Raw genomic sequence first — 230686 nt, forward strand, 5'->3', positions numbered from 1 at the left:
GAACCAGGCAACCGCGATCGCTGACCGCCAGAACTGAGAGAGAGTGACGATGGTAACCGTGCTGGACACCGTGAGCCAGGCAGAAGGCGCAGCCCAGCGGCCGCGCCATCCCGAAAAGGCGAAGCGGCCGGACACAGAGGTGCTGCGCAAGCCCGAATGGATCAGGGTGCGCGCCGGCGGCTCGCCGGTCTATGAGGAGACCCGCCGGATCGTCAAGGAGAACGGGCTGGTCACAGTCTGCGAGGAAGCGGGCTGCCCCAATATCGGCGAGTGCTGGTCGAAGAAGCATGCGACCATGATGATCATGGGTGAAATCTGTACGCGCGCCTGCGCGTTCTGCAATGTGCGCACGGGGCTGCCGCTCCCGCTGGACCCGAACGAGCCGGAGCGCGTCGCGAGCGCGGTCGCGCGCCTCGGCCTCGAGCATGTCGTCATCACCTCCGTCGATCGCGACGACCTCGCCGACGGGGGCGCCCGCCATTTCGCCTCGGTCGTCGAGGCCGTGCGCGCGGCAACACCATCGACGACCATCGAGATCCTGACGCCGGATTTCCTGCGCAAGCCGGACTGGGCGCTCTCCGAGGTCGTCGCGGCGCGGCCGGACGTCTTCAACCACAACCTCGAAACGGTCCCCTCGCGCTACCTGACCATTCGCCCCGGGGCCCGCTATTTCCACTCCCTGAGACTGCTCCAACGCGTCAAGGAGCTGGCACCCGCGATGTTCACCAAGTCCGGCATCATGCTCGGGCTCGGCGAGACGCGGAACGAGGTGCTGCAGGTGATGGACGACATGCGTTCGGCCGGCGTCGATTTCCTCACCATCGGCCAGTACCTGCAACCGACGCGCCGTCATGCCGCCGTCGAGCGTTTCGTGCCGCCCGAGGAGTTCGCGGCCTACGCCAGCATCGCCGAGGCCAAGGGTTTCCTCGTCGTGGCCTCGAGCCCGCTCACGCGTTCATCGTACCATGCGGGGGAGGATTTCGCGCGCCTGCGCCTTGCTCGCGAGGAGATGCTCGCGCGCCAGGGGCGTTGAGGCGGGGCCGGCGGTGAAGACCTTCTCGACCCGCAGGATCGTCCGCCACAGCGCCGAGGAGATGTTCGATCTCGTCGCGGACGTGGAACGTTATCCGGAGTTCGTTCCGCTCTGCGCGGCGCTTCGCGTGCGCCGACGCAGCGGCGAGCCCGAGACCGGACGAACCCTGCTCGTCGCGGATATGACCGTCGCATTCAAGCTGCTGCGCGAGACGTTCACGAGCGAGGTCCAGCTCGACCCGGGCCGGCGCACCATCGTGGCCCGCTACCTGGACGGCCCCTTCCGCTCACTCGAAAACCGGTGGCAGTTCCGAGAGTTGCCGCCTGCTTCTGACGAAGCCAGCGCGCCCTCTCCCCTGTGCGAGGTGGATTTCTTCCTCGCCTATGAACTCAAGTCCCGGGCTTTCCAGGTGCTCGCGGGGGCGGTATTCGACCGCGCCTTCGCGCACTTCGCAGAGGCTTTCGAGCGGCGGGCCGATAAGATTTATCACCCGAGGGGATGAGCATTCGGAGTGGCACGCGGTTGACTTTGCCTCTCTTACCGACGGGCCGTTTCGCGCAGGAGCGCGAGTGCATCGAGCGCGGCCATGTGGCGGATCGCGTTCCGCCCGGCGGAAGGATCGTAGCGACGTTCGAGGTGCCAGGTGCCGCCGCCACGCCGGGATGCGGCGAGATGCACCAGCCCGACCGGTTTCGTGTCGGTCCCACCACCAGGACCGGCGATGCCCGTCACCGCGACGCTGACATCGGCGTGACTGTGGGCGATGGCACCGATCGCCATGGCGCGGGCCACCGGCTCGCTGACGGCGCCATGAGTGGCGATGAGGTCGGCGGGCAACCCGAGCATTTCGCTCTTTGCGGCGTTGGAATAGGTGACGAAGGCCCGGTCGACGACGTCCGAGGAACCGGCGATCGCCGTCAAAGCCGCGGCGATGAGCCCGCCGGTGCAGGATTCGGCGGTCACCGCTTGAAAAGAAAACGCGCGAAGCTCGTCCAGAGCCTCGCGCGCCGCATTCATCAATTCATCGTCCATGCCGCACCTCGCCCTGTGCGGCCATGCTGAACGCTCGGCAAGCGGCAATCAAGCCGCAACGAGGCGTTCCGCGTCGGCGAGCATCCGGTCGAAAGCATCGCGGCTCTTGGAGCCAAGGGCTTCCTCGACACGGCGCTGGATGTCGGTCCAGATCGGATAAGCCTGCAGAATGGCCTTCTCGCCTGCTGGTGTCAGATGCAACCCGCGCCCATGACGACCGGCGGGCGGATCCATGGTCACCAGTTGCAACGCCTCGAGGCGCTTCAAGTTGCGACTGAGGGTGGACTTCTCGATATCGAGGGAGAAACCGATCTCGGCAGCCGTGATGTTGTCCTGCTGCGCGATGGTGGTGAGCAGCGTGAACTGGCTCCCGGTCAAGCCGAGGGGTCGCAACGCCTCGTCGTAGATGCGTGTGATGATGCGGCTCATCCGTCGCACGCGCAGTGCGACGCACTTTGCAGATGACGCCTCACCAACTTCGGCAACAGTCAGATCTTTGTCGGTTCGACGTTCCATGACCCGCCCCGTTCATGAAGTCTTCTATCAGCATCGAACCCTGAGGTGATTCTCAGGCCGGGTAAACGGGGCCGGCGGTTCGGCCACAGCATTGCTGCGGGCGCGGCACAGCGGAACGCGGGATGGGCGCATCCGCATATGGCGGCCGCGCCGGGAAGCCCCGGCGACGGTCCACTCAACGCCTTGATACAGAGCCGAAAACCACCGTAGCGGTTGCGAGGGCGGCAATTCCCTCACGTCGCCCCGTGAAGCCCAGTCGTTCACTGGTCGTCGCCTTGACGCTGATGCGTCCCGGCGAAACTCCTGTGATCGCCGAGACACGTTCGATCATGGCGAGCCGGTGCGGACCGATCCGCGGGGCCTCGCAAACGAGTGTGATGTCGAGATGGGTCGGCACGCCGCGCCGCGCCCGCACCCGCGCGACGGCATCAGCGAGAAAGAGGTCCGAACTCTGGCCGCGCCATTTCGGGTCGCTCGGCGGAAAGTGCGTTCCGATGTCGCCATCGCCGAGCGCGCCGAGCAGGGCGTCGGTCAGGGCATGCAATGCGACGTCGGCGTCAGAATGCCCGATGAGGCCGCCATCGTGCGGGATCGTGATGCCGCAGAGCACGACGCCGGTTCCAGGGCCCAGCGCGTGGACGTCGTAGCCGTGACCGACACGGACGTCGGGCACGGCGGGGTCCGCGATTTCGTCGGGCTGGTCGAGTTGGCTCGAGGCACCGGCAACGCAGCGCAGCCGCGCATCAGCCTCGGCGATGTCCTGCGCGGTCGTCAGTTTCACATTGGCCGGCGATCCGGCGACCAGAACGATCCGTCCACCCCGCCACTCGAGGATGGCGGCGTCATCGGTGAAGTCGTTTCGCCCCGCCGCGGCGGCGGCACGATGCGCGGCGAGAATGGCGGCAAAGCCGAAGCCCTGGGGCGTCAGCGCCCGCCAGAGGCCATCGCGGGACACGGTTCCGGCAATGCTGCCGTCGCCGGCGTCACGTTTCAGCGTGTCGGTGACAGGGATGGCGGAAATCGCGCCATCCGACGTCTCGAGAGCGGCGAGCACGTCAGCGATGCAGCGGGGCGAGACGAAGGGGCGCGCCGCATCGTGGATGAGCACCTTGGCGGGTGCCGGCGAATGCACCGCCAATGCCTCGAGGCCGGCGTGCACCGAGGCCTGGCGGGTGGCGCCGCCTGCAACTGGGGCCAGAATACGCCCTTCGCGTTCCGCGAGGCCGCCAATCGCCGCCTCGTAACGGTCGTGGTCCTGCGGATGGATGACGACGAGGACGCTGTCGATCTCGCGGACCTGGAGTACGGCCTCCAGCGTACGTTGCAGCACGCTTCCACCGGCGATCGGCCGGTACTGCTTCGGTCCGTCCGCTTCGCCGGCCCTGCTGCCTCGTCCGGCCGCCACGATGAGCACCGCTGTCTGCCCCATGCTCCTCGATCCTCCAGAACTCGATCCCCCACCGACGGTGGGCCAGCCATCCGGTGCGGTGATATCGGGGAGTGGCTGGGGCGGCAATGACGGCCGCATCGCCAGCCAGGGCCGCTCCGACGACCGGTTGGGCTGTCGATGACCCCAGGAGGCCGTCAAGGTCGAGCCCATGCGAAGGATCGTCACCGGTGCTGCAAGGCGGACCATTGCACAGCGCCCCACACCTGACTAGAAACCAGGCAGAAGGATCGAATGCCTCAGGAAAGAGCAGTCGTGCCAACCCATCCGCCCCATCCGCCGGCGAAAGGCACTGGCCCCGGTCCTGTTCCCGGGGCGGGTGCCGGCTTTCGAGCGCAGGGCCCCGAGGCGATCCGCGCGGCCGGTATCGCATTGCGCAACCCGGTTCTCCTTGCACCCATGTCCGGCATCACGGACATTGCGTTCCGGCGCATCGCCTGGCGGCTCGGCGCTGGGCTCGTCGTCTCTGAAATGGTGGCGAGCGAGGCCCTGGCACAGGGGCACCCCGAAACGCTCGCCCGGAAGGAAGGAAGCGGCGTCGGTCCCTTCGTCATACAACTTGCAGGTCGTGAAGCGCGCTGGATGGCACGAGGCACCCAGATTGCCATCGATCGAGGCGCCGATGTCATCGACATCAACATGGGCTGTCCCGCCAAGAAGGTGACATCGGGACTGTCGGGTAGCGGCCTCATGCGCGACCTCGATCATGCCGAGCGACTGATCGAGGCGGTGGTCGAGGCGAGTTCGGTTCCGGTGACCCTCAAGATGCGGCTCGGCTGGGACGACGCTTCACGCAATGCACCCGAATTGGCGCGCCGCGCGCAGGCGGCCGGTGTGCGGATGCTGACCGTGCACGGGCGCACCCGTGCCCAGTTCTACACGGGCAACGCCGATTGGGCCGCGATCCGGTCGGTCAAGGAAGCGGTCCACATTCCCGTCGTCGCCAACGGTGACATTCGCGAGCCCCAGGATGCCGCCAGCGCGCTCGCCCTTTCCGGTGCGGACGCCGTCATGGTCGGGCGTGGCTGCTATGGAGCGCCCTGGCTCGCCGGGCGGCTTGCCGCCAGTCTCGCGGGGGCACCCTTCGCGAGCGCGCCGCCGGAAGAACTGGTCGACATCGTCGAGGAGCATTTCGAAGCGCTCCTCGAGCACTACGGCCCGGTCCTGGGAGTGCTCAACGCTCGCAAGCACCTGCGCTGGTATCTCGAGGGCGCCGGATTGCCCGCGGCCCTGATCGCGCAATGGTGCCCACTTCTCATGACGAGCGAGGAGGTTTCGGCGATCCGCCGGATGATCCGCAGCGCCCTATCAGGCGCCAGGGAGGCTGCCGCATGAAGGGCCGGGTGGGACGCATGGGCACGCGCGCCGAAGCCCCGTCGGACCTGCCTCCGACTGTCGCACCGCGAGGGGGCGCTGGCGACCTTGCCGAGGGAATGTCGACCGGCGACGTCCTGCTCAATGCCCTGCCGCACGCCATCCTGGTGCTGGGTCCGGGCGACCGTGTGCTCCAGTGTAACGCCGCCGCCGAGGACCTCTTCCAGACGAGCCTCACCCACCTTCGCAGGCTCGCCCTCAACGACCTCGTCTCCTTTTCGAGCGCCCTCGCCAGCCTCGTCGCCCAGGTCCGCCGGACCGGCAATTCGGTCAACGAATACGGCGTCGAACTCGCCTCGCCCCGAGCCCTCGACAATCGCCTGGTCGATATCTACGGAGCCCGCCTGCCGGACGCGCCGGACCGCGTGCTGATCATCCTGCAGCAGCGGAACATGGCGGCCATGATCGAGCGCCAGATGACACACCGGGCGGCCGCGCGTTCCGTCTCCAGCCTGGCGGCCATGCTGGCGCACGAAATCAAGAACCCGCTGTCCGGCATCCGGGGAGCCGCCCAGCTCATCGAGCCCTCGCTCGACGACGATGGCCGGGCTCTCACCCGCCTCATCTGCAGCGAAACGGACCGGATCTGCGGCCTCGTCGATCGCATGCAGGTGTTCGGCGACGATCGTCCCATTCCGCCGGGAACCATCAACATCCACAGCGTGCTCGGGCATGTGAAATCGCTCGCCGAGAAAGGCTTTGCGCGCGGCATCACGATCGAGGAGCAGTACGACCCATCGCTACCGGAGATCCGGGGGGACCGGGATCGCCTGATCCAGGCGGTCCTCAACCTCGTCAAGAACGCGGCCGAGGCGGTCTCGGGGTTTCGCGGCGACGGCCTCATCGTGCTGCGGACCGCCTACCGCCCGGGTCTGCGCCTCAGCTTGCCGGGCACGCGCGAGCGCATTTTCCTGCCGCTGATGATCGCCATCGAGGACAACGGTCCCGGCATCCCCGACGACGTCCGCGGCCATCTTTTCGATCCGTTCTTCACGACGAAACCATCGGGCAGCGGCCTCGGCCTCGCCCTCGTCGCCAAGATCGTCGCCGACCACGAGGGGATCATCGAATGCGACAGCGAGGCGGGGCGAACCGTCTTTCGCCTCCTTCTTCCGGTGGGCAGCGGAACATCTTGACGCGGGAGCGACGAGCACGGCCATGAGCAAGGGAACGATCCTGGTCGCCGACGACGACGCCGCCATCCGAACCGTGTTGCACCAGGCCCTCGCGCGCGCCGGCTACGATCCGCGCGTCACCAGCAACGCGGCCACCCTCTGGCGCTGGATCGCGCGCGGCGAAGGCGATCTCGTCGTCACCGATGTGGTGATGCCGGACGAGAACGCATTCGAACTGCTGCCTCAGATCAAGAAGGCGCGCCCCAGTCTTCCGGTCATCGTGATGAGCGCGCAGAGCACCGTGCTGACCGCCATCACGGCCGCCGAGCGGGGGGCATACGACTACCTTCCGAAGCCCTTCGATCTCAACGCGCTCATCGCACTGATCGATCGCGCGCTCGCCGAGCGTCGGCAGTCGGTGCCGCGCCGTGCGACCGGCCTCGCGCGAGAGGAGGAAAGCCTGCCGCTGATCGGCCGATCGGGCGCAATGCAGGAGATTTACCGGATCATCGCGCGCCTGACGCAGAACGATCTCACGGTGATGATCTCGGGCGAGTCGGGCACCGGCAAGGAACTTGTGGCCCGCGCCCTGCACGATTTTTCCAAACGTCGTCAGGGCCCATTCGTGCCCGTCAACATGGCCGCCATCCCGCGCGAACTCATCGAGAGCGAACTCTTCGGTCACGAGAAGGGGGCGTTCACGGGTGCACAGAGCCGCAGCATCGGACGCTTCGAGCAGGCCGAGGGCGGCACCCTCTTTCTCGACGAGATCGGCGATATGCCGATGGAGGCACAGACCCGTCTGCTGCGCGTCCTTCAAGAGGGAGAATATACGACCGTCGGCGGGCGCACGGCCCTTCGCACGGATGTTCGGATCGTGGCCGCGACCAACCGGGACCTGCGCAACCAGATCGCCCAGGGCCTCTTTCGCGAGGACCTCTATTATCGCCTCAACGTCGTGCCACTGCGCCTGCCGCCGCTGCGCGATCGCCTCGAGGACATACCGGACCTTGCGCGTCACTTCCTGCGCGAGGCAGCGCGCGAGGGGTTGCCGGCGCGCGAGATGGAGCCCGCCGCCTTCGAGGCCCTGAAGCAGCATCCCTGGCCCGGCAACGTGCGCGAACTCGAGAACCTGGTCCGGCGCCTGGTGGCCCTCTACAGCGACGAGGTGATCACAGCCGCGCTGGTGCGCCAGGAACTGCAACCGGACGCCACCGTCGCTCTCGCGAGCGCAGCAGGATCGCCAACGCTGACGGACGATCTCGAGCGTCACATCGCGGCGATCTTCATGAAGCACGGCAGCAAGCTGCCGCCGCCCGGCCTCTACCAGCGCCTGCTACGGCAACTCGAGGCGCCGCTGCTGACGGCAACCCTCGCGGCAACGCGTGGCAACCAGATCCGAGCCGCCGAGATCCTCGGGCTCAACAGGAACACGCTGCGCAAACGGATCCGAGATCTCAACATCTCGGTCCTCAAGAACCCATCCTGATCGAGCAGGGCCCGCTGGCGGCGACCCGGTGCCACTACCTGGGACCCACGCCATTCGCCGCCGATACCACGTCCTGGACGGTGCCGAGCCGACCCGTCGGAGTGGGCCCTCTTCGAGCAACACTGAATCATGTTCGCGCGGTTTTGCCCAGCCGATCTGGTTGGACCGCCGCACGCTTGACCCACGCGGCGGGCCGGAGTACTTCCGAAATGTCGCAATTCTGCCACAGGCGTGATGCGTCTGCGTCGACGGAGCAGATGAAGGGGTTCACCTGGTGATCACGCGCCACAGCAATTGGTGCCGCCAAGCGACGTGGCGGGGGATCATGGTGACCCGTGCGGCACCGCTCGACCCGCAAGGCAGCGATGCGTGGCCCGCCGATCATGGCGCGGGGACGGATGATCGACAGGCGGGAGGTCAGGGTCTGCGGCCTGCCCGCCAATCGGCTCGGGCCCACCGCGACGATGGAACTCACACTCTAGCCCGCCTCGTACCCCGAGGGTGGATGGCGGGCGATGATCGGTTGATATGCGGTTCGCGAGCGCCTGCCGAATGTGCCGGCTCCAGGGAGGCCGCATGACACGCAGCCAGACCCGAGCAACGGCCACGTCGAAGCCCGCAGAGGGGGGCGCTGGACCGGCCGTCGAAACTGTCGCAACACTCACGGCAATGGGCCAAGCTCGCGCGCTGGGGCATGGCGCAGCGCAATCGGTCAAGGAACCTGGCGCCCGAACGCGCGTCGCCAAGGGGCGTTGGGGTCGCCTCACCGGCTTCAAGGCCGGCCTCGCCATCATGCTCCTGTCGCTCGCCTCGGGGCTTGCCACCGGGCTGATCCTGACTGGCCTGACACCGATCGTGCCGACCAACGAGGTCGTCCTGATCACGCTGCTGGTCAATCTCGTCCTGATCGTCCTGCTCGGCGTCGTCGTCGTCATTCATGCTCTCGGGCTGCTGCGCGACCGGCGCGAGCAGAAGGCGGGTTCGGGGCTGCACGCGCGCATCGTCGGCCTCTTCAGCATCATCGCGGTGGTCCCTGCGATCGTACTGGCGATCTTTGCCTCGATCTCACTCGACCGCGGCCTCGACCACTGGTTCTCGACCCGAACCAAGCAGATCGTGAACAACTCGCTCGAGGTCGCCGAAGCCTATGTCCAGGAACACGGGCAGGTGCTGCGCGCCGACATCCTGGCCATGGTCAGCGACCTCGACTCCGCGACCAATCTCGACGAGGTCAAGGACCTGCGTCTCTCGCAGCAGGCCGGGCTCCGGGAGATTCCGTTCGCGTACCTCCTGTCGTCCGACGGTTCGGTGGTGGCGACCGCGGCCCAGACGGCCAGCCTCAAGTACGTGCCCCCGCCGCCGGCAGCCCTTCGCGAGGCGGGCGAGGGCCATCCGGTGATCATCTCCCCGGGACGCACGAACCGCGTTGCCGCCATCAAGAAGCTCGAGACGTTTCCCAATCTCTACGTCTACGTTTCCCGTCTGGTCGACCAGAAGGTGATCCATCACCTCAACAACACGCAAGCCGGCGTGCGCGAGTATAGCCAACTCGAAGAACGGCGCGCAGGCGTCCAGATCGCCTTCGGTCTCATGTATCTGATGATCGCCGTCACGCTGCTGCTTTCGGCGGTCTGGATCGGCCTCTGGTTCACCAATGCCCTGGTCGCGCCCATCCAACGGTTGATCGGGGCCGCCGAGGAGGTCTCGCACGGCGATCTCTCCGTCCAGGTGCCGCTCCGGCGCGGCGAGGGCGATCTCGGCCGACTGTCGAGCACCTTCAACCGCATGACCTCGCAATTGCGCATCCAGCGCGATGAACTGGTCAGCGCCAACGACGAGGTGAGCGAGCGGCGACGCTTCATCGAGGCGGTGCTCTCGGGCGTTTCGGCGGGGATCATCGGCCTCGACCCGCACGGCCGTGTCACATTGATGAACCGGGCGGCCAGCGACCGCCTCGAGATCGAACCCGCCAGGAGCGAGGGCTTACCGATTCGCGAGGTGGTGCCCGAGTTTGCGGCGCTCTTTCGCAAGGCTCGCCAACAGAAGCGCAACGACCGCGTGATCGACCAGATCACGCTACGGGCAGCCGAAAGCGAACAGATACTCGCCGTGCAGATCACCCGGGAAGGCTCGGATGGCGTCGATCATGGCTATGTGATCACCTTCGACGACATCACCGAACTGGTCGCGGCCCAGCGCACCTCGGCCTGGGCGGACGTCGCAAGACGGATCGCGCACGAGATCAAGAACCCGCTGACACCGATCAAGCTCTCGGCGGAGCGCTTGCGGCGCAAGTATCAGCGTGAGATCTCGAGCGACCCAGACGTCTTTGAACGCTGCGTCGACACGATCATCAGGAGGGTCGACGACATCGGACGCATGGCCGACGAATTCTCCTCGTTCGCCAAGATGCCGGACCCGCGCATGGAGCCGACCAACGTCACGGACGTCGCCCGCGAGGTGGTCTTCCTTTTCCAGAACGGCAATCCCGACATCGCTTTCGGCCTCGAGGCGCCCGATGAGGCGGTGATCGCCGAGTGCGACCGTCGGATGATGTCGCAGGTCCTGACCAATCTGGTCAAGAATGCCACCGAAGGCATCGCGGCCGTCGGCGCCGATGGCAAGTTGCCGGAAGGGTATTCCGGGGTCATCACCGTGCGTCTCACGCTCGAAGCAGAGAACCTGACGATCGAGGTGACGGACAACGGCTGCGGCCTGCCCAAACGCAACCGTCTGCGCCTCGTCGAGCCCTACATGACGACCCGCGCCAAGGGCACCGGAATCGGTCTCGCGGTGGTCAAGAAGGTGATGGAACAGCACCACGGACGTCTTGTGCTGGACGATGCGCCCGAGGACGTGCATGGCCGTCGTGGCGCGTGCATTCGCCTCATACTGCCGCTGCGCCAGCCCGAGACCGCCGAGCCGCACCAGCCGATGCCCGATGGGTCGGGCAAGACCGGTCCGCAAGATGGCAGGGTCGCGACGCTGAACGATGAAAGTGAGCCGGCGCTCGGCGAGGACGAAGTGGACGAGCGACCAGGCGCAAACGACGGGAATGGAAGAGGACGCAAGCGCGTCGCCAGCTAGGCGCGCCGAAAGCAGACACCGGAAATCCTGAAAAAGAGGGAGCAGGCGATGGCAACCGACATTCTCGTGGTCGACGACGAGGCCGACATCCGCGAGCAGGTCTCCGGAATCCTCGAGGATGAAGGGCACGGCACCCGGCTGGCGCGCGACAGCGACGAAGCCGTTCAAGCCATCGAGAACCGGCGCCCCTCGCTCGTCATTCTCGACATCTGGCTCCAGGGGAGCCGCCTCGATGGCCTCGAAGTGCTGTCATTGATCAAGAAGCTGCATCCCGATCTGCCGGTCATCATCATTTCCGGTCACGGCAATATCGAAACCGCCGTCACGGCCATCAAACGCGGCGCCTACGACTACATCGAAAAACCGATCAGCCTCGACAAACTGTTGCTCGTCACGCATCGGGCGCTCGAGACCTACCAACTCAAGCGCGAGGTGCAGGAGCTTCGCGAGCGCGCGCCGTTCAGCACCGAGATGATTGGCGGCTCATCGGCGATCAACCAACTCCGCAACGCCATCGAAAAGGTGGCACCGACCAACTCCCGGGTCATGATCACCGGACCTTCAGGCTCGGGCAAGGAACTTGCCGCCCGCACGTTGCACGCGCGCTCCCAGCGCGGCGACGGGCCGTTCGTCGTGCTCAACGCGGCCATCATGTCGCCGGACACCGTCGAGGAGGAACTGTTCGGCACCGAGGATCGCGTCGGCAATCCACGCAAGGTCGGCGCCCTCGAAGCCGCCCATGGCGGGACGCTCTACATCGACGAGGTCTCCGACATGCCGATCGAGACGCAGGGCAAGGTGCTCCGTGTCCTCGTCGAGCAGCGCTTCCTCAGGGTCGGTGGCTCCACCAAAGTGCACGTCGATGTTCGCATCGTCTCCTCGACCTCACGCAATCTCCAACGCGAGATGGAGGAGGGGCGCTTTCGCGAGGACCTCTTTCATCGCCTCAACGTGGTGCCGCTGCGGGTGCCCAGCCTCGCCGAACGGCGCGACGACATTCCGCCCCTCGTCAACCACTTCGTCAAACAGATCGTCACCGCCTCAGGACTGCCGCCGCGGCGCATCGGCGACGATGCCATCGCCGTCCTCCAGGCGCACGACTGGCCCGGCAACATCCGTCAGCTGCGCAACAACGTCGAGCGCCTCATGATCCTTTCGGGAGGCGGTCCCGAAACCGTCATCACCGCCGATCTGCTGCCGGACGAAATCGGTTCGTCGGTGCCGTTCTCGGGAAATGGCGGGGCCGAGCACCTGATGTCGCTGCCGTTGCGTGACGCGCGCGAAATCTTCGAGCGGGAATACCTCACGGCGCAGATCAACCGCTTCGGCGGCAACATCTCGCGCACCGCCGAATTCGTCGGCATGGAGCGCTCGGCGCTGCACCGCAAGTTGCGCGCGCTGGGGCTCACCTCGGCCGAGCGCACCGCCGATGCAAGGTGATGTTTACCATGAACGCCTAGACCTGTGAGGCGCTCGAAGCGCTGCGGGATGGGGGCGCGAGCCACATGAAGGTGATCATTTGCGGTGCCGGGCAGGTGGGCTTCGGTATCGCCGAGCGCTTGGCCGCCGAAAAGAACGACGTCACCGTGGTCGATACCGCGACCGATCTGATCCAGCGGGTGAACGACATGCTGGACGCGCGCGGCATCGTCGGGCACGGCTCGCACCCCGATGTGCTGGGCGAGGCCGGGGCCCGCGACGCGGACATGATCATCGCCGTGACCCTGCACGACGAGGTCAACATGGTGGCGTGCCAGGTGGCGCATTCGCTCTTCGGCACCCCGACCAAGATCGCGCGGGTTCGATCCCAGAGCTATCTCAACCAGACCTACGGCACCCTCTTCACCCGCGACAACATGCCGATCGACGTGATGATCTCGCCGGAGGTCGAGGTCGGCGAAACCGTTCTGCGGCGCCTCAATCAGCCGGGCACGACCGAGACCATCAGGCTCGGCGACGGAAAGGTGTCGCTCGTCGGCGTCATGTGCGACGAGCGCTGTCCCATTGTCGACACGCCGCTCTCCCAGCTCACCGAGCTCTTTCCGGACCTCGCGAGTGTGATCGTCGGCATCGTGCGCGGGGACACCGTGTTCGTTCCGCACAGCGACGATCAGCTGATGCTCGACGACGAGGTCTATTTCGTCGCCCGTGCCGATCAGGTGGACCGCACGCTCAAGATCTTCGGCATCGAGGAGCAGCGCGCGCGCCGCGTGGTGATCGCCGGTGGTGGCAACATCGGGCTCTATGTCGCCGAAGCGATCGAGCGCGGTTATCCTCAGGTGCGCGTCAAGATCATCGAGCAGAACCGCGCGCGCGCGGTCACGATTGCCGAGCGCCTGAGCCGGACCGTGGTCTTGCATGGGGATGCGTTGAGCGAGGACCTGCTCAAGGAAGCCGAGGTTGGCCAAGCGGATACTTTGCTCGCCCTGACCAACGACGACCAGGTGAACATCCTGGCGTGCGTTCTGGTCGGTCAACTGGGCACGGCGCGCACGCTCTGTCTCCTCAACGCGCCGCGCTACACCCACGTCATTCGATCGCTCGGCATCGACAGTCACGTCAACCCTCGCGCCACCACGGTCTCGCGCATCCTGCAACAGGTCCGTCGTGGTCGCATCCGGTCCGTGAACTCACTGCAAAATGGCCTCGCCGAAGTCATCGAGGCCGAAGCGCTGGACACCGCCCCGGTGGTCGGCAAGGCCCTGCGCGATCTCGATCTGCCCGAGGGAATTCGATTCGGCGCCATACTGCGCAAGGACGACGTCATCATTCCGACCGGCGATACCGAGATCCGGGCGCAGGATCGCGCGGTGATTTTCGCTCTGGCCGAGAACGTGCGCACCGTGGAACACTTGTTCCGCGTCAGCGTCGATTTCTTCTGAGGGCAGATGCAACTCTTGCCGATCGTACCCGTCGCCGGCCGGCTGCTCATCGGTTTCTCGGCGATGACGTTCCTGCCGATCGCATTCTCGGCGGCGGGCGGGGAAACACGCTCGGCCCTCGCCTTCGCGATCACGGGATTGATCTCGCTATTCATCGGTGGCGCGCTGGTGCTGTCGACACCGCTGACCCGCCAGCTCGACATCACGCTGCATGGGCTACCTTTGCTCGCAGTCGTCTGGTTCATCCTGCCGCTGTTCGGCGGCCTGCCGTTCGTGCTGGACCAGAGCCTGCCGAGCCTGGCGACAGCCTATTTCGAGGCGACGAGCGCCATGACGACGACCGGCGCGACCGCCTTCGTGACGCTCACCGGCGTTTCGCGCGGCATACTGATCTGGCGCGCAGAGATGCAGTGGATCGGCGGCCTCGCCACTCTCGTTGCCATCTCGATCCTTCTGGCGCCGATCCGCCGCATGCAGCTGCCGGACTTCGGGCCGGTCAACATCGAGCACCTCGGGCGGCAGGGCCAGTGGTTGCCGCGATCGTTCCTTCGCACGATCTTGCCGCTCTATGTCGGAATAACCGTTGTCTGCTGGGCCGGGCTCAGTATCGCCGGGGTGCCGACCTTCGACAGCCTCTGTCTCGCATTCGCGGCCATATCGACCGGTGGACTGATGCCACGCGACGGCGCGCTCGTTCATTATGGCTCGAGTGCCGCGGTGCTCATCCTGACGCTGACCATGATGGCCGGCGCGATCAGCCTCGTATGGCTCCGCGCCCTGCTCTCGATGAAGCTCACCCTCACATGGTCGAGCCGGGAGCCCTTCTGGGTCCTGGCCGGCATGCTGATCGTCGGGTTCTATGTGGCCACCAGCCTGCACAACCAGCCGCCGGCGAGCGACCTGATCAGAGACGCTTCCGTCACCGTGGAGGGCTTTGCAGCCGCCGTTTCCCTGATGAGCACGACCGGCTTTCTGGTGTCCAGCGAGGCCCACGGTGTGCTGCCGTTCATCGTCGTGCTTTTCCTGGCGTTTCTCGGGGCGGGCCGCTTCTCGACGGCGGGAGGGCTGAAGTTCTATCGCCTCGGAGCGATGACGCGGCAGTTGCGCGCCGAGCTCGACCACCTCATCTACCCCAGCAGCGCGGCAACCAAGGCCAGCGAGGATGCAGCCGAGCGCAACGATCTGATCGGTTCGATCTGGACTTATCTCGTGGTTGCCGGAGTCGTGGTCGCGTGTGTCGCGCTCGTCCTGGCGCTCGACGGGCTCGACCCGCCGGCCGCGTTGCTGGCTGCGGTCAGCGCGGTCTCCAACGTCGGCCCGGCATACAACCTGGCCCTCTCGGGAGAGCACGAGGTGCCCATGCTCTATGCGGAGATGAGCGAAAGGTCGCACGTCGTACTGGCGTTGGCGATGGTGCTCGGACGCTTCGAGATTCTCGCGCTTCTGACACTATTCAATCTGACGTATTGGCGCGGTTGAACTTCTCGGTGCCCCACGGGTCCTTGCCGGCTGTGACCGTTCGAAAGTTTCCCGCTTTGCGTGCTTGCCGTTTGCCACAATACTGGCATAATTTGCCGCGCGGTCAGTTGGGCCGCCAAGTGCGTTTACAACTCGAATGGCCGGCAGCAAACGGGTTAGCGCTGCAACGGCACGGGCCACTGACGAATGGGTCGGACGAGCGAGTGGCGGACGCGGAACGCCGAGCGTCTGGCGGGTTTGCCGCGCCGCCGGCCGTCGACAAATAACGATAAGATGGGAAAACCATGGCTAACGAACGTGCCCCCAGCCTGCAGGACAGCTTCCTCAACCACGTGCGCCGCAACAAAATCCCTCTGACGATCTTCCTCGTAAACGGTGTCAAGTTGCAGGGGATCGTCACTTGGTTCGACAACTTCTGCGTTCTTCTGCGGCGCGATGGTCATTCCCAACTCGTCTACAAGCACGCGATCTCGACGATCATGCCCGGCCAGCCGGTCCACCTCGCCGATGGTGAGGGGGCGACTGGCGAAGGCCCGAGTGGTTGACGTCCTTGTGGCCATCATCCAACGGCGATGACGACCGGCGCGAAGGGCGCCAGGATCGTTCCGAGACCGCCCACGGAGCGGGACCAGAACCGGATGTGCGCACCGGGGCGCGGGCCGCCGTGTTCGTGCCGATCTTGACCCGGCGCCGGGCTCCGCGGCCCGAGCGGGCCGGCGAGGACCCGGTTCCCACCTGGGGCCTGCGAACACCGCAGGCGCGCCTCGAGGAGGCGATCGGGCTGGCCGGCGCCATCGACCTCGAGATCGTCGCGCAGGCGCATTTCCCCGTCCCGACACCGCGCCCTGCCACCCTCATCGGGACTGGCAAGCTGGAGGAACTGGCGGGCATCGTCGCTGAGCGCGAGATCGAGCTGGTGGTGATCGACCACCCGCTAACCCCCGTCCAGCAGCGCAACCTCGAGAAGGCTCTGAAGGCAAAGGTGCTCGACCGCACCGGCCTGATCCTCGAGATTTTCGGGCGCCGAGCCCGCACCAAGGAGGGTCGCCTCCAGGTCGAACTGGCGCACCTCATGTTCCAGAAGAGCCGCCTCGTGCGCTCCTGGACCCACCTCGAACGTCAGCGGGGCGGTTTCGGCTTCCTCGGCGGCCCGGGCGAAACGCAGATCGAAGCGGACCGCCGCGCCATCCAGGAGCGCATCGAGGGGATCGAGCGTGATCTTGCAACCGTGGTGCGAACGCGTGAGTTGCACCGCAAGGGACGCGCCCGGGTGCCCTATCCGATCGTCGCGCTCGTCGGCTATACGAACGCCGGCAAGTCGACGCTCTTCAACACGCTGACCGGCAGCGGCGTCTATGCCCGCGACCAGCTCTTTGCCACCCTCGATCCGACGATGCGTGAACTGGCATTGCCGCATGGGCGCCGGATCATCCTGTCCGACACCGTCGGCTTCATATCGGAACTGCCGACCACCCTCGTTGCGGCCTTTCGCGCAACGCTCGAGGAAGTCATCGCTGCCGACCTCATCCTCCATGTCCGGGACATCTCGCACCCCGACAGCGAGGCCCAGGCCCGCGACGTCGAGCACGTTCTCGCCGACCTCGGCATCGATCCGCGCCATGCCAGCGCCCCGGTCCTCGAGGTCTGGAACAAGGCCGACCTCGTCGACGCCGATCGCGCCGCCGGGCTTGTTTCCGCCGCCGAGCGTCAGCCTCGCCGTCCGGCGATCGTCTCGGCTCTGACGGGTGACGGCATCGCCGGCCTGCTCGCCCGGATCGAGGAAGTCGTCGCGGCTGGCCAGCCGATCCTGACGGTCGTGGTGCCACCGGAGGCCGGCGCGTTGCGCGGCTGGCTGCACGCCAACACCGAAGTGCTCTCCCACGAGACCGGCGAAGACGGCGCCAGCGTCTACCGCGTTTCGGTGCCGGCCGAGCGCCACGATCTCCTGTTGCGCCGCATCGCGGCAACGCCCGGGGCACGCGTCGTCGACTGAGGGTGCACGTCCCAGGCCGAGTGAGTGAAGCCTTGTCCGGGAGCTGACGCGAGTTGCGTTCACCCCGGCGCTGTTGCAGAAGCCTCCTCGGGCTCTGCGACGGCGCCGCTTGCGAGACGGCTGATCGCTCCGAGCGACGGGCGGAGCGGGGCGCGAGACGCATGGACGAGGACGATCGCCATCGGGCTCTCGCGCGCAACGTGCGCCTCTATCCCTGGTTCAAATTCTTTCAGGCGCTGATCTTTTGGCAGGCGATCTGGTTCCTCTATTACGAGGGTCTGCTCTCGCCGGCGGCGGCCATCGCCCTCCTCGCCATCAAGGACCTCGGTGTCGTGGTCTTCGAAGTCCCGTCCGGCTATCTCGCCGATGCCGTCGGCCGCCGCCCGACGCTGCTCGCGGCAGCGGGCCTCACGGCCCTCGGTTGCGTCCTGATCGCAACCGGGAACGATCTGACGACCTTCATGATCGGGGAGGTGCTCGTCGGCATGGGGGCGGCATTCGCCTCGGGAGCCGACAGTGCCCTCCTCTACGACAGCCTCGATGAACTCGGCGAGACCGAGCGCGTCGCCGAGGTCGAATTGCGCGCCTGGCGCCTGTCCTACGCCGGCTACGCCCTCTCGGCCGTTGCCGGAGGACTGGCGATGCTGCTTGCCCCCTCGCTGCCCTATCTGCTCTCGGCGCTGGCCGCCTTCGGGGCTCTGATCGTCACATGGCGGCTCGCCGAGCCGCCGATCTCGGGCACCATCGCGATGCCCCTCGCCCAGCTCGGTCTCGTGCTGCAACGCATGACCACGCCGCTCCTTGCCTGGGTTCTCGTGCACACCCTCGCCGCCTACGTCATGGGGCACGTCGCCTTCGCGTTCGCCCAGCCCTACGTCGCCGCCGGATTGGCCGAACTCGGGTTGCGTGAGGGAGCGCCGATGCTTTCGGGCACCATCGCCGCCATCATGTTCGTCGTCTCGATCGCCGCCAGCATGGCCAGCATGTCGGTGCGGCGACGGCTCGGGCCAGCACGCACCATGCTCGCGGCCTTCGCCATGCAGACGCTATTGATCGCGGCACTGGCCGCCATCGTGCACCCGGCAGCCAGTGTCCTCCTGGTCCTTCGCCTCGTGCCCGATGCCTTCATCCGGCCGTACATGCTGGAGCTGGTCCAGCCAGAGCTCGAAGGCCGCTACCGCGCGACCTACCTTTCCGTCCAGAACCTCGCGGGCAAGCTGGTCTATGCCGGCCTGCTGTTGCTGACCGCCGGGAGCATCGGCGAGGCGGGGCGGCTCGAGGGCCCTGCGTTGACGGGCGTGCTGACGGCCTTTGCCGGGGGCGGCGCGATCGTGCTGGTGCTGTTGATCGCAACGCGCCGGCATGCGATGGGCCGTGCGGGATGAGCAGGGTTCGCTTGGGCCCGGCACCTCCGGCCGGGGCGTGGCACCGGAGGGTGGTCACACCGCGCCCGATCCACCTAATTTTCCATAATACATATTATGCGAATGACAGGTGATGGCGATTTACGCACTAGAACCAAAGCGTTGCGACAAAAAAGCTGACAAATCACGACTTGAGAAGTTTGACCACCTCGACCCAGCCCATCCACTCATCGGCCCCTGATGGCGTCGCGCGCGCAATACGGGCCCTTGCCCCTTCGACGGGCTGCGGCCAAAACCGGGCGGGCGCGGCTCGGGCAGCCACGAGCCCGCGCCATGGGAGACCGCCGCATGCAACCGACCGACGCCCCCGCGACCACGCCCGAGCCGGGCCACGACCGCTTCGACCTCTCATCCCCGGGCGCCAAGAACCTCGCGGACCTTGCCGGCGTCATGGCGCGCCTGCGCGATCCCGCCGGCGGCTGCCCCTGGGACCTCGAGCAGTCCTTCGCCACCATCGCCCCTTACACGCTCGAGGAGGCCTACGAAGTGGCCGACGCGATCGAGCGCGGCGACCTCGTCGACCTCCAAGAGGAACTCGGCGACCTCCTCCTCCAGGTCGTCTATCACGCGCAGATGGCGGCCGAGGCCGGCGCCTTCACCCTCGCCGACGTCGTCGATGGCATCACCCGCAAGATGATCCGCCGCCACCCGCACGTCTTCGGCGACCGCAAGGCGCGTGATGCCGGCGCCGTCAAGGGCATGTGGGAGCGCATCAAGGCCGAGGAGCGGGCGGAAAAGGCACGCGCGAGAGAGGAACTCGCGTCCTCGGGTGCCGGCACGGCCGATGGCGGCGCGCCGGCCCCGCCGGAGAACTCTCCTCCCGCCCCGCCCCGCCTCCTTGCGAGCGTGCCGCGCAACCTGCCGGCCCTCGCGCGCGCGAGCAAACTCCAGGCCCGCGCCGCCAAGGTCGGCTTCGACTGGCCCTCGCTCGAACCCGTGCTCGACAAGCTCGACGAGGAGATCGGCGAGTTGCGCTCGGCGATCGCCTCGGGCGAGACGGCGCATGCGGCCGAGGAACTGGGCGACGTTCTTTTCGTCCTCGCCAACGTCGCCCGCCATCTCGGGCGCGACGGGGAGACGGTGCTTACGGCCGCCAACGCGAAATTCGTCCGGCGCTGGGAGGGGATCGAGGACCTCGCCGCCGCCCGTGGCCTCGACATCCCTTCCCTCGACCTTGCCGCCCTCGATGCCCTCTGGAACGACGTCAAGGCCATTGAGCGGGGTGGCAGGGGCGGGTGAATGAGTGACGCGTCCCGGAGCAGGCGGGCCGGCACGGTTCCATCAACACGGCTCCCGGGCGCGGTGCAGCGTGGAGCAAAGCGGAACGGTGCACCGCATCCGGGGATCGTGAGGGTGGCGCCCACCGCGTCCGGGGATCGTCATGGCACGGCTCCCGGATGCACTGCGGCGTGGAGCGCAGCGCAATGCCGCTGTGCTGATCCGGGACCGCCCGCGTTCTGCTCCCTTCATGGCGACCCCGGATCAGCGGTGCACCACTTCGTGCTGCACCGCATCCGGGGATCGTGAGGGTGGCGCCCAACGCATCCGGGGATCGTCAGATCACCGCCCACCGCCGCCCGCATCGATTTCACGCGCCTTCGCCACCATCATCGCGACCCTTGCGACCTCGTGAACGAGCGCCGGTTGCTCGCGCTGCCAGATTTTCACTTGCGCATCCATCGCCTCCCCGTTCCCTTGGCGGGTCCAGATCTGAAACGCCACCGCACCCACGATCGCGGGGGGCACGGCGCCACTCGTCACCGCGCGGTCGGCGAAGGCGCGGACGGCCGCCTCGCCCTCGCTGGCGGCGATGAGGAAGAGCGTGCCGCGGAGGCAACGAACGAAGGCATCGATCATCTCGACCTCCATCGTCCCCTCGCCCTCGATCCGCCCCGGCGCCACCTCGGCGATCGCGCGCAGGAGCGCGCGCATGGCCACCACGTCGCGTCTCGCCTCGAAGGTAATGGCGAGGTTGAACGCCCCCTTCGCCCACTCGGTCCAGATCGCCTCGACGCCCGGCTCGCCCGCCCGCGCCTCGGCGACGGCGAAGAGGTCCCGGTGCAGGCGGCGTGCCTCGTCGAGGGTCTCGGGCTCCGCTTTGAGGCCGTAGAGGAGATTGTACGCCCCCTTCGCCCACTCGGTCCAGATCGCCTCGACGCCCGCCTCGCCCGCCCGCGCCTCGGCGACTTGCCACAGGTCCCTGTGCAGCGCCCGCGCCTCGTCGAGGGTCTCGGGCTGCGCCGCGAGCCCGTGGAGGAGGTTGTTCGCCCCCCCCCGCCCACTCGGTCCAGATCGCCTCGACGCTCGGCTCGCCCGCCCGCGCCTCGGCGACGGCGCGCACGCTCGCGAGGAACTGGCCGGCGTCGGCATTGGCGAGGAGCCGCCGTCCCTTGCCGAAGGTCTCGTAGGTCAACCCCACCCCGAGGCTCGCCCATTCCGCGAGGCCAAAGTCGTCCGTGGGCAGGGCCGGAGCTTCCCGCAAACCCGTGGTCGCCGCCTCGCCCGGCCAGTTGCGGTGGCAGCGCATGACGAAGTCGAACATCTGCCGTGGCGCCGCCGCCCAGGCGGCATCGCGCAGGCCGGCGCGGTCGGCGTCAGTGAGTTTGCCGTCCGCGAGCACCTCCAGCGCGTGGTATTCGCCGACGATGTCCGGCTCGAGCCGGCCCGGCCCCTCGCCCGACGGCCGGCCGGTCATGACGGTGAAGGCCGCCGGGTGGCCGTCGACGTCCCAAGGGGCAATGAGTTTGGCGAGACGGCCGCCGGGGCCGGCGAGCGCATCGACCTCGCCGACTGTCAAACCGCCCGCCATGGTCGCGACGGCGAGGAGCCGTTCGTCCTTCCTGGTCGCACCGGCCGGGCGCCAGTGGTTCTCGCGCCAGCGCCGGAGCGTCTCGGAGAGGAGCCTGGCCCGGTCGGTGATGGCGGCGACGGGCTTGCCGGCTTCGATCTCCGCCCAGTTGGCATCGAGCGCGTCGGCGAGGAGCGCGGCAAAGAGCGGGCGGCGCTCGGGGTCGGTCTCGGTGAGCCGGGCTTCGAGCTTGTCGAACCCGAATTCCGCCACCCGCTCCTTGCCAAGGTACGCCTCGAAAATCGGCCCGACGTCATCGATCGGCGCGAGCGCGAGCGGGCCGGCGAAGGCGCCCTTCACCCCGACCCCCGAATTGCCGGCCGGCATGACGCGGTCCAGCCAGTCGCCGCCCGCCGCCTGCTCGATGAGGATCACGCGCACCGGGGCGCCGAGCGCGCCGACACCTTCGTCCGCCCGCCGCGCCGCGAGTGCCTTGAGCATGCCCGCCACCGCCGCGCTCTCGCGGGCGGCATAGTCGACCACCATGACGGTCGGGAACAGCGGCTGCCAGCGCGCCCAGTCCGGCTGGGCCGTGCCGTCGCCTGCGGCGGGCAGGAAGCCGGCGTGAACGCCGGCCTTGCGCAATCCGAGGATCAATTCGAGCGCGAGCCGGCTCTTGCCGGTCCCGCCCGCCCCGTGCACGAGCACCCAGGCGAGCGGGGCCTCGCCCGAGCAGAATTCGGCGAGCGCGGCGATCTCCTTCTCGCGGCCGTAGAAGGGCACCTTGCGCGCGCCATAGACGAAGCGGTTGGCCTCCGTCAGGTCCCAGGTGTTGGCGCGGAGGATCGGCGCGGTGCGGTCGACATCGCCGGCGCCGGGGGGCGGCGGGGGATCGAGCAGGAATCGGCGCGCGATGAGGCTCGCCGGATCGTCGGCCGAGGCGGGCCGGACGATCTCGACGTGGTCGCCCTCGACGGTTTCCGGGTGGGCGGCGAACTCGCCCGCTATGGCCGAGGTGCGGCTCACCCAGCGGTCCCGGCTCGCGGCGACGTGGCGGATGTGGACGTGGCCCGCGAGGCCGAGGCGCTCGGCGTCGCGGTTGACCGCCATCAGGAAGTCGCTGTCCGTCGCGAGCGCCGCCAGTTGCGGATGCATGGCCGCGAGCGGGTTGCTGGCCATCGCGGTGCCGAGGATCGGGCTCGCGTAGGTGAGGAGGCGGGTGACCGCGACGCCCTGGTTGGCGGCGAGCAGGTTGCAGAGCGCGCGCATGGCGATCGGCCCGCCCTGGCTGTGCGCGATGAGAGCGATCTCGGTGTAGTCGGCGTAGGTGGTGGTGAGGGCGGTTGCCAGCGTCTCGGCGATCGCGCCAGGGGTGGCCAGGCTGGCGCCGGGCAGCTTGCCGGTGGCGTATTGGAACCGCGCGAAGTCGTAGGCGGCGGTGATGGCGTCGTCCGCCGCGAGGTGGCCGGCGAGCGCGTCCCAGATGGCGGGCGAGCTGTCGAAGCCGTGGATGAAGAGCGCGAGCTTGCGGCCCGCACCCATCGCCGGCCGAAGCGCGTCCTCCCCCACCCCCGTCACGTCCGCCATGCCGCCGGCTCCCCCGTTCGCAACGCCGGCCGGTGCCTCGGCCGGCGGCGCCCCCGAACGGCGATCATGTTGTATCGCCAGACGCCGTTCAAGTGCACAGGGGTCACAGGGCGACCGAGCGGTGGCACGGCGCCGTGTCACCCGTTCCCGACCCCGGATCAGCAGCGCGTCATTTCATGCCGCGCAGCATCCGGGGATCGTGAGGGAGGCACCCCCGCCAAGCCCTCAGGCGAGGATGCAGTAGATCTTCTTGACCGGCACGCTGCTGCGCCAGCCGTAGGAACAGCCGCGCGGAGCGAACAGCGTCTCGCCGGGGCCGGCCGTCCATTCCCCTCCCCGCCCGTCGAAGAGCGTCACTTCGCCTTCGAGGATGTGCATCAGCTCGTTGCGCGAGAACGAGGCTTCCGTGCGCTGCATCGGCGCGCTCTGCCAGAGCCCGATCGAGAGCCGGCCGCAGGGCGAATCGTAGAGCCCGACGGAGCGCTGCCACTCCGGAACGCGGATGAAAATCTTGGGGTCGATCGTCTCGTCGTCGGCGAGCGGGGTTTTCGTGTCGATGCGCAGCGGCATGGCGGGCGCGGCGACCGGGGCGGCGCCGACCGGCTTCCAGATGAAGAAGACCTTGGCGATCGGCCCCGTCTGCTGCCAAGCGGCGGCACGCCCGCGCGGGATGTGGAAGCACTCGCCCGCCCGATAGCTCTCGGCGATGCCGGGGCCCGTCTCGACCGTGACGCCGCCCTCGAGCAGGATCATGAACTCCTCGCTCGACCAGGGCTCGCGCCGCCCCGTCATCGGGCTCGCGTGCCAGACACCGACGGAAAGCCCCTCGGCCTCGTCCTCGTGGATCATGTAGCCCTTCTGGCGCCCCTCGCCGGCAATGAGCGTGGCCGGATCCCAGGGGCCCCAGTCCTCGAGGCGCCCGCCAGGGCCTTTCGGTGCGACCTTGGCGATCGAGCGAACGGCGGCGGGGCTGCTGGCGGGCGCGGTTGCGGGCATGCTCATGGGCGGCTCCTCTCGGGCAACGAAACGGTTGGCGAGACATTAGCCGCTCGTGGGCGGTTCGCCCAGCGCCGAGGCCGACGTCGGGCTCAGGACGGCTGCGGCGCGTTGAGCGGCTTCTTGTCCTCACCCGGCTCGAGAAGCGGCTCGGCATCACCCGGCCGCAGGCTGTCGAGATAGGAGATGACGTCCATGATCTCGGCCTTCGTCAGGTGCGTGTCGAGCATCGGGGGATGCGGCAGCACGATCGAGGCCATGATGCCTTCGACGGTCTGGCCCGGCTTGTTGGCGATCGCGGGAAAGGTCGGCACGCCCGAGGGAAGCGGTCGGGTGTCCTCGTCGCCGAGCGCGTGGCAGACGGCACAGGCGCGCTGGGCGACCTCATAACCCCGAACGGGGTCGGGCTTGAGCTGTCCGACCGCCTCGCCGGCAAGGGCCGACGCCTGCCCGAGCGCGACGAGGATCGCCAGCGCGGTTGCCAGTCGATCGAGTTGCAGGCGCATCATCGGACCCTCGTTCGCTTGCCACAGTTCAAGGTGAGGTTAGCAGACCGGCTGGCGGTGCGCGATGATCTGGGTCAATCCGCGCAATCGCGTCTCGCCCTCGCATTCGGCAAGCAGTCAGCACCGGACCGGCCGCACGTGCTGAACCGCGAAAGGCGCCGCAATGGAGACCATCGACCTCGCCACCTTCCAGGTCCGCCACGGGGCCGCGCTGCGCGCCGACCCCGTCCGCCACAATGTCGCACTCGCCTGTTTGGAGATGGTCCGAAGGGCGAGCAATCCGCAGGCGGCCCGGCTCTGGTCGTTCGCCCCGGATGGCGGGCGCTGCGCCCTGGCCCTGCCGACCCACAACATCGTTCTCTGCGACGTCGAGCAAGGCGATTGCGAGGCGCTGGCAGCCGGGACGCTGGGCAATGGCCACAAAGGCGTCGTCGGCCCGCACGAGACCGCCGCATGGTTCGTTGCCGCCGCCACCACGGCCGGCGATCGGTACGCCCCGCCGATGCGCCAGATGATCCATCGGCTCGAAGGCGCGCCCCGCTATCCGGAGTGTCCGGGCGAGGCCCGCATCGCCGGACCTGACGACCTCGACCGCGTCCACGAGTGGATCCATGCCTTCGGGCGCGAAGCCGTCCCCGGCGACACGCCCCCGTTGCGCGAGAACGTCCTGGTGCGGATCGGCGAGGGCCGTTTCATGCTCTGGATCGTCGACGGCGAACCGGTTTCGCTCTGCGGCATCGCGCGCCACGTCCCCGGAGCGACCGCGCTCGCCCCGGTCTATACGCCACCCGAGCTGCGCGGGCGGGGCTACGCCGGTGCGGTGACCGCCGCCTCGTCCGAACGCGCCCATGCCGACGGCGGCGGCGAAGTCTGCCTCTACACCGACCTCGCCAACCCCGCCTCCAATCGCTGCTACGCCAGGATCGGTTTCGTGCCGTACTGCCCGGCCCGCCACTACTGGCGACAAAGCAGCCGAAATGAATGACTTGCTGACCATCCAAGACCGCAGTCCGGAACCGATGAACGCCCGGCAAGCCGTGACATCCCCAATCATTCGCGCCACAATGGTCTGGATGATCCAGTCATGCGGGGTCGACGAGGCTCAATCAACCAGGAGGCGGACGATGATCGTTGCGCTGCGACACATGCTGGGTGCGGTAGCGGGTGCACTCGGGCTGCTTGCCGCGACCGCGCTCTCGGCCAATGCTGAAAAGTTCGCCATCGTCGTCGCGATCGAGGACTACCAGTTCACCGAGGACGTCGCCTACGCCAAGGCCGATGCCGACGCCATCGAGGACCTCCTGGTCAACGTGCACGGCGTGCCCCGCGCCAATGTCACGCGCCTCGACAATGCTTCGCTCGCCGGCTTGCGCTCGCTGTTCGGCGATGCCGGCGCACCCGGTCGCATCGGTGGCTTCGTGCGTCCCGGGGCGAGCGAACTCTATGTCTACTTCGCCGGTCACGGCTCGCGCGAGGTGACGGGAGCGGCGCTTTCATCGACCCCGTACCTCCTGGCGAGCGATACCGATCCGACGGCGCTGCGCACCACGGGCTATTCACTCGACGGCCTCGTTTCGCAGCTGCGCGACCTGCGCGCGCGGGTGATGCCGGAGGGGCAGGTGACCCTGATCCTCGAGAGCTGCTTTTCCGGACGCTCCAACGCCGGCGAACTGGTGACCGGGCGCAGCGCCCCCCTGCACGGCCAGCCCGTCGTCGTCTCGAGCCGGCTCGGCGAGAAGGTCGACGGCATATCCATTCTGGCGGCCGCCCAGGGCGACGAGTACGCCGTCTGGGATACCCAGCACGGCATGAGCGTCTTCACCGACGCCCTGGTCGCCGGTCTCTATGGGGAAGCCGACGATCCGCAGTTCGGTGGCGACGGCGATGGGACCATCGCGACCGCCGAACTCGAACGTTTCGTTCTCGCGCGCATCGCCCGGCGGCTCGATGTCGTGGCGCCGGGAACGCGCCAGACCCCCGACTTCCTCACCCCCAACGAGGTGCTTCTCGAGCGCTCGCCCGCCCGCGAGGGCCGCTCCTGGGTGGATGCGGTGAAGCGGCGCCACTCCGAGACCATCAAGGCCACGCTGCTGCTCGCCGAGCCCGAGGAAGAGGCGATGGCCGAGTACCTGCGCACGTGCCTCTACTGCCCACGCAAGGATGAATTGAGCGGCCAGTTGTCGAGCATGCGCGAGCGCGCACAGATCTGTTCGGTCGAGGAGACAACGAGCCAAACCCTGCTCGCAACCGGCAGTGCCGGCCAGATCGAAGCCTTCCTCGGCGCCTGCACATGCTGCGCGCGGCGCGCCGAGTTGCAACGCCGCCAACGGGAGCAGAGCCGGCTCGCCGCCCGTACGCCTGCGCCCTCGACACCCGTTGCCCCCCCGGTGCCGGCACAGAGCCCGAGCAACCCACAGCTCTCGAGCCTGGAGGACGGAGCGGACGATGACGACTCCGGTCGCGGTCGAGGGCGTGGTCGCGGGCGCGGCGGCGACGATGCCAGGACGCGCTCGGACCGCAGCGCCGATCTCGCGGACTTGACACGGCGACTGCAGGCCGAACTCGTACGCCACGGCTGCCTCACCGGCTCGGTCGACGGCCAGTGGGGCCCGGCCAGCTCGCGCGCCCTCCAGTCGTTCGCCAAGGCGACCAAACGTAGGCTCGACCTCGTGCGGCCGAGCGAGGCGGCCCTCGAGGCGGCAGAGGCCGAGAACAATCGCGTCTGCGCGTCGGCCACGGCCGTGCGCAGTGCTCCCGCCGAACCGAGGCCGGCGGTCAACCAACCATCGATCGGCTACCAGCCCGCCTACCAGGCGCCACGCACATCCGCCGGCGCCCCGGCCGCACCGCGCAGTAGCGGTGGCGTCAGTGGCGCATTCACCGCACCGGTGCTCAACTGCCGCACGCTCTGCGCCAACCGCGTGGGCAGCGCCTATGCCCAGTGCGTCGGCGAGAGCCGCCAGCGGGGCATCTGCCACTGAGTGGAGGAAATGTCGACGGCCCGTGCCGCGCGGTCACGGGGCTGCAACAGCCGGTCGCTAGCGTCGTCATGTGAGATCGCCGCCCGACGGAAGAAAACCGAGAGGCCGGCGCGCAACACCTGGAGGAGAGACGATGACCGGTTCGCCATTTTTTCGCCTCGAGGCGCGGCCGCGACCGACCCAAGCCGATCTTGCCGTTCCACTTGTCGAGCCGAGGGGCGCCCCCCGAACCGTCCCGATCAACCCCAGGAAAGGACACCCAGCATGCTGAAGCACCTCCTCACGGCGGCGGCGATCTCCGTCGCCTCGATCGCCTCGGCGGTCGCCACCGCCGAGGCCCAAACCGTCAAGGTGCTCATCCTCCAGAACGACGAGGACGAGCTTTCCCTCCAGTCCAACAACCGCATCCAGCGCGCGGTGCTGAATGTCTTCCAGCAGAATCTGCACGCCCCGGCCGTCCTCAGCGAGTTCGGCAAGTACGGTATCCAGGGCGCCGACGTCTACGACGAGAGCATTTTCCTCGACGTGTTCTCGCGCGACCCCAACAAACGTCGCAACAAGGCGCAGCTTATCCGCACCGCCGAGCTCGCTGCCAATCCGGTGATCGACGTCATCGTCCTCTATACGCTCTATGCGCGGGCGGTCGAGGACCCGTACATCAAGGTGCCGAAGCTCCTCATGTCGCTGAACTACGAGGTGCTGGACGTCAAATCGAAGCGCTATTTCGGCGGAGACAATCTCGATCTGACGCGCACGGGCTCGCCGCTGACCGGCTGCGCCACGCACCTCAACGGAACACCGCCGGACGCCTACTGCGTGCAGGAACTCGTCTCGACGCACGGCGAGCGCCTCGCGCGTGATGCGGGCAATGCCATCGCGCTGCGCCTTGCCGCGCTCATCGGACCGCACTACTCGGCCGCCCACACCGGCCAGAGCGGCTATTCCGACACCGCCGGCAAGTCCGATGAACTCGGCGGCGGAGCCGCGACCGGCGGCCACGCCTCGGCCAACGGCGCGATTTCGGCGGACGGGACCATCGGCGGCGACGTCGTCAACGCGGTGACGCCCGGCCACGAGGCCTGCCCGAACATCCCGACGACGTTCATCGTCACCTTCGAGGGCTTCACGCCTTCGCAGATGACCTTCCTCGAGGGCAACCTCGCACAGTGGAAGTGCGCGCTCGATCTCGATGCGGTCGGCCAGTCACTGGCGAACGCGAGCTACGAGTACAAGACGAAAGCCAACGCCGCCCAGGCGATGCGCTCCATCCGCTTCATCCTCGACTACATGGGGGTGCACGCCGAGATCAAGCCGCAGAGCGGAAACGAGGTTCTGGTGCGGGCCTTCGGCCTGCGCAGCAACTGACGACGAAGCGGGGCGGCGCTGCCACCAGCGAACGCCCCGCGGTCCTGCCGGTTCGGTTCGCCGAACCGGCCTTTTCTTCCACCACCCCCCAATCCATACTCCGCACGCCGGCCCGACGTCCATGCGGTGCCGTCTCGAGCATGCGTGCCGGTGGCTGAATGGGACAGGTGACGACAACGATAGCAACCCGACGGGAAAGGACACACTCAATGAGAAGGAAACGCGGTTGGCTCGCCATTGTGGCGCTCACAACCGTATTCGGTGCGTTGCTGACGGCAGGTCCCGGCGCGCCGATCGACCGGGCACATGCAGCGACAGTGGCCGATTGCCGGGCAATGATAACGACGGGCGCGACGCTGCTCGGCCGGATCAATCGGATCACGAACAAGCTCCGGACGACGACCGACCTGAATATCCGGACCCAACTGATCGCCGATCGCTGGCGCTACTACAGCGAGTATCAGCTTCTCCAGCAGGGATATGTCCGCGGCGGTTGCGTGCAACTGACCGGCAAGGTCGAAGACCGGTTTCCCTCTCCCAAACCGTTCAGCGAACGGCCTTGACCGCCGTCATCAACCGCCCGCCATCAAGCTGGCCGCAAACACCGACGACGAAAACGGACGGCCGCGCGTCATGCGCGGCCGTTGCTCATTCATCAAGCCTGGAGCGAGCTTACTCCGGGTTGGCCGCATAGAGCTGGGCCACCAGATCCTTCAGCTCACCGGAAAGCTGCACCACCGTGTCGGCGCCCTGATATTCGCGGAAAAGGTAGGTGAAGAGGATGCGCTTCTTGATGATCGTCGAAGCATAGACGGCGAGTTGTGTCTTCACCTCCCCGGTCTCGGCCTTGAGCTTCTGGACGAGCGCGGCATAGCAGGCGCTCGGCTCGACCTCGAGCGTTCCAAGGAAATTCGAGCTGTTGACCTCGATGCCCTCCACCGCCGACTCGATGCGCTCCTTGGCCTCCTTCAGGATGCCCTCGACGTCGATCTTGTTCTGCGAAATCTGCTCGCAGACGAGCTTGGCGAACTCGGCCCGGTCGACCGGAAGGTCCGTCCCTCGCATCTGCAAATTGGTCTGATATTGGACCATCGCATTCAGCGTCGGCAGACGACCGGAGTGCCAGCTCTCGCGTTCGTCGCACTTGGCCGCCATGCCCAAGAGCTCGTTGGTGCCGGCAAGCGCGGCATCGACCGCGCCGATCGCCCGCGCGTCGCTCGGATGGTCGCGTGACATCACGCAGTAATCACTCGGGAAAACGAGCACGACGGGGCGATCGCCGATCGCGCTGTCGATGCGCGGACCGCCCTCGGCGTTCGCGCTCGCCGCCCCGAGCCCCAAGCTCGCGATCGCGAGGAGGATGGCCCACCCCCGTCCCCGCCAAGCGCGGCTGGAGGTTACGCCGTGTCCTTGCCACGCACCAACGGAGCCGAGCGGCTCACCCGAAACGACCTGCATAGTGGCTCTCTCCACTTCGTTGACCATGAGGCAGCGAACGGTCTCGCCGGATTCACCGCCTCTTGGCGAGAGACTAGCACAGTCGAAGGTTGTTCACGAGGTCCGGCTGGTGCGGCCGGGCACCATCACCCTGCGTCAGACGAGTCGCGACTGGCGCAGCGCCGCCTCGATGAAGCTGGCAAAGAGCGGATGCGGCTCGAACGGGCGCGATTTCAGCTCCGGGTGGAACTGGACTCCGATGAACCAGGGGTGGTCCGGGTATTCGACCGTCTCCGGTAGCAGACCGTCGGGCGACATGCCGGTGAAGCAGAGACCGGCGCGCTCGAGGCGCTCCCGGTAACCGGTGTTGACCTCGTAGCGGTGGCGGTGGCGCTCGAGGATCCGCGTCGCGCCGTAGATGGCGGCGATCTTGGAATTGCCGGCGAGTTCGGCCTCGTACGCGCCGAGCCGCATGGTGCCGCCGAGGTCCCCGCCCGCGCGGCGCTGCTCGAGCTGATCGCCGCGCATCCATTCGCGCATTTCGCCGACCACCGGTTCGCCGGTCGCACCAAACTCGGTTGAACTCGCGCCGTCGATGCCTGCGAGATTTCGCGCCGCCTCGATGCAGGCCATCTGCATACCGAAGCAGATGCCGAAATACGGCACCTGGCGCTCGCGCGCGAACTTGGCGGCGAGGATCTTGCCCTCCGAGCCGCGTTCACCGAAGCCGCCCGGCACCAGGATGCCGTGCACGTGCTCGAGGTAGGGGGCCGGGTCCTCTTGCTCGAAAATCTCGCTCGCGATCCATTCGATCCTGACGCGCACCCGGTTGGCGATGCCGCCGTGTACGAGCGCTTCGATCAGGGATTTGTAGGCGTCCTTGAGGCTGGTGTATTTCCCGACGATGGCGATCGTCACCTCGCCCTCGGGGTTGGCGATCCGCGCGGAGATTTCATCCCAGCGCCGCAGATCAGGTGGTGGCGCGTCGGCAATCCCGAAAGCGGAGAGCACCTCCCCGTCCAACCCCTCGCGATGGTAGGCGATGGGCACGTCGTAGATGCTGCGCACGTCGAGCGCCTGGATGACAGCCGAGGGGCGCACATTGCAGAAAAGCGCGATCTTACGCCGTTCCTCCGGCGGCACCGGCCGATCACAGCGGCAGAGCAGGATATCCGGCTGGATGCCGATCGAGCGCAGTTCCTTGACCGAGTGCTGCGTCGGCTTTGTCTTGAGTTCGCCCGCCGCCGGAATGAACGGGATCAGCGTCAGGTGGATGAACACCGACTGCCCACGAGGCAACTCGTTGCCGAGCTGGCGGATCGCCTCGAAAAAGGGAAGCCCCTCGATGTCCCCGACCGTGCCGCCGATTTCGACCAGCACGAAATCGACCTCGTCGTTGCCGGCCCGGACGAACGACTTGATGGCATCGGTGACGTGCGGAATGACCTGGACCGTCGCGCCGAGGTAGTCGCCGCGCCGCTCGCGCGCCAGGATGTCCCTGTAGATGCGCCCCGTCGTGATGTTGTCCGCCCGCGAGCAAGGGCGGCCCGTGAAGCGCTCGTAATGCCCCAGATCGAGGTCCGTCTCGGCCCCGTCGTCGGTGACGAACACCTCGCCGTGCTGATAGGGGCTCATCGTGCCCGGATCGACGTTGAGATAGGGATCGAGCTTGCAGAGGCGCACGCGATAGCCGCGCGCCTGGAGCAAGGCCCCGAGTGCCGCCGAGGCGAGGCCCTTGCCAAGCGAGGAAACCACGCCGCCGGTTATGAATATGAACCGCGCCATGGGCCTCGACCCTACTCAGAATGAGGTCCGATTCGAAGCGCGAAATGCACCTCTCCACCGCCGTTGGAGGTCAGCCGAGAGTTGTATGCACGCCACCGGGTGATCGGAGGGTCGACTACTGAGACTGCGGAACCTGTGGTGTCGCCGGCTGCAGTGCATCGAGGATGCCACCGCCGCTCGGAGCACTCGCAGGAGCACCTTCACCGGTGGGCGTTGCGGGAGCCGACTGGGTGGCTGGCTGACCCAGCTGGTCGATGATGCTCGGCGGCTCGCCGCTGCGCTGCGCCAGCACCGTCAGGATGATGCTCGTGGCAAAGAACGCCGCACCGAGGATCGTGGTCGCCCGGGTCAGGAGGTTCGCACTGCCCCGCCCCGCCATCATGCCTCCGCCGCCGCCGATGCCAAGGGCACCGCCCTCCGAGCGCTGGATCAGCACCGTCGCGACCAGCGCGACGGCGATCATGAGGTGGATGACGAGAACGACGGTGGCCATGAAGAGTTCCGATCGCGACAATGGCACGGTGTCGGGCACCGGCATCTGCGGAAAATGGTGATGCGGGCGGCTTACACCAAGTGCGCCGCGCTTTCCAGTGTCACGCGCCGCCGTCGGCACGTGACACGCCGGTTTCGATCGTCAGGTCCGGCTGGGTTTGCGGGTCGGCACCGGCTGGCTGGTGCGGCTGGAGCGGGCCGGTTCGGGAACCGACGGGGGCTCGGCACGTGTAGGCGTCTCGGGCGCGCCGGCAACCGTTTCGGGGCGACGTCCCGGTACGGGCTGGTCACTCGGCTGGGGCGTCGCGGCCGTTGCCACGCGCGCGGGTCGGCGCTCGGGCAGCGGTGTGCGCCGCAGCAGCATCAACTCGTTCTCGCCCATCTGGGGGCAGCGGAACGCGAGGTCCGCCTCGACATCGAGATAGCGTGCGATTCGTTGCAACTGCGCGGGCGTCAGCTGGATGCGCGCCGCTTCGGGGCCAATCGCCATGTCGGCTTCCGTGCCCAGCTCCCGCAAGGCCACCATCTCGTTCATGCGCTCGAGGCACTCGGCGAGGGGAAGGTCGGCTGCGGCCACTCCAGCGCTCAGCCCAATGGACAATGCGGCCGCGGCGAGGACACCGGTTGAACGCGCGCGCGCGCCGCACCACCGCTCCTGCGGACCTCGTCTGCTCGTTCGTTCCACGAGACGCCTCCTCCGAACTCGCACACCATCCAACTGCCGCGTCAGCCGGCACACGCAGCTGACACGATACCGAGAAAATCGCTGGCCTTCAGACTGGCGCCCCCGACCAATGCCCCGTTCACGTTGGTGATCGAGAGCAATTCGGCGGCGTTGCCGGCTTTCACCGAACCACCATAAAGAAGACGAACGCCGTTGCCGGCCTCACTCCCATAGCGCGCCACCAGCTTATCACGCAGGAAGCCGTGTGCGCTCGCGACGTCGTCGAGCGAAGGTGTCAGCCCCGTGCCGATCGCCCAGACCGGCTCGTAGGCAACCACGAGTTGCTCCGACGCCAGGCTGGCCGGGATGGAGGCCGCGAGCTGGCGCTCCAAAACGTCGAGCGTGAGACCGTAGCGCCGCTGACCGAGGGTCTCGCCGATGCAGACGATCGCCGTCAGCCCAGCCGCTCCGACTGAGGCGGCCTTGCAAGCAACGAGGCCATCGGTTTCGCCGTGGTCACCGCGGCGCTCGGAATGACCGAGGATGATCGCTGTCGCGCCCGCATCGGCCAGCATCACGGCTGACAGGTCACCGGTGTGGGCGCCCGCATCCGCCGGGTGACAGTCTTGCGCTCCGATCGCGATGCCACGGTCCGCCATCGCGCCCGCGGCTTCGGCGATGAGCGTGGCGGGAGGGCAGACGAGCACGTCCAGGCGATCGGCTGCCGACAGCGCCTCGAGCCCCTGGGCCATGGCCGCCAACTCGCCGAGGGCGGCACGCAGCCCGTTCATTTTCCAGTTGCCTGCGATGAGTGTTCTCGGGGGGGCCATTGCCGCTCGTTCCTGCCAATCGGGAGAGACCATCGCGCTCCGCACCACGTCGCCTCCGCGCGATCGCGTGTTGTTGTCGCCAAGTCGCTCCGTTCCTATTATGACGCACGAAACACCCTTCGCTTGGCAGAGTTCGTCCGGGCGATCAACCGCGGCGGCTTCGTCGTCGCTTCAGCTCTTCATGGTGTCACATGCTCGAGACGCTCCGCAAAGGTGCGAAGACCTGGGTTGCGGCGATCTTCATCGGCCTGCTCGTGCTGAGCTTCGCGGTGTGGGGGATCGCCGACATCTTCGGTGGTTATGGAACGCGAACCGTCGCCACCATCGCGGACAAGGATATCACGGCGCAGGACTTCCAAACCGCCTATCGCAACGAGCTGCAATCCCTCTCGGCCCGCTTCGGGCGCCCGATCACGCCCGACATGGCGCAACTGTTCGGCGTCGAGCAGCGGGTTCTCGCGCGCATGGTCACGAGCGCCGTCGTCGACACCCACGCCGAGCGCCTCGGCCTCGGGATCGCGGACCAGACCGTTCTGCGGCTCATCCAGGCCGACCCGTCCTTTCAAAGCAGCGACGGCTCGTTCAACCAGCTGATCTTTCGCCAGCGCCTCGCCCAGGCCGGGATCAGCGAGGCGGCCTACGTCGAGGATCGCCGCGGTGCCTTGTTGCGCGCCCAAATCGCCGGCGCCTTCACCGAGGAGCTGACCCCGCCGACCGTCTTCGTCGACGCGAGCAACGACTATCAGAACGAGAAGCGCACCATCGCCCATGTCACGATCGGGCTCGAGAAGGCGGGTGATGTCCCGGCTCCCGACGATGCGGCCATCAAGGCCTATTACGACGAAAACCCACAGGAGTTCACGGCACCGGAGTACCGCAAGGTCGAACTGCTCAGCGTAACGCCGGAAGCACTGGCCGCGACGGTCGAGGTCTCCGACGAGGACGTCGAACAGGACTATGAAGCCCACCGCTCGCGCCACACGACGCCCGCCCGCCGGCGCATCCAACAGATTTCGTTCCCGGACGAGGCGACCGCCCGCACCGCGCTCGAGGCGATCCGCGGCGGCCAGGATTTCGTCGACGCCGCGAAACTCGCGGGCCAGACCGCGAGCGATATCGATCTCGGCATCCAGTCGATCGATCAACTCGCCGACCCGGTGGTCGCGCTCGCGGCTTTCGCGCTGGGCGAGGGCGAGGTGAGCGAGCCGATCAAGGGCACGTTCACGACCGTGCTCTTGCGCGCCAGCGAGATCACGGAGGAGGTCGTGCGCCCGCTCGAAGAGGTCCGCGACGAAATCCGCACCCAGATCGCACGTGACCGCGCGGTCTCGGCGGTCGCCGACCTCTACGACGCCGTCGAGGACGATCGCGCCGCCTCCATGTCGTTCGCCGAGATCGCCGCCAAGCACAGCCTCGCCCATCGCGTGATCGAGGCCATCGATGCCTCGGGTAAGGCGACCGACGGCACCGACGTCGGCGAGTTGCCGAGCACGAATGAACTGCTGGGGGCGATTTTTTCGACCGAGCCTGGAACCGAGGCCAATGCCCTGGAAACGACGGACCAGGGCTTCGTGTGGCTCGACGTCGTCGCATCGACGCCAGCGGCGCTGAAGCCGTTCGAATCGGTCGCCGAGGCCGCCCGCACGGCCGCCGAGCGCCAGAAGCGGCTCGATGCGCTTCGCGATCTCTCCGACAGGCTCCTCACCCAACTCAACGACGGCAAGCCGCTCGGTGACTTCGCCAAGGACCTCGGCCTCGACGTCGTCACCAGTGAACCGCTGACCCGGACCGGCTCCGCCCCGGGACTGCCGGCCGCCGTCGTCTCGCAGGCCTTCGCCATGGCCGAGGGCCGCCATGGCGTCGCCTGGACCGATGCCCGGGACGGGCGCGTGCTCTTTCGCCTGGAGGCGGTGACGCCGGCGCCCGCGCCCGCCGATACGGCTCGCACCGCCATCGTCGATGACCTGACGCGCCAGATCGCGGACGACCTCATCGGCCAGTATACGAACGCCCTGCGCGACCACTATAAGGTGGAGATCAATCAGGCGGCCCTCGATTACGCGGCCGGCCGCACGCAACCGCCGGCCGGCGGCGGCGGATTGTTCTGAGCCGCTGTGCTCGACTTGTCGGGCGGGGTCGGAACCTGACTGGGTTTCGCTCCGCCAGGGGATCCGGTTGACGTCGCGGCCGTGCGGGTCGCGGCAAGCTCGCGAGGCGGGGATGGCGCGCAGGAAGTCGACGGGGCCGGGATCGATGAAGTCCGGGCCGCTGGAGCACCAGGGATTGCAATTCCGCCCAGCCCCCGAGGCCTTCGCCGAGGTCGCGGCGGCCGGCCGCCCGCAAGTCGTCTGGACCACCCTCGTTGCCGATCTCGAGACGCCCGTCTCGGCGATGCTGAAACTCGGGGCCGGGCGCCGCAACGCGTTCCTGCTCGAGAGCGTCGAGGGGGGCGCCGTACGCGGTCGCTATTCGATCATCGGACTCGAGCCGGACCTCATCTGGCGCGCGAACGGGGAACGGGCGGAGATCAACCGGCGCCCCGCCGAAGACCCGGGCGATTTTCAGCCGCTCGAGGAGCCGACGCTCGACGCCCTGCGCAGCCTTCTGGAAAGTTCACGCATCGAACTGCCGGAGGCTTTGCCGCCGATGGCCGCAGGCGTCTTCGGCTTCATGAGCTACGACACCGTGCGCCAGGTCGAACGCCTGCCGGGAGCCGGCCGCGACGCGCTCGGCGTGCCGGACGCCATTCTCATCCGTCCGACGGTGATGGTGATCTTCGATGCCGTCAAGGACGAGATCACGATCGTCACCCCCGTCTATCCGACACCCGGCGGGGCGCCGAGCAGCCAGTCTGCCGGCCGCCGCAAGACCAAGGCGCCAGGCGACCAGCAAACGACCTATCTCGAAGCCTGCGAACGTCTCGCCCGCGTCGTTGCGCGTCTCGAATCCCCGCTCGACATGCGGCGCGACGTCACCGAGGTCGAGCCCGGCGAAGCGCTGCCCGCCGCGCGCTCCAACACGCCGCGCAAGGACTACCTCGCGATGGTGCGCAAGGCCAAGGAGTACATCGCGGCCGGCGACATCTTCCAGGTCGTCCTCAGCCAGCGGTTTTCCGTCCCCTTCACGCTCGCACCCTTCTCGCTCTACCGGGCCCTCAGGCGCACCAACCCCTCGCCCTTTCTTTTCTTCCTCGACTTCGGCGAGTTCTCCATCGTCGGCTCGAGCCCGGAAATTCTCGTTCGCGTGCGCGATGGCGAGGTCACCATTCGCCCGATCGCCGACACGCGGCCGCGTGGCGCGACACCCGCCGAGGACCGGGCCAATGCCGCCGATCTCCTCGCGGATGAAAAGGAGCGCGCCGAGCACCTGATGCTGGTCGACCTCGGGCGCAACGACGTCGGGCGGGTCTCGGAGATCGGCACGGTGACGCTGACGGACAGCTTCTTTCTCGAATACTACAGCCAGGTCATGCACATCGTCTCGAACGTCACGGGCCGGCTACGCGCCGACCGGGACGCGATCGACGCCTTGATGGCGGGCTTTCCGGCGGGCACCGTCTCGGGCGCGCCGAAGGTGCGCGCGATGCAGATCATCGACGAACTCGAGCGCGACAAGCGCGGGCCCTATGCCGGGTGCGTCGGATATTTTTCCGCGAACGGGCAGATGGACACCTGTATCGTGCTGCGCACGGCGCTCGTCAAGGATGGCGTCATGCACGTCCAGGCGGGCGCCGGCATCGTCGCCGATTCCATCCCCGAGAGCGAGCAGGCCGAGTGCGAGAACAAGGCCAAGGCGCTCTTCAAGGCGGCCGAGGAGGCCGTGCGCTTCGCGAGCCGCGGTCGGGGCAACCAGAGCTGACGGGCAGGGGCGATTTTCCACGATCCCGGCAAGTTGCATGCGCAGCTCACGGTTCCCGGGCGCGGTGCAGCGTGGAGCAAAGCGGAACGGTGCGCCGCAGACCCGGGACCGCCCTTGTCCTGCGCCCTTCATAGCGACCCCGGACCAGCAGTGCGTCATTGCATGCCGCACTGCATCCGGGGATCGTGAGGGGGGCGCACCGCATCCGGGGCTCGTCATCGCACGGTTCCCGGATGCACTGCGGCGTGGAGCGCAGCGCAATGCCGCTGTGCTGATCCGGGACCGCCCTCGTTCGGCCCTAACCTGCAATTGCGTCGAACAGGTCGCGCCAATCCGGATTGCTCTCTTCCACGAGTGCAACCTTCCAAGCGCGCCGCCATCGCTTGAGCGCATACTCGCGCCGGGCGGCACTCTCGGTACTCTCGTGGCGCTCGAAATAGACCAACCGATCGACCCCGAACTTGCGGGTAAACGATGCCACTACCCCTGCTCGATGCTGCCAGATGCGCTGGGCGAGCGCACTCGTCATGCCGACATAGAGGACACCGCGCGGCCGGTTGGCGAGAATATAAACCCAGAACTCGCTCGACGTGTTCATGGTCAATACTCCCTTGCCAGCGACCCCGGACCAGCGGTGCACCACTTCGTGCCGAACCGCATCCGGGGATCGTCATCGCACGGTTCCCGGATGCACTGCGGCGTGGAGCGCAGCGCAATGCCGCTGTGCTGATCCGGGACCGCCCTCGTTCTGCTCTCCTAATCGCGACCCGGGACCGGCCTCGTCCTGCTCCCTTCATGGCGACCCCGGATCAGCGGTGCACCACTCGCGTGCTGCACCGCATCCGGGGATCGTGAGGGGGGCGCACCGCATCCGGGGATCGTCATCGCACGGTTCCCGGATGCACTGCGGCGTGGAGCGCAGCGCAATGCCGCTGTGCTGATCCGGGACCGCCCTCATTCTGCTCTCCTCATGGCGACCCCGGACCGCCCACGTTCTGCTCCCTTCATGGCGACCCCGGATCAGCGGTGCACCACTCGCGTGCTGCACCGCATCCGGGGATCGTGGATGGCCTCACCCCGCCGGCGGGCCATCGTCGCGATCCGTGGCGGCGGGCGCGGCCATCTTGGCGAGGAGGAGCGCGTAGTTGCGCGAGAAGGTCCGCGTGTTCGGATGATCCTCGCCGAGGCGCGCGCGGGCAATCTCCAGCGCCCGCCGCATCGGCTCCTCGGCCTCGTCGAGGCGGCCCGTCGCCTTGAGCAACTGCGCGAGGTTGTTGAGATCCCTCGTCACGACGGGATGATCTGGCCCATAGGCCTTCTCGTCGATCGCCAGCGCCCGCCGCATCAGCGGCTCGGCCTCGTCGAGACGGCCCGTCGCCTGGAGCAACTGCGCAAGGTTATTTAGTGCCGTGGCCACGTTCGTATGCTCGCGTCCGAGCCGGGCTTCCACGATACCGACCGCCCGACGCATCAGCGGCTCGGCCCCCTCGAGACGTCCAGTCGCTTGGAGCAACGACGCGAGGTTATTGAGGCGGATCGCCACAGTGGGGTGGTCCGGCCCGAAGGCCTTCTCGTCGATCTTCTGCGCCCGCCACATCAGCGGCTCGGCCTCGGTGAAGCGACCCGTCGCCTGGAGCAAACTCGCAAGGTTATTGAGGGCGATCGCGATCGTTGGATGTTCAGAGCCGGATGTGGCCTCGAAAATTGCCAGTGCCCGGTGATAGAGAGGCTCGGCGGTGGCGTAGGCGGCGCGGCTGAAGAAATAGAGTGCTAGTTGACTGAGAAGTACACCGGCGCTTCTAGCTGAGGCTCCGAGCGACTCGGGATTTGCCCCCGAAAGACGCCAGAGGTGGCCGGTGACGGCCTCGGCATGGGGCGCGAGACGGGCGCAAGCGGGCCAATTGCGAATGTGGTCTGCGCGCCGCTCCCCGCCTGGAAATGCAGCCGTGACCAGCTCAAGTGCCGCACCAACCGCCTCGCGCGCCGAGTCCCCATTCGGCAGCCGCTCCAATCGCGCCCGAGCCATGGCCTGGACGACGAGGTTGACGGAAAGGCCGGACGTACCGTCGGCGAGCTTGTCGCGGCGGATGAGGGCGACGCGGGCGAGCGCGTCGAGAGCCGCCTCGAGATCGAGTTCCTTGGCCTTCTCCTCGGGAAAGAGGTCGAGCGGAATATCCTCCGGCGCCAGATAGGCCAAGAGGCCCATCACCGCACCCGCCATCGGCGCTGCTGCAGTCACGGCATCGAGCGCGAGACCGAAGGTGGCGGCAACGCTCCGCGGATAGTCCGTGCCCTCCGGCACGTCGGCGAGTTGCGCCTCCCATTCCCTCTCGTAGGCCGCAAACGACAGCCCCCGCGCCTTGCAGGTCGCGGCCGCATGGTCGAGGGCGAGGGGGAGATAGCCGAGCGCCTTTGCGAGGGCGGCGGCACCGTCATGATCGCTCCGCTTCGTCTCGGCAAGGAGGAAGTCCACGGCCGCCTCGGGCGCGAGCACGTCGATCTCGCGCGCCGCAAAGCGCCCCGGCCACGTGGTGTGGCGCGTGGAGGCGATGACGTGCGCGCCGGAGGCGGGCATCAGGTCCTGGAGCTTGGTGGCCGGCTGGCCCTCGGCGGGGGGCGGGTACTCGGGCCCCGGCACGTTGTCGTAGACGAGGAGGCCGGGGCGCGGATCGGATTTGTCGCCCGCCTCGATGAGTGCGAGGGTTAAGCGGGCGGCTTCGGGGAGACTTTGGGCAGCGATCTCCGCGACGCGCGGATCGAGCCGGCCGCCGAGGTCGGCGAGGCCCTGCATGACGCCATCCTCCGTTTCGGCAGCGAGCCACCAGGCAAAGCGATAGCGGTTCGCGGTGGCGGCGCGGTGGGCGTATTCGCGCGCGAGGGTCGATTTGCCGACGCCGCCGAGCCCGGCGATGGTGTGGCGCTTGGCGATGGTGGCGGTGCCCCCGCCGCCCCAAAGACTGGCCTCGATGGCTACGAGGTCGGCCGCGCGGCCGGCGAAGTTGGGGGTCGCAAAGATCTCGTCATGGAAGAACCCGCCCGCCGGGAGTGGGTGCTCGTTGGGGGCGGCGATGGCCTCGTAGTAATTTGCAACGTGTACGAATTGATCCGCGACGCTTGCCTCGGAAATCCAGTTTGCGGCGCCATGGGCCTCCTGGACCCCAACCTTTTCTGACCCCCGAGCGGAATTACCTCCGCGAAGGATGACAAATGCTCTGACCATTGCGTCAAAACATTCCGACAGGACGGAACCAGCCAGAGCAATCCATAAAATGGCGAGCGTTTCCCAGAAGAGACTCACGGCTCATCCCCCCAGGATAACGATGGAGGGTCGCGGCGGATGACGGTGTTATTCAGCGTCTCGACCGTAGCCATGCGTGGTTTCACACCAACCTCCAAACTAATGGCACGCCGGGCCGCGCGAAACGCAATGGCAATAATATAAAGCAAACCCGAGCCAACAAGCAACAGAATTATGAGCCCGACATCTCCTTGGGGGAATTTTGCAGCGAACTCGCGGAAAAGTTGACTTGATGATGCAGGAAGGGCATAAATAAATTCTATTATGCCTCTATACGTCTCCTCTAGAGACGCGTTGAAATCTCCCGCCAGCAGTTCAAGCGGAACCTCTAATATAATCGTATCGTTGCAATTGCGATAACTTCCGGCAGCATCTCTCCCCAAAAAGCGCGCAGTCAAAATCAACTGCTCCGCATCATTCAGGTGAGCCGTTGAATGCAGCACCACGTCATCTGTGATGCTGGAGCTGTGAACCGCATTGAACAGATTGTCCTCGAAGTCTGGCCTTTTCCACGCATTCCAGGGAAGCGTGGGCGATGCATCAACTCTCACATTATCTCCAGAAATGGTGGTGCCCGTCCCTCTTGAGGTGGCGCCGGTTACCGCCCTTCTGATTTCGTTGTGAATTTCGATGGCGAGCGACTGACTAATTGGCGCTAGCCCATCCAACCGCGTCTCCAGCCGGAGCACCACAACATTCAGCGGCTCGGATGGTTTCCCCATACATCTTAATCGGCCAAGGTTATTGCGTACATCTAGATATTGGTTTTGAAATTCCCGTTGAAACGCGCTTGTGTTGGTCAACCAGCCTCGGATTGTTTCCCGCGCTGAGACATCAGAGCCGTCCGCAGGATCAGCCGGACGGTCATCGCTCGCGACTGAGACATGCGGCCGATGGAGAGGCGCGCCGATAGACGGGCCGTCCCAGACGGCGCCGGACGCCAACAACCAAAATGCCAAGATCGTCAACAGCGTCCAATTGGCCCGCACGCTCCGGCCCAGTCCCATGCCTGGCCGGGCGGCCCCGACCGCTCCCCAGCGTTGCCCGTTGTCGCCGCCGTTCCCCGTCATGGCGCTCCGCCTGCCGTTCCCTCGCCGCAGAGCTTATCCGGCGTTCACGGCAGGCGAAACACTGTATTCGCTCCGGGCGCGACGGGATGGCGGCGGCGAGCCAAGCGGGGCGAAGCGCACGCCCTATTCGGCGGCAACCGCGCGCGGCAGGCGCTCCTCGACGCCACGCGGGTCGGCGGCATAGGCGTCGATCCGGCGCTCGATCTCGTGGCGGAAATGGCGGATGAGCCCCTGCACGGGCCAGGCCGCGGCATCGCCCAGCGCGCAGATGGTATGGCCCTCGATCTGCTTGGAAACGTCGAGCAGGAGGTCGATCTCGCGCCGGCTCGACTGACCCTTGGCCATGCGCTCGAGCACCCGCCACATCCAGCCCGTGCCCTCGCGGCAGGGCGTGCACTGGCCGCAGCTCTCGTGCTTGTAGAAATAGGAAATGCGGGCGATGGCGCGCACGATGTCGGTCGACTTGTCCATGACGATGACCGCCGCCGTGCCGAGGCCCGATTTGAGGTCGCGCAGACTGTCGAAATCCATCGGCGTGTCGATGATCTGCTCGGCCGGCACGCACGGAACCGACGAGCCGCCGGGAATGACGGCGAGCAGGTTGTCCCAGCCGCCGCGCACGCCGCCGCAATGGCGCTCGATGAGTTCGCGGAAGGGGATCGACATCGCCTCCTCCACGTTGCACGGCTGGTTGACGTGGCCGGAGATGCAGAAAAGCTTGGTGCCGAGGTTGTTGGGGCGCCCGAAGCTGGCGAACCAGGTGGCGCCGCGCCGCAGGATGTCCGGCACGACGGCGATGCTCTCGACGTTGTTGACCGTGGTCGGCGCACCATAGAGGCCGCAGTTGGCCGGGAAGGGCGGCTTGAGGCGCGGCTGACCCTTCTTGCCCTCGAGGCTTTCGAGCAGCGCCGTCTCCTCGCCGCAGATGTAGGCGCCGGCGCCGTGGTGCACGTAGCAGTCGAAATCCCAGCCGTGCACGTTGTTCTTGCCGATGAGGCGGGCCTCGTAGGCCTGATCGATGGCGGCCTGGAGGCGCTCGCGCTCGCGGATGTACTCGCCGCGCACGTAGATGTAGCAGGCGTTGGCCTGCATGGCGAAGGAGGCGATGAGGCAGCCCTCGACCAGAAGGTGCGGATCATGGCGCATGATCTCGCGGTCCTTGCAGGTGCCCGGCTCCGATTCGTCGGCGTTGACGACGAGGTAGTGCGGCCGCTCGCCGACCTGCTTGGGCATGAACGACCACTTGAGACCGGTCGGAAAGCCCGCCCCGCCTCGGCCCCTGAGGCCCGACTGCTTGACCTCCTCGATCACCCAATCGCGGCCCTTGTCGATCAGCACCTTGGTGCCATCCCAGGCGCCACGCTTCAGAGCCCCCTCGAGCTTCCAGTCGTGAAAGCCATAGAGGTTCTGGAAGATCCGGTCCTGGTCCTTGAGCATCTGGTCTCGGTCCCGCTGAGCCGTACGGCGCGCCGCGCGGTATCCCGCGCCTCAAATCGCGCGCACCATGCCGCGCTCGACCCGTCTTGCCAAGTGGGCGTTGGTCGCGGTCGGCTCTGGCCGTTCCAATCGGCTGGTAGCAACCGAACGACGAGACGTGGAGGACGTCAGCCATGATCACCGAGACCCTGAAGCCTGTGGCCCTCGTTCTGAGCCTTGCTCTCATGCTCAGCGCCGTCACGATCGCCCAGGCCCTCGCCGGGCCGAAGAACCTCGGCGGCGGCGCATCGACATTGTCCGGCACGGACCTCGGCAGCACCCGTTGAACTCTGAGCGCGCCCAAGCCCGCCCAGCGCTCAGACATCCCCTGGCGAGGATGCCTCGCCGCTCTCGGAAGCTGCCTCGGCGTACGGCCAGAGCACGTCGAGCGGAAAGGTGTGCACCTCGAACGGCGGGGCCATGACAGGGTCGGCCTCCTTGAACGTAGCGGCCAGCAGCCACTTGCCACCGGTCAGCGCAAAGACCTCCAGCGTGCGCGCATCCGGGTCCACGTACCAAGCATGACCGACGCCGTGCTCGGCATAGATGGCGAGCTTGTCGGTGCGGTCGATCCGCGCCGTCGAGGGTGAGAGCACCTCGCAGACCCAATCCGGCGCCGTCGCGATGAAGGCCGTCGTCGGCAGCCGTGGCAAGCGCTCGCGCCGCCAGCCGGCGATGTCGGGCACGACGACGTGCGCCTCGAGATGCAACTCCGGTTCGTCCATGAACAGCCAGCCGCCGGGCCCGCCCCGCCCCCGTCCGAACGGGTTGCCCAACTCGACCTGGAGCTCGTGGCTGACCACCGCATGGGCCGGTCGGGGCCTCGGCTGAGCATGCAGCACGCCATGGATGATCTCGCCGACCATGTTGGCGGGGAGAGCCGCGAGGTCGGCATAGGTCGCCGGCGGGCGTGATTTTTCGAGCGCGCTCATGGGCCTGAGCTTAACATGCGGTGGTCCGGCCGATCTAGCGCAAGCGCTCGAGGATCGAGACGTAGTTGGCGACCGCCGCCCCGCCCATGTTGAAGATGCCGCCGAGCTTGGCGCCTGGCACCTGCATGCCGCCGGCCTCACCCATGAGTTGCATCGACGTCAGCACGTGCATGGACACACCCGTCGCCCCGATCGGATGGCCCTTGGACTTGAGCCCCCCCGAAGGATTGACCGGCAGGCGCCCATCCTTGGCGGTCACGCCCTCGGCGATGACGCGGGCGCCCTCACCAGGGGCCGCGAGGCCCATGGCCTCGTATTCGATGAGTTCTGCGATGGTGAAACAATCGTGCGTCTCGACGAACGAGAGATCGTCGAGCGCAACGCCTGCATCCGCGAGGGCCTTGGCCCAGGCCATGGCGCAGCCTTCGAACCGCAGGATATCCCGCTTCGACATCGGCAGGAAATCCTGGACGTGCGCGTTGGCACGAAACGCCACGGCCTTGGGTCGTTGGAGCGCGGTTGAAAGGTCCGTCAGAACGAGTGCCGCGGCTCCGTCCGAGACGAGCGAACAATCGGTTCGCTTCAAGGGGCCGGCGACATAGGGGTTCTTGTCGCTCTCGGCGCGGCAGAATTCGTAGCCGAGCGCCTTGCGCATCTGCGCATAGGGGTTGGCCACGCCGTTCTCGTGGTTCTTGGCCGCGATCATGGCGAGTGCGTCGGACTGGTCGCCGTGGCGCTGGAAATAGGCCGCGGCGATCTTGCCGAAGATGCCGGCGAACCCGGCTGGCGTTGCTCCCTCTTCGGCGAGATAGGACGCCTTGAGGAGGTTGGCGCCGATCTCGGGTCCGGGCGTCGTCGTCATCTGCTCGACGCCGACGACGAGGACGAAACGGGCGCGTCGGGCCTCGATGCTCTTGAGACCCTGCGAGACGGCGGCAGACCCCGTCGCGCAGGCGTTCTCGACGCGGGTCGCCGGCTTGAACCGGAACGCGTCGGAGGCCTGGAAGACGAGGGAGGCGGTGAAGTCCTGCGCCGAAAAGCCCGCGTTGAAGTGGCCGAGCACGACCTCGTCGATCTCCTCGGCGCCGATCCCGGCATCGGCGAGCGCGCCGCTCGCGGCCTTGACGATGAGGCTCTCGACCGTCTCGCCCTCGAGCTTGCCGAACGGGGTGTGGTGCCAGCCGATGATCGCGGCGCTCATGAGGGCCTCCTTGCAAGTGCCTGTCGGATCCTCCCCGGCAGATACGCCCACCGAAGCAAGCTCGCAAGCTTCGGCCCGGCGAGCGGGGTTCCAAGCGATCGACGAGAGGTCTATCATCCGGGCGCGGAACAACGGGTGCCACGTCGGATCGGGGAGAACGAGCACATGGCGGAACGGAAACAAGTGGCGACGTGGCGCATCATCGTCGCCTTCATCCTCGACTTCTTCACCGCATTCTTCGTTCTAGGATTTCTCGTTGCATCGTTCACGGGCGGCCGCACCGCCGAGGGTTTCAGTCTCGAGGGTTGGCCGGCGCTGCTCTTGTTCGGGTTGATCGCCGCCTATTTCATCGTCGGGCGCATGTCCGGTGGCACGCTTTGGGCGCGCCTGCTCGGAGCGGTGCGCCACCGCGCCTGACACGGGACCGGGCCACGCCCCGACCTCAGGGAGTAGACCGTGATCTACCTCGAGGCACTGAGCTATCTCGTGACGATCCTCGGCTTTCCGGTCGCCATCCTCGTCTTCCTCAACGAGGAGCGTCGCCAGCGGCGCAACGAGGCGAGCGAACTGCACCGCAACCTCTCGGAGGAGTACGACAACTTTCTGCGCCTCACCCTCGACAATGCCGACCTCCTCCTGATGAGCCGGTCGCACCCGCCCGCAACGATGACGGCGGAACAGTCCGAGCGACGCCTCATCATCTTTCGCATGCTCGTGTCGCTGTTCGAGAAGGCCTATATCATCCTTTACGACGACGACATGGACCGCGACGCCCGCCGGCGCTGGCTGTCGTGGGAGGACGACATGCGCGAGTGGTGCCGGCGGGACGATTTCCGACTGCTTCTGCCCGAACTGCTCGAGGGCGAGGACGACGCCTTCAGCGCCTACATCACCGACATCGCCGCCAAGGAGCATGCGCGGCTGATGGCACGCTGAAAGGCGCCAGCGCCAGCACCTCAGAGCCGGCCGCGCAAATCACGACGCCTGATCTTGCCCGTCACCGTCATGGGCATTTCCGCGATGAAACGGATGTGGCGGGGATACTCGTGCCCGGCGAGGCGTTCGCGCACGAACTGTTGAATCTCGACAGCGAGCGCATCGGTCCCGACCACGCCCTCGGCCGGCACGATGAAGGCCGCCACCGCCTCGCCACGGATCGCATCGGGCACCCCGACGACGCCCGCCAGTTTGACCGCCGGATGGCGCATCAGGCAGTCCTCGACTTCGCTCGGCCCGATCCGGTAACCGGCGGAATTGATGATGTCGTCATCGCGCCCCTTGAACCAGAAATATCCCTCCGGATCGCGTGTCGCGACATCGCCGAGGAGGCACCAGTGCCCCCGGAACTTCGCCTGCGTCGCCTCCGGATTGCCCCAGTATTCGAGAAACATCACGGGATCGGGCCTCGCGACCGCGACGACGCCCTCGTGGCCGTCCGCAACCGGCTCTCCCTCCGGATCGACCACCGCCACGCGGTGCCCGGGGATCGGCCGGCCCATCGATCCGGCACGCACTGGAAAGAGGCCGGCGCAGTTACCGAGAACGAGATTGACCTCCGTCTGCCCGTAGAACTCGTTGATGGTGACACCGAACGTCTCGCGGCCCCAACCGACCATGTCCTCGCCGAGGCTTTCCCCTCCCGAGCCGATCGAGCGCAGCGCGAAGGCGTGTCGTTCGCGCGGGCGCTCCACCTGACGCATCAGCCGGAGCGCGGTCGGTGGTAGGAAACTGTTGGCGATGGCATGGCGCGAGAGGAATGCGAAGGCCGCTTCGGGATCGAATTTCTCGGCCCGCCCGCAGTGCACCGGCAGTCCCCAGTAGAGCGCCGGAAAGAGGATATTGAGCAGCCCGCCCGCCCACGCCCAGTCGGCCGGCGTCCAGAAGCGGTCGCCCTTTCGCGGGGCCATCTCGTGCGGCAAGGCTACGCCCGGCAGATGGCCCAGCAGCACGCGCTGGGCATGCAGCACGCCCTTGGGGTTGCCGGTCGTGCCGGACGTGTACATCAGGAGCGCCGGGGCATCGATGCCGGTCGGTACACTCGCGCGGGTCGGCGAGGCGCGCTCGATCAACGGCCAGAAGCCCAGAATTCCGGGCCGATTGCCGCCGGGCTCGAGACCGCCGCCATCGATCAGCACGACTTGGCCGAGCGTCTCGACGCCGCCGCAGGCATCTGCGATGCGCTCCCAGCCGGCGGCCGTCGTGACGATCGCCCGTGCTCTGCTGTCCGTGAGCCGGTGCTGGACGGCATCCGGTCCAAATAGCAGGGAAATCGGCAGCGCGATCGCCCCGAGCGTCTGGATGGCGACGTGGGCGATGAGTGTTTCCGGGGCCTGCGGCAACTGCACGGCAACGACGTCACCCGCCCCGACACCATGCCCGGCGAGCGCATTGGCAAGGCGCCGCGAGAGGACCGAAACGTCCTGGAACGTGTAGGTCTCGAGGGCGCCATCGGCCCGCTCGACGATGAGCGCCGGATCGTCGCGCCCGGCGCCCTCGGCATGGCGGTGACAGATCGCATCGGCAATGTTGAAGCGGGCCGGCAGATCCCATCGAAAGCCGGCGACGACATCCTCGTACGTGGCGCCCGACAGCCGCATCGAGAAACCCTCCCTTGGAATGCCACCACGGCCCTCCAGCCGGACCGCGACGGGTCATGCTCCGGCGTTGCCTAGGCTGCCGAGATGCCGCCGTTCACGCTGATCGCCTGCCCCGTGATCCGCGCGCCGCCAGGCCCCGCGAGGAACACGGCGAGCGCGGCGAGGTCGCCCGGCTCGACGACACCGAGATGCGCCATCCGTTCGGCCTTGGCAAAGAGCTTTCCGGCGAACGGGTCGGCCATCAGGCGGTCGTACAGCGGCGTATCGCGTACGATCGACGGTGTGATGCAGTTGACGCGGATGGCGCTTCGCTTGGCCTCGATGGCGAGTGCGCGCGAGAACATGACGATGCCGGCCATGATCGCGCCGATCACCGTTTCGCCGGGTGTTGCGATCTTTGCGGCATCCGAGGCGATGGTGACGATGGCACCGCCACCGGCCGCCTCGATGTGCGGGAGCGCCGCGCGCGCGGCGAGGAGGGGGCCGAGCAGGCCGCGCTCGATGGTACCCGGAATCGACTCGATCGGCGTCGTGTGAAAGAGGCGCGGAACGTCGTCGCCGCCGGTCGAGACCACGAGCGTATCGATGCCGCCGAGCCTGGCCGCGAGCTCGCCGACGGCGACCTCGGCCTCGCCGGGCCGTGTCATGTCGCCGGTCGAAAAGCAGATGAGCGCCGATGGATGCCGCTTACCGAGGTCCTCGGCCGCCGCCTCGGCCCTCTCGCGGCCGCGCCCGATGAGGGCGAGTCGCCGCACGCCGGCCTCGAGGAACGCGCCCGCGACCGCCAGCCCGATGCCGGCCGTGCCGCCGGCGATCACCACGCGCTGATCCTCGATGCGCTTTGCCGTCGCCATCCCGCAACGCTCCCGCCGATTGAAGGGCCGTCGTTGACCCCGACCCGAACCGGCTGCCATGTTGCGACCCGAGACCGTCAGATGGCAAGCCGAGGAGGACACATGGACCGCGATCGCTTCGAGAAGGGCCTCGCCCAGCGCAAGGCGACGCTCGGCGCCGAATACGTCGAGCGCGCCATGGCGGGCGCGACCGAGTTCAACCGGCCCTTCCAGGAGATGATGACGGAATGGTGCTGGGGCTTCGGCTGGGGCGACGAGACGCTGCCGCCCAAGACCCGCTCCATGCTCAACCTCGTCATGATCGCGGCGCTCAACCGGATGGAGGAGTGGGAGTTGCATCTCAAAGGCGCGATCAACAACGGCGTCTCGCGCGAGGAGATCCGCGCCTGCATCCACCAGGCCGCGATCTATTGCGGCGTCCCGGTCGGCGTCGAGTGTTTCCGCCGAGCGAACCGCATCCTGGCGGAGCTGGACGGCAAGTCGGGCTGAGCGCGCGTTGACGCCGCTCACCGCCGCGTGGTGAATGGCGCGGGGGAGCGACGGCGATGGCGGACGTCTTCATCAGCTATTCCAAGAAGAAGCCCGAGGTCACCAAGGACCTCGCGGGCGATCTTGCCGCGCGCGGACTGTCGGTCTGGTGGGATACGGCGCTCGTTCCGGTTGGCGACTTCGACACGCAAATCCTCGCGGAGCTCGCGGCCGCACGTGCCGTCATCGTCATCTGGACCGCACAGTCGGTCACCTCGGCCTGGGTGAAGTCGGAGGCGAACCGGGCGAACAAGGCCGGAAAACTCATCCAGGTCGCCGAGGATGGCCTCGATCTCGATCTCGTGCCGCCACCGTTCGATGTCGGTCACATCGCCTTCCTGTCGGACCGCGATGCGATCTATCGCGGTCTCGCGGCACTCGGCGTCGAAGTGGGTGAGACCGGCAGAGTCGCGCGAGGTCGCCTCATCGGCTTCGACGGCGCCGGCATTTCCACCCTCACCACATCCGCGACCACCGCCCCGCCGGACGAGGCGTTGGGACGCGAGCGCAGGGACTGGCTGCTCGTCTGGGAGGACCCGAAGCCGGACAAGCTCGTGCGCTTTCTGCGCCAGTACCCGAACGGTCAGTTCGCACCGGTGGCCCGCGAGCGACTTTCTGAAGGCCTGCTGCCGATCATCAGGGCCGGCATGAACGAACAAGTTCTGACCTTTGCCGCAACGCTCACCGGCACACCCGCCGGCGTCAAGGCGGCCGCAGTCATCGCGGAGGCAAAGGCCGAAGCAGCGCGCAAGGCCAAAGCCCTTCGCAAAACGGAGCAAAAACTGCAAGCCGAGCGCAAGGCGCAATTCGATCGAACCATTGCCGAGGCTGTCAGAAGCTCGGAATCGGGCGACGGACGATCATCATCGCTCGCCACACCACAGGTCACCGCCCCCACCAGAGCAAGTGAGCCCCCAGGCGTCGATGTCGGCGCGTGGCTCGACGAGAACATGCCGACGTTGCTGGTTCGTGCCGAGACGGCGTCGGCACCCGCCGCGCAGGCAAGCACGGGCCGCATCCGCAGACGGGCTTCCAAAGACACCACTCGCACTGCGGATGTGAGGCACCGACCAGTGGCACGCACTCCCGAGGCCACCCCACCGCAAGACGAAGCCCGTGCTCCCGAGGCTCCCCAGCGGGCAAGTGCCGCACCCGCGTTCGATGCCTACGCGGCCAACGTGCCGGACACCTATGCGCGCCACACGGACACCGAGCCTCGCGCCGACCGCCAACCAGGTGGCGACTACGCGCCGCAATTCGCATCGTATGCCGAGCCCGCCTACGGCGCGCCACCCGGCTACGATTCCGGCGGTTACCAATACGACGACGATTCCAGTTACGTCGGGCATCAGGCGCAACACTCCGGTTACGCTCCCCACGGCCACCCCCCGCACCAGCCTTTCCAATACGATCAGAGGGGTTACGACGCAGGCTACCACAACGCCGCTCAACCGCATCCGACGCGAATGCTGACGGACCGCTGGCAAGAAGCCGACGACGACGAGTACGAATATGATGAACCCGAGGAAAGAACGCCCCGATTACGCTCCATCACAGCGATCGGCGGCCTCGGTCTCGTCCTCCTCATCGGCGCGGCGATCGCTCTCGGGTTCATGTTCCTCTACTGACGAGTGTCGTCGCGGTTGCACGACAGTCGGCCCGTGCCGCGCAACACCGTTGCAATGCGGCGCATCGAGTGATCGAATGGAGGCACAACGAGTGCTGCCGTGATGCAGCCCGAACCTGGGAGGACGAGACATGGCATCCAACAAACACTGCTGCGGGCCGGGCTATGCCTCACCCAAAGAGGCGATGTCGGCGCCGAGAGAAAAACTCCTCTATACCGTCGCGCTCTACGTCGGCACTGGAATCGAAAAGCCCGACTATCTCGCAACCGTCGATGTCGACCCTGACAGCCGGACCTATTCCAAGGTCATCGCCCGCACGGAGATGCCGCAGGTCGGCGACGAACTCCACCACTCCGGCTGGAACGCCTGCTCGAGCTGCCATGGCGATGCCAGCAAGAAGCGCCAGTATCTGCTGTTGCCCGGCGTGCGCACCTCCAACATCAACATCGTCGACACATCAGACGCCCGCAATCCCAAGCTCCACAAGGTCGTCAAGGGTAGCGAGATCAAGAAGAAGACGAACCTTTCGGGCCCGCACACCGTGCACTGCCTCGGCGCCGACATCATCATCTCCATGCTCGGCGACGCCAAGGGCAACGGGCCAGGCGGCTTTCTGCACCTCGATCAGGACTTCAACATCCTCGGGCGCTGGGAGAACGGCATCGAGGGAATGAAATACAATTACGACTTCTGGTACCAGCCGCGCCACAACATGATGGTGAGTTCGGAGTGGGCGGCGCCGAAGACGTTCATGCCCGGCTTCGACCTCGATGACGTCTCCAAGGGCAAGTACGGCCAGCAGGTGCACTTCTGGGATTTCAAGGGCAAGCGCATCGCCCGCACCTTCGACCTCGGCGCCGAAGGGCTCATCCCGCTCGAGGTGCGCGGCCTGCACGATCCGCGCTCGACGCACGGCTACTTCGCGGCAACCCTCTCCTCGAACGTCTTCCATTGGCGCAAGGACACCAAGGGCGAAATCCACCTGAAGAAGGTGATCGACATCCCGGCGATCGACGTGAAGGATTTCCCGGTTCCGATGCCCTCGCTCATCACCGACATCCTCATTTCGATGGACGATCGCTACCTCTATTTCTCCAACTGGCTGCATGGCGATCTGCGCCAGTACGACATCACCGATCGCAAGCGCCCGCGCCTCACCGGCCAGGTCTGGATCGGCGGCCTCCTCGGCAAGGCCAAGAAGGTGAACGGCAAGCCCGTGCGCGGCGCGCCGCAGATGATCCAGCTCTCGCTCGACGGCAAGCGGCTCTACGTGACGACCTCGCTCTTTTCGACCTGGGACAACCAGTTCTACCCCGACATGAAATCCAAGGGCGGACAGATGTTCCTCGTCGACTGCGACACCGAGAACGGGGGCATGAAAATCAACGAGGACTTCCTCGTCGACTTCGGCAAGGAGCCGAACGGCCCCTCGCGCGCCCATGAGATGCGCTATCCGGGCGGCGACGTGACGAGCGACATCTGGCTCTGAGGCAGAGCAAAGAGCGAGCAAGACCACGGGGACAGACGCCATGGCGAGCACGATCATTCCGACCCTGCGCTACCACGATGCGCCGGCCGCGATCGCCTGGCTCTGCGACGTTCTCGGCGCCGAGCGCCATGCGATCTATGAGGATGGCATGGGCGGCATCGCACACGCCCAGCTGGCGCTCGGCGGCGGCATGATCATGCTCGGCTCGGCCCGAGACGATGCGTTCGGCAAGCTGCAATCGACGGCCCGCACGCTCGGCGGCAATTCGCAGAGCGCCTATGTGGTCGTGGCCGATGCCCGTGCCGTCCACGATCGGGCGCTCGCCAAGGGCGGCGAAATCGTGCGCCCCCTCGAGGAGGAGAACTACGGCGGCTGGGCCTTTTCGTTCCGCGATCCCGAGGGCAATCTCTGGAACGTCGGGGAATACGATCCTTGGGCTCGGCATGGCGGCTGAGCGCACCTCACCCCGCCATCGGATCACCATCGCCAACCGGGGTGGGCGCATCGTCCTGGTCGGCGAGGACGAGACCATCCTCGACGTCTGCGAGCGAGAAGGACTGGCACTGCCGGTTGCCTGCCGTTATGGCGGTTGCATCACCTGCGCCGGCAGGCTCCTTTCCGGCCGGGTCCGCCAGCCTGGCGGCACCGCCCTCAACCGGCGCCAGAGCAAGGCCGGCTACGTCCTCCTCTGCGTCGCCCACCCACGCACCGACTGCACCGTCGAGGTCGGCGTCGAAACGCACGACGACCTGCACCGCAACCCGTTCGCGGGCCGGGGCGCCTGATCGCCCAGGCCCGCACGCATGCGGCTCCCGTCAACCCTATGCGACCGCCTTCAGCGCCTGATCGAGATCGGCGATGATGTCGGCGACGTCCTCGATGCCGACCGAGATGCGGATGACGTCCGAACCGGCACCCGCTGCCGTACGCTGCTCGTCGCTGAGCTGGCGGTGGGTGGTCGAGGCCGGATGGATGATGAGCGAGCGCACATCCCCGAGGTTTGCGAGATGGGAGAACAATTTGACATTGGAAACGACGCCGACGCCCGCCTGGTAGCCACCCTTGACGCCGAACGTGAAGCAGGCGCCCGCCCCCTTGGGGCAGTATTTGCGGGCGAGCGCATGATAGCGATTGCCCTCGAGGCCAGCGTAGCTGACCCAGGCGACCCCCGGATGGCCTTCGAGGAAGCGGGCGACCGCCAGCGCGTTCGCGCAGTGCTTGTCCATCCTGAGCGGCAAGGTCTCGATGCCGGTGTTGATGAGGAACGCGTTCATGGGTGCGATCGCCGGCCCGAGATCGCGCAGGCCGAGCACACGGCAGGCGATGGCGAAGGCGAAGTTGCCGAAGGTCTCGGCAAGGCGCATTCCCTGATAGCTCTCGCACGGCTCCGAGAGTGTCGGATAACGTCCGCTCGCCATCCAGTCGAACGTGCCGCAGTCGACGATGATGCCGCCGACCGAGTTGCCGTGACCACCGAGGAACTTGGTCAGCGAGTGAACGACGATATCGGCGCCGTGCTCCTTCGGGCGGCAGAGATAGGGCGTTGCCAGCGTGTTGTCGACGATGAGCGGCACGCCGGCCTTCTTGGCCACCGCGGCGATCGCGGCGATGTCCATGACGAGACCGCCGGGGTTGGCGATGCTCTCGATGAAAATCGCCTTCGTGCGGGGCGTCACCTGCGCTTGGAACGAGGCCGGATCGTTCCCGTCGGCCCATTTCACCGTCCAGCCCATCTTCTTGAAGGACTGACCGAACTGGTTGACCGAACCGCCGTAGAGCTGACGGGCGGCGACGAACTCGTCACCCGGCTCGAGCAGGGTGTGCATAACGAGGAGTTGGGCGGCATGGCCGGAGGCGACGGCAAGTGCCGCCGTGCCACCTTCGAGGGCCGCGACGCGCGCCTCGAGCACCGCTTGCGTCGGATTCATGATGCGGGTGTAGATGTTGCCGAACGCCTGGAGGCCGAAAAGGGCGGCGGCGTGATCGGCATCGTCGAAGACGTAGGACGTGGTCTGATAGATCGGTGTGACGCGCGCACCGGTCGATGGGTCGGGCTCGGCGCCGGCGTGCACGGCGAGGGTGGCAAATCCGGGGGTCGGGGCGGAACTCTTGGTGTCGGTCATGGCGGGGGCAACCTCTCGTGGGCCTCGTTGCGCGGGTCTTTGCAGGCCGCCGGGTCGACGTCAATCGATGCCGCTCAGGCGCGGACCGAAGTTCCCTGGGCGCGTTGGCGTGCCGAATGGCGTTCCTCGCGGATTTTCAATTCTCTGCGAGAATTCCGGTCTGCGATTGCCGCATCGCACCCGAGCCCCCATAACTCGGAGATGCGACGTTGACGTTGAGTCGGCGTCGCGCCCTGCTCCTCGGGCACTGGGAGAACGAATGATGGATATCGATCGTCGCACACTACTCGCGCTCGGCGGCCTCGGGGCATTCGTCATGCTCGTGCCCGCGCTGACCCGGTCGCCGGTGGTGCACGCCTCGAGCGACATCGAGAAGCTGGTGCTGACCGAGGAGGAATGGCGCGAGCGCCTGTCGCAGGAGGCTTATGCGGTGCTGCGCACCGCTGGCACCGAATATCCCTGGACCTCGCCGCTCAACGACGAGAAGCGGGACGGCAACTACCACTGCGCCGGATGCGATCTCGTGCTCTTCACGTCGGAGACGAAGTTCGACAGCGGCACCGGCTGGCCGAGCTTCTATGCCCCCTACAAGGAGGAGCATCTCGGCACGAAGACCGATTATCTCATCGGCTATCCCCGCACGGAGTATCACTGCGCCAGGTGCGGCGGGCATCACGGGCACGTCTTCAGGGATGGTCCGGCGCCGACCGGCCTCAGATACTGCAACAACGGCGTCGCGCTCACCTTCAAGCCCGGGCCCGTCGCCAGCTGAAGCCGAGTGAAAGTGGGCCCAGGGGATTCGATCGGCCGATTCACCGAACACATCGCGAGGTCAGACCATGACGACATCGACGCTCATCCGCCTCTTTTCCGGCCTGACCCTCGCCCTTCTCGCGGCCGTCGTACTCTGGCCGCGCTCGGCGCCGATGGTGCTGCCTGCGGCGGCCGCCGAGGGAACGAAAACCCTGGTCGTCGCCGGTGGTTGCTTCTGGTGCGTCGAGAGCGATTTCGACAAGGTCCCCGGCGTCGTCGCGACGGTCTCGGGCTATGCCGGCGGCACGCTGGAGAACCCGAGTTATTACAATCACGCGGACCACATCGAAGCGGTCGAGATCACCTATGATCCCGCCAAGGTCTCGTTCGAGCGGCTGACGGAGATTTTCTGGCGCTCCATCGATCCAACCGACGGCGGCGGCCAGTTCTGCGACCGTGGTCACAGCTATACGACCGCGATCTTCACGTCGTCGCTCGAGGAGCGTGCCATCGTCGAGCGCCAGAAGGCCGAGATCGAGGCCTCCGGCCAGCTCGGCGCGCCCATCGTGACGGCCATCCGTGGACCCGTCCGTTTCTGGGTCGGCGAGGACTACCATCAGAACTTCCACAAGACGAACCCGGTGCGTTACTACGGCTACCGTTACGGCTGCGGGCGTGATGCGCGCGTCAAGCAGCTCTGGGGCAAGGACGCTTGGGGCGGCATCGACCATTCGGGGAGCTGACCGGAGGCGAGCGGGCAGAGGCGGGTCGGCCATACCGAGGTCCCCGCAAAGAGAGGGCTCCACGACCCCGCCCGGTGCCTTCGACGTCTATCGATCGTAGAGGCCGCGCACGCGCCGCTTCTCGGGATCGAAATGCGGCATCGTCGTCACGGTTGCCGCCAGCAGCTTCTGCTCGCCGTCGAGTTTTCCGACGTTGACCCGCGTGCCCGGCGCGGTGTGCGGGACATCGATGCGCGCGAGCGCGATCACCCGCCCGAGGACCGGCGAGCGCATGGCGGAGGTCACCGCGCCGACGTGCGCCTTTCCCATGCGCACCGGATCGCCCTTGCCCGGTACCACACCGCCTTCGATGTCGAGGCCGACGAGATGGCGCTGGGGGTGGGCCGCCCGCTCGCGCAGCGCCGGGCCGCCGATGAAATCGTCCGTCTTGGAAGCGAATGCGACAGCGAATCCGAGACCGGCCTCGAAGGGATCGGTGCGCTCGTCGAATTCATGGCCGGCGAACGCGAGCCCCGCCTCGATACGCAGCATGTCGAGGGCGCCGAGGCCGATCGGTTTCAGTCCCTTCGGCTCGCCCGCCGCGAAGATCGCATCGAAAACCGCTGTCGCGTCCTTCGGATGGCAGAATACCTCGTAGCCGAGTTCGCCAGTGTAACCTGTACGGCTCACCACGACCGCGGGACCCGAATAATCCCCGATCCGGCCGACCGTGAAGTGGAACCAACCGAGCTCATCGACGCGCGGACGCGTTGCTGGTGTCCAGACCAACGGCCCGAGGACCTCGCGCGAAAGCGGTCCCTGAACGGCTACGTTGGCGAGTTGCTCGCTCGACGGGCGGACCCAGACGTCGAGACCGCGCCCCGCCGCCACCTCGCACAGCCACTCCGCCCCCCGGTCGTTGCCCCCGATCCAGCGGAAATTATTCTCGGCGAGGCGAAAGAGCGTTCCGTCGTCGATCATTCCCCCGTGCTCGTGGCACATCGCGGCATAGACCACGCGGCCCGGGGAAAGTCTGCGCACATCGCGCGTCAGACAGAGTTGCATGAGCGCCTCGGCGTCGGGGCCCAGCACCTCGACCTTGCGCAGGGGCGACAGGTCCATGATCGCCGCCTTCTCGCGGCAGGCCCAATATTCCGCGATCGCCCCCTCACTGGTCATCTGGTGGGCGAGCCAGTAGCCGTTATACTCCCTGAAATCGCGGGTGAAGCGGGCAAAGCAGTCGTGGAATCCCGTCTTGCGCGTCGCCTGCACTTCGCCCTCCACGCTCCTGCGCCAGCCGACCGATGGCAGGAAGCTCTCATTGGCGCCATAGACACGCACCTGGATGTCGGTCGGGTTCCATCCGTTCGAGGGATCGATATCGCACGGGCAGGCCGACGAGACGCAGAGGAGATCGCTCGCGGCCCGCAGCAGCACGTAGTCACCCGGCCGTGACCAGGGATCATCGAGGCCGAGGGCGTGCGTGTCGTCCAGCATGGTGTTGAAGAAGAAATTGATCGCCGGCCATCCGCCCTTCGGTCGCACGCCGTGGCCCGCGAGCCGCGCCGAGATGTTGTCCGAGCAATTGACGTGCCCCGGATAGCCCATGTCCTCGTAGTAGCGGGCCGTGCAGGCGAGGCCGAAGGCATCGTGCCGCCCGCAGGTGTCCTGAACGATCTCGACGAGCGGCTCGTGATCGACGGTGAAATACTTCGAGTGCAGCCCCGGCGTGGGATACGCGCGGCCCATCAGCGATCTCGTCGTCGTCGGATCGATGTCGCGCTCGAGCCCCTTGTCGAGCGCGCGGAGCGAAAAGGCCTGGAAGTCCGTGCACTCGCGACCCTCGACGTCCAGAATCTGAATGAACTGACCCGCCTTGACTTGGTAGGTCGCCGCCTCGCCCGGCTGGATGTTGATGTCGAGGAGCGGGTCGGCGAGCGGCTCGGGAGCGCCGCGTCCCGCCTTTGCCGGCCCCGGGTTGGCGCGCCGGATGTAGACGACGAGTTCGCTCGGCGCGTCCTGGGCATCGGGTGTCATCGGCCCGCCGGGAGCCGCCACGATGAGGAGGCCATCACGCGCGGCGTGGAAGGTTTCCATGTCGCCCGCTCGCGAACCCGCGCCGAAGACGTGCGCGCCATCGGCCCGCGCGAGATCGAAACCGGCCGCCGCGAGCGCTCGGGCCACCCGTGCGCCCGAAGCATCATCGGCGCACAGCGCCGCCTCGAGACCGCGCGCCCGCCCGTGTCCTTTCGCCCCGATCATCCCGGCATCAGAGGTGCCGTCCGGCGCAAAGAACACGATCTCGCCCCGCTGCAGGCCTGCGACATCGAGGATGGTGATTTCATCGCCCTGCCCGATGGCGATGGCGCGGGAGCCGCCGCCCGGCACGGGATGGCGCTCGACGCCATGCGGCAGGATCGGAACGCCGGGCACCAGAACACCGCGCCGTTCGTAGGGCGTCTCGAAACGTGGCCGAACCTGCATGCTCATTTCCCGGGTGCCGGGCGTTGCGATGGCGGTCGAGGCAGCCCCGGCCGCCTGCGCCCCGCGTCGAACTCAGCTCGCGGCCTTCCACCACTTGCGTTCGTCGTAGAAGGGCTCGGTGCGCTCGTAGAGCTGTTCGTACTTGCAGAGCTGCGGCGTATCCCCGAGCGGCACACCGACCCCGTCGCGGAAGGTCCATTCACCACGCTCGGCGCCTGCGGCCCGCACGTAGCTCGAAATGGCGAAGGCACGGTCATGGTCGGAGTGGTTCGGCAACGAGCCGTGCGGCGTCAGCAGACCCCAGAGCGCAAGATCGCCCGGCTCGAGCACGAGATCCACGATGTCCGCGGGATCGAGCCCTGCGGCCCGCAATTCGTCATCCGCCGTCAGGCCCACCATGATCTGACCGTGCCCGGTGTCGGAGAGCCCGAGATAGCCGCGTTTGTGGGCGCGAGGGATGACCCTGAGGCAGCCGTTCTCCGTCGTCGAGGGATCGATCGCGAGGCCGGTCTGGATGGTGTCGCCGACGATGTCGGCATAGGCGTCCTTGCGATCGCGGAACCGCAGGTCCTGATGGAAGCGGAACCCTGTGAGACCAGCCCCAGGTGGCTTCCAGTGAATTTGCTGGGCGACCTGCTTGATGTCGCGCCCGATCAGCGGTTCGAGAATGGCGAGATAATTCGGGTGCCGCCGGAAGCTCTCGAAGTAGGGGCTCATCCAGGCCATCCAATAGGCTTGAACGACATAGCGCCGCCCGAAATCACTCTCCGGCAGGATCTCGAACGCCAGGTTGCCATGCCGCCAGGTGGCATGGTGCTTCAGACCTTCCTCGTACATCCGGCGTGTCTCGGCCTGGAGGCGTTCGACCTCGTCGCCGTCGATGAACTGGCGGACGATGGCGTAGCCTTCCTCGCGGAACTGCTCCACGGCCGCCTTCACCGTTTCGGTTGCCAGCGATGACATACGATGTTCTCCCCTGCACGCAGCGCATCCGTCCGGCGCGCGGCCGGAGGGACGAGGCAATCTAGCAGGTCGCCCGATGGCTGAGAACACCCGGACCACGGCTCGAGCAGCGGACCGCGCCGCCCCCCGGCCTCGCCCTCAGACCGCCTCCGGCACCTCGATCACCGGTTCCATGCGCGCCAGGATGTCCTCGGCGAGGTGGCACTTCACCTGATGCCCGGCCCCGAGGTTTCGCACTGGCGGCACCTCGCGTTCGCAGAGTCCACCGGGGACTTGCGACTTGTAGCGGCACCGCGTCTGGAACGGGCACCCGGGAGGCGGATTGAGTGCCGAGGGAATCTCGCCCTCGAGGACGATGTGCTTCTTCTTGACCTTGGTGTCGGCGATCGGAATGGCCGAGAGCAGCGCCTCGGTATAGGGATGGTACGGGGGCGAGAAAATCTGATCGGTCGTGCCCTGCTCGACGATGTGACCGAGATACATGACGACGACGCGGTCGGCGATATAGCGCACGACGGAGAGGTCGTGGCTGATGAAGAGCATCGTCGTCTTGGCCTTGCGCTGGATCTCCATGAGGAGTTCCGTCACCGCCGCCTGAACCGAAACGTCGAGCGCCGAAACCGGCTCGTCTGCCACCACGACCTGCGGCTCGCCGGCAAAGGCCCGGGCCACGCCGATGCGTTGCTTCTGGCCGCCCGAGAGCTGTCGCGGCATGCGCTTTTCGAAGGCGCGCGGCAGTTTCACGAGGTCGAGCAGCTCGAGCATCCGCTCGCGCCGTTCGCGCGGATTGCGACCGATCCCGAACTTCTCGAGTGTGCGGATGATCTGGGAGCCGACCGAATAGCTCGGATTGAGCGTGTCGAAGGGGTTCTGGAAGACCATCTGGACCGAGCTGACCGTCTCGGTTTGCCGATCCGAGACATCGGTCTTTCCGATCTCGGAGTCGCCGAGCATGACCTGACCGTCGGTCTGCGTCTCGAGCCCGAGGAGGATTTTCGCGAGCGTCGATTTGCCGCAACCCGACTCGCCCACGATCGCCACCGTCTCGGCCTCGCGCGCGGTGAGGCTGATCGTCTCGTTGGCTTTGACGGTGCGCGTGTCGCCGCCACCGAAGATCTTGTTGGCGGAGACGGAGTAATATTTCTTGAGGTTGCGGATATCGAGCACGACGTCGCCCGGCGCGACCGGCTCGCTGACGACCTTGCGGTCGGGCTCTGCGTCCCAGTCGATCTCGGCCATGCGAACGCAGCGCGACTCGTGGCCCGCCATGCCCGCCACCGGCATCATCGGGATTTCGGCCGCGTTGCAAACGCCCTCGAGGAAGCTGCGACAGCGGGGGCCGAAATTGCAGCCCTTCGGGCGCTCGTGCGGAAGCGGCAGCTGGCCCGGGATGGCGACCAGCGGACGGCGGTTCTTGTCGGCGCTCGGCAGCGGGATCGAATTGAAGAGACCCTGCGTATAGGGATGGCGCATACGATCGAAGACGTCGTGCACGGTGCCCGTTTCGACCGCTTCGCCGGAATACATCACCGTGATGCGGTCGCAGGTCTCGAGGATGAGCCCGAGGTTGTGCGAGATGAAAAGCATGCTCATGCCCATCTCGCGGCCGAGTTCCTTGACCAGCTGGATGATGCCCGCCTCGACGGTCACATCGAGCGCCGTCGTCGGCTCGTCGAGCAGCAGCAGGTCGGGCTTGGAAAGAAGCGCCATGGCAATGACGATGCGCTGCTGCTGGCCACCGGAGATCTGGTGCGGATAGGAGCCCATGATACGGTCGGGGTCCGGCAGGCGCACGGCGGCGAGCATGTCGCGCGAGCGCTTGTAGGCCTCCGCGCTCGACACCTTGTCGTGCAGGAGCGGCACCTCCATCAACTGGCGCCCGACCTTCATCGCCGGATTTAGGCTCGCCATCGGCTCCTGGTAGATCATGGCGATCTTGGAGCCCCTGAGGTCACGCAACTCCTCGTCGCTCATGTCGCCCATGTCGCGGCCGCGGAATTTTATGCGACCGCCGACGATGCGCCCGCGGTTGCCCATGTCGCGCATGATGCCGAGCGCGACGGTCGATTTGCCGCAGCCCGACTCCCCGACGAGGCCCATCGCCTCCCCGGGCATGACCTTGCAGGAGAAGTCCATGACGGCCGGGATTTCCCCCGCCCGCGTGAAGAACGAGATGGAGAGATTCTCGATCTCGAGGATCGGGTCTGCCATGGTGGTCTCCTCAGTCCTTGAGGCTCTCTTCGCGCAGCGCGTCGGCGAGCAGGTTGAGACCGAGCACGAGGCTCATCAGCGCAAAAGCTGGAGCGACGCCCTGCCAATAATAGAGGCGCAGCTGCGCGACCTGGGAGCCGTCCTTGATCGCGGTGCCCCAGTCCGGACTTTCCGGCCCCATGCCGAGACCGAAAAAGCCGAGCGTTCCGAGAAGGATGGTCGTGTAGCCGATGCGCAGACACGCATCGACGATGAGCGGGCCGCGGGCGTTGGGAAGCATTTCCCACAGCATGATGTACCAGGGCGTCTCGCCACGTGTCTGGGCGGCGGCTATGTAGTCGCGCGTCTTGATGTCCATGACGAGGCCACGCACGATGCGGAACACGCCCGGCGAGGAGGCAAAGACCACCGCAACGAAGATGTTCAGTTCGTTGGGTTCGATTGAAATGATGCCGAGCGGATCGGCATCGAACACGAGGCCGGCATAGACCCAGGCCCCGAGCGCCAGCGTCAGCCCGAGGTAGGGATAGAGCCGGTCCGGCCGGTCCTTGAAGCGGGTCCAGAACAGCACCAGGAAGAATATGATGGGCACGATGAAGAAAACGCCCGCCATGGCGTAGGGAATGGGCGTGTCCATGATCCCCGGAGTGACCAGCAGGTAGAACAGCAGGATGACCGGAAACGCCAGCACCAGGTTGGCCAGGAACGAGAGCACGTTGTCGGTATTGCCGCCGAAGTAGCCAGCCGGAAGGCCGAGCGCGATGCCGACGAGGAAGGCGATCAGCGTTGCCGCCGGCGCGATGGTGAGCACGATGCGCGAGCCATGCACGACACGACTGAACACATCGCGCGCCAGGTGGTCACCACCCAGCAGGAACGCGAGCTTGGATTCCGGCTCGATCGCTCCCGGCACGGCGTTTTTCATCACCGCGATCTGCACGCGCGGATCGAACGGCGCGATGATATCGGCAAAGACGGCGCTGAAGAGCCAGAAGAGGCAGATCATCACGCCGAGAATGCCGGCGCTCGAATCGAAGAGGAGCCCGAAGAGGCCGAGCCGGCGCTTGAAGAGGAAAACGATGACGAGCACCGTGCCGAGCGCGGCCCAGACGGGCCAGAAGCGTGCGATCGATTCCACGACGATCGCGACAAAACCGAGCTTTTCCATGTCTCGCTCCCCCTCAGCTGACGCGGATGCGCGGGTTGAGGAACGCATAACCGATGTCGGAGATCAGTTGCGTTACGAGGACGAGAGCGACCGCGACGAGCCCGCACGAGAGCAGGAGATCGATGTCGTTGTTGGCGGCCGCTTGCACGAGCATGTATCCAAAGCCCTTGTAATTGAACATGGTCTCGACGACCACGACGCCCGTCAGGAGCCATGGGAACTGGAGCATGATGACGGTGAACGGGGCGATCAGCGCGTTGCGAAGGGCATGCTTCAGGACGACCGACGAAAAGCTGAGACCCTTGAGGCGGGCGGTGCGGATGTACTGGGCCGTCATCACCTCGGCCATCGAGGCCCGCGTCATGCGCGCGATGTAGCCGATGCCATAGATCGCCATGGTCATCACCGGCAGGGTGAAGTTGTGGAACGTCACGCCCTTGGTGAGCGCCGTCGCCGCCGAGCCGTTGAGCCAACCGAGGTAGGAGGCGAACACGGCGGTAAAGATCACGCCGGAGACATATTCAGGCGTCGCGGTTGAACCGATCGAGAGAAAGGAGAGCGAGCGGTCGAGGCGCGAGCCCTCGCGCATGCCGGCGAGGACCCCGATGACGAGCGACACCGGCACCATCACCACCATCACCCAGAACATGAGGATGCCGGTTGCCTTGAGTGCCTCGGGCATACGGCTGTTGACGGTGGTGCGAAAGGCCGTCGAGCAGCCGAAGTCGCCTTGGAGAATGCCCGAATAGGTCGGCTCGCCGGGTTCGTTGCAATAGCGAAAACGGGGAACGGCCTGGCCGCTCGCCGGATCGATCGCCGGCTGCTTCTGGACGATGCCGATCCAGCGACCGTAGCGTACGAAGAAGTTGTCGCGGTAGCCGTTCCGCTCCAGCCAGGAATCCTTCTCGGCCTCGGACGCGCGCATTTCCGTCTGGAACGTCGCGAGCTTTTTCAGGTTCGGCTCGAGATTGACGAAGAAAAAGACCACCATGCTGAGCAAGAGCATGGTGAGGGCCATCACCCCTGCTCTGCGCAGTAGGAACATCAGCATTGTCTTCCTCCCGATCGCTCCAGTGATCCGTGGGGGCTTCTGTTGCCGTCCCCCTTCGCGGCCTCGGAGATTTTGTTCTGTTGCAATGCTGCCCCGACTGGCTCGCCGGCGCAACCCGCGAGGGCTCCACCGGTTACTCGGCAGCGATGATTCCTGCTCCTGATCTCGAAACGCAACGCTCACGGGCCCGAACGCGGGCGCCGGCACCGCACTTCAGGCGATGGTTGCTGATAGGATGCTCATTGGCCGGGCTGCGATGCCCGCATCAAGCCGAGGCGGCAATCGCCATTGGCCCGCGAGAAGGGGAAGGCGCGAGCGCCTTCCCCGGATGGAACGTGGCTCGCCTTACTTGTCGAGCCAGACCTCGTCGAGATGGATCTCGTAGGTCTGGTGCTTGTAGAGCCCCTTCACGTGGGCGTGCGAATGGCGATAGAGCGAACGCCAGAAGGCCTGGATGATGACGCCCGAGTCCTGAAGGATCGACTCGATGTCCTTCATCAGTTCCTTGCGCTTGCTGGCATCGGCCACGGCGAGCGCCGCCTTCAGCTTGGCATCGAAATCCGCGTTGTTGAGCGCGGTTTCGTTCCAGGCTTCACCCGAGCGATAGGCGAGTGCCAGCACCTGCACGCCGAGCGGGCGCATGTTCCACTCGGTCGTCGACCACGGGTATTTCGTCCAGTCGTTCCAGAACGAGGACCCAGGGATGACGGTGCGCTTGACGTTGAATCCGGCCTCGCGGCACTGCGCCGCGATCACGTCCGCCGGGCTTTTGACGTACTCGGCATCGTAGCTGATCAGCTCGAATTCGTGGCCCATCTGGCCAGCGTCCGTCATCAGAGCCTTGGCCTTGGCGATGTCGCGACCGATCTTCGGCAGCTCGTAGTATTCCGGGTGGATCGGGCAGACGTGATGGTTCTCGCCCACGGTGCCGGCATTGTTGTACCCGAGGGCCAGAACCGTTGCATTGTCGACCGCGAGCTGGAGTGCATTGCGCACGCGCTTGTCGTCGTAAGGCTTGTTGGTGATGTTCGTGCGGATGACCACCGTGGCCGAGGTCGTGACCTCGTTCTTGACGAGGCCCATGCCGTCGAGCAGGCCGACCGTTTCACCGACGGTCTGGTAGTTGCAGTCGATTTCCTCGGCTTCGAGCGCGCTCACCACCGCGTTGCCGGCATCCGGGCCGTAGTCGATGAACTCGACGCCATCGAGGTAGGGCTCACCCTTCCACCAGGTGAAGTTCTCGCGGCGCTTCAGGACGACGCGCGCGCCGACCTCGTAGGAGACGATCTCGAAGGGGCCGGTGCCCGGCATCTTCAGCGTGTCGGAGCCCATCTTCTCGAAGTCGCGGTGCACGATGAGCGCCGGATAGTCGGCCATGCCGGCGATGATCGTGATGTCCGAGGAGTTGAGCTTCAGCTTCACCGTGTGGTCGTCGACCTTGGTGATGGCGCCGTCGCCAGCCTTACCCGTGCCGGCATCGATCAGCGCCGAGACGCGCGCGGCCATCGAGTTGCCCTCGGCCGACTTGTCGCACCAGCGCGTGAGGTTGAAGATCACGTCGTCGGCGGTGAAATCATCGCCGTTCGACCACTTGACGCCCTTGCGCACGTTGAGCGTGTACTCGGTCGCGTCGTCGTTGACGTCCCAGCTCTCGATGAGGTGCCCCTCGAAGGTGAAGTCCTTCGTATAGCGCACGAAATAGTCGTTGCACTGGCGCGTGACGTTGGCCATCTCCGACCAGTCGTAGGAGCGCGGATCCTTGGGCTCCTTGATGATCATCTGCATTTTCAGCACGCCGCCCTTCTTGGGCGTCATGGCGTGCGCCTTGGGCAGATCGAGCCCGATCATGGCATAGGCCGAGGCGGCCGTAGCGCCGAACACGCTGGCGATGGCCAGGAATTCGCGGCGGCTGACGGCGTCGCCCGTCTTGCGAACATCGGCAGCCATGTCCGTCACGAACTTGGGCAATTCGCGCCCGTTCCACTTCCGGAAATTCATCCCGTTATCCTCCCGTAAGTTTGAGACCGAGCTTCGAGCCTTGAGATCGAAGCGATACCGCTGACCGCCCTTCATTCGGGCGGTCCAATCCGAGCTGATGGCCTGATAATGGTTCCGTCATGGCGCCAAGGTCGTCGAATGGGCCAAGCTCTCGTGCGGCACAGGGTGAGGGATAGCCGACCAATATGCAACCACGTGTCCGTGTGCGACATCGTCTGGCGCAAAGTGGCCTTCGGGCTTGCGACGTGTTCAATGCCTCTCGGAGGCTAGAGCGCGCCGTCGAGGTCGGCGATGATGTCGTCCGGATCCTCGAGGCCGACCGACAGGCGGAACACACCGTCACCGGCGAACTCCCGATAGCTCTCGAGCGCTCTGCCGGTGAGGCCGAGGCTGCTCTCCATGATCTGATCGGTGCCGATCCAGTAGATCAGACTTCGGTGATGGCCGAGCGAGACGGCGTAATGGACGATCTCCAGGCGATCGGCCATGCGCCGCCGCGCTTGCGGTCCCGGCACTTCGACCTGGAAGGAGATCATGCCGGAAAAATTCGCCATCTGGCGCCGCGCCAGGTCGTGCTGCGGATGGCTCTCGAGCCCCGGATAGTTGACGCGCGCGACGCGTGGATCGCCTTCGAGCCAACGCGCGACGGTGAGTGCGCCCGCCTCGTGGGCGGCCATGCGCAGGGGCAGCGTGGCCGCACCACGCATGATCATCAACGCATTGAACGGACTGAGGATACCGCCGTGGTGTATCACCGCCTCGAGATCGAGTGCGGCGATCGCCTCTCGGCCACCGACGACGGCACCGCCGAGCGCATCGCCGTGGCCGCAGATGTATTTGGTCAGGGAATGCACGACATAGTCGGCACCGAGGTCGAGCGGGCGGGTTGCGATCGGTGTCGCGAAGGTCGAGTCGACCGCGAGTTTCGCCCCGCCGTCGTGGGCGATCCCTGCCGCCGCCGCGATGTCGGTCAGGCGCAGGATCGGGTTGGCCGGCGTTTCGATCCAGACGAGGCGCGTCTCGGGCCGCATGGCGGCGGCGATGGCTTGCGGATCGCTGGTGTCGACGGGGCTCACAGCCACTCCGAAGCGCGGCAACGTGTGTCGCACCAATTCGGCTGTCCCGGCATAATTGGTGTCGCTGACGACGAGGTGATCGCCGGCCGAAAGCACCGTCAGCAGCACGGCACTCGAGGCCGCCATGCCGGAGGCGAAACAGCGGGCCGCCTCACCGCCCTCGAGCGCGGCGAGCTTGCGCTCGAGCTGTTGGACGGTCGGATTCCCCCAGCGCCCGTAGATGAAACCGTCGGCCTCGGTCGCCCCGTCCGCGTGCGCGGAAAAGCCGGCATCGGGATCGGCAAGGAACGTGGAAGAGAGCACGAGCGAGGGCGATGAGGCACCGGTCGTCGGGTCGGGCGCCTCGCCGGCATGGATGGCGAGGGTGCGCGGCCCGCGCCTGTTGTCGCCCATCCGACCACCGCTCCCGGCCATGGCAGCCTCCCTCGCTCCCGCCCCGTCTCAACGCTCCTGGTAGACGTCGCGCACGAGTTGGTCCAGCAAGCGCACGCCGAAGCCCGAGCCCCAGCTTTCGCTGACGTCGCTCGAAGCCGAGGCCATCGCGGTGCCGGCGACATCGAGATGGGCCCAGGGAACCTCGCGCACGAAGCGCTTGAGGAATTGCGCCGCGATGATCGTGCCACCATAGGGACCACCGATATTGCGCATGTCGGCGGTCTTGGAATCGAGTTCGCGGTCGTAGGCGGCATCGAGCGGCATGCGCCAGAGCCGCTCGCCCGTCGCTTGCCCGGCCGCCATGAGCCCCGCGGCAAGCTCGTCGTCATTGGAAAAGAGTCCGGCGTGCTCCTTGCCGAGGGCCACCATGATGGCTCCGGTGAGGGTCGCCAGATTGATCATCGCCTGCGGCTTGAAACTGTCCTCGGCATGCCAGAGCAGATCGGCGAGCACGAGTCGGCCCTCGGCGTCCGTGTTCAGCACCTCGATGGTCTTGCCGGCGAGGGAACGCACGATGTCGCCGGGGCGCTGGGCTTTGCTCGAGGGCATGTTCTCGACGAGGCCGACGATGCCCACCGCGTTGACCGGCGCCTTGCGTCCGGCGAGCGCGCGCATCACGCCGGCGACCGCGGCCGCCCCCGCCATGTCGCCCTTCATGTCCTCCATGCCCTTGGCCGGCTTCAGTGAGATGCCGCCGGTATCGAAGACCACGCCCTTGCCGACGAAGCAAATGGGTTTGGCCCGCTTCTTGGCACTGCCGTTCCAGCGCATGACGACGACGCGGGCCGGCCGGGCGCTCCCTTGGGCAACGCCGAGCAGTGCGCCCATGCCGAGTTTGCCAAGCGCCTTTTCGTCGAGCACGTCGACGTCGAGACCGTGCTCTGCGAGGCTGGCGAGCCGGTCGGCGAACTCGACCGGGCCGAGCGCGTTCGCGGGCGCGTTGACGAGATCGCGTGCAAGGCCGACACCCGCCGCCACGTGCGTCTCCTCGGCAAAGCACTTCTCCGCCTTGCCCGGCTCCTTGACCGCAAAGCGCAGCTTGCCCGGCCCCTTCTTGGCGCCATCCTCTCCGGCCTCGTCATCGCCGTCGCCGGACTTGGGCGCCTGCGACTTGAACTCGTCGAACCTGTAAGCGCGCAACTGCGCCCCGAGCGCCACCGCCGCCGCCGCGTCCGGCTCGACGGGCGCGCTCTTGGTCTCGAGAATGACGGTCGCCTCGGCGATGCGGCGGCGCTTGAGCTCACCGTAGATGCGTCCTCCGAGCAGGACCCAGTCGTTGCGCCCGAGCGCCGAAACGTCGCCGGCACCGACCAACAGGATGCGGTCGCAGTCCAGCCCATGCGGGGCGAGCAGATCCAAGGCCGACTTCGTGGCCCCCTTGAAACCGGCTGCCTTGGCGGCTCGCTTCAGTTGCCCGTCGCCTGCCTTGTCGAGGGCCTGGGCACGCGTGCCGAGACCGAACTTGGCTTCGGCGAGGGCCACCAGGGTTTCACCCTGAGCCTTCTCCAGTGAGGTGAACGAGATGTCGACTGTGATGGGCATCGAGCAGGCCTTTCGCTGCGTTCTTGCGTGTTCGCCGGCCCCGGGCCTGGGTCCGGTGCGGCGTCCGTGGGGACAGGGGGCGGCGCGGCCGCCGCAGCTTCGGGGCGGTCCCTGCTGCGAAGCGGTCGTGATGAAAGGAAACTGGATCAAATCACAAATGGCGCCGCGAGGCGATGGCCACGCGCGCGCGAAGGTCAACGCGCCAGTGCACCCGGACTGGCGTGCCCATTTTCGTCACGATCACGCGGCAATGATCAGGGGTGCGTAAGTTGGGGGCAGGCCGATCCATTGCAGGGGTGCCGCCGAGAGGCGGACTCGGGTTATGGAGGTGCGGCCGGCGGCGATCGTCGGATACGGGGCGCCGGGTCGGTGGGGCGAAGGCCGACCGTACGGTTGGCCGAATTCGCAGTCGTCACTCGGTGGGGGAGAGCGAGAGATGGATCTCTACAGCCGCTATCTCCTCAAGCAGGCGACCGGCGCCTTCCTCCTCATCCTCCTCTCGCTGACCGGCGTCGTCTGGATCGCCACCGCGTTGATGCAGCTGACCCTCCTGACCTCCAAAGGGCAGGATGCCTGGACCTTCATCAAGATCACCCTCCTCGCCATACCGAACCTCGTCGCCATCATCGCTCCGATCGCCTTGCTGATCGCGGTGATCCACACGCTCAACAAATCGAACGCCGACAGCGAACTCATCGTGATGACCGCCTCTGGCGCGCCGGTCTGGCGCTTCGCCCGTCCCTTCATGCTGATCGCAGGCCTGCTGACGGTAACGCTCCTGGCGCTCAATCTGGTCATCCTGCCGTGGAGCGTTCGCACCCTCGAGGCCTATGTCATCAAGGTGCGCACCGACCTTCTCTCCCAGGTCATACAGCCGGGCGAATTCACCAGTCCGGAGGACCGGCTCACGTTCCACATCCGCGAACGCACGATGGAGGGCGAGTTGCTCGGCCTCGTCATGCACGACGAGCGCGACCCGAACGTCTCGGCATCCTACATCTCCGAGCGCGCCATTGTCGTGAAGCGCGATCCCGACGCCTACCTCGTCATGTACGACGGCCATGTCGTTCGCCGCACGCTCGGCAGCGATGGCGCCCAGATCATCGTTTTCGATCAGTACGCCATCGACATCGCCCAGATGGAACCCGACGACGGAATCACCTCGCTGAAGCCGCGCGCACGCTATCTCGGCGAGCTGTTGAACCCGGCGCCGGACGACCTGCAATTCTTGTCCGCACCCGGTAAGTTCCGCTCGGAGCTGCACGAGCGCTTCGCCTCGGTTCTCTATCCCATCGCCTTCGTCATGATCGCGCTCGCCCACCTCGGCCTGGCGCAGACCAACCGGACCGGACGCATCCAACCGGTGATCACCGCGTTCACGCTGGCGGCCGGCGCCCGACTTGCCGGGCTCGCGGCGACCAACCTCGTGGCGCTGAAGGCCTCGTTCGTTCCACTCGTCTACCTGTGGCCGCTCGCCTGCATCGCCGCTGCCGCCGTTCACGTGCACCTGCGCATGACGCCGCGCGCGCCGAGCAGCTGGCGAAAGGCCTGGGACGACCGGATCTGGCGGTCCGGCGACTGGTTGGCGAGCCGGCTTCGACCGGTGCGTGGTCGGCACGTCGGCCAACGCGGGGGAGCCTGACACCATGGGGCTTCTCGGGCGCTACATCGCTGGCAAGTTCATTGTCGCCATCACCGGGGCCTTCGTCGTCTGTCTGGTGTTGATCTACCTCGTCGACTTCATCGAAATCCTGCGCCAGTCCGGCAAGTATGGCGGCGCGGGCCTCGGGCTGATGGCCTACATCACCTTGTTGCGCATGCCCGCCTACGGCGAGCTGACGCTCCCGTTCGCGACGCTGGTCGGCACCATCGGCGCCTTCCTCATGATGAACCGCTCATCGGAGCTGGTCGTGGTGCGGGCCGCGGGCATCTCGGTCTGGCAGTTCGCGCTCCCGGGCATCATCGTTGCCGGCGCCATCGGGGTTGCAACCGTCGGGCTCTACAATCCACTCGCCGCGGTGGCGCGGGCCCACGCCGAGGAACTGCGCGCCGAGGCCTTCGGGCGTGAGCAGTCACTCCTGCGCACGAAGGCCGGAGCCTGGCTCCGCCAGGACAGCATCGACGGCCAGACCGTCCTCAGCGCCAAGACCACGGCCCGCAACGGTCTGCTGCTCGGCGCCGTCACCGTGCTCCAGTACGATCGTGAGCATCACTTCGTCGAACGGGTCGATGCCGCGACCGCCGAACTGCGCGACGGCTTCTGGGAACTCGAGAAGGCCTGGGTGTCGAGCCCCGGCGAGGAAGCGGCCTTCTTTGCGACCTACCAGATCGCCACGTACCTCACGCCGGAGCAGGTCACGAACGCCATCGGATCGATCGTTTCGGTGTCCGTCTACGACTTGCCACGGCGGATCGAGTTGGCGCGCCGGGCCGGGCTGCCGACCATCAAGTACGAACTGCAGATGAGCCAGCTGCTGGCCCGCCCGGCGATGCTCGCGGCCATGGTTCTTTTGGGGGCGACTGTGTCCTTGCGGGCATTCCGGTTCGGCGGCATCCAAACTATGGTCGTCGTGGGGATCGTGACGGGGTTCGGGTTTTTCATACTTGCAGAGATGTCTCGGCAGGTCGGTTTGTCCGGCCTCGTGCCTCCCCAACTGGCGACTTGGGTGCCCATCGTGGTGGCGACATCACTCGCGGCCACCGCTTTGCTACACCAGGAGGACGGCTAGTGCCGTTGCATGATCGGGCAGCGCTTCGGCGGGATCGGACGGGTTCGCCCCGGACCGCGTCCGCCATGCGTTCCTCGACCGCCGGGCACTCGGTGCCCCAGCGGCTCCTGGCGTTCGCCCGCCTCCTCGTCTGGCTCGCCGCCGGCCTTCTTCTCGCGCCCGCGATTCCCCAAATTTCGACCGCGAATCCGGCACTTGCGCAGACGAGCCTGTTGCCATCTGGGCCCGAGCTCGATCCCAAGAACCCGATGCTGCTGCAGGCGGACGAGCTGATCTACGACAACCAGAGCGAGCGCGTGGTCGCCCGCGGCAATGTCGAAATCTACTTCAACAACTACACCCTGCTCGCCGACCAGGTGGCTTACAACCAGGGCGCCAACACGCTCGAAGCAGTCGGAAACGTCCGCATCAAGGAGCCCAACGGAGCGATCGTCAACGCCGACCGGATCACGCTGACGGACGACTTCCGCGATGGGTTCATCGGCTCGCTGCGAATCGTGACGAAGGAGGACGCCCGCATCGCCGCGGCCCTGGCGACACGCCAGGACGGTGAGACGACGATCTTCGAGCGCGGTGTGTTCACGCCGTGCAAGCCGTGCAAGGACGATCCGGAGCGGGCGCCACTTTGGCGCCTCAAGGCGGCGAAGATCATTCACAAGCAGGCCGAGGGGAACATCTACTACGAGGATGCGGCCCTCGAGTTCTTCGGGGTGCCGGTGGTCTGGCTGCCCTACTTCTATCACGCCGATCCGTCCGTGAAGCGGCGCTCGGGCTTCCTCATCCCGAAGGTCGGCAGCTCGAGCGAACTCGGCTTCTATACCGAGGTCCCCTACTTCTGGGAGCTTGCTCCCAATATGGATGTCACTCTCTCGCCCCGCTACATGACCAACCAGGGCACGCTCTGGAAGGGCGAATTCCGGCACCGGCTCTCGAACGGCGCCTACAGTGTCAATGTCGCCGGCATCTATCAGGACGACGGAACGTTGACCTCCTCGGGTGATCTCAAACTCGCGGAGAACGATTGGCGCGGCAGCCTGCACACAGAAGGGCGATTCAGCCTCGGTTCCTACTGGAACGCCGGCTGGGACCTGATGCTCGAGAGCGACGACACGTTCCGACGTTTCTTCAAGCTGGACAACGTGTTGCGGACCGACCGCATCTCCAAGGCCTACATCGAGGGGATGAACGACCGCAACTACTTCGGCGCCCACCTCTATCATTTCGGCGGCCTCCTCGCGGACGACAACTCGAACAGCGAATCACGCGTGCATCCGCTCGTCGATTACAATTACGTGTTCGCCGATCCCGTGCTCGGCGGCGAGCTGAGCTTCGATGGCAACATCACCAGCCTCTCGCGCGAGGGTGACACCGACTCCAGCCGCGTGCTCGCGCAGGTCAAATGGCGGCGCCAGCTGATCGATGAGATCGGGCAGGTCTTCACACCGTTCGCGCAGCTGCGGGGCGACATCTACAAAGTCTCGAGCTACGACGACGTCTCCACGATCGACCCCAACGAGAACGATCTCGTGGCGCGCGGCTTCGGCATCGCAGGCCTCGAATACAGCTATCCGTTCGTCGCCCATACCGAGCGTGCGTCGCACATCGTCGAACCGGTCGCCCAGATCATCGCCCGTCCGAACGACATCGACCAGCAGGGTGTGCCCAACGAGGATGCCCGAAGCTTCGTCTTCGACGACACGCTGCTCTTCGATACCGATAAATTCTCGGGTTATGACCGCATCGAAACCGGCGTTCGCGCCAACGTCGGCGTGCGCTACACCATGCAAATGGAGGGGCGCGGCTACGCCAGGGCCGTGTTCGGTCAGAGCTATCACCTTTCCGGTGACAATCCGTTCGACCCGCGCAGTGGCCTCGAGACAGACACGTCCGATTACATTGCGGGCCTCTATATCGAGCCGGCCGCCAACTTCCGCCTGCTCGCTCAGGCGAGGTTCGACGAGAGCGACTTCGATCTGCGGCGCCAGGACATCGGTGCCTACATGAACTACGGTCCGGCCGCGCTCACTCTGAATTATGCGCTGTCGCGCGGGACCCCGATCGAACAGATCAGCGCCGAGGAATTGGCGACCCTGACGGCTGGGCAGATTCGGGCCATCACCGAGGATCAGCAGGAGCTGATCGCCAACGGCACGCTCAGGGTGGCTGAATTCTGGAGTGTCCTCGGAGGGTTGCGCTACGACATCGAGGAAGAGCTGGCGCTCACCACGAGCGCCGGTCTCAAGTACTCGGACGAGTGCTTCACCCTGGCCGTCACCTACTCCGAGCGCAACTACCGCGACCGCGACATCGAGCCCGATCAGACGGTCAGCATCCGCTTCGAGCTGAAGCACCTCGGCGGGACCACCTTCAACACCAGCATCGCCCAGGACCTCATCGCGAGCGAAGGCGGCGACGACTGATCTCCCGATCGGTCTGACGGCCCGCCGAGCGCAATCGCGGCTGCACTGGGGTTCGACCGCTTTCAGGGCGGCGTTCTACGGCCGCTTCAACGCCGAGAAAACCAGCCGGTTGCCGAACGGGTCGGTCACCGGCATGTCCCGGCCCCACGGCTGCTCGCAGATGCCCGGACGCGCATTGCGATAACCCTTGGCGCTGAGCTCGCGATGCAGCGCATCGATGTCCGCCACCTCGATGCGCAACGCCGAACCGGGCGTCGCGTCGCCATGGTGTTCGGAGAGGTGCAGCACGCATGCTCCCCGCGAGATCTGCATGTAGAGGGGGAGCGCGGGCTCGAAGCGATGCTCCCAATCGAGCCTGAACCCGAGGTAGTCGCAATAGAACGCCTTGGCCGCGGCTTCATCGAACGATCGCAGAACGGGAACCGGTGGCGCGAGATCCATCTCCATCATCCCTCGATCGAAGCGCGGCGCGATCCTCCGGTAAGCGCCGTCCCGGAACGTCACCGCATATCTTCTCTGCCATGCCCTCGCGCGATCAAGCCGGCGTGCGCGCGGCGGCCTTGACCACGGCATCGATCGCCATCAGCTCGCGCAACAACCCCTCGAGCGCCGCGAGCGGGACCATGTTCGGCCCATCGGAGGGCGCGCGATCAGGGTCCTGGTGGGTCTCGATGAAGAGCCCCGCAACGCCAACGGCCACCGCCGCCCGCGCCAGGACCGGAACGAACCGCCGGTCGCCACCCGAGGACGTCCCCTGCCCGCCGGGCTGTTGCACGGAGTGGGTGGCATCGAAGATCACCGGGCAGCCGGTTTCAGCCATGATCGGCAGAGCCCGCATGTCCGCTACGAGCGTATTGTAGCCAAAGCTCACCCCTCGCTCCGTCAGCAGCACGTTGCCATTCCCGCTCCCCGTCACCTTGGCTACGGCGTTGCGCATGTCCCATGGGGCGAGAAACTGACCCTTCTTGATCTTCACGACCTTGCCGGTCTCGGCCGCCGCGATCAGCAGGTCGGTTTGACGGCAGAGGAAGGCCGGAATCTGCAGAACGTCCACCACCTCGGCGACCGGCGCGCACTGCGCGCGCTCGTGCACGTCCGTGACGACGGCGAGCCCGAGGCTCTCGCGGATCTCGGCAAAGACCGGCAGCGCCGCGGCGAGCCCCATACCCCGCTTTCCGGTGAGGCTGGTGCGGTTCGCCTTGTCGAACGACGACTTGTAGACGAGACCGATCCCGAGGCGGGCGGCAATCTCCTTGAGAGCCGTTGCCATCTCGAGGGCGTGCGCGCGGCTCTCCATCTGGCAGGGACCGGCGAAAACCGCGATCGGGGCATGATTGGCCACGACGACCGCCTCGCTCCCACTGCGCACCGGCCCGATCGTCACCACGGGGTTTGCACTCGTCTCGCTCGTGCTCATCGGTTCGCTCCCTCGACGGTTGCCCGCACGGCCCTGGTCGGGCGCCACACCGGACTCCCGCCTAGCACGACGCCACGCCGCTCGCGAGGCAATGCTCGGCGCGCGACGCACAAATCGGTCTGGCTTCTCCACTCGGCTGGCAAGTGCGGCAGAGCCGTACGCCCAATTCGACCGAAACTGAAACTCGAACCGAAGCCCAGACTCAAACCGAACCGGAGAGAACCCATGATCCGCAAGACCCTCCCCCTCGTTGCCGCTGCCGCTTTCGCCGCCATCGCCTCGTTCGGCTCGGCCGGCTCGGCCGAAGCGTCCTACCTCACCTGTCACAACGGCTTCTGGAAGTCCGGCGTGACCTCGCACGGCATCCGCTGCTCGAAGACCATCTCCGGCTTCCATTCCAAGTGGGAGGCCGTCCAGAAGGCCAAGTGGGTGGCGAGCACGGCGAGCTGCAGCGGCTATGCCCGCACCCCCTCGATCTACTACTCCTGCGACCGCTGGGGTAAGTGGACGGCCCGCATCTCCTTCCGCTGCGGCTGGTAATCGTACTCAGGGTGCCAGCCCCTCCATCCACCTCTAGGCACCCGGCTGGCGGGACGGTCGCAGAGACCGTCCCGCCTTTGCCGTTCTCGGCGCCTCGGTATCGTGTGCCAGCCGGCCTGTAAGCCGGGTTCTGTACGGCCGGCGGGCGATCCCACCGACGTGACGGTCATTCATCTGGGACGCCGGTTGCCCGGCGCCTCCTGCAACCAACCCGGGCGGCGGGCCACAGGGCCCCGGACACCGCCGAAGCGGGCCCGCGCCACCCCTATTCGGTCTTGCTCCCGGTGGGGTTTGCCATGCCGGTTCTGTTGCCAGCCCCGCGGTGCGCTCTTACCGCACCCTTTCACCCTTGCTCCGGCCGTCTTCCGACAAGCGGCGCCGGAGCGGTCTGCTCTCTGTGGCACTTTCCCTGGGGTCACCCCCGCCGGGCGTTACCCGGCACCGTTCCTGTGTGGAGCCCGGACTTTCCTCCGTCGCGCACCGGGTCCGAGAACCACGGCGTGCTCCGGCGACCGTCCGGCCAACTGGCCCTTTGCAGATCGCCCGCCAGCCGCCATCCGTCAAGCCGCGGGTATGCCCTATTGATGCCGCATGCCGCGTGAAATACTCGTTTCGAGTTCGCCAATCGGGGCTCTTTACCGAGGCGTCAGGTCGCATTGCGTCCGTCGCAGCAGGGCATGCTAGTCTCGTGGCATTGAACAGCCGGCAGAACTCCGGTTCCGGGGCGCGCTCCGGAAAGCCCGGGTTCGCACGAGGCGCACCGCGCGCTCTCGAAATCACGGAAGGCATGATCCGAAATGATGAGCATTCGCGCATGGTTCCTCGCGCTGGCCAGTCTCGTGGCAGTTCCCGGCCTCGCGCTGGCGGTTCCGGCCCAGCTCTCGGAGTTGCCCGAGAGCGGCCTCTCGCGTGAAGGCGCCGTCGAGCGCGTCGCCTATCGGCCGGAGCGGGTTCGCCGCATCCTCCAGGATGACGGCTACAGCGACGTCGAGTTCATCGACGATACGCTCCCCGTCTACATCGCAACGGCCTGCCGCGACGGCAACCGCTACCGACTCCGCCTCAACCGCTTCGGACGGGTTCAGCGGCGCGACGTCGTCGGGCGCTGCGGCCCTGCGCCGGCACCCGAGCCGACCATGACGATCGCCCAGGTCGAGCGCCGCCTCGAGCGGCTCGGCTACGACCGCGTCGAATTCCTCGATCGCACCCCGCCCCTTTTCGTCGCCGAAGCCTGCCAGCGTGGCGATCTCTACCGTGTGCGCATCGACGATCGCGGCGACATCGAGTTCCGCGAGCGCCTCGGGCGCTGCCGCCAGGGCTCGAGCATCGTTGGCAACGACCGCGGCCTGAGGCCAAGTCAGGTGCGCCAGCTCCTCGTCGATGCCGGCTTCAACCGCATCCAGTTCATCGACCGCCAGTTGCCGACCTACATCGTGGAGGCCTGCCGCAACGACCGTCGCATCCGCATGACGCTCGACGGTGAGGGCCGGATCGAGGGCCGGGACGTCGTCGGCTCCTGCACCCGCGCGGGCGAGACGACCGATGAGGGCTACAGTGTCGCGCAGATCACCGACATCCTCGAGCGCCGGCGCTATTACGACATCCGCTTCACGGACCGCCGCCTTCCGGAATACAAGGTCGAGGCGTGCCGCAACGCCCGCAAGTTCGACCTCGCCATCAACCGCTTCGGTGAGATCCGCAGCCGCACCCCGATCGGCAACTGTCGTCCGCTGAGCGACCAGGAACTGACCCGCCTGCCGACCCAGACCTTCAGCATCGAGAGCCTGCGCAATGTGCAGTCGATCGATGCCGACGAGTGCCAGGACTATCTCGAGTATTTGCTCCGCGACCGCACGATCAACTTCGCGACCAACAGCGCCGACATCCAGCGGGCGAGCTACGGGCTGCTCGACGAACTCGCCTTCGTGCTCGGCCGCTGCCCGGGCTCGCGCGTCGAGATCGCTGGACACACGGACTCGGTCGGTAGCAACTCCGACAACCAGGTGCTGAGCGAGCGACGCTCACAGTCCGTCGTCAGTTACCTCATTGAAAAAGGTGTGCGCCGCAACCGCCTCTCGGCTGTCGGCTATGGCGAAAGCTATCCGATCGCGAGCAACGACACGAACGCCGGCCGCGCCCGCAACCGCCGCATCGAGTTCATCGGGAGCTGGAGCGAGTAGAGCCGAGGCACCGGAGAAAGAAAAACCGAGACGCGGCCCCGCCCGGAGGCCGCGTTTTTCGTTGGGCCGCTCGCCAGGGTCGGTGCGGCGCTAGGAGACTGCCCTTTCAGTTTTGCCCCATGCCGAAAGCAGGGCTTTTCACGGTTGCATGCACAATCAGGTTGACGTCTGATCAATTCTGGCGCCACGCTGCACACGGTCATTCCGAGCGGGCGCCGTCCTGCGAACACCTCTCCGCCCTCCGGAGCTGCCACGTTGCGTGCTGCATTTGTGGATCGATCGCGCGTCGCGTCGGTCGCTGCCACGTCTGGAGGATTGTTCGGAATGTCGGAGCCGTACATCGGTCAGGTCCAGCTCTTCGGGTTCAACTTCGCGCCGCGCGGATGGGCGTTCTGCACAGGCCAGCTTCTTGCGATCGCGCAGAACACAGCGCTTTTCTCGCTACTCGGGACGACCTACGGCGGCGACGGGCGCACGACGTTCGGGTTGCCCGATCTTCGAGGCCGCGTGCCCATCGGCGCAGGCCAGGGCCCAGGGCTCGCGAATTACACCTGGGGCGATAGGGCTGGCCGCGAACAAGTGACGCTCACGATCAGCCAAATGCCGTCGCACACGCATGTGAGTAATGCCATCACCGGTCCTGCGGATTTCTCCTCTGCACCGCGGAACAATCGCGCATACGTCGTCGAGCCGACTGGCGTCACGGAATATGATGGCAAGCCCGCCGTCATCCAGAACTCCGGTGGCAGCCAGCCCTTCGACATCCGCAATCCCTATCTCGCAATGAACTACTCGATCGCGCTGCTAGGAATCTTCCCGTCGCGCAGCTGACGAATTCGTCGAGGGAGCAAATCGATGGGCGAGACATGTGCCGTGACGCGGCGCGACGTCCTGATCGGCCAAGGTGCATTGGCATTCACCGCCACTCTTTCGTCCGGTGCTGCGCTGGCGGGCGCTTGCGCCACCTGGGAGACGGCGACGGCGAGCGACTTTGCCGTATTCGTCGGCGAGACGTTCGAAGTCAGAACCGCTGCCGGACGCATCGTTGAAGCGCGCCTTGCCTCGGTCGAACCGGTCCGCTCTGGACCGGACCGCCCGCATTGGCTGGCGCGAAGCGAGGGCCTGGTCGCGACCTTCGAGACCTCGGACATCGAGGAATTCGTGCGGGAGGGGGCGCAAACCTGCTGCATCCGTCACACGAGCCTCGGGACAGCCGACCTCTACGTCGGCCCGTCCCCCCTGCGCTCCGGCGGCCACGTCCTCGAGCTGGTCCTCAACTGAGGCAAGGCCCCCGGATGCAGCCGCGCGGTCCGATGCATGCCAATGGCCCCGCCCGGCCGCGGGGACACGTCACTTTCCGCATCATCACGAATGCGGATGACGGATTTTTGTTCCGTCTCTACTCCAGCACGCGGGAGTGGGAATTCGCCCTGACGATCTGGAGCGAGGCGGACAAGCAGCGCTTCCTACGCAGCCAGTTCGACATCCAGACCCGGGCCTACGCCAGCACCTACCTCGGTGCCGTGCACCGCATCATCCAGCTCGACGGCATCGACGTCGGTCGGCTCATCGTCGATCGCCGCGACGACCTCATGCTGATCATCGACCTTTCGCTGCTGCCCGAGTATCGCGGGCGCGGCATCGGCACGGACCTCTTGCGCAGCCTCCTCAACGAAGCCCTCGGCGGCAAGGTTCCGGTGCGGCTGCATGTCGAACGCAACAGCCCGGCGCTCTCCCTTTATCTCCGCCACGACTTCGAGCAGGTCGGCGTGCACGGCAACCACCTCGCGCTCGAGTGGCGCCCGCAGCTCGGGCCACGCGAGATCTGATCCGATCGCGTCCCCGCCAGACTTCAGTTGAAGACTGACTCATAGAGCATACAGTCCCGGTCCCGCCGGAACGGGGAGAGGAATAGTTCCAGGCGGCCGGCGGTGGCCGCCTGGATCGCATGGACCTGCGGCGCGAGAACGGGCTCGAGCGGCCCGACGAAGGTGAGCGCGAAGGCCTTGCGCGGCGGATAGACCCTGCCGTCGATCTCGAGATGGTTGTCCCGCACGCCCGATCCCTCGAAGATCTTGACGTTGTCGAGGGTGAGGGAAACCGGACCCTGCTCCGTCTCGACTTCGAAAACCTCCCCGATGAACGGGCCGAACGTCTCGTGCGTTGCCGTGACGAGATCGATCATCGTGGATGCGCCGGATACCGGTTCGCTCATGAAGCAGCCCTTTCGGTATCGCGACGAAGCATCGTCCATCGGGGGCATCGTGCATGAGATCCACCCCCCGCTCCGTCAGGTGATCGCATCCATTGCTTCGCGCAATTGCGCAAGGCGCGCGAGAGTGGCGAGTGTCGACTGGTCGGCGCGGCCATCGACCCGCATCGGCCGCCAGTGGCGCTGGAAGGCGCGCACCACGTGCTCGGTCATGGCGCAGAATTCGCCACTCGCCGGCACGCCGTAGCCGAAGTCCCCGAAGGCCCGCTGCAGCGCCGTGACCGCGACGCCCGTATCACCCGGCCCGATGCCACGATCGGTTGCATCGACCGCCATCGGCGGCACCCAGAGCCCGACGCCGACCCGGTAGAGGCGTGCCCAGTCGAACCATTCGCCGGGATCGGCCTTGCGGTTTGGCGCGACGTCCGAATGGGCGAGAACCCGCTTCGCCGGGATGCCCCGACGAGCGCAGATGTCGAGGGCAAGCCGCGTCACCGCTTCCATCTGCGCTTCCGGGTACGGCGGGCGGCCAGCCTCGTGACCCGGGTTGTGGATTTCGATGCCGATGGAACAGTCGTTGAGGCTTTCGCGGCCGGCCCAGTGGGAGATCCCGGCGTGCCAGGCCTTGTGGCGCTCGGCGACCATTTGCGTAACCGTGCCGTCCTCGTCGACCAGGTAGTGGCAGGAGACCTTGGATTCCGGTGTGGTCAGCCAATAGAGCGCCCGGTCGTGATCGGCCATGCCGGTGTAATGGAGAATGAGCATGTCCGGGTGGCTGCCATCCGGCCTTGCCTCGTGGTTCGGCGAGGCGCGCCAATTGTCGACGAGGCCGGTATCGATCATCGAAAGGGACATATTGGGTCTCTCGTCAGGGAACTGGCGGGCCAGCGGCCGCTCGATGACCAATAGGGGGCAGGCAGACTGTCCGGCAAGCCCCATGCACGCGGCCGCTCGGGCGGCGCGCGCGGCCGGCCGGCGGTGCGGCCTCAGCCGCCGCGGCTGCGCATGATCGTCTCGTAGGCCTCGTTGATGGCCGCGAGCTTGGCCGTCGCAATCTGGATGAACTCTTGCGGAAGCCCCTCGGCCATGGCGAGATCGGGATGGTTCTCGCGCACGAGCCGACGGTAGTGGGACTTCAGCGCCTCGTCGTCGATTTCCGGCGAAACGCCCAACACCTCGTAGGGATCGCTCGTGCCATCGCTGACGAAGCGCGCACGGATGCGGCGGAACTCATCGCTGGCGAAACCGAAGATCGAGCCGACCCGTTCCAGGTACGCCTCCTCGTCCGGGTGCAGCACGCCATCGGCCGCCGCGATGTGGAAGAGCCCCTCGAGCACGTTCTCGAGCAACGTGCGACGATCGTGGAAGTGCTCGGCGATCTGCTTGGCGTAGGCCTCGTAGCCGGCGATGTCCTGCTTGGCGAGGTTGAAGATGCGCGCGACGTTTTCCTGCTCCTCGGGCGGAACCTGGAAAACCTCCCGGAAGGCGACGATCTCGTCCTTCGTGACCCGGCCATCGGCCTTGGCCATCTTGGCGCCGAGCGCGATGACACCGATGGTGAAGAGGACCTTCTCGTCCTTGATGCCGTGCGTCAGTTGCTTGTCGACGGCGAAATGGCCCGCGAGCGCGCCCATGAGCGCGCCGAGAGGCCCACCGACGGCGAGACCCGCCGCCGCCCCAGCCAGCTTTCCCCAAATCGACATGACCAAAGAATAGTCCATGCGGCGATGGGATTGAACTGGCATTTGCACACGCCACAACGGCATTTTCAGCAGGAACCGGCGGCAGGCGGGTAAGTACTCCCCGGGAGTTGGTGATCGCCACGGTTCGAGCGATGGCGCGCCACGAGGGAATTCTTGTGGGCGGAACCGAACCGGCCTAAACCGAGCCGCTTCGCTCCCGCGTGGCGGTCGCAAGGACAATTCGCACACTATTCGTCGATCCGACGGGAGCGCTCGCGCCGCGACGGCCGAGGCTGCCGCCCAGGAGAACCCCATGACACCGCCGGGACATCGCGAGAACGACACATTGCGCGGCCTCGTGCTCGGGGTGGTCGCCGTCACCATCTTCGGTTTGACGCTGCCAGCGACCCGCATCGGTGTCGCCGAAATCGATCCCATCCTCTTCGGGCTCGGACGCGCGGTCATTCCCGGCATCCTTTCAGCCGTCCTGTTGCTGGCAACGCGCCAGAAGCTGCCCTCATGGAATGATTTCCTGCTGCTCGGCATCACTGCCGCGGGCGTGGTCATCGGCTTTCCCGCCCTTGCGACCATCGCGATGCAGGAGGTTCCCGCCGCGCATGGCGGCGTGGTGCTCGCCCTCCTGCCACTGGCGACCGCATTGACCGGCACACTCATCGGGGGCGAACGCCCCTCGCTCGGCTTCTGGCTCTGCGCGGTCATCGGTTCACTGATCGTCGTCGTCTTCGCCGTCAGCCAGGGCGGCGACGTCTGGCATCTCCAGTCGGGCGATCTGCTGCTGCTTCTCGCAACGGCGAGCGCGGCGATCGGCTATGCGACGGGCGGGCGCCTTTCGCGCCATCTCGGCGGCTGGCAGGTGATCTGCTGGGCCTTGGTTCTGGCCCTGCCGGTGGTCTGCGTGATCGTCTATTTGACGACGGAACGGTACAATTGGGAAGCATCCGCAACCGCCTGGCTCGCCTTCGGTTATGTCGCGATCTTCTCGCAGTGGCTCGGCTTCTTCGCCTGGAACGCGGGCCTGGCGCTCGGCGGCATCGCCCGCGTCGGTCAGTTGCAGCTGCTCCAGCCATTCGTCACCCTGGCCGGCGCGGCGGTTCTCGTCGGCGAACGGATAACAGTGGTAGAAATCCTGTTCGCTGGGGCGGTTGTCGTGACCGTTGCGATCGGGCGAAGGATGGTGATCCGGCGGTCCTGATCGCCCTCCTCGGGCATTTCCGTGGCGTCCGGCCGGCGATTGCCCCTTGGCCCGGCGAGATGGTTTGCTCGGCGCGATGAAGGCAGTGCCCGCTCAGTGCCTTTTCCCGGCGCCAATCGCGCGATAGCATCACCATCGACCATCGTCGACAGACGCGCCGGTCGCGGGAGCGGTGAGCGCGTCGCACGACTGTCAGTCGTCAACCGAAAGGAAGTCTCCATGCGCATCATCTCGACCACGGTCTTCGGGGCGGGTTTGCTGCTTGCCGGCCTCGGCACTTGTCTGGCGGCGTCGCCCGAGGGCACATGGCTGCGGGCGGAAACCGGCGGTGAGTTCCGTGTTGGCGATTGCGGGGGTGGCCTCGGGATCACGGTGACGAAGTCGAAAACCTCCGCCTTCGTCGGCCAGACCATCATGTGCGGCGCCCAGAAGGTCGAGGGCAAGGACGAGTGGCGTGGTTCGGTCAAGAACCTCGAGGACGGCAACACCTATTCGGGCATCGTGACCCTGACGGGACCGGACTCGTTGCAGCTCGAGGGCTGCGCGCTCGCCGGCCTCATTTGCAAGGCGCAGCTCTGGTCCCGTGTGAAATAGCCCGGCACGCCGACCGGACCGCCACACATCCGCGATCACGCACCCTGCGCAGCGAAACGCCGGTTCCAAGCCACGCCCCACGTCCCTATCCTGACGACGGCTCGATGCGGATGGGAGCGTTAGAGGGCGATGACGCAGAGTGCGCCGCGTGGCCGGACGATGGACATCTCGCGCGCGGCCGAGGCGGCGGGGATCGCCTTTGCCGGCCATTGGGTGATTTCGCTCTTTGCCGGCTTCGCCCTGACCATCTTTGCCGGCGAGCGCCTGCTGACCCCGAACGCGGCGCCAACGAATGGCTGGGATGACCTGGTTGCCGGCCCGCTCTCGGCCGCGATCCTTCTCGGCTATGCCGTCCTGTTGCCCGCCATGGGATATGGGCGGCGCTATCTCCTGGCTTTGGCTGCGCTTTCGGGCTCGCTCGGGGTTCTTATCCTCGCCGGGGTTCTGGTCGGCGCCGCCCTGATCTTTTCCTGGTCATGGGCCTTTGCGATCACGCTGGTCCTGCTCGGCGCGATCTACGGCCTCCTCATCCTCGGCGCTCTCTCGCACGGCGTGCTCGCCTACGAGCTCGCAACCATGCCCCGTGCGCCCGATGACCCCCGCCGCTTGATCGATGTTCTCGATGCGCCGCGTTGGCAACGGGCTGGCGGCGGCACCGAAGACCTCGGCATGCCCGCGCGGATCCCGGCCAGGATTCCTTTCCTTGGACCGGTATTGAGCGGCATCGGTCTCCTCGGGATCGCTGCCATGCCGGTGCTGCTGACACTGCAAGGGCTTGCCAGCGAACTCGAATCGCCCTGGGCCGAGCCGCTCGCCGAGTGGGCCGCCCTCTTCCTGATCGGATTGCCCGCATCGGGCGCCCTGCTGGTCCTCGGCCGCCGTCTCAGCCAACCTGACGCCAACACCCTGCTGGCGGGCGACGACCGACCGCCCATCCTCCTGCTGCGCTCCTTTGCCGACGACGATCGCGCGGTACGCGGCAAGAACGTGCTGGCACGCTACGTCTATTTCGGGCTTCTGAAGGATCGCCGGCTCGAAGCGGTCGCCGCCGATGAACTCTCGCGCGTCGGCCCCTTCATCGCGATCGGGCAACCCGGCGAGCGCCTGCCCCGGCTCGGCGCCGCCCGAGCCTATTTCGACGATGACAATTGGCAGGCCGCGGTCCTCGATTGGATGCGGGGGGCGGCGATGATCGTGGTCGTCGTCGGGCGCACGCCTTGGGTGCGCTGGGAGCTGGAGACGATCGCGGCGAACGGGCTGGCGACGCGCAGCCTGCTGGTCTGCCCGCCGGATGACGAGGCGGGCCGTGCGGCGCGCTGGGAATTGGCGCGTGAAAGCCTTTCCGGATCACCCCATGCCGAGGCATTCGCCGGGCTCGATCCGGCCCGCACGTTGGCGGTTCGCTTGGAGGACGACGGCTCGTTGACGGCGATCGTCAGTGAAACCCGCAAGGAGATCGATTATGAGATCGCCCTGCGCCTGCTCATCGCTCTCGAACGGGGGCCACGGGGAAAATCTCCTCGCGAGGCTCCCCCGACGAGCCGCTGAGGACGTCGCTGCCGGCCCTTACGGCATCATCGATTTCGCGGCTCGGGGCCGCGAGGGCGATTTCGAGTGGAATGGTCCGATAGAGCACGCGAAGGGCCTCGCCACCGAGGAACTCGGGCACCTCGCCCGCAAGAACGAAGCCTTCACGGAGATAAAATGCAAGAGCGCGCGAGGTGCGCGTCTCGACGTGCACACGCCGGCAGCCGCGCGCCGCCGCCTCGTGATAGGCCGCCTCGAGGAGCCGGGCCCCGAGGCCCTTGCCACGCTCACTGGGCGCGACCCAGAGGTGCGAAATGAAGAGCCATGCCTCGTAGGTGACGCCGGAAAGGCCCGCGCGAAAATTCCTCCCATCTGGTCCGTCGCCCGTTCCCTCCGAGACGAATGGCCGATCGTCCCGGATGACGAGCACCAGATCGCGGACCCGCTCGGGCGCCATGCTGAAGCCTTCGGCCGCCAGCTTGCGCCAGATCGCGACGCGCTCTTCGTCGCCCGCGCTCTCGACGATGGTGGCAGGCAGGCCCTCCGCGAGCGGATTCGGCCGCACTCTCACCGGGCCGCTCATGGCTGGTCACCCCGTTCGCGATCACCCGTCGTCCTGTCCAGGGCTTCGACCCGGCCGCTGAGGCGATCGCCGACGTAGACGCCGAAGCGCGCTTGCAGTCGTTCGGTGACGAAGCGCCTGAGCATGGTGCGGGTCGCCTCGTCCGCGATGCGGTGCCAGGGGATCGAATCGAAGGCGTAGAATCTGAGGCTTGGATCGTTCATGGCGCCGGCCCGCGCAAGGCCGCGATAGACGATGTTGATGGCCTCGCCCTCGACCTCGTCGAAAACGGCGAAGATGAAGCCGAGTTCCGCCTCGATGCCTGCTGCCGCCAGCTTGCCATTGAGGCTCGCCGGGTCGGACGCCTTGCCGAGCCGGCCCGCCGAAGGCAGTTCGAGCGCGCCACTCGCTTGCGAGGTTCCGAGCAGCACGCCCGACTCGCCCTCGAGGATGACGCTGACCAGAGCCTCGCGACGCGCGCCTGAGGCGGCCTCGTGCTCCAGCGCGGGCAGAATGTAGGAGCCACGGCAATAACCGAGTGGGGGATGGGGCGTGCCATCGAAACCGATCACCTCGCCGATCAGGACCAGGTGGTCGCCGGCATCCACATAGTCGTGCCGGCGGCAATCGAACCAGGCCGCCACCCCCTCGAACACCGGATGGCCGGCCGGCCCCTCACGCCAGCCGACGCTCGAAAATCGATCGACAGCGGGGCTGGCGAACGTGTTGGCGACCGCCCGCTGCTCTTGGGAGAGGATATTGACCGCATACCCGTCCGAGGCGGCGAACGCGGGAAAGCTACCGTTACGCTTTGCAATGCAGACCAACACGAGCGGCGGAGCGAGCGAGACGGAGGTGAACGAGTTCGCGGTGAACCCGCGCGGTACGCCGTCCTTGTCGAACGTCGTCACGACCGTCACCCCCGTCACGAAGGCGCCGAGCGCCTGACGAAGGGCCCGGGGATCGATCGGCCCGTCGCTCATCGCTGCGACTGGGCCGTCGCCGCTGCCCGCCCGACGAGGGCATCGAGGATGCGCTCGCGATCGACCACGCCGATCCTTCGCCCGGCATCGCGCACGATGAGCGACCGGTCGCGCCGCCGCACCGCTTCGATCAGGTCACGCAGCGGTGTCTCGGCTCCGACCTCGACCGCATCGGGCACGACTTCCTCGGCTTGCAGGGGTCGCATCACCTCGCGTGCGCGCAACACGTTGAGCGGGTTCATGTGGGCAACGAAGGCTTCGACGTAGGGCGTGGCGGGGCTCAGCACGATTTCCTGTGGCGTGCCGATCTGGATGATCCGCCCACCCTCCATGATGGCGATGCGCGAGCCGATCTTGATGGCCTCGTCGAGGTCGTGGCTGACGAAGATGATGGTTCGCTTCAAGCGCTGCTGGAGGTCGATCAACTCGTCCTGGAGGTTGGCGCGGATCAGCGGGTCGAGCGCGGAATAGGGCTCGTCCATCAGAAGGATCGGGGCCTCGGTGACGAACGCGCGCGCAAGGCCGACGCGCTGTTGCATCCCGCCGGACAATTCGTGCACCCGGTAGTCGGCCCAACCCTCGAGGCCGACCAGCGCCAGTTGCGCGGCGACCCGCCTCTTTCGTTCCTCGCGGGGGACACCGGCGAGCTGCAGCCCGTAGGCGACATTGTCCGCCACGGTGCGCCAGGGCAATAGCGCGAATTGCTGGAACACCATGGCGACGTTGTGCGTCCTGAGATCGCGCAGAGCCTTTGGGGAGCACGTTGCCGGGTCGACGTAGCGCCCATCTCCGACCGCCACCTCGACGCTGCCGCGCACCACCGGGTTCAGTCCGTTGACCGCCCGCAGCAGCGTCGATTTGCCCGAGCCCGAGAGCCCCATGAGAACGAGCGTCTCGCTTGCCGCGACATCGATCGTACAATTGGCGACCCCGAGGACCTGGCCAGTCGCCTCGCGGATTTCGGCGCGGCTGCGCCCCTCGTCGATAAGCGGCAAGGCGCGTTCGGGCGCACCGCCGAAGACGATGTCCACATTCCGCATTCTGACGACGGGATCGCTCATCGCTGACTCATCAGTGGCGCCCGCCGCTGTCGCGGCGGAAAAAACGGTCGAGAATGATGGCAACGAGCACGATCGCGATGCCGACCTCGAAACCACGCGCGACGTTCACCTGGTTGAGCGCTCTGAGGGTCGGCACGCCGAGCCCGTCGGCACCGACCAGCGCGGCAATCACCACCATCGACAGGGAGAGCATGATGGTCTGCGTCAGGCCCGCCATGATCTGCGGCATGGCGAATGGCAGCTCGATGGTGACGAGCCGCTGCCAGCGCGTTGCCCCGAACGCGTCACCCGCCTCGAGGAGTTGGCGCGGCGTGGAGGAAATACCGAGATACGTCAGTCGGATCGGCGCCGGGATGGCGAAGATGACGGTGGCGATCAGCCCCGGCACCATGCCGAGACCGAAGAGGATCAGGGCGGGGATCAGATAGACGAACGTCGGGATCGTCTGCATGAGATCGAGGATCGGGCGCAGGACCGTGTAGAGCCACGGCCGGCGCGCCGCCGCGATGCCGATCGGCACGCCCAAACCCATGCAGACGATGCAGGATGCGAAAACCAGCGCCAGCGTCTCGGTCGTCTCCTCCCAGTATCCCTGGTTGACGATGAACAAGACGCCGAGGACGACGAAGACGGCAAAGCCGATCGAGCGCTGCACGAGATAGGCGAGGACGCCGACGATCGCGGCTGCCAGCAAGGGATGCGGCAACTGCAACAACCAAAGGATGGCGCCGATGACCGCCTCGAGGCCAGCAGCCAAGCCATCGAAGAACCAGGCACCGTTGTCGGTCAGCCAATCGACGAGCGCCTTCATCCAAGGGCCGATCGGCAGCTTGTTCTCGGTGAGCCAATTCATGGCGCCTCGCTGGCGGAAGGATTGCCGGCCGATGGCGCCGGCCGCCGAGCGCTGGCGGGCGAGGCCGAACCTCCCCCGCCAGCACGGGACGTCAGTAGCTGCCCCGGATTTCCAGAGCGGTCGCGATCGCCTTTCCGGCCGGCTGACCGTCGAACGTCGTGACGCCCGCGAGCCAGGGCATCATGGCCTTCGGGTTCTTCTTCAACCAGGCCGCGGCGGCCTTGTCGGCGTCGGCACCGTCATTGAGGATGGCGCCCATGATCTCGTTCTCCATCTCGAGGCTGAAGACGAGATTGCCCAGCAGCTTGCCGAGGTTCGGGCATTCCTTCGCCAGACCGGCGCGCACGTTGGTGTAGACAGTCGCGCCGCCGTAGTTGGGGCCGAACACGTCGTCACCGCCCTCCAGATAGGCCATCTCGAAGTTGGCGTTCATCGGATGCGGGGCCCAGCCGAGGAAGACGATGTGGTCCTTCTTCTTCACGGCGCGCGCGACCTGGGCGAGCATGCCCTGTTCGGAGCTCTCGACCACCTCGAAGCCCGAAAGGCCGAACATGTCCTTTTCGATCATGCCGAGGATTAGGCGGTTACCGTCGTTGCCGGGCTCGATGCCGTAGATGTTGCCGCCGAGCTGCTCGCGGAACTTGGCGATGTCGGCAAAGCTCTTGAGGCCGGCCTCGTAGGTGTAGCGCGGCACGGCGAGCGTGTATTTGGCGCCCTCGAGGTTGGCGCGCACCGACTCGACGGAGCCGTCGTCGAGGTACGGCTTGAGGTCGGCTTCCATGGTCGGCATCCAGTTGCCGAGGAAGACGTCGATGTCCTTGTTCTTCAGTGAGGCGTAGGTGACCGGTACGGAGAGGATCTTGGTGTCGGTCTCGTAGCCGAGTGCCCGGAGCACGGTGGAGGTTGCCGCCGTCGTCGCCGTGATGTCGGTCCAGCCGACATCGGCAAAGCGCACCGTCTTGCAGCTGGCGGGCTCGCTCGCCAACGCCGGCGCCGCCGAAATCGAGACGGCCGTCAGACCGATCAAAAGGAGTGTTCGCATTCCTGGCTCCCTATCTTGCGCGTCGTTGATCGACTTTCTCGCGATCATGCCACCCTAGCAAGCCTTTCGCAGATTGCGAGCCCGTCGTGCACGGTCGGCCGGTGCCGCTTCAATAGCGATAGTCGAGCAATGCGATCTCGCGAGCGTACCAGCCAGCGACGAGGTCGCGGCTCGCCTCGTCGTAGAAGGCGCGGTAGTCGGTGGTTCCGCCCTTGGAGGCGTTGACCCGTGGCAAGGCCACCTGATCGTTTACGCCGGCACGCCGCATGGCCTCGGCGAAGTCCTCCTCGAGGCTCTCGTAGCGGCCGAGGAAGTCGACAGCCACCTCGCCATCGATCGAATAGAGATCGAAGTTGTCGACGAAGGCGCGCCTGCGGTCGGCGAGGAAGCGCGGGAAGTCCGGTCGCTCGCCTGCCGCCTTCGACTTCGTCTTGTAGCGGTACCAGGAGACCTGCCGGTCCCACGGATTGCGCTCGAAGGCGAATTTGAAATAGCTCGCCCAGACGTCGTCACCGAGATAGGCCTTCACACGCCACGCCGGCATATGGTCGTAATAGCCGACGCTTGGATGATAATGACGCTCCGGCCTCCCAGCGAGGCGCTTCCACCAGGCGCGCCGCGGCACCAGAGGATGCGAGAGGCGGTAGTTCTGCGGCCCACGGCCGGCCGTCTCCCGGCGCTCGCCTTCGATCCAGCTCTGGATCGGCGTGATGATGTCGTCGACCCCACAGATCGCAGAAAGCGCCACCTCGATGCTGGTGCCGGCGGTCTTCTGCGTCTTGATGAAGATGAAGCGATGGGCGTGCGAGACGATCATGGGCGGACTCCACACGCCAACGGGATCACCCCGCGATGCGCCCGGCCAGGCCTGCCCGTCAAGGGGCCACCCGCTCCAGCACGGCCTTGTAATGGATCTCCGGCATGTCGATGGCTCGAGCGATCTCGGCGAGCTTCTTGCGCTCGCCCGCCGCGATGACACCATCGCAGAGAAGAACCCGATAGGCCGCGGTGATGAGCTGTTCCCGATCATTGCGCCCGAGGGCGGCCGCGCTCTCCTTGAGGTAAGCGATCGTCTCGTACTGGCCCGCCGCCCGGGCCGCCATGGTCGCATCGATCATCTCGTCGGCGAGCGGCTCGCCCGTCATCTCGAGATAGATCTCGCGGATCGTCTGGCGCTCGCAGTCCTCGAGCTTGTCGTCCGCGCTGGCCATCGAGATCATCGCCCGCAGCAGGGCTTCGTTGCGTTGCATCAGTGTCCGGCTCCCATTCCTTCGTACCGTGCCGCCCGGACCGGGGCTCATGAAGCGATCCATGCCGAGGGTCAAGCGCTCGACGCGCCCCTGTTGGCGATCGCCGCGAGAGATTCGGCCAGCCCCGTGACCTCGCCCGCTCCCGCCGGCACCTCGATGCGGGCGCCATCGAAATCAGAACCGATCGGCTCGAACGCGCCGCCGAGATGCCGCGCGAGGAACGCCTCGGTCGCGGCATTGAAGGCCAAACGATTTTCGGGCCGTGCAAAACCGTGCCCTTCGTCGGGAAACAGCATGTAGGTCACGGCCAGCCCCTTCGCCTGCATGGCCGTGACGATCTGATCCGACTCGGCCTGCTTGACGCGGGGATCGTTTGCTCCCTGGCCGATCAACAGAGGCCGCACGATCATGTCGGCTTTGTGGACTGGCGAGCGCGCCCGGAGGAAAGCGAGGCCATCCGCCGTTCGGGGATCACCGATCCGGCGCACCATGTTCTCGTAGAACGACTTCCAATAGGGTGGAACGGTCGCGAGCAGCGTCTCGAGGTTGGACGGGCCGACGATATCGACACCGCAGGCAAAAACCTCGGGCGTGAACGTCAGACCGACGAGAGTGGCATAGCCGCCGTACGAGCCGCCCATGATGGCGATGCGTTCACGCGCGGCATACCCGTTCGAGACCGCCCATTCGACGGCATCGATGAGATCGTCGTGCATCCGACCGGCCCACTCGCCGTCGCCGGCATTGAGGAACCTTTTTCCGAAGCCGGTCGAGCCGCGAAAATTGACCGAGAGCACCGCGTAGCCGCGATCCGCCAGCCACTGGTGCACCGGATTGAAGCCGTAGGCATCCCGCGACCAGGGACCACCGTGGACGTAGAGCACCATGGGCGGCGGACTGGCGGGGCGGGGCGGCAACGCGTCCTCGTCGATCTCGCCGCCTGGATGCTCCGGCAGTGTCAGGTAGGCGGTGAGGCGCAAGCCATCGCGCGAGGGCAAGGCGAAGGGATGCATCGAGCGCAGTGGCGCATCGGCCAGCTCCGGGCGCGTCTCGAACAGCGGCTCGAGCGTGCGACCGGCGCGGTCATAGAGGAAATACCGCCCCGGATCGCGCGCGCCGCCGCTCGCCACCACCCAGTGGGTATCGGCGAGCGTGCTGCGGATGATCGTCGGATCGCCCGCGAGTTTTCCCTCGAGGAAGGCGAGATCATCGCGAACCGCTGGCCCGACCGCATGCCAGCGATTGCGCAGATCGGTGACGGCATAGGCTTCGAGCATGCGGGTCTTGGGGTGCCGTAGCGTTCCCGTGACATCGGCGATCGGCGATGCGGCGATCTCCACCGGCTCGCTACCCGCCTTGAGCGCCATGCGACAGAGCGCGGCCGTATCCCGTCCGACAGAGGACACCAGCAGCACGCTTTCGCCCCCTCCCTCGAGGCCGATGATCCCTGAGCTGAGCGCATCCTCGTAGCCGAAGGTGATGAAAGGCTCCGTATCGCCGTCGTTCCAGAGCAACGCCTCCGACCCCCCATCCGGCAGCGAACGTCCGACCAGCCGCACGCGGTGCTCGTCATCGAGCGTGAAGGCCGCCCATTGGCCTTCGTTGCACAGGATGAGTTCGCGCTCGCCGCTCGCGAGATCGAGCCGGTAGAGGTCGTGCCAAGCCTTGTCCCGCTCGTTGAGGCCGATGATGATCTCGCCCGGCCGCCGCCAGCTCGAAGCGATCTGGCGGGCCTGGACGCCGTCGATTGGCGTCAGGTCGCGCGACGGGCCGCCATCCAGGCCGACCGAGTGGAACCGCCAGTTCTCGTCGCCCGCCTTGTCCTGGGCATAGAGGATCCACGCCGCGTCCCACGACCAACCGTAGCTGCGGATGCCACGTGACCGGTCTCGCGTGACGACGCGTGCCGCCTCGAGGTTGTCCAATGGCGCCACCCAGACGTTGAGCACACCCTCATCGGGCGCGATCCAGGAGAGATGGCGCATGTCCGGGGAAAGCCGGCACATCGTGCGATCGGGGTTGCCGAACAGTTTGCGCCGGGCGATGAGGGAGCGGGGCATCGGGGTTCCTTCTCTTGCGCTGACCAGTGTCGCGACGCGTGCGTGGGGACGCCAGACGACCGATTGTTCCATAGCAGCGCCGGCTCGCCATATCGACCCCACGCCTGCCGCGCACGATTGGGCAAAGCCTGGCGGACCGGCGGTGGACCCGGTTTCGGTCGGCTGGCACGGTCATCGTGTGCGACCGCTCACCAGACCATGGCGAGCGCCGGCCCGCACTGGAGGTCCAACACCGTGCCCGCAGACTTGCGCATTCTGATCCTCTCGGACGGTCGGCCGGGCCATTATCATCTTTCGGAGGGCGTTGCGGCAGCCATCGCCCGCAAGCGGCCGGTGGCTGTGACGAGTGTCACGATCGCTCGGCGCGCGCTGGCGAGCCCCATGGTGCTGCGCGCGATGATCGGTGCCGGCCTTCCACCCGGCCTGGTACTGACTGCCGGCTACCGACTCGCCACACCACTCCCTCCAGCCGATCTCGTGATCTCGGCCGGAGGCCATACGCTCGCCGCCAACATTGCCGCGGCACGCCATCTCGCCGTACCCAACATCTTCTGCGGCACCATTCGCTGGGCTCCCGCGGAGGCCTTTGCGGCGGTGGTCTCCTCCTATGAAAAGCACTCGGGTCGGCCGCGCCACATCATCGCGCTCAAACCCTCGCGTCTCGACCCCGATGCCAACTTGGGCGCCCGCTCGCGCCGCCCGCTGTCGCGGCAAGCCCCACCGCGCACCATTGGCCTCCTCGTCGGCGGGCCCTCCGGACGTTTTGCCTACCAGCCTGAGGAATGGCAGCACCTCGCCCGCCTCTTGGCCGACGTTGCCGCGAAATGGGGCACGCGGTGGGTGATCTCGACCTCACGCCGCACGCCCGCAGCCGCAGCCGATCTCTTTGCGGGCCTTGCGGGGGAGCCCTATGTAGCGGACGTGCTCGACTTTCGCACGGCGGGTCCCGGAACCCTCGCGCGCGTGTTCTCCGTGGCCGAGGCGATCGTCTGCACCGCGGATTCCAGCACCATGATGTCGGAGGCGGTCGCCATGCGCCTGCCCGTCGTCGGCGTTCATCCCATCGTCTCGGACTACAAGGGCGAGGAACGCGACTACCGCGCGATGATGGAGGCCAAAGGATGGGTGCGCTCGCTGGCCCTCGAATCGCTCGACGCCGACGGTCTCGTGGCGGCACTGCTCGCCGTGACGCCGATGGTCGAGAATCCGCTGGATCACCTCGCCAGCGCCCTGGCCGATCTCGTGCCGGGGCTGCGCGTTCCTGCTTGAGGTGGCGTCCCGGGGCGTTCGCCTTGGCAACCCAAGAACGCAACCACTCAGCGATCTGACTGGCCGACCCAGGTCCCCAAACCCCGCGATGTCGGCCGGGCGCGTGGGATGTTCGGAGCGATGGTGTTGGAATCGTCGAGAATCCACCCCTGCCCGACAACCGCGGAGCCTGCCGGCACCGGCTGCGGTTGCGGCAGCGCCGGCCCCTCGACAACCGTGCCGCGCGGGACGTCATCCACGCCGACCGTGCTCACACCATCCTCCCCGAAGACCTGCGAGGCGCTGCTTTCATCGCCATCGCCACTCCCCGTCGCACGCCGGGCCGTGCGCGGCGCCCCGACCGCCGCAATGGGCGGTGGTGGCGGAGGCTGGAACTCGAAGATCTGCCGAAAGATGCCAGGGATGGCCATGGTGATCGGATTGACCACCACCTGCGGGTTCTCCAGCCGCCCGTTGATCGCAAAGGCGAGACCGATCAGCCCTTCACCGGGCCGGCCCGTCAGCAACCCTCCGATGATCGGGAAATTGCGGAAGGCGGCATTGATACCGTAAGCCGGCACATACGTGCCCCCGAGGTGAACCGACTCGTTGTTGAAATCCACAAAGCCGCGCATCGTCGCCCCGAGGGCTGGACCGTTGACGTAGGCATCCTGCATGATGAAACGGCCTTGTCCGACCGAGAAGGGGACATAGAGCTGGTCGAAGCCGATCTTGAGCCGCTCGGTTCGCGTCCGACCGCTGCCGCCGCTTCGATCGCGCGAGGCGGTTGCCGAATAATCCGTCGAGATGTCGCGCTCCACGGGATCGCCGAGAAGCGCGAAGTCCTGGGTCCAGAGGGTCCCGGTGCGGGTCTCGCCCTCATCGTCGAGGTTGACTTTCAGCGAGGCGCTGCCGCCGATGATCCCGTCATAGAACCCCACCAGGCGATAGGCTGATCCGGCATCGTTGGTCTGGGCGATGAACTCGCGCTTGCCGTTTTCGTTGCGGGTGAGGCGCACGCCGATCTCGGCCCCTTTCTCGAGGTTGCCGAGAGCCTCGAAGGAGACCAGCACATCCGCCCGCTTCTGCGCGCGCAGCCGAAGGTTGTAGATGTTCACCTGCGAGTAGCCGACCACGGTGTCGATCTCGGCCTCGATGTCGACCCCCAACCCGGCCTGGGCCTTCGGAATGGTGCGCTGTCCGAGCTGCTCGGCCGCGAACAACGAGCGAAAGAAGGCGCGACCGTCGTAGGTCCGTCCGCGCGCCCTGATCCGCCAGATGTCGTCGACACCGCGTTCGCCATCGATCTCGAGCTGGGTGAGGATATTGAGCTGGAAATCCGGGAAGCGAAACGCCTTCAACTGGTTGTCCGGCCCGATCGAAGCCCAGCCCTCGATGCCGAGTGGATCGCCGGCGATCTTGAGATTCTGCAATTCGATGCCGCCATCCAGCGCGGGAACCAGCCGAGCCTCGAGCACGGCGCGTTGACCGGGCGGTTTGCGCCAGGAGAGACCTTCGATGAGCAGCATGGCCTGCGTGAAGTCGGCCTGGAGTTCGATCTCGGGGTGCCTGCCCGGACCAGCGCGCAGCGACACCTCCACCGGCACACGCCCGCGCACGAGATGGTTGATCGGGATGCCGAGCTGCTCGCGGTCGGCGGCATCGAGTTCCGCCATGATGCGGAGCGCCGGCCGTTCTCTGCGCTCGTCACCGTGCAGGTTCAGCCAGTGGACGCGGGCCGGTATCCCGTTCAGCAGAACATCGCCCTTGAGCTCGGTCGCGCTGGCCCCGAGATCGATGCCGATCTCCCCGCTCGTGATGCGGACGCCGGCGATGACCTCGCCGATGGTCACCTCACTGAGCCGCAGGCGCCCTTGTGGTCGGACATCGGACCAGCGCGCGGAGGCCGCGAGCGGCACCACGAGCGACAGCTTGGCCTCGCCCTTGCCGTCGAGGCGTGTCACGAGCCCGAGCTGATCATCCACGGCCTTGATGCCACGCTGGCTGGCATAACGCCCGAACGTTCCGGCTTGGCCCTCGGCGTGGAAGCTGATGAGCGCGGTTGCATCGTCCGCGTTGTAGTTCCCGACCGTCGCCTCGATGCGCGACAGTTCGATGGCGTCGCTGGTTCCAGCCAGCGGCAGGCGGCCGATATCGGCGATGGCATGCACGCGCTTGCCACTGACGCGCAGGTCGACGGATTCCAGCTCCGCCGGAGCGACACCCTCGGCAAATCCGATCGCCGCGTTGTCGATCACGGCCTGTAGGTTCACCGCCTCCTCGCGCACGCCCTGCCCGGACGCGAGCTGCCGGATCTCGTCCGGCCGCAGCGACAGCGCGACGTCGGCCTGGCGCACGGTGGCCCGCTCGACGGACGCGAGCAACCAGCTCCGCGTGTGGGGCGCCATCGCACGCGGCCAGAGGCGCTTGATCGTGTCGACGCCGAGATCGGTGCCACGGATCGCGATCTGCACGCCGTCGTCGCCGGTCACCCGTCCGCGCATGGCGACCTCGCCACGCGTAAAGCCGACGCGGACCTGCTCGAAACCGACGGCCGCCTGCCCGATGTCGATCGTGCCCCGCGCGGTCAACCGCTCGATCGGCTCCGCGCCGATCCCGTCCGGCCCCTGAATGCGCCCGTCGCGTCCGGACAGCTCGAAGTTCCATTGCTCGTTTTGCCCCGAGACCGAGGCGGCAGGCAGGAAATACCCCGACAGGGTGGCCTCGCTCGCTTCGCCGCGGATGGTCGAATCGAGCAGGTCCCAGCGGTTGCCATCGCGCACGTAGCGCAACCGCACCGAGCCGCCCCGGATGTTGATCGCATCGTCGAACAGGCTGCCGACGAGGACGCGCCCCGCGGCCAGCTCGAGATCGAAGGCGGCATCGCGCACCTCGCCCTCGGTGGTCAGGACAGTGCGGATCTCGCCGGCGATCGGCGTCTCGAGGCTATTGAGCAATCCCAGCGCACCGTACAATTCCCCGAGCATGCTCGGCACGAAGCCGTCCACCTGCACGCGCAGCCGAAGCCGGCGGAACTTCTCGGATTCGTCGATCAAGAAGCCCAGTCGCCAGGGGCCCTGCGGCGAAAGGATGCTCCCGGCGCCGAGGATCTCGCTGCGGCGCTGGCGGTGCGCAAGATCGACCGTGTACTCGGGGACAGTGAGGTAGAGTTCGCCCTGGCCGTGGTCGACCATGACCACGGCATCCTCGACGGCGAATTGCGTGAGATAGGAACCGACACCCTCACGGCGCCTGGCGCCAGCCAGGACCTTGGCGAAGGCAGCCGCAAGGCCAATCCTGGACGAAGTGTCCTGCGGCGCGATTTCCACCCGGGATGGCGCGCCTGCATCCTCGGCCAGCGGCACACCATCCGAGCCGGCAACCGGCGCGCCCCCTTCGTTCGCACTCCCATCCGCCGGGCGGACACTGGAACCTTCCTGGCCGAAGCCGATCGCGAGCCCCTCCTCGTCGTCGTAGACGAGAAGCAGGCGTGGGCGGATGAAACTGATCCTCTCGGGCGCCAGCCGACCGGCCAGCAACGCCGCCAGACTGATGTCGACGGACGCGAAAGGCGCACGACCGACCGTGACACCGTTCCCGTCGCGCACCGTGAGGTCGCGCAGGCGGAACTGGATACCACGCCCCTTCTCGCCGTACTGGACGACCGCGTCACCGATATCGAGCGCGATGCCGTCGAGTTCCGCATTGATCGCCCGCTCGATCGGCATCACCAGCGAGGCGAACTGCATCGGGCCCTCGACGAGGCGCATGTGCAGCAGGGCACCGGCACAGGCGAGCGCGAAAAGCATGGTTCCGAGCAACGCCGCCGCCCAGATGAGGGAGTGGCGTGCGGTCCGCCGCAACTGCACCGGATGGAGTCCGCTCGCCGGACGCGACGCGGGCACGCCCGTCAGCGTGACGAGTGCTCTGCCCTTGGTCGTCGGCACGGGCAGTTTGGTTTTCGAACTCGTCCCGCTCAAGCTACGGGGCCCCTCTTAGGGCGCATCGCGCCAAAGATCGATGCAAGGCCGCACCGAGCCGCCAAGCCGCGGGCGTCCAATCCCGACCACCGGCCGACCGCTCCGGAACCGCTGGTGCGCCCCGCTCACCATCGCCTCGAGCAGATGCCGCATGCCGCCCCAGGCCTATGGGCAAGCGTGCGCGATCCGCCGCACTCGTGTACGCGTAGCCGAAGTTGCAACCATAACATGGACGAAAGCGAGGCGGTTTCACGATGATCACGGAAGGCCAGAAGGTTCCAAAGTTCGAAGTGTCGACCGACGATGGTGGCAAGATCAGCTCCAAGAGCCTCGCCGGACGCCCGGCGGTGCTCTATTTCTATCCAAAGGACGATACCAGCGGTTGCACCAAGCAGGCCCTGGCCTTCACTGAACTGGCCGAACGCTTCGCCGCCATCGGTGTTCCCGTAATCGGCATCTCGCCCGATTCGCTCGCCAGCCACGAGAAATTCCGCAAGAAGCACAACCTTGCCGTCGGCCTCGCCAGCGACGAGGACAAGAGCCTTGCCGAGGCATTCGGCGTCTGGGTGGAAAAGAGCATGTACGGCCGCAAGTACATGGGCATCGAGCGCTCCACCTTCCTGATCGACGCCAAGGGCAAGGTCGCCCGCGTCTGGCGCAAGGTGAAGGTACCTGGGCACGCCGAGGAGGTTCTTGCCGCCGCCAGCGAGCTTGCCGGCTGAACAGCCCGCCGGCGCAGCGGAGAAGGGCGGCGCCGGCGCCACAATTCACAGCCTCCGCCTTGGAATGGCCACGACCTGCGAATCAATATGCATGTGGCGCATTCGACACGAGCCAGCAAATGACTCCGCCACCGGATGCGCTATAAGTGATGCAGGCATGCGGATGCCGGCAGCTCATGGACCAAGGGGGACATCGGGCGGTCGAGCGTGCAGGCTCGAAGGTAGCGGAGGTAAGGTGCGTATGTTTACGACCAGAAGGCCTGGGGGGTCCGATCGAGACGCGGCCGCACCAGAGACGCCGGCGCAACGGCCGGTGCCGGAAGCTCAAACCCGCCCTGCGGCGCCGATGCCGCAGCCGGCGAGACAACCCGTGAGTACGACCATGAGGGGTAATAGCGGCATGTCACCATCCATCATCGGGGAGGACCTGACCATCGTCGGCAACACGTCGTCGACCGGTGAGATCCACGTCCAGGGCAAGATCCAGGGCGATATCCATTGCGCCACGCTGATCGTCGGCCCCAGCGCCGAGATCAGCGGCGGAGTCGTTGCCGAGGACGTCACCGTTCAGGGCCGCGTCATGGGCTCGATCCGGGGCGAGCGGGTCAGCCTGCAATCCAGTTCGCACGTCGAGGGCGACGTCTTCCACAAGTCGCTGGCGATCGAGCAGGGCGCCTACTTCGAGGGCAAGTCCCGCCGTTCGGAAAATCCGGTCGCCGAGGCACCGCGTCCCGAGGCGCGTCCGGCCGTGTCCCTCTCGGGCCATGGCAACGGCAGCGGCGGATCGCACGCTCCGAACCTGCCACTGACCGCATCCCTGGCCGCCCGTGCGGCAGAAGGGGATCGCGGCTGACGGCTGAACGACGGTCGTCATCGCGGGCCCCCCTTACGGGGCCCGACCTCGAGACCGAGTGGCCAATCCAGACGACAACCGCGCGAGGCCGCAAGGCCTGCCGCGCGTTTGTCTCTTGGTGCAAGTCGGGATTCCGGCGCGGTCCTGATAGTCGTGCTTCGGACCTTGCGGTCACCGAGGGACGTCAGTCGCGGCGGTCGCCCTGTTCCTCGCCGACCTTTGCGACCGGCTCGAAAGCCGCCGGCCCCGGTTTCAACTCGTCCGCCATGCGAACGTAGTGCCGGTGCAGCGGGCCCCAGACCGAGCCGCGCGCATTCGAAAGGGCCATCACCGAAACCCCCATGGCCAGAGTGCCGAAGGTCAGCGCGAAGAACAGCACGAGCAGAACCGGCGCCACCGCGCCCTCGCCCGGAGCCCGCATCAGATCCGCGAGGCCCGCGACGTTGCCAACGAGCAAACCGGCGCCCGTAAGCGCGCCCGCCAGCAAACCGGTCAGGCAATTGATCAGGAGGTAGCGCACCAGTCGGGGGGCTTGTGCCGGACGCTCGCTGGCGTGCGCCGTGCCCTCCGGTGTCGGCCGGATCGAGGGAACCGAAGTGCGCACCATGAGAGAGCCTCCCAGATGATCCCGAAGCACGGGACATGCGGGCCGGTTGGCCGATGGCGGCGCACTGGCACGCCGCCGCCTCCGCTGGCCCCGGTGCCCGCCTAATCGAGGTCGGCGATGGCCTTTCGGGCGCCGCCGTCGACGCGCTGAGCGAGGGCTGCGGCCAGGAACTCCTCGAGATCGCCATCGAGCACCAGTGAAGGTGCCGTGCTCTCGACCCCGGTGCGCAGGTCCTTCACCAACTGATAGGGCTGCAGCACGTAGGACCGGATCTGATGGCCCCAGCCGATGTCGGTCTTGCTGGCCGCCTGGCTGGCCGCCGCTTCCTCGCGCTTCTGCAATTCGAGCTCGTAGAGGCGGGCGCGCAGCATCGACCATGCGCTCGCACGGTTCTTGTGCTGCGAGCGCTCACTCTGACATTGCACGACGATTCCCGTCGGGATGTGGGTGATGCGCACCGCACTGTCGGTCGTATTGACGTGCTGACCGCCAGCGCCGCTGGCTCGGTAGGTGTCGACGCGGCAATCGCTCTCGTTGATGTCGATCTCGATGGTATCGTCGACCACGGGAAAGACCCAGACGGATGCAAAACTGGTGTGCCGGCGCGCCTGGGAGTCGTACGGCGAAATGCGCACCAGACGGTGCACGCCGGACTCCGTCTTCAGCCAGCCGTAGGCGTTGAGCCCCTTGACCTCGATCGTGGCGGACTTGATCCCGGCCTCCTCGCCCTGGCTCTCCTCGAGGAGATCGACCTTGTAGCCGTTGGCATCGGCCCAACGCGTGTACATGCGCAGCAGCATGCTCGCCCAATCCTGGCTCTCGGTGCCACCGGCCCCCGCATGCACCTCGAGATAACAGGAATTGCCGTCGGCCTCGCCAGAGAGCAGCGCTTCGAGCTGGCGTCGTTTGGCTTCCTTTTCCAGCCGACGCAGACTGACCAGTGCCTCCCCGAAAACCTCCTCGTCGCCCTCTTCCTCGGCCAGTTCGACCAATCCGACGGCATCGTCGAGTTCACGTGAGAGACCCTTGTAGCTGCCGATCGCGTTGTCCAGGTGCTGGCGCTCGCGCATCACCTTCTGGGCTTCCTGGGGTTTGCTCCAGAGGCCCGGATCCTCCGCCAGGCCGTTGAGTTCGTCGAGACGCTTCAGCGCTCGCTCCCAGTCAAAGATGCCTCCTCAGGAGCGCGAGGCACTCCTTGATCTCATCGACGATGGCTTGCGGCTCGGCCCGCATGAGGTTTCTCCAGTAATGACGCCGCGCCAGCGAACAAACTGTCCCGACGTTGGCAAAGCGGCCGATCCGATGACCGGGTTCCGCCCGGGTCATCGGCGCCGCAACGGGTATCGTTAGCCGATATTGCCAGCCCGGCGAAAGACCGAAGAGGCCCGCCACGAGCCCCGCTGAGGGTCGCAACGAATATGCGAACGCCCTCGAGCGGATGCAAGCACCGGCGCTGGCGTCAATAGAGGCCGCGTCCGGCGCCGAAGGACGGCTGTGCCCCCCAGATGCCGCCGACGCCGTTACCACCACCCGAATCGGTCCCGAAGTACTCGTTGTAGGTATCGGCCGGCTCGTCTTCGGGCTTGAAGGCCTCGAGGATCGCATCGGGGTCGGAGGCACTGGTCCTCAGGCCGGTCTTGCGATTGACACGGATCATCTTGACGCCCGGTGGCGAACGGAACGGAATCGCTGGCTGATTGGCCAGGGCAAGCTGCATGAAATCACGGAAGACCGGCGACGAGATCGAACCACCGGTTTCACCCTTGCCCATCGGGCGCGGCGTGTCGAAGCCGATATAGACGCCCACCACGAGGTCGGGCGAGAAGCCGACGAACCAAGCGTCCTTTTCGTCGTTCGTGGTGCCCGTCTTGCCGGCGAGCGGCTTGCCGACGGCTTTCACCCGCTGCCCCGTGCCGCGCTCCACGACGCCCTCCAGCATCAGGGTCATTTGATAGGCGGTGTGTGGGTCGACGATCTGGCGCCGGGCATCGGCCAGCTCGGGTTCGGGCTGATTCGCCCAGCTCTCGAAGTTGCAGTTGCCGCAGGCGCGCCGGTCGTGCCGCCAAACCGTGCGTCCACGACGGTCCTGGATACGGTCGATGAGCGTCGGCTCGATGCGCTTGCCTCCGTTGGCGAGCATGGCGTAGCCGGCGGTCATACGCAAAAGCGTGGTCTCACCGGCGCCGAGCGACATGGAAAGCACGGGAAGCAGGTTGTCGTAGATCCCGAAGCGTCGCGCGTAATCGGTGATGATTGGCATTCCGACGTCACGCGCGAGGCGCACGGTCATGAGGTTGCGCGACAGCTCGATGCCCGTGCGCAACGTGGAGGGGCCACCGAAGTTCCTGGAGTAGTTCTCCGGCTTCCAGTCGTCCTGTCCGTTGCCCTGCTCGATGGTGATCGGAGCATCGAGGATGATCGACGACGGTGTGTACCCATTGTCGAGCGCCGCCGCGTAGACGAACGGCTTGAAGGACGATCCCGGCTGGCGGCGAGCCTGGACGGCCCGGTTGAACTCGTCCTTGTTGCGCTCGAAGGAAAAACCGCCGACGAGCGCGCGCACGCGCCCCGTGTGGGGGTCCATGACGACCATGCCGCCCTGCACTTCGGGGCGCTGCATGAGTTCCCAATTGCCCTGCTGGCCATCGACGGGGCGAACGAAAATGACGTCACCGACCTTGAGCAGCCCGGCGAGCCCCTGAGACTTGGGCGGCTTGGCCCAGGCCGCACTCTGAAGGCGCAACCGGCCAGTGGTGCGATCGGCCATCAAAGCCCCGTTCGGGTCTCTTGTCGGCTCGAGACCGAGTTCCGCCACATCACGGCCGACGTCGAGAACCACGGCGAGCCGCCAAGGGTCGATGTTCTCGGGCGCTTCGACGGCGGCGAGCGTCGCCCCCCAATCCCCCGAAGCATCGATGCTGGCATGCACACCGCGCCAGCCCTGGCGGCGGTCGTACCGAACGAGCCCCTCGACGAGTGCGAGCTTGGCCATCTGCTGGAGGACCGGATCGAGCGCGGTCCTGACCGAAAGACCGCCCCCGTAGAGACCGGCGTCGGTGTAGATGTCGACGAGTTGCTTGCGCACCTCCTCGGCGAAATACTCCGAACCCGGAAGCCAGGTCCCGAGCGGCCGAAAGCTCACGTCGAGCGGATCGGCCGCCGCCTCGTCGTGCTGCTCCTTGGTGATGAACCCGTCCGCCAGCATGCGGCCCAGCACGTAGTTCCGCCGGATGATCGCGGCATCGCGCTTGCGGATCGGATGGTAGTTGTTGGCACCCTTCGGCAAACCGGCCAGGAAGGCCGCCTGCGCAAGGCTCAGGTCGCGCAACTCGCGATTGAAATAATAGAGCCCGGCCGCCGCCACGCCGTGGATCTGCGGCCCGCCCATGTAGATCTCGTTGAGGTAGAGTTCGAGGATGTAGTCCTTGTCGAACGCGTGCTCCATCTTGAGCGCGAGAATGGCTTCCTTGATCTTACGCTCGAAGCTGCGCTCGTTGGTCAGGAGGAAGTTCTTGGCCACCTGCTGCGTGATGGTCGAGGCGCCGGTCAGACGCCCGCCCTTGAACGCGACGGCGACGGCGCGCGCGATGCCCGCCGGATCGATGCCGTTGTGCTCGTAGAAGTTCTTGTCCTCCGCCGACAGGAACGCCTGGCGCACCTGTTCGGGAATGGCGTTGATGGGTACGAAGATGCGTCGCTCGCGGGCATATTCGCCGATCAGGCTGCCATCGCTCGCGTGGATGCGTGTCATCACCGGCGGCTCGTAACGCCGCAGCACTTCGTAGTTCGGCAGGTCCTGCGTGATCTGCCAGAACACGATACCGACAACCGAGGCGGCCGCCACGAAACCGAAGAATCCGACGGTGAACAGGAAGCCGAAGAAGCCGAGCAGGAGGCTCTTGCGCCGCTTCTTTTTCTGTACCTTCGGAGGCAGTATGGCCGGGTTCATGGTCATCGGCTGATTGCGCTCTTTCGTCCTGGAAACACGTGTTCGTCGTGGGCTCGGACCAAGCGGCGTTCCGGTTGGTCCGCTGGCGCCGCAAAGCCGGCGGTCGAGCAAGTCCTGTGCCGTGCCGCCCCGTCACCGAGTGAGACGACTCGATCCTGGCAAACCCATGGCATCCCTGTCGCACGGATGCACCATCGATCAGCCGATATCACAATTGCACGTCGTTCGCGAGACCCGTGCCACGACGGCAGGTAACGGCCAGCCCGCGTGTGAACCAATGCCCGTTCCCTACGACCGGGTGCCCGGCTTCCAATCCGGATTGGACGGGCGAGAGCGACCCACGTCACCCGTCCGCCGCAGGTCGCCACCCTGCCGCCAGTCCCCATGGCGCCCTGCAGCCCATGGAGTCAGAACGGAAAGCGCGCGAATTTCTTGCCGAAGTAGGCGTCGACGGAGCTGGCGATCGCGGCCGAAACGCGCGCCCGCCACTCCGGCGAGAGCAATTCGCTCTCGTCCTTGCGGTTCGTGATGTAGCCGAGTTCGATCAGCACCGCCGGCACCTCGCGGGACTTCAGCACGCGAAACCCGGCCGAGCGGTGCGGCCTCTGATTGAGCGCCGTCTTCCCGTGGAGTTTGCCGAGCACCACCTCGGCGAAGCTGCGGGAGCGGACCTCGGCCTCGCGCCTCGCCAGGTCGAAGAGGATGTCGGCCAGTTCGTCCTGATCTTCCTCGACCTCGACGCCTGCCACCACGTCCGACTTGTTCTCACGCCGCGCGAACTCGTCGGCGAGCGCGTCCGATCCCTTGTCCGAGAGCGTGTAGACGGTTGCCCCCCGCACGCTCTGGGCATAGCGGGCCGGCAGGGAATCGGCGTGAACGGAGATGAAGAGGAGTGCGCCGTTCTCGCGTGCGATCTCGACGCGCCGGCGCAGAGGAATGAAGACGTCGGTGTCGCGGGTTAGCACGATATGATAGTTGGGCCGCTTGGACAGCTCTTCGCGCAACGCCAGTGCGACCGCCAGCAGCACGTCCTTTTCGCGCGTCCCGCTCGCCGACTTCGCCCCGGTATCGATGCCGCCATGACCGGCATCCACAACGATGACATTACGGCCCGCGCGCCGCGCCAGCATGCCGGGGGTCACCTCCACGGGTCGCGGCGCCCGCAGCGAGGCCTCCAGCTTTTCGCGGTCGCGGCGCTTCTGCACCTCGGCATCGAACGACGCCTGATCCGTTGTGACCAGATCGACGACGAGCTGGCGGGCCTCGCCCTCACGCAATTGATCGAGACGTGCCGCCTCGATGCGCACAGGTCCGGTCACGTCGATGACGATGCGCGCCTTGCCGGGCGCAAATAGACCATAGCGGAACGCCGAGACCAAGCCGCTCCCCTTGTTGCCGATCGCGTCCGGGAGTGTGAACTCGACCTCGGGCAGATCGACGATGACGCGGTAGGGGTTGTCGAGCGTGAAGACCTCGAAATCCACTTCCTCGCTGAAATCGATCGAAAAGCGCGTGAGGGTTCCGTCGCTGGTCAGTTTGGCGTTGCGCGATGTGACATCACGGGCGAATGCCCCGCCCACCGTCGACACGAGCATCGCGAGTACCACGCACGTCATCCACGAGGACCAGACCGCGGATGCGGTCGACCAGCCCCGTCCCACCCGCGTGTCCTTCGCCATGCCGCCGACCTCCTCCTCGATCTGCCGTGCGTCCCGACACGGCACCGCCGATGCCCCCACCGCGCCGGACGGCGGCGTTCCTGTGGCTCGCCCAACAAAATGGCATTGTCGCGGTGATGTTCTTAAGCGATTCTTCAACACGAACCGGTTAACCGATGATGGCAGGCGCCGAATCGGCGCTGCCGCGGGCGTGCCGCTTGCAAGGCCGGCGGCGAGCACGTATGACATCGAACGTGGGTTCGGACCGCGCTTGGCGAATGGCACCGTTGCCGCGCGAAGGGTCGGATCGGGCCGGCACATTCGGATTCAAGACGGTACGTCCCGCCGAGCAGGTTTTCGGCGCATGCCCCGAGCCAGATTCCGCTGGAGCCTGCGGTGCGGTTGCGCATCGCCGGCCGGGTGACATTTCGGCGACGATCGTGCCGATGTGAGTGAACGCGGTGGCCGCTCCAACTGCCATCGCCTCCGGGAGACCGGCAGCCCGGCATCGCGCAGGCGGCGCCGATCCGCGAACCCAACACGCCGGCTCTGCGTCGGCAAGAACAGGCGGGGCTCTCCCGCATCGAGAAACAACTTTGGAAACGCCTCGAACCCGCTTCACGGCCGCCATGTCAACCGTTCCGACAAATGTCGGTCGGACGATGGGCGCGACCGCCAGCGATGGCCGACGCCACTCGTGCGTCGCGGCTTTCGCGGTCGGCTCGGTCGGACGGGCGAGGCCTCAATTCGGCGCGATCGGCGCCCCTTCCCCAACTGCTTGCAGCCCACGGATCGGGGCCCATGCCGGTGCGCCAGGGACCGCACAACATGGCCGACAACAACAACAAGATGCTCATCGACGCCGCGCACCCGGAAGAAACCCGGGTGGTCGTACTGCGCGGCGATCGCGTGGAGGAGTTCGACTACGAATCAGCTAGCCGCAAGCCACTTCGCGGCAACATCTTTCTCGCCAAGGTGACGCGCGTCGAGCCGTCCCTCCAGGCGGCGTTCGTGGACTATGGCGGGAACCGCCATGGCTTCCTGGCGTTCAACGAAATCCACCCCGACTACTACCAGATTCCGGTCGCGGACCGGCAGGCGCTGCTGGCCGAAGAGGCCGCCGAGCAACGCGCCGAACGTGATGGGGAAGAGCGCGCCGTCTCACGCCAGGGCGGCGAGCGCCGCAGGAGCGGTGGCGGTTCCGGCCGCGACGACGAGGACGGCCCGAACGTCGCCCGCGCCTCGGACGATGACGACGCCGACGGCGAAGCGGCCTTCGATGCCGATGATAGGAATGGCGACGGCGACCCGGACGAGGGCGACGACGAACTGCGGGCGGACAGCGACGAGGCCGATGGCGAAACGCTCGAGTCGTCATCCGATGACGACGGGGACGCTGCGACCGGCGACGATGCCAATGAAGATGCCGACGAGCCGGCGGACGACGACGCCGACGGCAAGCCCCGCGAAATGCTCGAGAGCAGCGGGCTCGATGACCCGGTGATCAGCGAGGAGCACTCCGGGGACGAAGGCACGACGCTGCAGGAGAATACGGCCAGCACCAGCACGAGCGAGCCCGGGCAGGCCGGCGCGGCCACGGCGAGCGCCTTCCTCGGCTTCTATACGGCGCCGATGCACCCGATGGTGCCGCAGCCGTCCGCTGAAGCCCCGGCGAGCGTGGGCCAGCAGGGCAGCGAAGGTCCGATCGGCGATGCCGACGCAGATGCGGACGGCAACGAGGGATCGCTGGACGTCGATCGCGCAGAAGGTGGAGAGGCCGGCAATGGCGACGGTCTCGGCCGCCGGCACCGGCGCTCGCGCCGCCGCCGCGTGCGCTCGCGCACGGGCGACAATGGCGGCGCAAGGCGCGCCGAAGGCGACCAGCCGGAGGCCGGCAGAGCAGAGGACGACGCGGCCGCGCCCCGCCGTGAGCGCCCCGCGCGAGGCCGTCGGCGCAATGACGACGAGGGCGACGAGGACGCCGACCGCGAGGACCAGATCGAGGACGTCGGCCAGGAGGATGCACTCGAGGAAGTGCCACGGCGCATGCCCAAGCTGCGCCGGCAGTACCGCATCCAGGAAGTCATCCGCCGCCGCCAGATCGTCCTGGTCCAGGTCGTCAAGGAGGAACGCGGCAACAAGGGCGCCGCGCTCACCACCTATCTTTCGCTCGCCGGTCGCTACTGCGTACTGATGCCCAACACGCCGCGGGGCGGCGGCATCTCGCGCAAGATCACCAACCAGGCCGACCGCAAGCGGCTGCGCGAGATCGCCTCCGAACTCGAGGTTCCGGAGGGCATGGGCCTCATCATCCGCACGGCCGGCGCGAGCCGCACGAAGGCGGAACTCAAGCGCGACTACGAATACCTGCTGCGCCTCTGGGAAAACGTCCGCGACCTCACCCTGAAGTCCAACGCTCCCTCGCTGGTCTACGAGGAAGGTAACCTCATCAAGCGCTCGATCCGCGATCTCTATTCCAAGGAGGTCGAGGAGATTATCGTCGCTGGCGAGGACGGCTACCGCGAAGCCAAGGACTTCATGCGCATGCTGACCCCCAGTCATGCCAAGAACGTCAAACTCTACCGCGATCCCGAGCCACTGTTCACCCGCTACAAGATCGAGCGCCAGTTGAACGCCATGTTCAATCCGGTCGTCACCTTGAAGTCGGGCGGTTACATCGTGCTCAACCAGACCGAGGCGCTCGTCTCGGTCGACGTCAACTCCGGCAAGTCCACGCGCGAGCATTCGATCGAGGAGACGGCGCTCGCCACCAACCTCGAGGCGGCCGCCGAAGTCGCGCGTCAACTGCGTCTTCGCGACCTCGCCGGGCTCATCGTGATCGACTTCATCGACATGGAGGAGCGGCGCAACAACCGGCTCGTCGAGCGCCGCTTCAAGGAATGCCTCAAGGACGATCGGGCGCGCATCCAGGTCGGCAAGATCAGCGGATTCGGGCTGCTCGAGATGTCGCGCCAGCGGCTCCGGCCGGGCGTCGTCGAAGGTTCGACGACGCAGTGCCCGCACTGTCTCGGCACGGGCGTGATCCGTTCGGTCGAATCGGTTGCGCTCGCGGTCCTGCGCGGCCTCGAGGAGGCTTTGATCGGCCAGACGCTCTGCGATCTCATCGCGGTCTGCACCGCCGAAGCCTCGCTCTACATCCTCAACCACAAACGCGACTTCATCCGCGAGATCGAGGCCCGCTACGGTGTCTCGATCCTGGTTCAGGCCGACGATCGGTTGCAGGGCGCCAACTTCCGCATCGACCAGATCAAGGGCACCGCGCGTCCCGCACCGGCCCGTGATACCGCCATCAAGATGCACAGCGCCTTCGTCGACGACCTGCCGGAGGACGAAATCGAAGATGAGGCGGAGGAAACCCCGACCAAGCCGGAGGTGCGGACCAGCGGCGAGGACGAGGACGAGGCCGAGGAACGCCGCTCCAAGCGCCGCCGCCGCCGCCGGCGCGGGGGGCGTGACGAGCGGGACGAGGGCAGCGCACTCGAGGCCCGCAAACCCGCCGGCACCGGCAGCCCGCAGGACCGCGAGTTCGAGGCCGAAGCCGATGGCGACGACGAAGAGGACGACAGCGCCAATGGCGGGCTCGAGGAGAGCGAGCGCGGGGATGACGAGACCGCCGGCAACGGTGACGAGGCGCGCAAGCGCTCCCGCCGGCGGGGCAAGCGTGGCGGTCGCAAGAACCGGCGCGGCAACGGTGAGGTGACCGCGGGCGCGGCCCCGGACCGACCGGACGAGTCGGGCTCCGGCGATCGGCCGATCGATGTTCGACCCGACGATGAAGGCGACGCATCGACGGGGGCTCCAGCGACCGGCGAGCGGTTCGATCCCTTCGCCCACGTGTCGGTCATCACGCTGCCGGACGACGAACCGTTGCCGCCCCTCGGCGACGAGGCCGAAGCGGCGGATGCGCCAAAATCCCATGCGCGGACGGCTCCGATCGATCCTGGCGTCGAGAACGCGGGAGATCGCAGCGAGCCGCCGAGCCAGCCGGCCCCCGAGCGTGAGCGAGCGGAGATCGAGGAACCGTCAGCGCAAGCGCGCACCGGCGCGCCGGAGATCGCGAAACCCGCTGCGCCGGAGCCGGCAAAGCCAGCCGCGCCGCAGGAGCCGGATCGCCCGAAGCGCCGAGGGTGGTGGCAGACGGCGCTCGGTCGGGACTGACCCGCGGACCAGCGAGAGGCGGACCGCCGCGGTCCGCCGACCAGCTCCAACCGGCAAGACAGGGACGCTCGTTCCTGCCCTGCCGTCCTTCGGGGCGGGTCTCAGTAGCGCTTCAGAAACGTGACCAGCCTCTCGCTGCCCTCCGTGACCGCATCGCGTGATCCGGCATAGGAGAAGCGTACGAAGCTGCGCCCCCGCGCGGCGTCGAAATCGACGCCGGGCGTGATCGCGATGCCCGCCTCGTGCAGCAACCGCCGGGCGAAGCGGTCGCTGTCGTCGTCGACCTCGGACGTATCGGCATAGAGATAAAAGGCGCCGTCGGCGGGAGCGATGCCGCTCAGTCCAGCCTCGGCCAGCGCGGCCGTCAGAAGCGCCCGGTTGCCAGCATAGAGCGCTCGGTTCGCCTCCAGTTCGTCGCGGGCCGAGAGCGCGCCGAGTGCGGCGAATTGCGAGATCGTCGGCGGCGAGATGAAAAAGTGCTGCTGGAGACGCTCGAAACGGCCAACCGCCTGCCGTGGCACCACCAGCCAGCCGAGCCGCCAGCCGGTCATGGAAAAATACTTCGAGAAGCTGTTGACCACCACCACCCGATCACTGAACGCGAGAGCGCTGCTGGCGGGAGCGTCATAGGTCAGCCCGTGATAGATCTCGTCCGAGATGTAGTCGATCGAGCGTTCCTCGCAGCAGCCGACCAGCGCCTTCAGTTCGTCGGGTCGCAGCATCGTGCCGGTCGGATTGGCCGGCGATGCTACGAGGAGACCGGCAAGGCCCCGGCGATCGGCCTCGCGTGCGAGCATGTCGGGCGACGGGACCCAGCGCTCCTGCGGCCCGATCGAAAGCAGCACCGGCTCGAGGCCGAGCGCGGCGACGATCTGGCGATAGCAGGGATAGCCGGGCGAGGTGAGGGCGACACGCGCCCCCTGATCGAACAGCGCCAGGAAACTCAACAGGAACCCGGCGGACGAGCCTGTCGTCACGACGATCCGCTCGGGCCCCACATCGAGCCCGTACCAGTCGGCATAGAGCCGGGCGATGCCTTCGCGCAGCGCCCCCAGGCCGAGCGCATCCGTATAGCCGATCCGATCGCGCTCCAGAGCCTCTCTCGCGGCCTCGAGAGCGAGCCGCGGCGCCTTGGTGCCGGGCTGGCCGATCTCCATGTGCAGGATGCGCCGGCCCGATGCCTCGAGACGGTTGGCCTCGCGCATCAGCTCCATGACGTGGAACGGCTCGACATCGCCACGCAACGAGAGGGCCCGGATCAATCCGCCATCGACCATGCGTACGTCCTTTCGCTCTCGTCATCCGATGATGCGTGGCGACCCGAAACCCCTGACCGCAAGCCCAATGACCACTCTCACGGGGGCCGTTCGTCGTTCGGTCACCGTATCGCCCAAAATGGGACAATAGTCCTCATCCATCGCGCCGGCGCGACAAGTCGTCGTGCGTCGACCTCGCCCGAATCCGGCGACGACGATTGGAATATGCGGCCAATTCGCCTATGTCTCGTCTGCGAAAGGCGGTCCCATGCTCGAGATGATGCGCAGATATCCCAACGCTCCCGGCCTCTCGGGTGAGCGCCTGCGACGTGACTGGCGAACCGGTGCGCAACGCTTGGCGGTGTTGGCGCTCGCCGTCGTATCGATTGTGCTCGAGAGCGCCTCGGCACAGGCCCAGCGCCTCAGCTTCGTGCGCGATACCGAACTCGAGCAACTGCTCAGCGACTATTCGGCACCGATCTTCCGTGCCGCGGGCCTCGGCGGCGGACGCGTCACGATGCGCATCGTCAAGGACAACAGCTTCAATGCCTTCGTCCTCGACGGCCGCAACGTCTTCATGAATACCGGCACATTGATGCAGTCCGACACGCCGAACGAGGTGATCGGGGTCATCGCGCACGAGGCCGGCCACATCGCGGGCGGCCACCTCGCGGATATCCGCGCCAAGATCAAACGTGATTCGACCCGCCTCATGCTCATGCAGGCCCTGGGCATCGCGGCCATGGCGGCAGGTGCGGCCTCGGGCGACAAGGACATTGGCGAGATCGCGGGCGGCGTCGGCCAGACCATCCTCGGGGCCTCTGGCACGGCGGTGCAGCGCGGCATCCTGACCTATCGCCGGGTCCACGAATCGGCGGCGGATCAGGCAGCGATCTCCTATCTCAATGCTACGCGCCAGTCGGCCCGGGGCATGCTGTCGACCTTCGAGCGCTTCGCGCAGCAGGAACTCTTTTCGGCCCAGCTCCAGGACCCCTATGTGCGCAGCCACCCGATGCCGCAACAGCGCATCGCCCAGCTGCGCAACCTCGCCTCCCGCAGTCCGCATTTCGACGAGCGCGATGCGCCGTCGCTCCAACTGCGCCACGATCTCATGCGGGCCAAGCTCTCCGGCTATCTCGAGCGCCCGCAGACCGTTTTCAATCGCTTTCCCGAGAGCGACAACAGCCTGCCCGCGCAATACGCGCGGGCCATCGCGAGCTTTTTCGGCTCGGGTATCGAGAGCGCGTTGCCTCGCGTGGAGCGGCTCATCGCCGCCAAGCCGGATTACCCCTATTTCCACGAACTCAAAGGCGAACTCCTGCTGCGTAGCGGACGCGCGGCTGAAGCGGTCGGACCGCTGCGCAAGGCGCTCACGCTGGCGGGCGACGGCGATCTCATCCGCATCCGGCTCGCACAGGCGCTGATTTCGATGAACGATCGCTCGGTCGTCGACGAGGCCATAGCCATGCTGCGCAAGGCGCTGACGAGCGAAGAGAATTCGGCGGGCTACCGCCAGCTCGCCACCGCCTACTGGCAAAGCGGGCGGGAGGGCGATGCCTACCTCGCTTCGGCTCAAGCACACTTCTTCGAGGGCAACCTCGGCGAGGCCAAGCGCTTTGCCGAGCGCGCTCAAGCACAATTCCGTCAGGGAACACCAAGTTGGATCAAGGCTGACGACATCATAAAGTTTCAGCGTTAGGAGTGGGATCGGCAAGCGCGTGCCACGTGGCGGCGATCGCCACGCGATCTTTCACCATGTCCGGCCATCCCACCGCTCAGCCGGGCGCGGGCGTGACCAACGCGAAGCTGTTGCGAGGGCGCGACCCCACGCTCTCGTCCGACCAATAGAGCCTCGAGAAAGGGACAACTCAGATGCCTTCAAACGAAAAGAGTACGCAGCCATCGGGTGACTCCTTTGCGCGCGTCCTTATTCCCGTGGCAGCAATGCTCGCGGTCACCGGCGGCCTCGTCGCCCTGACACCGCTCGGCAAGTCCGGAGGACAGACGGCCAACACCGCGACGCTCGCGACTGGCGCGACGACCTCCGCCCCGGCCGCGACCGCCGAGGCCGGCGCTGGCGCCGCGAGCGATGGCACGGACCAGCCGTTGCGTCTTGCGACCATCAACGATGCCCAAAAGAGCGACATCGAGGCGGTCGTGCGCCGCTACCTGCTCGACAACCCCGAAATCCTGCTCGAGATGCAGAACGCGTTCGAATCGAAGATGGAGGCGCGGCGCGAGGAGCAGATGCGGGTGGTCCTGGCCACGCAGAGCGAAACGCTCTTTCGCAGCACCACGGCGCCGACCCTCGGGGCCGTGAAGGGCGACGTGACCGTCGTCGAATTCTTCGATTACAACTGCGGCTTCTGCAAGCGCGCGCTCGATGGCATCGGCAAGCTGATCGAATCGGACAAGAACGTGCGCGTCGTCTTCAAGGAGTTCCCGATCTTCGGCGAGGACAGTGAGGCGGCGGCCCGCGCCGCCCTCGCCGCCGCCAAGCAGGACAAGTATTGGGAAATGCACGCCGCGCTCTACAACAAGCCCGGTCGCGCCAATGCCGCCAAGGCCCTGCAGATCGCCAGCGAGATCGGCCTCGATATGGCGCGCTACAATGCCGACTTGACTTCGGCGGATGTGACCTCCGAGATCCAACGCGTCCAACAGCTCGCCGAGGCCATGGGAATCCGCGGCACTCCGCACTTTTTCGTCGGCGACAAGGTCATCCCAGGAGCGCCCGAGGACCTTTTCGAACAGCTGACCGAGCGTGTTGCAGAGGTGCGTCAATCCGGCGGCTGCAAGGTCTGCTGATCGGGCCACCGGTTGTCGCGCCGCCCTCGCCGTCGCTGCCGGCGGCGAGCGGATGGGCCGATGGGCGCCCGCCGCTGGGCGGACGCCATTCACACGTTGTGCACGACCTTGCACGCACGCGGCGGGATCGACTTGCCAACGCGGCCCCGGTGGCGCACCAGGAAGGCGGAACGGCGACGGGGAGCGGGCCGAGAGGCGATGTCCAAAGACAAACACAAGACCGAGGCAGAGCTGATCCGCGAATTGGCGGAGCTGCTGGGCGAAACCGGGCTCACCGAAATCGAGATCGAGCGGGAGGGGTTTCGCGTTCGCGTTGCCCGAAATGTCCAGGTCCTGGCCCATGCCGGCATGGCGGCCCCGCTCGGGGTGGCGGCAGCGGCGTCGGTGGCAACGCCGGTCAAGACCGGTGAAGGGACTGCGAGCACGGTCGGCGCGGTGCCGAGCCCGATGGTTGGCACCGTCTATCTTGCGCCAGAACCCGGTGCCCCGGCTTTCGTGGCGGTCGGCCAGCAGGTCAGTCAGGGCCAGACGATCCTCATCGTCGAGGCCATGAAGACGATGAACCATATTCCGGCACCCCGGGCCGGGCGAATCACCGCAATCCTGGTGCAGGATGGCCAGCCCGTCGAATACGGCGAGCCTCTTGTCGTGATCGAGTAGCGCAGCGAAGGGCCCGGCGATGTTCGACAAGGTGCTCATCGCGAACCGCGGCGAGATCGCGCTGCGGGTGCAACGCGCCTGCAAGGAACTTGGTGTCCGCACGGTTGCGGTGCACTCGACGGCGGATGCCGACGCCATGCACGTTCGCCTCGCCGACGAGAGCGTGTGCATCGGGCCGCCCTCGGCGAGCGGCAGCTATCTCAACATTCCGTCGTTGGTGGCGGCCTGCGAGATCACCGGCGCGGACGCGGTCCATCCTGGCTACGGCTTTCTATCCGAGAACGCACGCTTTGCCGAAATCCTCGAGGACCACGGCATCACCTTCATCGGCCCGACCTCCGAGCACATCCGGATCATGGGCGACAAGATCGAGGCCAAGGCGACGGCCGAGCGGCTCGGCATTCCGGTGGTGCCGGGCTCGAAGGGTGCGGTGACGAACGAACGCGAGGCGCGCCTCGCCGCGAGTGAAATCGGCTATCCGGTGCTCGTCAAGGCGGCCGCCGGCGGTGGCGGGCGTGGCATGAAGGTCGCCCGCACGGCCAGCGAACTCGCCGTCGCCGTATCGACCGCGCGCAGTGAGGCCAAGGCCGCGTTCGGCGACGATTCCGTCTACCTCGAGAAATACCTCGAAAAGCCGCGTCACATCGAAATCCAGGTGATCGGCGATGGCGAAGGAGCCGGAGTGCACCTCGGCGAGCGCGACTGCTCGCTTCAGCGGCGCCACCAGAAGGTTTGGGAGGAGGCCCTCTCGCCCGCGCTCAACGATCATGAACGCCGCCGGATCGGCAACACCGTCGCAACGGCGATCGGGGAACTCGGCTATCGCGGAGTGGGCACGGTCGAATTCCTCTATGAGAACGGATCGTTTTATTTCATCGAGATGAATACCCGTCTCCAGGTCGAGCACCCGGTGACCGAGATGATCACCGGGCTCGACCTCGTGATCGAGCAACTGCGCATCGCGGCCGGCGGCGGCCTCAGCTTCCGTCAGGAGGATGTCACCTTCGCCGGCCACGCCATCGAATGCCGGATCAACGCCGAGAACCCGCGCACCTTCGCCCCCTCACCGGGCAAGATCTCCTATTTCCATCCGCCGGGCGGGCTCGGCGTGCGGGTCGACTCGGGCGTCTATCAGGGCTATTCGATCCCACCCTACTACGACAGCCTGATCGGCAAGCTGATCGTGCACGGCAAGAACCGCAACGAGTGCCTCATGCGCCTCAAGCGCGCGCTCGGCGAGTTCGTGATCGACGGCATCGAAACCACGATCCCGCTGTTCAACCGCCTCATCCGCGAACCGGACATCGCCAACGGCGTCTATGATATCCATTGGCTGGAGAAGTATCTGGCCGGGCAGGAGGCGCCCAGCGATTAACGGCGCCACGCCGACCGTTGCAATGGGGATCCGCCCACTTGAGCGCGAAGAACGACATCCTCCTCGACATCACGCCCCGCCTCGTCCTCGACCTCTACAAGCGCGGCATCTTTCCGATGGCCGAGAGCGCGGACGATCCGAATCTGCTCTGGATCGAGCCGCGTTACCGGGGCGTCCTGTTCCTCGAAGAGTTGCATGTGCCGCGCCGGTTGCGGCGGACCGTTCGCCAGGACCGATTCACGGTGCGCGTCGACCGGGACTTCGCGAGCACGATCGATGGTTGCGCCGGCGGCGGGCTCGAGCGTCCGACGACATGGATCAATACCGCCATCCGCCAACTCTTCGGCGAACTCTTCAAGCTCGGCAATTGCCATACGGTCGAGGTCTACCTCGAGGACCGGCTCGTCGGCGGGCTCTACGGCGTCTCGCTCGGCGGCGTGTTCTTCGGCGAAAGCATGTTCTCGGTCGAGCGCGATGCCAGCAAGGTCGCCTTCGTCCACCTCGTCGCGCGACTCGTGGCCGGTGGCTACACGCTGCTCGACACCCAGTTCATCACCGAGCACCTCATGCAATTCGGCGTGCGCGAAGTCCCGCGCCAGCGGTTCATGGGATTTCTCGAAAGCGCAGTGGCGCGTGACGACAGCGACTTCCTGCGCCTACCGGGAGCAACCGACGGCGAGACGGTGCTCGCGATCGTCGATGCCTACGCGGCCACGCGCGCGCGACTGCTTGCCAAGCCGTCCCGTCCGGCCACGCCGGACACGTCAGCGTAAGGTGCGTCGCCGGCGCGGCGTCGCCTGATCGGCGCTGCTCTCGGCATCCTCGATGCTCTCACCGGGGAACGACTTGCGCACCGGAAGTGGCATGCCTTCCTCGCTCTTGACGGCGAGAAGCGTCTCCCGTGGCCGGTTGTCGGCGACCGGCTGGAATTGCGTCGCGCAGCCCGTGAGCCAGACATCGAACACGGAGTGCTCGACCCCGTTGATGCCGGGACTTTCGGCGAACATCCAGCCCGCGAAGATCCGCTCCTCGGTCTTGTCGAGCTTGATCTCGTCGACCTCGACGAACGAGGTCGTATTCGGCGGCTCGGTCGGCTCACGCGTGTAACAGACCCGCGGTGTGATCTTGAGGGCACCGAACTCCGCCGTCTGGTCGATCGGGATTTCGAGGCGCGAGATACGGGCCGTGACCTTGTCGAGTGCCGAGAATACGGCGATGGGGTTCTGCTGGCGGCCGGCGACGAGCTCGCCATCGGGGGCGAGGATCACCACTGCCCCGAATGTGGCCACCCATGGCCAATGGCGCATCGCTCTCGTCATGACCATCAACCCCGCGGCTCGATGCGAACGGTATGGCGAGGCTTGCACACCCGTCGCCTCGCGCCACGCGTGACCGTTCCGGAGCGGCTCCCCGCCCGTTGGGGATGCTTCGTTCGCGTCATATTGTCCAGTGTCTCGTGGCATCCGCCTGGCATGCGTTCACACACCATGACCCGCGAATGCGAACCAGCGACGCCGAGCCTGCATTCGACGACACGAAATGGGCGCCAATCGGGCCACCACGCCCCAGCGGTTCAGATGCGTCGGGCGGACACCCGGATTCGCATGTAGTCGGCCGTCCAACGTCCCTCACGGTCGCGCAGCGACGGCGCCAGCAGCGCTTCGACGATGGCGAGAGCCTCTTGGCGATGGGGCCCGTCGAACTGATCGAAGAACGGCTTCCTGAAGGTTCCGAGCCAGCCCTCGAGGCCAGTCGGGAGTGGTGTCGGCCGGGCAAAGAGCCCACAGCGCTCGACAGCGAAACCGGCCGCCTCGAGCATCGCGGTGTATTCGGCGGGGGTCGGAAAGAACCAGGGCCCCGCCAGCGTCTCATCCCCGCCGAGAAGCCGTGCGGCGGCCCGCATCGCGGTCACGATGGCCGCGACGTTGCCGTGACCACCGAATTCGGCGACGAAGCGCCCGCCGGGCTTCAAGGCCGCGTGGATCTCGCGAACGGCGTCCTCGGGTGGCAGCACCCAGTGCAACACGGCGTTGGAAAAGACCGCTTCGAACTCGGCGTCGAATCCGAGGGCACGCGCGTCGCGATGAAGAACCCGCAGGCCGCGGGCCTCGGCCGCCGCCAGTAACTCCCGGCTAGCGTCGACACCGACGACATCGGCGCCACTCAGCACGAGCCGCTCGGTCAGCGCGCCATCGCCGCAACCGAGGTCGAGGATGCGCTCTCCGGGCTTGGCCTCGAGCCAAGCGAGCACGCCCTCCGTAAGGTCGGCGACGAAGCGCCCGTTCGCGGCGTAGCCCTCGGCCGACCAGGTCTGGCCGCCCGCCTGGTGAAAGAGGCCCGCCTTGCCGGCGCTTGCCTGCCGATCCACCGCTCCCTTGCGATCCTGCCCCGACGCCGTCATGCCAACTCCCTTCCCGCGCCCCTTGCCACGGCTATGCGAGCCGCGACGATGGGGCTCGACGACGCGGCCCTACTCCGGCTTCCAGGCCCGGTAGCCCGGGGCGGCGGGCTCGGCCGGTGCCTCGTCACCGAGGATACTGCCGCGCGGCCGGTAGGCCTGTGGCGTGCCCGTGAGGTTCGGGCGGTGCGGCTTTTCCCAGCGCCGCGGCTTGACGTCTTCTTCCGTCGGCGGCGTGTCGACGGTGTGGTGCAGCCAGCCGTGCCATTCGGGCGGTACGAGCGAGGCTTCGGCGATATCCTTGTAGATCACCCAGCGGCGCGGCTTGCCGAGGGGGCCGACGCCGCGGCGCTGGCGGTAGTAGCGATTGCCGAGATCATCCTCGCCGACGAACTCGCCGTTGCGTGCGGTCTGCAATCGAAGTGCCACGGTGTTGCCCGTCCACCACGCGAACAATTCGCGAAAAACCCCCATCGGTCCCTCCTGGCAATCTTCGGTGGCTTTCTATCGCACCGTGGGCGTGGACCTGTCCATACGACCCGCGAGAGAGGTGCCTACAAGGCCAAAAGGCGGATTCGTGGGCACAAACGACGGCGAGCGCCGATCGAGTTGGAGCAACCACTGGCCAGGGCTCCAGCTGCCCGCCGGCCTTGTCCACACGCCGTCAACACGATATCCCAAAGCTCGAATTGCACGCCCAACACCTAGTGGTTGCGCCACCAACGCATACTAGATGTAGTTTCCGGTGCTATCGCGGCCCATCGAATCGCGATACCTTGAATTCGTCACCGGATGGCCACCATGCCTGCACCCATCCGGCGATCCCCGACCCTGGAGGAACACCTCTGGAGGTCTTCCATCTCCGAACTGCTGCGTACCAGCAGGCAAGCGTCTGTCGCTGTTTGCTCACCCGTGTACCCAGCCCCGGGGTCTCATCGACCCCGGGGCCATGTTCTGGTCAGTTGCGTCGCGTCCGCCCCCGGCAGGGCCCGGGAACTCAAAAAACAAGCACACCTGAAACAGGCCCTGCGCGCGAGGGACAGAATGAGCGCGCCTGGCAGCACGGGGGACGTCAGACATGCGCTTTACGCGGCTGTTCACGAAAGCAGGCCAGTCGGCCTATGCCGACATTCGTTTCCGCAAGGCGACGAGCGAGATCAAGAATCCCGACGGCTCCGTCGTCTTCCAGCTCAAGGACTTCGACGTCCCGGCGCACTGGAGCCAGGTGGCAACCGACATCCTCGCGCAGAAGTACTTCCGCAAAGCGGGTGTGCCCGCGCGCCTCAAGCGGGTCGAAGAGACTTCGGTTCCTTCCTGGCTCTGGCGCAGCGTGCCCGACGAGAACGCACTCTCCATCCTGCCGACCAGCGCACGGCGTACCGGCGAGACGGATTCCCGCCAGGTCTTCGACCGGTTGGCCGGCACCTGGACCTATTGGGGCTGGAAGGGAGGTTATTTCTCGAGCGAGGAGGACGCGCAAGCCTTCTTCGACGAGAACCGCTACATGCTGGCCATGCAGATGGTCGCTCCGAACAGCCCGCAGTGGTTCAACACCGGGCTGCACTGGGCCTATGGCATCGACGGTCCGAGCCAGGGGCACTTCTACGTCGACCACGCGACCGGCGAACTCACCCGCTCGGCGAGCGCCTATGAGCATCCCCAGCCGCACGCCTGCTTCATCCAGTCCGTGAACGACGACCTCGTCAACGAGAACGGCATCATGGACCTTTGGATGCGCGAGGCGCGGCTGTTCAAATACGGCTCGGGCACCGGCTCGAACTTCTCGAGCCTGCGCGGCGTCAACGAGTCTCTCGGCGGCGGCGGAAAATCATCCGGATTGATGAGCTTCCTCAAGATCGGCGATCGCGCGGCCGGCGCCATCAAATCGGGCGGCACGACACGTCGCGCGGCCAAGATGGTGGTGGTGGACGTCGACCATCCCGACATCGAGGAGTACATCTCCTGGAAGGTGAAGGAGGAACAGAAGGTCGCGGCGCTGGTCGCGGGCTCGCGGGCCTGTGCCGACCACCTCAAGGCGGTGCTGCGCGCCTGCGTCAACTGCGAGGCCGACGGCGAAGACTGCTTCGACCCCGCCAAGAACCCGGCACTCAAGCGCGAGATCCGCGCCGCGCGCAAGGCGCACGTGCCGGACGGCTACGTCCAGCGCGTCATCCAGTTCGCGCGCCAGGGCTTCACCGACATCACCTTCGAGACCTACGATACGGACTGGGACAGCGAGGCCTACCTCACCGTCTCCGGCCAGAATTCCAACAACTCGGTGAGGGTCACCGACGAGTTCCTCGCGGCGGTCGAGGGGGACGGCAAATGGGAGCTGACGGCACGCACCACGGGCAAGGTCGTCAAGTCGCTCAGCGCGCGCGCGCTCTGGGACCAGATCAGCTATGCGGCCTGGGCTTGCGCCGATCCGGGCATCCAGTTCCACACGACGATCAACGACTGGCACACCTGCCCCAAGTCGGGTCCGATCCGCGCCTCGAACCCGTGCTCGGAGTACATGTTCCTCGACGACACGGCCTGCAATCTCGCTTCGCTCAACCTGATGCGTTTCCGGGATGAAAAGAAGGCCTTCGACATCGCCAGCTTCGAGCATGCGGTGCGGATCTGGACGTGCGTGCTCGAAATCTCGGTGACGATGGCGCAGTTTCCCTCCCGCCAGATCGCCGAGCTGAGCTACCGATACCGGACCCTCGGGCTCGGCTACGCCAACATCGGTGGGCTGCTGATGGCCTCGGGCATTCCCTACGACTCGCCCGAGGGGCGTGCGCTCGCCGGCGCCATCACCGCGCTCATGACCGGCGTCGCCTATACGACGTCGGCCGAGATGGCCGGCGAGCTCGGAGCCTTCCCCGGTTATGGCGAGAATGCCGCCGACATGCTCCGCGTCATCCGCAACCACCGCCATGCGGCTTACGGGCACGAGGAGGGTTACGAGCGCCTCAACACCAGACCCGTGCCGCTCGATCAGGCAAACTGCCCGGAGCGCGGTCTCGTCGCCGCCGCCTGCCGGGCGTGGGATCGGGCCATCGAACTCGGTCAGGAGAACGGCTACCGCAACGCCCAGACGACCGTGATCGCCCCGACGGGCACGATCGGTCTCGTCATGGACTGCGACACGACGGGCATCGAACCGGACTTCGCGCTGGTGAAGTTCAAGAAGCTCGCGGGCGGAGGCTATTTCAAGATCATCAACCAGGCGGTGCCGGAGGCACTCGCCCGGCTCGGCTACGGTGAAGAGCAAATCCGCCGCATGATCGATTACGCGGTCGGCAGCGGCAGCCTCGAGAATGCCCCGGGCGTCAACCACAAGGCCCTGCGCGCCAAGGGCTTCACCGATGCCGCTATTGCCGCCGTCGAAGGCACACTGGTCTCGGCGTTCGACATCAAGTTCGCCTTCAACCGCTGGACCCTGGGCGATGCCTTCTGCATTGAAACCCTCGGCATCGAGGAGGAGCGCCTCGGCGCGCGCGATTTCGATCTCCTCGCCGAGATCGGTTTCACGAAGAAGGAAATCGCCGCCGCGAACGCGCATTGCTGCGGCACCATGACGCTCGAAGGCGCACCGGGCCTGAAGTCCGAACATCTCGCGGTGTTCGATTGCGCCAATCCCTGTGGGCGCACGGGCAAGCGTTTCCTCTCCGTCGAGAGCCACATCCGCATGATGGCCGCGGCTCAGCCGTTCATCTCCGGCGCCATCTCCAAGACCATCAACATGCCGACTTCGGCAACCGTCGAGGACTGCAAGAACGCTTATCTTCTGTCCTGGCAGCTCGGGATCAAGGCCAACGCGCTCTACCGCGACGGCTCGAAACTGTCGCAGCCGCTCTCCTCGGCGCTCATCGCCGATGACCAGGACGACGAGGAGGAGATGCTGGAGCGTCTGGCGAGCGATCAGCCGGCCATGCTGCGCGCGAGCCTTGCCGCCGAGCGGATCGTCGAGCGGGTCATCGAGCGCGTGCGAGAAAAGGCCTCGCGCGAGAAGATGCCGGACCGCCGCAAGGGCTACACGCAGAAGGCCACCGTCGGCGGTCACAAGGTCTATCTGCGCACCGGGGAGTACGAGGACGGGCGGATCGGGGAAATCTTCATCGACATGCACAAGGAAGGCGCCGCCTTCCGCTCGCTGATGAACAACTTCGCCATCGCGATCAGCCTCGGCCTGCAGTACGGCGTACCGCTGGAGGAGTACGTCGACGCGTTCACCTTCACGCGCTTCGAACCGGCCGGGCTCGTGCAGGGCAACGAGACGATAAAGAACGCGACGTCCATCCTCGACTATATCTTCCGCGAACTGGCCGTCTCCTACCTCGGCCGCAGCGACCTTGCGCATGTCGAGCCGAGCGAACTCGGCAGCACCGTGCTCGGTGGCGAGGGCCCCGAGGACGAGCGTGTCGCGCCAGCCGTGCAGGCCGACCGCCTGGTTTCGCGCGGCCTCATGAGGGGCTCGCTCGGCAATCGGCTCGTGGTCATCACGGGTGAGACGGAGCAAGTGACGACGGCCGTCATTCCGGGCGGCCACGGATCGGCCGCGGCGGTCTCCTCGACGACGCGTTCGGTGTCCGTCACCAAGGAGGTCGCTCGCCACACGGGCTCGCACGACCACGGCGGTGGCACATTCACCCTCGGGGCCACAGCTCTCGCCATCGAGAGCGACGCCGAACGCCGGGCGGCCGCTCGGGTGCGCGGCTACGAGGGCGAAAACTGTCGCGAGTGCGGCAACTTCACGCTGGTGCGCAACGGCACCTGCCTCAAGTGCGACACCTGCGGCACCACCACGGGCTGCAGCTGATCATTGTCCGGCGGCGCCGCAGGGCGCCGCCGGCCCGCCATCGCGTACCCGGGGACACGGAAGGTTGCACATGTTCGGCAGGCACAAGGATCTGGAAGTCGCGGTCAACGTACTCCTCGATCATCTCGATTCCATCCGCGACATCGCCGACGCCATGCGCGAGACCGGAGCGGATTTTGCCGCACTCGCCGACGATGTGACGACGGGCGACATTCTCGGCCGCCTCTCCGCCATCCGCTCCTTCACCAACGACGTGCGCGGTCTCGAGATGTGCCTCATGGCCAAGGTGCGCCAGGCCCGCCACTGGGCGGCGCGCCTCGAACGGCTCGACCGCACCTGCCCCGCCACGGCCGGCCTCTTCGTTGCCGGCACCGCCTCACTCAACGACGCGATGGTCGCACTTGGCCAGCGCGAAGCCGAGATGTTCGATGACGGCGATCAGGTGCTTCCCTATCTCATCGACCGTGCCCTGGTGCCGGCCGACACGCTGAGCCTCGACGACGAAACCTCGATCTCGGCAACCGACGACCTGTTGGTTGCCGGCTGGGTGACCCTCGGCGATCTCGACCGGCTCGCCGAGGCGTTCACCGTCGCGCTCGAAGCGCATTATGCGTTCGTCGCATCGCTCGAGACCGCGACCTCGTCGAACCTTCCGACACCACATCGCCCGCCCGAAGTCACCGTCGCCCAACCGGCCGTGCGGCCATCGCAGTCGGTTGCCGCGCGACCCAAAGAAGCGGGCTCCGGTGCCGTCGACGCAACCGCCTCGCCACCGCCGCCGGTCCGGCGCCACGACGACGCCCGGAACGATGGTGCCCGTTGGGCATCCGAGAGCCAATTCATCGAGCATATGCTCGAGCTGACGGGGCCGAAACGGTCGACACAACCGGCCGCCGTCGGGAATGCCCGAGACGACGAGGAGACGATTCTCGAACTCGAGCGTCGTGTGGCTGGTGCAGATGGTTCACAAGGCGCACCGGCCGAACGATCCGGGGCGGATGAAGACGCCATCTCCACCGGACCGAACGCGGATGCCGAGCCGGCCTCGAAAGCCGCGACGCTCGACACCGCAACGGCCGAGAGCAGCGCCGATGCGACCCCCGAAATCGCAGCCGACACGGCGGACGAGGAGGAGCCGATCGATGCCGACTCACTCGCCGAACCGATCGATGCGGCCTCGCTGGCGGCGCCACTCGATGCTGCCTCGCTCGCGCACGGGATTTTCGGCCGCCTGAAGCGTGCCGCCGCCGGCTCGCTTTCCGAACGCCTCGCCGACACCACCACGACGAAAACCTAGTGTCGCATCACGGACGCTTGGCTCACGATCGCCGAAAGGTGATCTGCCAAGCGTCCGCGAAACTCCAGGATCGGGCGCGGCGCGCGCCGATCAGCCGCGATCGAAGCGCTTGAACTTGATGCGGTGCGGCTCGACGGCGGCATCGCCGAGGCGCCGCTTCTTGTCTTCCTCGTAGGCTTCGAAATTCCCTTCGAACCACTCGACATGGCTGTCGCCCTCGAAGGCGAGGATGTGGGTCGCGAGGCGATCGAGGAAGAAGCGGTCGTGGCTGATCACGACCACGCATCCGGGAAAGGTTTCGAGCGCGGTCTCCAGCGCCGAAAGCGTCTCGACGTCGAGGTCGTTGGTCGGCTCGTCGAGGAGCAGGAGATTGCCTCCCTCCTTGAGCATCTTGGCGAGGTGGACGCGGTTGCGCTCACCGCCCGAGAGCTGGCCGACCTTCTTTTGCTGGTCACCACCCTTGAAGTTGAACCAGCCGACGTAAGCGCGCGACGGCACCTCCTTCTTGCCCAGCATGATCTGGTCGAGGCCGCCGGAGATCTCCTCCCAGACGGTCTTCTTGGGATCGAGCGCGTCGCGGCTCTGGTCGACGTACCCGAGCTTGACCGTCTCGCCGAGGCGGATGGCGCCCGCGTCGGGCTTTTCCTGGCCGGTGATCATGCGAAAAAGCGTCGTCTTGCCCGCGCCGTTCGGCCCGATCACGCCGACGATGCCGCCCGGCGGCAGGCGGAACGAAAGATTGTCGATCAGCAATTCGTCGCCGAAGCCTTTCGACAACCCCTCGGCCTCGAGGACCACGCCACCGAGCCGGGGGCCTGCGGGGATTTGAATCTGCGCGAAGCGAACCTCCTCGCGCTCGGCCGTGTCGCGCAACTCCTCGTAGGCGCGAATGCGCGCCTTGGATTTCGCCTGCCGGGCCTTCGGGGATGCGCGGATCCACTCCAACTCGCGCTCGAGCGCCTTCTTGCGACCTTCCTCGGCGCGCCCCTCGACCTCCATGCGCTTGGACTTCTGCTCGAGCCAGGAGGAATAGTTCCCCTTGTAGGGCACCCCCTGGCCGCGATCCAGCTCGAGCGTCCAGGCGGTGATGTTGTCGAGGAAATAGCGGTCGTGCGTGACGAGGATGACGCAGCCCGGATAGTCGACGAGGAAACGCTCGAGCCAGGCGACCGTCTCGGCGTCGAGGTGGTTGGTCGGCTCGTCGAGGAGCAGCACGTCGGGGCGCGAGAGCAAGAGCCGGCAGAGCGCCACGCGCCGCCGCTCGCCGCCCGAAAGCTTGCTGACGTCGGCATCGCCGGGCGGGCAGCGCAAAGCATCCATCGCCTGCTCGACCTGGGCATCGAGGTCCCAGAGGTTGCCGGCATCGATCGCGTCCTGCAGGCGCGCCATCTCCTCGGCCGTCTCGTCGGAGTAGTCCATGGCCAGCTCGTTGTAGCGGTCGAGCATGGCCTTCTTGGCCGCCACCCCCTCCATCACGTTGCCGAGCACGTCCTTGCTGGCATCGAGCGGAGGCTCCTGCGAGAGATAGCCGAGCGTGACGCCGTCCGCCGCCCAGGCCTCGCCGACGAACTCCTTGTCGAGGCCGGACATGATCTTGAGCAGCGTCGACTTGCCGGAGCCGTTGACGCCGACGACGCCGATCTTGGCGCCGGGCAGGAACGAGAGGCGGATGTCCTTCAGGACCTGCTTGCCGCCGGGGTAGGTCTTGGAGACCCGATCCATGTGGTAGACGTACTGGGGTGTGGCCATGGAAGGCTCCTTGAGGGCACGATGTGCTGCCCGCTCATTTGGGGATGCGCGGTTCTAGCGGAAGGGGCCGGGCGGGCGCAATCGCAACCGCGACTTGGCCGACCCCGATGCGCGTGGTATCCGGGTTGCAGCTCCCATGCGAGGCCCACGGGCCGCTCCCACGCCACCGTCGACGCCGGGGCGAGGGGCGGTGGCCTCCGACCGAACCGGCAAGCGACCCGAGGTGCAATTCGAATGACCGGCAAGGACGAGATACCGATCGGCGACGACGACCTCGACCAGCTCGTCGGACAGCTCCAGTCCGAGGAAGAGGCGGCGCGCAAGTCACGGCTCGGCTCGATCGAGAGCCTGCGCCAGTGGCTTCTGGAGACGGGCTCACTCAGCCATATCGCTCAGTCGACCAATTTTGCCCAGTATGCACCGGCCCTTCTGCAGATGTTGCAGCGGCTCCTCGGGGTCTGAGCGGCCGCCGGAACGTCTGTTCGCACGTCGCCAGCCGTCACCGCGCACCTGGAAAAGGATGTCCCGATGACCATTCCCCCTCGAGACGACCCCGAACCGAGTGTCATGGTGGTGGGGGACGGCCCGAACGAGGTGCCGCTGACCGACGAGGAGTTGCAGGCCCTCACACAAGGTCTCAGCGCCGGCCTCGGCGAGGACGATGCGGCACAACTGCTGGCCCAACTCGGGCTCGAGGAAGAGGCCGGGAGCGCGGCGACCGCCAGCGCCATGGAGAGCCTCGGGGTCTGGGCGGCCGGCCAGCCGGCCTTGCGCGAACTCTTCATGGTCGAGCGGATCGCCGACATCATCCCGGCGATCGTCAGCTTCTTTCGCGCCATGCTGCACCGGCCCGCGCGCGGTGAGGGCGACGACGAAAGCGGCCCGGCCGGCGCCGAGGAGGGCCGCGAGCCGTGAGCGCCCGCAAACCTCCCGCGAATGACCCCGCCGCCCTCTCACCCGAGGTGCTCGATCCCGTCGTTCGCGCGATCGAGGCCGAGTATCAGCGCAAGCCACCGACGCTCGCCGTCATCGGCCTATCGGGCGTCGGTAAATCGTCCATCATCAACGCCATGTTCGGCACCAAGCGCGATACGTCGGCAACGACGCGCGGCACCTCGCGCTTTCACAAGCGCAACTTCGAAATCGTGCAGGCCTTCGACCTCGAGAGCGCCCGCGTCGAGGCAACGCGCATCGGCTGCGTCATGCGGCTGATCGATGCGCCAGGACTCGGCGAGGATGTCGGGCTCGACGACAACTACCTGGCGCGCTACCGGCGTCATCTGCCGGAGGCGGACGTGGCGCTCTGGGTGCTGGCGGCGCGCAACCGGGCCCTCGCGCTCGACCAGCAGTATCTCGAGCGCCTCAAGGACGTGCTGCCCAACCTCGTCATCGGCATCAACCAGGTCGATCTCGTCGAGCCGCTCGGCTGGAACGAGGCGATCAACATGCCCTCCAAGGTCCAGGCCGGCCACATCGCCGAGATCGTCGCCGACCGGCGGGCAAAGCTCGGGGCGGTCCTCGGCTCGGAGCCGCCGACGGTCGCCTTCAGCGCGCTGCGGTTCTTCAACCTGCAGCAGCTTTTCGCCACCTGCCTCGAGGCCGCACCCGCGAACCGGCGCTGGATGTTCGAACTGCTCAAATCGTTCTCGACCCGCGACTGGCTGGCCCAGGCCAAGGGCCTCACCGACACCCAGCGTCAGCAGCTCGCCGCCCGCTACATCACCAGCGACGGCAAGCTCGACCTCGACGACCTCGCCGGCCTCACGCGCAGCTGAGACGGGCGCGGGCTCTCGACATCACGCATCCCGGAAAAGACGGCCCCGTCGCCGCGCGGCGCCCGTTCTCCACAGCTTACGCCACGGCCGCCATCGACACGGGCGCGCTTCCCCCGGTTCATCGGGGGAAGCGCGCGGTCTCGATTCGCGCGCGACGAGGGGGCCACATGCAGAGTGCCATGGAGGGGCAAGAACCGCCGTCGCACCGGCGCGCGAATCTCGGCGATCGGCTGTCGCGTGCCGCATTTCTGCTCCTCGCGCTCCTTGCGGCTGCATTCCCTGCGGACCGGCTCGCGGCCGCCTCCCCGGGACCGGCACCGGATGGTGTGACCCCGAGCGTCGTCGCCCGCTTCGAGGTTGCGGCCGGCACCTCCCGACTTTCGGACCTGCGCCTCAAGGATGGCCGCGACTATTTCGTCCTCATCCAGCGCATGCCACCGTTGCGCCTCGACCTTTCCAGCCTCGAGGCCGCACGCCGCACGTTCAACGAAACCGACGCGCTCAAGGGCAACCTCGGCCATGCCATGGTCGGCTGGCGCTGCGGCGGGCGCGACGGGCTCGTCTCGCAATACGGCGAGACACAGTTGCAGGGCGCACGCATGCTGCTTTCGGGCTGGGGGTTGACGACCTTGCTCAGCACCTTCACCGACGGCTACCTGCGCGGCTTCGACTATCTGGAGAGCATCATCGCGCGCAAGGGTTTCGAGGTGAAGGCGCAGGTCCTCGCCATCGAGATCGGTCCCGGCGAATGCGCCGCGCTCCAGGCCGCGCTCGAGCGCTACATGACGGACCCCCGCCAGCCCGCGCGGCGCTTTTCGATGATTCTCTCCCCGCTCGGCTTCGAAGGCGGCGGCTGCCTCACCTTCGCGGTCGCGCTCGGCCACTGGTCGGGCGTCCTCGCCGGCCTCTGGTCCGCACTCGAACGCGAGTTGCCGATCCACGCCGGCCCCTTCGGCAACCCGGGCGCGCCGCCCGATCTCGTCGAGCCGTTCGCGCCGGCAACCGCGCTCGCCCCGCAATTTGTCCCCCTCGCCGAGGTCTACGACGAGCCCTGGCAGCGTGGGCCCGCGCTCGGACACGTGCGCATCATGGACCCCGAACTGATCTATGCGGCGATCGCCGCTGTGCGCGAGGCGGCGGGGGGGCCCAATGCGTTCGACGTATCCCGCGCGCTCCCCGCTAGCGACCCCGGCCCGCGCGCCGCCAGAGCCGCCGCCCGGCGCTGGCTCGAAAACCTCGGGCCCCGCACCCTCTCGACCCGGCAAGCCCCCTGGGCCTCCATCGTACTCGTGGAACGGCCATAGCGGCTCGCGCGGGCCAGCAAGGAAGGCATCGTCCCCCGTCCGCCCCGGAGAGCGTAGCGGCATCACGCGGCGTTTGGAGCCTCCCCCTCCGCCTCGCCCTTCCCCCCGCGCCGGCGCTCGAGTTCGAGGCCGACCTCGGCGATCGCCTCGATCGCCGGCACCAGCCGCTCGCCGAGATCGTTGAGCGCATATTCCACCGAGGGCGGCGAGGTCGGCATGACGCGCCGCTCGATGACGCCGTGCGCTTCGAGATCGCGCAGGCGCTGCGTCAGCACCTTCGGCGAGATGCCCGGAATGTCCGCCTTGAGCTCGCTGAAGCGGCGCGGCCCACCGCGCAGGTTCCAAATGACGTTCGGCGCCCAGGCCCCGCCGATGATCGACATGCAGCCGAGCAGCGGACAGCCGCCGGGCGGGGCGGGACTGCGATTGCGGCGCATTTTCAATGCCATGGGCCTCTCCTCGAAGGCTGCCCGGCTCGCTGGCGCGGCGCTCTCACCGGTGAGGAACCAGGTTTCCGGCCGGAAACACGATTTCGCGATATCATCATGAAACCAGGTTTACAAGAGTGACCCCGCCCCCTAGATGGGCCGCGTCGAGACACCCAGCCATGGAGACGTTCCCGTGAAGCTCTATTACTCCCCCGGTGCCTGCTCGCTCGCCAGCCACATCGCGCTCGCCGAGGTCGGCGCAAAGTACACCATCGAGAAGGTCAACACCAAGACCAAGGAGATCGCCTCGGGCGGCGACTTCTGGAAGGTCAACCCGAACGGCTACGTGCCGGCACTCGAGATCGCCGGCGGCGAGGTGCTGACCGAGGGCCCCGCCATCCTCACCTACATCGCCGAGACGCACCCGGCGGCCAAGCTCGTACCGGCAACGCCGCTCGAGCGGGCCCGTCACAATTCCCTCCTCAACTTCGTCGGCTCGGAACTGCACAAGGCGTTCAGCCCGTTCTTTTCCGACAAGCCCGAGGGCGCGGCGCGCGAAAAGGCGCTCGCCAAGCTCAAGGCGCGGATGGGCCACATCGAGCGCCAGCTCGCGGACGGACGCACGTATCTGACCGGCAGCCAGTTCACCGTCGCCGACGCCTACGCGTTCGTGGTTGCCAAGTGGTCGCGCTTCATCGATCTTTCCCTCGATGAATGGCCGCACGTGAAGGCCTTCGTCGATCGCGTCGCGGCGCGCCCGGCGGTGCAGCAGGCGATGCGCGAGGAAGGCCTCCTCTGAGGCCGGCGGACAGGAACGGGGCGGACGGCCGCGCGGCGTGCGCGGCCGCACCCTCGAAGGGGAGGACGGATGATGACGACCAGCGAAACGGCGGCCGACGCTGCCGCCATCATCGCGCAGATGCAGCGCTATTTCGACGGCCTCTATCACAGCGACACGGGCCGGCTCGCAGCGGTGTTCCATCCCCGCGCCCGCTACGTGACGGCGAGCGGCGCCGACCTTGTCGACATCGGCATGGACGAATATTTCCCGATCGTCGATGCCCGCCCGGCGCCCGCGAGCCGCGGCGAGCCGCGCCGTGATGCCATCGAGCAGATCGCCTTCGCTGGACCCGTCACGGCGCACGTCAGGGCGCGCTGCGCCATCGCCGAGCGGCGCTTCACCGACCTCCTCACCTTCATCAAGGTGGACGGCGAGTGGCGGATCATTTCCAAGGTCTTCCACTACGACATCGCGGCGTGATCGCAGCCCGCCAGCCGGCGTCAGGGAGGACCCGATGACCCCGACCAACGTCAACGCCGATTTTTCCGCCCGCGCCGTCGTGCACGGCGGGATCGCGCCCTGGATCGCCTCGCCGATGCCCGGCGTCGAGCGCAAGCTGCTCGACCGGATCGGCGGGGAGGTGGCACGGGCGACCTCCATCGTGCGCTATGCCCCGGGCAGCCATTTCTCGCCCCATACGCACGACGGTGGGGAGGAATTCCTCGTCCTCGACGGCGTGTTCACGGACGAGCACGGCGACTACCCGGCCGGCAGCTACGTGCGCAACCCGCCGACGACGCGGCACACACCCGGCTCGGCGGCCGGCTGCACGATCCTCGTCAAGCTCTGGCAGTTCGATCCGGACGACCGGGTCTCCCTCCGGCTCGATACCGCCACACTCCCCCTCGCGGCCCATCCCGATGCACCGGGCGTCTCCTCCCGGCTCCTCTACCGCGACGAGCGCGAGGAGGTGCGCATCGAGGCCTGGGAGCCGGGTGCCAGGGTGCACCGCCAGATCGAGGGCGGGCTCGAGGTGTTCTGCCTTGCGGGCGGCTTTGCGCAAGGGGGTGACGGTTTCGTTCCCTGGTCGTGGCTGCGCCTGCCGGTCGGGGCCGTGCTCGAAGCCGAGGCGGGACCGGCCGGCTGCCGGCTCTGGACCAAGGAAGGGCATTTGCGCCACGTCGCGGCCCCGCCGGGCGCCTGATCGAAACGAGCCACGCTCGGCGCCGGAGGTTCGAGCGCCCAGCCCACGGCCCGGCGGCGCCGTGCGCATCAAATCGTTCGGCCGGCCCCCGCAGCCCCGCCGACGAGACCGAGGCGCTCACCGGAATAGACGTTGCGCGCGAGCGGCTCCCACCAGTCGCGGCGCTCGAGATACCAGGCGACGGTCTTGGCGATGCCGCTCTCGAAATCCTCGCGCGCCCGCCAGCCGAGTTCGCCCTCGAGCTTGCTCGCATCGATCGCGTAGCGGTGGTCGTGGCCGGGCCGGTCGGTGACATACTTGATGAGGCGCACGTGCGGGGCGCCCTCGGGCCGCGCCTCGTCCATCAGCGCACAGATGCGCTCGACGACCTCGAGGTTGGTGCGCTCGTTGCGCCCGCCGACGTTGTATTTCTCACCCGGCCGCCCCTTGGCGAGGATGAGATGCAGGGCCCGGGCGTGATCCTCGACATAGAGCCAGTCCCGCACGTTCGAGCCGTCGCCGTAGACCGGAAGAGGCTGACCCGACAGGGCCTTGAGGATCATCAGCGGAATGAGCTTCTCGGGGAAATGGTAGGGACCGTAATTGTTGGAGCAGTTGGAGACGATGACGGGCAGGCCATGCGTGCGGTGGGCCGCGAGCGCCAGGTGGTCGGCGGCGGCCTTCGAGGCGGAGTACGGCGATGAGGGAGCGTACGGCGTCTCCTCGGTGAAGAGCCCGCTGGTCCCGAGCGAGCCATAGACCTCGTCGGTCGAGACCTGGAGGAAGCGGAAGCCGGCGCGCTCTCCTTCGCCGAGTCCCTGCCAGTAGCCGCGAGCGGCCTCGAGGAGGCGGTGCGTGCCGACGATGTTGGTCTCGATGAAGACGTCCGCGCCGGTGATCGAGCGGTCGACGTGGCTCTCGGCGGCAAGGTTCATGATGCCGGTCGGGCGGAACTCGGCGATGGCACGCACCATGGCGGGCTTGTCGGCGATGTCGGCCTCGAGGAAGCGATAGCGCGGGCTCGCGGCGATGGGCGCGAGGGAGGCGAGGTTGGCGGCGTAGGTCAACTTGTCGATGTTGAGGACGCTGGCGTCGGTCTCGGCGATGAGATGACGGCAGAGGGCCGAGCCGATGAAGCCGGCGCCGCCGGTGACGATGATGCGCTGCATGGGTCCCTCTCGCTGCGGGGGTCGATGGTGGTGCCGCTTCGGGCGGCGGGCGCGCCGCTGGTTGGTCGAGACCTACACCAACCCCGTTGGAGCAAGGTTAAGCCGCCGACCGATCCCTGTTCAACGGCCTTTCTGGCCGGACCGGCGGGCGTCGTCCCGGAACGACTGCCTCGAGGCGGTTTTGGGTGCCCTCAACGTATGTTGAGGACGTGCCAAGGATAGCCGAGTTCGCCGCAGCGGTGGCTCGAGAAACCGCTCTGGAAGCTCGCGACGTTTCGCCTCTTGTCGCTGATCTGTCGTTCGATGGAGGCGAGTTGTCGGTCGATGCGCTCGATGTTCCGGCGATGTCCTTGCGCCTGCGACATCGCCCGCGCGATATCCTGCTGGGTGCGCACACTGTCACGGATACCCTCAGAGATCGTCACGGCCAAGTCGCCCCGCTCGCCGGCCCGGCGTGCCCGTCCCCGCCCCCCGACGATGCTGACGAACCCATCGAGCATATCGCGAAGGCGCGCCGCGATACCCTCGGCCTTGTCTAGTCTTGCGACTTCGTCCGCCCGTCGGTCCGACAGTTCTCGCTCGGTTGCTCGCAATGCTCCGAGTTCCTCTCCGAGTGCCTCCAATTCGCTCGTGATGCGCCGACAAGCGACCTCGCGTTCCATTGACTTTCTCCGACACCCGACACATTTCGTAGGCTTAGTGTCGGATGGTTTCGTCGCCGGGGAATAACATCTTGCGGACAACCGGTCTCAGTGCTGGCACGATAAGAACAGGGGCGGTGTCGATCCGTCTGGCCATAGTGGCGCTCGCCCTGTCGTGCCTTGCTGCACCGGCATCGGCGTCCGACAATCTGGAACTGGCGCTCGAGTTCTCGCGCTCGCGGGTGCCGCCGATGCCGATCGAAAGCTACCGCCCTCCGGAAGAATTGTTCACCGCCGCTCAGCTCGCGCGCTATCGCGCTTTCCTGGCGGATGGGAATTGCGCGAAGGCCAGCATCTATCTCGATGCCGCAAGTGGCATACTCGATGCCGATGGTGTGACACTTCTGGTTTCGGACGAGTTCGCGCGCACCTTCTCGTCGACCGTTGTTCCGCGCGCCTATCCGCAGGTGACCCTCTGCTGGCAACTTCGCTGGCTCGAGGAAACTCGTATTCCGCTCACCGCCAAGGGGCAGGAGCCGCCAAGGTTCTCGCAACGCGCGGACCTGCCGATGGCTCCCTACAACTGGTTCGAGGATTTGGAGATCAAACAGAGAAACCACAGCCTCGGAAAAATCTTCTGGTTGGCCCTGATGGGACATGCGCCGGCTCAGATCGTGTTGGCGGAGTTTTCCGAGAAGGGAGAAATGCTGCAACTGACGCCGCGCTTTGCCTATTTCCTTCTTGCGAGCGCAGCCGGGACGTCGCCGAACGATCCGCGCGTCGCGCCGATGCTTGACCGCGCGGCGGCAAGGATCGAGGGTGCCGAACGCAGCACAATCGATGCCCGGGTAGTTGCCGGCCGTCCATGGGACGAACGCGAGCGCATGCTGGTGGATTAGGGTCCGACCACCGCACGGCAGGGCGGCGCGGATGGTTCCGATCGACGCGCCGAGGAGGTCGCTGCCAAGGTCTTACACCGACAGGATTTGGACGGTGACCGGCGGGCGCGCCGCTAGTTGGTCGAGACGTACACCAACCCCGTTGGAGCAAGGTTAAGCCGCCGGCCGATCCCTGTTCAACGGCCTTTCCAGACGGGTGGGCGCTTGCCGAGGAACGCCTCGATCCCTCCGCGGAAGTCCTCGCTCATGTAGCAGAGGGTAACGAGGTCGCTGTCGTCGACGCGCGGGCCCGCCCGGCGCAGACGCGCGAGCGCCTCGCGGGTCGCGCGCATGGTGAGGGGAGCATGGCCGGCGAGCCTTCGGGCAAGGGCGGCGGTCGCCGCCTCGAGGTCCCCCACATCCGCCAGGACGTCCGAGACGAGACCGATGGAACGCGCCTCTTCGGCCTCGATCAGGCGGGCCGTGAGCACGAGGTCACGCACGCGTGCCTCGCCAAGGAGCGCAACGAGGCGGGCGAGGGTGGCGGCCGACAGGCAGTTGCCCAGCGTGCGGGCTATGGGAAAGCCGAAACGCATGTCAGCGGTTGCAAGGCGCAGATCGCAGCAGGCCGCGATCGCCGCCCCGCCCCCGGTGCAGGCCCCCGCGATCGCCGCGATCGTGGGAACGGGACACGCTTCGATCTGGCCGAGCACGCGCTCGATCGAGGCCTCGTAGGCGTGTGCATCCGCGGGGCTCTCGAAAACGCGGAACTGGCCCATGTCGGTGCCGGCAGCGAACGCCTTGCCTCCGGCGCCGGTGATGACGACGGCCTTGACGGAGCCATCCGATGGCTGGCCCGCGAGTAACGCCCCGAGACGCTCGTACATGGCGAAGGTGAGGGCGTTGCGCGCGTGTGGCCGGTTGAGCACGACGCGCAAGATGCCATCCTCATGTCCAACCAGAAGCTCGTCGCCCGCATCGGTTTCCATGGTTCCTTGCACTCCAGCGCCTCGTTGCGGAAAATTGTCCGTGCGCCCGCGACCCCTGCCAGCCAAACGACGGGTGAACGATCGCTCCGTTCGCACTTGCCATAGGCGAGGTGCGCCCCAACGTCAAAAGAGGCCCTCGCGAGGTCGTGCCGGCCGGCGCGTTCGGCACGAGAGGTCGGACGAAACCGGCGGCCCGCATGCCAGCCATGCGGGAAATTGCGCGCAAGCCCCGCGCACACCCTTGCCAGGGGGTGGCCGTCCGGCGTTACGTGGCGGACATCTCGGTTCGCGACCTGTCGGCCGGACCGGGAGGCGTTCGGCGCGGCCCCTTTTCGGCAACACGGACGAAATAGAGCGAGATCCAATGTTGGAGTGCGGATCATGACCGAGATGCAGTCGTTGCCCGAGCCCTCACCCACCTTTGGCGAGGTCGCGGCCTTCGTCCTCCAACGCCAGAGCAACGCCTTTCCTCCAGAAGTCATCGCCTTCGCCAGGTTGCTGATGCTCGACCTTCTCGGCGTCGCCGCGGCAGCGAGCGGCATGGATGCCGGGCGCATCGCGCGCGAGCATGCCGCGCGCCACTGGTCGGCGGGAGCGGGCGCGCCGGGCGCGCGCATGATCTTCGACGGGCGCCGCGTCTCGCTGCCGGGCGCGGCATTCGCGATCGCCACGCAGATCGACAACCTCGACGCGCACGACGGATGGCAACCCTCCAAGGGACATGGCGGTGCCGCGCTGCTGCCGGCGCTCGTTGCCTTCGCCGAGGCGGAAAAGGCGGTCTCCGGACCCGACGCACTCGCCGCCTTCATCATCGGCTACGAGGTCGCCTATCGCTCCGCCTGGGCGCTCCATGCCACCACCACCTGCTATCACACGTCCGGGGCCTGGAATGCGCTCGGCTGCACGGCGATCGGGGCGCGCCTGCGCTCCATGCCCGCCGATGTTTTCCGTCACGCCCTCGGCATCGCGGAGTATCACGCGCCGCGAAGCCAGATGATGCGCGAGGTCGCCAACCCGAGCATGCTGCACGACGGCACGGGCTGGGGAGCGCCGACGGGCGTCTATGCCACGCTCATCGCCGAGGACGGCTTCACGGGCGCGCCGGCGGCGACGGTCGAATTCGACGACGCGCGCTTTGCCTGGGGGAGCCTTGGCGAGGACTGGCTGACGAACAAGCAGTACATCAAGCCCTATCCGACCTGCCGCTGGACACATGCCCCGATCGATGCGGTGCTCGCGATGCGCGCCGCGCACAAATTGACCAGCCGGGACGTGGCGGCCATCGAAATCACCTCGTTCCAGTACGCCATCGACCTCGCCATGGGCGTACCCGCATCTTCGCCGGTAGCGCAGTATTCGCTCGCCTGGCCCGTGGCCGCCGCGCTCGTGCGCGGGCATGTCACGGTCGACGAGATCATCGAGGGCTCGTTCGGCGATCCAGAGATCGGTCGGCTGACACGCGCGACACGGGGCATCGTCGATCCGGTGATCGAGCGCACCTATCCCGAACGCCGGTTGGCACGGGTGACGCTGGTGCTGACGGACGGCACCCGGCTCGAAAGCGGCGAGCGGGAGGCCTCCGGTGGACCGCTGCCGCTGCCGAGCGAGGCCGAGGTGCGCGACAAGTTCAAGCGCTTCGCCGGTCCGGTGTTGGGCGAGGCGCGGACGGCGCGGATCGAGGAGATGGTGCTCGGGCTCGCGACCGCACGTAGTGACTTCAAGGCGTTGATCGACGAACTCGCGGCGCCCGGCAAGCACTGACCGGGCGCTTTGCGCAAAGGCGGTGCCCGCAATCGGCGGCCCGCGCGGCCAACCCCGTGGAAAGGATCATCACGATGACCGTGCAGGACGAGCAGAGGCGGGGCCGCCGGCCGCGCGTGGGCTCACCGAGGGCCCGGAACGAGACGGTGCAGCGCCTTCCTCAGCTCGCGTGGCGACAGCCCGAGAACCCCTATCCGGCGCTCGAGATTCTTTCGGCCGACCAGCTCGAAGCCATCCACCTCGCCTCCCTGCGCATCCTCGAGGAACTCGGCATCGAATTGCTGAGCCCTGCCGCCCGCGCTCTCTTCAAGCAGGCCGGTGCCGAAGTCGACGAGGCGAACGCCATCGTGCGCGTCGACCGGGGACTGATCGAGAAGGCCATCTCGAGCGCGCCGCGATCGTTCACCCTGACCGGGCGCGACCCGGCCAAGAGCCTCGTCATCGGCGGCAACAGGATGGCCTTCGGGCTCGTCGCCGGTCCACCGGCAGTGCACGACCTGGTGCGCGGCCGGCGCAGCGGAAACCTGGAGGATTATTCCAATTTCATCCGTCTCGCGCACTATTTCAATGCCATCCACATCATCGGCAACCAGGTCTGCGCGCCGATCGAGCTTCCGGCCAACAACCGCCACCTCGACACCTACAACGCCAACCTGACCTGGAGCGACCTTTCGTTCCATTGCACCTCGATCGGGCGCGGGCGGGCGCGCGACGGGATCGAAATGATGGCGATCGCGCGCGGCATGACGCTCGAGGAGATGGCCGCGAGCCCCGGCGTCACCACGATCATCTCGGTCAATTCGCCGCGCCGTTTCGACGACAGCATGGCGGATGGCCTCATGGAGATGAGCGCGGCCGGCCAGTCGGTGTGCGTCACGCCCTTCACCGTCATGGGCGCGATGACGCCAGTGACGCTGGCCGGTGCGCTCGCGCAGCAGAACGCGGAAACCCTCTTCGGCATCGCCCTCATTCAGTTGACACGCCCCGGCGCCCCCTCGATCTACGGCGGCTACACCTCGAACGTCGACATGCGCACGGGCGCGCCTGCCTTCGGAACGCCGGAAAATGCCAAGGCGATCGTCGCCAGCGGCCAACTCGCGCGGCGCTACGGCCTGCCCTACCGCGCATCGCCGACGAACGCCTCGAATGCCGCCGACACCCAGTCCGTCTACGAAACCGAAATGGCGCTCTGGGCGAGCGTCATGGGACACGTCAACCTGCACTATCACGCCGCCGGCTGGCTCGAGGGCGGGCTGACGGCCTCCTATGAAAAGCTCGTGCTCGACGTCGAGATGATCCAGCACATGATGGCCTTCCTCGAGCCCATCGTGGTCGACGAGGACACGCTCGCCTTCGAGGCGATCAAGGAAGTGCCGACGGGCGGCCATTTCTTCGGCACCCGCCAGACGATGGCGCGGTATGAGACCGCCTTCTACCGGCCGCTCGTCTCGAAATGGCAGAACTACGAGTCCTGGCAGGCGGAAGGCGGAGCCGAGGCCACCCAGCGCGCGACGGCGATCTGGCAGCAAGCGCTGAGGGAATACGAGGCCCCCGCCATGGACCCCGCCCGACGCGAGGCCCTCGATGCCTATATCGCACGTCGCAAGGAGGAAATCGGCAGCGGCGAGCCGTGAGCCGGCGCCCGCCCCGACCGCTGCCACAGGGCCATCCGAGAATGCTACCTCGAGGATCACCCGACCTCGGCCTAACCGCAACGCAGCCGTTCGAAACGCGGACGGAAAACTGGAGAGTACGGAATGAAAACCCATGCCCAGGCAGTGGTCATCGGAGGCGGCCTCATCGGCTGCAGCATCGCCTACCACCTCACCAAACTCGGCTGGCGTGACGTGGTGCTGCTCGAGCGCTCGGAACTGACCTCTGGCTCGACCTGGCACGCGGCCGCGAACCTGCACGGACTTCACGACAACAGCAACGTCACGCGGCTGCAGTACTACACCATGAAGCTCTACAAGCAGCTCGAAGCCGAGACCGGCCAGGGCTGCGGCGTCTTCCAGCCCGGCGCCATCTATGTCGCGCGCACCAAGGAGCGCGTGCACCAGCTCCGCATCCAGGCCGCCAAGGCGCGCTATTTCGGCTTCGGTTTCCACGAGATCACCGTCGCCGAGGCCAAGGAGATGCATCCGCTCGTCAATTTCGACGGCATCGGCTGCGTCATGCTGGAAGTCGACGGCGGCAACGTCGACCCGTCCGGCGTCACCCATGCCTATGCGCAGGGCGCGCGCATGAATGGGGCGGAAATTCACCGCTTCACGCCGGTGACGGCGACCACTCAGCGCGCCGACGGCGGCTGGGACGTCACCACGACCAAGGGCGTCATCCATGCCGACGTGGTGGTCAACGCGGCCGGCCTCTGGGCGCGCGAGGTCGCCAAGCTCGCGGGCTTCGAATTGCCGCTGATGACGATGGAGCACCAGTATTTCGTCACCGAGACGATCCCCGAGATCGCCGCGATGGGGCGCCGGCTGCCGAACGTCTCGGACCGTGACGGAGAGTATTATCTCCGCCAGGAAGGGCTCGGCCTCCTTTGCGGGGCCTATGAGAAGGATGGCCGCTTCTGGGCCGAGGAGGGCACACCGCTCGACTTCGGCCACGAACTCTTTCCAGACGATCTCGACCGCATCAGCGACAACGTGATGCGGGCCTGCGAGAGGGTGCCGGCGCTCGCGACGGCCGGCATCAAGCGCGTCATCAACGGACCGATGATCTGGTCGCCGGATTCGGCCGCGCTGTTCGGGCCGGTCCCGGAACTCAGGAACTACTACTGCTGCAACGGCATCATCCCGGGCTTCAGCCAGTCCGGTGGACTCGGCATGCTGCTCGCCCAGTGGATCATCCAGGGCGAACCGGAGATGGATCTCTTTCCCTGGGACCTCGCACGCTACGGGACGTGGGCGAGCAAGCCCTTCGCCAAGGCCCGCGCCTTCGACTGCTACACGCACCGCTTCAAGATCCACTTTCCCTACGAGGAACGCGAGGCGGGCCGACCGGTGCGCACGCGCCCGGCCTACGAACTGCAGAAGTCGATGGGTGCCGTCTTCGGCCTCAACTATGGCTGGGAGCATCCGCTCTGGTTCGCGCCCGAGGGCATGGAACCGGTCGAGACCTATGGCTTCGAGCGCCAGAACTGGTTCGAGCCCGTGCGTCAGGAGTGCCTCGCGCTGCGCGGCGGCGTCGGCATCATCGATACCTCCAACTTCGCGAAGTACGAGGTCGAGGGACCGGGAGCCGCAGCCTGGCTCGACCGCGTCGTCGCCAACAAGGTGCCGACCGGCGTCGGGCGCACGTGCCTCACGCCCCTCCTCGGCCTGCGAGGTGGCATCGCCGGCGACTTCACGGTGACCAAGCTCGGCGAGGACCATTTCATGATGATCGGCTCGGGCATGGCCGAGCGATATCATAAGCGCTTCTTCGACATGATCGAGCGGCCCGCCGGGGTCGAGTTCACGTCGCGCACCGTCGATTGGGTCGGCGTGAACGTCGCCGGCCCGCGCTCGCGCGAGTTGCTGCAGCGCCTGACCAATGCCGATCTCTCCAACGACGGCTTTCCCTTCATGCAGTCGCGCCGGATCACGGTGGCGGGCGTCGAGGCTATTGCGCTGCGTGTTTCGTTCACTGGCGATCTCGGCTGGGAACTCTACGTGCCGCAGGAACAGCAGACGACGCTTTACGGCGCGCTGCTCGAGGCCGGGCGCGATCTCGGCGCCAAACCGGTCGGCGGACGGGCCCTGCTCTCGCTCCGTGTCGAAAAGGGCTACGGAAGCTGGGGGCGGGAGTATTCGCCGGAGTACTGGCCGCAGGAGGTCGGTCTCGACCGGCTCGTCAAGCTCGAGAAGCCCGAATTCCTCGGTCGCGAGGCCTACCTGGATCTCAAGGACAAACCGGCGCGCGAGAAGCTCGTCGTGCTCGAGGTCGCGGCCACGACGGCGGATGCGGTCGGCGGTGAACCCGTGTTCGCCAAGGACGGGACCGCGATCGGGCGCATCACCTCCGGCGCCTACGGCTATCACGTCGGCAAGTCGCTGGCGCTGGCCTTCATCAAGAGCGAGCACGTGCGGCCGGGCGCGCACTTCGATGCCGCCATCATCGGTGTCCCGCACGATGCGCGCCTGCTCGATGGGCCCGCGTTCGACCCGACCGGAGCGCGTCTGCGCGCCTGAATGGCGGACCCTGGCACGGCTCCAACGAGCACACTGCCGTCACCCTCTTGGGGCGAGGACGCCAGCCGTCAGGTTGGCGTCCGTCAATGGCCGCACAATCTTGCTGCAAAACTGCCTCAGGTTCACCAAGAAACTCTTCGTGAACGCTCAACAACTTGATTCGGCGTCTAAAACCTCCATTAATCACGGTGAGCTAGATAAGGCGCTCCTCGTCTTGCCGCCGGAACCTGCGGAGTGTGATCGTGAAGCCATTGAAATACAGTCATTCTGTTTGGAGCAGCAGCGCCCCGCGCGAACGACTCGCCGTCGTCGTCGCGGCCGTTCTGGCCTTGGGCACTGTGACAATTGCGTCGGCACCGGCCGAAGCCGCCAAGAAACGCACCGGGACGACGAGTGCGTCGGCGCCGGTGAAGCTGGCACTCGCGCCTTTGCCCAACCGGGTCAGCCGTCCGGAAGCGAACGAGCGCGATCCGGTCCTCGTCGTGATCTCGATTTCCGAGCAGCGGCTGGCGGTCTATCGCGGCGGCGTGCAGATCGCGACGTCGCGGGTCTCGACCGGACGAAAGGGCTTTGCGACCCCGACCGGCATTTTCAGCATCCTGCAGAAGCGCCCGCAGCACTACTCGAACATCTACCGTGGCGCCTCGATGCCGTTCATGCAGCGGGTCACCTGGTCGGGCGTCGCGATGCACGCCGGCAACCTGCCCGGATATCCCGCCTCGCACGGCTGCATCCGGCTGCCCTATGCCTTCTCCAAGCAGCTCTTCGGCATGACCAGCATGAACGGTCACGTCGTGATCACGCGCCAAGGGCTCGCGAGCGTCAAGCCGCACAACCTCACGGGCGTCGAGGTCTTCAATCCGTCCTCGCTGGAGGCAATCGCGAGCAACGATCAACCCGGCGAGTCGACCTCGGGTGAAGTCGTGCTGACCAGCGCCCAAGGCGTGGCCTCGACCGACATCGCCAAGGCAACGGGTGAAACGCCCGAGGCGGGCATGGCCTCGTTCGGCGACATCGAGATGATGTTCGACCGCGCGGACCGGCTGGAGAGCTATTCGGACAAGCCGTTGCGCATTCTCGTGACGCGGCGCGGCATCACCAATCGCAACAGTGAAGTCCAGGAGATGCTCACCGAGGCCGGCTTCGACACCGGTGGCATCGACGGCGCACTCGGCAAGAAGTCTGTGGCGGCCATCAAGGACTTCGAAACGGCGCACGCCATGCCGGTCACCGGCACGGTCAGCGATCAGCTGGTTGCCAAGTTGCGCGAGGTGACGCGGCGCCCGGCTCCCGCCAACGCCCACATTATCGTCCGTCAGGGCTACAAGAACATCCTCGACGTACCGGTGACGATCAAGGATTGGGACAAGCCCCTCGGCACGCACCTCTATCTGTCCATGCATTTCTCGAGCGGCCAGCAGTCTGCACGCTGGACGGCCCTGAGCACCGACCCGACGACCGATTTCGGCTCGAGGACAGCGAGTTCCCCGGCCGAAGCCCTCGATCGGATCGATATGCCCGAGTTCGTGCGCAACTTCATCGCCGACCGGATGCATCCCGGCTCGTCGCTGATCATCGCCGACAACGGGCACAGCTACGACACCAGCAAGTTCACGGACTTCATCGTCCGCACGCGCTGAACGGAGCCCTAACTTCCGAGCATCGAGGCCCCCGGACGGCAACGTCCCGGGGGCCTTCGTTTTTTCCGAACTCCGTCCCGCACACGTCACCATTTGGCACGGGACTGATTTTCCGCCAGCGCGCGACCATGCGTCAGGCACTTGGCGATGACGGTGGAGACCCCTTACAGTCTTGCGTCCGGCCCGAACCGTCGGCCAGCCGGCCCACCCTCTCTCGGGGCTCCCGCAACATCGAGGCTTCCATGTCCGTCAACCCGTCTTCGCCACACGCCCTGCCGCGCCGCGATCTCATCGGCTACGGCCCCAACCCGCCCCAGGCCCGCTGGCCGAACGGAGCCCGGATCGCCATCAACTTCTGCATCAACTACGAGGAGGGCGGCGAACTCTGCGTGCTCGCCGGCGACGACCGCTCGGAGGTGCGCCTTTCCGACGTCGCGGTCGAGACGCGCATCGGGCGGCGCGATCTCAACATCGAGTCGAGCTACGAATACGGCTCGCGCGTCGGTTACTGGCGCATCATCAAGGCTTTCACCTCGCGCGGGCTGCCGGCGACGGTCAACCTCGTCGGGCTTGCCGGGGAGGCCAATCCCCATGCCCTCGAAGCGATGGTGGAAGCCGGCTTCGACCTCCAGCCGCACGGCTGGCGCTGGATCGACTACGACACGGTGCCGGAAGACCAGGAGCGCGAGATGATCGCCCGCTCGATCGAGCAGGTGGTCCGCCTCACGGGCGAAAAACCGCTCGGCTATTATGCGGGCCTGCCCTCCATGAATACCCGCCGGATCGTCGCCGAGCACGACTGCTTCCTCTACGACAGCGACGTCTACAACGACGATCTGCCGCATTGGAACAACGACTTCGGCCGGCCGATCCTGCTCATCCCCTATTCCCTCGACACCAATGACAGCCGCTTCGGGCGTGGCGAGCGCTGCTATCAGGTGGCCGAGGAGTTCTTCACCTACCTGCAGGACAGCTTCGACGTGCTCTACGACGAGGGCGAGGAGGCCCCCCGCATGATGACCATCGGGTTGCATGCGCGCCTGCTCGGGCGCCCGGGGCGCATCGTCGCGCTGCACCGCATCCTCGACTACATGATGGCACACGACGACGTCTGGATCACGCGGCGGTGCGACATCGCGCGCCATTGGGCGGCGGAGCATCCCTTCACGGGTGCTTGACGCCTTTCCCGCAAGGCAGGCAGGAGTGCGATGACGAGAACGGTGTCGATGTTGGGAAATCTGACGATGCGAGCGGTGCTGGGCGCTGGCCTCCCGCTCACGGCAATGATCCTTTACGCTGGAGCGGCGCAGGCAAGTGGCAGCGTCACCTTCCAGGAGGTCGCGCGACTCATCGCCAAGAACCCGGCGCTCGAGCGCGAGGTGCGCCAGCACATCGAAGCAACGCAGCTTGGTTACGAGGCGATCGTGTGCGACGGGACCCGGCTCGGGCGGCACTGGGTACATCTAGGAGGTCGGCGCATCGCACCCTACACCTGCACGCTCGGGGATCGGTTGCTGAACCTGGAGGCCGATGCGGTCTATGTCGACGCCGCCGGCACCGTGCTCGATGACCCGGGCGAGCGGCCGGCCCGCGCCGTGGTTGTCGAGGAATACAATCCGCGCGGCGCTTGGGCGCCCCGCTGACAGGGCCAACCGGATCGTCCGCCCCGGGAAAAGCGGCTGGCGGCACGACCGAGGCCAGCCCAGGAGAACCGGCCAAGGTCAGGATCGCGGCATGCCAAGGCGCGGCCCTGACCGCCCTGGCTGGTGCCACGCATCGCCTCTGTGTTTCCGGCAGCGAGAGCGGCGGGCGGGCAATTCCAACGCCCAGAGGCGCCGGAGTGCCCGCCTGGTTCCGCTCCCGAGGCGGCGCGTCCCATTCCCATGGGGCAGCGGTCGGGCGTTCCCGCTCCTACTCGGCCGCCTCGGCATAATCCTCCAGCGGCGGGCACGAGCAGACGAGGTGCCGGTCGCCATAGACGTTGTCGACCCGGTTGACGGGCGACCAGTACTTGTCGACGCGGAAGGCGCCGGGCGGAAAGCACGCCGCCTCGCGCGTATAGGGCCGGCCCCACTCGCCGATCAGGTCCTCGACCGTATGGGGAGCATTTTTCAGGGCATTGTTTTCCCTATCCATCTCACCCCGCTCGATCGCCGTGATCTCGGCCCGGATCGCCAGCATGGCGTCACAGAAGCGGTCGAGTTCGGCCTTCGTCTCGCTCTCCGTCGGCTCGATCATCAGCGTACCCGGCACCGGCCAGCTCATGGTCGGGGCATGGAAGCCGCAGTCGATCAGCCGCTTTGCGATATCCTCCACCTCGATCCCGGCGCTCTCCTTGAACGGACGGACATCGACGATGCACTCGTGGGCAACGCGCCCTTTGGCGGAGGAATAGAGCACGTCGTAGGCCCCCGACAGCCGTCGGGCGATGTAGTTGGCGTTGAGGATGGCGACACGCGTTGCCTGCGTCAGCCCGTCGCCGCCCATCATCAGGCAGTAGCTCCAGGAGATCGGCAGGATCGAAGCTGAGCCATAATGCGCCGCCGAGACCGGCCCAACGACATTGTCTTCCAGCGGATGGCCGGGAAGATAGGGCGCAAGGTGCGCCTTAACCCCGATCGGCCCCATGCCGGGCCCGCCCCCGCCATGCGGAATGCAGAACGTCTTGTGCAGGTTGAGGTGGCTGACGTCGGCACCGAAGTCGCCCGGCCGCGCGAGGCCGACGAGCGCATTGAGGTTCGCGCCATCGAGATAGACCTGGCCACCGTTGGCATGGGTGATCTCGGCGAGTTCGCGCACGCCCTCCTCGAAGACGCCGTGCGTCGACGGGTACGTGATCATGCAGGCCGACAGCCGGCTCGCATGTTTTTCCGCCTTGGCGCGGAAGTCCTCGATGTCGATGTCGCCATTCTCACGCACCTTGACGACGACGACCTGCATGCCGGCCATCTGGGCGGAGGCAGGGTTCGTGCCGTGCGCCGAGGTCGGTATGAGGCAGACGTCGCGGTGGCCCTCACCGCGCGCGCGGTGGTAAGCGCGGATGGTGAGCAGCCCGGCATACTCTCCCTGCGCGCCCGAGTTCGGCTGCATGGAGATCGCATCGTAGCCGGTGATCTGACAGAGCTTGGCCGAGAGATCGGCAACGAGTTCGTGGTAGCCCTCGGCCTGGTCGTGCGGAGCGTAAGGGTGAAGCTCGGCGAATTCCGGCCAGGTGATCGGCAGCATCTCGGCGGTCGCATTGAGCTTCATGGTGCACGAGCCGAGCGGGATCATCGAGCGGTCGAGCGCCAGATCGCGGTCGGCGAGGCGACGCATGTAGCGCGTCATTTCCGATTCCGCGCGGTTCATGTGGAAGATGGGGTGTGTCAGATAGGCGCTCGTGCGCAGCAGATTCCCCGGCAGCCGATAGGGCGGATATTCGTCCGAATAGACGAGATCGAAACCGCCGAAGGCGCACCAGACGGCCTCGACCGTCTCGGGGCGCGTGCGCTCGTCGACAGTGATACCGATGTGATGCTCGCCGACGCGGCGGAAATTCACGCCGTTGTCGACGCCGTTCTTCAGGATGAGGCCCTGATAGGGACCCACCTCGACGGTGATGGTGTCGAAGAAGGCTTCGGGCGCGATCTTGAAGCCGAGGCTTTCGAGACCGGCGGCGATGCGGGCGGCCTTGCGGTGAACGCGCTCGGCGATCGCCTTGAGACCGCGGGGGCCGTGATAGACCGCGTACATGCCGGCGATGACGGCGAGCAGCACCTGCGCGGTGCAGATGTTGGAGGTCGCCTTCTCGCGGCGGATGTGTTGCTCGCGGGTCTGCAGCGCGAGGCGGTAAGCCTTGTTGCCGCGCGCATCGATGGAGACACCGACGAGGCGGCCGGGCATGGCGCGCTTGTGGGCATCGCGCGTCGACATGTAAGCGGCGTGCGGGCCGCCATAGCCCATCGGAACGCCGAAGCGCTGCATCGAGCCGACGCAAATGTCCGCGCCCATCTCCCCCGGCGGCTTGAGGAGGCAGAGCGCGAGCGGATCGGCGGCAACGACTGCGAGCGCGCCGGCTGCGTGCAGGCCGGCAATGAGGGACGAGAAATCGTGGAACCGTCCCTCGACGCCCGGATACTGGAAGATGGCACCGAAGACGGACGTCGGCTCGAGATCGGTGAAGGGGTCGCCGACGCGGACCTCGATGCCGAGCGGCTCGGCGCGCGTGCGCAGCACCGCGATCGTCTGCGGCAGGCACTGGTGATCGACGAAGAACACCTGCGACTTGGACTTGGCCTGGCGCTCGGCCATGGTCATGGCCTCGGCGGCGGCGGTCGCCTCATCGAGCAGCGAGGCGTTGGCGATGTCCATGCCGGTCAGGTCGCAAACGAGGGTCTGATAGTTCAGCAGCGCCTCGAGGCGGCCCTGGCTGATCTCGGGCTGGTACGGGGTGTAGGCGGTGTACCAGGCCGGATTCTCGAGGATGTTGCGCTGGATGGCCGGCGGCGTGATGGTGCCGTGATAGCCTTGCCCGATGAGCGAAGTGAGCTTGCGGTTGCGGTTGGCGGTCTCGCGCAGCCGATCGAGCGCGCCACGCTCGGAGAGCGGTTTTTCGAAGGCCAGCGGCTGCTTCTGGCGAATGGCGGATGGCACCGTCTCGTCGATCAGCGCCTCGAGACTTGGGGCGCCGACAATTCGGAGCATATCCTCCATCTCTGCGGTGGAGGGGCCGATGTGGCGACGGTTGGCGAAGTCGTAGGGCTCGTAGCGCGGCTCGCTGCTCATACTCGTCTTCATCCGATCATGTCGTTGTATTCGGTCTCGTCCATCAGTTCGTCGAGCTGCCCCTCATCGGTCAGCTTCATCTTGAAGAACCAGCCGGCTCCGGTCGGGTCGCTGTTGACGATGGAGGGGTCCTCGACGATCGCCTTGTTCACAGAAACGATCTCGCCATCGAGAGGCGCGTAAATCTCGGAGGCCGCCTTGACGCTCTCCACGGTCGCTGCCTCGTCGCCCTGGCTGACGATGGTACCGACCTCGGGCAGCTCGACGAAAACGAGGTCTCCCAGCTCGCTGGCGGCATGAGCCGTAATGCCGACGACGGCAACCTTGCCGTCGAGGCGGACCCACTCGTGCTCCTCGGTGAACTTGATCATTTCCTCTCTCCTCAGGCGCGCTTGTAATTTGGGACGACGAAGGGCAGGTCGGCGACGGTCAGCGCCAAGCGCTTGCCGCGGACTTCAGCATGAATGCGGGTGCCGGTCGCGGCTTTCTCGCTCGCCACGTACCCCATGGCGATCGGCGCCTTGAGGCTCGGACCGAAGCCGCCCGAGGTGACGTGACCGACCGGATTGCCGCCCGTCTCCGCATCGAAGAGAGGCGCGCCGCCGCGCACCGGCGCACGCCCCTCCGGCCTGAGGCCGACCCGGCGCGCCGCCGTACCCTGTTCGAGTTCCGCGAGGATGCGGGGCGCGCCCGGAAATCCCCCGGCCCGCGCCCCGCCGGTCCGGCGCACTTTCTGGATCGCCCATCCGAGGCTCGCTGCGACCGGGGTGGTCGTCATATCGATGTCGTTGCCATAGAGACAGAGGCCCGCTTCGAGCCGCAGTGAATCGCGCGCGCCGAGGCCGATCGGGGCGACCCCTTCGCATTCGAGGAGACGCTCGGCGAGCGCCACGACATCCCCGGCGGCAACCGAGATTTCAAATCCGTCCTCTCCCGTGTAGCCCGAGCGCGAGGCGATCGCGTCGATGCCGGCGATCTCGAGGGCGGCGACGTCCATGAAGCGCATCGCCTCCGAGCCCGGCGCCAATCCCGCCATGACGGCGCTCGCGCGCGGCCCCTGGAGCGCGATCAGCGCGCGCTCGGCGAGATGCTCGACGTCGCAGTCAGCGGCGAGTTCATTGCGCAAATGCGCCAAGTCGCCCGAAAGGCAGGCCGCATTCACCACCACGAAGTAATGGTCGCCGCGGTTGGCGAACATAAGGTCGTCGATGATGCCACCATCGGCGTTGGTCAAGAGCCCGTAGCGCTGGCGCCCAACGGCAAGGCCGAGGACGTCGACCGGCATCAGCCGCTCGAGCGCAAGCGCGGCATCCGCCAGCCGTCCTGAACGCGGCCGGATGCGGAGCTGGCCCATGTGGCTGACGTCGAAGAGGCCGGCCGCCGCCCGCACGTGCAGATGCTCCTTGAGCACGCCCAGTGGGTACTGCACCGGCATGTCGTAGCCGGCGAACGGCACCATGCGCGCGCCGAGAGAAACGTGCAGGTCGTGGAGTGGTGTCACCCTCAGATCGTCGCCGGTCGCCATGCATCCTCCTGGATGGTTGCAGCGACACGCAAAACGGCCTTTGGCCGTCGATGGCGCCGCCGACCACGCCGACCCGATGGGTCCGACGTGCGCTAGGCGCCCCCTCTGTCCCTTCGCCTGAGATAGTTATCCCGTCGGCGGGCGCTGTCGCGCCACTCTCCAGAGTGCAGTCGATGCCCGCAGGTCCGTTTGCCTGAGAGTTTCCGGGGCGGTTGCTCCTTCGGCGCCGGCATGGCCGGTCTCTCCCAGCGGGCAGGCGCACGTTAGTTCGGGGGGCCGCAAGCTGGCAAGGGGGGCGCGGGCGGTTTTTCAGCCCACCCACATGCATCACTGCGACCCGCCCTTTAGCCGCGACCCCGATAGGGAGAGACTGCCTGTTCGGGTAGCCAAACGCCTTCCGGCAGCGTGCCGTGCTGCCAGAACACATCGATCGGCATGCCACCGCGTGGATACCAGTAGGCGCCGATCCTCAGCCAGATCGGTGCGAGTTCGCCGACCAGCCGGCGGCCGATGTCGAGGGTACAGGCTTCGTGGAAGGCACCATGGTTGCGGAACGCGCCGAGGTAGAGCTTCAGCGATTTGGATTCGACGATCCAGTCGACCGGTACGTAGTCGATCACGAGATGGGCGAAATCCGGCTGGCCCGTGACCGGGCAGAGAGAGGTGAACTCGGGCGCGGTGAAGCGCACCACGTAGCGCTCGCCGGGGTGAGGATTGGCGATCCGCTCGATGACCGCCTCTCGAGGTGTTCTGGGCAGCGCCACCGCGCCGCCCAGTTGCGTCAGTCCCTCTTGCGTCTCGCTCATTGCACGCCTCCCACCGCCGATTGCCGCAACTCGCGCCGACGCAGCCAGCCGATGACCGGCAGCGCGAGGGCGATCATCCACGCCTTGCCGACGATCTGGCCGGCCATGTGCTCGAGGCTACCGAAGGCGATCTGGAGGAAAACGATGGTGTCGACCACGAGCCCGACCGCGCCCGAGGCCGCGACCGCGAGCACGAGGCCACGCCGCTGCAATGGCGTGTAGACGGCAAGGTCGGCCAGTTCCGAGAGTAGGAACGCGGTGACCGAGGCGACGACGAGCGCCGGTGGGGCCAGGAACCACGAGAGCAGGCCTCCAACACCGATCGCCGCAAAGGCGACGGCCACGCCCAGCGATCGTTGTACGAGGTCACGCAGGACAAGCGCGAGACCGACCATCAGCACGCCACTCGGCGCCATGAGGCCGGGCAGAACCGGAACGAGGCAGGGCCCGTCCGGCGGGCAGACCGTGCCGACATTGCCGATCATCCAGTTGGCGATGGGGATGCAGAGGACGAAGCCCACCAGATAGGCATAGCCCAGCATGCGCGCCCGAACGGGCACGGAATTGTTGGTCATGCGGTGCTCCTTGGCTGCCAGGCGACACAGACCTGGGCCGACGTTGCAATTTACGACCATCGCCGCACCGGTCGCCCTGATGGACGGCTCGATTGGCGCGGCTGACATGGCGATGCGATGTGTGGCACGCTCACGAAGCGTCGTCACCCGAGATCGGAGGCCATCCGCCATGCGAACGATCCGAGCCAATATTCTCTATGGGATGGTCGCCCTCATCCCGATCGTCGCCTTCCTCTGGGTGGCTTACTATGCCTACGATCTCTGGACGGCAGTGCTCGAGCCGGTCTCCAACCGGTTCGGGCTGACGGACCTGCAATCGCAGCTCGCGGCGGTCGGTCTCGCCGTACTTGCGTTGCTCGCGGTCTGCTTCGTGATCGGCACCCTGGTGCGCACGGCGCTCGGGGGGTGGCTGTTCCAGAGCATCGAGAGCTGGCTGCTGCGCCACATCCCAGGCTACGAGATCGTCGCCAACCTCTTGCGGGGTTTCGCCGACGACCGGTCTGCCTATCACCCGGCTCTGATCGACCTGGCAGGCAACGGCACGCGAACGCTCGGCTTCGTGATGGAGCAAGGCACGAACGAGACGGTCACCGTTTTCATCCCTTCCGCGCCCCTGGTCACGGTGGGTCAGATCCATGTCGTTGCGCGGACCCGCGTCCAGTTGCTCGAAGCGAGCAGCCTCGATGCGGCCAACTGCCTCGGACAATGGGGCGTCGGTCTTCAGCGCTTGGCGCACCGGGGCCCGGGCGGTTCCACGTCGGCAAGGCATTGATAGAGGGGATGCGGCCGGCGGTCGTGCGCGACGCCCTCAGGCGCCGGTTGCCGGGGCTGCCACACGTCGCCGCCGGGGGCCGGCGAGGGCGGCGAGGGCGAGGATGAGGCCCGAGACGGTCGCGATCATGCCGGCAGCACTGACGGAACTCTCGTAGCCGAGCCAGAGTGGGCCGTAGCCGGCGAGAACGTAGCCGGCAAGGGCGGAGACCACCGCGAATACGACACTCCACGCCACCTGCCGGGCGAGCCGGTCCGTCATGAGGCGGGCGGCGCCGGGCGGGCAGATGAACATCGCGATGACGATGATGGAGCCGACCGCATCGAATGCGGCGACGGCGGCGACGGCGGCAGCCGCCACGAGGCCGATGGAAATGGCCCCGACCGGCAGGCCGAGGCTGGCGGCGAAGGGCTCGTCGAACGTGGCGATCTTCAGGGGGCGCCAGAAAACCGCGGTCGCCACCGCGAGCACGCCGCAGACCAGCGCCATCCGCGCCAGTTCCGGCGGCAAATCAGCGAGCGCCGCGGGGTCCACGATCGAGCCCCAACCGTCCGCCGCGATCCAGATCAGGCTCTCGACGTTGCCATAGAGCGCGTGCTCGACATCGAGGTGGACGCTCGAGGTATCGGTCTGCTCCAGCACGAGCACACCGGCCGCGAACATCGACGTGAAGGTCACCGCCATCGCCGCACCCGGCTCGACGCGGCCGAGACGCCGTATGGTCTCGATGAGGGCGACCGCCAGGAGCGCCGCGAGACCAGCCCCGATCAGCATCGGCCAGCTCGAAACCGTCCCGGTGACCAGGAAGGCGCCGACGATCCCGGGCAGCACGACGTGGCTGATGGCATCTCCGACCAGCGCCTGACGGCGCAGCACGAGGAAGTTGCCGGCCAGCGCGCAGGCAACGGCGGCAAGGCTTGCGATCACCATCGGAACAAGGCTGAGCTGGACGAACTCGGTCCCCATGACGTCAAGCTCCAACCAGGGCGGGCCGCTCGAGGCGGGCGTCGACGGCGGCGAGTTCGTCGGGCGTCAGCAGCGTTTCGAGCGGGGTCAGCCCATCGTATCGACCGGCGAGCGCCTCGTCGGCCCAGAGCGCCCGCACGATCTCCCAGCGCCGCTCGTCGAGGAGCGCCTTGCCGGCATGCGCCTGGCCCTCGGGCGTTGCGACACGATCCCTTCGGATCAGCCCTTCGCGACGCAGAACCGCGAGCGTCAGCTGGTCGTGGATCGGCTCGCCGCGCGCGAGCGCGAGCAGGCCCTGACGGCGATGGACGCGAAGCTGAAAGCGGCGATGGCGCAGCACCGCCGCGAGCACACCGCGCGCCGGGGCAAAGAGCAGGGAAAACGCAAAGAGCGCGGTGGCGACCAGCACGACGATCGGCCCTGTCGGCAGACCCGGGGCGGCAGCCGAGATGGCGGCGCCGATGTAACCCGAAATCCCTCCGGCGACACCGGCCCCCCAGAGCACGCCATCGGTCCGCTCCGTCCAGAACCGCGCGGTGACGGCGGGGATGACGAGGAGCGCGACGATCAGAACGAGCCCGACGATCTTGAGACCGATGACGGTGACACCGAGGACGAGGCCCATGATCGCGAGATCGACGGCGCGCACCGAAATGCCGCTCGCCGCCGCGAATTCGGCATCGAAGGCGACCATCGTCATCGGCCGGCGAAGGAGCGCGAGGAGAGCCACGGCGAACGCCGCCGAGATCGCGATCAATGTGGCATCGGACAAGAGCATGCCGGCCGTGGCACCGAGCAGAAAACCCTCGAGCCCCGCCTGCCGGCCGCTGGACATCGACTGGATGACGGTGAGGAGGACGATCCCGAAACCGAAAAAGACCGAGAGCACGGCCCCGATCGCGGCATCCTCGGGCAGGCGGGTGCGACGCGCCAGCCAATCGACGGCAACGAGGCCCAGCGCGGCCGAAAGTGCCGAGCCCAAGAGGAGGCCGGTGAGGCTTCGCCCATCGCCGCCGAGCAGCACCATGGCAATGAAGGCAAGGCCGACTCCAGGCAGCGTGGCATGGGCGAGCGCGTCGCTCACCAAGGTGCGCTTGCGCAGGAAGAGGAACGTGCCGGCGCTCCCGGCGGCAACGCCGAGCAAGCTCGCCCCGAGCGTTGCGAGCGACGCATTGTAGCCGGATTGCAGCAGCAGGGCTGCCGTCAGCTCGTTCCACATGTCGCCTCGCGCCTCTACTCCCAACGGGCGGCTCGCCCCCGCTCCGTTAGCGGGATGGCGGCAAAGTCCCGCCCCGTCAGTCCACCGCCAGGCGAAGCTGGTCGATGTGCGCGGCCGCGAGCCGTCCACCGTAGGTCGCCTGCAGATTGGCGGCGGTGAAGGTCGCGGCGACCGGCCCCTCGGCGATGCGATGGACGTTGAGCAGCACGACGTCGTCGAAATAGGCCGCAACCGTCGCCAGGTCGTGGTGCACCGCGATGACGGTGCGCCCCTCGCCCGCAAGCCCCTTGAGAACCTCGATGATCGCCTTTTCGGTCGCGGCATCGACGCCGGCGAAGGGCTCGTCGAGCAGATAGAGGTCGGCAGCTTGGGTGAGGGCACGAGCGAGGAACACGCGCTGCTGCTGGCCACCCGACAGCGCCCCGATCTGGCGGTCGGCAAAACCGGCCATGCCGACGCGCTCGAGGTGGTCGCGCGCACGCACGCGGTGCTGCGAGGTGATGCGCCCGACGAGCCCGAGTTCGCGGTAGAAGCCCATCAGCACGACATCGAGGACGGTGGTCGGGAAATCCCAGTCCACACTCGCGCGCTGCGGCACATAGGCGAGGCGGTGTCGCACCTCGGCGATGGGCGCGCCGAAGACGGTCGTGCGGCCGGAAACCGTCGGCACGATGCCGAGCGCAGCCTTCAGCAACGTCGACTTGCCCGCGCCATTCGGCCCGACAATGGCGGTGAGGCAGCCGGCACGGAAGGTTGCATCGACGTCGAAGAGGGCCGCGCGTTCACCGTAGCTGACCGTCATGGCGCGCACGGCGAGGGCCGCGTCATCGGCGTCGGTCGTTCCGAGTTGACGCCCTCCGTCGACCGCGAGCTTCAAATGGCCCCGCTCGCCGGTCGTTGCGCCGGTGGCGCCCGGAACCCTCATGGCAGCACCCTCACCCGCCCACCGAAAGGCGTCCATTCATGCCTCGCGTCGGCGCCTTGCCACCGAGCGCGCGGGCGATCGTCGTCACGTTGTGATCGATCATCCCGGTATAAGTTCCCTCGTAAGTTCCGTCAGTGCCCATGGCGTCCGAAAAGAGTTCGCCGCCGACGACGACGCGGTGACCGCGCGCACCGGCCCCTTCGACGAGGGCACGGATGTTGCGATCGGAAACGGAGGATTCCACGAAAACGGCACCGATGCCGCGGTTGACGAGCATGTCGACGAGCGCGGTGATCCGGTTGAGGCCGGCCTCGCTTTCGGTCGAGATGCCCTGGATGCCGACGACCTCGAAACCATAGGCGAGGCCGAAGTAACCGAAGGCGTCGTGCGCGGTGACGAGAACGCGTTGGCTCTGCGGAATACTCGTGATGGTGGCTTCGGCATATGCGGCCAGGCGGTCGATCTCGGCGAGAAGCGCTTGGCCGTTGCTGGTGAAGACATCGCGCGCCTCGGGCCGTTCCGCGATCAGCACGTCACGCACCACGACGACGACCTCGCGCCAAAGCTTCGGGTCCATCCAGATGTGCGGGTCGAACTTGTCCGGGTAGTCGGCATGCGCGCGCAGCCGGTCGCGCGCGATGAACTCCCCCACCGCGACGACCCGGCGACGCTTGGCGAGATCGCGCATGAAGTCCTCGAGCTGGGCTTCGAGGTAGAGCCCGTGCCAGAGAACGAGATCGGCACGCGTCATGGCGACGATGTCGCTGCGCGTCTGGCGGTAGGCATGCGGATCGACGCCCGGCCCCATCAGCGCCTTGACCTCGACCTCCGCGCCACCGATGGCGCGGGCGGCATCGGCGATCATACCGGTGGTCGCGACGATGGCGAGCCGCGTTTCGCTGGCATGGGCCCGCTCCGGCGACGGCAGGGCCTGCATACTCATCACCGCGAGGCCGGCAACCACCAGGAACGCCAATGTCGACCGGCGCGTGCGGGCCATCGCTATGGGGGCCGCCGGACCAGGGCGCGTGGTGGGCATCTGCCAGTCTCCAATGACAACGATTGGCAAGAAGATGGCCCCCGGCCGAACCGGTGTCAAGTCTGTTGCAAATCATTCGCAAGAAGCCGACCTTGACCGGGGTGCGAAATCCGGGCGCGGCGCGGCCGCGCGGCCTCAGGCGCCGAGCGCGCTCACCTGATGCGCGGCCTTCTCCAACCAGGCCGGGTTGATCTCGACACCCCAGCCGGGCGCGTCCGTCACCTCGGCCATGCCGCCCTCGATGCGGTAGGGGTCGCCGAGGAAGAGCCCCTCCTGCCATGGATAATAATCTGCGCCCTCGATCGAGAACTCGAGGTATTTGCCGGCATTCGGGATCGCGCGAAGGAGGTGCATGGTGCACATGGTCACGAGCGAGAGGTTGGCGGCGTGCGGCGTGCACGGCAGGCCCGCGGCCGCCGCCATCTCGGCCACCTTCATGGTTCGCGTCAGTCCGCCCATGTACATGACGTCCGGCTGCACGATGTCGACGGCACGCATGTCGATCATGCGCTTCCAGACATTGAACTCGCAGTCCTGCTCGCCGCCCGTCACGTCGATCGACAGGGCGTCGGTGACCTCCTTGGTCTGCTCCAGTTCCCAATAGGGGCAGGGCTCCTCGTAGTGCGTGATGCCCTCGGCCTCCAGCATGTGGCCCACCTCGATCGCGCGCTTGGGCGAATAGCAGGAGTTGGCATCGACCAGCTTGGCGATGCCATCACCGAGCGCGCGCGCCACCACCGGCACGACCGCCTCGGTGCGCCCCGGCCATTCGTCCTGATCACGCCCGACCTCGGCGCCGACCCGCCACTTGAAGGCATCGAAGCCCTTTTCGTCGCGCAGACGCACGAAGCGGGCCGCCTCGTCCTCGGGCGTGATGTCGCGCTTCATGGAGGAGGCATAGGCCCGGATCTTGCCCGGCGAACCACCGATGAGTGAGGCGACGGGTTTGCCCGCGAGCTTGCCTTTGAGGTCCCAGAGCGCGGTGTCGAGGCCGGTCATGGCGCGGCGCAGGTACGACCCCGGGAACTTGTGCTCACGCTCGTAGATACGATCCAGCAGGTCCGCGAACTCGAGGGCATCGGCACCGAGCGCGTGGGGTGCGATCTGGCGGTGGAAGACCATCGCCGAGATGTCGGCGTGATAGGTCGAGAGCTGGCCCCAGCCGATGTCGCCCGTATCGGCGGTCGCGCGCACGAAACTGACGTAACGTGTCGTAAAGGTCTCGAGCTTGGCGATCTTCATGCTGGGTGGCTCCCGTTGGCGCGGCGCAGGATCGGTTGGCGGAAAGGTGCCCGATGTTTGGGCCGCGCACGGCGAGAAGCAAGCACCAGTTGCGACAGTCCGGCCCGGCAATGCGGCACGCACTGGTCAGGGCGACGGCAAGCCCGGTCTCAGGGAGTGAGGTCGATACCGATCAGCCATCCGTGCAGGGCGATCACGAAGGCAATGTAGAGCGCGAGCCCGACACCGACAGCGATGACGTCGTTTCGCCATGGTCCGACGGCGACGGTGATGAGGCCGGCCCGCTCGCGCCGTTTCATGGAGATGAGCGCGAAGACGCCCCAGGCAAGGAAGCTGCCGAAGAGGATCAGCGAGGCGAGGTCGCCGCGCACGAAGAGGTGGGCGAGGGCCCAGACCTTCACGGCGAGGATCATCGGATGCGCGATGATGCGCTTCAGCTGGCCGGGATTGCCGGAGGCGACCAGCAACGGAAAGGCGAGAAGCATGAGCAGGAGCGTCGCGTGACGCCCCCAGGCGGGCGGCTCCCAGACAGACACGAACGGGGCGACGCTCCAGCCCCAGGCGATGAGCGCGACCCCGGCGATCGAGACGAACGAATAGGCGCCCCTGTAGCCGTTCGCACCCAGCGCGCCGATGAGGCGCTGACGCAGTGCCGGTGCCGCACTGACGAGATGGCTCGAAAAGAACACCACCAGTCCCAGAATGAGCAGTGTCACGGCTCGCGCTCCCCACTTGCATCGACGTGCCACCGCGCGCGGCAGGCGGCCAGCCGCTTCTCTCGCGCTGGCGTCCCTCACCTGCTCTGGTCGAACGCGGCTCCGACTTGCGTTCTAGTCGTGGCGAGCCGGGGAGGCAACGACAAGGCGATGGTCCCGGAAGCAATGCGCGCACGGCTCCTTCCCGAGCATCGGACCATGGTGGCGAACGAAGCCCGATCGCTTCATGCCGATCACGGCATCCACCGCGATCGCGGTTGAATCCGTCCTGACCAATAGATTGAATCGGACAGCGAAAATGCACACCCTGTTAGGGTTGCGAAAACCCGTTCGGGCTTAAAAGCGCGTGCAGTACACTGAGCGGCCGGTACTCACTTGCCGCAGTTCTGGAAAGGAACAGTCGATGGAATTCGCCTCGTTTCTGCTTCTCGCCCTCCTCGCGGTCGTCGCGTTCGCGCTCTGGTCGACCGTCAAGGTGGTGCCGCAGGGGTTCAACTTCACGGTCGAGCGGTTCGGTCGCTACACCACCACACTGAAGCCGGGCCTGCACATCCTCGTGCCATTCATGGACCGCGTCGGTGCGCGCATGAACATGAAGGAGCAGGTGCTCGACATTCCGGGCCAGGAGGTCATCACCCGTGACAACGCGATGGTGCGGGTCGACGGCGTCAACTTCTATCAGGTGCTCGATGCCTCGCAGGCCGCCTACGAGGTCAATGACCTCGAGCTCGCGGTCATCAACCTCACCATGACGAACATCCGCACGGTCATGGGGTCCATGGACCTCGATGAACTGCTCTCGAACCGCGATGCGATCAATGCACGGCTGCTGGCGATCGTCGATGAAGCCACCAATCCCTGGGGCATCAAGGTGACGCGCATCGAGATCAAGGACATCGAGCCGCCGCGTGACCTCGTCGAGTCGATGGCCCGTCAGATGAAGGCCGAGCGCGAGAAGCGCGCCCAGATCCTCGAGGCCGAAGGCTTGCGGGCCGCCGCCATTCTCAAGGCCGAGGGTGAAAAGCAGGCCAAAGTGCTCGAGGCCGAAGGCCGCAAGGAGGCCGCCTTCCGCGACGCCGAGGCGCGCGAGCGCGCCGCCGAGGCCGAGGCGCGCGCGACCCAGATGGTGTCCCAGGCGATTTCCGAAGGTGACGTCCAGGCCATCAACTACTTCGTTGCCAACAACTACGTCGAGGCGCTGAAGACACTCGCCGTCGCACCGAACCAGAAAGTCTTGATGCTGCCGATGGAAGCCACCTCGATCCTCGGCTCGCTCGCCGGCATCGGCGAGATCGCCCGCGAAACGTTCGGCGGCGCTGGCGATGGTCAGGCACCGGCCCGCGGCGGACGTGGACGCGGCTCGGTTCCAACCTCGAACGGTTGATCCGGAGCGATCGACGGTTGTGGTCCGGGGGGGCGCGGCGACGCACGCCGCGCTGCGTATTGGCGGGCCCCGCGAGGGGCTCGCCAAACGGGCATCACGATTGCGTCATAGGGTGATACTCAAACCCTCGCTTTCCTGCCATAATGTCGGCAGGAGAGGCTTCCGGCCTCCCCTCGGGATCACGCAGCCGAGAGGAGTGACAAGGAATGAAATTGCCTGATTGGGCAAAGGCACTGACCAGACTTGCGGCAATCGTCGCCGTGGCTCTCGTTGGCGGCCTCGTTGCCACACCTTCGAATGCGGGTGCGCTCGCACCCGTTTCCAGCGGCCTGAAGCCGGCGCTCGCCGCCGACACGGCGGGTCTGACTACGGTCGGCTACTACAAGCGCTGGGGCTATCGCTCCCATCGCCGCGTCTATAGCCGCTACTACAAGCCGCGGGTGCGCTACTATGGTTACTACAAGCCCCGTCGCCACTACTACAGCTACTACAAGCCGCGCCGGCACTACGGCTACTACAAGACGCGCCGGTATTACGGGTACCACAAGCCCTACCGCCGGCACTACGTGAAGCGGCGCCACTACCCGCACGTGGTCTACCACAAGTATCGCAAGCACCATGGCCTCGCCGGCTGGCACGTGGGCTATTATCGCCACGGTCATCCGCGGTTGCGGCTTTACGGCGTGCACTGGTGATCGCTTGATGGCGCCCCGACGAGCGACGGGGCCAAGGCAATGGGCGTGGCGGACCGAGGCGAACCGCCACGTGGCAGGACTTCGGAGCTGAAACGATCGGGCGGCGAGCTGGGGACGGATCGCCGCCCTCGCCATGTCCAGGGCCCGGCCCGCGCGCTGCTCCTTGACGCGCTGGCTACGCGCCGAGCCTCCGGCTCATCATGCGGCCCCGCTTCTCGAAACGGCAGCGATCATAGAGCTTTGCCACCCTCGCGTTGTTGTCGAGCACTTCGAGGTGCAGGGCATGAACCCCCTCGACGGCCAGACGCCCGCAGACCTGCTCGATGAACCATGCCCCGAGCCCTTGTCCGCGCACCTCTGGCGCGACGTAGATTTCGTCGAGGAAAGCATCCCGTCCGCCGAACTCGATGGAATAACCCCAGCAAAGTGCGGCATAGCCGGCCGCCCTGCCAGCCCCATCCGCCGGCTCGAGGATCAGAATGACGCCATACTCACGGCTCGTCAGCAGCGTGGCGACGGCCCGGTGCTGGGCCGTCGTGTCGCCGAACCCGTCCTCGGCCCAAAAGGCGCGCGCGAGGGCGAGAACGCTGTCGTGATCGGCAAGGCCGGCGTCCCGCACCCGCCACCCGGTCCCGGACACCGGCCCCGTCATGCATCGGCCTCCAGCCAGGGATTGAACACGGCGACCCCCATGGACTCGAAGTTGCCGGTGTTGCGGGTGACCACCGTCAGCCCGTGCACCAGCGCCGTCGCCCCGATCAAGGCATCACGCTCGGGGCGCGGGTCGGGCACGTGCAGGGCAGCGGCCCGCCGCGCCACGGCCGTGTCGATCGGGAGGATGCGGGGCTCGTACTCGACGAGAACCTGATCGTCCAGCCACCTGCGGATCCTCGTGGCTTGGCGCCAATCACGCCGCTCCAGTCGGAGCACGCCGATCTCCAACTCCATGACGGTCATGGCCGACAACCAGAACGTCTCGCAGTCTCGATCGCGTGCCCATCGCCGGACCGAAGGGTTCCCTGACGTCAATTTGCGCAGCTCGGAGACGACATTCGTATCGAGCAGAAACATCAATCAAAATCGACTGGTTGAGCGATTGGACCACGCATCTTCGGCGGATCGAATTCGATGTCGTCACCGTCCTTCTGGCTGAGTGCCTCGAGGAGGCTCTTGGGGCCACCGGTCAGCCGCCGATACTCCTCGTAGCTCAACAGCACATGCGCCGGCCGGCCGCGATCGGTGATGATCACCGGCCCCTTGTCGGCGGCCCTCTTGGCGCCGCCGGCGTCACGGTTGAACTCGCGGCTCGTGATGGTTGTCGTGGTCATGGTATGGACACCCTGAATTCGGCTCCCATCGCCGAATATAGCGTCCAGCCGGCAGCCCCACAATCCTTGGTAGCAACGTTGCTACCTACTCCCACTCGATGGTTCCGGGGGGCTTGGAGGTGACGTCGTAGACGACCCGGTTGACGCCCCGCACGCTATTGATGATCCGCGTCGCGGTGCGCGCCAGAAAAGCGTGCTCGAAGGCGTAGCTCTCGGCCGTCATGCCGTCCGTCGAGGTCACGGCCCGGAGCGCAAGGACATGCTCGTAGGTGCGCGCATCGCCCATGACGCCGACCGTCTGCACCGGCAGCAGCACCGCGAAGGCCTGCCAGATGGCATCGTAGAGGCCGGCCTTGCGGATCTCGTCCAGATAGATGGCGTCCGCCTTGCGCAGCACGTCGAGTTTTTCGCGCGTGATCGCGCCCGGTACGCGGATGGCAAGGCCCGGCCCCGGAAAGGGGTGGCGGCCAACGAAGGCTTCGGGCAGTCCCAGTTCGCGGCCGAGCGCGCGCACCTCGTCCTTGAAGAGTTCGCGCAATGGCTCGACCAGTTCGAGGTTCATGCGCTCCGGCAGGCCGCCGACGTTGTGGTGCGACTTGATGGTGACCGAAGGCCCACCGGTGAACGAGACGCTTTCGATGACGTCCGGATAGAGTGTGCCTTGCGCGAGGAACCGGACGCCACCAACCTTGCGGGCCTCCGCCTCGAACACCTCGATGAAGAGCCGGCCGATGGTCTTGCGCTTGACCTCGGGGTCGGCGACGCCATCGAGCGCGGAAAGGAAGGTGTCGGCGGCTTCCACGTGGACGAGCGGAATGTTGTAGTGGCCACGGAACAGCGAGACGACTTCGTCGGCCTCGCCCGCCCGCATGAGACCGTGGTCGACGAAGATGCAGGTCAGCCGGTCGCCGATCGCCTCGTGGATGAGGACGGCGGCAACGGCCGAATCGACGCCCCCCGAAAGGCCGCAGATGACGCGCCCCTGCGGCCCGACCTTCTCGCGGATGCGGGCGATCTCGGTCTCGCGAAAGGCCGCCATGGTCCATGCACCATCACATCCCGCGATGCGGCGAACGAAATTCGCGATGAGCCGCCCGCCCGCCGGCGTGTGGACCACCTCAGGATGGAACATCAGTCCGTAGTAGCGCCGCGCCTCGTCGGCGATCGCGGCAAAGGGCGCGTTCTGCGAGCGGGCAATGACGGAAAATCCCTCGGGCAAGCCGATGACGCGGTCACCATGGCTCATCCAGACCGGCTCGTGCCCACCCGCCTGCCAGACCCCATCGAGGAAGGGTGAGGCAGCGAGGACCTCGACATCGGCGCGGCCGAACTCGCGGTGGTCGGAGGATTCGACCTTGCCGCCCAAATGCTCGACCATCGCCATCTGACCGTAGCAGATGCCGAGCACCGGCAAGCCCGATGCGAAGATCTCCGGTGCCGCGCGGGGGGTGTCCGCCTCGGTGAGGCTCGCCGGCCCGCCCGAGAGGATCACACCCCGCGGTGCGAGGCGGGCGAGGCCCTCGGCCGCCTTGGAAAACGGCACGATCTCGCAATAGACTCCGGCCTCGCGCACGCGGCGCGCGATGAGCTGCGTGACCTGCGAGCCGAAATCGACGATGAGGATGGATTGGGATTCGGGTTGCTCTGCCATGCCGAGCCGATAGCGCGGGCATGAAGCGCCGGCAAGCGCACCGATTGCCCGACCGCTCTCAATCCCCGGTTCCGAGCAGTCGGCGCAGCGCCCAGTTCCTGAGAGCGCCCGAAGCGGCGGCCACGCGGATGATCGTGTTGCGGGCCGCGCGCTTCGACGGGCTGCGCGCCGTGATGAGACCGAAGCCGAAATCGACGAACCCCATGACGCGCCGCGCCTTGGCGATGCGGCGACGCTCGTAGCCCGCGAAATCACCCGCCACGAGGCTTTCGGCGAAGTCGAAGGCATCGTCGATTCCGAGGTTCATGCCCTGTCCGCCGACCGGCGAGTGGACATGGGCGGCATCGCCAGCGAGCCAGAGGCGGCCACGCCCATAGCTGCGGACGCGTCGCTCGGCGAGCGTGAAGTCGTTGCGCCAGGAGATTTCACCGATACCGACGAAAGCCGCCGCGCGCGCTTCGAGCTCCGGCCCCACGCCGATGATCCGGTGCCGGCCGTCACCGAGCGTGATCATGAACATCGGCGCGCCATCGGCGCCGAAGAACGCCGCCGCCTCACAGTCCGGCCACGGCCAGTCGAGGACCGCATCGAAGAGCTGCCAGTCGCCGGGATAGGCCTTGCCCTCGAAGGAGAGGCCGAGCGTGCATCGCGTCAGGCTGTGCGATCCGTCGGCGCCAAGGACGTAGTCGGAGCAGAACGACACCAATCCGGTCGGCGTTTCGGCAACCACGGTCACACCGTCGTCACGCTCCACGATCTCGCACGCCATCGTGCGCCAATGGACAGCGATGCCGAGTTCGCGGAGCCGCTCGACGAGAATGGCTTCCGTGCTGCTCTGCGGCAACGCCACGATGATCGGCTGGCCCTTGCGGGTCCTGGGCAAGGTGACGACGGCGAGGAGGCGGCCGTCGTCGTACATGCGCACGCGCTCGGGCCGGGCGGCACGCGCGAGGATGGCAGCGCTCGCCCCGACCGTGGCCAGATGCTCGAGGCTGGCCCGGTTGAGCGCGACGGCCCGCGATTGCTTCACGCTCTCGCCGTTGCGCTCGAGAACCGTCACGGTCACACCGCGCGTCGCGAGAGCCAGCGCGGCCGAAAGGCCGGTCGGTCCGGCACCGATGATCGTGACGGCTTTCGCCGGATGGGTCGAGGCCGCGAGCACCATGATCCCTCGCACCTAGCGCGTTGCCACGCGCGTCACAAGGCTCCGAGCGACGGGGCTTGCGCATCGGCGCGCATGCGTGTAGCAACCTCGTCTCGCCGCGCCACGCGGCGGCGACAGCGGGCGCATGACCGCACGGCCAGCACCGGTAGCTCAGCTGGATAGAGCACCAGACTACGAATCTGGGGGTCGGGAGTTCGAATCTTCCCCGGTGCGCCAATGAAATCAGCAAGATGATGGCTTGCACTGTCGTAGCGATGCCGCGAACGCGAGACCACGCCCCTGTTTTCGTAGTCCCTTGCTATCGCTCGCCATTCGACTTTCGTTAGACTGCATCCATGGACAGCCATCCGCAAGCGACTCGTCGAAGGTGAGTTTGCCATGGTTTTCGTCAGTACGGCTCCGAGCGACTCTACTCTGATCAAGCACCTTGAAGCCGACATCGTCGAGCGCGAGCCTGAGAAGGCGATTGCTGCCGTTCGCCGTAGTCAGGTAGGCGAGCCGTTGGATGACGACATGTTCCCGATGAAGATCTGGGGCGACAAGCACGCAAAGCAACTAAAGCGGCTTCCCCATCTGTTCAATGCCAACGGCTACTGGTGCATCTCCGAGTTGGCAAAGACGATCATCGAGACGGCAAAGCTGGGTCGAACCGGTATCCGCCCCGTTTCGATCTTGCAACGAGACCGAACCACGTCCGTTCCGGGTCGCTACTTCTGTCTCAACATCGCAGAGACCAAAGCTGCTCTCGCCCCGGATGCCTCGCAAGGACTACGACGCAACCCCCACGCCAAGGTGGCAATTTTCAATCCACCCTGGGTCATGGGCGAGGGCAGCTTCGCAGTCAGCCGGCTCGCCCTTCAGGGGCCCGAACTCTGGCTGGACCCTGCCGCTCAAAGGGTGTTCTTCGTCGCGGGCCGTCTCGGGACGGCGCTCGTCGATTCCGGCATGGCCCAAGCGTTCAGACTGTACTCATGCAGGATCGTCGACTGACGACGCAATGGATCGCTGGCCGTGGTTCCGTTCGTCCAAATCTACGCTGCGCATTCAATGATATAGGAGTTCGCGCTTTTGTCGCGCACGGCGCGCCATTGGAATCGATGAAGTAGCGACCCATCGGCATCCGGCCGTGCGCCGGGCTCTTCGGCAAGCTGGGCAAAATCTCTGTCTGCCGCCACCAGTTCGGTTTCCACCGCCCACGTGACATGCCTTGGCGCGTGGACGGCATCCCGCACCGCACCGCACCGCCCCACACACCACCCCTCACGCCCGCACCCGGTTGAAGCTTTCCGGGTCGATCGCTTCCTGCGTCGCCGAGACGAAGGTTCGGCGCAAGGCGTTGAGCCGAGCGATGGCATCGCCGCCGGCGGGCGCGCTCGATCGCGTCAGCCCCGTATCCGCATTCCCCTCCCCGCCCGGCTCCGCGATCTCACGCATCAGGTCGTAGACGGCAACGAGGCAATCGAGGATCGGCCGGCGCGAACCGCGAAACGCGGCCTCCTTCTCGCGTCCCTTTTCGGGGTCGCGGATGTTCGGGAAATAGAGCCGCCCCTCGTCGATGAGGGCGCTGAGGCGGCTTCGGAGCGCGATCAGCCGGTCGCCGTCGATGCAGCCGGATAGCCCCCCATTGGCGGCCCCGAGTTTGAGGCGCTCCTCGAACTCGGCGAGCACCTCGAGGCAGAGCCGCGACCAGGCGATGATGTGATCCTCGCGTTGCAGGCGCAGTTGCCAACGCGAGATGCGCTGCTGGCGCGAGAACACCCAGAGGGAAAGGAGGAGCGCAGCGAGCGAGAGAAGGGCGGCCAGCGCCTGGCTGATCGCGGCGACGGCATCGATGCGATCGACCAGACCGAGTGCCAGGAACTCACGCACGTTTCGCCCTCCCTCTGCCTGACCGCGGGTCGGGCCCGACCCGCCGTGGCTCGCCCACCTGCTCAGCCCGCGCGCGCCGCCGCGAGGTAGCCGTCGAGCTCGGCGAACTCGATGAGCCCGAGGCGGCGGTGGTTCTCGACCAGCCAGGAGAACGGCAGGTTGGCGAAATCGAGGCCGGCCGCATCGAGCGGCTCGCTGTTGGCCGACCGGCGCATGATCGCCGTGCCGTGATCGACCAGCACGATGCGCGTGTCGATGTCCGCTCGCGCCTTCATCTCCGCGATCGCCCGCCAGACGTCGCCGTTCCAGTAGAACTGCTGGCGCGGCACCTGATGGGCGCCCCAGTCGCGCGGCAGGCAGTCGTGCACACCGATCCAGCCCCCGGGTTCCAGACAATCGAGCGCATTGAGGATGTCGCGCCGGACCTGGGCGTACTCGTGCAAGCCGTCGATGAAGACGAGATCGAAGGAGAGCGTGTTTCCGGCGAAGAATTCGTCGCTCGTCATGCGGTGGGTGCCGCCGCGTGCAGGGTCGACGCCGATCTTCGTCGGGCACCAGACCGTGTGAAAGAGCTTGTCGTCCTGGCAACCGATCTCGAGATAGCGCTTGGCATCGATCCGGTGTGCGATGAGGCCGACGACGGCCCGCCGGTCATAAGGCACGCGCGACCAGTCGAAGTCCAGGCGGCCCGCCTCGGCACGGGGACCGGCACCGACGAGCCCGGCGAGCTTGCGGCGGGCCCATGTGGCCTCCATCGCTGCGCGCTCGGCCAGAAGCTCACGCAAGCGCCCCATGTGCCCCTCCTCAGCTTGTCCCGGCACCACCGCTCCGACCGGCGCCCGGTCTCGCCTCTGGCGCGGCGGCAGACTTGCTCAGCCGCGCCCTGAAAGCAACCAGCGCCGCGCCGTTCAGCACAAGCAGCGCGAGCCCGCTCGCCCAGACCGCGCCGTCGATGCCAAAGGCGAGGTACCCGGCGGCGACTCCGAGACCCTTGGCCAGCACCGCCCCGGAAAGCAACAGCATGGCGACGCGCTCGCCCCCCGTCACGAGGTTGGCATAAAAGAAGAGCCCGACCACGAGGTTCACGGTCTGGAAGGCGGCATAAACAACGAGCAGCGGCGCCCCCGCCCGGAACGGCTCGCCCCAGAGCCCCATCAAGCGTTCGGCGAGGAGCCAGACCAACACCATCACCGGACCGGCGAGCAGCGCCAGCAGCCCCGCATTGCGATGGACGATGGCGCGCACGTCGGCGAGGGCCCCCGCCGCATAGGCCCGCGCGATGCGCGGTGCGACGGGAATGTTGGCGGCGATCACCAGGTTGCCGATGAGCCCTCCCGTGCGCAGCACGGCGCCGAAGAGCCCGACGTCGGCGGCGCTTGCGAGCAGGCCGAGAACGATCACGTCGACCCAGCCGAACAGCGCAAAGGCGAGGGCAGCGCCAAAGAACGGTGCGGCCCGCAGCAACATCGCGCGCAAAGGTCGCCCGCCGGGATCATCGCGCCGGACCGCCATGGCCCCTCCCGCCGCCGCTCCCGTCGCCCGTCGCCAGAGGCCGAAGGCGGCAACGAACGCGAGCCCGTTCGCCGCCAGCAGCAGCCAGCCGATCGCCCCCGGCGTGAGCCGGCCGGCGAGCGCGAGCGTTCCAGCGAGAGCGAGGAGCAAGAACCACGGCAGCACGTATTGCAGCAGCGCCGACGCCGCCGGCTGCTGCCAGCCGCGCAAGGCCTCGGCAACGAGAAGTGTGAGCCCCGCCGGAACCACTGCGAGCATCATCACCGGGAGCATCGCCGAAAGCGCGCCCCCCGCCGATCCGGCAGGGCCGACGAGGCTGGCCACCAAGCCGCAAGCGGCCGCCACCGCGAGCGCCGGCACGGCGAGATTGAAGGCACTCCCGAGGTAGCGTCGCGCCGCGCCGGGATTCCCGTTCGCGTGGGCGGCCGCGACCTCGCGCACCGCGAGTTGCTCGAGGCCGAGGCGGCCCACTGTCGCCAGCACGATGATCCAGCCGAGCCCCACCTGGAAAGCGCCCTGCGCCTCGATACCGAGCGTGCGTGCGACGAGGAGATGGGCGGCGAACGCCGTTGCGATACCGGCAGCCTGGATGAGGCCCGCCCGAGCGATGGCGAGGGCATCGGCCATCCGCGCGGCCGGGCTCATCCGGTGCAACCCTTGCCGATCGCGGGCCGTATGGCGAACCGGCTCACGAGTTCGCGCACGCCGTGCATCGTCCTTTGAGCTCGATCGTGGCCCCCTCGAGCCGCATTCCGGCGCGCTCTGCGAGCTTTCCCGCGAGCGCCAGCAGATCGGCGTCGGTGAATTCCGTCACCCGCCCGCAGGCCGTGCAGATGACGAAGGCCGCCAGATTGCGCACCTCGCATTCCGGATGGCTGCACGCGATGAAGGCATTGAGGCTTTCGATGCGATGCACGAGCCCGGCGCGCTGGAGCTTGTCGAGGGCGCGGTAGACCTGTGGCGGCGCGCGCAGCCCATCGCCGCGCAGCGCTTCGAGAATGGCATAGGCGCCGAGCGGGGTACCGGCATCCGCGAGCGTCGTCAGCACCAGGCGCTCGTTGCGCGTCAGCGTCGCCTCGCCAGGATGCGCCTCGCTCATCCCGTCCCCCTGCGCTTGCTATGGTCGCCGCCCGCAAAGATCGCCCCGACCGGCAACATGCACCCGAGAAAGAGCGCCAAAGCCGCCACGACGATCGAAGGGCCGGCCGGCGTATCCCATGTGAGCGAACCAAAGAGCCCGAGTACGACCGCGAACGCCCCGCAAAGAGCCGCCACGAGCGCCATCGCCTCCGGCCCCGAAACGAGCCGGCGGGCAGCGGCTGGCGGAATGATGAGCATGGCGGTGATGAGCAGCACTCCGACGATCTTCATGGAAATGGCGATGACGAGCGCCATCAAGAGCATGAACACGAGATTCGTTCGAGCCGGCGTCATCCCCTCCGCCTCGGCGATCTCCCGGCTGACCGTCGCGGCGAAGAGGCGGCTCCAGATGGCCGCCAGCAGCGCCAGAACCAATGCCCCACCACCCCAGATGACCAGGAGATCCTGGCTCGACACGGCAAGGATGTCGCCGAAGAGAAATCCCATCAGATCGACCCGCACCCAAGGCATCAGACCGAGACAGACGAGCCCCAGCGCGAGCGAGGAATGAGCCAGCAGACCGAGGATCGCGTCCGAAGAAAGCGAGGCGCGACGCTGGAGTGCGAGGAGGGCCAATGCGATCAGGGCACAGACGACGAAAACCGTGCCCGTCACACTGATCTCGAAGAGCAGCGCGAGCGCCACCCCCAGCAGCGCGGAATGCGAGAGCGTGTCCCCGAAATAAGCGAGCCGGCGCCAGACGATGAAACACCCGAGCGGCCCGGCGACGAAGGCGACCCCGATTCCAGCGAGCATGGCCCGAGTGAAGAAATCATCGAGCATGGCCGCCCCCCGTCCGCCCCTCGGCACCGCCCTCGCCTGGCGAGCCGGGCGAAGGATCGGCCTTCGCGTGTCCATGGGTATGATCGTGCCCGTGCCCATGATCGTGCCCGTGCCCATGATCGTGCCCGTGATCGCAGCAGGCAGCTCCCGCCACTCCGTGTTCGGCGGCGTGGCCCGGCCCCCCGCCCCCCGGCACGATCCGACCGTCCGGCAAGTGGGCGTGGTCGTGGCGATGCTCGTAGACGGCGAGCGTTGCCGCCGCCCGCTCCCCGAAGAGTTGCCGATACTCCGCGCTCTCGGCGACCGAGGCCGGCGTGCCGCGGCAGCAGACGTGACCGTTGAGGCAGACCACATAGTCCGTCGCGGCCATCACCACGTGCAGATCGTGGGAGATCAGCAGAATACCGCAGCCGAGTTCGTCCCGGATCCGCCCGATGAGATTGTAGAGGGCGATCTCGCCGGTGTAGTCCACCCCTTGGACGGGCTCGTCCAGAACCATGAGATCCGGCTTGCGGGCGATGGCGCGAGCCAGCTGCACACGCTGGAATTCGCCGCCCGAGAGCGTGCGAACCTCGGACCCCGCCAGGTGCCCGACCGCCGTGCGCTCGAGTGCCGCCGCGATGGCGGCATCCGCGACGCCACCGGTCAACGCCATGAAACGGCGCACCGTCAGCGGCAATGTCCAATCGACGTGCAGGCGCTGGGGCACATAGGCCACGCGCAGCCCCTCCCGGCGCCACGCCTTTCCCTCGTCCGCCGCCATCAACCCGATGGCCAACTTGGCCGTGGTCGATTTGCCGGAGCCGTTCGGGCCGATGAGCGTGACGATCTCGCGTGGCCGCACCGTGAGTTCGACCCCGCGCACGAGCCAACGCCCGGCCCGGTGCACCCCGGCGCCATCCAAGGAAACCAATGGCGTTGTCGTCTCGCGCATCCCCGTTCCCGTCCCGTCCACCAGGCCCCCGACATTGCCTCCGCACCGGGACTCGTCCGGTCCGGCGCTCTCCGTTGCGCCACTTCGGGGATCCGGCCGTCACCGACCGCGAGCCGTCATGCTCCGGCGATGTCTTGCAATCGCAAATATCGTTATGTTATAGCATTCGCCACCAGACTGCCATAGCAGCGATCGCTCAGCACTACACCGGTCGCTCACCAAACGCCACGGAGGCTATTCGTGAGAGTGATACGAACGTTCGGGTTCTGGGTCCTCGGCGCCGGCTTGGCGCTTGCCGCAACCGGCCGATCCGCCGCAGCGGAGGCGCCGTCCGTGGTGGTCTCCATCAAGCCGATCCACTCGCTCGTCGCCGGGGTCATGGACGGCATCGGCACACCGGGGATTATCGTCGAGGGGGCGGGTTCACCGCACACCGCCAGCCTCAAGCCGTCAAAAGCCGCTGCCATCGAAGCGGCGGGCGTGGTGTTCTGGGTCGGCCACGAACTCGAAACCTTTCTCGAGGGGCCGCTCGAATCACTAGCCGGCAAGGCCCACGTGATCAGCCTCATCGACGCACCGGACCTCGTGCGTCACGAAATCCGCGAAGGCGGCGCATTCGAAGGTCACGCCGACCACGACGGACACGGACACGGACACGGACACGAAGAGGCCAAGCACGACGAACACGATCACGACAAATCCAAGAACCACGATGGCCACGGCCACGGCCACGGACACGGTGAGGCAAAGCACACCGAAGCCGACCATGGGGACGGCGAACATCACGACGAAACCGACGCTCACATCTGGCTCGATCCCGCCAACGCAAAGGCGATCGTCGCGGCGGCCGCCAAGGCTCTCGCCGAGGCCGATCCGGCCAATGGCGGGCGGTACATGGCCAACGCCGCTGCGCTGCAGGCCCGCCTCGACGGGCTGACCACCGATATCGAGACCATCGTGGCGCCGGTGCGCGAGAGGCCCTTCATCGTCTTTCACGATGCCTACCAGTACTTCGAGCATCGATTCGGCCTCGCCGCGGCCGGCTCCATCACGACGAACCCCGAAGTGGCGCCCGGCGCAGAGCGGGTGACGGAGCTGCGGGCAAAGGTGCGTGAACTCGGCGCGGTCTGCGTCTTCTCCGAACCCCAATTCTCGCCCAAGATCGTCAGTGTCATCACCGAGGGAACCGGCGCGCGCACCGGCGTGCTCGATCCGCTCGGAGCCGACATCGCCGCCGGTCCGGAGCACTATTTCACGCTCATGAAGCGCAACGCCGAGGCCATCCGCGATTGCCTGACGCCGGCGAGCTGAGCCGCTGGTATGGGTTACCGTTGAGGTCCGGGTGACGCCGTGCTACCGGCCCCGTCGAGGGTGCGCCGCCATCCGGCCCCGCACCCTCGACGGGAGATCGTGACATGCCGCTCTATGCGTTCGAGAAGCGTCGTCCCAGCCTCGCAGCACCGGAGCGCACCTGGATCGCCCCCGGTGCGCACGTGATCGGCGACGTCGAACTCGCCGCGGACGTGAGCGTCTGGTTCGGTGCGACCCTCAGGGGCGACAACGAAGCGATCACTGTCGGCGCGGGCTCGAACCTCCAGGAAAACGTCATCTGCCACACCGATCCGGGCTTTCCGCTGAGGATCGGAGCCGGCTGCACGATCGGCCACGGAGCGATCCTGCATGGCTGCACGATCGCCGACGACTGCCTCGTCGGCATGGGAGCGACCATTCTCAACGGGGCCGAAATCGGGGCCGGTTCGATCGTCGGAGCGGGCGCCCTCGTCACCGAGCGCAAATCGTTTCCGCCCGGCTCCCTGATCGTCGGCTCGCCGGCCCGCCTCGCACGCGAGGTGGACGAGAAGGGCCGTGAGATCATCCGCCGTTCGGCCGCCGTCTACGTCGCGAAGATCGCGCGCTATCGCACGGGCCTCGAGCCGATCGGGGATTGAGCGCCGCCAACCGCTCGCGGACGCTCCCGCGCCCATCGGGCAACCGGGCTCCGGCCACCGTTTCGCCTTGCCCCTGTGGAAAGCGGCGTTGGAGCAACCAGCGCACTTTGCTAGTTTTGCGCGATCGCCGATTATGACGCTGGTGTGCTTCGTCGAACGAGCCCTGGCACCCGATGGTCGCGGGTAGATGGCGGCGGCACGCGAGGCGAACCTGCCAGCGAAAGCGGTCGAGGAGAAAAGCATGTTGTCGCCAAGCGCGTTTCGCGCGCCCGCACCGCGTGGCGCCTCCGCCCCCCGCTCGACGCAGGCCAGCGCGCCATGCGTGTCTCGCCGGTCGTCATTCAGTCCATACGGCCCATTGGCGCTGGCACTCGCCGTGCTGATCGGCTTCGGCTCCCTCGCCGCCGGCCCGCAACCCGCCCGGGCGGACATGTCGATCTATGTCCTCGTCAACGATGAACCGATCTCCGAGTTCGACATCCAGCAACGCGTCAACCTGCTGCTGTCCAGTTCCTCGCAGATGCGCTCCCGGCTCGAGGCCAAGCTCCGCGCCAAGGACATCAACGAGCGCTTTCGCCAGTTCGCCATGTCGCGCAATCCGCGTAGCCAGGAAGACGTGAAGCGTCTGCAGGGCGAGTTCGTCGAGCGGCTGCGCGAGCAGGCCTTGCGCGAGGTCCGTCCGGGGCTGCGCAATGCGGCCCTCAGTGAACTCGTGAACGAGATCCTGATGGTCCAAGAGGCCAAACGGCTCAACATCGTCGTCGACGAGGAGGAGGTCACGAGGCTGCTCACCGCCATGGCCAAGCGCAGCAATGCGACGCTCGAAGCCTTCGCGGCGAACCTGCGCAGGGGCGGCATCAACATCGCGACCCTACGCAGCAAGGTGCGCGGCCAGGTCGCCTGGAGCCGGGTCGTGCGACGCCGGTATGGCAGCAGTGTCTTCATCGGCGAGGACGAACTCGACGAGACCGTGTCGACCATCGCCACCGGGGAGGAAGGCGCGGGGCCCGTCGAGAAGGTCGAGATGCGTCTCAACCGCATCACCATCCCGCTTTCGGGCCAGATCGACCAGAGCCTGATGGGCCAGCGTTTCGCGGCCGCCGAGGACCTGCGCCAGCGATTCCAGTCCTGCGAGAGCACCGCCAAGCTGGCCGCCCTCGTTCCCGGCGCAACCCACCAGAGCCTCGGGCGCGTCGCACTCGACACGCTGCCCGTGGAGGCCCGCCCGATCCTGGCGGCCGCCCAGGCCGGCCAGATGGCCCCCCCGGTCTTCACCGCGAGCGGCATCCACCTCTATGCGGTCTGCGACCGGCGCAGCGTGGCCGGCGATGAACAGACCCGGCAGGAGGCTCGCAACAAGCTCGAACAGGAGCAACTGGCCTCGCACGCCAAGCGCCTGCTCCGCGACCTCTGCACCGATGCGTTCCTGGAATACAAGGCGGGCGAGCAACCGGGCCAGAAGCCCTGCGGCGAGACCTGAGCCCGTGCGCGCCGACAAGCCACTGGCCGTCACCATGGGTGACCCGGCCGGCATTGGCCCGGAGATCATTCTCGAGGCCTGGTCGGTGAGAGAAGCAGAGCGACTTGCGCCATTCGTTGCGGTCGGCCGTCCCGAATGGCTCCTCGACGCCGCACGGCGGCGCCCGAGGGCCGTACCGATCGACACCATCACCGCGACCGAAGCCCTCGCCGACCCCAGGGCTCTCGGACTTGCGGCTCGCGACCCGAACCGCCTCGTCGTCGTCGCGGTCGGCGATCCCGGCCCCGCCGTCGTTCCAGGCCGACCGACCGAGGCGGCAGCACCCGCCATCATCGCCGCGATCGAGACCTCCGTCGCCCTGATCGCCGCCGGGCAGGCCGCCGGGATCGTCACGGCCCCGATCGCCAAGGCGGTCCTCAAGTCCGCCGGCTTTGCCCATCCGGGGCACACCGAACTCCTCGGTGAACTCAGCCGGCGCCATTGGCCGGTCGAGCCCTGCCAACCGGTCATGATGCTGGTCGGGGCCGATCTCCGGGTCGTTCCGGTCACCGTCCACGTCCCCCTCACCGCGGTCGCCCCGAGCCTCACCGGCGAACTCATCATGAGCGTCGCGCGCATCACGGCACGGGCGCTCACCCGTGACTTCGCCGTCGCCCGACCGCGGATCGCCGTGTGCGGGCTCAACCCCCATGCCGGCGAGAACGCCACTATGGGCACCGAGGAACGCGACATCATCGCCCCGGCCGTCGCCGGCCTCGTTCGCGAGGGGCTGGAGGTGCGCGGACCGCTCCCGGCCGACACACTTTTTCATCCACGCGCCCGGCGGAACTACGATGCCGTTCTCGGCATGTATCACGATCAGGTCCTGATCCCCCTCAAGACGATCGCCTTCGAGAGCGGCGTCAACACCACACTCGGCCTCGCCTTCGTGCGCACCTCGCCGGACCATGGCACGGCTTTCGACATCGCTGGCACGGGAACGGCCGACCCGACCAGCATGATCGCCGCGATCCGGCTTGCCGGCGATATGGTCCGCCGGCGCGACGCCGCACCCGTTGCGCGCGTGAACTGATGGGCTCGAGCGCGGCACCGGGCGACGGACTGCCGGCCCTGCGCGAGGTGATCCGCTTGCTGGAACTGCGGGCGCGGCGCAGCCTCGGGCAGAATTTCATCCTCGACCTCAATCTCACGCGGCGCATCGCCCGTCTCGTGCCGGACCTTGCCGCGCGCTCCATCGTCGAGATCGGGCCCGGCCCCGGGGGCCTGACACGCGGACTTCTCATGGAGGGAGCCGGCCGGGTCCTCGCCGTCGAGCGCGATGAGCGTTTCCTTCCCGCACTGGCGGCGATCGCCGAGGCCTATCCGGGCCGGCTCGAGGTTCGCCACGCCGATGCCCTCGAACTCGATTATTCGTCTCTCGTTACCGCTCCCGGCGCGATCGTCGCCAACCTGCCCTACAACATCGCAACGCCCCTCCTCACCGGCTGGCTGACCCTGACGCCCTGGCCGGACTGGCTCGGTCTGATGGCCCTGATGTTCCAAAAGGAGGTTGCCGAGCGCATCGCCGCGCCGGTCGGCACGCCGGCCTATGGCCGTCTCTCGGTGCTGGCCCAGTGGCGCGCCGAGGTTCGACTGGCCCTGACGTTGCCACCCGCCGCCTTCACGCCGCCACCCAAGGTCTCCTCGGCGGTCGTCGTATTCCGCCCCCGCCCGGTGCCCGAGCCGGTCTGTGCCCCGGCAACGCTGGAGAGAGTCACGGCGGCCGCCTTCGGCCAGCGGCGCAAGATGCTGCGGGCGAGCCTCAAGACCCTGGTTGCCGAGCCCGAAGCCCTGCTCGAAGCGGCCGCGATCGAGCCGACCGAACGCGCCGAGCATGTTCCGGTCGCAGGGTTCGTGCGGCTCGCCGCCGCCCTCGAGGCTCAAAACGCGGCGGGCGATCGGCGTTAGCCGCCTTCGAGCCCGTCGACGAAAGCGCCGAGCCCCGTGCGCCGCCGGGTCCTGAGCCGCTCGCTGGCGAGGATCGAGCGGATCGATTCGACACTCTCGTCGACATCCGCGTTGACCACCACGTACTCGTACTCGCCCCAGTGACTGATTTCCTCCTCGGCGCGCGCCATTCGCTCGGCGACGACGGCGGCGCTGTCCTGGGCCCGCTGACGCAAACGTTGTTCGAGCGCGACGAGCGACGGCGGAAGGATGAAAACGGTGACGACGTCTGCCCCGGCGCGCTCGCGCAATTGCCGCGCTCCCTGCCAGTCGACGTCGAACAGCACGTCGCGGCCCTCGGCGAGCGCCGCCTCGACCGGGGCCTTCGGCGTGCCGTACCCGTTGGAAAAGACGTTGGCCCACTCGAGCAATTCGCCGGCCTCGCGGCGCGCATCGAAGGTGGCGCGGTCGACGAAGTGGTAATCGATGCCGTCGCGTTCTCCCGGACGAGGCGCCCGGGTCGTCAAGGAGACCGAAAGCCGCAGCTCCGCCTCGGCGTCCATGAGGCGTCGCGCGATTGTCGTCTTTCCTGCACCAGAGGGCGAGGAGAGCACGAGCATGAGACCGCGCCGGGGGATCAGGGGATTGCTCATTTCATTCCACGTTCTGGATCTGCTCGCGGAACTGGTCGATGAACGACTTGAGGGAGAGCCCGAGGCGCGTGATCTCGATGTCGCTCGCCTTCGAGCAGATCGTATTGGCCTCCCGGTTGAATTCCTGGGAGAGGAAATCCAATTGACGCCCGGCCGGCTCCCCGGCGACCAGCAGCGCGCGGGCGGCCACGACATGGGCGCGCAGCCGGTCGAGTTCCTCCTGGATATCGGCCCGCGTCGCGATGAGCAGCACCTCCTGGGCGAGGCGCTGGGGATCGAGTTGCTCGGGCCGTTCGCCGAGTGCGGCGATCTGGCGCTCGAGGCGCGCCTTGATCCGCGCGCTGGAGCGGCCCGGGTGGTCGGTGATCTCGGCCACCAGCCCATCGACCCGGTCGATCAATCCACCGAGCACATTGGCCAGTTGGCGCCCCTCGGCGGCACGTGCGCCAACCAGGATGTCGAGAGCCTCCTCGAGCCCCGCGAGCACGCCGGTATTGAGCCGCGCCTCCAGTTCGGCATCGGCTTCCGCCTCGGCGAGTTCGAGCACGCCGCGCACGGCGAGGAGGTCACCGACGCTGATCGCGGTCACCTCGCCCGCCGTCCGGCGCACCTGCCGCGCGATCTCGATCGCCTGCTGCAAAACCGTCTGGTTCACCTTGAGGGCCTGACTGCCGCCCTCCTTGCGCAGGGTGAGCGTCAGGTTGCAATTGCCCCGCGCCAGCCTGCTGGAGCACATCGCGCGCACCTTCGACTCGAGCGATTCCAGGTTCTGGGGAAGGCGCAGGCGCACCTCGAGGTTGCGCCCATTGACGGAGCGAATCTCCCAACTCCAGCTGTAGCCCTCGATCGCGCCGGCCGTGCGCGCGAACCCCGTCATGCTCCTGAGCGCCATGGCCACCTCGGCTCGAATCCCGCGCCCATGGTGGGTCACGTTGCGCGGACCCTACCGGCACCGGACGCTGTCGCCAAGTATTCACGACGTGGACCCGGTGATCGGGAGAATGGCCGACGAGCGGCCCCTCGAGAAGGGGATCGACGGCTATTGCCGGGCGGGCTTTCGCACGGGTACCGGGAACGCATCACCGTCACTCGCGGAAACGACGGCCGGCTGCTGCCCCTCGCTGCTCGCCGGAGTGGTCACGGAAGCGTTGCCCGTGACGACGGCCGGCGTCGCACGCTGCTGACGCTCGATCTGGCGCCATCGTTCGACGTTACGGTTGTGCTCGGCGAGCGTGCGCGCGAACGCATGCCCACCGGTGCCGTCGGCGACGAAGAAGAGATCGTCGGTCGCCTCGGGATTGAGCACCGCCTCGATCGCCTCGCGACCCGGATTGCAGATCGGCGTCGGCGGCAGCCCGTCGATCTGGTAGGTGTTGTATGGCGTCGGCTTGTCGATCTCGCTTCGCCGGATGCCACGCCCGAGACCGCCGCGTCCGAGCGTGATGCCATAGATGATCGTCGGGTCCGATTGCAGACGCATTCCCTGACGCAGCCGGTTGACGAAGACGCCGGCAACGCGCCGCCGTTCATCGGCGCGTCCGGTCTCCTTCTCGACGATCGAGGCCAGAACGAGCGCCTCTTCCGGGCTCCGCAGCGGCAACCCCTCCTGGCGCTTGGCCCAGGCGCGTTGCAGGAAATCGGTCTGCTCGCTCACCATGCGTCCGAGCAGCTCCTGGCGCGGCGTGCCGCGCGAGAAGCGGTAGGTGTCCGGCAGCAGCGTGCCCTCGGCCGGGATCTCCGTGATCTCGCCCTTGAGCAGAGGCTCCTGGTTGAGGATCTCGACCACTTCGTAGCTCGTGCGCCCCTCCGGCACCGCCACCTTGTGGAGGATCGCCTTTCCCTCGACGAGCGTGTCGAGCACCTGGCGCACACTGGCGGCCTGCGGGAACTCGTACTCACCCGCCCTCAGTTTGCGCTGCGCCCGAAAGCGGATCACACCGAGCGTGAAGAGCCACTTGTCGCGCAGCACTCCCTCGCGCTGCAGGCGATCGGCGATGGCATTGACGCCGTCGCCCTTCGGAATGACGACGACCGTCGAATGGGGCAGCGGACCGGGTTTGTTGAACTGGTATTTCACGACCTGCTGAGCGACACCGATCGAGATCAGCGCCATGAGAAGGAAGGTGAGACTGCCACCGAGAAAGCCGATGAACCCGCCGGCGCGCCGGCCCCGCTGGCGACGCGACCTGCGGCGCGGTGGCTCGGGCGGCCGCGTCGGCTCGAGCACCTCGGCGGGACTGCGCGGCAGGATCCCATGCTCGAGGGCACCGACTCCTCTCGGTGAGTCGGGCCGTGGCGGCGCAACGCCCGAACTGCGTGACGCAAACCGAGTCATCTAGGCTCCCGACACCTGAGCGAGTCGATGGCCGAACACTAGCAAGAATTGTGGCCAGAGAAAGTGCAAAGCAGCCCCCGCCGCGAGCCGCCGGTGGTGGGGCGCACGAAGAAATCACGAAGTTGCGGCAACACCACGCAACGGGCTGCGAGCGACCTGCCGCCGCGGCTTTCCCGCTCCGCGAGGCGGTTCGACGCGGTTGGCTTCACGCCGCCCAGCGCCTGAGGACGAGTGACGCGTTCGTGCCACCGAACCCGAACGAATTCGACAATGCGATATCGATCCGGCGCTTGCGGGCCACGTGCGGGACGAGGTCGATACCAGTCTCGACCGACGGGTTCTCGAGGTTGAGCGTCGGCGGTGCCACCTGATCGCGTAGCGCCAGGGTTGTAAAAATCGCCTCGACCGCCCCAGCCGCTCCGAGCAGATGCCCGATCGCCGACTTGGTCGACGACATCGAGAGGTTCGAGGTGTCGTTGCCGAAGAGGCGTTCGACCGCCCGCAGTTCGATCTCGTCGCCCATCGGCGTCGAAGTGCCGTGCGCGTTGACGTAATCGATTTCGCTTGGAGAGACACCGGCACGCTTGACGGCCGCCTGCATACAGCGATACGCGCCATCGCCATCCTCGGCGGGAGCGGTGATGTGGTAGGCGTCCCCCGAGAGGCCATAGCCGATCACCTCGGCGTAGATCCGTGCGCCGCGCGCCTCGGCGTGTTCGAGCGCCTCGAGAACGACGGCCCCCGCCCCCTCGCCCATGACGAAACCATCACGGTCGCGGTCATAGGGGCGCGAGGCCTTCTCCGGGCGATCGTTGAAGCCGGTCGAGAGCGCCCTGCACGCGGCGAACCCGGCGATGGCGAGACGGCAAACCGGCGATTCGGTGCCGCCCGCGACCATGACGTCGGCATCTCCGAAGGCGATCAGCCGGGAGGCATCGCCGATCGCGTGCGCTCCGGACGAGCAGGCCGTGACGACGGCATGGTTGGGACCCTTGAAGCCGTGCCGGATAGAGACCTGTCCCGAGGCGAGATTGATGAGGCGGCCCGGAATGAAGAACGGACTGATCCGCCGGGGCCCCTTCTCGGCGAGCAGCAGCGCCGCCTGCTCGATCCCCTCGAGGCCACCGATACCGGAGCCAAAGAGCACACCCGCGCGTGCCTGTTCGTCCGGTGTCTCGGCACGGTAGGCGGCATCCTTGATCGCCTGCTCGGCGGCCGCCATTGCAAAGATGATGAAGTCGTCGACCTTGCGCTGCTCCTTGGGCTCCATCCAATCATCCGGATTGAATGTGCCCAGTTTGCCATCACCGCGCGGCACCTGACAGGCAATCTGACAGGCGAGGTCATCGACCTGGAAATTCGTCACACGTTTGGCCGCGCTGGCCCCGTCGAGAAGACGCGCCCACGTCTCTTCGACGCCGCAAGCCAGCGGCGAGACCATACCCAATCCTGTTACGACTACCCGGCGCATGATCTCGACCACACCCTCTCACGCCCCGGCGCCCTCGACGCCGCGAACCTCATCCGAACCCTACGCAAGCTCGATGAATGCACGCCCCGCGACCGGCCACAAGGCTGCGGGCGCGAAGGGCCCGCAACCGAGTGTCAGGACTTGGCGTTCTCGAGAAATCGCACCGCATCGCCCACGGTCTGGATGGTGTTGGCCGCCTCGTCCGGGATTTCGCACCCGAACTCCTCCTCGAACGCCATCACGAGTTCGACTGTATCGAGGCTGTCGGCGCCGAGATCGTCCAGGAAGCTGGCCTGCAGCGTCACCTTGTCGGCATCCACGCCCAAATGATCCACGACGATCTTTTTAACGCGGTCAGCAATATCGCTCATCTTTTCGCCTCGTGTTGAAGTGCTCGAATTCACAAGCCGGCATCGGATGAGCGGGATGCGGTTCCGACCGGCAGTCTCAGTTTGCCTCGGGCCTCTGTCCGGGTTGGCCGGCGCCACCGGCGTACGGGACGCCCCGGCCATGGCCGCGTTCATCCCGTCCGATCCGATCCGTCTGACTACACGCGCCCGAAGCCGAGCCGCAAGCGCGGTAGCACAGGGGCGACCGGGTTGGGAGTCTCTTTTCCACCCCTAGATCATGGCCATTCCGCCATTCACGTGAAGCGTCTGGCCGGTCACATAGCCCGCCTCCTCGCTCGCCAGGTAGAGGGCGGCGGCGGCCACGTCCTCGGGCTTGCCGAAGGTGCCGGAGGGGATGACCTGCGCGATCTGGGCGATCTGGGCCTCGTTCAGCGCATCGGTCATCGCCGTCTGGATGAAGCCGGGCGCGATGCAATTGGCCGTGATGCCGCGCGTTGCCACCTCGCGCGCGACGGACTTCGTCATGCCGATCATCCCGGCCTTGGAGGCTGCATAGTTCGCCTGCCCGGGATTGCCGATGACACCGCTGATCGAGGCGATGTTGACGATCCGCCCCCAGCGCCGCTTCATCATGTTGCGAAGCGCTCCCCGCACCAGTGTGAATGTCGACGTCAGATTGACCGCGATGACCCGGTCCCAATCCTCGTCTTTGAGCAGCATGGCCAGATTGTCACGCGTCAGGCCCGCGTTGTTGACCAGGATGTCGAGGTGGCCGAGCGCGGCCTCGGCCTCCTTGGGCAGCGCCGCGACGGCGGCCCGATCGGCGAGATCGCAGACCAGCACATGGGCCCGCTCGCCGAGTTCACCCGCCAACGCTTCCAGCTTGTCACGCTTCGTCCCCGAAAGCGCGACGGTCGCCCCGGCCGCGTGCAGCGTGCGCGCCACGGCGCCACCGATGCCGCCACTCGCCCCCGTCACCAGGGCGCCCTTGCCTTGAAGGCTGAACATGCCGCCATTTCCTCTTGCTGCCGGCAACGCCGGACCTCGTCTCGTGCTCGTCCTAGGTGGCCGCGATCGCCTCGCGCGCCGCAGCGAGATCGTCGGGCGTGCCGACCGACTGGGTCGACATTGCCCGCTCCGTCTGGCGCACGAGCCCGGCCAGCACCTTGCCGGCGCCAACCTCCAGCACGCTCGTCACACCCGCCGCCGCCATCGCGGCAACGCTCTCACGCCAACGCACGGTGCCGGTGACCTGCGCCACGAGATGCTGGCGGATCTCTTGCGCGGACCCGACCGGTCCAGCGAGCACGTTGGCAATGAGCGGCACGACCGGGTCCCGCATGCGCACCTTGTGCAGCGCATCGGACATGATGTCTGCGGCCGGGGCCATGAGCGAGCAGTGGAAGGGGGCACTGACCTTGAGGAGGATGGCCCGCCGGACGCCGAAATCCTTGGCCGCGGCGACAGCGCGCTCGACCGCAGCAAGGCTGCCCGAGACGACGACTTGCCCCGGCGCGTTGTCGTTTGCCACTTCGCAAACGCCACCCCCACTCGCGGCGTGCGCGGCGAGCGCGCGCGCCTGTGCGAGTTCGACCCCGAGTAGCGCGGCCATCGCCCCCTCACCGACCGGCACCGCGGCCTGCATGGCCCGCCCGCGCGTGCGCAAGAGCAGCGCTGCATCGCCGACCGTGAAGGTGCCCGCGGCCGCGAGAGCCGAATATTCACCGAGCGAGTGACCGGCAACGAACTTCACCTGGCGCGCCACATCGAGCCCGCATTCGCTCTCCAACACCCGCAAGGCCGCGAGCGAGACCGCCATCAGCGCCGGCTGTGCGTTCTGCGTCAACGTCAGCGTCTCTTCCGGACCGTCCCGCATCAGCTTGCTCAGCGGCTCGCCGAGCGCCGTATCGACCTCCTCGAATACCGTACGCGCGACCGCGAACGTGTCCGCGAGGGCCATGCCCATGCCGACCGCCTGACTCCCCTGGCCGGGAAACACCAACGCCAGCGTCATGACCGGTCCTCCGCGCCCTACCCATCACCCGATGCCTCATCCGCAGTGGCATCCGGAGCGCGACAGTGTCAAGCGCGCGCCCGCCCCTCCCGCCAAGCCTCTGTCGGTCCGAATCGGTGGCGACCGCACCAGATTTCTCTTGCGCGTCGGCACGCCCCGCGACTAAAAGCGCTCCTCCGCTTCGGTTGAGGGCTGAACGGATCCCGGACGCATGTTCGCGGATCCCGTGTCCTCGCTCTTTCGGGTCAACTTCTGGGCCAAGCATCGCGCACCGGCTCAAGGGAGGCTAGGCGCCGAAGCGACCACATCGAGAAGGGCCCAGACCATGCCGTTGTACGAGCATGTTTTCCTCGCTCGTCAGGACGTCTCGAACCAGCAGGTCGAGACCATGACGAAGGAGTTCCAGGCGATCATCGAAGGCGGCGGCGGCAAAGTCGCCAAGACCGAGCACTGGGGCGTCAAGTCCCTCGCCTATAAGATCAAGAAGAACCGCAAGGCGCACTACACGCTCCTCAACATCGAAGCCCCGCACGCCGCGGTCGCCGAGATGGAGCGTCAGATGAGCCTCAACAGCGACGTGCTGCGCTTCATCACCCTCAAGGTCGACAAGCTCGAGAGCGAGCCGAGCGCCATGATGCGCAAGAGCGACCGCGACGACCGCCGTGGTCCGCGTGGCGACCGCGGCGACCGTGGTGATCGCGGCGAGCGCCGGGGCGGTCGCGACGACCGTGGACCGCGTGGACCGCGCGGCGATCGCGGCCCCGAGCGCAGTGGTGAACGTGGCGCAGAGCGCAGTGGCGAACGCCGGTTCGAGCCGCGCCGCCGTGACGAGAGCGAGGTGACCGAGTGATGGATATCGCACAGCTTCCGGTCCGCCGGCCGTTCTTTCGCCGTCGCAAGACCTGCCCATTCTCTGGCGACAAGGCACCCGTGATCGACTACAAGGACGTGCGTCTTCTGCAGCGCTACATATCCGAGCGCGGCAAGATCGTGCCGAGCCGCATCACCGCCGTCTCCGCCAAGAAGCAGCGCGAACTGGCGCGCGCCATCAAACGGGCCCGCTTCCTCGGCCTCCTGCCCTACATCATCCATAGTTGACGTAGGCGGAGCAAAAATCTGCAACCGGGGCGGGGCGCCGGCTCGCCCGTCCCCGGAAACGCATGCACGAGCCGGCAGAGACCATTGGGTTGGCGGACCTCGCGTCCGCCTAACCGCCTGGGGCGGGACAGCATAACCATGGCGCAGGGCATCCTCATCGGGATCACGGCCGGCCTCGTGTCGGCCTTCATCTCCGTATTTCCGCTCCCGCTCTACATTGTCGGTTTCGGCTGGGGCCCGGGCGCCGCTCTCGCCGGTGCGCTGTCGGGCGCCCTCCTACTCCTGTCGGCTTCCGGCCCCCTTGCCGCCAGCGCCTATCTCGCGCTTTTTGCGCTTCCGGCGACGATCATCGTCTGGCTCCTGCGACCGCAAGGCGCGCCTCGCACCTCTCCCGACGACCTGTCACCGGCCGCGCCCCCCATCGACGACCGTCGCGCTGCCGGGCTTCGGGCCGGCCATGTGCTCGGCCTCGTCACGCTCCTTGGCGGGGCCGTCGCCGCTCTCGCCGTGTTCGCTCTCGGCAGCGACCTCGAGAGTTATCGCGGCGCCATCCGCGGCTGGCTCGACGAGGGCATGGCGAGCGACCTCGAGCAATTGACGGGCAAGGCGCTGAGTGGACCGGATCGCGACGAACTCGCCAACATCACGACCTTGACGTTCCCGACTGTCGCGGCGCTGACCTGGATGCTGGCCACCCTCTCGTGCGCATTTCTGGCGGCACTGATCGCGCGCGCCATGCGCCTCCTCCAAGGGGCCTGGCCCGACTTCGCGGAAATGGATCTCCACCCCCTGATGCCGCTCGCTTTCGGAGCTGCCCTGGCGGCGTTGTTCCTGCCGGATCTCGGGGGCATCATAGGCGGTGGTTTTGCGAGCGCGATGCTGGCCGGGCACGTGCTTCTCGGCCTCGCGATGGCGCACGGGGCAACGCGCGGCCTCTCCCAGCGCGCCTTCATTCTCGTTGCCGTCTACCTCGGCATCCTCCTGCTCGGGCGCATCGGCTTTTTCATCGTCGCGATCTTCGCGGTCGCCGAACCATTGCTGGGGCTGCGCGAGAGCGCGCGCCGGCGCCGACTGGGGAGGGGCCCGATATGAGCACGCGCACCGGTGCCCCGCAGTCCCTGCGACCGAGACCACCAACCCTGTAACAGTCGGTCGGATCGTCCTGAACGGCAGACCGACACACCCCAACGCTGGAACACCGACAAGAGGAGATCATCATGAAAGTCATCCTGCTCGAGCGCATCGCACGGCTCGGCCAGATGGGCGATACCGTCACCGTTCGCGACGGCTTTGCCCGCAACTACCTGTTGCCCCAGCAGAAGGCCATGCGGGCGACCGCCGACAACATGAAGCGCTTCGAGGGCCAGCGCGCCCAGCTCGAAGCCCGCAACCTCGAGCTGAAGCAGGAGGCGAGCGCCGTCGCCGCCAAACTCGAGGGCCAGAGCTTCATCGTGATCCGCCAGGCCGGCGACACCGGCCAGCTCTACGGCTCGGTCGCAACGCGCGACATCGCCGAGGTCGTCTGCGAGGGCGGCTATTCGATCAACCGCAACCAGGTCCAGCTCGACCGGCCGATCAAGGCCCTCGGCGTGCATGACCTCAAGATTCGCCTGCATCCCGAGGTCGAGGCCGCCATTCGCATCAACGTCGCACGGTCGCCCGAGGAAGCCGAGCGTCAGGCCCGGGGCGAGGACGTCTCCGTCATCCAGGACGATCTCGCCGACATCTTCGCGGAAGGCGGTGAGGACCTCTTCGAGGAAGGCGCCGAGCCGGGCGAGGAGCCGGGCGGCGACGAAGCGGCGTCCTGACGCCGGGCGGCACGCCGTCGGCCCGCGGACCCGTGCGATTCGCCGGGCTGGCAAGCGCCGAGCGGTCGCGACCGGGCGGGTTGCATGCACGCGTGTGCATTGCGGGGAGGAGCGGGCAGGAGAGGGGCGGGGCGATCCGACGAGCCGATCCCCTCCTCCCGAATCGCCCTAGCTTTCGAGCATGAGCACACCCCATCCCCAGACCGCCGGTGGCGCGCTGTCCGCCGGTGCCCTTCCCGCCAGCGCGGAGACACCCGCCTTCCGCCGGGCGCCACACAACATCGAAGCCGAGCAGGCCCTGCTCGGTGCGCTCTTGCGCAACAACGAGGCGCACGACCGCGTCTCGAGCTTCCTCAAGGCCGACCACTTCTACGAGCCCCTGCACGGGCGCATTTTCGATCTCATCAGCCAACTCGTCGGGGCCGGGAAATCAGCGAGCCCGATCACGCTCAAGACCTTCCTCGAGAGCGCCGAACCCGTCGGCGAACTCACGGTGCCGCAATATCTCGTGCGCCTCGTCGCAAGTGCCCCCGCGATCATCAACGTCGCCGAATACGGCCGCGCCATCTACGACCTCGCGGTCAGGCGCAGCCTCATCACCATCGGCGAGGACCTCGTCAACGTCGCCTACGATTCCCCCATCGAATTGCCGCCCGAGCGCCAGATCGAGGAGGCCGAATCGCGCCTCTACAGCCTCGCCGAGACGGGCAAGTACGGGCAGGGCTTCGAGAGCTTCAATCATGCCGTCAGTCAGGCCGTGGACATGGCGGCGGCGGCCTACCAGCGCGACGGCGGGCTTTCCGGCATCGCCACGGGACTGCGTGATCTCGATGCCAAGATGGGCGGCCTCCAGTCCTCGGACCTCATCATCCTCGCCGGCCGCCCGTCGATGGGCAAAACCTCGCTTGCAACCAACATCGCCTTCAACATCGCGCAGGCTTACCGTCCCGGCACCGACGGGTCCGGCCGTGCCGCGAACGGCGCCGTTGTCGGGTTCTTCTCCCTGGAAATGTCGTCCGAGCAGCTCGCCACCCGCATTCTGGCGGAGGCGGCCGAGGTGCCGTCCGAGAAGATCCGCCGTGGCATGATCGATTCCGACGAGTTCCAGCGCCTTTCCGGCGCGGCCAAGGCCATCTCCACGCTGCCACTCTACATCGACCAGACCGGCGGCCTCACCATCGCCCAGCTCGCCGCGCGCGCACGGCGCCTCAAGCGCCAGAAGGGCGTCGGCCTCCTCGTCGTCGACTACATCCAGCTCCTCTCGGGCTCCTCGCGCAGCCAGGCGGGTGGGCGCGTTCAGGAAATCACCGAGATCACCACCGGCCTCAAGGCGCTCGCCAAGGAGTTGCAGGTGCCGATCATCGCCCTCTCGCAGCTCTCGCGTCAGGTCGAGAGCCGCGAGGACAAGCGCCCGCAGCTCTCGGACCTGCGCGAATCCGGCTCCATCGAGCAGGACGCCGACGTGGTCATGTTCGTGTTCCGGGAGGAATACTATCTCGAGCGCACCGAGCCGCGCCCCGACGATCCCAAGTATGCGGAATGGCGCCAGAAACGCGAGGCCGTGCGCGGTCAGGCCGAGGTCATCATCGGCAAGCAGCGCCATGGCCCGACGGGAACGGTGGTGCTGCAGTTCGAGGGCGCGATCACGCGCTTCTCGGACCTTGCGCCCGGCGAGCGTTTGCCGCAGCGATACGAATAGCGATACCGGTGGCCCGATCGAAGGCCGCACATGTCGGAGGGTGAACTGAGCGCGAGCGGACACTCGAGCCCTTTGGGGATGACGAGCGCGGCGCCCGACGGCGGCACGACGGGTCGCAACGTGCCGTACCGCATGAGTGCGACGACCGGACGCGAGCTGGCGACCGTGCTCGCCGGCCTGCCCGCCCATGCCCCGGCCGCCATCGTGATCGATCGCGGCGCGCTGGTCGCCAACCATCGCTACCTCGCCGCATTGGCGCCGCGCACCGAAATCGCCCCGGTCGTCAAGGCGGACGGCTACGGCATCGGCGTGGCCGAGGTGGCGCGCGTGCTCGCCGGCGAGGGCGCGCGCACCTTCTTCGTTGCGACCCTCGAGGAGGCGATCGCCCTGCGCCGCCATTTGCACGCGGTGCTCGGCCCCGCGCGGCGCGCGGACATTCATGTTCTCGACGGGTTGCTGCCGGGATCGGGAGAGGCGTTCCGCGAGCATGGCTTGCGCCCGGTGCTTTCCTCGCCGGGCGAGGTCGAGGAATGGCTCTCGTGCTGCAGGCGCTGGGCGAGCCTCGAGCCCGCAGCGCTGCATGTCGACACCGGCATGACGCGACTCGGCCTGATGCCGAGTGAAGCGCTCGCCGCCGCCGCCGAGGGAGCGCTGAAGCCGGCCCTGCTGATGTCGCATTTCGCCTGCGCCGACGAGCCCTCGCACCCGCTCAACGGCGATCAGTCGCGCCGCTTTGCCTCCGTACGATCGGCCTTTGCCGGGGTGCCCGCCAGCCTTGCCAACTCGGCCGGTCTCCTCGCCCATCCGGCGAGCCATCTCGATGTGGCACGCCCGGGCTATGCGCTCTATGGCGGCAAGGCGGTCGCCCCCTCTGTCGGCCTCGGAACCATGGCGCCGGTGGTGCACGTCTTTGCACGCATCGCCCGGCTGCTCGAAACCGACGAGCCCGTGTGCGTCGGCTACGGAGCCGCGCAGAGCGTCCAACCGCGCCGCGTGCTCGCCACGGTGACCTTCGGATATGCCGATGGGCTCCTGCGCGGAGCGGGCTCGAGCAACCAGCGCGACGGCCACGCCGTCCACGTCGCGGGCCACCGCGCGCCGCTCGTCGGGCGCATTTCGATGGACCTCCTGGTGGCCGATGTGAGCGCGGTGCCCCGGGCGCTCTGCCAGCGTGGCGCCTGGGTGGAGATCGTCGGCCAGCATGCCACGATCGACGATCTCGCAAACCACGCCGGCACGATCGGCTACGAATTCCTGACCCGCCTTTCCCGTCGCATCCCCCGCGTCTGGATCGGCGGCGGCACGACCGGGGCGCAAGAAGCACTCCACGGCAGCCCGCCTGCACCGGAGGTCTGACGATGGCACGAGCCCGCACGAGCTTCGTCTGCCAGGAGTGCGGCGCGAGCCACACGCGCTGGGCCGGTCAATGCTCGGACTGCGGCGCCTGGAACAGCATCGTCGAGGAGGCAGCGGCCGCGACGGCCGTTCCGGGCGCCGGACAGCCTACGGGCAAGGGGCGGATCGTCACCCTCGAGAACCTCAAGGGCACGCCCGACGAGGCGCCGCGCATTCGCACCGGCATCGGCGAACTCGACCGGGTTACGGGCGGCGGCATCGTGCCGGGCTCGGCGTTCCTGGTCGGTGGCGAACCGGGCATCGGCAAGTCGACGCTCCTGCTGCAGGCCGCCGCCGCGATCGCAAAGGCAGGCCGCACGGCGATCTATTTCTCCGGCGAGGAGGCGACCGCGCAGGTGCGTCTGAGGGCCGAACGACTCGGCCTTGCCGACGCTCCCGTCATGCTCGCCGCCGAAACCAACCTCGCCAACATCATCGCCACCCTCGACAAGGTCCGCCGGGCCGACCTCGTCGTCATCGATTCCATCCAGACCCTCTGGAGTGATGGCCTCGAATCCGCGCCCGGCAGCGTCGCCCAGGTGCGCAGCGCCAGCCAACTCCTCATCCGCCACGCCAAGGCCTCCGGGGCCGCCCTCCTCCTCGTCGGTCACGTCACCAAGGAGGGGCAGATCGCTGGCCCCAAGGTCGTCGAGCACATGGTCGACACGGTGCTCTACTTCGAGGGTGACCGGGGTCGCCCCTTCCGCATCCTCAGGGCCGTCAAGAACCGCTTCGGCGCCACCGACGAGATCGGCGTCTTCGAGATGGCGCAGGAGGGCCTCCGGGAGGTGGCCAACCCGTCCGAGCTTTTCCTCGGCGAGCGCGACGCAACGAACCCGGGTGTGGCGGTCTTTGCCGGCGTCGAGGGCACGCGGCCAATCCTCGTGGAGGTCCAGGCTCTGGTCACGCCCTCGCGGCTCGGCACTCCTCGCCGGGCGGTGGTCGGTTGGGACGCCAGCCGTCTCGCCATGGTGCTCGCCGTTCTGGAGGCGCGCTGCCGGGTTCGGCTCGGTGGCCACGACGTCTACCTCAACATCGCGGGTGGGCTGCGCATCGGCGAGCCGGCCGCAGACCTCGCCGCGGCTGCCGCCCTCGTTTCGGCGGCGGCGGGTCGTCCGCTGGCTCCCGATTGCGTCTATCTCGGCGAAATCAGTCTTTCGGGCGGCCTCAGACCGGTCGGTCATGCCAATATCCGATTGAAAGAAGCACGCAAACTTGGTTTTAGATCGGCGGTGGTACCGGCAGGTGGCGAACTGGAAGGTGGCGGCTTCGATCTCGCGTTGCAGCGCCATGCCCGCCTTGCCGAAGCGATCGCGCCCATCCTTCCGGCGGGCGGCCTTCCCGATCGCGCCGAGGACGGGGGCGTTGACGATGATGGGGATGGCTAGGGTGCGTCACGCGACGGCCGCACCCCGTCGGTTTTGGAATCGTGCTAATCTGCCGGTCGCTGCACGCTGTGCGACGGTTGACCCGGCCTGCCTCCCGGCCCTGGTCGAGTTCCAGGCGGAGCGCATTGTCACTTGGCGTATAGAGGATCAGGCATGATCGGTCCGCTCACCTATCTGGATGTCGCCCTGCTCGGGCTCTGTCTGATTTCCGGGCTCCTGGCCATGGCCAGAGGCCTGACCCGCGAACTGCTCTCCATCGTCTCCTGGCTGCTCGCGGCGGCCGCGACCCTGTGGGTCGTGCGCAATCAAAAAGACCTTGCCGAGCAGCTGGCCGACCAGTTCTTCCAGTCGACGACCCTGTCGCTGATCGTCCTCGGCGCCGTGACCTTCATGCTGGTGCTGCTCATCGTGCACATCATCACCATCCGCTTCTCGGACACGATCCTCGAGAGCGGAATCGGATTGATCGACCGTGTGCTCGGTTTCGTATTCGGCGTTGCGCGCGGCTTCCTTCTCGTGGTGATCGCCTATCTGTTCTTCGAATTCCTCGTCGAGGAGAACAAGCAGCCGGTCTGGGTCAGCAAGTCGCAATCGCTGCCCTATATCAAGTCGACCGGTCACACCGTGCGGGCCATGCTGCAGGGCATCCTTCCGGAAGACTTCTCCATTCCAGGAATCGGGGACGGCAACAACGCTGGCGACCAGCAGGGGTGAGATCGTGGGCACGGCGCTCGTGGGCGCCGGAGCGGGGCCGGTTGAGGAGCTTATGATGGCTGAGGACGGCGGCAATCCCTGGCAATGCGGTGGCGCGGGCGCGGGCGCCACCAGCGCTGAGACGACGCCGCTTCGGGCAGAGGCCCGTGATCCCGCCTGGCTCGAGAGCTACGGCGACCGGCTGAGGGAGGAATGCGGCGTCTTCGGCGTCTTCAACGCCGATCAGGCCGCAGCGATTACCGCTCTCGGTTTGCACGCCCTCCAGCATCGCGGACAGGAGGCGGCCGGCATCGTCTCCTTCGACGGCGAGCGCTTCCATGCCGAACGCCGGCTCGGGCTGGTTGGGGAGAATTTCAACAATCAGGCCGTCATCGAAAAGCTCGCCGGCCGCGCGGCCATGGGGCACGTGCGCTATTCGACGACGGGAGAAACGGCGCTTCGCAACGTCCAGCCCCTCTTTGCCGAACTCGACTGCGGCGGCCTCGCCGTCGGCCACAACGGCAACCTCACCAATGCCCATACGCTGCGCACCCAGCTGATCGAGGCAGGGGCCATTTTCCATGCGACATCGGACAGCGAGGCGATCCTGCATCTCGTTGCCCAGAGCAATCGCCAGCGTCTCATTCCCCGTTTCATCGATGCGCTCGGCCAGCTCGAGGGAGCCTACGCCCTCGTTGCGATGACCGAAGAGATGCTGATCGGCGCGCGCGATCCACTCGGAATCCGCCCGCTCGTGCTCGGTCGGATGGGTGACGCTTGGGTGCTGGCCTCGGAAACCTGCGCTCTGGACATGGTCGGCGCCGCCTTCGTGCGCGAGGTCGAGAACGGCGAGATCGTGGTCATATCGCGCGACGGCATCGAGTCGCACCGCCCGTTCCCGAAACGCCAGCCGCGCCCCTGCATCTTCGAGTTCATCTATTTCGCCCGCCCCGATTCGATCGTCGGCGGGCGATGTGTTTACGACATGCGCAAGGCAATGGGGCGCGAACTCGCCATCGAGTCGCCAGCCCCCGGCGACGTGGTCATCCCGATCCCGGATTCGGGCGTCCCCGCTGCGATCGGATTTTCGCAGGCTGCCGACCTGCCGTTCGAACTCGGCATCATCCGTAACCACTACGTCGGTCGCACGTTCATCGAGCCGGAGCAGCGCATCCGCCAACTCGGCGTGCGCCTGAAACACTCCGCCAATCGCGGCGTGATCGAGGGCAAACGCGTCATCCTCATCGACGACAGCGTGGTGCGCGGGACGACATCGAAGAAGATCGTCGATATGATGTTCGAGGCGGGCGCCCGCGAGGTCCACATGCGGATCGCGTGCCCGCCGATCAAGCATCCCGATTTCTACGGCATCGACACGCCGAACCCCAAGGAACTGCTCGCCGCCTGCATGGACCTCGAGGCCATGTGCGCCTTCATGGGCGCAACCAGTCTGGCGTTCCTCTCGATCGACGGCATTTACCGCGGCCTCGGTCTCGGACGGCGCGATCCCGCACAGCCGCAGTTCACCGATCACTGCTTCACGGGTGATTATCCGACGCCATTGACCGACCAATGCGGTGTCGGCGGTCCGCGCCAGCTCTCGCTGCTGGCCGAAGCCAGCTGAGGGCCTGCACCCTGACGGGCGCCGTCAGCTTCTCGAAAAGGCTTGTCTGCCTGGGTCGGAAGGTGGCGGTGCTGGTTTTCGCGGCCGGCCCGCCTGCCCTGTCAACCAGCACAGGTGGTTATCGGGCACGCCACATTGCCAACGTTGCATAATCGTACCAAATACGGAGCATGTGGCGGGCCCGTCGGTTCCGCCGTGTCCCATGACCCGCGAGGGAGGACCACTTGAGATCATTCGCAATCGCCGTCTGTGCCGCCGCCGGCACACTCGCGCTCACGACCGGATCGGCCCTGGCCACCCAGATCAACACCGGTGGCGAGACCGGTGCCTATCACAGCCGCTTTTGTCCCGAACTCCGCAAACAGATGGCCAAGTCGGCATTCGAATTCGAGTGCGTGGCCTCGCAGGGCTCGCGCGAGAATATCCAGCGTGTCCTCGGCAATCCCGAGCAGATCGCCTACTCGCAGTTCGACGTCTATGCGCTGGAGCGCGAGATGACGGGCGGCGAGGAGACGCTGACCACGCTGCGCACCGATCTCGGGCGCGAGTGCGTGTTCATGGTGACCCGGAATCGCGACCTGACCAGCTACGGGGCGATCGCGAGCGTCGCCCCCGACCTCAAGTTCGTGCTGCCGCCCGAGCGGTCGGGCAGCGCCGCGACGTTCGAGTTCCTCCAGCAGATCGACCCGGACGGCTTGGCTCTCGCTCAGGACATCACGTATGCCGAGACCACGGACGCCGCCATCGAAGCTGCCCTCGCCGACGAGCGAACGGTGACGCTCTTCGTTCAGTTCCCCGACCCGAACAATCCGCGCTTCAAGGCCATCGACCAGGCCGAGGGCGTCTTCGTCCCGGTGCTCGACCGCAATATCCTGCGCCAGCAGATCAACGGCGAGAAGATCTACTATGCCCAGGAAACCGAGCTGACCAACCCGCGCTGGCACAAGGTCGGCACCGAGGTGGTGACGGCTTGCACGCCGATGGTGCTCTTCACGGGCGCATCGTCGCTCATCGAGGACGGCAACAAGCGGCGCGACCACGAAGACATGATCAAGACGGTGCGCGCCATCCCGGCCGAAGATCTGCAGCCGCGCGAAGGCCTCTTCCAGCGCATCTGGAAGAAGACCAAGGAGCTGTCGGCCCGCAGTGTCGAGCGCGCCATCCAGCTATCCGAGGACGCTCGCGAGGCGGCCGGCCCGACCTTGGACCGTGCCCGCGAGAAAGCGGGCGAGCTGGCCGACACCGCGCGCGAGAAGGGCGGTGAGCTTTGGCAGCAAGGCCGCGAGATGATCGACCGGGCCCGCGAGCAACTCCAGAACAACTCGCAGTAGGAACGGTGGAAACGGCCGGCCGGCGGCGGGCGAGCCGATCACCCGTCGGTGGCCGGTAATGTCCGCTCCGGCAGGCAGCGGCGAGAGCCGCGGGGACGTCGCCGGCTCCCACAATCCAGTGCGGCCCGCCTCGAGATCGGCGGACCACCTTGCCAGCCTCCACCGGGGATGATCGATGAGTGAACGGCTGGACGGTCGCATCGCCTTGGTGACGGGCGCCTCGCGTGGCATTGGGCGGGCCGTCGCGCTCGCTCTCGCCAAGTCCGGCGCCCATGTGGTGGCACTCGCGCGCACGCGCGGCGCGCTCGAGGAACTCGACGACGAGATTCGCACCGCGACCGGCCAATCGGCAACGCTCGTCACACTCAATCTGCGCAACGCCGAGATGGTGAACGCCCTCGGCCCGACCCTCTACCAGCGTTGGGGCCGGCTCGACATCCTCGTTGCCAACGCCGCCGTGCTCGGCCCCATCTCGCCGCTCGACCATATCTCGGACACCGACTGGATGGAGACGCTGGAAACCAACGTCACGGCGTCCTGGCGCCTGATCCGCACCCTGGACCCGCTCCTCAAACGCTCACCGGCCGGCCGCGTGGTGATGGTCACCTCGGGCGCCGTCGACCGTTGTCCGGCCTTCTGGGGCCCCTACAGCGTCTCCAAAGCGGCCCTCGAGGCGCTTGCCCGCACCTACGCCGCCGAGGTCGCCAACACGGCCATCCGCGTCAACTTGCTCAATCCGGGCCCGATCGCGACACGTATGCGGGCAAAGGCGTTTCCGGGCGAGGACCCGGCCACGCTGCCGGCACCCGAAGCGGTCGCCCCGCTCTTTCTCGAGCTTGCGAGTTCAACTTGCACGAGCAACGGAAAGCGCTACGACTTCAAGCCCCACTGAACAGTGGCGGGTCGGCGGAAAAGCCGACTGAACGCTTGTCAAGCCGGCCCGGAGCATTGTTTCTCCGGCCATCTGGCGATATAAGCCGCTCGCCGGGCGCAGACACCCTTGGAGGCACCCCCGGCCATGGAGGGGCGCGTGGCGTTGAGAGGCCAAGCGACCCCATTTTCTATTGGAGAACGCAATGGTCGACGCCATCGAATTGAAGGCCACGGCGCGCAAGCTTGGCGGCAAGGGGGCCGCAAAGCAGATTCGCCGCAAAGGTCTCGTCCCCGCCGTGGTCTACGGCGACAAGAAAGCCCCCGAGCCCGTCGTGCTCGAATACATGCCCATCAAGAAGCAATACGACACGGGCCACTTTCTTTCGACGATTTACACGCTCGACGTCGACGGCAAGTCGGTGCGCGTGCTGCCGCGCGAGATCCAGCTGGACCCCGTCCGCGATTTCATCATCCACGTCGACTTCCTTCGCGTCTCCAAGGATTCCGCCATCACCGTCTACGTCCCGGTGAAGTTCCTCAACGAGGACAAGTGCCCCGGCTTGAAGCGCGGCGGCGCGCTCAACGTCGTGCGCCACGAGGTCGAGCTGATCTGTCCGGGCGACCGCGTTCCCGACTTCATCGAGGTCAATCTGGAAGGCGTCGAAATCGGCCATTCGGTGCACATTTCCGCGGTCAAGCTGCCGGAGGGAACCAAGCCCACCATCGCCGACCGGGACTTCACGATCGCCACGATCGCCGGTGCTGGTGGTGGTGAGCAGAAGGCCGAAGGCGAGGAGCCGGAGGCGTCCTGATCGGCGACCGGCCGACGTCTTGCGCGAGTGGCTCCGGGGTGGGCGGTCGAACGGCCCGCCCCGCCCGCTCGGTGCGCATCTGACGACGACCGCCATTCTGGTGCCGGCCTCGAACCGCGAGCAGGACGGGAGACGCTGCGATGAAGCTCATCGTCGGCCTCGGCAACCCAGGCCCGAAATATGCCCGCAACCGTCACAACATCGGGTTCCTCGCCGTCGAGGAGATCCATCGCGCCAACGGTTTCTCTCCCTGGAGGAAGAAATTCCAGGGAGAGATCGCGGAAGGCACGATCGCGGGCGCCCGCTGCCTGCTCCTCAAACCGCAGACCTACATGAACGAATCCGGCCGCTCCGTGGGCGAGGCCATGAGATTCCACAAGATCGTCCCCGCGGACGTGATCGTGCTGCACGACGAACTCGATCTTGCCCCCGGTAAGCTCCGCGCCAAGCTCGGTGGCGGCAACGCGGGGCACAATGGCCTGCGCTCGATATCGGCACACATCGGCGCGGATTTCTGGCGCGTCAGGCTGGGCATCGGCCATCCGGGCCGCAAGGAGCTGGTGCAGCCCTGGGTGCTCGGCGATTTCGCCAAGGCCGACGAGGTCTGGTTGACGGAAATGCTCAGCGCCATCGCCGGCGCCGCTCGGCATTTGGCCGCCGGCGATACCAACCGCTTCATGACGGCCGTCGCCGAGGCAACACGCGGTGAGGCGCCACAGGAGCGGACCGAGGCGAGCCCCGCAGGCGCAGGTAGACCCGCCCCGACATCCAAACAGGCAACCGCCACGCCCGCCCTGAACCCACGCGGCGACGCCGCCGCCGGCCGAGCTCTCCCACCCACAGCGCCCGCCCCCCGCGAGGGGCCGCGAAAGTGGGACATGGTTGCCCGCCACACCCCGGATGGCGAGAGCAAGGCCGGTTCGGACCGGCAAGGCTCCGAGCCGGGCGGGGCGGCTCCAGCTGCGCATGAACCGTCACCTTCGGCTTCCCCCGACGATGGCACCTCCGACATTTCATCCACCGACGCGCCCGACGCTGGCGGCGCCACGACGCCCAACCCGCCCGGCAGCCTCGGGGATCAGCTTCGGGCATGGCTGAAACGCGGCTCCCCAAAGACCTGAGCATCGCGGCGAGCACGACAAAAGGGACACCCTGATGGGCTTCAAGTGCGGCATCGTCGGCCTGCCGAACGTCGGCAAGTCGACCCTCTTCAATGCCCTGACACAGACGGCAGCGGCGGAAGCGGCGAACTATCCGTTCTGCACCATCGAACCGAACATCGGCGACGTGCCCGTCCCGGACGCGCGCCTCGAGAGGCTCGCCGCGATCGCCCACTCGGCCCAGATCATCCCGACGCGCTTGACGTTCGTCGACATCGCGGGACTCGTCAAAGGGGCCTCGAAGGGCGAAGGGCTCGGCAACCAGTTCCTCGCCAACATTCGCGAGGTCGACGCGATCGCCTATGTGCTGCGCTGCTTCGTTGACGAGGATGTGACGCACGTCGAAGGGCGCATCGACCCCATCGCGGACGCCGAGATCGTCGAAACCGAGCTGATGCTGGCCGACCTCGAAAGCCTCGAGCGCCGACGGCCGGCCCTCGAAAAGCGCGCCAAGGCCACAGACCGCGCCGGCAAGGAGGCCAAGGAGGCGCTCGCCCTGATCGATCGGGTGCTGCCGGTGCTCGCCGATGGCCGCCCTGCGCGCTCGCTGGATGTGGCGAATGAGGAAGAGGCGGCCTTCCGCCAGCTCCAGCTGCTGACGGCAAAGCCGGTACTCTACGTCTGCAACGTCGAGGAAGCCGCCGCGGCAACCGGCAATGCCATGTCCGATGCGGTCGCAGAGCGCGCCCGCGCGGAGGGGGCAGGCTGTGTGGTCATTTCGGCTCGCATCGAGGCCGAGGTGGCCGGGCTCTCGCCCGAGGAGCGCGACGAATATCTCGCCGAGTTGGGGCTGGCGGAACCGGGCCTCAACCGGCTCATTCGCACCGGCTACGAGCTGCTGGGCCTCGTGACATACTTCACGGTCGGCCCGAAAGAGGCGCGCGCCTGGACGATCACCAAGGGCACCACCGCGCCCAAGGCGGCCGGCGTCATCCACACCGACTTCGAAAAGGGCTTCATCCGCGCCGAGACCATCGCCTACGACGTCTATGTTTCGCTCGGGGGCGAGCAGGCCGCCAAGGAAGCCGGCAAGATGCGCCTGGAAGGCAAGGACTACGTCGTCGCCGACGGCGACGTGATGCATTTCCGCTTCAACACCTGAAGGATCACGGCAACAGACTGCGCAAAACCGCGTCCGATGTATCGCTTCGGAGCAGCGTCAATGGTTCATTGAGCACATTCGGCGAATCCTCCAGCCCCTGGGGCAGGAAGACGGGCGACTCGATGACCATGACCGCAGAACTCGGGTGGACGGCGCTTGGGCGTGCGGCTTGGCCGTGCCGCCGACGGGCGCTCGCAGCCGCACTCACTTGCGCGCTGCTCCTGGTTGCGCAACCGCGCACTGCGCACGCCCTCGAGGATTTTTCTCTCGTCAAACCCGCCACGGCCACCGCGGTCGCCCCGGCGGAACCGGCACCTGCTGCCGCCCGCGAACCGGAACGCGCGGCACTCGCCGTCGTCACGTTGCGCCCGAGCTTCGTGCCCGAGGTCGCCGCGAGCATGCGAAGGGTTTCCTTTGCCTCTCTCGGGCCGACGACGGCCCTCGCCTCGAGGAGCGACGTCGAGGTCGTCACCGAAGGCGCCTCCCCGGCCGTGGTGACGAGCCATCCCGGCGCCCCGCTCGAAGCGAACGCTGCGCCGGGCATCGCGGGTCGAGGCTCCGAGCCGATCGATGGACACCCGGCCGAGGAAGGCCTCGAGCGGGCACCGGCGGCGGCGCCCGAGCCGGCCATCGAATCCGTCGACCGAATGCCGGACGATGGCGAGGTGATCACCATCGTGCTCGTCGGCGACACTGGTTTCAACGCACACCAGGCCGCCGTGCGCGCCGACCGCACCGCCAAACACGGCCGCACCCTCACCTGGGAGCAGACGACCCGCTACGTTGCGCCTCTGCTGACGGGCGAACTCGCCTTTGCCAACATCGAGACCGTGGTAACGGACCGAAACGACCTGCCCGCCAATCCCAAGACCTTCAACTTCCGCAGCCATCCCGCCTCGCTCGAACACCTCGCACGGATCGGCTTCAATCTCTTCTCGCTCGCCAACAACCATGCCGGCGATTACGGGCGTCGCGGCGTGCTCGAAACGCTGCGGCACACCGAAGCGCTCGCCCCGCTCGGCGTCAAGGCGACCCCCGGCCTCGGCCGGAACCACTCCGAGGCGATGGCTCCGGATCTTTTCTCGGTCGGCGAAACGCGCTTTGCCATGAGCGCGCTCGGGATCGGAGGAGCCGCCATCGCCTCCAAGCGCGGCGCCGACGAGAGCCCCGGCCAGCTGAACATCCACAACGAACACGACTACCACGACGCGATCGAGGCATTGGCGGCAGCCCCCTCCGATTACCGTATTCTTTCCATGCACTACGGCATCGAGCTGGAAAACTCCCCCTCCTCCTTCCAGATCAACCGCTGGCGGGAGGAGACCCTCAAGGCACGCGACATCGACCTCATCGTCGGCCACCACGCGCACGTGCCACAGGGGATCGAATTGACCGAGGGAAAGCTGATCTTCTACGGGCTCGGAAATTTCCTCCACCCCGGCACGGCCAACATGTCCGGCAAGGGCCGCTGCAAGGACTGGGGCATTCTCGCACGCGTGCACCTGCTGCGTCGGCCGGACGGGCGCGTCACCGCCGAGGCCGTGGAAGTCATTCCCCTCCGGGACACGCATCTCCAGCCGAGGCCGCTTTCACCGCGCGAAGCGCATCTCAGGATCGCCGCTCTCAACGGCATGTCGCGCCACCTCGACAGGGCGGCGGCAGGCTCGCGCGGCGTGCGTTTTGCTGCCTTGCCCGACGGTCGCGGCCTTTATTGCAGGACACCGAGCGCGGAGCTTCCTGGCCGTCTCGCCGCCCTCTGCGCCGAGCACGAGGAAGCACTGGCGCGCAGCAAGGGCGCCATTCCGGTTGCCGCATGCTCGGGACCGGTGCGTAACCTGCCACCCCCGAGCCCCGCCGTCGCGAGCCTCACGAAACCATCCGATGACGTGGAGGAATCAGCCAGCCCGGGGCGTAGTGAGCGCGCCACGACGCGACCTTCGAGAGCCGAGCGCGTCACGCCCTCCGAGCGCCGCAAGTCCGAACGCAGAGCCCGTCGCCAACGCGAGGCTGGCACAGGCCGGCGCAAGCCCAACGCTGCTCGAGGGCTCGAGGGCTGGGGAGGCGGCGATCCGTTCCGTGCGTCGGGGCGGCTTCCGCAATGAGCAGAACTCGCCCCGACACGAGGGTGCGGGGCGCCATGGCGCGCGCCGCTGCGGCCGTCGTCAGCGCCCGACCGATCGCCTTGCCGACGGCTCAGGCGATGGCCGTCTTGCGATCGTAGGGCACGCCCTTTTCGTCGAGATAGCCGGTCAGCTCACCGGCCTGGAACATTTCGCGGACGATGTCACATCCGCCGATGAACTCGCCCTTGACGTAGAGCTGCGGAATGGTCGGCCAGTTCGAAAACGACTTGATGCCTTCCCGGATGCCCATGTCCTCGAGCACGTTGATGTCCTTGTAGTCGACGCCGACGTAATCGAGGATCTGCACGACCTGGCTGGAAAAGCCGCACTGCGGAAAATTCTTGTTGCCCTTCATGAAAAGGACGACGTCGTTGCCCGCCACCTGCCGGCGGATCCAGTCGTGCACGGTCTGCTCGCTCATTTCTTCCTCCAAACGGCCGGCTGCAAGGGCTCGGCGATGGTTCGTCTCGTCGGCGTGCCGGTCGCAACCGGCATTGGTATCGGCTCAGGGCCGCAACGCTTCTAACAGAATTACGGTCGCATCGTGAGTGCTCCCGGCGTTGACTGCCGTCCGCGATGCGTTCGTCCGCACCTGTGTGGCTCTCAGTCGGGTACGGCCGTCTGCAGCGCGAGGGCGTGCAACACGCCGCCCATCCGCCCGTCCAACGCGTCGTAGATGATCTTGTGCTGTTGCACCCGGGTCAGACCGCGAAACGCGGCCGAGACCACATGGGCGGAGTAATGATCCCCGTCCCCCTTGAGGTCGTGGATCGTCACCCGCGCATCGGGAAGCCGGGTCTTGATCAGCCGCTCGATCTCCTTGGCGTCCATCGGCATGGTCGAGGCTCCTCGGGCGAAACGCCGCCTGTCTATCTAACGTAATTCGCGACACGGCGTTTGTGTAGGGGCCAACCACGGCGCCGCGCCAGCAAAGCCTGCGGCATGGCAAACCGCCGAGCCGACGTCATTCACCCCATCAGACGCGGGAACCAGGCCTCGTGGCCACCGCGCAGGCTCGCGATCTCGATCCGCTCACCGCCGAGCCGCAACTCAACTCCCTCGACTCGGCCGAGCTGGCGGGCCGGTACGCGGAAGGCCTGCGCGCGCCCCTGCACAGCCTCGGCATCGGCCGCGGTGACGGCCACGACGTAGCGCCCCTGCTCCTCGCCGTACCAATAGGCATGCGGCTCGAGACCGGCCGTATCGCCGTCGAGCACCACCCCCCGCCCTCCCGCCATCGCCATCTCGGCGACGGCGACGAGCAGGCCACCGTCGGACACGTCATGCACCGCCAGCGCCTCGCCGTCGCGAATGAGGTCACGCACCAGATGGCCGACCGTCATCTCGCGCGCGAGATCCACCGGCGGCGGCGCCCCGTGGAACCGGCCGGTCACCTGCTCCTGATAGAGTGACTGGCCGAGATGACCGGTCGGCTCTCCAACGAGGAGCAGCACGCAGTCACCCGGCGGCAATGCGATGCCGACGGCCTGTGCCACGTCCGGCACCAGACCGACGCCTCCGATCGCCGGCGTCGGAGGGATCGCAACTCCGTTCGTCTCGTTGTAGAGCGAGACGTTGCCCGAGACGACCGGGAAGGAAAGCGCCTCGCAGGCCTCCGCCATCCCCTCGATGCAACCGACGAACTGACCCATCACCCGCGGCCGCTCCGGGTTGCCGAAGTTCATGCAGTCGGTGATGGCGATCGGGTCGGCGCCGACCGCGATGAGGTTGCGCCACGTCTCGGCGATGGCCTGGCGACCGCCCTGGCGCGGATCGGCCTCACAGTAGCGCGGCGTGACGTCGCAGGTCATCGCCAGCGCCTTGCGCTTGCCGTGGACCCGCACCACCGCCGCATCGCCGCCCGGCCGCTGCACGGTGTCGGCCATCACCATGTGGTCGTACTGCTCCCAGACCCAGCGCCGTGAGGAGAGATGCGGACCGGCGAGCATGGCAGCGAGGGTGCCGAGCAACTCCGGTGCGCACGGCACGTCGCAGGCCGCGACGTGCGGGGCTGGCGGTGTCGGCTCCCATGGCCGCTCGTAGACGGGCGCGCTGTCGGCGAGCGCGGCGACCGGAATATCGGCCTCGATGAAGCCCTTGTGCTCGACGACGAGGCGGCCGGTTCCCGTGGTCTCGCCGATCACCGCGAAATCCAGCCCCCATTTGCGGAAGATCGCCTCGGCGACCGGCTCGGCGCCGGGCTTCAGCACCATGAGCATGCGCTCCTGGCTCTCCGAGAGCATCATCTCGTAGGCCGTCATGCCGGATTCGCGCTGGGGCACGAGATCGAGTCGCAGATGAATGCCGACACCGCCCTTGTCGGCCATCTCGACCGAAGATGAGGTGAGGCCGGCAGCCCCCATGTCCTGAATGGCGATGATGGCGTCTTCGGCCATGAGCTCGAGGCAGGCTTCGATAAGCAGCTTTTCCGTGAAGGGATCGCCGACCTGCACGGTCGGGCGCTTCTCTTCGCTCGCTTCGTCGAATTCGGCCGATGCCATTGTGGCCCCGTGGATGCCGTCGCGGCCGGTCTTGGAGCCGACGTAGACGACGGGTCGGCCTTCGCCACGCGCGGCCGAATAGAAGATGCGGTCCGCCCGCGCGAGGCCGACGCACATGGCGTTGACCAGGATGTTGTTGTTGTAGCGCGCATCGAAGTTCGTCTCGCCGCCGACCGTCGGCACGCCGACGCAGTTGCCGTAGCCTCCGATGCCCGCAACGACACCGGCCACCAGATGGCGGGTCTTGCCATGATCGGGCGCGCCGAAACGCAGCGCGTTGAGGTTGGCGATCGGCCTCGCCCCCATGGTGAAAACGTCGCGCATGATGCCGCCGACCCCGGTCGCCGCCCCCTGGAAGGGCTCGATGTAGGAGGGGTGGTTGTGGCTCTCCATCTTGAAGATCGCGGCATCACCATCGCCGATGTCGATCACGCCGGCATTCTCACCCGGCCCCTGAATGACGAGTTCCCCGGTCGTCGGCAGCTTCTTCAGCCAGACCCGCGACGACTTGTAGGAGCAATGCTCGGACCACATCACCGAAAAGATGCCGAGTTCGGTCGCCAGCGGATCGCGGCCGAGGATCGCGAGCAACTGCTCGTATTCGTCCGGCTTCAGCCCGTGCTCGGCAACGAGGGCCGGGGTGATGGCGATCGCAGGCGCATGGGGCAAGTCGGCGGGCTCGGCGGTCATGCTGGTCTCTCGAGGCGGTGGCGTGCGGATATCGCGGCAACGGACTGGCAATCGCGCCGGCCGCCGGTTCGGCGCGGACTATAGAGGCAGCTCTGGTGCGAAGCGACAGAAAGGCGCGGCGGGCGACTGGGCTTTCAACCGCCGGGTCACCCGCTCGCCCTGGCACAGGGCGGCATGGTGGCTCGCGCGGACCAGCGGGTGCGCGCGAGCCGTATCGTGGGGCCTCAGCGCAGTTCCCAGCTGATGGTGACGGTGGCGCTCAGCGTCTCGGTGCCCGCTTCGATCGGAACCGACTCGGCAATGGCCTTACGCATCATCACGGGCCGGACCGGGACGCCCCCCGTCACCTCGGAAATGCTGATCACCTCGCCCAACCCGGCGCCGGCGGCGCGCGCATAGAGCCGCGCCTTGCTGGTTGCCTTGGCGACCGCATCCTCGCGCGCCCGATCGAGCAGTTCCTCGGCGTTACTGACCTCGAATTCGATGCCGCTGATCTGGTTCGAGCCCTCACGCACCACGGCATCGAGAACGTTGCCGAGGTCCTTGATCTCACGCACCCTGATGCGGACCGAATTGACGACGTTGTAGCCTTCGATGGCGGGCGGCCGTCCGTCCTGCGAATAGCGATAGCGCGGCTGCACCGAGAAATCCGTCGTCTGGATATCCTTGAGATCGACGCCGGAACTCCGCAACGCCTCCATTACGGCCAGCATCGCGCGCGAGTTCTCGCGCAGCGCATCCTCGGCGGTCGCCGCCTCGCTCACGACGCCGGTCGAAATCGTCGCCATGTCGGGCACCGTGACGGCGGTTCCCGTCGCGCTGACGGTGACGGAGCGCGGGAAAGCGGTTTCCTCGGCCATCGATGGGCTCCTTGTTGCTCCGATGCACGCGGTGGCGAGCGCCAGGACGAGCATGGCCGCGCGTTTTGCCGCGATTCGAAGGGCGGGCGAGGTGACGCGGGTGGGCCGCGCCGGATTGGACAGGATCAGCATGCGTTGCGTCTCTCGGATCAACCATGGGGTGGTGCCCGTGGGCGGGCCGGCGAGCACTCACGGCACCTTAGCAGGCTCGCCCCGGTGGCGCGATAAGGTGTGCCGATCATGGCGAAGAGACGGCGGGCCGCGCGGCCCCGGGCCGCCGCCATGAACTCGCGCCCACGCGACTTCACACGATTCCTGCCTTGCACTATGGTGCGCGACCGCGCGCCCGTCGTGCCGGGGCCCGTAGCTCAATGGTCAGAGCCGGCGGCTCATAACCGCTTGGTTGGGGGTTCGAGTCCCTCCGGGCCCACCACCAATCCCCCGTCGGCCTACCCGCTCATCCGGCGACGCGACTCATGCACAGTGCCTCGTGACGCACCCGCCCGCTGCCGTCGATCACGTAGATACCGACACTTGCCTCCTGCTCGCCGACGAGAATCGGGTGAAGGCTACCCGAACTGCTGCTGACGTCCGGCTGCTTGAAGGCCGCAACGAGATGCGGCGTAGCGCGCTCGATGCGCTGACGCAGCGTCAACTTGCCGTTGCGCGGGTTCCAACCGTAGACGTGCACCTCGCGGCGCGGAAAATAGCTCCCTGGCGCGGCGTCGACCGGTGAGGCGACGAGCTCCGGCGTACCATCGTCGTCGAGATCGAGCACGTCCCAAACGAAGAGATTGGCGATGCGCGCGGCGTCTCGCGTCGAGCCCTGCTGCGTGATGTGCAGCACCCAATTCGTCCCCGTGTAGACATTGAATGCGATGGCGCTCGCGGCGAACGCCGTCGGCAATAGGGCGCGCGCCGGATAGACGACACGATCGCGCGTGCCGCTGCCGGTCACGGCGCTGCTTGCGGAGGAATAAAATCGCTGCCAGACCTTGTTCGCGGTGAGATCGTAGAGGGAAACGTGGCGCTCGATGCCACCCAGGGGATCGGCGCCGATGCGCCCCGCACGCAGATCACGCCAGAGGCTGTCGGCCCCTGCACCGGCGATCAGGGCGACGCGCGTGGGCGCCTGCGGATCGGCCTGGACCAGACCGTAGTTGCGCCCCGAGACGATGCTGTCGGAGCGGAACACGCGATCACCGACGAGTTGGTTCGGCGAGAGCGGGGCGATGGCATATTGCAGGACACGAGCGGAGGTGAAGAACGTCAGGCGGTCGTCGGCGCGCGTCCGTCCCGCGACGATGAGACCGTTCTGGACGTGCGAGCGGGGAATGTAGGACGGCTGGCCTCGACCGTTCTCGGCGGTGAGCTGGCTCGCGCGCGCATAGGTGCGCGTGAATGCGGCCGTCGACGGATAGAGGTATGTCTCCTGCTGCACCTTCCTGTTCACCCAGCGCAGCATCCAGCCGCTCTCGGCATATTGAGGAGCGACCGCGACGACACCCGGCCGGCCGCCGAAGAGGAGCGTATTTGCCGTCCACTGCCGGGTCGCATAGTTGAGATTGGTGTGGCAGACGTCCTCGAGTGCGCTCGTTGCAGCCAGCCGTCGCCCATCGCGCCCGGAATAGAGATCGAGCCAGCTTTCGTGCACCACCGACTGCCCGCACGAGCGCGCGAGTGATCGCGCCTTGGCGAGCCCGAAGTCCGGGTGACCGTCACCATCGAGATCGAAGCCACCGAAAAGCGTTCCGGCACCGAGCGGGCGGCGCCAGCGTTCACTGCCATCGGGCGCCAGCGCGGAGATGTCGGCACCCTGTTGCCGGAACGCGACACGAACGCCGTTCCGCGCACGATAGAGGGGCAGCACGAGGCCCCCCTTCGTGCGCATCGCGTTGACGGCCTCGCCCGCGCCGGGCACCCGGGCGCACGCCCGGCTCTCGGCCTGAGCGGTTCCGCTTGCCAGCACGATGGCAGCGGTCAGCACGAGGCCCGCGGCGTAGCGGCGACACTGCATCGAATCTCCTCGGGAATGCTCCCGCTCCCTGCCGGTGCGCTGGCGCCAGAATGGACGCCATGGGCGCGCTCGGCCCATCGCAACGGCCGCAAGCTCTGGCGGCGGCGTTTGGCGATGTTGTGGCGTTATCGAGTTCGTGTTCCCTCTTGCAGGGACCGTTGCGATCTGGCATCGCCGCGCTCGCGCCCGAGCCGCGGCGCGCGGGTCCGTCAGGAGCCCATTTACGAAGCGAAACCCCATGCTGCTGGTCAAGACGATCCTCAAGCCGAGTGCCATCGAAGGCCTCGGCCTATTTGCCGCCGAACCGATCGCCAAGGGCACCGTGACCTGGCGCTTCGTGGAGGGTTATGATCCGCTCTTTTCGCAAGCCGACATCGACGCGTTGCCGGAGCCGGCACGCTCGGACACCCTCAAGTACGTCTACCTGAACGTCGAGGCCGTCGTTTACGTCTACTGCCTGGACAACGCGCGCTTCATGAACCACGCCGACGATCCCAACACCGGGAGCGTAACGACGCCAGACGACAGCTTCGGCTACGACGTCGCGCTTCGCGACATCGCGGCGGGAGAGGAAATGACCTGCGACTATCGCGAGTTCGACGCCGATATCGCGGCCAAGATGCTGCCCGCCCCGGCGGCCCGCTGAGGGGCGGGCGCCGGGTTCGGGGGATGCCTGCCGACGGAGGCCGGCAGGGTCACGTGGCGCGCGGCTGACCGAGGCGCCGCACCCGCCGCGCACGCAGGGGCATGAGCCTGCCCTCGTCCATGCGCGGAGGATAATGATAGCCATCGGCCCCGACCAGGGAGCCGGCTTGCGCCATCGCCCCGGCCGCGACTTCGATCACCGGAGAAATATCAGCCGCCGGCACGGCGGCGATCCGCCGCAGAATATAGGGGGAAAAATGCTGGCCGTAGCGCGCCTGCAGGTCCGCGCGGCGCCAGTCCTCACCCGAAACGCGCCCCCGGCACTCGGCCGCGCCGCAGCCGCACGGGAACTCGTCGTAGGACGATCCGTCGCTCATGGCATAGTCGTAAGTGATTTCCTCGCCGGGCGCGATGTCGCGTAGCGCAACCAGCGTGATCTGGCCCGAGAGCCCGGTATTGGGATTGCAGCTGTGATTGACGTAGTCCGCGGGCTCGCGGTCGGTGAGCGAGACCAGATAATGGTCGTCCTCGACCTGGAGTGAATGGCTGCGGACCCGTCGCGGAAGGGTTGCGAGCGTCGCCCCGTCGACCAGGGTCCCGCTCCAGACGACGAGCAGCGCGCCCTCGGTGATCGCGGCGGTGGCATAGACCGCATGCCCGCCCTTGTCCTCGACATGTCTGACCTCGCACGACGGTGCGAGAAAAGAGTGGCTCAGCGTTGGCACCTTTTTTCGGTTCCTCGCCCGGGCGGCAATGTGCCGCCGTGGGTTGCTCCGTGGCGAACCGGACTCCCGGGTGCCACACCCGCCGCAGCGGCGAGCGGCCGGAAAATATGGGAACGCTCGGGCCTGTCAATGTATTTGTTCAAGTCGATCTCACGTCACGATTTGGACGTGCAACAATAGAATCATTCTTCACTTGGCTATTGGTTGTGAACACTTGAGATTTGAGAAATACTGTCCTCTCTTCTGCAAGACTAACTGAAATCCTGCTTGCAGCCCGCAGATCATTCCCGACCACTCACAGCCCTGGAGACCAGCGCCAGCCAACGTCTCGATTGTGCCCCGAGCGGGCTTCACGTTCCGAAGGTCCGTCGGTCCCGGCAAGACCCGACGCGCTCCGGCCAAGGGCGCGCGATTACTGTTCCGCGTGCCGTGGTCACCGCTCCGATCCTGTGGATGACGCGGCTCGCCAGCCCCGGCCGGGCCTGTCGATGGCGGCGCCGGCCCCACTCATCCCGCCAGCGGCTTTCGTCCCCTGAGGTGCCCCGGCCGCAACTGGCCCTGCGCCGCGATGACGGCCCGGAGACGCGTGCGCGCGATCCACGCTTCACTCGCCTCCCGCCCGACCGCCTCGATCAGCGCGGCGCGCCCCTCCCCCTCCGCCCAGGCGGCCTCCCGTGCGGTCTCACGGGCGAACCAGTCCGTCCGGTCCCGCGCGGCGACTTCGGTGAAGCCGGCGCCAGCGAGCGCACTTGCGCCTTCCTCCAGTGTCGCGAGCGCGAATTTGAGGGGGCCGTGATCGCAATAGAGCGCCATTTCCGGCGAAAACGGTGCATCGGAGCGGAACCAGTTGCTTGCCGCGAACCAGCCACCCGGCCGCACCACCCTCAGCACTTCGCGAAAGAACGCCGGCTTGTCGGGGATATGGACGAGCGTGTCCTTGCTGAAGACGACGTCGAAGGAGGAGGCTGCAAAGTCGAGAGGTCCGGGGGCAACCTGACGCAGCGAGATGCGCTGATCGAGCCCGGCGGCCGCGATCCGGGCCCTGGCGCCGGCCAGAACGGGGGCCTCCACATCGATGCCCGTCACCTGCGCCACCCCCCGGTCCCGCACCAGAACCATGGCCGGTCCGCCGAGCCCGGTGCCGACGTCGAGCACCGTACTGCCCTCAAGCGCGAGACCTTGCACCACCTCCCGCACCTCCGCCGGTCCACCGGGCGAAAGGAACCCATCCCCCCACGTGGTCTCGAGCAGCGCGATGAACTCGGGCGTATACTCGATGTCGCCATCAGCGCTCATGCCACCCTCCCGGGATCTCCCACGCTTCGTTCGTGAAGCCATTCCCAAGCTGCAAGCCTGCCATCCCACCCTTGGCGTGGCAAATCCAATCGCCTGCCTCGCCAAGCGGGCGGTGAGCGGCTAATGAGCCGGGAGAGGGGCGCCGTGCCCCGAGGGGCGGAGCCCCGCGAGCAGCGAGCAGCCATGCAAAAGACCACCCTTCGCTCGCTGGAAGAGCAGCGCAACGAACCGCTCGCGATCTCGCTCATGCTGCTGGCCGTCTTGCTGTTCGCGCTGCTCGATTCGAGCGTGAAGTTCATCGGCTCCAGTCTCGGGGTACCGATCGCGATGATCATGTGGCTGAGGTTCGCGGGCCACGTCGCCCTCAATACCGCCTACCTCGGAACGCACGGCTCCATGCTGCGGCCGAACAAGCCACTCATCCAATTCCTGCGCTCGTGCTGCATGCTGGGGGCGACGGCCTTCAACTTCGCGGCCGTTCAGTATCTCCAGCTCGACCAGTCGATCACCATCTTCTTCCTGACGCCGCTCATCGTCGCGAGCCTTGCCGGCCCGTTCCTCGGCGAATGGGTCGGCTGGCGGCGACTGCTCGCCATCCTGGTCGGTTTCGCAGGTGTGATCGTGGTGATGCGGCCCGGATTCGGCGGCATTCATTGGGCGGTGCTGCTCTCGTTCGGAGCGACACTCTCCTACGCGCTCTATTCACTCGCCACGCGATATCTCGCGGCCCACGACCCGATCGAGACGACGCTCTTTTGGACCCCGATGGTGGGCGTGGTCGCAACCGCACCCTTCGCCTATGCGAGCTGGGAATGGTCCGCCGATCCCTTCACCTGGGCTATGCTCGCCGCGCTCGGCGTCTTCGGCTTCCTCGGCCATCTGATGCATGTCAAGGCGCACCGCCTCGCGCCGGCCCCGGTGCTCTCGCCGTTCACCTATTCGAGCCTCATCTGGATGGTGATCCTCGGCTATCTTCTGTTCGGCGACCTGCCGGACGCCTGGACGCTCACGGGCGGCGCAATCGTCATCGGCTCGGGGCTCTATCTCTTCTATCGCGAGCGCCAGACCGCGATGGCCCGTGCCCGCGGCACCGCTCACTCGGCGCCGTAGCGTCGTCGCACGTCGCGGCGCAGCTCCTCGAAGCGATCCTCGGCGATGGCAAGGCGCATGGCGGCCATCAGCTCCTGATAGAACGCTATGTTGTTCCAGGAGAGCAGCATCGCCGCGAGATATTCTCCACAGCGCACCAGATGGTGCAGGTAGGCGCGGGAATAGTTGCGTGCGGCCGGGCACGCGCTCTCGGGATCGAGCGGGGCCGGATCGTCCATGTGTGCCGCGTTCTTGAGGTTGAGCCGGCCGGCCCAAGTGAAGGCCTGACCGTGGCGACCCGAGCGCGTCGGCATCACACAATCGAACATGTCGACACCGCGCGCCACCGCCTCGACGAGGTCGACCGGTGTGCCGACGCCCATCAGATAGCGCGGTTTATGCTCCGGCAGCAGCGGTGTCGTCGCCTCGAGGGTCGCGAGCATCACGTCCTGGCTCTCCCCGACCGCGAGCCCCCCCACCGAATAGCCTGGAAAGTCCATCGCAACGAGTGCCTCGGCCGAACGTCGGCGCAGGTGCGGATGGACGCCCCCCTGGACGATGCCGAAGAGCGCCTGGCCCGGCTTGGAAAGGGAGTGGAACGCTGCCTTCGAGCGCGCCGCCCAGGCGAGCGAGAGTTCCATCGCCCGCTCGGCCTCCGCTTCGCTCGCGGGATAAGCGACGCACTCGTCGAGCTGCATCTGGATATCCGAGCCGAGCAGGCACTGGATTTCGATCGAGCGCTCGGGCGTCAGGCGATGGCGCGAGCCGTCGATGTGCGACTGGAAGGTGACGCCGTCGGCATCGAGCTTTCGCAACTTGGCGAGCGACATCACCTGAAAGCCGCCCGAGTCCGTCAATATCGGCCCCTCCCAGCGCATGAAGGCGTGCAGGCCACCGAGCCGCGCGACGCGCTCGGCCGTCGGGCGCAGCATCAAGTGGTAGGTGTTGCCGAGGATGACGTCGGCACCGGCCCCCTTCACCTGGTCCACATAGAGCGCCTTGACGGTACCGGCCGTGCCGACCGGCATGAAGGCAGGCGTGCGGATCAGCCCACGCGGCGTCGTGATGCGCCCGGTGCGCGCGCCGCCGGAGCGCGCCTCGAGCTGGAAGGAAAAGCTGGCGGTCATCGGATCGTCTCACGGGTTGCGGTGCGACCGGCGATCTCGATCAGGCTGGCATCGCCATAGGAATAGAACCGGTAGCGCCCGGCGATCGCATGGGCGTAGGCAGCCCGCATGCGCTCGAGACCAGCGGCGGCGGCAACCAGCATGAAGAGTGTCGAGCGCGGGAGATGGAAATTCGTCATGAGGAGGTCGGTGGCGCGGAAGCGATAGCCGGGTGTGATGAAGATCGCCGTCTCGCCGGCGAACGGGCGGACGGCGCCATCTTCGCCCGCCGCGCTCTCGAGGAGACGCAGCGACGTCGTGCCGACGGCAACGACGCGCCCACCGCGCGCCCGTGTCTCGGCGATGGCCGCGACGGTTTCCTGCCCGATCGAGCCCCATTCGGCGTGCATCCGGTGCTCTTCGATCCGCTCGCTCTTGACGGGCAGGAAGGTCCCGGCGCCGACGTGGAGGGTAACGAAGGTCCGCCCGATTCCGCGTTCGGCGAGCCGCGACATGAGTTCGGGTGTGAAATGGAGACCGGCGGTCGGCGCGGCGACGGCACCATCGTGGGTGGCATAGATGGTCTGATAGTTCGTGGCATCACCGGGCCCCGCCGGTCGGCGGCTCGCGATGTACGGCGGCAGCGGCATCACCCCGACGCGTGCGATCGCGGCATCGAGTTCGGCCCCCTCCGCCGCAAAGCAAAGGACGATCTCGCCCGCCTCTCCTTTTTCTTCCACGACTGCCGAGAGAGCCTCCCCCCCGTCGCCACATTGTGGCGCGCCGAAGTCGACGCGGTCACTTACCGCGAGCCGCTTGCCCGGCCGCGCGAAGGCGCGCCAGCGCGCCGCATCGACCCGCTTGTGGAGGTTGCAGGTGATGGCGACGGACGGCGCCCCGGGCCTCTGGCGCACGCCCTCGAGGGCGGCCGGAATGACCCGCGTGTCGTTCATGACGAGGAGGTCGCCCGGCGCGAGGAGGTCCGGCAAATCGCGCACGGTCCGGTCGGCGAAGGGGCCTGTGGCAGGGATGGCGAGCAGGCGCGCGCCGTCGCGCGGCTCGGCGGGCGCGAGCGCGATGAGTTCCGGCGGCAGGTCGAAATCGAACTGGTCGATGTGCATGCGGTGAGAAACCCCAGCCGGCCGGCGCTGGCAAGGGGCTGCGATCACGCCTTCACCGCAGGGCCGGGTCGAGGGGTGGGCGCCGGTCACCTTCCGGACCCGCCCACCCTCTCCTGGTCGGCCGCGCCCTACCCCACATCCGCCGCGACGCGCGCGGTGATGATGTTGTCGGGATCGCGCACCGGCTCGCCGCGCTTGATCTTGTCGACGTTCTCCATGCCCTCGATCACCTTGCCCCAGACGGTGTACTGGCGATCGAGGAAGCCGGCATCGCCGAAGCAGATGAAGAACTGGCTGTCGCCGGAATCGGGGTTCTGCGCGCGCGCCATCGAGGCGGTGCCGCGCACGTGCGGCTCGGCGTTGAATTCGGCCTTGAGCTTCTTGCCCGAGCCGCCGGTGCCGGTGCCGTGGGGGCAGCCGGTCTGCGCCATGAAGCCGTCGATCACGCGGTGAAAGACGATGCCGTCGTAAAAGCCGTCACGCGCCAGCTCCTTGATGCGCGCGACGTGGTTGGGCGCGAGGTCCGGTCGCATTGCGATGACGACGCGGCCCTTGGTGGTCTCGAGGATCAGCGTGTTTTCGGGATCGGCGATAGCGGTCATTCTGGCCTCCGTTCTTTGGCTCGGTGAGGTTGGACGGCCAGCAGGTGACCGACGAGAAAATGGGGCGGCGACGCTGCCGCCCCGGTGGTGATTGCCTACTCGGCGAGCCACATCCGGCTGATGACCGAGGGATTGGTGACGGCGCCCGAACCGGGTGCCCCCGTTTTCACGCCATCGATGTGTTCCATGCCCGAGACCACCTGGCCCCAGACGGTATACTGCCCGACGAGGTGTGCGCATCCGTTGTCGGTAAAGCAGATGAAGAACTGCGAATTGGCGCTGTTGGGATTGGCGGTCCGGGCGGCCCCGACCGTGCCCCGGCGGAACGGCGTCTTGGTGAACTCGGCCTTGAGGTCGGGATAGCTCGAGCCCTGCGTGCCGGTGCCGCTGCGATCGCCGGACTGCGCCATGAACCCGCTCATCACACGGTGGAAGACGACACCGTCGTAGAACTTCTCGGAAACCAACGTCTTGACCCGCTCGACGTGGTTCGGCGCGATGTCGGCCAGCAGCTCGACCACCACCACCTTCGCGGCATCGCCATCGATCTCCATGTGGACACGCTCGGCCGCCCAAGCCGGAGCGGCGAGCGGCGCGGCCGACAGTAGCATGCCCGGGAGCAGTGTCCGAAACAGCGCACGCGCAATGCGGTTCATTTGCTCATGATCCTTTCGAAGATTTGCACGAAGACGGTGACGACGGCTGGCGGTTCGCAGGCGGTGGAACGCCCCTCATGCCCCGCCCTTACGGATCTCCCCGACACGGCGGCGCAGCCGTTGCGCCACGTCCGGGGAGACGAAGCGCGAAACGTCGCCGTCCATGAGCGCGATCTGTCTGACGAGATTGGCGGCTATGTGGCGGACCGCCGGCGCGGCGGCCAGGAAGACCGTTTCGACCTCGGGTGCCATGTCGTGATTCATACCCGCCATCTGGGCCTCGTAGTCGAGGTCGGTCCCGTCGCGCAGGCCACGGATGATCATCGTGGCGCCCTCGGCCCGGGCTGCCTCCACCGCGAGGTTGGAGAACGTAACGATATCGATCTCGGTACCCGTCTCGGCGACGATGTCGCGGGTCGCAACCGTCAGCATCTCGATGCGCTCGGCCGCCGGAAACAGCGGCTTCTTGGCGTCGTGCACGCCGATTCCCACCACCAGACGGTCCACCAGCATCGCCGCCCGCGCGATGACGTCGGTATGACCGTGCGTAACCGGATCGAAACTGCCCGAATAGAATGCGGTGCGCTGGTTCATGCGAGCTTCCTTAGCTCGCCGGGCGCGGTTCCCGCAATCCCGACCGATTGGGCACGGCACGATGCGTCAGGCACGACGTGCCATGACCAGCCAGATGCCGCCCGCGATGAGGAAGCTGCCGCTCAACCGCTCGACGAGGCGCACGTTGCCCCGCGTCAAGAGGCCCCCGGCCCGGCCGGCGGCGAGCGCGTAGGCTCCGTCGAGCACGATGGCAACGGCAATGAACGTCGCCCCGAGCGCCAGCGTCTGAGCGAGCACATTGCCGGACGGATCGACGAACTGCGGTATGAAAGCGCCGAAGAACAACAGCGCCTTGGGGTTGGCGAGAAGCACCAGGAACGCTTCCAGCACGAACCCCCGGCGCGGCGGCGGCGCGGCGTCCATGGCGCCGAGCCGGCCGCCCGAGCGCCACATCTGCACGCCGAGAAAGACGAGGTAGGCGGCCCCCACCCAGCGCACCACGTCGAAGACCACCGACGCGCTCGCAACGACGGACGCAAGGCCCCCCGCCAGAACCGCCAGCAGAACCGCGAGGCCGAGCTGCGTCCCGAGCACGGTCGCCAGCCCCGCCCGCGTGCCGTGACGCATGCTGTTGGCGATGATGAGCGTGACGCTCGGCCCCGGTACGGCGACGACCGCGATGCAAGCCGCGACGTAGGCGAGATAGGTCGGCAGGTCGATCATGACGTCGTTCATCCGTTACCTTGTCGATCAGGGACGTCGGCTGAGGGCCAGCCAGACGCCGCCCGCGATCAACAACCCGCTCGTCAGGCCGTCGGCATAGCGCATCCAGCCGAAGGTCATGCGCTCGCGGGCCCGCCCCACCGCATACGCATAACCGAGATCGACGAGCCCGAGCGTCAACACCATGGCGATCGCCAGAACCAAAGACTGCGTCAACGGATCGCGTGTCGGATCGATGAACTGCGGCAGGAAAGCCGCCAGGAACAGGATCACCTTGGGATTTGAAACCGCCACCAGCATTCCCTGCAGGAAGGCGACGCGGCGGCGCGGGCGCACCGGAGCCGGCGGCAAGCCGCCACCGCGGGTCCGCCACAGGTGAACGAGGCGGCTCGCCCCGAGCCATATGAGATAGGCCGCCCCGATCCAACGCAGGATCTCGAACCATTCCGCCAGGAACGCCACCACCGAGGTCATGCCGAGACAGACGACGGCGAGCAGGATCGACATGCCGGTCGCATTTCCGAGGACGGTAACGAGCCCCGTTGCAAAACCGTGCGTCGTCGTCGTCGCGAGGATCAGCGACATGGCCGGCCCGGGTGTCACGGCGAGCACGATACAGGCGAGCACGAATGCCGCAAGGACGTCCGCGGGAATGGGCATGTGGCACCAGGAGGAAGCGCATTGGCGGCCGCTTGGGTAAGGGCCGAGCACCCAGTCACGCCGAACGGGGGCACTTGTCAAGGTCGCCACGATCGCGCCGCCCGTCGGCCTCGAGGCTCAGCCCGCGGCCGCCTGGCGGTTGGCGATGCGCTTTTGCGCCGCCTCGACGATGGCATCGCGCATCCCCGATACGGTGGCCGCCGGGTCTTCGATGATGGCACGCGGCAGACTGAGGCGCTGGGCGCGGGCGAGTTCGAGCAGGCTGGCGACGCTCGAGAACGCATTGAGCCGCGAACGCAGGCCCAATTCGCCTTCCTGTGCCAGCAGGGCGACCACGGAGAACAAATCATCATCCGCGATCCGCCCGCCCGGTGCTCCGGATGTCTCGGGTGCCGCCTGTGCGCCCGCTCCGCCTGCCTCGATAGGCTTTTCGGCCGGGCGCGCACGCAACTCCGGCGGTACGCTGCGGAAACGAGCGGACGTCATGTGCACTAGGATGCGGCTCGCCAGCCGATCACGCAGCTCCGACCCAAGGGCCGGATCCGCGCCCATCGCATTCGTGAGGTTCCGGCGCAATTGCCCCCCGCTCACGGCCTTGTAGGTCGGCTTCTTGGCCATGTCGGCTCCTGCATCTGCCAGCGGCGGTTAGCCCGCTGCCGTGGTGGGAAAGTCTAGGCGAGTCCGACGCTGTCCGCCACCTCGTTGTAGAAGCGAAGGACATCGCCGATCCCGTCGCCGTATTTCTCGTCCATGGTCAGCGGCTCCTCCTGCCAGTCGAGGCTGTCCGCGATGGCCTGTCGCTGCTCGATGCGCGTCTGGTAGATGGGGTGGGAGATCGCGATCTCGTCGATCAGGATGCGGTCCGGCCCCTGCTGTCGAACGAAATTCGCGACGCACCGGTAGCGTCGGCGTGACAGCGCGATCTCGTTGACCCCGTTCATGTTGAACTTGCCCTCGATGGTCTGCGAGACGCGGTCGATGGCGTATTGGGAGACATAGTCGGGGCGGAACGGCACGACCACGTGCCGGCAGCGGCGCAGCGCGGCATCGACCGCGAGCGAAAGCCCCGGCGGACAGTCGACGATGACGACATCGTAGGGCGCCATGATCGTCTCGAGGAAGTCACCGAGATAGTTGGCGACCCGCGTGCGGATCACGCCCATGTCGAGCCTTTTCATGCCCTTGGCCATATTGAGCAACAGCTCGTCCAAGATGTCCTCGACGTCGAGCGAGCCGCAGAAGAGGCCGAGGTCTGGCCGCGTACGGTCGTCGCGCACGACGTCGCCGGCCCCGGAAATGATATAGTCGGCCGCCGACGCCCCCGGACGGGTGCCGCGATCGTAGAAATAATCGGCGATGGTATGGCTGTCGTATCGTGCCCGACGCCAGCGCTCGCCACCGATCAGCATCAGCGACGAATTGCATTGCGTATCGAGATCGATGAGCAGCGTGCGCCGCTGGCCCCAGGCGGAAAAGCCATGCGCGAGCATACTGGCGATGGTGGATTTGCCGACCCCGCCCTTCTTGTTGGCCACCGCGATGCTGATGGGCATGCTCATTGCGCTCCTCACGATCGTCTGGCCGTTTGCCACGACCTCGAACGCGGGGAGAATGCCTGATTCGTCAGGCGGATGTGTGAGCGGCATCCCTCGCGCCAAGACCGCGCGTGCCAGCGCTTCGCGAATGCATCGGATTTGCCACTAATTTGCCGACGCTCTGGCACGAGTTTCTATCACCTTTTTGATACGACCGAGGCATATCGCTTTGCGGAGCCTCTCATGTTTCTTTTCCTCGAGCCACGACCGAGCCTCCTTTCCCGCTGGGGGCGTGATCGCTCCGGCGCTGTTTCCATGCTCATGGGCTTCGTGATCGTCGTGCTGATCGGCGTCGTCGGCCTCTCGGTCGACTATGGACGTGCGCACGCCTCCCGCACGCAGTTGCAAAGCGCGGTCGATGCCGCGGCCCTCGCCGGGGCGATACACCCCAGCAGCGAAATCGATGACATCAAGGCCGCCGCGACGCGTCAGTTCGCGACGAACTTTCCCCGATCCGGCGTCTCGCTCGATGTCCTGTTCGAGGGCGGCGCCATCCGTGTCACGGCCGGCCATACTCAACAGAACGCGTTCCTTCCGCTCCTCGGGTTCAACGAGACCCCTGTGGAGGTGACGGCCGTTGTCCCGCGCGTGCGCGGCAAGGCGGAAGTCGTCCTGGTGCTCGATTATTCGGACTCCATGAACGACAACAACAAATACGTCCGTATGCGTGACGCCGCCAAGGAAATGGTCGACGTGATTTCGGATAACGGCCGGAACGACGAAGTGAAATTCGCCCTCGTGCCGTTCGCCGCCATGGTCTACGCCGACCTGCCGGTCGGCAACGTCCGCGACGACATCAACCCGGCCTGGAGCGGCACCGGCTGCACGCAGGACCGCCGCCACCCCTTCAACACCCAGACGAGCGCACCGGCCGGTGCCAACGACAGCCGCTGGGGCGAGACCAAGGGCTATTATGCCGGCGCGCACGACCCTTCACACGTCGAGTGCGATCTCTACGCCGTCAATGATCTCAAGGTGCGCCCGCTGACCAACGGCTTCGGAGACGTCAAGGATCAGCTCGATCGGATGCTGCCGGCAAAGCTCACACACATCGCGCTCGGAGCCGAGTTCGGCATGCACGTCCTCGATCCCGGCGAACCGTTCACCGGCGCGGCCTCCTTCAACGACGACGACATCCTCAAGGTCATGGTACTGCTGACCGATGGCATGCAGACCGCGACAGGCTGGGGGCCGGCAGGCAGCGAAAGCACGGACGAGGCCGAGAGCAATCTCCTCACGATCTGCTCGTCCCTGAAGTCCAAGAACGTTCTCGTCTACACGATCGGCTACGACCTTACCGATACGCACACACTCGACCTCTTGTCGAACTGTGCGACACCCGGTCAGTTCTTTCGTGCCGAGGAAGCCGGCAACGACCTCAAGAACACGTTCGTCGCCATTTCCAAGCACATCCGCAGCACCATGATCCGGCTAACGATGTAGTTCAGCCGGCCGGTGCGGCTTAGGCTCAAGCGCCCGCACCGGCCCCATTATCTTCCACCTCTGCATCTCCCTCCGTCTCGGGAATGTGCTCGACGCTGACCACCTGCTCGTCGCGTGCCGTGTTGAAGATGCGCACGCCCTGCGTGCTGCGACCGGCGATGCGCACGTCGGTGATCGGGCAGCGGATCAGTTGGCCGGCGTCCGTCACCAGCATGATCTGGTCGTTCTCCTCGATCGGGAACGAGGCGATGAGCGGGCCATTGCGCTCGTTCACGACCATCGTGACGATACCTTTGCCGCCGCGATTGGTGAGGCGATACTCATAGGCCGAGCTGCGCTTGCCGTAGCCGTTCTCCGACACCGTCAGGATGAACTGCTCGTTCGCCGAGAGTTCGGCATAGCGCTCGGGACTGAGTTCGGCCGGCCCGTTCGCCTCCTCTTCGGCCTCGATCTCGCTCGCCGCCGCCTCCTCGCCCGCCTCTTCACCTGCCGCCGCCCGCCGCATGGCGGCGGCCTGTTTGAGATAGGCCGCCCGCTCCGTCGCCTCGGCCGCCACATGGCGCAGGATCGCCATTTCGATCACCGTGTCGCCGTCCGCGAGCTGGATGCCGCGCACCCCGGTCGAAGAGCGCGACTGGAAGAGGCGCACATCCGTCGTCTCGAAGCGGATCGCCTGGCCTCGCGCCGTCGTCAGCAGCACGTCGTCGCGGTCCGAGCAGATGTCGACGCCGACGATTTCGTCGCCCTCGTCGAGCTTCATGGCGATCTTGCCGTTGCGGTTGATCTGCGTGAAGTCGGAGAGGTCGTTACGGCGCACCGTGCCGCGCGTCGTCGCGAACATGATGTTGAGGTCACCCCACTTGGCCTCGTCCTCGGGCAGCGGAAGGATGGTGGTGATCCGTTCGCCCTCCTCGAGGGGAAGGATATTGACGAGCGCCTTGCCGGTCGACTGCGGCGTGCCGACCGGCAAGCGCCAGACCTTGAGCTTGTAGGCCATGCCACGCGAGGAGAAGAACACGACCGGCGTGTGCGTGCTGGCGACGAACAGTTTGACGACGAAATCCTCGTCCCTCGTCGACATCGCCGAGCGGCCCTTGCCGCCGCGCCGCTGGGCCCGGTAGGTCGAGAGCGGCACGCGCTTGATGTAGCCCTTGTGGCTGACGGTGACGACCATGTCCTCGCGCGCGATGAGGTCTTCGTCGTCGAGGTCACCGTCGAACTCGGTGATCTCGGTCATGCGCGGCGTTGCGTAAGCCTCCTTGATCGCCGCCATCTCGGCCTTGATGATGTCGACGATGCGCACGCGCGAGGAAAGGATGTCGAGGTAGTCCTTGATCTGCTCGCCGAGCCCCTTGAGCTCATCACCGATCTCGTCGCGACCGAGCGCGGTGAGGCGCTGGAGGCGCAGATCGAGGATCGCGCGCGCCTGCTCCTCGGAGAGGCGGTAGGTGCCGTCCTCGGCGACGACGTGTCGCGGATCGGCGATCAGCATCACGAGCGGCGCGATGTCCTTGGCCGGCCAGTGACGCTCCATGAGTTGCTCACGGGCGGCGGCTGGGTTCGCGGCGTGACGGATGAGGTGGATCACCTCGTCGATGTTGGCGACCGCGATGGCGAGACCGACCAGGACATGGGCACGCTCGCGGGCCTTGGCGAGGAGGTGCTTGGTGCGCCGGGTGACGACCTCTTCGCGGAAGGAGGTAAAAGCCGCCAGCATGTCCTTGAGGTTGAGCGTCTCCGGCTTGCCACCGTTGAGCGCCACTATGTTGGCGCCGAACGACTGCTGCAGGGATGAAAAACGCCAGAGCTGGTTGAGGACGACGTCGGCGACGGCGTCGCGCTTGAGCTCGATGACGATACGCATGCCCTCGCGGCTCGATTCGTCCCAGATATTGGAGATGCCCTCGATGCGCTTTTCCCGCACCTGCTCGGCGATGCGCTCGATGAGCGTGCGCTTGTTCACCTGATAGGGGATCTCGGTGACGACGAGCGCCTCGCGGTTGCCGCGCACGGTCTCGGTCGCGACCCGCGCGCGGATGACGATGCTGCCGCGCCCCTTGAGATAGGCACCGCGGATCCCCGCCTGGCCGAGGATGACGCCGCCGGTCGGAAAGTCCGGTCCCGGCACCAGTTCCATCAATTCCTCGATGCCGATTTCGGGATTGTCGAGGAGGGCGGTGGCGGCGTCGATCACCTCACCGAGGTTGTGGGGCGGAATATTCGTCGCCATGCCGACCGCGATGCCGCCCGCGCCGTTGACGAGCAGGTTCGGAAAGCGCGCCGGCAGCACCACCGGTTCGCGGTCCTGACCGTCGTAGTTGTCGCGGAAATCGACCGTATCCTTGTCGATGTCCTCGAGGATCGCCTCCTGGGCGATGCGCTTCAACCGGCACTCGGTATAGCGCTCGGCAGCCGGCGGATCGCCGTCGACCGAGCCGAAATTACCTTGCCCATCGATCAGCGGCACGCGCATCGAGAAGTCCTGCGCGAGACGCACGAGCGCGTCGTAGATCGCCTGGTTGCCGTGCGGGTGGTACTTGCCCATCACCTCGCCGACGATACGGGCGCATTTCTTGTAGGGCTTGTTCCAGTCGTTGCCCATCTCGTGCATCGCATAGAGGATGCGCCGATGAACGGGCTTCAAACCGTCGCGCACGTCGGGCAGCGCCCGGCTGACGATCACGCTCATGGCGTAGTCGAGGTAGCTGGTGCGCATCTCGTCGGTGATGAGGACGGGGCGGATGTCGGAGCCGGCGCCGTGCGCGCCCGTTCCGCCGGAAGGGGTGTCTTTATCGGCCAAGGCGTTGAATGTCCTGTTTGTCTCGGACCCGCGCGGGACATCGGTCCCGGGGTTCGGCGATCGACGGGGAAGATGACTCGATACTAGGCCATCTCGACCGCGATTGCACGCCCGACGGTCCTTTGAACATCATACGAACGGGCGCCCGTGGATAGCTTCTGTCGACTGCGCACAGCGCCCCGGGGCGACAACTTCGGCTTGCTCGGGAAGGGTTGGTGCGGTCGAGAGGAATCGAACCTCCACGGGCTAAGCCCACAGCGCCCTCAACGCTGCGCGTCTACCAATTCCGCCACGACCGCTCGCGCGCGACGCCCGGAGATTGCGCAGATGAGGAGCTTGCGCGGGGCGTTCCAACGAGCGGCTGACCTAGCAGATGGACCTTTCGCGCGCAAGCGAACGTTTGCAGCGAAGCTCCGTGCCGGGGTGCCTTCGGCCCCGTTGACAGCCGGTTCGTCGGCTGTCTCCCTTGCCGGCGAGCCGATCGCGTCCGACCCCGGCTCTCGGTACCGGCGGGCGCCTGGCCCGCGATCGCCGCACGCTGGTCGAAGGAGCAATCGCCGTGAAGCCATGTGCGCCGACACGCAACGTCGAAGTTGTCGCGCGGCCCCCCGTCGAATGGCGGATCGCCAGGGCGCCCGTCGGCTACGAGGCCGCCGTGGAATTCATGGACGCCCGCGCCGCAGCGATCCGGGCGGGCACCGCGAACGAACTGGTCTGGCTCCTCGAGCACCCACCCATCTACACCGCCGGCACGAGCGCCGACCTCGGCGACCTCCTTGCTCCCGGTCGCTTTCCGCTCCACCGTACCGGACGCGGCGGCCAGCTCACCTACCACGGCCCAGGACAGCGGATCGCCTATGTCATGCTCGACCTCGAACGACGCGGCCGCGACATCCGCGCCTATGTCATGGCTCTCGAACGCTGGGTGATCGCCGCGCTTGCCGCCTTCAATGTGCGCGGTGAGACGCGCTGCGGGCGCGTCGGGGTCTGGGTGCGGCGGCCCGAAAAGGGGGCAGACGCCGAGGACAAGATCGCGGCCATCGGTGTTCGTGTGCGCCGCTGGGTGACGCTGCACGGCATCGCGATCAACGTCGATCCCGATCTCGAGCACTTTTCCGGTATCGTGCCCTGCGGCATCGCCGACCACGGCGTGACGAGCCTGCTCGACCTCGGTCTGACGACGGCGATGCCGGACGTCGATATCGCGCTCCGACGCACCTTCGAGGAGGTCTTTTCGAGCGCGACTGTCGACGATTGAGGCGCGCCGCGCGGTGCGCCCCTCACGTCGGCCCGCCCGCCCTCAATAGCCGAGCGCGCAGCCATCCTTGCGATGGTCGGAACCGGCAATGAGCACGCCACGCTCGCGATCGATGCGGATGATCTGGCCACCTCCCCATGGGTCGATGCGCCGCTGCACGCCGTGCCCCATGGCGCGCAGTTCGGCGCAGACCGCCTCCGGCACGCCGTCCTCGGCCGAAAGGTGATCGCCCTGGAAGAAGAGGCGCGGGAAGTCGAGCGCCTCCTGCGGGTCCATGCCGTATTGCAGCATGTTGGTCAGCACGTAGACGTGCCCCATCGGCTGGAAGTCGGCGCCCATGACACCGAACACGATGCTCGGCTGTCCGTTCTCGGTCACCATGGCGGGCACCAGCGTGTGCATTGGCCGCTTGCCTGGCGCCAGTTCGTTCGGGTGCCCCTCCTCGAGCGTGAAGCCCTGCCCGCGGTTGTGCAGCCAGACGCCGGAGCGATCACCCGTGATGCCGCTGCCGAACGAGTTGTAGACCGAATTGATGAAGGAGACCGCCATCCCGTCGGAATCGACGACACAGAGATAGATCGTGTCCGATCCGGCCGACGCCGGAACCGGGCCGAGATCCTCCGTTCGCCGGCAGGGGTCGATCCGGGCGGCGAGTTCATCGGCGAGCGCATCCGACAGCAGATGCCCGATCGGAACCTTGGCATGCGCCGGATCGGCGAGATGGGCGGCACGGGCGGTATAAGCGAGGCGCGCCCCTTCCATGAGAAGGTGATAACGCCGCGCGCTCAACGGTCCTGCATCCTTCATCGGGGCGAGGCGCTCGGCGATTTGCAGCATCATCAGCGCCATGACGCCCTGATTGCTCGGGGGGAACTCGAGCACGTCGCGGCCATGCCATGCCAGCTCGATCGGATCGACGGTGAGTGCCTCGGCGGCGGCGAAATCCTCGAGCGTGTGGACACCACCCATTGCGCGCAGCGTTGCAACGAGGTCCTCCGCAACCCAGCCGGAATAGAACCCGTCACGCCCCTTCGAAGCGATCTCGCGCAGCGTCGCCGCGAGCGCTGGAAAGCGCACCACATCGCCCATGCGCGGCGCGCGCCCGCCGGCCAGCAGATGCTTGCGCGAACCCGGGTGCACGGCGAGATGCGCCGAGACCTCGTTCCAGTCCGAGGCGACCCGCTGGGCAACCGCGAAACCGTTCTCGGCAAGGGCGATCGCCGGTGCGAGGACGCGCTCGAGCGCCAGCTTGCCGAAATCGGCCGACAGCCGGCACCAGGCATCGACGGCGCACGGCACGGTGACGGCCTCGGGTCGGCCACGGGCGATCTGGGCGAGGCCCCGGTCGCGCAACTCGCCTGCCGTGAGCCCTGCCGGCGCCTTGCCGGCCCCGCTCACCAGACGGAGCCCCTTGCCGGGTGCGTGCACCATGGCGAAACAGTCGCCGCCGATCCCGGTCATCGCCGGCTCGACGACCACCAGTACAGCCGCCGCCGCAAGGGCCGCGTCGACGGCATTACCGCCGTCCTTCATCGCTTCGATGGCGGCAAGGCTCGCGAGCGGGTGCGAGGTGGCGCACATCGCGTTGGTGGCGACGACGGGGGAGCGGCCGGGAAGATGGAGATTGCGCATCGGGGACTCGGGGGATCGGGTGAATGAATTCGCCCCAATAACCACAGGCCGCCAGCCTTCGCCAGTGGCTCGCCACTCCCTTCTTCCGCGCTCGCCCTCAGCGCGGCCGGAACGAGGCACGGCGGCGGCGACGCACTTTGCGGCCGCGATAGAGCCGGCGCGTCCCACCGAGCCGCAGGCGCGGCAGCAGGCCGGCGAGCATGGCCTGATAGCCCTGCGGCAAGTCGAAGGCGCGCGCCCCCGGCAGCACCGCCGTCGTCATGTAGGCAACGCGCGGCCGGCCGGTGAGGCGGTGCGTTCCGACGTAGGTGAGCGCCGTGCGGTAGTGGCCGTCCGGGGTTGCGATCTGGACCGTGCGGCGCACGTAGTTGCGCACCGCGACGCCCTCATAGAGGTCGAGCGTGTGCACATGCGCCGGCGAAACCCGCCAGAGGACACCGTGCACGGCACCTTCGGGCGCCGGCACGATCGAGGCCGAGCCGCGCTTGGTGATATTGAAGCGCCAGCCGTGCAGCACCGCCCGCCCGACCGCTTTCGAGCCGGGGCAGCGCCGCGCCATCTGGCCTGGCGACATGTTGGAGCCGTAGGCGAAATAGAGGCGGTGCATGGTGGCGCCGGACCCGCCGCGTGCGCTCGACAGGAGGCGAGCGAACGCAGCCGATCGTCAAGCCATGGTGGGGTCGGGACCATACCTGTTCGGACCGGTCTCGCCCTCGAGGATGCCGAGGTTCACGAGCCACCAGATCATGCCGATCACCGGAATGAGCGTCAGCAGAAGCCACCAGCCCGACTGGCCGCGGTCGTGTGCCCGCTTGATCGAGACCGCCATGATGATCCACGAGAAGGCCAGGGAGATGAGCCCCGAAACGATCAGATAGGTCGGCGAGAGCATCCATTCGGGAATCGTGGCCGGGCTACCGGCCGGCTGCGCTTCCATGGCCGCGCGCATCAATTCGGCGTAATGGTCGCCGAAGAAAATCGCCGCCACCATGTAGATGAGCGACATCAGGAACATCATCGCCGGTTGGCCGAGCGCAAAGAGCAGCCCGATCACCACCCCGAAAATCATCGAGCCGATCATGATGCTCCGCAGCGCCGCGACGTCGACCGGTTCGCCCCCCGCCTCGGCCTCGCGTGCCGCCTGCTCGATGATGTCGTTGAAACTGAAGTCCATGAAAGAGAAACTGATGGCGTACATCGCCATCAGGATCGCCGCGATCAGCAACTGACCCAGCCAGAATTTTCCGCGACCGATACGGCCGACCCACGACAACAACAAACCCATCACGAACCCCCTTGCATGCCGCCGCCCCGGCGGAGGCAACATCCAAATGCAGCCCTATTCGACTTGCGTATAAGACCAGAAAACCGACGCATACGCCAGACCACCCGTCAGACGCCGAGAGCGCCGTGTCGCCGACCGACCCCCGGGCCCATAGCAGCCCTATTCGAATTCCATGATGACAGCGTCCACCGCGAGGCTGTCGCCGGCCTTGGCGTTGATCGCCTTCACCGTGCCATCCCGTTCCGCCCGCAGCAGATTCTCCATCTTCATGGCCTCGACGGTGCAGAGCGGATCGCCCGCTTTCACCTTGTCGCCGACCGCCACTTTGAGCGAGGTCACGAGGCCCGGCATCGGACAGAGCAGCAGTTTGGAGGTGTCCGGCACGACCTTGATCGGCATCAAGGCCGCGAGCGCGGCCTCGCGTTGCGTGAAGACGCGGCACTCCAGCGAGACACCGGCATGGTCGAGGATGGCGCCGTTGAGGATCGGGCGCACCTGGACGGCCAACGCCTCGCCATCGAGCGTGCCGCGCCAGACCGGCTCACCGGGCCACCAGTGCGAAATGACGTGGTGCACACCGCGCACACCGTCACCCTCGCCGAGCAGCGTAACGGTGAGGGGATGCCCGTCCAGTCCCCCCGACAGGCGCAATCGGCACGCTTGGCCGCCGATCACCGCGACGCGCTCGCGCGCGAAATCGAAGCGGCTGCCGGTCATCTGCCCGGAAATGTGCCGACGGCGGGCGTTCTGGAGATGGTCGATCGCTGCCGCCACCACGGCGAGGCGGTCCCGGCGGACGGCGTCGGGCGCAACGCCCGAAAAGCCGTCCGGGAATTCCTCTGCGATGAATTTGGTGGTGAGGTCACCCCTCTGCCAACGCGGATGGTGCATCAGCGCGGCCAGGAACGGCACGTTGTGCTGGATGCCGTCGACGACGAACTCGTCGAGCGCTCGCGCCATGGCGGCGATCGCGCTGGAGCGGTCCGCCGCGTGCGTGACGAGCTTGGCGATCATCGGGTCGTAGTACATGGAGATTTCGCCGCCTTCGTAGACCCCGGTGTCGTTGCGCACCGTGATGCCATCCAGCGTACTCTCGGCGGGCGGGCGATAACGGGTCAGCCGTCCGATCGAAGGCAGGAAGCCACGATAGGGGTCCTCGGCATAGATGCGGCTCTCGACCGCCCAGCCGGAAAGGCGCACGTCCTTTTGCGCGATCGCGAGGCGCTCGCCGGCGGCAACACGAATCATCTGCTCGACGAGGTCGATGCCGGTCACCAGCTCGGTAACAGGATGCTCGACCTGCAGGCGCGTGTTCATCTCCAGGAAGTAGAAATTGCGCTCACGGTCGACGATGAACTCGACGGTTCCCGCGCTCTCGTAGTCGACGGCACGCGCGAGCGCGACAGCCTGCTCGCCCATGGCCTTGCGGGTCTTATCGTCGAGGAAGGGGCTCGGCGCCTCCTCGATCACCTTCTGGTTGCGGCGCTGAATGGAGCACTCACGCTCGCCGAGGTAGATCGCATTGCCGTGCCGGTCCGCCAGCACCTGGATTTCGATATGGCGCGGCTCCTCGATGAACTTCTCGATGAACACGCGGTCGTCGCCGAAGCTCGCCTTGGCCTCCGACATGGCGGCCGCGAAACCTTCCTCGACCTCGCGCTTGGAAGCGGCGATGCGCATGCCCTTGCCGCCACCGCCGGCCGAGGCCTTGATCATCACCGGAAAGCCGATCTCGCTGGCGATGCGCACGGCTTCCTTCGGCGAGGTGATGACCCCGAGATGGCCGGGCACGGTCGAGACCGTGGCGGCGTTGGCGAACTTCTTCGATTCGATCTTGTCGCCCATCGCCTCGATGGCCCGCACGTTCGGACCGATGAAGGTGATGCCGGCCGCCGCCAGGGCGCGCGCGAAACCCGCGTTTTCCGATAGGAAGCCATAGCCCGGATGGATCGCCTCGGCGCCTGTCCGGCGGGCCGCCTCGATGATCTTCTCGATGACGAGGTAGGATTCGATCGCCGGGGCAGGCCCGATATGGACCGCCTCGTCGGCCATCTCGACGTGCAGCGCGTCCCGGTCGGCGTCCGAATGGACCGCGACGGTCGCGATGCCCAGCCGACGGGCGGTCTTGATGACGCGGCAGGCGATCTCGCCACGATTGGCGATCAGGATTTTGGAAAACATCGACGCCATCCTGGGATGTGGCGGGCACGCCGGATTGAGCTGCATGTCTCTTAGAGGCTCGCCCCGGTGGCCACAACACTCCGTGCGTTCAATGGAACCGCGCACGGCCGCCGCACGGAAAGCTGACATCGTACCCTTGTGCGCGCGCCGCGCTCGGCGCCACAGTGCGCCGGCCGGGGCAGCAAGGCGCGGCGGGCAGCGACGGAGCACACGCCTCATGGCGACCAAGACGACGGGTGAGACCGCTTCGGCAACGCTGATCAACCGCGTCGCCAACTGGCTCGTCGCCGAGGCCCTGCTCGAGCCGGACGTCACGACGCTGGTCACCGGTACCTGCGAGCGCTTGCACGCGGCCGGCATCGCGCTGGTGCGCGGCTATGCGGCGTTCCCGGTCCTCCACCCGCTCCATTCGGCCATCGGCATCACCTGGCTGCGCGGCCAAGGTACCTCGACGGATGGCTATCCGCACGTGCCGGGTGGCGTCTCGGCCGGCTTCGAGCGCAGTCCCCATTATTACATGCTGCAACGCGACCTCGACTTCCTGCGCGTCAAACTCGACTGCCCCACGCGCAGCTACCAGTTCGACGTCTTCGACGACCTCAGGGCCGAGCACGTCACCGACTATCTCGCCTATGTCGTCAGTTTCGAGCCGCAGGCCGGACGCCGCGCCGGTCGCGGCAATGGCTAGCTCCAGCTCAATGGCATGATCGGCTCGTGGGCCACGGACCGCGCGAGCGGTTTCACGGACGGAGAGGTCGAAGCACTGTTGCGCATCCAGGATCGGCTCGCGCTCGCCTGCAAGGTGGCCATCAAGAGCCAGCTCATGCGCAACATCGCCGAGACCTACCTCGGCATCGAAGCAGGCCGTCACGTGCTCGATGGCCAGATCAAGCGTGGCGACGGCCAGTCGATCGAGGCGGCGATCTGGTATTGCGATCTGCGCGCCTCGACCCGGATGGCCGACACACTGGCGCCCGAGCACTACATCGCCAATCTCAACAGCTACTACGACGCGACGGGCGGCGCCGTGCAGGCGGCCGGTGGCGAGATCCTGAGCTTCATCGGCGACGGTGTGCTGGCGATCTTCACGAAGGGGCCGAACGAGCAGGGGCTGGACAAGGCCTGCGCGCGGGCGGCCGAGGCCGCGCGAATGGCGTGTGCCAACCTCTCCGAGGTCAACGACGAGCGAACGCGTACGAACCTCGAGCCCCTCGCCCATGGCCTCGCACTGCATGTCGGAACCGTCATGTACGGCAACGTCGGCGTGCCGGAACGCCTCACCTTCTCGGCGTTCGGCGCGGCGGTGAACGAGGTGGTCCGTCTCGAGGCCCTGACGAAGAAACTCGGCGAACCTGTCCTGACGAGCGCCGCGTTCATCGAATGTCTCGGCTCGTCGGGTCGCTTTCTCGGCGAGCACGTGCTTCGCGGAGTCGGCGCCCCGCTCGCCGTCCATGCGCTCGACATGGTGGCCAGCGCCTGACTTGCGGCTGAGCCCCCTCGAGCAATTCGGCCACAGGCTCGGCCCGCCCATCGCGCGCACCGCCATCGCCATTAACCCGGCCACGCAAGTCGGCTATGGTCGCCAACCTGAACAGCCCCTGAGGGCTGAAGACCAGTTGCGGCAATAGGCGAGGCCGGCAAACGATGAGCGACGTCGAGTACGAGACCAGCCCGGCGCGAGGCGCACCTGCGGGCGAGGTGCCGGTCAACCCCTACAGTCTTTTGGAAGCCGTCAACAGCGCGAGTGGTGCCGCCCGCAACGGCTGGGCCCTGTTCCTCGGCATCATGACCTATGTGCTGATCGCGGTCGCGGGCGTCACCCACAAGGACCTGTTGCTCAACAGCCGTGTCGACCTGCCCATCCTGCAGGTTGAAATCGAGCTGACGCGCTTCTTCATCTTTGCCCCGCTGGTGCTGCTCTTCATCCACTTCGGACTGCTGATCCAGCACGTCATGCTGGCGCGCAAGGTGATCGAGTTCGACGCCGCGGTTCGCCCTCTCGAGGCGACACGCTATCGCACACATCCCCTGCGCCTGGAGTTGCACAGCTACTTCTTCACCATCGCACTCGCCGGCCCGCGCCGCTCCAGCATCTTCGGCGCCTTCCTGCACGCGATGATCTGGCTGTCGCTCATGGCCCTGCCGGTCGTCATCCTGCTCTATATCCAGATCGTCTTCCTGCCCTACCACGACGAGCAGATCACATGGGTGCATCGTCTCGCGCTGGTGACCGACGTGGTGGCGCTGATCGCCATCGGCGTCTTCCTTCGGAGCAACGCGACGGGGTTCTTCAGCGCCTTCGGACGCGTCCTGACCCACCACCCCATCAACACCTTCGTCACGGGCACCGTCATCACGCTCGCCCTGCTCTTTTCCTTCTTCGTGGCGACCATTCCGGATGAACGGCTGGACCGGTTCTCGGCCCACATTCCCCGCGCGTTCGGCCTCGACCGCATCTTCATTTCCGATGATCCCGCGGCACGACCGGCGTTGGCGGCACGCTACGGCAGCGACGGTCCAACGCTCTCACTCGCGAGCTTCGCGTTCGACGAGGTCGGCGAGGACGCCGGTAGCCTCAAGGGGTTCTTCCATCGC

The 230686-nt window shown here is 66.9% G+C and carries 201 protein-coding genes, 3 tRNA genes, 1 other RNA gene and 1 riboswitch (1 of these 206 cut by a window edge); of the genes, 97 read left to right on the forward strand and 108 right to left on the reverse strand.

Going from position 1 to position 230686, the window contains the following annotated elements; genetic code table 11:
* The first annotated feature begins 49 nt into the window (after nt 1-49).
* Both lipA and GC150_11275 read left to right on the forward strand, forming a co-directional pair.
* On the forward strand, nt 50-1033 hold the full coding sequence (gene lipA / locus GC150_11270) for a lipoyl synthase (protein MBI1385479.1): 984 nt from the start codon (nt 50-52) through the stop codon (nt 1031-1033).
* Nucleotides 1034-1046: 13 nt separating this feature from the next.
* On the forward strand, nt 1047-1535 hold the full coding sequence (locus GC150_11275; GenBank protein ID MBI1385480.1) for a type II toxin-antitoxin system RatA family toxin: 489 nt from the start codon (nt 1047-1049) through the stop codon (nt 1533-1535).
* Between the two features lie 35 nt (nt 1536-1570).
* On the opposite strand, the gene GC150_11280 is transcribed toward GC150_11275, so the two are convergent.
* From GC150_11280 to GC150_11290, 3 genes are all read right to left on the reverse strand, one after another.
* Nucleotides 1571-2065: a nicotinamide-nucleotide amidohydrolase family protein gene (locus GC150_11280; protein MBI1385481.1), complete on the reverse strand. Its 495-nt coding sequence runs from the start codon at nt 2063-2065 to the stop codon at nt 1571-1573.
* 48 nt (nt 2066-2113) lie between these two features.
* On the reverse strand, nt 2114-2581 hold the full coding sequence (locus GC150_11285) for a MarR family transcriptional regulator (GenBank protein ID MBI1385482.1): 468 nt from the start codon (nt 2579-2581) through the stop codon (nt 2114-2116).
* Between the two features lie 175 nt (nt 2582-2756).
* Nucleotides 2757-4010 (reverse strand): bifunctional 2-C-methyl-D-erythritol 4-phosphate cytidylyltransferase/2-C-methyl-D-erythritol 2,4-cyclodiphosphate synthase, encoded by a 1254-nt coding sequence (locus GC150_11290; protein MBI1385483.1) that lies wholly within the window; start codon nt 4008-4010, stop codon nt 2757-2759.
* A 252-nt stretch (nt 4011-4262) separates the two neighbouring features.
* Between GC150_11290 and dusB the strand changes: the two genes are divergently transcribed.
* From dusB to mazG, 11 genes are all read left to right on the forward strand, one after another.
* Entirely contained in the window at nt 4263-5363 is a 1101-nt protein-coding gene (gene dusB, locus GC150_11295) for a tRNA dihydrouridine synthase DusB (GenBank protein ID MBI1385484.1), read from the forward strand.
* Between the two features lie 98 nt (nt 5364-5461).
* A complete protein-coding gene (locus GC150_11300) occupies nt 5462-6538 on the forward strand; it encodes a two-component sensor histidine kinase (GenBank protein ID MBI1385485.1) in 1077 nt (358 codons plus the stop codon).
* A gap of 22 nt (nt 6539-6560) precedes the next feature.
* Entirely contained in the window at nt 6561-8006 is a 1446-nt protein-coding gene (gene ntrC / locus GC150_11305) for a nitrogen regulation protein NR(I) (protein MBI1385486.1), read from the forward strand.
* A gap of 528 nt (nt 8007-8534) precedes the next feature.
* Nucleotides 8535-11093: a HAMP domain-containing protein gene (locus GC150_11310; GenBank protein ID MBI1385487.1), complete on the forward strand. Its 2559-nt coding sequence runs from the start codon at nt 8535-8537 to the stop codon at nt 11091-11093.
* A 48-nt stretch (nt 11094-11141) separates the two neighbouring features.
* The gene (locus tag GC150_11315; protein MBI1385488.1) at nt 11142-12533 is read left to right on the forward strand and encodes a response regulator; all 1392 of its coding nucleotides are present in this window, start codon (nt 11142-11144) and stop codon (nt 12531-12533) included.
* Nucleotides 12534-12598: 65 nt separating this feature from the next.
* Entirely contained in the window at nt 12599-13975 is a 1377-nt protein-coding gene (gene trkA / locus GC150_11320) for a Trk system potassium transporter TrkA (GenBank protein MBI1385489.1), read from the forward strand.
* Nucleotides 13976-13981: 6 nt separating this feature from the next.
* Nucleotides 13982-15454 carry a hypothetical protein gene (locus GC150_11325; GenBank protein ID MBI1385490.1) on the forward strand — a complete coding sequence of 491 codons (1473 nt, stop codon included), beginning with the start codon at nt 13982-13984 and terminating at the stop codon, nt 15452-15454.
* Nucleotides 15455-15738: 284 nt separating this feature from the next.
* A complete protein-coding gene (hfq, locus tag GC150_11330) occupies nt 15739-15999 on the forward strand; it encodes an RNA chaperone Hfq (protein MBI1385491.1) in 261 nt (86 codons plus the stop codon).
* Nucleotides 16000-16094: 95 nt separating this feature from the next.
* Nucleotides 16095-17447 (forward strand): GTPase HflX, encoded by a 1353-nt coding sequence (gene hflX / locus GC150_11335; protein MBI1385492.1) that lies wholly within the window; start codon nt 16095-16097, stop codon nt 17445-17447.
* 161 nt (nt 17448-17608) lie between these two features.
* On the forward strand, nt 17609-18832 hold the full coding sequence (locus GC150_11340; GenBank protein MBI1385493.1) for an MFS transporter: 1224 nt from the start codon (nt 17609-17611) through the stop codon (nt 18830-18832).
* Between the two features lie 327 nt (nt 18833-19159).
* Nucleotides 19160-20110, forward strand: a complete 951-nt coding sequence (gene mazG, locus GC150_11345) for a nucleoside triphosphate pyrophosphohydrolase (protein MBI1385494.1) — start codon at nt 19160-19162, stop codon at nt 20108-20110.
* 349 nt (nt 20111-20459) lie between these two features.
* On the opposite strand, the gene GC150_11350 is transcribed toward mazG, so the two are convergent.
* From GC150_11350 to GC150_11360, 3 genes are all read right to left on the reverse strand, one after another.
* Complete coding sequence (locus GC150_11350; protein ID MBI1385495.1) at nt 20460-23246, reverse strand: hypothetical protein; 2787 nt, start codon at nt 23244-23246, stop codon at nt 20460-20462.
* Between the two features lie 225 nt (nt 23247-23471).
* A complete protein-coding gene (locus GC150_11355; GenBank protein ID MBI1385496.1) occupies nt 23472-24248 on the reverse strand; it encodes a DUF861 domain-containing protein in 777 nt (258 codons plus the stop codon).
* An 86-nt stretch (nt 24249-24334) separates the two neighbouring features.
* The gene (locus GC150_11360; protein ID MBI1385497.1) at nt 24335-24751 is read right to left on the reverse strand and encodes a c-type cytochrome; all 417 of its coding nucleotides are present in this window, start codon (nt 24749-24751) and stop codon (nt 24335-24337) included.
* 160 nt (nt 24752-24911) lie between these two features.
* Here GC150_11360 and GC150_11365 point away from each other — a divergent pair, with 160 nt between their 5' ends.
* The 4 genes from GC150_11365 (at nt 24912) to GC150_11380 (ending at nt 29657) form a co-directional block, all read left to right on the forward strand.
* Nucleotides 24912-25733: a GNAT family N-acetyltransferase gene (locus GC150_11365; protein MBI1385498.1), complete on the forward strand. Its 822-nt coding sequence runs from the start codon at nt 24912-24914 to the stop codon at nt 25731-25733.
* Entirely contained in the window at nt 25597-27729 is a 2133-nt protein-coding gene (locus GC150_11370; protein ID MBI1385499.1) for a hypothetical protein, read from the forward strand. Before GC150_11365 ends, GC150_11370 begins: the two co-directional genes overlap by 137 nt.
* A 264-nt stretch (nt 27730-27993) precedes the next feature.
* On the forward strand, nt 27994-29094 hold the full coding sequence (locus GC150_11375; protein MBI1385500.1) for a hypothetical protein: 1101 nt from the start codon (nt 27994-27996) through the stop codon (nt 29092-29094).
* 209 nt (nt 29095-29303) lie between these two features.
* Entirely contained in the window at nt 29304-29657 is a 354-nt protein-coding gene (locus GC150_11380; protein MBI1385501.1) for a hypothetical protein, read from the forward strand.
* A gap of 109 nt (nt 29658-29766) precedes the next feature.
* On the opposite strand, the gene GC150_11385 is transcribed toward GC150_11380, so the two are convergent.
* The 5 genes from GC150_11385 to GC150_11405 form a co-directional block, all read right to left on the reverse strand.
* Nucleotides 29767-30552, reverse strand: a complete 786-nt coding sequence (locus tag GC150_11385) for a hypothetical protein (protein MBI1385502.1) — start codon at nt 30550-30552, stop codon at nt 29767-29769.
* A gap of 135 nt (nt 30553-30687) precedes the next feature.
* Nucleotides 30688-32316, reverse strand: a complete 1629-nt coding sequence (locus GC150_11390; GenBank protein ID MBI1385503.1) for a CTP synthase — start codon at nt 32314-32316, stop codon at nt 30688-30690.
* A 115-nt stretch (nt 32317-32431) separates the two neighbouring features.
* Nucleotides 32432-32809, reverse strand: a complete 378-nt coding sequence (gene secG, locus GC150_11395) for a preprotein translocase subunit SecG (GenBank protein ID MBI1385504.1) — start codon at nt 32807-32809, stop codon at nt 32432-32434.
* A gap of 141 nt (nt 32810-32950) precedes the next feature.
* Nucleotides 32951-33385, reverse strand: a complete 435-nt coding sequence (locus tag GC150_11400) for a hypothetical protein (protein ID MBI1385505.1) — start codon at nt 33383-33385, stop codon at nt 32951-32953.
* A 149-nt stretch (nt 33386-33534) separates the two neighbouring features.
* Entirely contained in the window at nt 33535-34302 is a 768-nt protein-coding gene (locus GC150_11405) for a triose-phosphate isomerase (GenBank protein ID MBI1385506.1), read from the reverse strand.
* A gap of 191 nt (nt 34303-34493) precedes the next feature.
* Here GC150_11405 and GC150_11410 point away from each other — a divergent pair, with 191 nt between their 5' ends.
* Nucleotides 34494-36410: a peptidylprolyl isomerase gene (locus GC150_11410; GenBank protein MBI1385507.1), complete on the forward strand. Its 1917-nt coding sequence runs from the start codon at nt 34494-34496 to the stop codon at nt 36408-36410.
* On the opposite strand, the gene GC150_11415 is transcribed toward GC150_11410, so the two are convergent.
* Nucleotides 36340-36591, reverse strand: a complete 252-nt coding sequence (locus tag GC150_11415; protein ID MBI1385508.1) for a hypothetical protein — start codon at nt 36589-36591, stop codon at nt 36340-36342. The genes GC150_11410 and GC150_11415 overlap by 71 nt on opposite strands.
* On the opposite strand from GC150_11415, the gene trpE reads away from it, so the two are divergent.
* A complete protein-coding gene (trpE, locus tag GC150_11420; GenBank protein MBI1385509.1) occupies nt 36556-38160 on the forward strand; it encodes an anthranilate synthase component I in 1605 nt (534 codons plus the stop codon). The two genes, GC150_11415 and trpE, sit on opposite strands and share 36 nt — an antisense overlap.
* A gap of 298 nt (nt 38161-38458) precedes the next feature.
* Here the strand turns inward: trpE and GC150_11425 are convergent, their stop codons facing one another.
* The 6 genes from GC150_11425 to GC150_11450 form a co-directional block, all read right to left on the reverse strand.
* Nucleotides 38459-38758: a GIY-YIG nuclease family protein gene (locus GC150_11425; GenBank protein MBI1385510.1), complete on the reverse strand. Its 300-nt coding sequence runs from the start codon at nt 38756-38758 to the stop codon at nt 38459-38461.
* 474 nt (nt 38759-39232) lie between these two features.
* Nucleotides 39233-41380, reverse strand: coding sequence for a tetratricopeptide repeat protein (locus GC150_11430; GenBank protein MBI1385511.1), 2148 nt, complete (start codon nt 41378-41380; stop codon nt 39233-39235).
* Nucleotides 41381-41454: 74 nt separating this feature from the next.
* A complete protein-coding gene (locus GC150_11435; protein MBI1385512.1) occupies nt 41455-42261 on the reverse strand; it encodes a hypothetical protein in 807 nt (268 codons plus the stop codon).
* 390 nt (nt 42262-42651) lie between these two features.
* Nucleotides 42652-43965 (reverse strand): NADH-quinone oxidoreductase subunit NuoF, encoded by a 1314-nt coding sequence (gene nuoF, locus GC150_11440; GenBank protein MBI1385513.1) that lies wholly within the window; start codon nt 43963-43965, stop codon nt 42652-42654.
* Between the two features lie 356 nt (nt 43966-44321).
* Nucleotides 44322-44936, reverse strand: a complete 615-nt coding sequence (locus GC150_11445; GenBank protein ID MBI1385514.1) for a Uma2 family endonuclease — start codon at nt 44934-44936, stop codon at nt 44322-44324.
* 34 nt (nt 44937-44970) lie between these two features.
* Complete coding sequence (locus GC150_11450) at nt 44971-46137, reverse strand: thiolase domain-containing protein (GenBank protein MBI1385515.1); 1167 nt, start codon at nt 46135-46137, stop codon at nt 44971-44973.
* Nucleotides 46138-46302: 165 nt separating this feature from the next.
* Between GC150_11450 and GC150_11455 the strand changes: the two genes are divergently transcribed.
* Both GC150_11455 and GC150_11460 read left to right on the forward strand, forming a co-directional pair.
* Nucleotides 46303-46554 carry a hypothetical protein gene (locus GC150_11455; protein ID MBI1385516.1) on the forward strand — a complete coding sequence of 84 codons (252 nt, stop codon included), beginning with the start codon at nt 46303-46305 and terminating at the stop codon, nt 46552-46554.
* Nucleotides 46555-46593: 39 nt separating this feature from the next.
* Complete coding sequence (locus GC150_11460; GenBank protein ID MBI1385517.1) at nt 46594-47073, forward strand: hypothetical protein; 480 nt, start codon at nt 46594-46596, stop codon at nt 47071-47073.
* A 20-nt stretch (nt 47074-47093) separates the two neighbouring features.
* On the opposite strand, the gene GC150_11465 is transcribed toward GC150_11460, so the two are convergent.
* Entirely contained in the window at nt 47094-48734 is a 1641-nt protein-coding gene (locus tag GC150_11465; protein ID MBI1385518.1) for an AMP-binding protein, read from the reverse strand.
* 71 nt (nt 48735-48805) lie between these two features.
* Nucleotides 48806-49588, reverse strand: a complete 783-nt coding sequence (locus GC150_11470) for an SDR family oxidoreductase (GenBank protein MBI1385519.1) — start codon at nt 49586-49588, stop codon at nt 48806-48808.
* A 102-nt stretch (nt 49589-49690) separates the two neighbouring features.
* Here GC150_11470 and GC150_11475 point away from each other — a divergent pair, with 102 nt between their 5' ends.
* The 5 genes from GC150_11475 to GC150_11495 all read left to right on the forward strand — a co-directional run bounded on the left by GC150_11475 (nt 49691) and on the right by GC150_11495 (nt 54018).
* Nucleotides 49691-50077: a 4-carboxymuconolactone decarboxylase gene (locus tag GC150_11475; protein ID MBI1385520.1), complete on the forward strand. Its 387-nt coding sequence runs from the start codon at nt 49691-49693 to the stop codon at nt 50075-50077.
* Between the two features lie 56 nt (nt 50078-50133).
* On the forward strand, nt 50134-51744 hold the full coding sequence (locus GC150_11480; protein ID MBI1385521.1) for a TIR domain-containing protein: 1611 nt from the start codon (nt 50134-50136) through the stop codon (nt 51742-51744).
* Nucleotides 51745-51874: 130 nt separating this feature from the next.
* Nucleotides 51875-53233: a selenium-binding protein gene (locus tag GC150_11485; protein MBI1385522.1), complete on the forward strand. Its 1359-nt coding sequence runs from the start codon at nt 51875-51877 to the stop codon at nt 53231-53233.
* 40 nt (nt 53234-53273) lie between these two features.
* A complete protein-coding gene (locus GC150_11490) occupies nt 53274-53687 on the forward strand; it encodes a glyoxalase (GenBank protein ID MBI1385523.1) in 414 nt (137 codons plus the stop codon).
* Nucleotides 53677-54018, forward strand: a complete 342-nt coding sequence (locus GC150_11495) for a 2Fe-2S iron-sulfur cluster binding domain-containing protein (protein MBI1385524.1) — start codon at nt 53677-53679, stop codon at nt 54016-54018. Before GC150_11490 ends, GC150_11495 begins: the two co-directional genes overlap by 11 nt.
* A 36-nt stretch (nt 54019-54054) precedes the next feature.
* Here GC150_11495 and GC150_11500 read toward each other — a convergent pair whose 3' ends face one another.
* Nucleotides 54055-55356 carry an O-acetylhomoserine aminocarboxypropyltransferase gene (locus tag GC150_11500; protein MBI1385525.1) on the reverse strand — a complete coding sequence of 434 codons (1302 nt, stop codon included), beginning with the start codon at nt 55354-55356 and terminating at the stop codon, nt 54055-54057.
* Between the two features lie 259 nt (nt 55357-55615).
* Here GC150_11500 and msrB point away from each other — a divergent pair, with 259 nt between their 5' ends.
* Nucleotides 55616-56128, forward strand: coding sequence for a peptide-methionine (R)-S-oxide reductase MsrB (msrB, locus tag GC150_11505; protein ID MBI1385526.1), 513 nt, complete (start codon nt 55616-55618; stop codon nt 56126-56128).
* A 154-nt stretch (nt 56129-56282) separates the two neighbouring features.
* Nucleotides 56283-56852, forward strand: coding sequence for a peptide-methionine (S)-S-oxide reductase MsrA (msrA, locus tag GC150_11510; protein ID MBI1385527.1), 570 nt, complete (start codon nt 56283-56285; stop codon nt 56850-56852).
* Between the two features lie 87 nt (nt 56853-56939).
* On the opposite strand, the gene GC150_11515 is transcribed toward msrA, so the two are convergent.
* The 8 genes from GC150_11515 to GC150_11550 all read right to left on the reverse strand — a co-directional run bounded on the left by GC150_11515 (nt 56940) and on the right by GC150_11550 (nt 69759).
* A complete protein-coding gene (locus GC150_11515; GenBank protein MBI1385528.1) occupies nt 56940-59315 on the reverse strand; it encodes a DUF1989 domain-containing protein in 2376 nt (791 codons plus the stop codon).
* Between the two features lie 72 nt (nt 59316-59387).
* On the reverse strand, nt 59388-60278 hold the full coding sequence (locus GC150_11520; GenBank protein ID MBI1385529.1) for a phytanoyl-CoA dioxygenase: 891 nt from the start codon (nt 60276-60278) through the stop codon (nt 59388-59390).
* A gap of 138 nt (nt 60279-60416) precedes the next feature.
* Entirely contained in the window at nt 60417-62489 is a 2073-nt protein-coding gene (locus GC150_11525) for a dipeptide ABC transporter ATP-binding protein (GenBank protein MBI1385530.1), read from the reverse strand.
* A gap of 10 nt (nt 62490-62499) precedes the next feature.
* A complete protein-coding gene (locus GC150_11530; protein ID MBI1385531.1) occupies nt 62500-63657 on the reverse strand; it encodes an ABC transporter permease subunit in 1158 nt (385 codons plus the stop codon).
* Nucleotides 63658-63670: 13 nt separating this feature from the next.
* Nucleotides 63671-64675: an ABC transporter permease subunit gene (locus GC150_11535; GenBank protein ID MBI1385532.1), complete on the reverse strand. Its 1005-nt coding sequence runs from the start codon at nt 64673-64675 to the stop codon at nt 63671-63673.
* Nucleotides 64676-65053: 378 nt separating this feature from the next.
* Nucleotides 65054-66706 (reverse strand): diguanylate cyclase, encoded by a 1653-nt coding sequence (locus GC150_11540; protein MBI1385533.1) that lies wholly within the window; start codon nt 66704-66706, stop codon nt 65054-65056.
* 266 nt (nt 66707-66972) lie between these two features.
* Nucleotides 66973-68175, reverse strand: coding sequence for a cystathionine gamma-synthase (locus GC150_11545; protein MBI1385534.1), 1203 nt, complete (start codon nt 68173-68175; stop codon nt 66973-66975).
* 48 nt (nt 68176-68223) lie between these two features.
* Entirely contained in the window at nt 68224-69759 is a 1536-nt protein-coding gene (locus tag GC150_11550) for a leucyl aminopeptidase (GenBank protein ID MBI1385535.1), read from the reverse strand.
* A 322-nt stretch (nt 69760-70081) separates the two neighbouring features.
* Here GC150_11550 and GC150_11555 point away from each other — a divergent pair, with 322 nt between their 5' ends.
* The 3 genes from GC150_11555 (at nt 70082) to lptD (ending at nt 74908) form a co-directional block, all read left to right on the forward strand.
* Complete coding sequence (locus GC150_11555) at nt 70082-71401, forward strand: LptF/LptG family permease (GenBank protein ID MBI1385536.1); 1320 nt, start codon at nt 70082-70084, stop codon at nt 71399-71401.
* 4 nt (nt 71402-71405) lie between these two features.
* On the forward strand, nt 71406-72488 hold the full coding sequence (gene lptG / locus GC150_11560; GenBank protein ID MBI1385537.1) for an LPS export ABC transporter permease LptG: 1083 nt from the start codon (nt 71406-71408) through the stop codon (nt 72486-72488).
* 65 nt (nt 72489-72553) lie between these two features.
* Nucleotides 72554-74908: an LPS assembly protein LptD gene (gene lptD / locus GC150_11565; protein ID MBI1385538.1), complete on the forward strand. Its 2355-nt coding sequence runs from the start codon at nt 72554-72556 to the stop codon at nt 74906-74908.
* A gap of 75 nt (nt 74909-74983) precedes the next feature.
* Here the strand turns inward: lptD and GC150_11570 are convergent, their stop codons facing one another.
* Together GC150_11570 and kdsA are read right to left on the reverse strand one after the other, a co-directional pair.
* The gene (locus GC150_11570; protein MBI1385539.1) at nt 74984-75349 is read right to left on the reverse strand and encodes a VOC family protein; all 366 of its coding nucleotides are present in this window, start codon (nt 75347-75349) and stop codon (nt 74984-74986) included.
* Nucleotides 75350-75443: 94 nt separating this feature from the next.
* Nucleotides 75444-76325, reverse strand: a complete 882-nt coding sequence (gene kdsA, locus GC150_11575; GenBank protein ID MBI1385540.1) for a 3-deoxy-8-phosphooctulonate synthase — start codon at nt 76323-76325, stop codon at nt 75444-75446.
* A gap of 225 nt (nt 76326-76550) precedes the next feature.
* On the opposite strand from kdsA, the gene GC150_11580 reads away from it, so the two are divergent.
* On the forward strand, nt 76551-76865 hold the full coding sequence (locus GC150_11580; protein MBI1385541.1) for a hypothetical protein: 315 nt from the start codon (nt 76551-76553) through the stop codon (nt 76863-76865).
* A gap of 103 nt (nt 76866-76968) precedes the next feature.
* Here the strand turns inward: GC150_11580 and rnpB are convergent.
* Nucleotides 76969-77393, reverse strand: an RNA gene (rnpB, locus tag GC150_11585) — RNase P RNA component class A.
* Between the two features lie 269 nt (nt 77394-77662).
* Between rnpB and GC150_11590 the strand changes: the two genes are divergently transcribed.
* The 4 genes from GC150_11590 to GC150_11605 all read left to right on the forward strand — a co-directional run bounded on the left by GC150_11590 (nt 77663) and on the right by GC150_11605 (nt 80874).
* A complete protein-coding gene (locus tag GC150_11590) occupies nt 77663-79045 on the forward strand; it encodes an OmpA family protein (GenBank protein MBI1385542.1) in 1383 nt (460 codons plus the stop codon).
* Nucleotides 79046-79369: 324 nt separating this feature from the next.
* Entirely contained in the window at nt 79370-79876 is a 507-nt protein-coding gene (locus tag GC150_11595; GenBank protein MBI1385543.1) for a phage tail protein, read from the forward strand.
* Nucleotides 79877-79900: 24 nt separating this feature from the next.
* Nucleotides 79901-80326 (forward strand): hypothetical protein, encoded by a 426-nt coding sequence (locus GC150_11600; GenBank protein MBI1385544.1) that lies wholly within the window; start codon nt 79901-79903, stop codon nt 80324-80326.
* A 14-nt stretch (nt 80327-80340) separates the two neighbouring features.
* Entirely contained in the window at nt 80341-80874 is a 534-nt protein-coding gene (locus GC150_11605; GenBank protein ID MBI1385545.1) for a GNAT family N-acetyltransferase, read from the forward strand.
* 23 nt (nt 80875-80897) lie between these two features.
* Here GC150_11605 and GC150_11610 read toward each other — a convergent pair whose 3' ends face one another.
* The 3 genes from GC150_11610 to GC150_11620 form a co-directional block, all read right to left on the reverse strand.
* Entirely contained in the window at nt 80898-81260 is a 363-nt protein-coding gene (locus GC150_11610) for a hypothetical protein (GenBank protein ID MBI1385546.1), read from the reverse strand.
* A 75-nt stretch (nt 81261-81335) separates the two neighbouring features.
* Nucleotides 81336-82112 (reverse strand): N-acetylmuramoyl-L-alanine amidase, encoded by a 777-nt coding sequence (locus GC150_11615; protein MBI1385547.1) that lies wholly within the window; start codon nt 82110-82112, stop codon nt 81336-81338.
* Nucleotides 82113-82243: 131 nt separating this feature from the next.
* Nucleotides 82244-82960 (reverse strand): DnaJ domain-containing protein, encoded by a 717-nt coding sequence (locus tag GC150_11620; GenBank protein MBI1385548.1) that lies wholly within the window; start codon nt 82958-82960, stop codon nt 82244-82246.
* Nucleotides 82961-83252: 292 nt separating this feature from the next.
* Here GC150_11620 and GC150_11625 point away from each other — a divergent pair, with 292 nt between their 5' ends.
* The 3 genes from GC150_11625 (at nt 83253) to GC150_11635 (ending at nt 86294) form a co-directional block, all read left to right on the forward strand.
* A complete protein-coding gene (locus tag GC150_11625) occupies nt 83253-84152 on the forward strand; it encodes an EamA family transporter (GenBank protein ID MBI1385549.1) in 900 nt (299 codons plus the stop codon).
* Between the two features lie 219 nt (nt 84153-84371).
* Nucleotides 84372-84746 carry a DUF2147 domain-containing protein gene (locus GC150_11630; protein MBI1385550.1) on the forward strand — a complete coding sequence of 125 codons (375 nt, stop codon included), beginning with the start codon at nt 84372-84374 and terminating at the stop codon, nt 84744-84746.
* 129 nt (nt 84747-84875) lie between these two features.
* Nucleotides 84876-86294, forward strand: coding sequence for a hypothetical protein (locus GC150_11635; GenBank protein MBI1385551.1), 1419 nt, complete (start codon nt 84876-84878; stop codon nt 86292-86294).
* Here GC150_11635 and GC150_11640 read toward each other — a convergent pair.
* The 8 genes from GC150_11640 to GC150_11675 form a co-directional block, all read right to left on the reverse strand.
* Nucleotides 86230-86856 (reverse strand): GNAT family N-acetyltransferase, encoded by a 627-nt coding sequence (locus GC150_11640; protein ID MBI1385552.1) that lies wholly within the window; start codon nt 86854-86856, stop codon nt 86230-86232. The genes GC150_11635 and GC150_11640 overlap by 65 nt on opposite strands.
* Nucleotides 86853-87818: a flavin reductase gene (locus GC150_11645; protein ID MBI1385553.1), complete on the reverse strand. Its 966-nt coding sequence runs from the start codon at nt 87816-87818 to the stop codon at nt 86853-86855. The genes GC150_11640 and GC150_11645 overlap by 4 nt, the downstream gene beginning before the upstream one ends.
* Complete coding sequence (choV, locus tag GC150_11650) at nt 87815-88879, reverse strand: choline ABC transporter ATP-binding protein (protein MBI1385554.1); 1065 nt, start codon at nt 88877-88879, stop codon at nt 87815-87817. Before choV ends, GC150_11645 begins: the two co-directional genes overlap by 4 nt.
* Before the next feature lie 10 nt (nt 88880-88889).
* Entirely contained in the window at nt 88890-89732 is an 843-nt protein-coding gene (choW, locus tag GC150_11655) for a choline ABC transporter permease subunit (protein MBI1385555.1), read from the reverse strand.
* A gap of 91 nt (nt 89733-89823) precedes the next feature.
* Nucleotides 89824-90774, reverse strand: a complete 951-nt coding sequence (gene choX / locus GC150_11660; GenBank protein ID MBI1385556.1) for a choline ABC transporter substrate-binding protein — start codon at nt 90772-90774, stop codon at nt 89824-89826.
* A 109-nt stretch (nt 90775-90883) separates the two neighbouring features.
* Entirely contained in the window at nt 90884-91756 is an 873-nt protein-coding gene (locus GC150_11665) for a hypothetical protein (GenBank protein MBI1385557.1), read from the reverse strand.
* Complete coding sequence (locus GC150_11670) at nt 91650-92087, reverse strand: hypothetical protein (GenBank protein MBI1385558.1); 438 nt, start codon at nt 92085-92087, stop codon at nt 91650-91652. The genes GC150_11665 and GC150_11670 overlap by 107 nt, the downstream gene beginning before the upstream one ends.
* Before the next feature lie 8 nt (nt 92088-92095).
* Nucleotides 92096-94084, reverse strand: coding sequence for a prolyl oligopeptidase family serine peptidase (locus tag GC150_11675; protein MBI1385559.1), 1989 nt, complete (start codon nt 94082-94084; stop codon nt 92096-92098).
* Between GC150_11675 and GC150_11680 the strand changes: the two genes are divergently transcribed.
* Nucleotides 94001-95353, forward strand: a complete 1353-nt coding sequence (locus tag GC150_11680) for a hypothetical protein (GenBank protein ID MBI1385560.1) — start codon at nt 94001-94003, stop codon at nt 95351-95353. The genes GC150_11675 and GC150_11680 overlap by 84 nt on opposite strands.
* Before the next feature lie 47 nt (nt 95354-95400).
* Here GC150_11680 and GC150_11685 read toward each other — a convergent pair whose 3' ends face one another.
* Nucleotides 95401-99312, reverse strand: coding sequence for a hypothetical protein (locus tag GC150_11685; protein ID MBI1385561.1), 3912 nt, complete (start codon nt 99310-99312; stop codon nt 95401-95403).
* A gap of 254 nt (nt 99313-99566) precedes the next feature.
* Here GC150_11685 and GC150_11690 point away from each other — a divergent pair, with 254 nt between their 5' ends.
* Both GC150_11690 and GC150_11695 read left to right on the forward strand, forming a co-directional pair.
* Nucleotides 99567-100034, forward strand: coding sequence for a redoxin domain-containing protein (locus tag GC150_11690; GenBank protein MBI1385562.1), 468 nt, complete (start codon nt 99567-99569; stop codon nt 100032-100034).
* A complete protein-coding gene (locus tag GC150_11695) occupies nt 100006-100887 on the forward strand; it encodes a hypothetical protein (GenBank protein ID MBI1385563.1) in 882 nt (293 codons plus the stop codon). The genes GC150_11690 and GC150_11695 overlap by 29 nt, the downstream gene beginning before the upstream one ends.
* Nucleotides 100888-101071: 184 nt before the next feature.
* Here the strand turns inward: GC150_11695 and GC150_11700 are convergent, their stop codons facing one another.
* The 4 genes from GC150_11700 to GC150_11715 form a co-directional block, all read right to left on the reverse strand.
* Nucleotides 101072-101494 (reverse strand): hypothetical protein, encoded by a 423-nt coding sequence (locus GC150_11700; protein ID MBI1385564.1) that lies wholly within the window; start codon nt 101492-101494, stop codon nt 101072-101074.
* A 101-nt stretch (nt 101495-101595) separates the two neighbouring features.
* A protein-coding gene (locus GC150_11705) for a peptide chain release factor 2 (protein ID MBI1385565.1) occupies nt 101596-102727 on the reverse strand; the annotation gives its coding sequence in 2 pieces (ribosomal slippage) (nt 101596-102657 and nt 102659-102727; 1131 coding nt in all).
* Between the two features lie 226 nt (nt 102728-102953).
* Nucleotides 102954-105443, reverse strand: coding sequence for a PBP1A family penicillin-binding protein (locus GC150_11710; GenBank protein ID MBI1385566.1), 2490 nt, complete (start codon nt 105441-105443; stop codon nt 102954-102956).
* 407 nt (nt 105444-105850) lie between these two features.
* Complete coding sequence (locus GC150_11715) at nt 105851-107122, reverse strand: AMIN domain-containing protein (GenBank protein MBI1385567.1); 1272 nt, start codon at nt 107120-107122, stop codon at nt 105851-105853.
* 807 nt (nt 107123-107929) lie between these two features.
* Here GC150_11715 and GC150_11720 point away from each other — a divergent pair.
* Entirely contained in the window at nt 107930-111280 is a 3351-nt protein-coding gene (locus GC150_11720) for an Rne/Rng family ribonuclease (protein MBI1385568.1), read from the forward strand.
* A 101-nt stretch (nt 111281-111381) separates the two neighbouring features.
* Here GC150_11720 and GC150_11725 read toward each other — a convergent pair whose 3' ends face one another.
* Nucleotides 111382-112557, reverse strand: coding sequence for an aminotransferase class I/II-fold pyridoxal phosphate-dependent enzyme (locus GC150_11725; protein ID MBI1385569.1), 1176 nt, complete (start codon nt 112555-112557; stop codon nt 111382-111384).
* A 259-nt stretch (nt 112558-112816) separates the two neighbouring features.
* Here GC150_11725 and GC150_11730 point away from each other — a divergent pair, with 259 nt between their 5' ends.
* The 5 genes from GC150_11730 (at nt 112817) to GC150_11750 (ending at nt 118152) form a co-directional block, all read left to right on the forward strand.
* On the forward strand, nt 112817-114235 hold the full coding sequence (locus tag GC150_11730; protein ID MBI1385570.1) for a M48 family metalloprotease: 1419 nt from the start codon (nt 112817-112819) through the stop codon (nt 114233-114235).
* 245 nt (nt 114236-114480) lie between these two features.
* Complete coding sequence (locus tag GC150_11735; protein ID MBI1385571.1) at nt 114481-115344, forward strand: thioredoxin domain-containing protein; 864 nt, start codon at nt 114481-114483, stop codon at nt 115342-115344.
* 198 nt (nt 115345-115542) lie between these two features.
* On the forward strand, nt 115543-116004 hold the full coding sequence (accB, locus tag GC150_11740) for an acetyl-CoA carboxylase biotin carboxyl carrier protein (protein ID MBI1385572.1): 462 nt from the start codon (nt 115543-115545) through the stop codon (nt 116002-116004).
* A gap of 19 nt (nt 116005-116023) precedes the next feature.
* Nucleotides 116024-117379: an acetyl-CoA carboxylase biotin carboxylase subunit gene (gene accC, locus GC150_11745; GenBank protein ID MBI1385573.1), complete on the forward strand. Its 1356-nt coding sequence runs from the start codon at nt 116024-116026 to the stop codon at nt 117377-117379.
* Between the two features lie 38 nt (nt 117380-117417).
* Entirely contained in the window at nt 117418-118152 is a 735-nt protein-coding gene (locus tag GC150_11750; protein MBI1385574.1) for a leucyl/phenylalanyl-tRNA--protein transferase, read from the forward strand.
* On the opposite strand, the gene GC150_11755 is transcribed toward GC150_11750, so the two are convergent.
* The 3 genes from GC150_11755 to GC150_11765 form a co-directional block, all read right to left on the reverse strand.
* Nucleotides 118144-118698, reverse strand: a complete 555-nt coding sequence (locus tag GC150_11755) for a DUF2155 domain-containing protein (GenBank protein MBI1385575.1) — start codon at nt 118696-118698, stop codon at nt 118144-118146. The two genes, GC150_11750 and GC150_11755, sit on opposite strands and share 9 nt — an antisense overlap.
* Before the next feature lie 254 nt (nt 118699-118952).
* Nucleotides 118953-119780 carry a methyltransferase domain-containing protein gene (locus tag GC150_11760; GenBank protein MBI1385576.1) on the reverse strand — a complete coding sequence of 276 codons (828 nt, stop codon included), beginning with the start codon at nt 119778-119780 and terminating at the stop codon, nt 118953-118955.
* A gap of 69 nt (nt 119781-119849) precedes the next feature.
* Complete coding sequence (locus tag GC150_11765) at nt 119850-120251, reverse strand: NADH:ubiquinone oxidoreductase subunit NDUFA12 (GenBank protein MBI1385577.1); 402 nt, start codon at nt 120249-120251, stop codon at nt 119850-119852.
* A 604-nt stretch (nt 120252-120855) separates the two neighbouring features.
* Between GC150_11765 and GC150_11770 the strand changes: the two genes are divergently transcribed.
* Both GC150_11770 and GC150_11775 read left to right on the forward strand, forming a co-directional pair.
* A complete protein-coding gene (locus GC150_11770) occupies nt 120856-124584 on the forward strand; it encodes a vitamin B12-dependent ribonucleotide reductase (protein ID MBI1385578.1) in 3729 nt (1242 codons plus the stop codon).
* A 70-nt stretch (nt 124585-124654) separates the two neighbouring features.
* On the forward strand, nt 124655-125881 hold the full coding sequence (locus tag GC150_11775; protein MBI1385579.1) for a hypothetical protein: 1227 nt from the start codon (nt 124655-124657) through the stop codon (nt 125879-125881).
* A 90-nt stretch (nt 125882-125971) separates the two neighbouring features.
* Here the strand turns inward: GC150_11775 and ettA are convergent, their stop codons facing one another.
* A complete protein-coding gene (gene ettA / locus GC150_11780) occupies nt 125972-127630 on the reverse strand; it encodes an energy-dependent translational throttle protein EttA (GenBank protein MBI1385580.1) in 1659 nt (552 codons plus the stop codon).
* A 234-nt stretch (nt 127631-127864) separates the two neighbouring features.
* Between ettA and GC150_11785 the strand changes: the two genes are divergently transcribed.
* The 4 genes from GC150_11785 (at nt 127865) to GC150_11800 (ending at nt 130709) form a co-directional block, all read left to right on the forward strand.
* Complete coding sequence (locus tag GC150_11785) at nt 127865-128092, forward strand: hypothetical protein (GenBank protein MBI1385581.1); 228 nt, start codon at nt 127865-127867, stop codon at nt 128090-128092.
* 66 nt (nt 128093-128158) lie between these two features.
* The gene (locus tag GC150_11790) at nt 128159-128545 is read left to right on the forward strand and encodes a hypothetical protein (GenBank protein ID MBI1385582.1); all 387 of its coding nucleotides are present in this window, start codon (nt 128159-128161) and stop codon (nt 128543-128545) included.
* The gene (locus GC150_11795; protein MBI1385583.1) at nt 128542-129405 is read left to right on the forward strand and encodes a GTP-binding protein; all 864 of its coding nucleotides are present in this window, start codon (nt 128542-128544) and stop codon (nt 129403-129405) included. The genes GC150_11790 and GC150_11795 overlap by 4 nt, the downstream gene beginning before the upstream one ends.
* 167 nt (nt 129406-129572) lie before the next feature.
* Nucleotides 129573-130709 carry a hypothetical protein gene (locus GC150_11800; GenBank protein MBI1385584.1) on the forward strand — a complete coding sequence of 379 codons (1137 nt, stop codon included), beginning with the start codon at nt 129573-129575 and terminating at the stop codon, nt 130707-130709.
* A gap of 62 nt (nt 130710-130771) precedes the next feature.
* Here GC150_11800 and GC150_11805 read toward each other — a convergent pair whose 3' ends face one another.
* On the reverse strand, nt 130772-131158 hold the full coding sequence (locus GC150_11805; GenBank protein MBI1385585.1) for a transcriptional regulator: 387 nt from the start codon (nt 131156-131158) through the stop codon (nt 130772-130774).
* Nucleotides 131159-131330: 172 nt separating this feature from the next.
* On the opposite strand from GC150_11805, the gene gstA reads away from it, so the two are divergent.
* The 3 genes from gstA (at nt 131331) to GC150_11820 (ending at nt 133122) form a co-directional block, all read left to right on the forward strand.
* Nucleotides 131331-131936 (forward strand): glutathione transferase GstA, encoded by a 606-nt coding sequence (gene gstA / locus GC150_11810; protein MBI1385586.1) that lies wholly within the window; start codon nt 131331-131333, stop codon nt 131934-131936.
* A gap of 69 nt (nt 131937-132005) precedes the next feature.
* On the forward strand, nt 132006-132398 hold the full coding sequence (locus tag GC150_11815) for a nuclear transport factor 2 family protein (protein MBI1385587.1): 393 nt from the start codon (nt 132006-132008) through the stop codon (nt 132396-132398).
* Nucleotides 132399-132432: 34 nt separating this feature from the next.
* Nucleotides 132433-133122 (forward strand): cupin, encoded by a 690-nt coding sequence (locus tag GC150_11820; protein ID MBI1385588.1) that lies wholly within the window; start codon nt 132433-132435, stop codon nt 133120-133122.
* A gap of 68 nt (nt 133123-133190) precedes the next feature.
* Here GC150_11820 and rfbB read toward each other — a convergent pair whose 3' ends face one another.
* Nucleotides 133191-134270, reverse strand: a complete 1080-nt coding sequence (gene rfbB / locus GC150_11825) for a dTDP-glucose 4,6-dehydratase (GenBank protein ID MBI1385589.1) — start codon at nt 134268-134270, stop codon at nt 133191-133193.
* Between the two features lie 191 nt (nt 134271-134461).
* Nucleotides 134462-134932, reverse strand: coding sequence for a hypothetical protein (locus GC150_11830; protein ID MBI1385590.1), 471 nt, complete (start codon nt 134930-134932; stop codon nt 134462-134464).
* 116 nt (nt 134933-135048) lie between these two features.
* Between GC150_11830 and GC150_11835 the strand changes: the two genes are divergently transcribed.
* The gene (locus tag GC150_11835) at nt 135049-135810 is read left to right on the forward strand and encodes a hypothetical protein (protein ID MBI1385591.1); all 762 of its coding nucleotides are present in this window, start codon (nt 135049-135051) and stop codon (nt 135808-135810) included.
* A gap of 176 nt (nt 135811-135986) precedes the next feature.
* On the opposite strand, the gene GC150_11840 is transcribed toward GC150_11835, so the two are convergent.
* Nucleotides 135987-136778: an enoyl-CoA hydratase gene (locus GC150_11840; GenBank protein MBI1385592.1), complete on the reverse strand. Its 792-nt coding sequence runs from the start codon at nt 136776-136778 to the stop codon at nt 135987-135989.
* A 381-nt stretch (nt 136779-137159) separates the two neighbouring features.
* Between GC150_11840 and GC150_11845 the strand changes: the two genes are divergently transcribed.
* The 6 genes from GC150_11845 (at nt 137160) to GC150_11870 (ending at nt 146000) form a co-directional block, all read left to right on the forward strand.
* Nucleotides 137160-138539, forward strand: a complete 1380-nt coding sequence (locus GC150_11845) for an MmgE/PrpD family protein (GenBank protein MBI1385593.1) — start codon at nt 137160-137162, stop codon at nt 138537-138539.
* Between the two features lie 74 nt (nt 138540-138613).
* Nucleotides 138614-140173: a methyltransferase gene (locus tag GC150_11850; GenBank protein ID MBI1385594.1), complete on the forward strand. Its 1560-nt coding sequence runs from the start codon at nt 138614-138616 to the stop codon at nt 140171-140173.
* Between the two features lie 123 nt (nt 140174-140296).
* Nucleotides 140297-142717 (forward strand): FAD-dependent oxidoreductase, encoded by a 2421-nt coding sequence (locus tag GC150_11855; protein ID MBI1385595.1) that lies wholly within the window; start codon nt 140297-140299, stop codon nt 142715-142717.
* 242 nt (nt 142718-142959) lie between these two features.
* Nucleotides 142960-144357 (forward strand): L,D-transpeptidase family protein, encoded by a 1398-nt coding sequence (locus tag GC150_11860; GenBank protein ID MBI1385596.1) that lies wholly within the window; start codon nt 142960-142962, stop codon nt 144355-144357.
* Nucleotides 144358-144599: 242 nt separating this feature from the next.
* Nucleotides 144600-145535, forward strand: coding sequence for a polysaccharide deacetylase family protein (locus GC150_11865; protein MBI1385597.1), 936 nt, complete (start codon nt 144600-144602; stop codon nt 145533-145535).
* A gap of 30 nt (nt 145536-145565) precedes the next feature.
* Nucleotides 145566-146000 carry a hypothetical protein gene (locus GC150_11870; protein MBI1385598.1) on the forward strand — a complete coding sequence of 145 codons (435 nt, stop codon included), beginning with the start codon at nt 145566-145568 and terminating at the stop codon, nt 145998-146000.
* Between the two features lie 268 nt (nt 146001-146268).
* On the opposite strand, the gene gcvP is transcribed toward GC150_11870, so the two are convergent.
* The 5 genes from gcvP to GC150_11895 all read right to left on the reverse strand — a co-directional run bounded on the left by gcvP (nt 146269) and on the right by GC150_11895 (nt 152027).
* Nucleotides 146269-149133, reverse strand: a complete 2865-nt coding sequence (gene gcvP, locus GC150_11875) for an aminomethyl-transferring glycine dehydrogenase (GenBank protein ID MBI1385599.1) — start codon at nt 149131-149133, stop codon at nt 146269-146271.
* Nucleotides 149130-149492 (reverse strand): glycine cleavage system protein GcvH, encoded by a 363-nt coding sequence (gcvH, locus tag GC150_11880; GenBank protein ID MBI1385600.1) that lies wholly within the window; start codon nt 149490-149492, stop codon nt 149130-149132. Before gcvH ends, gcvP begins: the two co-directional genes overlap by 4 nt.
* Before the next feature lie 11 nt (nt 149493-149503).
* Complete coding sequence (gene gcvT, locus GC150_11885; GenBank protein MBI1385601.1) at nt 149504-150646, reverse strand: glycine cleavage system aminomethyltransferase GcvT; 1143 nt, start codon at nt 150644-150646, stop codon at nt 149504-149506.
* A 171-nt stretch (nt 150647-150817) separates the two neighbouring features.
* Nucleotides 150818-150904: riboswitch (glycine riboswitch) on the reverse strand.
* Between the two features lie 86 nt (nt 150905-150990).
* Nucleotides 150991-151452: an NADPH-dependent 7-cyano-7-deazaguanine reductase QueF gene (gene queF / locus GC150_11890; protein ID MBI1385602.1), complete on the reverse strand. Its 462-nt coding sequence runs from the start codon at nt 151450-151452 to the stop codon at nt 150991-150993.
* Nucleotides 151449-152027 (reverse strand): VUT family protein, encoded by a 579-nt coding sequence (locus tag GC150_11895; GenBank protein ID MBI1385603.1) that lies wholly within the window; start codon nt 152025-152027, stop codon nt 151449-151451. The genes queF and GC150_11895 overlap by 4 nt, the downstream gene beginning before the upstream one ends.
* On the opposite strand from GC150_11895, the gene GC150_11900 reads away from it, so the two are divergent.
* Nucleotides 151993-152799, forward strand: coding sequence for a DUF502 domain-containing protein (locus GC150_11900; protein ID MBI1385604.1), 807 nt, complete (start codon nt 151993-151995; stop codon nt 152797-152799). The two genes, GC150_11895 and GC150_11900, sit on opposite strands and share 35 nt — an antisense overlap.
* A 36-nt stretch (nt 152800-152835) precedes the next feature.
* Here the strand turns inward: GC150_11900 and GC150_11905 are convergent, their stop codons facing one another.
* The 6 genes from GC150_11905 to GC150_11930 form a co-directional block, all read right to left on the reverse strand.
* Nucleotides 152836-153765, reverse strand: coding sequence for a metal ABC transporter permease (locus GC150_11905; protein ID MBI1385605.1), 930 nt, complete (start codon nt 153763-153765; stop codon nt 152836-152838).
* 4 nt (nt 153766-153769) lie between these two features.
* Complete coding sequence (locus tag GC150_11910; protein ID MBI1385606.1) at nt 153770-154984, reverse strand: iron chelate uptake ABC transporter family permease subunit; 1215 nt, start codon at nt 154982-154984, stop codon at nt 153770-153772.
* A gap of 76 nt (nt 154985-155060) precedes the next feature.
* A complete protein-coding gene (locus GC150_11915; protein MBI1385607.1) occupies nt 155061-155786 on the reverse strand; it encodes an ATP-binding cassette domain-containing protein in 726 nt (241 codons plus the stop codon).
* A 133-nt stretch (nt 155787-155919) separates the two neighbouring features.
* Complete coding sequence (locus tag GC150_11920) at nt 155920-156909, reverse strand: manganese transporter (protein MBI1385608.1); 990 nt, start codon at nt 156907-156909, stop codon at nt 155920-155922.
* 174 nt (nt 156910-157083) lie between these two features.
* A complete protein-coding gene (locus GC150_11925) occupies nt 157084-158190 on the reverse strand; it encodes a mandelate racemase/muconate lactonizing enzyme family protein (GenBank protein ID MBI1385609.1) in 1107 nt (368 codons plus the stop codon).
* A 149-nt stretch (nt 158191-158339) separates the two neighbouring features.
* Nucleotides 158340-158906 (reverse strand): NnrU family protein, encoded by a 567-nt coding sequence (locus GC150_11930; protein MBI1385610.1) that lies wholly within the window; start codon nt 158904-158906, stop codon nt 158340-158342.
* A gap of 403 nt (nt 158907-159309) precedes the next feature.
* Between GC150_11930 and GC150_11935 the strand changes: the two genes are divergently transcribed.
* Both GC150_11935 and GC150_11940 read left to right on the forward strand, forming a co-directional pair.
* Nucleotides 159310-160290, forward strand: a complete 981-nt coding sequence (locus GC150_11935; protein MBI1385611.1) for an SPFH/Band 7/PHB domain protein — start codon at nt 159310-159312, stop codon at nt 160288-160290.
* Between the two features lie 206 nt (nt 160291-160496).
* Nucleotides 160497-160985: a hypothetical protein gene (locus GC150_11940; protein ID MBI1385612.1), complete on the forward strand. Its 489-nt coding sequence runs from the start codon at nt 160497-160499 to the stop codon at nt 160983-160985.
* Between the two features lie 175 nt (nt 160986-161160).
* Here GC150_11940 and GC150_11945 read toward each other — a convergent pair whose 3' ends face one another.
* The 5 genes from GC150_11945 to GC150_11965 all read right to left on the reverse strand — a co-directional run bounded on the left by GC150_11945 (nt 161161) and on the right by GC150_11965 (nt 165129).
* The gene (locus tag GC150_11945; protein MBI1385613.1) at nt 161161-161637 is read right to left on the reverse strand and encodes a GNAT family N-acetyltransferase; all 477 of its coding nucleotides are present in this window, start codon (nt 161635-161637) and stop codon (nt 161161-161163) included.
* Nucleotides 161634-162056, reverse strand: a complete 423-nt coding sequence (locus tag GC150_11950; protein ID MBI1385614.1) for a PIN domain-containing protein — start codon at nt 162054-162056, stop codon at nt 161634-161636. Before GC150_11950 ends, GC150_11945 begins: the two co-directional genes overlap by 4 nt.
* Nucleotides 162056-162313: a type II toxin-antitoxin system prevent-host-death family antitoxin gene (locus GC150_11955; GenBank protein MBI1385615.1), complete on the reverse strand. Its 258-nt coding sequence runs from the start codon at nt 162311-162313 to the stop codon at nt 162056-162058. Before GC150_11955 ends, GC150_11950 begins: the two co-directional genes overlap by 1 nt.
* 85 nt (nt 162314-162398) lie before the next feature.
* On the reverse strand, nt 162399-163964 hold the full coding sequence (gene guaA / locus GC150_11960; protein ID MBI1385616.1) for a glutamine-hydrolyzing GMP synthase: 1566 nt from the start codon (nt 163962-163964) through the stop codon (nt 162399-162401).
* 58 nt (nt 163965-164022) lie between these two features.
* Entirely contained in the window at nt 164023-165129 is a 1107-nt protein-coding gene (locus tag GC150_11965; GenBank protein ID MBI1385617.1) for an FAD-dependent oxidoreductase, read from the reverse strand.
* Nucleotides 165130-165268: 139 nt separating this feature from the next.
* Between GC150_11965 and GC150_11970 the strand changes: the two genes are divergently transcribed.
* Nucleotides 165269-165345: transfer RNA gene (locus GC150_11970), tRNA-Arg, on the forward strand.
* Nucleotides 165346-165507: 162 nt separating this feature from the next.
* On the forward strand, nt 165508-166119 hold the full coding sequence (locus GC150_11975; protein MBI1385618.1) for a hypothetical protein: 612 nt from the start codon (nt 165508-165510) through the stop codon (nt 166117-166119).
* A 270-nt stretch (nt 166120-166389) separates the two neighbouring features.
* On the opposite strand, the gene GC150_11980 is transcribed toward GC150_11975, so the two are convergent.
* The 6 genes from GC150_11980 to GC150_12005 form a co-directional block, all read right to left on the reverse strand.
* On the reverse strand, nt 166390-166998 hold the full coding sequence (locus tag GC150_11980) for a hypothetical protein (protein ID MBI1385619.1): 609 nt from the start codon (nt 166996-166998) through the stop codon (nt 166390-166392).
* A 62-nt stretch (nt 166999-167060) separates the two neighbouring features.
* On the reverse strand, nt 167061-167792 hold the full coding sequence (locus GC150_11985) for a class I SAM-dependent methyltransferase (GenBank protein MBI1385620.1): 732 nt from the start codon (nt 167790-167792) through the stop codon (nt 167061-167063).
* Between the two features lie 10 nt (nt 167793-167802).
* Entirely contained in the window at nt 167803-169155 is a 1353-nt protein-coding gene (locus GC150_11990; GenBank protein MBI1385621.1) for an oligosaccharide flippase family protein, read from the reverse strand.
* A gap of 43 nt (nt 169156-169198) precedes the next feature.
* Entirely contained in the window at nt 169199-169609 is a 411-nt protein-coding gene (locus GC150_11995; protein MBI1385622.1) for a transcriptional repressor, read from the reverse strand.
* Nucleotides 169606-170433 (reverse strand): hypothetical protein, encoded by an 828-nt coding sequence (locus GC150_12000; protein MBI1385623.1) that lies wholly within the window; start codon nt 170431-170433, stop codon nt 169606-169608. The genes GC150_11995 and GC150_12000 overlap by 4 nt, the downstream gene beginning before the upstream one ends.
* Entirely contained in the window at nt 170423-171367 is a 945-nt protein-coding gene (locus GC150_12005) for an ATP-binding cassette domain-containing protein (GenBank protein ID MBI1385624.1), read from the reverse strand. Before GC150_12005 ends, GC150_12000 begins: the two co-directional genes overlap by 11 nt.
* 240 nt (nt 171368-171607) lie before the next feature.
* Here GC150_12005 and GC150_12010 point away from each other — a divergent pair, with 240 nt between their 5' ends.
* From GC150_12010 to rsmA, 5 genes are all read left to right on the forward strand, one after another.
* Nucleotides 171608-172678: a zinc ABC transporter substrate-binding protein gene (locus GC150_12010; GenBank protein ID MBI1385625.1), complete on the forward strand. Its 1071-nt coding sequence runs from the start codon at nt 171608-171610 to the stop codon at nt 172676-172678.
* 104 nt (nt 172679-172782) lie between these two features.
* Complete coding sequence (locus tag GC150_12015) at nt 172783-173316, forward strand: gamma carbonic anhydrase family protein (GenBank protein ID MBI1385626.1); 534 nt, start codon at nt 172783-172785, stop codon at nt 173314-173316.
* A gap of 187 nt (nt 173317-173503) precedes the next feature.
* Nucleotides 173504-174796, forward strand: coding sequence for a hypothetical protein (locus GC150_12020; GenBank protein ID MBI1385627.1), 1293 nt, complete (start codon nt 173504-173506; stop codon nt 174794-174796).
* Nucleotides 174735-175868: a 4-hydroxythreonine-4-phosphate dehydrogenase PdxA gene (gene pdxA / locus GC150_12025; protein ID MBI1385628.1), complete on the forward strand. Its 1134-nt coding sequence runs from the start codon at nt 174735-174737 to the stop codon at nt 175866-175868. The genes GC150_12020 and pdxA overlap by 62 nt, the downstream gene beginning before the upstream one ends.
* The gene (gene rsmA / locus GC150_12030; protein ID MBI1385629.1) at nt 175868-176743 is read left to right on the forward strand and encodes a 16S rRNA (adenine(1518)-N(6)/adenine(1519)-N(6))-dimethyltransferase RsmA; all 876 of its coding nucleotides are present in this window, start codon (nt 175868-175870) and stop codon (nt 176741-176743) included. The genes pdxA and rsmA overlap by 1 nt, the downstream gene beginning before the upstream one ends.
* On the opposite strand, the gene GC150_12035 is transcribed toward rsmA, so the two are convergent.
* The 7 genes from GC150_12035 to fabD form a co-directional block, all read right to left on the reverse strand.
* Entirely contained in the window at nt 176740-177375 is a 636-nt protein-coding gene (locus GC150_12035) for a guanylate kinase (protein MBI1385630.1), read from the reverse strand. The two genes, rsmA and GC150_12035, sit on opposite strands and share 4 nt — an antisense overlap.
* A 1-nt stretch (nt 177376) precedes the next feature.
* Nucleotides 177377-178267, reverse strand: a complete 891-nt coding sequence (locus GC150_12040) for a YicC family protein (GenBank protein MBI1385631.1) — start codon at nt 178265-178267, stop codon at nt 177377-177379.
* A gap of 147 nt (nt 178268-178414) precedes the next feature.
* Nucleotides 178415-179710, reverse strand: coding sequence for an endolytic transglycosylase MltG (gene mltG / locus GC150_12045; protein MBI1385632.1), 1296 nt, complete (start codon nt 179708-179710; stop codon nt 178415-178417).
* Nucleotides 179711-179915: 205 nt separating this feature from the next.
* The gene (gene fabF, locus GC150_12050) at nt 179916-181181 is read right to left on the reverse strand and encodes a beta-ketoacyl-ACP synthase II (GenBank protein MBI1385633.1); all 1266 of its coding nucleotides are present in this window, start codon (nt 181179-181181) and stop codon (nt 179916-179918) included.
* A gap of 134 nt (nt 181182-181315) precedes the next feature.
* On the reverse strand, nt 181316-181552 hold the full coding sequence (locus GC150_12055) for an acyl carrier protein (protein MBI1385634.1): 237 nt from the start codon (nt 181550-181552) through the stop codon (nt 181316-181318).
* Nucleotides 181553-181801: 249 nt separating this feature from the next.
* Nucleotides 181802-182539: a 3-oxoacyl-[acyl-carrier-protein] reductase gene (fabG, locus tag GC150_12060; GenBank protein ID MBI1385635.1), complete on the reverse strand. Its 738-nt coding sequence runs from the start codon at nt 182537-182539 to the stop codon at nt 181802-181804.
* 52 nt (nt 182540-182591) lie between these two features.
* Complete coding sequence (gene fabD / locus GC150_12065) at nt 182592-183545, reverse strand: ACP S-malonyltransferase (protein ID MBI1385636.1); 954 nt, start codon at nt 183543-183545, stop codon at nt 182592-182594.
* A gap of 325 nt (nt 183546-183870) precedes the next feature.
* Between fabD and GC150_12070 the strand changes: the two genes are divergently transcribed.
* The 15 genes from GC150_12070 to GC150_12140 all read left to right on the forward strand — a co-directional run bounded on the left by GC150_12070 (nt 183871) and on the right by GC150_12140 (nt 200630).
* Entirely contained in the window at nt 183871-184395 is a 525-nt protein-coding gene (locus tag GC150_12070) for a 30S ribosomal protein S6 (protein MBI1385637.1), read from the forward strand.
* Nucleotides 184392-184643 carry a 30S ribosomal protein S18 gene (gene rpsR / locus GC150_12075; protein MBI1385638.1) on the forward strand — a complete coding sequence of 84 codons (252 nt, stop codon included), beginning with the start codon at nt 184392-184394 and terminating at the stop codon, nt 184641-184643. The genes GC150_12070 and rpsR overlap by 4 nt, the downstream gene beginning before the upstream one ends.
* A 138-nt stretch (nt 184644-184781) precedes the next feature.
* Complete coding sequence (locus GC150_12080; GenBank protein ID MBI1385639.1) at nt 184782-185735, forward strand: hypothetical protein; 954 nt, start codon at nt 184782-184784, stop codon at nt 185733-185735.
* Nucleotides 185736-185860: 125 nt separating this feature from the next.
* Nucleotides 185861-186451: a 50S ribosomal protein L9 gene (locus GC150_12085; GenBank protein ID MBI1385640.1), complete on the forward strand. Its 591-nt coding sequence runs from the start codon at nt 185861-185863 to the stop codon at nt 186449-186451.
* Between the two features lie 181 nt (nt 186452-186632).
* Nucleotides 186633-188150 carry a replicative DNA helicase gene (locus GC150_12090; GenBank protein ID MBI1385641.1) on the forward strand — a complete coding sequence of 506 codons (1518 nt, stop codon included), beginning with the start codon at nt 186633-186635 and terminating at the stop codon, nt 188148-188150.
* Between the two features lie 30 nt (nt 188151-188180).
* Complete coding sequence (alr, locus tag GC150_12095) at nt 188181-189506, forward strand: alanine racemase (protein ID MBI1385642.1); 1326 nt, start codon at nt 188181-188183, stop codon at nt 189504-189506.
* A 2-nt stretch (nt 189507-189508) separates the two neighbouring features.
* Complete coding sequence (gene radA / locus GC150_12100) at nt 189509-190933, forward strand: DNA repair protein RadA (protein ID MBI1385643.1); 1425 nt, start codon at nt 189509-189511, stop codon at nt 190931-190933.
* Between the two features lie 153 nt (nt 190934-191086).
* Nucleotides 191087-191647 carry a CvpA family protein gene (locus GC150_12105; protein ID MBI1385644.1) on the forward strand — a complete coding sequence of 187 codons (561 nt, stop codon included), beginning with the start codon at nt 191087-191089 and terminating at the stop codon, nt 191645-191647.
* A gap of 55 nt (nt 191648-191702) precedes the next feature.
* A complete protein-coding gene (locus GC150_12110) occupies nt 191703-193250 on the forward strand; it encodes an amidophosphoribosyltransferase (protein MBI1385645.1) in 1548 nt (515 codons plus the stop codon).
* A 224-nt stretch (nt 193251-193474) separates the two neighbouring features.
* The gene (locus tag GC150_12115; protein ID MBI1385646.1) at nt 193475-194581 is read left to right on the forward strand and encodes a hypothetical protein; all 1107 of its coding nucleotides are present in this window, start codon (nt 193475-193477) and stop codon (nt 194579-194581) included.
* A gap of 175 nt (nt 194582-194756) precedes the next feature.
* Nucleotides 194757-195473 (forward strand): SDR family NAD(P)-dependent oxidoreductase, encoded by a 717-nt coding sequence (locus tag GC150_12120; protein ID MBI1385647.1) that lies wholly within the window; start codon nt 194757-194759, stop codon nt 195471-195473.
* 184 nt (nt 195474-195657) lie between these two features.
* Nucleotides 195658-196266 carry a 50S ribosomal protein L25/general stress protein Ctc gene (locus GC150_12125; GenBank protein ID MBI1385648.1) on the forward strand — a complete coding sequence of 203 codons (609 nt, stop codon included), beginning with the start codon at nt 195658-195660 and terminating at the stop codon, nt 196264-196266.
* 140 nt (nt 196267-196406) lie between these two features.
* Entirely contained in the window at nt 196407-197387 is a 981-nt protein-coding gene (locus tag GC150_12130; protein MBI1385649.1) for an aminoacyl-tRNA hydrolase, read from the forward strand.
* 34 nt (nt 197388-197421) lie between these two features.
* Entirely contained in the window at nt 197422-198528 is a 1107-nt protein-coding gene (ychF, locus tag GC150_12135) for a redox-regulated ATPase YchF (protein MBI1385650.1), read from the forward strand.
* 122 nt (nt 198529-198650) lie between these two features.
* A complete protein-coding gene (locus GC150_12140; GenBank protein MBI1385651.1) occupies nt 198651-200630 on the forward strand; it encodes a hypothetical protein in 1980 nt (659 codons plus the stop codon).
* Between the two features lie 91 nt (nt 200631-200721).
* Here GC150_12140 and grxD read toward each other — a convergent pair whose 3' ends face one another.
* From grxD to GC150_12160, 4 genes are all read right to left on the reverse strand, one after another.
* Nucleotides 200722-201072, reverse strand: coding sequence for a Grx4 family monothiol glutaredoxin (grxD, locus tag GC150_12145; protein MBI1385652.1), 351 nt, complete (start codon nt 201070-201072; stop codon nt 200722-200724).
* A gap of 182 nt (nt 201073-201254) precedes the next feature.
* Nucleotides 201255-201488 (reverse strand): BolA/IbaG family iron-sulfur metabolism protein, encoded by a 234-nt coding sequence (locus GC150_12150; GenBank protein MBI1385653.1) that lies wholly within the window; start codon nt 201486-201488, stop codon nt 201255-201257.
* A gap of 131 nt (nt 201489-201619) precedes the next feature.
* The gene (gene purL, locus GC150_12155; protein MBI1385654.1) at nt 201620-203842 is read right to left on the reverse strand and encodes a phosphoribosylformylglycinamidine synthase subunit PurL; all 2223 of its coding nucleotides are present in this window, start codon (nt 203840-203842) and stop codon (nt 201620-201622) included.
* A gap of 224 nt (nt 203843-204066) precedes the next feature.
* The gene (locus GC150_12160; protein ID MBI1385655.1) at nt 204067-204834 is read right to left on the reverse strand and encodes a DUF541 domain-containing protein; all 768 of its coding nucleotides are present in this window, start codon (nt 204832-204834) and stop codon (nt 204067-204069) included.
* Between the two features lie 225 nt (nt 204835-205059).
* On the opposite strand from GC150_12160, the gene GC150_12165 reads away from it, so the two are divergent.
* Nucleotides 205060-205135 (forward strand) — tRNA-Ile (locus GC150_12165).
* 24 nt (nt 205136-205159) lie between these two features.
* On the opposite strand, the gene GC150_12170 is transcribed toward GC150_12165, so the two are convergent.
* Nucleotides 205160-206719, reverse strand: a complete 1560-nt coding sequence (locus GC150_12170) for a hypothetical protein (GenBank protein ID MBI1385656.1) — start codon at nt 206717-206719, stop codon at nt 205160-205162.
* Nucleotides 206720-206957: 238 nt separating this feature from the next.
* Between GC150_12170 and GC150_12175 the strand changes: the two genes are divergently transcribed.
* Nucleotides 206958-207365, forward strand: a complete 408-nt coding sequence (locus tag GC150_12175) for an SET domain-containing protein-lysine N-methyltransferase (protein MBI1385657.1) — start codon at nt 206958-206960, stop codon at nt 207363-207365.
* 49 nt (nt 207366-207414) lie between these two features.
* Here GC150_12175 and GC150_12180 read toward each other — a convergent pair whose 3' ends face one another.
* Complete coding sequence (locus GC150_12180; protein MBI1385658.1) at nt 207415-208089, reverse strand: SET domain-containing protein-lysine N-methyltransferase; 675 nt, start codon at nt 208087-208089, stop codon at nt 207415-207417.
* Between the two features lie 507 nt (nt 208090-208596).
* Nucleotides 208597-209427, reverse strand: a complete 831-nt coding sequence (locus GC150_12185; protein MBI1385659.1) for a methyltransferase domain-containing protein — start codon at nt 209425-209427, stop codon at nt 208597-208599.
* Between the two features lie 141 nt (nt 209428-209568).
* On the opposite strand from GC150_12185, the gene GC150_12190 reads away from it, so the two are divergent.
* Complete coding sequence (locus GC150_12190; protein MBI1385660.1) at nt 209569-210495, forward strand: EamA family transporter; 927 nt, start codon at nt 209569-209571, stop codon at nt 210493-210495.
* Here GC150_12190 and tgt read toward each other — a convergent pair.
* The 9 genes from tgt to GC150_12235 all read right to left on the reverse strand — a co-directional run bounded on the left by tgt (nt 210480) and on the right by GC150_12235 (nt 217543).
* The gene (gene tgt / locus GC150_12195; protein MBI1385661.1) at nt 210480-211601 is read right to left on the reverse strand and encodes a tRNA guanosine(34) transglycosylase Tgt; all 1122 of its coding nucleotides are present in this window, start codon (nt 211599-211601) and stop codon (nt 210480-210482) included. The two genes, GC150_12190 and tgt, sit on opposite strands and share 16 nt — an antisense overlap.
* Nucleotides 211598-212701 carry a tRNA preQ1(34) S-adenosylmethionine ribosyltransferase-isomerase QueA gene (queA, locus tag GC150_12200; protein MBI1385662.1) on the reverse strand — a complete coding sequence of 368 codons (1104 nt, stop codon included), beginning with the start codon at nt 212699-212701 and terminating at the stop codon, nt 211598-211600. Before queA ends, tgt begins: the two co-directional genes overlap by 4 nt.
* A gap of 128 nt (nt 212702-212829) precedes the next feature.
* Entirely contained in the window at nt 212830-213294 is a 465-nt protein-coding gene (locus GC150_12205; protein ID MBI1385663.1) for a peptidylprolyl isomerase, read from the reverse strand.
* Nucleotides 213295-213398: 104 nt separating this feature from the next.
* Nucleotides 213399-213959 (reverse strand): peptidylprolyl isomerase, encoded by a 561-nt coding sequence (locus tag GC150_12210; GenBank protein MBI1385664.1) that lies wholly within the window; start codon nt 213957-213959, stop codon nt 213399-213401.
* A gap of 75 nt (nt 213960-214034) precedes the next feature.
* A complete protein-coding gene (coaD, locus tag GC150_12215; protein MBI1385665.1) occupies nt 214035-214553 on the reverse strand; it encodes a pantetheine-phosphate adenylyltransferase in 519 nt (172 codons plus the stop codon).
* Between the two features lie 66 nt (nt 214554-214619).
* Nucleotides 214620-215234, reverse strand: a complete 615-nt coding sequence (locus GC150_12220; protein ID MBI1385666.1) for a LysE family translocator — start codon at nt 215232-215234, stop codon at nt 214620-214622.
* A gap of 30 nt (nt 215235-215264) precedes the next feature.
* Nucleotides 215265-215897, reverse strand: a complete 633-nt coding sequence (locus GC150_12225; protein MBI1385667.1) for a LysE family translocator — start codon at nt 215895-215897, stop codon at nt 215265-215267.
* Nucleotides 215898-216014: 117 nt separating this feature from the next.
* Nucleotides 216015-216515: a hypothetical protein gene (locus GC150_12230; GenBank protein MBI1385668.1), complete on the reverse strand. Its 501-nt coding sequence runs from the start codon at nt 216513-216515 to the stop codon at nt 216015-216017.
* A gap of 53 nt (nt 216516-216568) precedes the next feature.
* Nucleotides 216569-217543, reverse strand: a complete 975-nt coding sequence (locus GC150_12235; protein ID MBI1385669.1) for an AAA family ATPase — start codon at nt 217541-217543, stop codon at nt 216569-216571.
* Between GC150_12235 and GC150_12240 the strand changes: the two genes are divergently transcribed.
* Nucleotides 217529-218935, forward strand: a complete 1407-nt coding sequence (locus tag GC150_12240) for a VWA domain-containing protein (GenBank protein ID MBI1385670.1) — start codon at nt 217529-217531, stop codon at nt 218933-218935. The two genes, GC150_12235 and GC150_12240, sit on opposite strands and share 15 nt — an antisense overlap.
* Nucleotides 218936-218960: 25 nt before the next feature.
* Here GC150_12240 and gyrA read toward each other — a convergent pair whose 3' ends face one another.
* Together gyrA and GC150_12250 are read right to left on the reverse strand one after the other, a co-directional pair.
* Entirely contained in the window at nt 218961-221735 is a 2775-nt protein-coding gene (gene gyrA / locus GC150_12245; protein ID MBI1385671.1) for a DNA gyrase subunit A, read from the reverse strand.
* A gap of 213 nt (nt 221736-221948) precedes the next feature.
* Nucleotides 221949-222034, reverse strand: a tRNA-Leu gene (locus GC150_12250).
* A 218-nt stretch (nt 222035-222252) separates the two neighbouring features.
* Between GC150_12250 and lipB the strand changes: the two genes are divergently transcribed.
* Nucleotides 222253-222993: a lipoyl(octanoyl) transferase LipB gene (gene lipB / locus GC150_12255; GenBank protein MBI1385672.1), complete on the forward strand. Its 741-nt coding sequence runs from the start codon at nt 222253-222255 to the stop codon at nt 222991-222993.
* A 42-nt stretch (nt 222994-223035) separates the two neighbouring features.
* Here the strand turns inward: lipB and GC150_12260 are convergent, their stop codons facing one another.
* The 4 genes from GC150_12260 to GC150_12275 all read right to left on the reverse strand — a co-directional run bounded on the left by GC150_12260 (nt 223036) and on the right by GC150_12275 (nt 228091).
* A complete protein-coding gene (locus tag GC150_12260) occupies nt 223036-224625 on the reverse strand; it encodes a gamma-glutamyltransferase (GenBank protein ID MBI1385673.1) in 1590 nt (529 codons plus the stop codon).
* Nucleotides 224626-224722: 97 nt separating this feature from the next.
* Nucleotides 224723-225232, reverse strand: coding sequence for a gamma-glutamylcyclotransferase (locus tag GC150_12265; protein MBI1385674.1), 510 nt, complete (start codon nt 225230-225232; stop codon nt 224723-224725).
* A 57-nt stretch (nt 225233-225289) separates the two neighbouring features.
* Nucleotides 225290-225952, reverse strand: coding sequence for a DUF805 domain-containing protein (locus tag GC150_12270; protein MBI1385675.1), 663 nt, complete (start codon nt 225950-225952; stop codon nt 225290-225292).
* A 117-nt stretch (nt 225953-226069) separates the two neighbouring features.
* Nucleotides 226070-228091 carry an acetyl-CoA carboxylase biotin carboxylase subunit gene (locus GC150_12275; GenBank protein MBI1385676.1) on the reverse strand — a complete coding sequence of 674 codons (2022 nt, stop codon included), beginning with the start codon at nt 228089-228091 and terminating at the stop codon, nt 226070-226072.
* A 217-nt stretch (nt 228092-228308) separates the two neighbouring features.
* Here GC150_12275 and GC150_12280 point away from each other — a divergent pair, with 217 nt between their 5' ends.
* From GC150_12280 to GC150_12290, 3 genes are all read left to right on the forward strand, one after another.
* The gene (locus GC150_12280; protein ID MBI1385677.1) at nt 228309-228779 is read left to right on the forward strand and encodes a hypothetical protein; all 471 of its coding nucleotides are present in this window, start codon (nt 228309-228311) and stop codon (nt 228777-228779) included.
* 15 nt (nt 228780-228794) lie between these two features.
* Nucleotides 228795-229571 carry a hypothetical protein gene (locus tag GC150_12285; protein ID MBI1385678.1) on the forward strand — a complete coding sequence of 259 codons (777 nt, stop codon included), beginning with the start codon at nt 228795-228797 and terminating at the stop codon, nt 229569-229571.
* Between the two features lie 164 nt (nt 229572-229735).
* On the forward strand, nt 229736-230686 hold the start of the coding sequence (locus GC150_12290) for a hypothetical protein (protein ID MBI1385679.1). It continues 1347 nt past the right edge of the window; the window shows 951 of its 2298 coding nt (coding positions 1-951); the start codon lies at nt 229736-229738; its stop codon lies off the right edge, out of view.

Source organism: Hyphomicrobiales bacterium, from assembly GCA_016125495.1.
Classification (GTDB): Bacteria; Pseudomonadota; Alphaproteobacteria; order Rhizobiales; family RI-29; genus RI-29.

Bases quoted from the DNA above. Each gene is read 5' to 3' on its own strand.
- lipA (MBI1385479.1), top strand. From the start codon at position 50: ATGGTAACCGTGCTGGACACCGTGAGCCAGGCAGAAGGCGCAGCCCAG.
- GC150_11280 (MBI1385481.1), bottom strand. From the start codon at position 2,065: ATGGACGATGAATTGATGAATGCGGCGCGCGAGGCTCTGGACGAGCTT.
- GC150_11285 (MBI1385482.1), bottom strand. From the start codon at position 2,581: ATGGAACGTCGAACCGACAAAGATCTGACTGTTGCCGAAGTTGGTGAG.
- GC150_11290 (MBI1385483.1), bottom strand. From the start codon at position 4,010: ATGGGGCAGACAGCGGTGCTCATCGTGGCGGCCGGACGAGGCAGCAGG.
- dusB (MBI1385484.1), top strand. From the start codon at position 4,263: ATGCCTCAGGAAAGAGCAGTCGTGCCAACCCATCCGCCCCATCCGCCG.
- GC150_11300 (MBI1385485.1), top strand. From the start codon at position 5,462: ATGTCGACCGGCGACGTCCTGCTCAATGCCCTGCCGCACGCCATCCTG.
- ntrC (MBI1385486.1), top strand. From the start codon at position 6,561: ATGAGCAAGGGAACGATCCTGGTCGCCGACGACGACGCCGCCATCCGA.
- GC150_11310 (MBI1385487.1), top strand. From the start codon at position 8,535: ATGCGGTTCGCGAGCGCCTGCCGAATGTGCCGGCTCCAGGGAGGCCGC.
- GC150_11315 (MBI1385488.1), top strand. From the start codon at position 11,142: ATGGCAACCGACATTCTCGTGGTCGACGACGAGGCCGACATCCGCGAG.
- trkA (MBI1385489.1), top strand. From the start codon at position 12,599: ATGAAGGTGATCATTTGCGGTGCCGGGCAGGTGGGCTTCGGTATCGCC.
- GC150_11325 (MBI1385490.1), top strand. From the start codon at position 13,982: ATGCAACTCTTGCCGATCGTACCCGTCGCCGGCCGGCTGCTCATCGGT.
- hfq (MBI1385491.1), top strand. From the start codon at position 15,739: ATGGCTAACGAACGTGCCCCCAGCCTGCAGGACAGCTTCCTCAACCAC.
- GC150_11340 (MBI1385493.1), top strand. From the start codon at position 17,609: ATGGACGAGGACGATCGCCATCGGGCTCTCGCGCGCAACGTGCGCCTC.
- mazG (MBI1385494.1), top strand. From the start codon at position 19,160: ATGCAACCGACCGACGCCCCCGCGACCACGCCCGAGCCGGGCCACGAC.
- GC150_11350 (MBI1385495.1), bottom strand. From the start codon at position 23,246: ATGGCGGACGTGACGGGGGTGGGGGAGGACGCGCTTCGGCCGGCGATG.
- GC150_11355 (MBI1385496.1), bottom strand. From the start codon at position 24,248: ATGAGCATGCCCGCAACCGCGCCCGCCAGCAGCCCCGCCGCCGTTCGC.
- GC150_11360 (MBI1385497.1), bottom strand. From the start codon at position 24,751: ATGATGCGCCTGCAACTCGATCGACTGGCAACCGCGCTGGCGATCCTC.
- GC150_11365 (MBI1385498.1), top strand. From the start codon at position 24,912: ATGGAGACCATCGACCTCGCCACCTTCCAGGTCCGCCACGGGGCCGCG.
- GC150_11370 (MBI1385499.1), top strand. From the start codon at position 25,597: ATGCCGACGGCGGCGGCGAAGTCTGCCTCTACACCGACCTCGCCAACC.
- GC150_11375 (MBI1385500.1), top strand. From the start codon at position 27,994: ATGCTGAAGCACCTCCTCACGGCGGCGGCGATCTCCGTCGCCTCGATC.
- GC150_11380 (MBI1385501.1), top strand. From the start codon at position 29,304: ATGAGAAGGAAACGCGGTTGGCTCGCCATTGTGGCGCTCACAACCGTA.
- GC150_11385 (MBI1385502.1), bottom strand. From the start codon at position 30,552: ATGCAGGTCGTTTCGGGTGAGCCGCTCGGCTCCGTTGGTGCGTGGCAA.
- GC150_11390 (MBI1385503.1), bottom strand. From the start codon at position 32,316: ATGGCGCGGTTCATATTCATAACCGGCGGCGTGGTTTCCTCGCTTGGC.
- secG (MBI1385504.1), bottom strand. From the start codon at position 32,809: ATGGCCACCGTCGTTCTCGTCATCCACCTCATGATCGCCGTCGCGCTG.
- GC150_11405 (MBI1385506.1), bottom strand. From the start codon at position 34,302: ATGGCCCCCCCGAGAACACTCATCGCAGGCAACTGGAAAATGAACGGG.
- GC150_11410 (MBI1385507.1), top strand. From the start codon at position 34,494: ATGCTCGAGACGCTCCGCAAAGGTGCGAAGACCTGGGTTGCGGCGATC.
- trpE (MBI1385509.1), top strand. From the start codon at position 36,556: ATGAAGTCCGGGCCGCTGGAGCACCAGGGATTGCAATTCCGCCCAGCC.
- GC150_11425 (MBI1385510.1), bottom strand. From the start codon at position 38,758: ATGAACACGTCGAGCGAGTTCTGGGTTTATATTCTCGCCAACCGGCCG.
- GC150_11430 (MBI1385511.1), bottom strand. From the start codon at position 41,380: ATGGTCAGAGCATTTGTCATCCTTCGCGGAGGTAATTCCGCTCGGGGG.
- nuoF (MBI1385513.1), bottom strand. From the start codon at position 43,965: ATGCTCAAGGACCAGGACCGGATCTTCCAGAACCTCTATGGCTTTCAC.
- GC150_11445 (MBI1385514.1), bottom strand. From the start codon at position 44,936: ATGAGCGCGCTCGAAAAATCACGCCCGCCGGCGACCTATGCCGACCTC.
- GC150_11450 (MBI1385515.1), bottom strand. From the start codon at position 46,137: ATGAGCGCCGCGATCATCGGCTGGCACCACACCCCGTTCGGCAAGCTC.
- GC150_11455 (MBI1385516.1), top strand. From the start codon at position 46,303: ATGGCGGAACGGAAACAAGTGGCGACGTGGCGCATCATCGTCGCCTTC.
- GC150_11465 (MBI1385518.1), bottom strand. From the start codon at position 48,734: ATGCGGCTGTCGGGCGCCACGTACGAGGATGTCGTCGCCGGCTTTCGA.
- GC150_11470 (MBI1385519.1), bottom strand. From the start codon at position 49,588: ATGGCGACGGCAAAGCGCATCGAGGATCAGCGCGTGGTGATCGCCGGC.
- GC150_11475 (MBI1385520.1), top strand. From the start codon at position 49,691: ATGGACCGCGATCGCTTCGAGAAGGGCCTCGCCCAGCGCAAGGCGACG.
- GC150_11480 (MBI1385521.1), top strand. From the start codon at position 50,134: ATGGCGGACGTCTTCATCAGCTATTCCAAGAAGAAGCCCGAGGTCACC.
- GC150_11485 (MBI1385522.1), top strand. From the start codon at position 51,875: ATGGCATCCAACAAACACTGCTGCGGGCCGGGCTATGCCTCACCCAAA.
- GC150_11490 (MBI1385523.1), top strand. From the start codon at position 53,274: ATGGCGAGCACGATCATTCCGACCCTGCGCTACCACGATGCGCCGGCC.
- GC150_11495 (MBI1385524.1), top strand. From the start codon at position 53,677: ATGGCGGCTGAGCGCACCTCACCCCGCCATCGGATCACCATCGCCAAC.
- GC150_11500 (MBI1385525.1), bottom strand. From the start codon at position 55,356: ATGACCGACACCAAGAGTTCCGCCCCGACCCCCGGATTTGCCACCCTC.
- msrB (MBI1385526.1), top strand. From the start codon at position 55,616: ATGATGGATATCGATCGTCGCACACTACTCGCGCTCGGCGGCCTCGGG.
- msrA (MBI1385527.1), top strand. From the start codon at position 56,283: ATGGTGCTGCCTGCGGCGGCCGCCGAGGGAACGAAAACCCTGGTCGTC.
- GC150_11515 (MBI1385528.1), bottom strand. From the start codon at position 59,315: ATGCAGGTTCGGCCACGTTTCGAGACGCCCTACGAACGGCGCGGTGTT.
- GC150_11520 (MBI1385529.1), bottom strand. From the start codon at position 60,278: ATGTCATCGCTGGCAACCGAAACGGTGAAGGCGGCCGTGGAGCAGTTC.
- GC150_11525 (MBI1385530.1), bottom strand. From the start codon at position 62,489: ATGGCAGACCCGATCCTCGAGATCGAGAATCTCTCCATCTCGTTCTTC.
- GC150_11530 (MBI1385531.1), bottom strand. From the start codon at position 63,657: ATGGAAAAGCTCGGTTTTGTCGCGATCGTCGTGGAATCGATCGCACGC.
- GC150_11535 (MBI1385532.1), bottom strand. From the start codon at position 64,675: ATGGCCCTCACCATGCTCTTGCTCAGCATGGTGGTCTTTTTCTTCGTC.
- GC150_11540 (MBI1385533.1), bottom strand. From the start codon at position 66,706: ATGAATTTCCGGAAGTGGAACGGGCGCGAATTGCCCAAGTTCGTGACG.
- GC150_11545 (MBI1385534.1), bottom strand. From the start codon at position 68,175: ATGGGCGACAACAGGCGCGGGCCGCGCACCCTCGCCATCCATGCCGGC.
- GC150_11550 (MBI1385535.1), bottom strand. From the start codon at position 69,759: ATGCCCATCACAGTCGACATCTCGTTCACCTCACTGGAGAAGGCTCAG.
- GC150_11555 (MBI1385536.1), top strand. From the start codon at position 70,082: ATGGAGGTGCGGCCGGCGGCGATCGTCGGATACGGGGCGCCGGGTCGG.
- lptG (MBI1385537.1), top strand. From the start codon at position 71,406: ATGGGGCTTCTCGGGCGCTACATCGCTGGCAAGTTCATTGTCGCCATC.
- lptD (MBI1385538.1), top strand. From the start codon at position 72,554: ATGCGTTCCTCGACCGCCGGGCACTCGGTGCCCCAGCGGCTCCTGGCG.
- GC150_11570 (MBI1385539.1), bottom strand. From the start codon at position 75,349: ATGGATCTCGCGCCACCGGTTCCCGTTCTGCGATCGTTCGATGAAGCC.
- kdsA (MBI1385540.1), bottom strand. From the start codon at position 76,325: ATGAGCACGAGCGAGACGAGTGCAAACCCCGTGGTGACGATCGGGCCG.
- GC150_11580 (MBI1385541.1), top strand. From the start codon at position 76,551: ATGATCCGCAAGACCCTCCCCCTCGTTGCCGCTGCCGCTTTCGCCGCC.
- GC150_11590 (MBI1385542.1), top strand. From the start codon at position 77,663: ATGATGAGCATTCGCGCATGGTTCCTCGCGCTGGCCAGTCTCGTGGCA.
- GC150_11595 (MBI1385543.1), top strand. From the start codon at position 79,370: ATGTCGGAGCCGTACATCGGTCAGGTCCAGCTCTTCGGGTTCAACTTC.
- GC150_11600 (MBI1385544.1), top strand. From the start codon at position 79,901: ATGGGCGAGACATGTGCCGTGACGCGGCGCGACGTCCTGATCGGCCAA.
- GC150_11605 (MBI1385545.1), top strand. From the start codon at position 80,341: ATGCAGCCGCGCGGTCCGATGCATGCCAATGGCCCCGCCCGGCCGCGG.
- GC150_11610 (MBI1385546.1), bottom strand. From the start codon at position 81,260: ATGAGCGAACCGGTATCCGGCGCATCCACGATGATCGATCTCGTCACG.
- GC150_11615 (MBI1385547.1), bottom strand. From the start codon at position 82,112: ATGTCCCTTTCGATGATCGATACCGGCCTCGTCGACAATTGGCGCGCC.
- GC150_11620 (MBI1385548.1), bottom strand. From the start codon at position 82,960: ATGTCGATTTGGGGAAAGCTGGCTGGGGCGGCGGCGGGTCTCGCCGTC.
- GC150_11625 (MBI1385549.1), top strand. From the start codon at position 83,253: ATGACACCGCCGGGACATCGCGAGAACGACACATTGCGCGGCCTCGTG.
- GC150_11630 (MBI1385550.1), top strand. From the start codon at position 84,372: ATGCGCATCATCTCGACCACGGTCTTCGGGGCGGGTTTGCTGCTTGCC.
- GC150_11635 (MBI1385551.1), top strand. From the start codon at position 84,876: ATGACGCAGAGTGCGCCGCGTGGCCGGACGATGGACATCTCGCGCGCG.
- GC150_11640 (MBI1385552.1), bottom strand. From the start codon at position 86,856: ATGAGCGGCCCGGTGAGAGTGCGGCCGAATCCGCTCGCGGAGGGCCTG.
- GC150_11645 (MBI1385553.1), bottom strand. From the start codon at position 87,818: ATGAGCGACGGGCCGATCGATCCCCGGGCCCTTCGTCAGGCGCTCGGC.
- choV (MBI1385554.1), bottom strand. From the start codon at position 88,879: ATGAGCGATCCCGTCGTCAGAATGCGGAATGTGGACATCGTCTTCGGC.
- choW (MBI1385555.1), bottom strand. From the start codon at position 89,732: ATGAATTGGCTCACCGAGAACAAGCTGCCGATCGGCCCTTGGATGAAG.
- choX (MBI1385556.1), bottom strand. From the start codon at position 90,774: ATGCGAACACTCCTTTTGATCGGTCTGACGGCCGTCTCGATTTCGGCG.
- GC150_11665 (MBI1385557.1), bottom strand. From the start codon at position 91,756: ATGGTGTCATCGCGGCGGGCGAGCGCAAGAAGCTCGCCGAGATCGCTC.
- GC150_11670 (MBI1385558.1), bottom strand. From the start codon at position 92,087: ATGGATCGCTTCATGAGCCCCGGTCCGGGCGGCACGGTACGAAGGAAT.
- GC150_11680 (MBI1385560.1), top strand. From the start codon at position 94,001: ATGGCGCATGTCCGGGGAAAGCCGGCACATCGTGCGATCGGGGTTGCC.
- GC150_11675 (MBI1385559.1), bottom strand. From the start codon at position 94,084: ATGCCCCGCTCCCTCATCGCCCGGCGCAAACTGTTCGGCAACCCCGAT.
- GC150_11690 (MBI1385562.1), top strand. From the start codon at position 99,567: ATGATCACGGAAGGCCAGAAGGTTCCAAAGTTCGAAGTGTCGACCGAC.
- GC150_11700 (MBI1385564.1), bottom strand. From the start codon at position 101,494: ATGGTGCGCACTTCGGTTCCCTCGATCCGGCCGACACCGGAGGGCACG.
- GC150_11710 (MBI1385566.1), bottom strand. From the start codon at position 105,443: ATGAACCCGGCCATACTGCCTCCGAAGGTACAGAAAAAGAAGCGGCGC.
- GC150_11715 (MBI1385567.1), bottom strand. From the start codon at position 107,122: ATGGCGAAGGACACGCGGGTGGGACGGGGCTGGTCGACCGCATCCGCG.
- GC150_11720 (MBI1385568.1), top strand. From the start codon at position 107,930: ATGGCCGACAACAACAACAAGATGCTCATCGACGCCGCGCACCCGGAA.
- GC150_11725 (MBI1385569.1), bottom strand. From the start codon at position 112,557: ATGGTCGATGGCGGATTGATCCGGGCCCTCTCGTTGCGTGGCGATGTC.
- GC150_11730 (MBI1385570.1), top strand. From the start codon at position 112,817: ATGCGCAGATATCCCAACGCTCCCGGCCTCTCGGGTGAGCGCCTGCGA.
- GC150_11735 (MBI1385571.1), top strand. From the start codon at position 114,481: ATGCTCGCGGTCACCGGCGGCCTCGTCGCCCTGACACCGCTCGGCAAG.
- accB (MBI1385572.1), top strand. From the start codon at position 115,543: ATGTCCAAAGACAAACACAAGACCGAGGCAGAGCTGATCCGCGAATTG.
- accC (MBI1385573.1), top strand. From the start codon at position 116,024: ATGTTCGACAAGGTGCTCATCGCGAACCGCGGCGAGATCGCGCTGCGG.
- GC150_11755 (MBI1385575.1), bottom strand. From the start codon at position 118,698: ATGACGAGAGCGATGCGCCATTGGCCATGGGTGGCCACATTCGGGGCA.
- GC150_11760 (MBI1385576.1), bottom strand. From the start codon at position 119,780: ATGACGGCGTCGGGGCAGGATCGCAAGGGAGCGGTGGATCGGCAGGCA.
- GC150_11765 (MBI1385577.1), bottom strand. From the start codon at position 120,251: ATGGGGGTTTTTCGCGAATTGTTCGCGTGGTGGACGGGCAACACCGTG.
- GC150_11770 (MBI1385578.1), top strand. From the start codon at position 120,856: ATGCGCTTTACGCGGCTGTTCACGAAAGCAGGCCAGTCGGCCTATGCC.
- GC150_11775 (MBI1385579.1), top strand. From the start codon at position 124,655: ATGTTCGGCAGGCACAAGGATCTGGAAGTCGCGGTCAACGTACTCCTC.
- ettA (MBI1385580.1), bottom strand. From the start codon at position 127,630: ATGGCCACACCCCAGTACGTCTACCACATGGATCGGGTCTCCAAGACC.
- GC150_11785 (MBI1385581.1), top strand. From the start codon at position 127,865: ATGACCGGCAAGGACGAGATACCGATCGGCGACGACGACCTCGACCAG.
- GC150_11790 (MBI1385582.1), top strand. From the start codon at position 128,159: ATGACCATTCCCCCTCGAGACGACCCCGAACCGAGTGTCATGGTGGTG.
- GC150_11800 (MBI1385584.1), top strand. From the start codon at position 129,573: ATGCAGAGTGCCATGGAGGGGCAAGAACCGCCGTCGCACCGGCGCGCG.
- GC150_11805 (MBI1385585.1), bottom strand. From the start codon at position 131,158: ATGGCATTGAAAATGCGCCGCAATCGCAGTCCCGCCCCGCCCGGCGGC.
- GC150_11815 (MBI1385587.1), top strand. From the start codon at position 132,006: ATGATGACGACCAGCGAAACGGCGGCCGACGCTGCCGCCATCATCGCG.
- GC150_11820 (MBI1385588.1), top strand. From the start codon at position 132,433: ATGACCCCGACCAACGTCAACGCCGATTTTTCCGCCCGCGCCGTCGTG.
- rfbB (MBI1385589.1), bottom strand. From the start codon at position 134,270: ATGCAGCGCATCATCGTCACCGGCGGCGCCGGCTTCATCGGCTCGGCC.
- GC150_11830 (MBI1385590.1), bottom strand. From the start codon at position 134,932: ATGGAACGCGAGGTCGCTTGTCGGCGCATCACGAGCGAATTGGAGGCA.
- GC150_11840 (MBI1385592.1), bottom strand. From the start codon at position 136,778: ATGGAAACCGATGCGGGCGACGAGCTTCTGGTTGGACATGAGGATGGC.
- GC150_11845 (MBI1385593.1), top strand. From the start codon at position 137,160: ATGACCGAGATGCAGTCGTTGCCCGAGCCCTCACCCACCTTTGGCGAG.
- GC150_11850 (MBI1385594.1), top strand. From the start codon at position 138,614: ATGACCGTGCAGGACGAGCAGAGGCGGGGCCGCCGGCCGCGCGTGGGC.
- GC150_11855 (MBI1385595.1), top strand. From the start codon at position 140,297: ATGAAAACCCATGCCCAGGCAGTGGTCATCGGAGGCGGCCTCATCGGC.
- GC150_11865 (MBI1385597.1), top strand. From the start codon at position 144,600: ATGTCCGTCAACCCGTCTTCGCCACACGCCCTGCCGCGCCGCGATCTC.
- GC150_11870 (MBI1385598.1), top strand. From the start codon at position 145,566: ATGACGAGAACGGTGTCGATGTTGGGAAATCTGACGATGCGAGCGGTG.
- gcvP (MBI1385599.1), bottom strand. From the start codon at position 149,133: ATGAAGACGAGTATGAGCAGCGAGCCGCGCTACGAGCCCTACGACTTC.
- gcvH (MBI1385600.1), bottom strand. From the start codon at position 149,492: ATGATCAAGTTCACCGAGGAGCACGAGTGGGTCCGCCTCGACGGCAAG.
- gcvT (MBI1385601.1), bottom strand. From the start codon at position 150,646: ATGGCGACCGGCGACGATCTGAGGGTGACACCACTCCACGACCTGCAC.
- queF (MBI1385602.1), bottom strand. From the start codon at position 151,452: ATGAGCGAGACGCAAGAGGGACTGACGCAACTGGGCGGCGCGGTGGCG.
- GC150_11900 (MBI1385604.1), top strand. From the start codon at position 151,993: ATGCGCGCCCGAACGGGCACGGAATTGTTGGTCATGCGGTGCTCCTTG.
- GC150_11895 (MBI1385603.1), bottom strand. From the start codon at position 152,027: ATGACCAACAATTCCGTGCCCGTTCGGGCGCGCATGCTGGGCTATGCC.
- GC150_11905 (MBI1385605.1), bottom strand. From the start codon at position 153,765: ATGGGGACCGAGTTCGTCCAGCTCAGCCTTGTTCCGATGGTGATCGCA.
- GC150_11910 (MBI1385606.1), bottom strand. From the start codon at position 154,984: ATGTGGAACGAGCTGACGGCAGCCCTGCTGCTGCAATCCGGCTACAAT.
- GC150_11915 (MBI1385607.1), bottom strand. From the start codon at position 155,786: ATGACGGTCAGCTACGGTGAACGCGCGGCCCTCTTCGACGTCGATGCA.
- GC150_11920 (MBI1385608.1), bottom strand. From the start codon at position 156,909: ATGGCCCGCACGCGCCGGTCGACATTGGCGTTCCTGGTGGTTGCCGGC.
- GC150_11925 (MBI1385609.1), bottom strand. From the start codon at position 158,190: ATGAAGATCGCCAAGCTCGAGACCTTTACGACACGTTACGTCAGTTTC.
- GC150_11935 (MBI1385611.1), top strand. From the start codon at position 159,310: ATGGAATTCGCCTCGTTTCTGCTTCTCGCCCTCCTCGCGGTCGTCGCG.
- GC150_11940 (MBI1385612.1), top strand. From the start codon at position 160,497: ATGAAATTGCCTGATTGGGCAAAGGCACTGACCAGACTTGCGGCAATC.
- GC150_11945 (MBI1385613.1), bottom strand. From the start codon at position 161,637: ATGACGGGGCCGGTGTCCGGGACCGGGTGGCGGGTGCGGGACGCCGGC.
- GC150_11950 (MBI1385614.1), bottom strand. From the start codon at position 162,056: ATGTTTCTGCTCGATACGAATGTCGTCTCCGAGCTGCGCAAATTGACG.
- GC150_11955 (MBI1385615.1), bottom strand. From the start codon at position 162,313: ATGACCACGACAACCATCACGAGCCGCGAGTTCAACCGTGACGCCGGC.
- guaA (MBI1385616.1), bottom strand. From the start codon at position 163,964: ATGGCAGAGCAACCCGAATCCCAATCCATCCTCATCGTCGATTTCGGC.
- GC150_11965 (MBI1385617.1), bottom strand. From the start codon at position 165,129: ATGGTGCTCGCGGCCTCGACCCATCCGGCGAAAGCCGTCACGATCATC.
- GC150_11975 (MBI1385618.1), top strand. From the start codon at position 165,508: ATGGTTTTCGTCAGTACGGCTCCGAGCGACTCTACTCTGATCAAGCAC.
- GC150_11985 (MBI1385620.1), bottom strand. From the start codon at position 167,792: ATGGGGCGCTTGCGTGAGCTTCTGGCCGAGCGCGCAGCGATGGAGGCC.
- GC150_11990 (MBI1385621.1), bottom strand. From the start codon at position 169,155: ATGAGCCCGGCCGCGCGGATGGCCGATGCCCTCGCCATCGCTCGGGCG.
- GC150_11995 (MBI1385622.1), bottom strand. From the start codon at position 169,609: ATGAGCGAGGCGCATCCTGGCGAGGCGACGCTGACGCGCAACGAGCGC.
- GC150_12000 (MBI1385623.1), bottom strand. From the start codon at position 170,433: ATGCTCGATGATTTCTTCACTCGGGCCATGCTCGCTGGAATCGGGGTC.
- GC150_12005 (MBI1385624.1), bottom strand. From the start codon at position 171,367: ATGCGCGAGACGACAACGCCATTGGTTTCCTTGGATGGCGCCGGGGTG.
- GC150_12015 (MBI1385626.1), top strand. From the start codon at position 172,783: ATGCCGCTCTATGCGTTCGAGAAGCGTCGTCCCAGCCTCGCAGCACCG.
- GC150_12020 (MBI1385627.1), top strand. From the start codon at position 173,504: ATGGCGGCGGCACGCGAGGCGAACCTGCCAGCGAAAGCGGTCGAGGAG.
- pdxA (MBI1385628.1), top strand. From the start codon at position 174,735: ATGCGTTCCTGGAATACAAGGCGGGCGAGCAACCGGGCCAGAAGCCCT.
- rsmA (MBI1385629.1), top strand. From the start codon at position 175,868: ATGGGCTCGAGCGCGGCACCGGGCGACGGACTGCCGGCCCTGCGCGAG.
- GC150_12035 (MBI1385630.1), bottom strand. From the start codon at position 177,375: ATGAGCAATCCCCTGATCCCCCGGCGCGGTCTCATGCTCGTGCTCTCC.
- GC150_12040 (MBI1385631.1), bottom strand. From the start codon at position 178,267: ATGGCGCTCAGGAGCATGACGGGGTTCGCGCGCACGGCCGGCGCGATC.
- mltG (MBI1385632.1), bottom strand. From the start codon at position 179,710: ATGACTCGGTTTGCGTCACGCAGTTCGGGCGTTGCGCCGCCACGGCCC.
- fabF (MBI1385633.1), bottom strand. From the start codon at position 181,181: ATGCGCCGGGTAGTCGTAACAGGATTGGGTATGGTCTCGCCGCTGGCT.
- GC150_12055 (MBI1385634.1), bottom strand. From the start codon at position 181,552: ATGAGCGATATTGCTGACCGCGTTAAAAAGATCGTCGTGGATCATTTG.
- fabG (MBI1385635.1), bottom strand. From the start codon at position 182,539: ATGTTCAGCCTTCAAGGCAAGGGCGCCCTGGTGACGGGGGCGAGTGGC.
- fabD (MBI1385636.1), bottom strand. From the start codon at position 183,545: ATGACGCTGGCGTTGGTGTTTCCCGGCCAGGGGAGTCAGGCGGTCGGC.
- GC150_12070 (MBI1385637.1), top strand. From the start codon at position 183,871: ATGCCGTTGTACGAGCATGTTTTCCTCGCTCGTCAGGACGTCTCGAAC.
- GC150_12080 (MBI1385639.1), top strand. From the start codon at position 184,782: ATGGCGCAGGGCATCCTCATCGGGATCACGGCCGGCCTCGTGTCGGCC.
- GC150_12085 (MBI1385640.1), top strand. From the start codon at position 185,861: ATGAAAGTCATCCTGCTCGAGCGCATCGCACGGCTCGGCCAGATGGGC.
- GC150_12090 (MBI1385641.1), top strand. From the start codon at position 186,633: ATGAGCACACCCCATCCCCAGACCGCCGGTGGCGCGCTGTCCGCCGGT.
- alr (MBI1385642.1), top strand. From the start codon at position 188,181: ATGTCGGAGGGTGAACTGAGCGCGAGCGGACACTCGAGCCCTTTGGGG.
- radA (MBI1385643.1), top strand. From the start codon at position 189,509: ATGGCACGAGCCCGCACGAGCTTCGTCTGCCAGGAGTGCGGCGCGAGC.
- GC150_12105 (MBI1385644.1), top strand. From the start codon at position 191,087: ATGATCGGTCCGCTCACCTATCTGGATGTCGCCCTGCTCGGGCTCTGT.
- GC150_12110 (MBI1385645.1), top strand. From the start codon at position 191,703: ATGGCTGAGGACGGCGGCAATCCCTGGCAATGCGGTGGCGCGGGCGCG.
- GC150_12120 (MBI1385647.1), top strand. From the start codon at position 194,757: ATGAGTGAACGGCTGGACGGTCGCATCGCCTTGGTGACGGGCGCCTCG.
- GC150_12125 (MBI1385648.1), top strand. From the start codon at position 195,658: ATGGTCGACGCCATCGAATTGAAGGCCACGGCGCGCAAGCTTGGCGGC.
- GC150_12130 (MBI1385649.1), top strand. From the start codon at position 196,407: ATGAAGCTCATCGTCGGCCTCGGCAACCCAGGCCCGAAATATGCCCGC.
- ychF (MBI1385650.1), top strand. From the start codon at position 197,422: ATGGGCTTCAAGTGCGGCATCGTCGGCCTGCCGAACGTCGGCAAGTCG.
- GC150_12140 (MBI1385651.1), top strand. From the start codon at position 198,651: ATGACCATGACCGCAGAACTCGGGTGGACGGCGCTTGGGCGTGCGGCT.
- grxD (MBI1385652.1), bottom strand. From the start codon at position 201,072: ATGAGCGAGCAGACCGTGCACGACTGGATCCGCCGGCAGGTGGCGGGC.
- GC150_12150 (MBI1385653.1), bottom strand. From the start codon at position 201,488: ATGCCGATGGACGCCAAGGAGATCGAGCGGCTGATCAAGACCCGGCTT.
- purL (MBI1385654.1), bottom strand. From the start codon at position 203,842: ATGACCGCCGAGCCCGCCGACTTGCCCCATGCGCCTGCGATCGCCATC.
- GC150_12160 (MBI1385655.1), bottom strand. From the start codon at position 204,834: ATGCTGATCCTGTCCAATCCGGCGCGGCCCACCCGCGTCACCTCGCCC.
- GC150_12170 (MBI1385656.1), bottom strand. From the start codon at position 206,719: ATGCAGTGTCGCCGCTACGCCGCGGGCCTCGTGCTGACCGCTGCCATC.
- GC150_12175 (MBI1385657.1), top strand. From the start codon at position 206,958: ATGCTGCTGGTCAAGACGATCCTCAAGCCGAGTGCCATCGAAGGCCTC.
- GC150_12185 (MBI1385659.1), bottom strand. From the start codon at position 209,427: ATGGCTTCACGAACGAAGCGTGGGAGATCCCGGGAGGGTGGCATGAGC.
- GC150_12190 (MBI1385660.1), top strand. From the start codon at position 209,569: ATGCAAAAGACCACCCTTCGCTCGCTGGAAGAGCAGCGCAACGAACCG.
- tgt (MBI1385661.1), bottom strand. From the start codon at position 211,601: ATGACCGCCAGCTTTTCCTTCCAGCTCGAGGCGCGCTCCGGCGGCGCG.
- queA (MBI1385662.1), bottom strand. From the start codon at position 212,701: ATGCACATCGACCAGTTCGATTTCGACCTGCCGCCGGAACTCATCGCG.
- GC150_12210 (MBI1385664.1), bottom strand. From the start codon at position 213,959: ATGAACCGCATTGCGCGTGCGCTGTTTCGGACACTGCTCCCGGGCATG.
- coaD (MBI1385665.1), bottom strand. From the start codon at position 214,553: ATGAACCAGCGCACCGCATTCTATTCGGGCAGTTTCGATCCGGTTACG.
- GC150_12225 (MBI1385667.1), bottom strand. From the start codon at position 215,897: ATGCCCATTCCCGCGGACGTCCTTGCGGCATTCGTGCTCGCCTGTATC.
- GC150_12230 (MBI1385668.1), bottom strand. From the start codon at position 216,515: ATGGCCAAGAAGCCGACCTACAAGGCCGTGAGCGGGGGGCAATTGCGC.
- GC150_12240 (MBI1385670.1), top strand. From the start codon at position 217,529: ATGTGTGAGCGGCATCCCTCGCGCCAAGACCGCGCGTGCCAGCGCTTC.
- GC150_12235 (MBI1385669.1), bottom strand. From the start codon at position 217,543: ATGCCGCTCACACATCCGCCTGACGAATCAGGCATTCTCCCCGCGTTC.
- GC150_12260 (MBI1385673.1), bottom strand. From the start codon at position 224,625: ATGCGCAATCTCCATCTTCCCGGCCGCTCCCCCGTCGTCGCCACCAAC.
- GC150_12265 (MBI1385674.1), bottom strand. From the start codon at position 225,232: ATGCACCGCCTCTATTTCGCCTACGGCTCCAACATGTCGCCAGGCCAG.
- GC150_12270 (MBI1385675.1), bottom strand. From the start codon at position 225,952: ATGTTGCCTCCGCCGGGGCGGCGGCATGCAAGGGGGTTCGTGATGGGT.
- GC150_12275 (MBI1385676.1), bottom strand. From the start codon at position 228,091: ATGTTTTCCAAAATCCTGATCGCCAATCGTGGCGAGATCGCCTGCCGC.
- GC150_12280 (MBI1385677.1), top strand. From the start codon at position 228,309: ATGGCGACCAAGACGACGGGTGAGACCGCTTCGGCAACGCTGATCAAC.
- GC150_12285 (MBI1385678.1), top strand. From the start codon at position 228,795: ATGATCGGCTCGTGGGCCACGGACCGCGCGAGCGGTTTCACGGACGGA.